The organism is Bacillus sp. EB106-04-04-XG123 (assembly GCF_058791855.1).
In genome coordinates this window covers 56732-287417 of sequence record NZ_JBYTDZ010000005.1, presented here as the reverse complement: position 1 = coordinate 287417, position 230686 = coordinate 56732, and the positions used below count along the sequence as shown (strand labels likewise).

Sequence of the window (230686 nt, the reverse complement as noted above, 5' to 3'; positions counted from 1 at the left end):
ATCTTCATGAAGCATTTCTTCTTTGCCATTAATATTGACTTTTAAGCCTTGTTTTTTTGCCTGCCTTTTTTTCACTGTCATTCCCCGCTTTCTGACATTGTTTGTAAGAAAGACCTTTTTGTCCAATGAATCAGCGCGAATGTACCCGTCCTTCTTTCTGTTTCACACTTTAACATAGCGAAAAAAAAAAAGAACAAGACTTTTGTCGGCAGGGAAAAAAAGTGTTCGCCAATTTTTTCAACCGGTCGACCCTGCGAACGGGAGCATGACATGAGCTCCATAGAGATACAGCCAAAAAGAAAAAGAGATCGCAGGAACAAAGGGAAATGGTTCATCTAATTGAAATGAAAAAACCTTCGCATAGGCAATTCCAGCGATACATGAGAGGAAAAGAATGAGAAGGAATGGCTTGAAGCCAAAGCAAAACGCAAGCACACCGAACAGCTTCATATCAGCTCCGCCCATGCTATTTGGCTTGAAACGTTCTAAACAATAAAACATGAGAAAGCAAAAAAGAAGCGAAGCCGCTCCTTCCCACCAAATAAAAAGTGGTTCAAGCGTGCGGTATATGACGAAAAGAGGGAAAAAGAAGAGAAACAGCTCGTTTGGCACCCTCATATAAAGGAGATCACTCACGACAGCAATCACAAATAAACTACAAAGAATCACAAGAAAAAGACCTTCAAACGAAATACCAGCGATTCTATACATGAGCAAAAAAAGACTGCCTGACAGCAGTTCAACCAGTGGATATAGCAAAGACAGCCGAGTGCCACAATGCTTACAAGTTCCCCTCAATAACGCATACGAAACGAGCGGGATCATCTCGTGCAGGGAAAGCGGCTGTTTACACACTGTGCAGTGAGAACGAGGAAGAAGAATAGATCGCTTAAGCGGCAGCCTTTCACCAACTAGATGAAAGAACGACCCCATGGTGATGCCTGCAAGAAACACAAAAATGCCTATCATATATCGTGACCCCTTCCGAGAATAAGATAGACCGGATTTTATCACGATCGTATTCATTGAGCATATAGCGAAAATATGATTTTACTTTCCATCTGTATATCAAAAGAAAAAAACACAAATGGCATTAAAGCCATTTGCGTTTTTGTGTTACCCGATCATACGATTTCGTATATCTGAAATAAAATAAAGAGAGCCTGTCACAATGATCACCGCTGAAGGATCATCACTTTTTTTCTGAATGAACTCAAGCACTGTACGAGGGTCATCATCATAAGACTTTGCGTCTAACTGACTGCATACATAAAGCTTTTCAGCTGATTCGGCTCTTGGAAAATCAAATGAAACAAAATGGATGGAAGAACTGACAGCTTCAAGCTTTTGAATCATTTGCTTGTACGGCTTATCTTTTAAAGCACTAAAACATATATGCACCTGTTTACTAGAAAAATGAGCTTGTACAGTTTCAATTAAACGGTCGATCCCTTCTTCATTATGAGCGCCGTCTAAATACACTGGAGGATGATCTTTGACTTTTTCAAATCTCCCAGCCCAAACTGCCTGCCGAATGCCCTCATATATTTGCTCTTCTGTCACGCTAATATAGCCTTCTTGCTCCAGCCATTCAATGAGTAAAACAGCAAGGGAAGCATTTTGCCTTTGATGCGTTCCGATTAATCCTGTTTCAAGCTGCGGATACTGCTTTTTTGATGTGCGTAACGTGAAACGTTCACCTGTTTCTGTTGGCTGCTGCTCATCAAAGCTACAAGTATCGTGTAAGGAAATACATTCGGCATTCTTTTCTTTTGCTGTGTTATGAATGACAGCAAGAGCTTCAGGCTGATGAACTGCCGTGATCATTTGAATACCCTCTTTAATAATGCCCGCTTTTTCAGCTGCAATCTGTTCAAGTGTGTCACCTAAAATGGCCATATGATCATGACCAATTGACGTAATCGCTGTTAAAATAGGCACAGCAATATTTGTAGAATCAAGCCTTCCGCCAAGCCCTGTTTCCAAGAGGACAAAGTCTACTTGGTGCACATGAGCAAAATAAGCAAATGCACATGCTGTAATGATTTCAAATTCTGTCGCTGCGCCAAGCTCTGTTTGATCTAATTCATCAACAAAAGGCTTGATTTGATTCACCAAACTCAACCATTCTTCATCTTCTATAGGCACTCCATTCACGCTGATTCTTTCATTGAACGTTAGTATAAACGGAGAGGTGAAAGTTCCGACCGAATAGCCGGCTGCCTGCAACACAGAACGCGTAAACGCAATGGTTGATCCTTTACCATTTGTACCTGCAACATGTACTGTTTTTATACTTTGTTCCGGATTTCCTAGTCTGTTCATCAGCCATTTCATTCGTTCAAGACCCGGTTTTACGCCAAAGGCCAGTCTGCTGTGAATCCAATCAATAGCTTCATGATAGGTTGTAAACAATGTCATCTCTCATTTCATACGAAATTTTCAAAAAAGACGACTCCCTTTCATTAGGAGCCGTCTTTTCAACCTTATGCTTTCAGCTCTTCAATACGCTTTTGAACAGCTTCGCGTTTTGCGACATAATCACGTTCTTTCGCACGCTCTTCTTCTACGACACTTTCAGGCGCTTTTTTCATAAAGCCTTCGTTGCCAAGCTTTTTCTGTACTCGTTCCACTTCTTTTGTCAGCTTATCAAGCTCTTTTTGCAGACGAGCAATTTCTTCATCTAAGTTGATTAAGCCTTCAAGCGGCAGAATGAGTTCTGCTCCAGAAATAACAGCCGTCATCGCTTTATCACTAGCTGGGATATACGTGCCAATTTCTAGAACACTTGGGTTCGTGAAGCGCTCAATATATGAACGGTTTTTCTCTAAGCGTTCCTGCACATCAGATGTAGAGGCTTTAATGTAAAGCTCTACTTGTTTGCTCATTGGTGTGTTCACTTCACTGCGAATGTTACGAACAGAGCGGATGAGTTCCACAAGTAGCTTCATATCAGCAGAAGCTTGTTCGTTGGAAAGCTCCGGCTTCACTTCAGGCCATGCTGCAACAGTAATGGACTCACCTTCATGCGGTAGATGCTGCCAGATTTCTTCTGTTAAGAACGGCATAAACGGATGTAGAAGTCTCATCGTTTGATCTAATACATACGCAAGGATCGAACGAGTCGTTTTCTTCGCTGCTTCGTCTTCTCCATAAAGCGGAAGTTTCGCCATTTCAATGTACCAATCACAGAAATCATCCCAAATGAAGTTGTATAAGTGTCTGCCCACTTCACCGAATTCATACTTGTCAGCAAGCTGTGTGACACTTTCAATTGTTTCATTTAAGCGTGTTAAAATCCATTGGTCAGCAACTGATTTTTCTCCTGTTAAATCAAGCTCATCATACGTTAAACCATCCATATTCATTAAAGCAAAGCGGGATGCGTTCCAAATTTTGTTCGCAAAGTTCCAAGTGGATTCAACCTTTTCAAAGCTAAAACGAAGATCCTGGCCTGGTGAGCTTCCAGTCGCTAAGAAATATCTTAATGAATCCGCACCGTATTTGTCGATGACCTCCATTGGATCAATTCCGTTGCCGAGCGACTTACTCATTTTACGCCCTTGTTCGTCGCGGATAAGCCCATGAATGAGGACATCTTTGAACGGTTTTTCTCCTGTGAATTCAAGACCTTGGAAGATCATGCGGGATACCCAGAAGAAAATGATGTCATAGCCAGTTACAAGCAGATTGGTTGGATAGTAGCGCTTGAAGTCTTCACTGTCTGCATCCGGCCAGCCCATTGTAGAAAACGGCCAAAGCGCTGAACTAAACCATGTATCAAGTACATCGTTATCCTGTTCCCAGTTCTCAATATCTTTTGGTGCTTCAAGTCCAACGTATACTTCTTTCGTTTCTTTATGATACCAAGCCGGAATACGGTGTCCCCACCATAGCTGACGAGAAATACACCAGTCACGGATATTTTCCATCCAATGTAAATATGTCTTTTCAAATCGGTCTGGAACAAATTGAACTTGGTCGTCACCTTTTTGCAGATGAATGGCTTCGTCTGCCAGCGGCTGCATTTTCACAAACCATTGTGTTGATAAATACGGTTCAACGACAGCTCCACTTCGCTCACTATGACCAACTGAATGCATGTGGTCCTCAATTTTGAACAAAATGCCTTCTTCTTGTAAATCCTTCACAAGCTGTTTGCGGCATTCGAAGCGGTCCATTCCTTTATATTGCAGAGCATTCGCATTCATTGTGCCATCTTCATTCATGACAAGAATACGCTCTAGCCCGTGGCGGTTTCCAAGCTCAAAGTCATTCGGGTCATGAGCAGGTGTAATTTTCACAGCACCTGAACCAAACTCCATATCAACATAGTCATCACCGACGATTGGAATCTCACGGCCTGTAATTGGTAAAACCACTGTTTTTCCAATCAAATGCTGATAGCGTTCATCATCAGGATGTACGGCTACGGCTGTATCTCCCAGCATTGTTTCAGGTCTTGTTGTCGCAATTTCAATTGAACCCGTGCCATCTGAAAGCGGATATCTCAAGTGATAAAACGCACCTTGAACATCCTTATAAATCACTTCAATATCAGAAAGTGCCGTTTTCGTTGCTGGATCCCAGTTAATGATGTACTCTCCGCGATAAATAAGCCCTTTTTCGTACAATTGAACAAACACTTGGCGAACGGCTTTATTCAGACCTTCATCTAAAGTAAAACGTTCACGGGAGTAATCGAGACCAAGACCCATTTTCGCCCACTGGCTGCGAATAAAATCTGCATATTCTTCTTTCCACTTCCACGTTTCTTCCACAAATTTCTCTCGGCCAAGGTCATATCGGCTTACGCCTTCTTCGCGAAGCTTTGCCTCGACTTTTGCCTGAGTCGCAATACCGGCATGGTCCATACCTGGAAGCCAAAGAACGTCATAGCCCTGCATCCGTTTCATACGTGTCACGATGTCTTGGAGTGTAGAATCCCATGCATGCCCAAGGTGCAGTTTTCCTGTCACGTTTGGTGGAGGAATGACGACTGTATATGGATCTTTCGTTTTGTCATTTTGTGCTTCGAAGAATTTTCCTTCAAGCCAGTACGTATAGCGGTCTTTTTCAATCGCATTAGGATCGTACTTTGTTGGCATTTCTTGATTATTTGTTCCCATTTGTGTAACCTCCACATTTTTTCGGCTGATGAAACATAAAAAAAGCCTTTCCATCCTTATAAAAGGACGAAAAAGCTTTTTCGCGGTACCACCTTTTTTCACGAGACACATACACGTGTCCCATACACTCTAAAGGATAACGGGGTTCTCCCGAATTTCTCTACTTGTTCATTCAAGAAATTAAGCTCACAGGCGACCTTCCAAACAAGTACATCCTAGGAAACCTCTCAGCTCTTGGCTTCCCTCTCTTTAGGGTCTTGCTCGTACTCTTCCTGATCCACGCTTACGATATATCACGTTCATCAGCACATACTCATCTTTTATTAATATTACTAAATGCCTTTTGTTTTCGTCAATCATCTTTTCCGCTTTTCTTCTTCTTTATACAAATTGGGCAGGCACCCTTCGCCCTTTTGCCCATATGATAATAACAAAATGAAGAAGGAGGGCGTTTGATTTGAAGAAGATCAATCCTTACACACTCCCCCCCTGGCTGAGACAAATTCGGGCAGTTGCCTCCCAAGTCGTTCTCCCAATTGCTATATTTCAAGGATTTCGTACGATCATTTTCCCTACAACATTTGACGTCCTCATTCTAGGTATTCTTATTTTTCTCGCCTGTGCCTTTCATCTTGATTGGTTTTAAAAAAACTCATGCTTATGTACCTGCCCATATAAAGCCAACGCAACATAACCTCGTCATTCCGCTGATGACGAGGCACTTTGTTCTTCTTCAAGCCGTCTAGCCTGCTCAATCTCATGAATCTTCATGACGGTCGGCTCAGAATTTTTCATCTGCCAATACGCTCTTAACAACTGCTGACAGCTTTCCATTTCATCCTGTCCGCCTGCTTCATAAGCTTTTACTGTATCAAAGAGCACTTGCGGATAAGCAAGGTAGCTTAGGAACAAATGCAGTTCTTCCTCCCGAAAAGGGTTTCCTTTTTGATACGTATAAAACAAAGAAGTGCATTCAGGACAAGACGTGGGATAGGTTTTGAATGTCCGAAAGTAATAGGTCAGAAGATCATAGATGGGGGCGGCTTTTTTAGACCGCTCGAAATTGGTGAAATGTCCTGTTCCTACATCATTATACAAAAAATGATGGATCGATAGCTGTCCATGATTTAGCACAACACGCGTTGTCTCTTTGTCTTTCATTTCTTCATGCCAATCTTCTAATCGTTCAAGCGCAAATTCGCTGGCAGACATCGCCTCTGAAAAATACATAGCAGCGGCCAGCTCAAATGGCGACATATACCATGTTTGTTCTGCCCGCTCTATGAATCGTTCATACATGTCTTTCTCTGTTTCCCATTTGGTCTTGATTTGGGTGTAATGCGCTTCTATCTCTTGCTCTGTGATATCCATCATGACTTCAGTCCGCTTATGAAGTCTTGCAATCTCCTGAAATAAATATTCGTGCTTATCGTCCTGCTCTTCTCTCTTTTCATTCGTCAGCCACGGCATCAGATAGTATGCATACTGGCTTTCCCGATGACTTGAGAAAAAGGAACCGCTCTTCGTCCGATAAATCGGCACAAAGGAGCGATATCCCTTTGATTCTAGTTCAAGCATTTGTTCAGTAAATTGCATATGCCGGTTGGCTTTTACTCGCTTCAAGGCAAATACACCCTGCTTTGTATATACCTTGATGACAACAGGACTGACAGGTTCAATATATTCAGCCTCAAGTCCGTATTCGTATAAGACAGATTGGATTTCATCCACGTCCACTCACCACATTTTCTCGGTCAGTCATCGCTTGCTATGCATTGCTTTTTTGATATTCAGGAATATAAAGAATCTGCCCTTCCTCAAGCTCCGCATCAATCGATAATGAGTTTGTGCGAAGAAGCTGCTGCACATTCAATTGATATCTCTCACAAATACGATCGACCGTATCTTCTTGCTGAACTATACATATTTTCATGCGAGAAAAATCTTCCTCCTCCTGCTTAGCGAACAGCTTTGTTAAATAAAGAGAGTTCTCACTGCCAGACGTTTCTCTCACGTCTTCTTCAAGCTCCTCTTCTTCTTGAGCTGACTCATATATTTTAGGTGCTTCCCGTTCATATAACCGCCCGAGCTGATATTCGTCATCCTGCTCCTCTTGCTCAGGTTCCACTTGATAAGCAGGTGCTTCAAATGCCGGATACGACTGTACCGTTTCTTCCTGCTCTTCTGCAGCTTCCGGATCTTTTCTCACTTCCACTTCAAAGTACGTATCATCCCGCTCCTCTTCTTCTAAAAGCTTAGGCGGTTCAAAAAATGGCGGTTCCTGCACCTGAGCTTCAGGGATGGATCGATAGCCAAGCGCCACAGCTTCTTCTTGATTACTCGGCTGTTCCGGCTCTTCTTGTTCTTCAGGTTCCTCGGGTTCTTCGAGCACTTCCTCTACTTCCCTGTTCATCAGTTCTATCTCAATTTCTTCTTCCTCTTCTTCTTGATCTTCCTGTTCTTCTTGCTCAGCACGTGTGTCATGTTGGAAAACAGACTGCTTCTCATCATCCTCATGTTCTTCGCCTTGCAACTCTTTTTGTTCTTCTTGTTCCGGCTGCAACTGATAATCGTAAGCCATATCGCCATAATCCTCTTCAGGACGATGGACAAATTCATACGGCTCCTCTACAGGCGCTTGAGGCGTTTCCTCGTCTAACAAGCCCTCGATGGCTAAATCAGCCTGAATGGTAAGCAAACGATTCTCTGTCAGCTGGTAATCAAACGCATCAATAAACACAAACACATCATTTAAATGACTAATTTTGTTCTTCGGAATGGTGATATCGACTGGAAATTGATGCAGAAGCTCCGCCGTTCCGTCTTCTCTTACCTTTACCTCATCTGCTTCCCTGTATGTTGGAAAGGAACTCAATTCACCCAATAGCTCCTCTTGATTTATGTTGTATTCTCCTGTTAGCTCGAGTGAACCTCTAATGGAAACATAATCATTCACTTCTTGAACGAGAATGTCAGGGTCGAGAGAAATTGACAGCAGCTCACTGACTTCCTGTCCGCTTTTGAAATAAATGGATTCTTCTACCGAAAACTGTAATCGATTGTTTTGAGACAAGTCGGTGTCCTCCTTTCATCTAATCCTTAAAAAATAAAATTAGATGTCAATACAGTTGTATGTGGCAGGAAGTGAAAATATGATTGGTTTTCTCCAACGCAAAAAGCCGATATGTCTCCATATCGGCTCAGCGTGTAGACAAACCCTCGCATTCGTTGTCAGTCCTGCGCTCCGGTGCTCACGAATGTCAAATTCGCTCCGCTCCGCTGCTCGTCTTTCCTAGACTGCAAAGGTTTTCTATCACGCTGAAAAAAGACAAAGGGCTAAAATAAAGATCATTTTAGCCTTTGTCAACAATCTGAAGCCGATATGTCTCCATATCAGCTTTTGTTTTATCGACGTAGTTTTTGAAAAACCTTTTCCACTGTCTCAATTGTATATTCGATGTCTTCATCTGTATGAGCTGTTGACAGGAATAGTCCTTCAAATTGAGATGGCGGGAGGAAAATGCCGTGATCGGCCATTTCCTTGTAAAATTCAGCGAATAAAGCGAGATCAGCTGTTTTCGCTTTGTCATAATTGATCACTTCTTCATTTGTAAAGAAGAATCCAATCATGGAGCCCGCACGGTTAAACGTTAATGGAATTCCGTATGCTTTCGCTGCTTTTGAAATGCCTTCTTCTAAACGATCACCTTTTCGCTTAAACTCTTCATAAGACTCAGGTGTGAGCTGTTTTAGAGTTTCTAAGCCTGCTGTCATCGCAAGAGGGTTACCTGATAACGTTCCTGCTTGATAAATTGGACCACTTGGCGCAATTTGTCTCATAATATCCGCTCTTCCGCCATAAGCACCGACTGGAAGACCGCCTCCAATGACTTTACCAAGACACGTCAGATCAGGTGTGATGCCAAAATAGCCTTGCGCGCAGTGATAATCCACACGGAAGCCTGTCATGACCTCATCAAAAATGAGTAATGATCCGTATTGCTCCGTAATGTCTCTCAGTCCTTGCAAGAAACCTTCTTGCGGAGGGACAACCCCCATATTTCCTGCGACCGGCTCTACAATGACACCAGCGATATCGTCGCCAAATTCTTGAAAAGCAACTTGAATGCTTTCTAAATCATTGTACGGCACTGTGATCGTGTTGCTTGCAGTCCCTTCAGGAACACCAGGACTATCAGGCAGTCCAAGCGTTGCCACTCCAGAACCCGCTTTAATGAGCAAAGAATCACCGTGGCCATGATAGCAGCCTTCAAATTTCACAATTTTATTTCTGCCTGTAAAACCGCGAGCTAGACGAAGTGCACTCATCGTCGCCTCTGTCCCAGAGCTGACCATACGAATGACTTCGATGGAAGGAACACGCTCTGATACAAGTTTAGCTAATTCATTTTCAACTAACGTAGAAGCACCGAAGCTTGTCCCATTTTCCGCTACTCGCTGAATGCTTTCAACGACACGATCATTCGTATGTCCTAAAATCAGCGGTCCCCATGATAAGACATAATCGATGTATTCATTTCCATCAATATCATAGATCTTGGCACCTTTGCCTCGTTCCATAAAAATCGGGTCTGTGTTGACTGATTTAAATGCACGCACAGGGCTGTTGACACCACCAGGCATTAAATGCTGTGCTTCTTCAAATGCTTGTTTTGATTTTTCATAGCTACGTCCCATTTCAATGTCCTCCTGTCTATCCGTTCATTATTCTGAGAGCCATTTTGCTGCATCTTTTGCATGATACGTAATGATGAGTTCTGCTCCTGCACGTTTCATGCTTGTCAGCATTTCTAGAACAAGCTCTTTTTCAGAAATCCAGCCATTTTGAGCAGCGGCTTTTACCATTGCATACTCTCCGCTCACATTGTAAGCAACAACAGGGAGTGTAAATTCATTTTTCACATCACGCATAATGTCTAAGTAAGAAAGAGATGGTTTGACAATCAAGAAGTCAGCTCCCTCTTCTACATCAGATTGCGCTTCTCTTAGAGCCTCTAAACGGTTTGCAGGGTCCATTTGATATGTTTTACGATCTCCAAACTGCGGTGTACTATGTGCTGCATCACGGAACGGACCGTAAAAAGCACTTGCATATTTCACGGCATAAGACATGACTGGTACATGAATAAAGCCTGCTTCATCAAGTGCCTCACGAATGGCAACAACAAATCCGTCCATCATATTTGAAGGCGCGATGATATCTGCACCTGCACGCGCTTGGCTGACAGCCGTTTTCGCTAGTAGCTGAAGAGATTCATCATTTAAAATTTCTCCATCTTCAACAATTCCGCAATGTCCGTGATCTGTATATTGGCATAAGCAAGTGTCTGCAATGACCACGAGCTCTGGGAAATGCTTTTTGATCTCAAGCGTTGCTCTTTGAACAATGCCGTGATCGTGATACGCCTCACTGCCTACATGATCTTTATGATCTGGCACACCAAATACAATGATCGATTTGATGCCAAGATCAACAAGCTCTTGGACTTCTTCTTTCACAAGATCTACAGAAATATGATACACACCTGGCATTGAAGATACTTCTTTTCGGACATTTTCTCCCTCTACAAAAAAGATCGGATAAATGAAATCAGATGGTCTTAAAAAGGTTTCTCTGACTAATTCTCTCATTCCTGCGCTTGTCCGCAATCTGCGGTGTCTGTTAAATTTCATCAATGGTTCAACTTCCTTTCAGATAAACGGCACATCAAATCAAGCATTCCGTCTATCGTATAAGTATCTGGGGTTTCAGAAGAAATCCCGTATTGAAGCAGTGCCTCTTTTGTCAGAGGACCGATCGTCACAAAACAGGTGTCAGATGCTGCCAGCATCGCTGCATCTGCTTCCATTACATGCATAAAAGAATGAACAGTGGATGAGCTCGTAAATGTAATAAAATCAAATGATTGCTTCGTCATTGCCGATTTAAGAGCAGCAATTCCTTCCTCATCCTTGACTGTTTCATATAAAATCCATTCTTTTACCTCAATGCCGAGCGCAACAAGGGTCTCTTTCACCACATCTCGTGACAGATGCCCTTTTGCTACAAACACACGCTCTCCCGGGCGTACATGGTCAAGTAATGCATCCGCCAGCTCTTCCGCTATAAATCGTTCTGGCACAACATCCACCTTCAAGCCGTGCTGCTCAAGATAGGCAGAGGTTTTCTCTCCTACAGCAGCTACTTTCAAATGGGATAAGGTCTTATGGAAATGATGGTCTTTTATGTAGTTCAGAAAAAAAGACGCACCATTCACACTCGTGAAAACAAGCCATTGGCTATTTTCTAAGTCCTTTAAAAAGTCCTGCGCTTTTTCTTTTGTGAGCGTAGGCTCAAACCGAATAAGAGAGGTTAAAACCGCATGGCCGTTCAGCGCTTCAATCTTTTGCTGAAACACGCCCGCTTGACGTTCATTTCGAGTGACAAGCACCGTCTGTCCGTGAAGCGATTTGCCTATGCTCATTGAGACAGATCCTTTTTCACCTTGTCGATTAAATCCTTTGCTCCCTTATCAGCCATCTGCTTCGCACACGCTGTTCCAATTGCTTCAGGGTCAGTGCCTGTGACGGTTTCTCGAATAATTGTGTGCCCATCAGCAGATGCAACAAGACCTGTTAGTTCAATTTCATTATGCTCATTCATCGTTGCATAGCCGGCGATCGGCACCTGACAGCTTCCATCCATTTGTTTGAGGAAGGCTCTTTCTGCGAGGACCGTTTTCTTCGTATATTCATTCGTGAATTGGGCGAGAAGCTGCAACAGCTCTTCATCATCCCCGCGGCACTCAATCGACAGCGCGCCTTGTCCAACGGCTGGAAGGCACGTCTCAGGAGATAAAAATTCCGATACAACCTCTTTGCTCCATCCCATTCTAGACAGGCCGGCAGCAGCTAGAATAATGGCATCATACTCTTCATTTTTCAGTTTTTCCAATCTCGTATCAATGTTTCCTCGAATCCATTTAATCTCAAGATCCGGTCTTTCCTGAAGAAGCTGTGCGCTGCGCCGTAAGCTGCTCGTTCCCACAATTGCACCCTTAGGCAGTTCGCTGAGACTCAGATGATCCTTCGAAATAAGTGCATCCCGCACATCTTCACGCTCAGGAATACAGCCAATCACTAAACCTTCCGGAAGAGCAGCCGGCATATCCTTCATGCTGTGCACCGCCATATCGATATCATGATTCAACATCGCCTGCTCAATCTCTTTAACAAACAGTCCTTTTCCGCCAACCTTAGATAAGGTCACATCTAAAATTTGATCACCCTTTGTTACAATTTCTTTTATTTCAAAAGAATAAGAAGGGTTTAGTTCAGACAGCTTTTGAATGACCCATTTTGTTTGTGTAATTGCCAGCTTACTTCGTCTAGAACCTACTTTAATTGTACGCAATATGTCTTCCTCCCGACAATGCCTTTAAGACTCATCATTATTGAAACCAATGAAAGGTTGATAAGCTACCAAGCAGAAAATAATTGATCATCAGCACAAGGAATGAAGCGACATTCCAAAATGCCACGATTTTGCCCTGCATATTTCTTACCAATCTGATATATAAGTAAAAGCCATATAAAAACAGCATAATAAACGAACCAAGCACCTTTGCATCTGTCCAGTACAACGTATCATACGAAATATATGCCCAAATGATGCCAAGAATTAAACTAAGCAAAAGCATTGGCACACCAATAATGTTTAATACGTATGCCATATGATCCAGCTTTGATAAGTCTTCAATTCTCAAAAGCCATTTTCCCCATTTTTTCTTTTTCAGCAAACGATATTGAAAGAGATAAAGCAGTGAAAACGCAAATGAAAGTGAAAAGGCACCGTAGGATAAAATCGCCATCGTAATATGAATCACGAGCAGTTCACTCGTCAGCTTCCCCGTTAGTTCTGCTGAATGGAGGTCAGATGGTGTAAAGGTGTGAATCGCCATCATGGAAAAACCGATCACATTTGTAAAAAAGACAATAAATTCAACGCGCAATATTTTTGTGAGCACAAGTGAAAGTGTCACAAGCACCCACGTATAAAAATATAACCCCTCTGCTACATTCAACACAGGGAATCGGTCTGTTTCCATCATAATATAGAACATGTAGACTGTTTGCAGCAGCCAGACAATAGAAAGCAACCAGAAAGCCATTTTTCCAGCCTTCCGGTTGTGTTGAAGAAAATCTATGAAATAGAACAAGACACTTAGTGCATAGATTAAGATCGTTGCTTCATTGAGTCTCGCTACAATGGATTCCATCATCGCTTAATCACTCACTGGCAACTGTAGCAAAGCCTTGTGCCATATTTGGTTTGAACAGCTGAAATGCCCCTTGCTCCACCTGTACAGGTTCGACCTTTTGCTCTTCATCTTCAACCTGTAAATCAAAGATTTCTTTAAAGAGTAAAAGTTTCTCCTCTGCATTTGGCTCCGCGGCAATTTCTTTTGCCTTTAAGATAGGATCTTTCAGCATTTGGTTGATGATGCTTTTCGTATGTTTATTTAACAGCTTCATTTCACGGTTTGTGAGGTTTGGAAGCTTCCGCTCAATACTCTGCATCGTATCGGCTTGAATTGTGAGTGCCTTTTCTCTAAGTGCAGAAATGACTGGAACAACACCTAACGTATTCAGCCATTGCTTAAATTCTACAATTTCTGCTTCAATCAGGAGCTCAACCTGCTCAGCCACTGCACGGCGCTCTTTTAAGTTGGCAGCCACGATGCCTTCAAGGTCATCAATGTCATACAAAAAAGCACCTTCTACTTCAGAAATGGCTGGATCTAAATCACGGGGTACAGCAATATCTACCATAAATAGAGGTCTGCCCTTCCGCTTTTTATTCGCACTTTCGACCATTTCTTTTGTAATGACAAATTGTTTCGCACCCGTTGAGCTGATTAAAATATCCGCTTCGGATAATGTTTTTTCTAATTGGTTTAAGCTCTTAGGCTCTCCTGAAAAACGACCGGCCAATTCCTTTGCCTTCTCAAACGTTCGATTGATAACCGTTACTTGGCCAATTCCTTGCCCTTGGAGGTTTTGAGCCGCCAGTTCGCCCATTTTGCCCGCGCCAAGAATCAGGACATGCTTATCAGAAAGACGTCCAAAGATTTTTTTAGCAAGCTCAACCGCTGCATAGCTGACAGACACCGCATTAGACGCAATATCCGTTTCCGCATGAGAGCGTTTTGCAACAGTGACCGCCTGTTTAAATAAATAATTGAAAACGGTACCAATGGTCTTCTCCTCTTGAGCTACTTTAAAGCTGGATCGCACCTGACCGAGTATTTGCGTTTCACCAATGACCATGGAATCAAGTCCACAGGCTACACGGAATAAATGCTCAACCGCTCCATCGTTTTCATAGAACTTCAAATACGGAGAGACATCTTCTTTTTCTAAACCGAACCAATCGGCTAAAAATCTTTTTATATAAAACCGTCCAGTATGAAGCTGATCTACTACTGCGTAGATCTCTGTTCGATTACATGTTGAGATGACGATATTCTCTAGAATGCTTTTTTCTTCTTTAAGCTTGGACATCGCTGTTCCGAGCTCACTCGGTTCAAAGCTCAGCTGTTCCCGTATCTCAACAGGGGCTGTTTTATAATCTAAACCCACAACAAGAATATGCATAACTTCAGCTTGCACCCCCAACGCCCTGTCTAATTTATAATAATTACAATATAGAATTTATTATTTATAATGATTATAACATATATTCATTTTTAACTGGATAAAAATTGTGAACAGATTTCAAAAATGTTGTGATATAGTAGAAAAATGTTCGACACCGTTTATGCCATATCATCACTTCAAGCAATTTACCAGATTTGGCGCGTGCGGACAAATGATCTGCTTAAAAGAAGGTGACATCTTTGAAGAAGAAATCCATTTTGCTGCCGCTTACTTTACTGGCTGTAGCGCTATATGCCATTCTCTCAGGAGGTCAATTTGACATTTGGAAGGATCAAGAGAAATGGTATACACTTGTACTGCTTTTTGGCCTCGCTTTTTTATATCAAGGAAAGAAGGAGCAAGAAAGCGCTCATGTGTTTATCGGTATGCTCATGACAGGCCTTTCGCTACACTTTATTCTTCAGCCTAAATTGGACCACTGGCCAGACACATTTACGATGATTGTATTCATCGTAGGACTTGCACTCTTTGTGAAATCATCTCAGAAAAAAGAATATCGTATTGAAAGTGTTGTGCTGATCGCACTCGGTCTGTTCCTTTATTTCTTTCAGCAAATTACAAAACAGCTAAGTTCCCTTTCGATTCCTACTTCCGGCTTTGAATTGTACTGGCCTTATGTACTGATTGCTGTCAGTCTCCTCTTATTATTTTTAAAAAGGAAATAACTTATACAATAAAAAAGCATCTGCTCATCGCAGATGCCTTCAGCGAGAAGACAAACCCTCGCATTCGGTGTCAGTCCTGCGTGCTGGTGCTCACGAATATCAAATTCGCTCCGCGCCAGTACTCGTCCTTTCTAGACTTCAAGGGTTTTCATCTCACGCTGAAAAGAAAACTAATGTAAAAAAGCATCTGCTCATCGCAGATGCTTTTTTTTAGCCGTTTACTTTCGCAAGGATCGCATTCCAGGCTTCATCTTTTCCCTTTTTTGTTTCAGAAGAGAATAAGATGAGTTCATCTGATGGGTCAATGTCGAGCGTCTGTTTGACGACTTTCGCATGTTTTTCCCATTTGCCTTTTGGAATTTTATCCGCTTTTGTAGCGATGACGATCACGGGAACTCCGTAATATTTAAGGAATTCATACATGTTCACATCATCTACTGATGGCTTATGACGCAGGTCCACAATTTGGACAACTGCTTTTAATTCTTCACGCATTGTAATATACGTTTCGATCATTCTACCCCAGGCTTCGCGCTCTGTTTTTGATACTTTGGCAAAGCCGTAGCCCGGAACGTCCACAAAATGGAGCATATCATTAATAATGTAGAAATTAAGCGTCTGTGTCTTACCTGGTTTAGAAGACGTACGCGCTAAATTTTTACGATTAATCAATGAGTTGATGAACGAGGACTTTCCAACATTTGATCGTCCAGCAAGCGCGATTTCAGGCAGTCCACCGCTCGGGTACTGCTCTGGTTTCACCGCACTAATGACGATATCTGATTTTGTTACTTTCATCTTCCCTCTCCTACCAACGCTTTCTCAAGCACCTCATCTAAATGTGAGACCGGAATAAAGGTTAGTCCTTCTCTCACACTTTCAGGAATATCATCAATATCCTTCTCATTGTCCTTTGGAAGAATAATGGTTTTCAATCCTGCACGATGTGCGCCTAATGCTTTTTCTTTTAGTCCGCCAATTGGAAGCACTCTTCCTCTTAACGTTATCTCTCCTGTCATACCAACCTCTTTTGATACAGGACGTCCTGTGAGTGCTGATACAAGAGCCGTCGCAATGGTGATACCAGCTGATGGCCCGTCCTTTGGAACCGCACCCTCTGGAACATGGATATGAATATCGTGCTTTTCATTAAAATTAGGATCAATGTTCAGTTCATCTGCTTTGGAACGAATATAACTGAATGCCGCCTGTGCAGATTCTCTCATGACATCACCAAGCTTACCTGTTAACAAGAGCTTGCCTTTACCAGGCGAGAGTGATACCTCAATTGATAAGGTGTCTCCGCCAACTGTCGTATATGCAAGTCCTGTAACAACCCCCACTTGGTCTGTCGTTTCAGCCTGACCATAACGGTAAAGTCTTTTTCCAAGGAATTCAGATAAGTTCTTTTCCGTCACTGTGATGCGTTTTCGGTCTTCAGCCACAATCGCTCTTGCCGCTTTTCGGCAAATGGCCGCAAGCTGACGCTCTAACCCGCGGACTCCTGCTTCTCTTGTGTAATAGCGAATCATATCATAAATCGCTGCTTCACGAAGCTGCAAGTTCCCTTTCTTTAATCCGTGCTCCTTTAGCTGCTTCGGCAGAAGATGATCTTTCACAATCTCTGCTTTTTCAACCTCTGTATACCCTGCAATCGTGATAATCTCCATTCTATCACGAAGTGGGCCCGGAATGGTTGCTAAATTGTTGGCAGTGGCAATAAATAAAACTTGAGATAAATCAAATGTCTCTTCAATATAGTGATCGCTAAAGTTGTGATTTTGCTCTGGATCCAGCACTTCAAGCATCGCAGAAGACGGATCACCTCTAAAATCAGAGGACATCTTATCAATTTCATCTAAAAGAAACACCGGATTCATTGTGCCTGCCTTGCTCATTCCGCGAATGATGCGGCCTGGCATCGCGCCTACATACGTTCTTCTATGTCCACGAATCTCAGATTCATCACGCACACCGCCAAGAGAGATACGGATAAACTTTCGATCAAGTGATTTAGCAATCGATTTGGCAAGTGACGTTTTCCCTACCCCAGGAGGTCCTGCTAAGCAAAGAATCGGTCCTTTTAATGAATTCGTCAGCTTCTGTACAGCAAGGTATTCAAGCACACGTTCTTTGACTTTTTCCAACCCATGATGCTCATCATCTAAAATTTCACTTGCAAGCTTTAAATCTAGACGATCTTCTGTATAGATGCCCCATGGAAGATTGATCAGCCAATCAATATAATTTCGAATGACAGAGCTCTCCGCAGAGCTTGAAGGAATTTTTTCATAACGGTTCAATTCTTTTAGCGCCGTTTCACGAACAGAATCCGGCATGCTGGACTCTTCGATTTTAGACATTAATGAACTGACTTCGCCCGTTTTTCCTTCTTTGTCACCTAGCTCCTTTTGAATGGCTTTCATTTGTTCACGCAAATAATATTCTTTTTGCGTTCGTTCCATTGAACGTTTAACACGCTGACCAATTTTCTTTTCAATCTCCAGCACTTCTTTTTCATTGTGGATTAAGCTGATGACACGATTCAGACGTTTTTTAACATCCACTGTTTCCAGTACTTCTTGTTTGTCCTTTAATTTAAGCGGCAGGTGAGAAGCGACGATATCTGCCATTCTCCCCGGTTCCTCAATATCCGTCACCGTTGCATATGTTTCAGCTGAGATTTTTTTTGAAATTTTTATGTACTGATCAAAGTGATCTAACAAAGTGCGCATGAGTGCTTCTGCTTCTGCGTCCTTTAAATCTTCTTCTGCCAACTCTTTAATATCGACGGACGTATAGTCCTCAAGCTCCACATATGATTCGATCTGCGCTCGATTTAAGCCCTCTACGAGTACACGAATCGTTCCATTCGGCAGCTTCAGCATTTGTTTGATTTTTGTGTAGGTGCCGACTTTGAAAATTTCCTCTTCACCTGGTTCATCTATTGAAATTTCCCGCTGTGTTGCTAGAAAAATCATATGATCGTTCATCATCGCCTGTTCTAATGCTTGAACAGACTTCTCGCGTCCAACGTCCAAATGCAAGACCATTGTTGGATAAACAAGCAAGCCTCGCAATGGGAGGAGCGGAACATTCTTTTTGATTTCATCTGCCATGTTGATTGACACCTCCGTCACTAGTATGAATCATTATAATATACCTGTTTCAGTCTTGTACAATGTAAAAGACTTGAGAAATGATGATCTTACCGTAGTATACCCTTTCTTTTTATCTTGAAAAAGAAAAAAAGATCTATTTCACTAAAAAATCCCCATATGTGATGGGGATTAAACAGATTTTCTTTTCATTTCCTCTTCTAGTCCATCTTTCTTCTCGTCTGGCGGGTTGACCAAACACTGATCCAGCACCTCTTGGAAGTGCTTCACAGGCACAATGGTGACGCCTTCAATCTCTTTTAAGATCGACTGCTGGTTGTCATAAGGAATAATCACGGTTGTGGCACCAGCTTGTTTCGCCGCCTTAATCTTCGGTATCACACCGCCGATCGGCTTCACCTGACCCTGCAATCCGATTTCACCTGTCATCGCTGTCAGATGATCAATCGGGATTTGATGAATAGCAGAGAAAATCGCCGCCGCCATGGCAATCCCAGCAGACGGTCCATCAATCGGGGCACCGCCTGGGAAATTAATATGGATGTCATATTCATTTGTCCGTATGCCTAAGTTTCTCAGCACTGTTAATACGTTCTCAACAGACCCTTTGGCCATACTTTTTCGTCTAATGGATTTAGACTGACTGCCAATGCTTTCTTCTTCTGCAATGCCTGTAATGTTGATACTGCCTTTTTCAAGCGCCTTACATATATTCACTTCAATCTCAAGCAACGCACCGCTGTTTGGACCGTAGACAGCCAGACCATTCACTACCCCGACTTTTGGCTTTTCCGGTACTTTTTGTTCATATCTTGGTGTCAACTGACTTGAATGAATGACCCACTCGACATCTTCGATCGTGATGTCTTTTCGGTTTTCCGTGACGGCCATTCCAGCGGCGATCTGCACCATATTGACTGCTTCACGGCCGTTTTTCACATAAGAGGTTAACAGGTTCAGCCCTTCATCACTTAATTCCTTTTGAATTTTTTGGACAGCCTTAGCAGCAACAATTTTCAGTTCATGCTGGTCAAGGTCCTTAAAGAAAATTTCCAAACACCTTGAGCGAATGGCCGGTGGAATTTCTTCAGGTGTTCTTGTTGTGGCACCAATCAACCGAAAATCAGCCGGAAGCCCATTTTGAAAAATATCGTGGATGTGATTCGGAATTTGGGTGTTTTCCTCACTGTAGTAGGCACTGTCTAAAAATACTTTCCGATCTTCAAGGACTTTCAGCATTTTGTTCATTTGGATCGGATGCAGTTCACCAATTTCATCAATAAACAGAACCCCGCCATGAGCATGCGTAACGGCTCCTTGTTTTGGCTGCGGAATGCCTGCCTGTCCCATCGCTCCCGCCCCTTGGTAAATCGGGTCATGCACGGAACCAATGAGTGGGTCTGCGATGCCCCGTTCATCGAATCTTGCGGTTGTGGCATCGAGCTCCACAAATACCGCATCTTTCTTAAACGGTGAATCAGCATGACGCTTCGCTTCTTCCATGACAAGACGGGCAGCGGCTGTTTTTCCAACTCCCGGTGGGCCGTAGACAATGACATGCTGAGGATTTGGTCCGCAAAGCGCTGCTTTTAGAGCACGAATGCCGTCTTCCTGCCCTACAATATCTTGAAATCCCTTTGGCCGGACTCTCTCTGATAAAGGCTCACTCAGCTTGATTGAGCGCATCTTTCTGAGTGCTTCCATTTCTTTCTTTGATTCTTTGTCTATCGTCACCTTTTGTGTGCGCTGATTTCGCAGTAAGTTCCAAAAGTACAGCCCGATGACGATACCAAAGAACAGCTGTATAAATAATACGATTCCTGTCCAGCTCAATCGGTGCTCCCTCCTTCATCTATCGTATGTATTGGTTTCTGTCTGCTAGTATTTCCTAGAGCTGGACGGAATAAACACGTCTTCCACGATAAATAAAAAACTCCTGAATCAAAATGATTCAGGAGTGAGACTTCTCTTTATGCAGATGTTTTTGTATCTTTGTTGACGACTGTGCCATCTTTTAACACAAGACGCGGCGGCTCACCATCAGCAACCGTTGCACCAGTGATGACACATTTTTCAATATCATCACGAGATGGAAGGTCAAACATCACATCAAGCATGATGCCTTCAATGATCGAGCGAAGACCACGAGCTCCTGTTTTACGCTCAATTGCTTTTTTCGCAATTTCGCTAAGAGCATCTTCTTCAAATTCAAGCTCTACATCGTCAAGCTCAAGCATTTTTGTATATTGCTTAACGAGCGCATTTTTAGGCTTCGTCAAGATTTCTACAAGTGCTTTTTCATCTAACGGCTCTAGGCTTGCAATAACCGGTAGACGACCGATGAATTCTGGAATTAAACCGAAGCGAAGCAAGTCTTCTGGCAGTACTTTTGATAGAAGGACTTCTTTTTCAAGATCTTCGACTTTATTTTCCGCACCGAATCCAATTACTTTTTGACCTAAGCGGCGTTTGATGATTTGCTCAATGCCGTCAAAGGCTCCACCACAAATAAAGAGGATATTTGTTGTATCGATTTGAATGAATTCTTGATGAGGATGCTTACGTCCACCTTGAGGCGGTACACTAGCAACTGTTCCTTCAAGAATTTTCAAAAGGGCTTGCTGGACACCTTCCCCAGATACATCACGAGTGATAGAAGGGTTTTCTGATTTTCTTGCTACTTTATCGATCTCATCGATGTAGATAATGCCTTTTTCTGCTTTTTCTACATCATAATCCGCTGCCTGGATCAGCTTTAGTAAAATATTCTCTACGTCTTCACCAACATAACCTGCTTCAGTTAATGATGTTGCATCTGCGATCGCAAATGGAACATTTAAAATACGAGCAAGTGTTTGAGCAAGTAATGTTTTACCGCTTCCTGTTGGTCCAATCATAGAAATATTACTTTTCGAAAGCTCAACATCATCAATCTTGCTGTTGGAATTGATCCGTTTGTAATGGTTATAAACCGCTACAGCTAAGGATTTTTTCGCATTGTCTTGTCCGATGACATATTCATCAAGAATCTCCCGAATTTCATGAGGCTTCGGAACATCCTTGAATTCAACTTCTTCCTCTGTGCCGAGCTCTTCTTCAACTATTTCCGTGCAAAGCTCGATACATTCATCACATATATATACGCCAGGTCCTGCGACCAGTTTACGCACTTGATCTTGCGTTTTTCCGCAAAACGAGCATTTTAATTGACCTTTTTCCTCGTTGAATTTAAACATTCTTTCACCCCTTATTCTTCTTCACTTGCCTGTAGCTAACAGTCAGCTACCTTTCTGGGTCCAGTATGTATGCATTTTACCATACTTTCCTAAAAGACGGTAACGATGTGTTTCTAACACTGCACATTGAGATATGTATGACAGAAAGATGCGACTTACACTATCGTTTCCAAAAGAAGCGATGATAAGTCAAAAATTGTACAAAACAAGGCACGAGTCACTCGCGCCCTGTTTTATTATTATGCACCATATTAACGGTTTTCTACAAGAAAATCAATTGCTTTACGAACTTTTAGATCTTCTTTCATTGCTTCAGTAGATCCGATCGCTTGTTTGATATTTTCAATTGGCATGTTGTATGCTTCAGCCATTTTTGAAAGTTCTTCTTCCACTTCTTCGTCAGACACTTGTAAGTTTTCTGCAGCAGCAATTGCTTCAAGTGTTAGGTTAGATTTTACGCGTTTAGCAGCATCTTCTTTCATTTGCTCTTTAAGCGCATCTTCATCTTGTCCAGAGAATTGGAAGTAAAGCTCAAGGTTCATACCTTGCATTTGAAGACGTTGTTCGAATTCTTTCATCATGCGGTCTAGCTCTGTGTCAACCATCGCTTGTGGGATGTCAACTTCCGCATTTTCAGAAGCTTTCGCAACTAGCTCTTCACGAAGTTTTCCTTCTGCTTCGTTTTCTTTTGCTTCTTCAAGACGTTTCTTCGTTTTTTCAGTTAACTCAGCAAGTGTTTCTACTTCTTCATCAACATCTTTAGCGAACTCATCGTCAAGTGCTGGAAGTTCTTTTGCTTTGATTTCATGAATTTTCACTTTGAATACAGCTGGTTTACCTGCAAGGTCTTCAGCATGGTATTCTTCTGGGAATGTAACTTCTACGTCTTTTTCAGCGCCAGCTTCAAGACCAACTAATTGCTCTTCGAACCCAGGGATGAATGAACCAGAACCTACTTCAAGAGAGTAGTTCTCAGCTTTTCCGCCTTCGAATGCTTCTCCATCAACGAATCCTTCGAAATCAAGAACAACTGTATCGCCGTTTTCGATTGCGCCTTCTTCTTTGACAACAAGCTCAGCTTGACGGTTTTGCATGCCTTTAAGCTCTTCTTGTACATCTTCATCAGTAACAGCTGTGTCGTCTTTTTCTACGTTAAGACCTTTGTAGTCACCAAGTTTTACTTCAGGCTTCACTGTTACTTTTGCAGTGAAGATTAAGCTTTCGCCTTTTTCGATTTTCTCAACATCGATTTCAGGGCGGTCAACTGGTTCGATACCAGCTTCGTCGATTGCTTTTGGATATTCAACTGGAAGAAGAATATCTAATGCATCTTGATAAAGAGATTCTACACCAAAACGCTGCTCGAAAAGACCACGTGGTACTTTCCCTTTACGGAATCCAGGGATTGATACTTGCTTAACCACTTTCTTAAATGCATCATCAAGTGCTTTGTTAAATGTTTCAGCGTCAACTTCTACAGTTAGAACGCCTTCGTTACCTTCTTGTTTTTCCCATTTTACTGACATGTGTGTTTCCCTCCAAAAATCTATTCAGATTGTGCGTTGCTCCATTCTAAAGCATCATAAAGACTTCGTCCAATCAAAAACCACGCACTCCGCTAAGAAGCTTGCATTATGTATACAACATTTGACTTGATTATACATATCGTCTTTCAACCGTTGGAATCTGACAACTGCACTATATATGCACAAATACAACCATTATATTATAACATAACAAGTCCGTCTTTCAACTAAATCGACAAATTACAAATAAGAAATTTCTTCAATATCTTTCAGCATTGTGCAAGCTTCTCTCAGCTCTCGTTCGTTAAATTCATACAATAGATGCAATTCTTCGAGTTCAATCTCGATCCCATGCATTTCATAGCCGACTTTATGAAGTGCCGCTGCCCAAAGACTCGGATCTGTGTACTTAGGAAGAAATGGATACAGCACAAATAAGTGCCGGCGCCATAGCTCTTCCACGCCTTGGTAAAGGGTTGGGTTCTCATTGCCGAGCGTGTCATCGAGCATACGAAGGACTTGCTGAAGAAGCGGCATCTGCTCTGGCTTTACAGCCTCAGAAGGAATAAGTGTTAAAGAATCACCGAATTTTGTCACATGAACCGGCTTTGCCACATCATGATCTGCCAGAAGCTGCAGGATCATTGATTTGACCAAAGGGTTCCCATCGGGATTTTGTAAGATTGTATTTAATAGACCCATGTGCGGTGTAATATTCCGGTCTTTCAATGAATGGATGAACTGGACCTGTTCTTCCGGCCGCTTCAGCATGTCATCTATATTGACCTCACTTCCGGCTTCCTCATCTTCATCTAAAATCTCTTCAGGTGATTCAATCATTTTTCTGCTAAATTCGAGCAGCTTGTAAAAATGCTCCGCGCTTTCTGCCGGAAGATGGTTTTCCTCGAGCACAGCCTCAATCGTCTGTTTGACTTCTTCATATTCTTTCAGCTGAATTAAGATCGTCATATACACTTGGAGCACAGTGAAATAGTGGCCATATCCTTCATGTAGCATTTTTTCACAAACACGCTTTGCATCCTGCAGCTCACCCAGCTCCAGAAAACAAATTGCCATTCCGAGGTGAATATCGGATTCTTCATCGTCATCATACGATTTTGCTTCTGAAAACAAGTGAAGCGCCTCTTGATACTGTTTATCTTTTAATGCTGCCATTCCTTTTTCAATCAGTCTTTCTTTCAGACCAGGAAACAAAATGACATTATCTTTCTTCTTGTCATGCTTCATGCTTACGTTCCTTTCGGGCGCATATTTTTTATCAGTTTACCAACGAAGATTAGTAAACACAAGTAACGAGAGGTTTTCATGCAAAAAAGAAGCCGTCACACCTCGGGCGGACAGCTTCTCGTTGCTTAGGCGCGCAGCCAGCTGCTGCGCTTTTCTTCAAATGCTTGAATGTCATCTTCTAGTAGTAATGTTAATGAAATCTCATCATAACCATTTAGGAGCATTTCTCTCCAGTGAGGGTCGACTTGAAAAGGGGTGATATTCCCTTCGTGATCTTCTATTTGTTGTTTTTCAAGATCAACCGTCATCTCATACCCTTTGTTCTCATATGACGCTGCGAAGGTTTTCCACACATCATAATCAAGGCGAATCGGAAGCATCCCATTTTTAAAGCAGTTTTGATGAAATATATCTGCGAATGATGGTGCGATGACAATTTTAAAGCCATAATCATCAAGCGCCCAAGGAGCATGTTCCCTAGATGATCCGCAGCCAAAGTTTTCTCCTGCGATCAAAATGGATGCTCCTTCATAGATCGGCTGATTCAGTTCGAAATCTGGATTTGGGCTGCCATCGGCTAAATAACGCCAGTCGAAAAAGGCAAAGCGTCCATATCCTGTTCGTTCGATTCTTTTTAAAAATTGTTTCGGAATAATTTGATCTGTATCTACATTGATACGGTTAAGCACAGCGGCTTTCCCTTTATGAGTGACTAAAGGCTCCATCTATGACAACTCCTTACACGACTGTTTTCTCTTGATTAAACTTCCTGACATCGACAAATCGGCCATGTATCGCAGCCATTGCAGCCATTGCCGGGCTGACAAGATGCGTTCTCGCACCCTTCCCTTGACGCCCTTCAAAGTTACGGTTTGATGTGGACGCGCAGCGTTCGCCCTCCGGTACCACATCGTTATTCATACTAAGGCACATACTGCAGCCTGATTCTCTCCATTCAAATCCTGCTTCAAGGAAGATTTCATGAAGACCTTCTTTTTCTGCTTGCAATTTGACACTTTGAGAGCCAGGCACCACAATCGCTCTGACATGATCTGCTACTTTTTGTCCTTCAATCATAGAAGCGGCTTGGCGTAAATCAGTCATTCTTGAGTTCGTACATGAGCCGATAAAGACATGCTCAATCGTAATATCTTCTATACGCTGATGCGGATGGACTCCCATGTATTCGTAAGCACGAATCGCTTCTTTTTGATCATCTTCTTGTGCAAAGTCCTCAGGTCCTGGAATTGATGCATCCACAGGCAGTACCATTCCTGGGTTAATTCCCCACGTAACCATTGGTGAAATCTTATTTCCATCTAACACAATGGTTTTATCGTAGGTTGCACCTGGATCTGTTCTAAGTTCTTCCCATTCTTTAATAGCAGCTTCGAAATCTTCGCCCTGCGGTGCATATTTGCGGCCGCGGCAATATTCGAAGGTGACTTCATCAGGTGCAATCAATCCTGCTCTCGCGCCTGCTTCAATCGACATATTACAAACAGTCATCCGCTCATCCATCGTCATGTTTCTGAATACTTCCCCAGTGTATTCAATGACATAACCTGAACCGAACTTCACGCCGTGTGCACCAATGACGGCTAAAATGACATCTTTGGCGGTTACCCCTTTTTGAAGCTTTCCGTCTACTCTAATTTCTAGCGTTTTCGGACGCTGCTGCCAAAGCGTTTGTGTAGAAAGTACATGTTCAACCTCACTTGTACCGATCCCAAAGGCAAGTGCGCCAAACGCGCCGTGAGTTGATGTATGACTATCTCCACACACAATTGTTTTCCCCGGAAGTGTCAATCCAAGCTCCGGTCCAACGACATGGACTATTCCCTGGTCAACACTATGGAGATCAGCAAGACGAACGCCAAATTCCGCACAGTTGCGCTCTAAGGCACTCACTTGCTTTTTAGCAATCTCATCTTTAATCACAAATCGATTCACAGTTGGGATGTTGTGATCCATCGTCGCAAACGTGTTTTGAGGTCTTCTCACCTTACGCCCTTTTTGTCTTAATCCTTCAAATGCTTGAGGTGATGTCACTTCATGCACCAAGTGCAGATCAATATATAAAAGGTCTGGTTTCCCCTCGCCGCTTTTGACTATATGCTGATCCCATATTTTTTCGATGATTGTTCGAGGCATAACCCTTTTCCTCCCTCTATCTAATTCCACAAGATTCTATTTATACAATCGTTTGCACGCGCTTCTTGAGTGCGTCTACAACCGCATTAGTGATTTCTTCAGTCGTTTGATATGTTCCCTCTTTTGCTGCTAAATCTTTTGTTCGTTTGCCAGAGGCAAGAACAGCTTCCACAGCGTCTTCTATTGCAGCCGCTTCTTCTTCTAATGCAAAGGATGTTCTAAGCAAGCTTGCTGCTGATAAAATGGTTGCCAGAGGGTTTGCAACGTTTTGCCCCGCAATATCGGGTGCTGAACCATGAATTGGCTCATATAAATGAAGGCCTGTGCTTGATAAACTAGCAGATGGCAGCATGCCGAGTGATCCAGTAATCATCGAAGCTTCGTCACTTAAAATGTCGCCGAACATATTCTCAGTCACAATGACATCAAATTGAGCGGGCTTGTAAATCAACTGCATGGCAGCATTATCGACGAGCATATGTTCAAATTCAACTTCTGGATATTGAGAAGCAACTTCCTCTACTGCTTCACGCCATAGTTTACTAGAAGCAAGAACATTCGCTTTATCCACAGACGTCACTTTTTTCCGTCTCGTTAAGGCCATATCGAACGCTTCTTTTAATACGCGGACAATTTCTTCCTTTGTATAAAGCAGCGTATCAACGGCAGCTTCTTTACCTTCATCATCTGTATAGCGTTCGCTTGGTTCACCAAAATAGAGGCCGCCTGTTAATTCACGAACGATGACGAAATCGACTCCGTTAATGTGATCCTGTTTTAATGGAGATGCCTCGCTTAAGCTATCGAACACCTTTACAGGGCGGATGTTAGCAAATAAGTCCAGCTGTTTACGAATGGCGAGCAAGCCTTTTTCCGGACGAAGCTCTGGCGGGTTTTGATCCCACTTTGGTCCGCCGACTGCTCCTAATAAAATCGCATCAGCGCTTTTGCATACATCTACTGTTTCCTTTGGAAGCGGGTTGTTTTTTTCATCTATTGCGATACCGCCAATGAGCGCAGTTTCAAATTCGAATTCGTGCTGAAATTGAGCCGCTGTCTCTTGAAGGACAGCGACTGCAGATGTCACGACTTCCGGTCCGATTCCATCGCCGGGCAAAAGTGCAATTTTCTTTTTCATGAGAACCTTCCTCCTTTCCTATGAGATTGCGTGATGTTTCTCAATTTCAATTAGATTTGATTTGAAGATTAAATGTCTGTTCACTGCATTGACGTAAGCTTTCGCCGATGCTTCAAGTACATCTTGCGCTACACCACGTCCTGCTGTTTCTTTTCCTTCTATTGAAACAGTGACATATACTTCTGCTAGTGCATCTCTGCCTTTTCCATTTGATTGAATGCGGTAGTCCAGCAAATGAATTCTTTCTTCCATACAGCGCTCAAGCGTGTTGTACACAGCTTCTACACTGCCTGCACCTGTAGCTGCTTCTTGAATGACTGCCTGTGTTTCTTGGTTTTTCAGAGAAACTGTTGCTGTTGGCATTTGTTCTGTTCCATAATGCACTTGCAGACTTTCAAATTCGTAGCCAATTTTTCGATCTGCTACTTTTTCTTCTAATATAATAGAGATCAAATCATCATCTGTAATTTCTTTCTTCTTCTCTGTCAAGTTCTTGAAAGTCTCAAAGAATTTATTGATTTCATCTTCCGTTAGTTTAAAGCCTAGTGTTTTCATGCGGTCTTTAAACGCGTGTCTTCCGGAGTGTTTTCCAAGGACAAGCACATCTGTTGTCACACCGACAAGCTCTGGAGAAATAATTTCATAGGTTGTTTTTTCTTTGAGGAAACCATCTTGGTGAATACCTGATTCATGTGCAAAAGCGTTGTTTCCAACGACTGCTTTATTACGCGGCACAATCATTCCTGAGTATTTGCTCACTACATCACTTGTACGCTTAATTTCATTCAATTGAATCGTTGATTCGACCTGGTAAAAGTCTTTTCGAATATGAAGAGCTACTGCAATTTCTTCTAACGCGGCATTTCCAGCGCGCTCGCCAATTCCGTTGACAGCCGTTTCAATTTGATCTGCTCCATTCTCAATGGCAGCAAGTGAGTTTGCCACAGCCATTCCTAGATCATCGTGACAGTGAGCGGACAAGTTAACGCGGTCGATATTCGGAACGTGTTCCTTCATATATTTAAAGATATTCCCGTACTCTTTTGGCGCTAGGTATCCAACTGTATCTGGCAAGTTAATGACACTCGCCCCAGCGTCAATGACCTTTTCTACAATTTCTGCCAAAAAAGCAAGATCTGTACGGCACGCATCTTCTGCTGACCATTGGACAACTGGAAAACGTTCTTTCGCATATTTCACCATTGCGACAGCCTGTTCTACGACTTCTTCACGTGTTTTCTTTAGTTTATGCTTCAGGTGAATGTCAGAAGTAGCAATAAAGACATGAAGCCTTGGCTCCACTCCATCTTTTAATGCTTCCCATGCAGCATCAATGTCACCTTTCACACATCGTGCAAGACCAGCAACAGAACAGTTTTTAATCGTTCTTGCTATTTCTTGTACGCCTAAGAAATCCCCTCGGGATGAAGCGGGAAAACCCGCTTCAATGATATTAACCCCAAGGCGCTCAAGCTGCTTTGCAATGATTAGCTTTTCTTGTGCATTTAAGTTCACTCCTGGTGATTGCTCTCCATCTCGAAGTGTTGTGTCAAAAAAATTAATTTTCCGCACCGACGCTCACCGCTTCCTTTTTCTTTCCTTGTTTAACGAAAGGCATCATTTCACGAAGCTTTCTACCAACGATTTCGATTTGGTGCTCATTTTCATTTGCATTGATTGCATTGAAACGTGGACGATTCACTTGGTTTTCAACGATCCATTCTTTTGCAAAAGTTCCGTTTTGGATATCAGTCAAAACAGCTTTCATCGATTCTTTTACTTTTGCATCTACAACGCGTGGTCCTGATACGAAGTCACCCCATTGTGCTGTATCAGAGATTGAATATCTCATGCCTTCTAATCCTTCTTCATACATAAGGTCAACGATTAATTTCAGTTCATGCAGACACTCGAAGTATGCAAGCTCTGGCTGATAACCAGCTTCTGTTAACGTTTCGAAACCTGCTTTTACTAGTGAAGTAAGACCTCCACAAAGAACTGCCTGCTCACCGAAAAGATCCGTTTCTGTTTCTTCTTTAAATGTTGTTTCAAGAACGCCCGCTCTTGCTCCGCCGATCGCTTTCGCATAAGCAAGTGCTTTGTCTTTCGCTTGACCAGATACATCTTGATAGATAGCAAATAGGGCAGGTACACCAGCGCCTTGCTCATATGTTCTTCTCACAAGATGTCCTGGACCTTTTGGAGCTACTAGATACACGTCTACGTCACTTGGAGGAACAATTTGATGGAAGTGAACGTTAAATCCGTGTGCAAATACAAGTGAGTTTCCAGCTTCTAATTGATCTTTGATTTCTTCATCATATACTTTCTTTTGCTGCTCATCTGGAAGTAGTACCATGACGACGTCTGCTTGTGCTGCTGCTTCTTTTACTGTAAATACTTGATGACCGTCTTCTTGTGCTTTTGTATAAGATCCGCCTTTTCTCACGCCGACGATGACATCTACGCCGCTTTCTTTTAAGTTCAATGCATGTGCATGACCTTGTGATCCGTAACCAATGATAGCTACCTTTTGACCATTTAATACGTTTTCTTGAATATCACCGTTATAATATACTTTTACCATTTGACTCTCTCCTTTTGTTTAGACAATTGAAATTGTTTTATTTGTTTGTGGCTTTTGCTGATTATCTCTCGCAAAGGCCGTGGTGCCAGTTCTGGCGACTTCTTTAATGCCGTATGGCTTAAGTAATTCAATGAGTGCTTCAATTTTTGAAGACTCACCTGTCACCTGAATGACGACACTCTCTCTGCTCACATCTACAATAGAAGCTCTAAAAGGTTCAATGACCCCCGTGATCTCCATTCTAGATGCTGGTGCAGATACGACTTTTATCAAAGCCAGCTCTCGCTGAACGATTGATTGGTTTGTAATGTCTGTTACTTTCAGAACATCGATTTGTTTGTTCAACTGTTTTGTCAGCTGTTCGATGTCTTTCTCTTGGTCTACATGGACGACGAACGTGATGCGTGATACATCTTGAATCTCAGAATGGCCGACCGTAATGCTTTCAATGTTGTAGTGTCTTTTAGTAAAGAGGCCTGTGATTCTGTTCAGTACGCCTGATCGATTTAATACAGTCAACACAATAATTCTTTTCAAGGTTTCACCCCCACCATCTCATGAAGTCCTTTCCCCGGTGCTACCATCGGGAATACTTTTTCATCTCTCGCTACATTGACATCGATGAAAACAGGCTCTCTAGAGGTTAAGGCTTCTTCGAGTTTTTCTTTCGCCTCTTCGTCTGATGAGATTCTGATCCCTTTAATGCCATAAGCTTCAGATAATTTTACGAAGTCTGGCTGCTCTGAAAATTTAGAATGTGAGTAGCGTTCTTCGTAGAAAATTTCTTGCCATTGTCTTACCATTCCAAGGCTGTGATTATTGAGTACAATCACTTTGACTGGAAGGTTCAGCTCACGGATAACGGCAAGTTCTTGCAGGGTCATTTGGAAACCTCCGTCTCCTAAAATTGCTACAACGGTTGCCTCTTGATCAGCTAGCTGAGCGCCAATGGCTGCTGGTAATCCGAAGCCCATTGTGCCAAGTCCTCCAGATGTGACCCACTTATCTGCATTTTCAAATGGATAGAACTGTGCCGCCCACATTTGATGCTGTCCGACATCAGTTGCGACAATGGCTTCACCTTTTGTGAATTGATGAATGTATTCAATCAGCTTTTGAGGTTTAAAACCTTCAGCTTCGTTTTCAACGTACCAGAGTGGATATTCTTCCTTCCACTGATCTAATTGATTTTTCCATTCGTCTGATTCCCCTTGCTTCCCGTCTTGCTTGATCAGCTCTTCAAGAACGAGCTTACTGTCTCCAACAACCGGGATATGGGTATGAATGTTCTTACCAATTTCCGCTGGGTCGATGTCAATATGAGCGACCTTCGCATGTTTTGCAAAATGATTGAGGTTGCCTGTTACCCTGTCATCAAATCTTGCTCCGATTGAAATGAGCAGGTCACATTGATGAAGAGCCATGTTCGCTGCATATGTGCCATGCATACCTGCCATCCCTAGGAAAAGAGGGTGCTTTGCCGGGAATCCGCCAAGTCCAAGCAATGTATGAGCGACTGGGATTTGCTGCTGCTCTACATACTGTCTTAATTCTTCAGATGCTTTGCCATGAAGAACGCCGGCTCCTGCTAGAATGACTGGTTTTTTCGCTCTGCTGACAGCTTCTACTAATTTGCGAATTTGCAAATAGTTCGGCTCTACTTTTGGCTGATAACCAGGTAAATCAATTGGCTGGTCATATTCAAAGGTTCCTTCAATGCCTGCGACATCTTTTGGAATATCAATCAAGACTGGGCCAGGTCTGCCTGTTGTTGCGATATGGAATGCCTCTTTAATAACACCAGGTAACTCCTCTGGATTTCTTACCTGGTAGCTGTGCTTTGTAATTGGCATTGTGATGCCGAGTACATCCGCTTCTTGGAAAGCATCCGATCCAATGACTGACGTTGCCACCTGCCCTGTGAATACAACTAGCGGAAGTGAATCAATCATCGCATCTGCAATTCCTGTCACAAGGTTTGTCGCTCCAGGCCCTGATGTGGCAATGACAACACCTGGTTTACCAGATACTCTTGCGTATCCTTCTGCTGCGTGAATCGCTCCCTGCTCATGTCTTGGCAGGACATGAAATAAACCAGAATCGTAAATTTTATCGTAGATTGGTAAAACTGCTCCGCCTGGATAGCCGAAAATGACTTCTACTTTTTCTCTTTTGAGTGCTTCAATTAACATGAGTGCACCGTTCATCGTTTGTGGTGCTTTTGATTTTTCCGTCTCCATTTGTACATTTGTCCCCATTTGATTTCCTCCTCTTTGTCTTGCTTCAGTCAAGTCCTTTCACCCTTTTCCATTCAAGATAGAGATATGAGACCATATAAAAAAGCCTTCTCACCCCACAATGACACTACTTTTCACTAGGTCAAAGGGGCGAAAAAGCTTTGTTTTTCGCGGTACCACCCTTGTTCACGGCAAACCCTGCTGCCGTCTCATGGACATCTTTCGTCCATTTTGGTAACGAGTGAGCAATGTCACTCGGCCTGCCCTACTATCATTTCAAACAGACACTCAGAGGTGAGTTCACTTTAGAAAGTAACACCGGTTTCCAGCTAGCACCGGCTCTCTGTAGATACTGACTCTAAAGCTACTAGTCCTCTTCAACGTTTATCGATATCTATTTAACTTGCATGAATGTTTTCATCTGTAAAAACGACTTTTTCTCCTTCTTCAACTACTCGCTTACGGAATTGTTCAAGAAGTTTGTTTGTGTGGAACCCAGGTTTCCCTTCACCGATTGTACGGCCGTCAACTTTTACAACGGCGATGACTTCGGCTGCGGTTCCTGTTAGAAATACTTCTTCTGCTGTATACACATCATGTCTTGTGAAAGGTTCTTCTTTCACTTCGTAGCCTAAGTCTTCTGCAATTTCCATGATGGCATTTCTTGTGATGCCTTCGAGTGCGCCGATATAACCTGGCGGTGTATAAAGCTTGCCTTTTTTATAAATAAACACGTTGTCTGCAGAACCTTCCGCCACGTACCCTTGATCGTTCAGCATCAGCGCTTCACTCACACCGGCCATATGGGCTTCGATTCGGACAAGAATGTTATTCAAATAATTTAATGATTTCACTTTTGGGCTAAGGACATCTGGACGATTTCGTCTTGTTGGAACCGTCACAATGTCAATACCCGTTTCATATAGGTGCTTTGGAAAAATGGCCAGCGGCTCTACAATGATCACTGTGTTGGCTCTCCCGCAGTTGTTAGGATCTAATCCAAGATCACCCGCTCCTCTTGAGACGACAAGGCGGATATAGGCATCCTTTAGGCCGTTCCTTTCAACTGTATGAATCATTTTTTCCGTGAGTTCCTCAAGTGAATATGGAATGTTCAGCATAATGGATCTGGCGGAATCATACAGGCGGTCTAAATGTTCTTTCATTCGAAAGATATTTCCGTTATACACGCGAATCCCTTCGAAAACACCGTCGCCATATAAAAAACCATGATCGTAAACTGAAATTTTCGCATCCTCTTTTTTCACGAGTTCATCGTTTAAAAAGATCCACTGTTCCTTTTGGTCTTCCATTTTCAGTGAGCACCCTCTCTTTCAAACAAAAAGTAGTTGAATTTTCAGACACTTTATTTTGAAGTGTCAATCGCTTGCACTGCGTGTTTGTTTAGCTTTTGTTGAACCCATCTTACGCCGCTTTCCATACAGTGTCAACAGCATTTTTAAAATTATTAGACAATTTAGACTAATCAAAATTAAATGTATACGCTTACACCTTTGCTAGACAAGGAATGAAAAAACTTAAAATTTTTTGTATTTTTTCTTCAATTTATTTACTTTACATGAACGCTTTTCTTTTGAGAAAACTTTTGTGATATTTTTTCACATAATTTTTGATGAATATTGTGAGATTTCAATGACTTTGTTTTTTCTTTTGGCATGCCTTTCTAAAGCGTTTTCCTATGAATTTATGATAGAATGAGAGCATCTAATAGAAGGAGGGCAATACATGGCTAACATCAGAGGTTATATCGGTACGTATACAAAGGGAGACAGTAAAGGCGTTTATACGTTTACATTAAATACGGACAAGCAGCAGATTGAGCAAGTAGAAGTCGCTGCTGAGCTTGAAAATCCTACATATTTAACCGTGTCAGAGGATCAAAAGTTTGTTTATGCTGTTGTGAAAAAAGGATCACAGGGCGGCCTTGCTGCGTATCAAATTGATTCAACAACAGGCAAACTTCACTTCATCAACCAAGAGCTTGCCGATGGAGCTTCTCCTTGTCACGTCAGCGTGGACAGTCAAACGAAAACGGCGTATACAGCAAACTATCATAAAGGGACAGCAGAGATGTATGAGATCGATGCTGAAAATGGCTCAGTGATCCGCACGCTCTCACAGGCGCAGCATGAAGGAACTGGCCCTAACGAAGATCGTCAGGAAAAGCCGCACACCCACTTTATGGGTCTCACGCCAGATGAACAATTTGCTGTGGCTATTGACCTTGGAACAGATGGAATTTATACGTATAAGAAAGAAGACGGCAAACTTGAGCTTGCTCATACATTTGAAACAAAGCCAGGCAGCGGACCTCGTCATATCACATTCCACCCAACGAAACCTGTGGCATATGTCATGACAGAGCTAAGCTCAGAGGTCATTGTGCTTCGTTACTTTGAAGATGGTCATTTTGAAGAGATTCAAACAATCGCGACCATTCCAAGCGATTTTACAGAGAACAATCAAGGCAGTGCTATTCATGTCTCTTCAGACGGCCAATTTGTTTATGCAGGAAATCGCGGTCATGACAGCATTGCGATTTTTAAAGCAGACGCTGACGGCAAATTAAGCCTTGTCGAGATTGCTTCTTCTGAAGGAAACTGGCCTAGAGATTTTGTACTTGATCCAACAGAAGAATTCCTCGTCGGTTCAAACCAAGAATCTAGCAATCTCGTGTTATACAAACGCGACAAAGAAACAGGACGACTCACTGTCTTACAATCAGACATTACCGTCCCTCATCCAGTTTGCGTGAAATTTTTAGGATAAAAGAAAAAAGCCTCCAATAACGGAGGCTTTTCTTTATGCAGACGGCATACCGCCATCCTCAAGCTTTTGATCAATCAAAGACGTATCGGTTTTTTCGCCGAACCATTTTGACAGCCTGTCTTTCGCTTTCCCTTTCACATCATCATCAATGTACATTGCTACTTGAAGCAGAGCAAATGTAATGGCGCCTAAATCATCTGTATAGCCTACACCAATCAATGTATCAGGAATGAGGTCAAGTGGAAGGATAAAGTAGCCGAGTGCTCCAATAATCAAGGTCTTTGCTTTGACAGGCACTTCGGGTTTTTGCAATGTATAGTAAAGCAATAGCACAGCATAGACAAGAGAGACACCAGCTTTTTGTGCCGTCTTTTTTAGCTTTTCCCAAAAGGCATGATCATTAAAATGCTTCTTCGAACGCTTTAATAGTTCTTTTTTCTCAGAACGATTCATCATATCGCCTCCATCTACAGCATAGCCCTTTTCCCTCAGTTATACAAGATATCCGCTGATTCGACAAACAAAAAGCAGCAGAAAGCTGCTCTTTCTACTGCTCTTTGTAAAACTTTTCAATTGCTTTATCGATGTAAACCCATCCTTTATAAGACACATGAATCGTATCTTTAAAGAAATATGGATCGTACTCGTGCTTAGTCAAATCTGCGACTTCATACCCATTATCTCGAATTTGACGATTGATTTTTTCATAATAACCTGTACGGCCTTCTTTCGGAAAACCAGTGTAATCATACCACTTTCCGTTGACAGGAATCGTTACAAACAAAGGCTTTGCCCCTGCCTGTTTTAAAATATCCAGCATGATTTGAAAATCTTTATATTCTGGTGATTCGGCATAAGAATGACCTTCACGGGAATCCTTCATTTTCTTCATGATCGGTTTCAGTTTGCGGTCAAACAGTTTTTGATTAATATAAAACGGGTTATCCCCTGCTCTTTTCGCACCAAAAATGCTCGCTTCTTTTTCAAGCTCTGCCCATGTTTTTCCTTTGACTGAAGGAGACGGTTGAAGCTTGCGCTCATGCCCCGATCCAATCGTATAGTACATGTCTTTCTTTTGAAGCATACCATAATACATTTTCGCAATAGGAGAAATCGCGCCATAAGCGAACTTGTTTCCAGATAGCTCTGCTTTAAAAAGCTCTGTAATCACCATGTCGTTTTTGACTGCTTTAAACTTCATGATTCTTTTGATCAGCTCTTTTTTCACAGTTGGATCAATTTCTTTATTATAGGCGAGATTCAGCGCTTGAAGCGCTGAATAGTTAGGTGCAAAGTGATTCTCGTCAGATCCCCATTTCACAAACCATTGTGGGGACACGATAAATACAAGCTTCTTCCCTTTTAATTCATCCATATGCGCTGCAAAGTTCATCGCATGAATTAATGATTGCGATCCACCTTTTCCAATAAGATAAGGTGTAAACCCTTGAGGATTCTCATGAAAGAAATTCGAAGGGTGATATGGATCAAAACGTGATAGTTCAGAAGATCCATAGATCGGCAAATAAGTTGGATCTTTTAGCATTTCATCTTGTAAATAAAGCCCTTGAAACATCCCTGGATCTAATTCTGTAGCTGACTTTTGTAATTTGTCTTTTGGGATCAGGTGTGAGAGCCATGCATTTGGTACAAGAAGAACACCAATGAATAGAACAGCCGCTAAAATAAGCGGCCCAAAAAAACGCTTTTTCATTACTTCATCTCTGCCAGCTGCTCAGCAATATGATTCGGCGTATCCCACACATCACGATCGAATTCTGTAATCGGAACAGTGATTCCGAGTTGACTTTCAATTGCCATAAGCAGTTCTACTGTACCAAATGAATCAAGAAGACCTTCTTCAAAAATCGCAATCTCTGGATTTTCTTTCACAACGTCGTCCTGGCAAACCTCTGCAATAATACCGTATACTTGATTTTTAAATTCCATAATTTTCTACTCCCTTAATCATTAATGATGAAATGGTTTTCCTGAAAAAATATAAAATCCGAAACAAATCACATGGAATGTAATAATGATAGACACAACCATTGTGACCTTATTATCCGGCCACCACTTGTGCTTTTTATTCCATTTCTCAAATAAATTGTAACCGGACATGACAACTGCATGATATAGTCCGTAAATAATATATTGAAGGGCAAGACCATGCCAAGCACCCATCAATAGAAAGAGGACAAAGTACCCGATATTTGATACAGCCATACGGTTCTTGATCCACTTCTTTTTGGTCATAAAGAACACAAATCTCATAAACACGTAGTCTCTGAACCAGAAGGACAAGGACATGTGCCAGCGATTCCAGAAGTCTTTAATATTGCGGCTGATAAACGGTTTATTAAAGTTCTCTGGCGATTTAATGCCCATAATATAACTCACACCTACAGCAAATGCTGTATATCCAGCAAAGTCAAAGAACAAATACATGCTGTAAGCATACATATACGTTAACTGCTGAACAAAGTGACTGCTGCTAATGTGATGAATATTCATCAGAATATATGTGTGAATCAGATAACCAATAATGAACTTATATAAGAAGCCAATGAAAATTTTATGAATACCGGCATATAGAAGATCACTGTATGCTTCCTTTTCTGGCGGTGTATCCATATCTTTTTCAAATCGGCGGTAACGGTCAATCGGACCTGATGAAATCGTCGGGAAAAAGACAATGAAATAGACCAAACGGTGAATCGGAATTTTCTTCTTAATCAAGCCGTCTCTTGTCTCGATAATTAACTGAACACCTTTAAATGTTAAGTACGAGATCCCCAAAAAGCTCAGCCAGTTTATTGGCGGCGGTTGGTGCGGGTGATGAGTTAAAAAGAACGGTAATACCTTTGACAGCACAAGCGGCAAAATTGATGCCGCCACTGCTGCATAGAAAACGGATGACTGATTCGCCTTTAACCGGTATGCAAGGTACAGGCGAATGATTAAGACTTGCCACACCGTGAACAAGAAGAGCAGCAGTGCGCCATGTGCATCTTTTGAGAAAATAAGCGCGAGTGCCACAACCGTTGCAAACATGTTGTAGCCCTGCATTCTTTTGCCGCGAAGACCAAGAATGATTGTCGGCAAAAGAAGAATACCAATTAGAATGAAGAAAAAGAATGAACTAAACGGAATCATAGAAGAACCTCTTTCGCAATTCTCTTACGGTCAACCTTCCCGTTTGGTGTCATGTACAGCTGCTCCAGATAGACAAACTTTCTTGGAATCATGTACGCTGGCAGTGAATCCGCCATTTCTTTCTTAATCGCACTTGTCAGCTGATACTCTTTTTCAAATGAATGAGCTGCTGGAACAATCGCTGCAATCAAGTACTCGACATGATCGTTTGGCTGGAATGGCACAATCACACAAGCATTGACATAGGTTGTCTCGCTTACATGATATTCAATTTCTTCAAGCTCCATCCGGTATCCATGAAGCTTAATTTGATAGTCAAGACGACCATGGCACGTAATTAATCCATCCTGCGCCACACCTGCGTCACCTGTGCGGTAAGCAGGGCGTCCTTCGTATTCAAAGAACACTTTATCCGTTAAGGCTTGTTCACCTAAGTAGCCTCTCGTGACGCTTGGCCCCACGATGACAATTTCGCCTTTCTCACCATCAGAAAGTGTCTTGCCTTCTTCATCTAAAATGACGATATCTGTATCAGGTTTGGCATAGCCGACTGGTAAAGAATCGTGCTGATCAAGAATCTCCTGCGTGACTTCAATCGATGTGATCGCAACAGTTGCTTCAGTTGGACCATACGTATTAAAGACCTGCGCCTTTGGAAAACGCTCCAGAAGTGCACTTGCTACAGCTACAGGAAGCGCCTCACCGCAGAACAAGAAAACTTTCAGCTCTGGTAAAAGCTCCCCTGTAAAGGAAGGGTCCATTAAGCACATTTGCACAAAGGATGGTGTTGATGTCCACACTTCAACGTCAGATTGACCAAGTGCTGCAAACATATCCTTTGGCTTATTGACAAGATCTTTTACTAAACAGTAAAGCGTGCCGCCTGATTGAAGCGCTGGATAGAGATCCATCACTGATAAGTCAAAAGAAAATGGTGCTTGATTTAAGAATGTGCGTCCCTCACCAATTGGGAAGTCGCGGCACATCCACTCTGTAAAGCTTTCTAAATTATTGGCTGTTACCTGAACGCCTTTCGGTTTTCCGGTACTGCCAGACGTATAAATAATGTAGAAAATATCATCTTGTTGAACCCACTGCGTGGCTGGCGGTGCTTCTTTTTCAAGTGCTAAAAGCGATGCCGCACTCTTCACTTCAATGTGCTCTTCTACATCTAATACATTCTGCTCATTTGCACATATCAATAGACTGGCTTTTGAGCTTTCAATGATTGAGACGATGCGCTCGACAGGTATCGAGATGTCGACCGGAATATAAGGTCTGCCTGATTTTACACTGCCTAAGAAAGAAATCAGCATCTCTGGCTCCATATGACCGTAGACAATGACAGGTTCACTGCCAGCTGCGACTGAATCGATCGCACCAGCCATTTGGTCTGATAAATGCCAAAGCTCATCATATGTGATCGACGCCTGTTGAGAAACAAATGCTGGCTGTGTTGGTTTCGTTTGCTGGTATTCATGAATCGTGTGTAATAGTTTCATAGTTTAATCTCCAATTAAAAATCGTTGTAAATGAATGATCCCGTATTTGCTGTGTGGAATCCGTAAATAAAGAACAATAATAGCAAAATAAGTAAGTAAAAGCTTGTATATCCTATCCATTTTACAGACTTATTTTCTGATAGCTTTTTGAATAGCATATTGATAACCTCTTTTCTTTTGACACTTATAGAGACGCATGGATCATCAAAAGAGTTTCATATCAAACCATAAAATTTTTAAGAATTGCTAAAAAAATGTCGAACCTTGGAATGTCTCTTTTGAGCAAAGCTGTCTTATTGTAACAAAGATTTAATACATTTGAAATGAAATCCGAGCTTAAATTTGCCTTAAAATTGCTGAAAGCTGTTGAGCTAACGCAAAAGCCACCTAGTCGGACTAGATGGCTTCGATTTCAATTACTTCTTATATTTATTGACTTCGAACATGAGAATGTTTTTAAACACTACATAATCCTTTTTACTTTCAAATGGACCTTTGTTATTGTCATGCTCATCAATTTCATAAAAACCTGGTCCTTCTCCGGCATCACGCTTTTTGTACCATGATAGGAAGGCGTTGACTTCTTTCATTGAAAGGTCATACTCTTTCTGTAAGCCATTGACCATTGTGATGACGAGAAGGGCATCGCCGTCTTCATCTGTTGTATCGTCTTTTGGTGGTGTGGTTGGTTCTGGGTCTTTGTCGCCTGGGGTTTCTGTGTTGTTTTCTTGAGGTAATGCTTCTTTTAGAGAGATTGATAAGACAGATTTAAATTTCTCTCTTGCACGAGGCACATCACCATTTGTGTTTTCTTCTCCCCCAATGATATAAAGATTATCATTGACAATAGCAGCGGAATGTCCCTTTCTATAAAAGGTTTTAGGTGTTTGAACACTATACCATGTTCCTAAAATTACATCATGTACCGATAATCTAGCAGTTCCGCCTGTAAGTAAAACTTTATTATTGTAAACAGCTGTCGCATAATACCCCGCTGACCAACCACCTTGCTTTTTCATCCACGTATCTGTGTCAGGATCGTATTCACCGATCATTTTATTTAAAGCCTCTGTCCCTCCAGATAAATATAACTTACCATCTATCTCATTTAACGTTCCGGCAGTCACAATATAATCTAAAGAACTTTTCTTTTCCCATTTTTTCGTGTCTGGGTCATAGCTGTATGTTTTCATTTGATAGTTACCCTCTTTTGCGACAACTAAAATTTTCCCTTTTACACTGCTCGCATATATTCTATATGGTGAGACTTTTGTTTCCAACGGAATATCTTCAAGCTTTTCCCACGAATCATTTTTAGTATTATAAACTTCAACTGTCTTTACTACTCCATCTGTAGACATTCCACCTATAACATATATTTGGTCATTTAAAATCGCCGTAGCAGCCCCATATCTAGGAGTTGGCATTGAAGTTTTACTTGACCATTCATTTTTCTCAGGATCATAAACAAAAGTTTGATCTGCACCTTGTCGTTGAGTTGGCCCCTGACCACCTATGATATATATCTTGCCGTCAACTACTCCACTACTAGCACCAACACGTGCCTCTGGCAAATCTGCTTGTTCTTTCCATTCTACTGTGTCCGCTTTAACTGAATGTAACGGATAAATTAATGACGAGATAAATAAGAAGAATATTAATCCTAATTTTTTCAAGAAAATCACTCCTTAAAATTGTATACCCAACATTTATCGGTTTGTTCATGACTTTCTTCATACTTTTGTTATATTTTTAATAATTTAACACTTTATTATCTAATACCCGATTCACTAATCGTTGTATGTTTATCTATTTTTCTTCCGTTCAAATTTTATTTATTTAAACTTTATCTCCTTCACGATTTCTATAAATACACTATCTTCAGAAACAAATAAAAAACCCATAGTTTCATGGGTTTTTCTCATCAACTCATTATAAGAAAATCCGTCACAAGGCAAGCAGGTTCCCCGTTTTCATCCAGTCCCAAAAAGCTTGGGTACATCCCGTCACCGAAGCCTGTTGTAAACATGGCAATATCTACCTTGTCATGAAAATGGGTGACGAGCCAGTCCCATGTGTGTTTGTAGTTTTGCTTAAGCGCTTCTGCAAATTCTTCATAAAAATAAAAATCTTTGTCCTCTTTATTTCGTTTATTCTCATAAGCTTGTCAAATATAATGCTGATTCCGTATCCATGAAACAGCCCATACCGGTATTCACACCGTAACCGTAAAATTCGTCTTCTTTCAAATGTTTGAGTTCCTGCCCCGCTCTTGTGACAAGCTCCCATTCTACTGCTTGCTCGTTTGTAAACTTGATCATTGCATAGGCTACGCCGTTCGTCTCCACTTTCTAACCGCTTAATTACAAGTAGAAGAGAATATTTCCCTTGAGCAACCTTCCTCGTAAAAGATTGGTCACCTTCTGAAACAAAGGATCACAGGCAACGATATGACCGCTCGTGATCTCTAAATGGCCTATTTGTTTTACAAATAATTGCTTACCTTCTGAGCGGTTTGTTGTCTCTCCATTTTCATATAGTAGGTTTGTTGGATTGATATTGTACACCCTAGAATTCCCCCTTACTCGTTTCATATTCTCCTTCTACTATACACCTTAATTTTTTAAGTTAGAGAAAGAATGTTCTTTCTATTTAACATTAATCTCTGCGGTGTCTGTTTCATTAGTTGAAAATAAATGGTGAATAATTGCGCTTGAGTTGACCTTTGGGAAAATTGATCAGGCTTAGATAAACCTTGGATAACTGAGCAGGAGATTCGTAAGGCTGTTAAGAAGCTTGTCTTAATTAATGTTGTATTAGAATGAGATAAAGAGAAGAAAAAATGAAGGTTCATTAAAAAACGCCCTTCCAGTGGGAGGGGCTGTGTAATTAACTATTTTCTTTGGAGTATTTTTTTATCAATGATTCACTAATCCTGCTTACGATATAGATCGCAACTGCTAAAATTAGCATCAACGGAAACATACCTAAACGATTATCTGCAACATAAACAATGATCCCCACAATGATAGCTACTACGATTGCCATTAAAAAATGCTTCACCGCCATCTCACCCCTTTGTTTAAATCATATACATTTTATTACATAAAAGTTGGAATTAAAACACTTTTTTGATTATAATGAAATAAATTACATTTTTTACAAAAAGAAGGTTGATGAAAATCTTTAGATCTTTGTTTCTTGTTAGTTTGTCTTTGGTGTTAATGCTTTCTGTCAGCAGCACTCCTTTATTGGCGCAGCAGAATGAAGTGATTTCTAAAAATCAAATAAACTATGAACCTTCCCTATATGTTACTAATGAGAACTTATTAAATAATGAATTGGAAGCTCGAGCAAAATGGGACGGACAATTCTCATCTAATTACACTATACCTTCTTATGTAGTTGCATCAGCTGCCACCTATGGGATGTTTCATCTTACAAGATACTTAACCGCAACTTTACAGCTTGGACCTGCTGCAGCTGCTGCGTTTGCTGGGATGGTATCTGGTTATGTCTCGGCAAAAGGTGAAATAAAATTAAAAGCAGTACAAAAGTATAGATGGATTAAGAAGTATACTAAAGCTGAATACCAAGCAACCACAAAAATATATGTTAACGGCAAATACAAAACAACCACAACAAAAAAATGGATCTCGGAAGTAGATACTAACATCGATCATGTTAAATAACAAAAAAGTCCCTTCATTATTATGGAAGGGCTTTTCAGTTTACTATTGTTACCCATCGTGATATTCAGAAGCAGACGTGATATACACATGCTTTCAAGGTTGTTTAAGTCTAATTCCAATATGTGATGAACCATGTCAGTAGGTATGAAACGCTCTAGTTTTAAACAGCTTTGACAAAGGTAATTGTCTCGCATTAGAACAAGTTGTCTTGTCTGTTCCCATTCTCGTGATTTATAGAAACTTGTTGATTGTTTATCTCGAACATGTTTGTTGTAATACTTCGCTTCCTGTTGCTTGCCATCAGCATGGGTAGGCCAATAACCATCCCTTGTTAACTCCCTGCCCCCTCGCACCTTACACTCTCTCAATGGTTTAAGTGGCATTGGATTCACCAGCTTCCCTCTGATCTATCATTGCAAACAAAACATAGGCATGAAGATGCCCTACTTTCTGTACGGCATAAAACTACCTGTACTCCCTTTGATATGATGCTAGATAGGATCGAGCTGCTTCATAGGGCAGAGTCTGGCTGACATGTAGGAGGCTGGCTATAGCTTGCCTATCCCTCACACCGTAAGAACCGAGCATGCCTAACCCCCTGATGATCTCCCCATCTGTCCATATGCATCCCCTTTTATTAAGTGCTTTAAGTCCGTTATACAATTGGTCTGTCCTTATTGCGTGTCCAATTGCTGTGTTAATGATTAGTTCCCTGAGTGAGTCGTCCACCTTGTGTCCCTCCCCAAAATAAAAAAGCACCAATAAGGTGCCTTTCTTTAACTTATGTAAAGATCATTGGAAATCTTTTTTCATCTAGCTCTTTTGCAACATCAAGTAATACTTTTGAAAATTCTTTACTTTCTAGCTCACGCCCTTCATCTACTTCCATCTTTAATCTTCTCCATTCAGCTTTCAGAATAACATTTTCTATGTACACAACATCCAAAATAATTCATCAATTATATCATCATTATATTTTTCATAGATATCATTAGGTACTATAGAAAGTAATTCAAAAATTTCTTTGTGTTTCAGAAAAAGTTTTTTAGATACTATTTCAGCAGGATTTAAAATTAACGTTAATTTACCAGCGTTGTGAGCTATTTTGACTTTACACGATTCTAACCTTTTAATCCTCTCACAGGTTAAATCTTCCCCATCTACTAACTTATTCATCTCAATTCTTATCAAATAAATTGAATCGTTATATTCTGTCATTGTTTTTCTAAGATCTTCAATCCATTTTGCTCTGTTCTTACTTACAATTTCTATATACCTATTCTTATCCAGCGCTTTTAAATTTTGCTCTCCGAATTGATTTAGACATAGCAACTGAAGCATTTGAAGCTTTTTTTGAAATAACACCTACAATAATTGATCCAATTAATGCAATCAAAGGGGCTATTAAGCTTCTAAAATCAAATTCATTTGTGGTTTCTACTTTTGGGTTAGCTTCCAACAAAATAAATAAATTCGAAATTCTTTTAACTATTAATTCTATATTCATATCTACCTCCATTTTTTATATCGACATGAAATAAACATTTATAACACTCCAGATAAAATGTAAAAAAAAGCGACCTCCTCAATGAAAGCCACTCTCAATTTATTTCCTAATACCATCATAACCGCTCTCAGACAAAATGCTTTGCCAAGATCGTGCCAAAAGTGTGCCATTATTTAAATTTAAAATATGTTTCAATTATCTATATCTAATCGGACCAATATATACATGTTCTTCACTGTCATCATGATGAAACAATACGTAGCCCTTACTCCTCATAAAACTCAACATATTTTCAGAAGTTTTTTCGCCATATTTTGATTCAACCTTAGCCAAAAATTCGGAAACTTTAACACTGAATACACTTTCATCCGGATATAATGTTTCAATTACATCCTTGTAAATATTGGTGACTGTAGACATCTTTATATTAAATAAAGAATTTATACTTTTTGTAGTTCTTAATTTTGAATCTAGCTGTGATGTTTCTCTAGAGATATCTCTTAGAGCCACATCCAAATCACTTTTATCTATTGTTTCCTTACTTAGTAATTCTTTTAATCTTTCTTCTGTCAAATCTTTGAATTCAGAAACCGAAGATAGCATTTCTTCTCTAAAATTGCTTAAAAAATCTAATGTTTCAATTGATTTTTCTAAAGCTTCATCTGAAGCTTGTTGATTTTCCATTAATTTTTCAGCGGTTTCTTTGATATCAATGATTGACTGCCTTTGACCAGCAACATCAACTAATGTCATTAAAATAGCTATAACAGCTAAAATTATAGAAATTCCTGTAGCCATAACATTAACTTGATTTCCCGCATCTTTATTATCACCAAACGCTAACACTAATGTAAAAGTAATGATTAAGAGCGCAATAATAGTAGTGTATACAAAATGTCCAATTCCTATTTTTTTATCTAACACCATAATTCCCCATTCTTTTTTTAAATACATTATATAACTGAAATAGTCATTTATCTACACAATCATTATGTCAAATTAGCACAATAAATTTTTCAAGCAAAATAAAAAAAGCATTCAATAATTGAATGCTTTTATCCAGTAGTAAGAAACTCTCCAGAGTCCTTAGACAAGTGATATAAAAATGAGCTATCTATATCTAATTTTTTTGTTTGTTTTTTAGCTTTTTTCCTTTTCTTATAACTAACTATCTTTTCACTCTGGATACTTACTCTGTAGGCTTCTCTTTCAAGAATAATTTCAATTAATTCTCCTAAATATATCGGGTAATTGATTATACGTTTTGAAATCACTTTCGCTAATTTCCAGTTACCTTCAAAAATGTTTTTTATAAGATGAACTAAATGTAAAAACAGAATTAGTCCCGGAAGTATTATGACACCTTTAAGATTACTAAGGATTATGTTATTTTGTTTGAACTTTTCTCTAGTGCCAAGGATTAAGGCTAAATAAAATGAAAGTAAGGCAAAACATACAAAATACATCATCTCACAACCTCCTAATCATTAGCTGTTCCCGTTCTTGACGTTCTAGGTCTAGTGCTACGCTTCCTTGAGGGTCTATTTTTTTCCTTGTTGTAAAATTCTACTCTCTCAGCATTTGTTTCATTAAGTTTCTCGATATTTTCTCTATAAGCATTTCTTATCTGTACTCGACTTTTCATTTCCTCAGCTGAACTAAAGGTAATCCAATCAATAATAGATGCAATTGGGAAAGTAACCATCACAATAGCCAAGCCCCATTTTAACCAAGTCTGTTTAACAAAACTAACATCAATACCACTCATATGTAACCCTAAGAAAAGTGCCACTAAAATTATTGATCCCCACATACAAATAGCAACTCTTAGCCGATTTGTTCTAGTTACGGGTTGTTGATTATAATAATCCAATGCAAATGGTAGCACAAATAAGGCAAATGTATTTAAAATTGCAGTTTCGCTATCAACGTTATTCAGAGTACCACATAATACCAAGTACACTACCCATGAATAACACATTCTAAAACCATAAAAATTATCCAACCCCAACCTCAACACCTTGAACAATATGTCTTTATAATTATTTTACCACATAATGTATTTATTTCAACATCATTGTTTTTTAAGCATCCTTAACTTTCAAGGGCTTTAGTCCATATATATTCTTTAAATTAGGAGAAAAGTAAACTTATTAAACCTTTTTAATTTATTTTTTAAATTCTCCAGGTACAATTCCAATTATTTGATTTGTAAATAAAACAAAAGTGTTCACTTTATAAGTATTAATTCCTTGGCTGAGAGTAACATCCTCTAAATAGATAGCAAAGTTTTGCTCTTCCTCCATGATTACCTTATAAGTAAAATCCGTAACAGCGTAAGCATTAATTTGATTTTCCTCTATATGTTTTTAATAATTCATTATCAAAATCTTCATCCTCAAAATTTGCATTAACTTCAAACTCTTCCTTCAATCCTCCCGCAGCTTGTGAAAAAAGTTAATATTTTATTTGTCTGTTCCCCGTTTAAGTCATTAATCAATTTGATATATGTAGATAAACTTGTTATATATTTATTTAAACTCATACATGCACCTCCAACTTTAATATCGGAAAAACACATTATATTTTAAGACTTCGCAAAATTTGTCGAACGAAAAACGACTCCGTAATGGAAGTCGCTCTCAATTTATCACCTAATACCATCATAACCGCTCTCAGACAAAATGCTTTGCCAATATCGTGCCAAAAGTGTGCCTTTTTCAAATCAATATAATTCAGGTTCATTATAATAATAAAATTCATCCTCTAATGGCCTTTCGCATTTTGTACAATGCATCCAGTAACCCCATTCTCCATTTACCGTATAAACTCCTGGATTATCCTGACACTTGCAGAAATCTTCTTCTTTAAACAAAGTAGTCCCTCCCACCATTTTCACATTAAAGTCCAAACTGATCCATTGACTCATCAATTCTCTTCAGCTTCTCCAAACTACGCTGCTTAGCTTCTTCACTTAGAAATACATCATCGAACCTTGAAGTTTTATAGGTATATGCCTTTTCAATATTTAATTTAGGTTTCAATATATTGATTATGTATGTTTCATAGATGTCTCTTTCCGTTTCATCATCACAAAAGAAACCACTCACTTCATAAAAGTTATGAGCCACATCTTTCAGCGATGTTGTCCCTGCGAAATGACCTTTCACTCTTCCTCTCAATTCTTTCGCCTTACCAACATACAAAACGTCATCGTTACATCCAAAGATGATATATATCCCGCTCCGATTCGGGATGTTGTGCAGTTCATCCTTTTTAAAACTGAATATCATTTGAGGAATTTCAATCTTTATAGACATCAATATTTCTCTCCTTATCACTACACCATAACACATAGCGTGTTGTACTCGCGAAATCGCTGTAATGCTTGATACATAAAGGTATTTCTAAGCCTCTTTAACGACTGCACTCTAAGATATTTTTTGGTGCAGTAATATTTTAACAATTATATCTTAAACTTCATCATTGCGTAATCCATATTGTCTTGATTAATTCCGATGTACCTCAATGTGAAATCTGGACTAGAATGATTGAATATTTCTTGCAGCATGGCCACATCCTTTGTCTGTTTATAAAAATGGTAGCCGAAGGTCTTCCTTAATGTGTGCGTGCCTATTTCAGTAATGTTCACTTGTTCTGCCGCTTCTCTAAGAATGCGGTATGCCACTGATCTATCTATAGCTTTATTTTTCCCTTGCCTGCTTAGAGCAAAGTCAGCACAAATTTCATAATTATACATTTCTACGGCGTGCATGTAGAGCATAATCAAGATGCGGCGTTCTTCTTGCATAGAACGATTAAAGAGAGAAAATAGTCTTACATTTAATCAATTGTCACAATAGGATTTAAGTGTTCAGGAAAGTCTTCCCAAAATCCAATTAATGCTTTTGTGTATTCCTCAAAACCAACCTTCTCAATGTCGAAAACAATCTCACCATTGGTTGTTAGCTCTACGTCCATTATTCTCTCGTCACCAAAGTAACCTTTTAAGAACAAGTCTGGATTCTTTTTATACAACCTATTAGCAGAACGTCCGTCTCCGTGTTTGTATGTGTTCACAAGATCAGCTAATAGTTCAACCGTTTCCCATTGAGAAGTCTTAGTCAAATCGTAATTCAAAAACTCATAGGCTTCTTTTATTTGACGCATATTAAAACCAAACTTTGAAAATTCCTCTTTTGTTCTAATAGGACTTGTTCTATGGTTTAGCTCCGAATAAATAAATCCTCTCAATTGCTGCTCAAAAATTTGATATGCTGTTGCTAACAACGATAATTGGAAATTGTATTCCATGAGTTTTTCAGCTTTGGAATACTCGTAAGATTCCATTTCAATTTGGTCAAAAATGTGACTAGGGTCAACGATTTCATAATTGTAGGCAGTTCCGTATTCTTCAGCCAATCTTTCTTTATAATCATTTGCAGAACCTTCAATATCATTAAAAAGGGTCTCCATTGTTGTACCGAACTTTTCTTGCAATTTTTTATAAATTAAAATGAATTGCTCTCTTTTATGTTTAGGTAACCACACGTTCAACTGAACCTGTTCGCTCATTCGTTCTCCCTCCTTACACTTTATCTGGCTTATCTAAATTCCAATACGGTGCATTTACCGAACTACTCGCAGTCGACCTTGCTCCTTTTGAAGTGTTACATGGTTGACACAACAACTGAAAGTTGGAAGCGTCATTGCTGCCATACAAGTCCAATGGAACAATATGGTCAATGTGCTTTGTGTTTTGTGTTCTGATCAAGTTGGAAAGGTCACAACGACATGCTGGATTTGAGCAAGTTCCTTTGTCTCGATAAAAAACAGCTTCGGTCAACCATTTCGGAAAGTAAACTCGTTTAATCCGTTTCTTACTTGTAACATACGCTGGATATTGCTCCTCAATTTCGTCCATGTGTTTTTGAATAAATGCAGAAAGCTCCAAATGAAAATCATGCAAGAACTTTCTATCCTGAAAAATAAATTGAAATGCTGCGTGAACAATCAGTTCATCAATTTCTTCTTGGTGTTCATTTATGTAGTCCATTAGCTGTTCAACAATATCTCTACAATTACATTCTTCATGATATTCGTCTTTACAACTTTTAAAGACTGGAGTCGGTATGTTTGGTTGCAAGTTTACTCCTTCAAGTGTTCTCACCATGAAGTTATAAATCCATTCTAGCTCGTCGACGTTTTTATATATTTTGTCCAATTCATCTTCAATGTCTTGAAAGAAGTACAAATAGTGATGAATTGCCGTCATTTTATTTGGTTTAACAATACTCTCAATAATTTCGTCTTTGAAACAAGAAAATGCTTCTGAACTATAATCCCAAAAATTCGAAACAGCTAATCCTGCTAAACCAATACCAGAACTGAGAGCTAAATGTTCGTCTTTTGCTGCCATAAATTCCTCACCTCTTTGCTCACTTAGTTGAAGGAGTCTTTCTACTGACCAAGTATGTTTCTAAAAGATAAATACAAAGTGTTCCACTTAAATTGATTGCAAATTTTGCGTGTCGTTCACTTGGCTTATAATAGATTTTCCCCTTACCGTGTGAGTCACCGTAAGCATTTCTCAATGCTCCAAGTCCTGTTACAACCCCATTAATTGAACCAAGAACTTGTTTAAAAATTTCTTCACCATGTTGGTCTGGAGACATATTAAGCAATTGAGCAACCTTCTTATATAATTGGTTCAAGTTGTCCGTTTCTTTATATTCTTCTCCAATGTCGTCTAGAATCCATTTCAATGTACTTTCAACCATTGCTCTTGTTGCAGTAATTGCGTCTTCTGGATCAGTCTTTGCTTGACTTAAAGCTCTATTCCAATCATTCTCAACGTGTTGAATGTTGTACTCCCCAGTGAAGCTCTCAAGTTCATGTGGAATGAATGTAGAGTTTTCATATTGAACCTTCCCATTTGCAAAAGCATAGCCATCGCGTTCTAACAACTTTACAAATTGCTTCCAAGTTGTATCGTTTTGAAAGTATTCGTTTTCTTCATTTTCGAGGTAGAACATTTCGATTACATTGAACAATTTTCGTAGATCGCTAGGATTATTTAAATTAATAGAAGAAACGTAAGAGTCAGCAAGTAAACGTCTTTGTCCACTTAAAGTGGAAACATGATTTTCAGCTTCAAAAATGTATTCACATTCAAAAAGCTTTTGAATGGTTGCAAGTGTGCCGTAGCCTGTTAGTAAGTCATAAAAAGTGTGGATTGTCCGTTTATTTAACAAAAGTATTCCCCCAATCTCTATCTCCAACATATAATTCAAATTATTACAAAAAAGGACACTTTAGGCTAGTAGTTTACAAAGAAAAAAGCTCTCCACAAGGGAAAGCTTTAAATTTTCACCAATAGATATTTATTTTCAGTAAAGTTCACTATCTCTCCAATACAACTCTCTTGGTTATCCCTAGTTGGTCTAATTCCGTCTATATAAATGTCTACTAATGCTTTAGCAAGTATTTTTATATTTGGTTGATTTAATTCAAGCATGGAAAGTAATATTTTTATTTCTCGATCAGTTTCTCTTTTTTTACTAGATTATCGACTTTTATTTTGAGATTGTTCAAAAAATCAACTTCAATCCAAGCATTATTAAAACAACGGCTGAAAAAAGCCTTCAGGCATTTTAGCCGAGTTAATTTTGTTTGATTGCTAACATTCATAGAAGACAACCATAAATAAATATGGTCTGCTGTCAATTCCTCAATTACTTTTACTCCAGCGAATTCATTGAAATGGTTCACATGAAGCTCTTAAATACTTAATGTGCGTTCTCTTAGTCCTGCTACCTTCATTTGACGAAGGACAGCTGCAAGTACTTTTTCTACTGGATAACCTTGCATAACTTTGCACTCTTGTTTTGCGTTGAAAATGTCAGAAAGATCAGTTTTCACAGTTAATGTTTTTTTCTTTTTGAAATAAAAAATAAACCTCCTAATTTGTTTGTTGACCGATTCTTCGACCGTTTCAACTAACGAATTAAAAGGCTTATACAATACGGCATTAACACCGTTTATATGTAAGTATTATGACGTCCCAGGAGAGATTCGAACTCCCGACCGACGGCTTAGAAGGCCGTTGCTCTATCCTGCTGAGCTACTGGGACATGTTGTTATGTAGTGTGCTGTGGTGTATTACCTCAGCGACAAGATTTATTATATTACTATTGTTCTTTAAAGTCAACGGTTTTTCGAAAGTTTTTTCATAAGGGGCAAATGCTGCACCCTTATGAAATACCTTCCAATGTGACAGTGTTTTCGAGGTCTTGTATGACCTGACCTTCGTCCGTGAAAAACTGTACGTTTGCTTCGCTTCCATCTAGTGTCAGTATAGCATAGCTGCGCTCTTTTCGCACTCTTGGCAGGTGCACGCTGCCTGGGTTAATGAGGAGTTTTCCTCTTAGCAGTTCACTGCCCGGGATGTGCGAGTGGCCAAAGCAGATAATGTCTGCGCCTAGCTCTTCTGCACGGTAGTAGACTTGAAGTAAGGATTGTTTGATGCCATGCAGATGTCCGTGAGTGAGAAATAGTTTTCCGCCTCCATCAAGTGGGAGCAGGAGCTCTTCTTCAAAATCGCCCATAAAGTCACAATTTCCTTTGACGACTTTGTATCCTTCGAGTGCTGGGTGGTTCGTTTCGAGTTCTGAATCTCCGCAGTGGATCATCATGTCGACTTCAGCCTCATGCCGTTTGGCAATGGTTTGAAGTTCGTCTGTGAGTCCATGACTGTCACTAATAATGAGTATCTTCATGGCTTCATTCCCCCTTATTCATTTGCGTCTAGCAGTGATGAAAGCTTTTGAAGCGCGACCGCTCGATGGCTGATCTTGTTTTTCTCCTCTGGTGATAACTCGGCCATCGTCTGGTCTTTGTCTTTGACGATGAAAATTGGGTCGTATCCGAAGCCATTTTCGCCGATTGGTTTTTCTGCAATGAAGCCTTCTACTGATCCTTCTACCGTTTTTGTTTCTTTTCCCGGTATGCTGACAGCAAGGGCACATCTGAATCTGGCTGTGCGGTCTTCTTTTTCAATGCCTTGAAGTTCGCTCAGCACTTTTTCCACATTCTCCGCATCATCTTTATGCTCACCTGCGTATCTCGCTGAATACACGCCAGGTTTCCCGCCTAGATAATCAATCGACAGACCGGAATCGTCTGCAATGACCATTTCACCTGCTTTGGCTTGAATGGCCTCCGCTTTGATGATGGCATTTTCTTCGAAGGTTTGTCCTGTTTCTTCAATCTCTTCAGTAAAGCCAATGTCTGCTAGTGTTTTGACCGTGAATCCTTTTGGCTCAAGAATGGCTTTGAATTCTTTCGCTTTGCCCGCATTGTGCGTTGCAATGATGGCTGTTTTCATCCTGATCAAACCCTTCTCTTTATTCGATGACTTCTCCTGTTACTGCTTTTTGCTTTTCGATTAATTCTTTGATGCCCTTTTCGGCTAAATCAAGCAGTCCGTTTAGCTGTTCTCTTGAGAATGTCGCTTCTTCACCTGTGCCTTGAAGTTCAACAAAACGGCCAGCGCCTGTCATGATGACATTCATATCTACTTCAGCAGAAGAATCTTCTTCATAGTTTAAATCTAACAGAAGACCTTGCTGAGAATCAATTCCGACGGATATCGCCGCTAAATAATCAGTAATCGGATTTTCTTTGATGACTCCTTCAGCTCGCAGCTTTTGAATCGCGAGTGTCATGGCAACAAAAGCACCTGTGATGGACGCTGTGCGTGTACCACCGTCTGCTTGAATGACATCACAATCAATCCAAATCGTGCGTTCGCCAAGCTTTTCTAAGTCAACGACTGCGCGGAGTGCTCGTCCAATTAAACGCTGAATCTCCATCGTACGTCCTGTGACTTTTCCTTTAGATGATTCTCTTATCGTTCTTTGTGCAGTTGCTCTTGGAAGCATGCTATATTCTGCTGTAATCCAGCCTTTTCCTTCTCCTCTTAAAAAAGGAGGTACGCGGTCTTCGATCGATGCGTTACAAATCACCTTCGTATTTCCCGCTGAGATTAAGACAGAGCCTTCTGGGTGCGTGATGTAGCCTGCCTCTATTTCAATTTTTCTCAATTCGTCATATTGTCTTTCATCTAATCTCATGTTTTACCTCCGTTACGATATACATTCCGCGCGTATGCCAGCGGGGTTCTCCTACTAACTTTGACAACCTCGGCTTGTTCTAACCGCTCGGAATAAAAAAGAGGCAGCGAATATGCATGCCTCTTTTTCTCCATTATATCAATGTGTGACGTTAAAAACTACCTGTATTCACTTGTTCTGGTCGTGAAACCGGCTTTGTGAGCTCTGCTCCTTTTTCGTTCACAAGCTCAGCCTTGCCGTTGACCTTAACAGATACGCTTTTGACGTCCGGCAGCTCGGTTAATGTGAGCACAATGCTATCAAGAACTTTTTGTGAAATGACCTTTTTCTTTTCATCTGCACTGCCAAAAATAGATTCGTTGAAATCAAGTGTCACATGTCCATCTTTTACTTTTGGTACATCATTCAGCTTCACATCTTGGTCAAAGTCTGTAAGCAGATGGCTTTTTTTGCTTGGTCCAGAGACGAGCTCATCAATTGCTGCTGTAATCGGATCATCCTCGTCTTTTGGTGCTCTTGTGGTGACCGGAACGTAGTAGGTCTGTTCATCAGATTCAGCTAAATAGTAGACAGTAACAGGCTTTGTTGAAGTCATATCAGCGGCAGCCTCGTGCTGAATATTAATCCCGTCTTCTCTGCTTAAATCATCTGAGATAGGTGTACCTTTCACTGGCATTTCTTTTAGTTCATGTCCATTCATCTTCAATTTGACTTTGGCTATGGAATCAAACTGCGTTAACGTCCAAGTAACAGATTGCAGGATTCGCTGTTCGTCTTCTTTTTTATAGTTTTTAAATTCATTTGAAAAATCCACAATAGCCGTTCCATCTTTAATATCGACAGATACGCTCGTGTCAGCAGGTAACACTGCTCTGAATCCATTCGGCATTAGGTTAGAAATAGGTCCCCCGTCCACGAGATATTCAAGGGTTTGTTTGGCACTTCCTTCATTTTTCGGCAGCGGAATGGATTGAGATACGACATACCCGTTTTTATCAATTAAATATAATTCTCTCATCACCGTATCTGCCTGCTTCTCTTCTTTTCCTTCTTTGGCTGTTTGTTTGTCTTCTTTATTTTCTTTCACATATGTGACGTTTTGTGGTGGATCAATCTCTGTTTTCGCTTGGTCTGTTTGAAACAATCCGCATCCTGACAAAAGCATGGCTGACGCGATACACGTAACAGCTGCTGTAGATCCTTTTTTCAGCATACTTCACCCTCCTCTAGTAGTTTGTACTACTATGTATACGAGCTCCCCCCGAGGATTAGACCCTTTTCATAAAAAAATAACCCGCTTCAAGTAGAAGGGGTTATTGCTGATAGATGTGTTCAAGTGACACGGTTTCGACCTTTCCTGGCAGGTAGCCAAACCAGTCACGAGCGATGTTTTGGAAATTTTGCTGCTGTCCTGTTGTGTAAAATGTATGGACAGGTGCTTCTTTAGAGGTATTTAACAGCCCTTTATATGAAAGAATCGTACTCGCTTCTCTCGCTGTCTCATCCCCTGATGAAATGATGTTTACTTCACTGCCCATAAAGCGCTGAATCGGCTCTTTTAAAATCGGATAGTGTGTGCAGCCAAGAATAAGTGTATCAATTCCTGTTTCTTTCATTGGTTCAAGGGAGTCTTTCACCACTGCCTCTGCTGTCTGATCTAAAAAAGTACCGCTTTCCACAAATGGGACAAGGAGCGGACACGCCAGACTTTGAACCGTTAGACCTGCTTTTAGTGACAGTAGCGCTTCTTTGTATGCCTCGCTTTTGATCGTATTGACGGTGCCAATAACGCCAATGTGCTGATTGTTTGTCACCTTGATCGCTGTACGGGCGCCGGGCTGAATCACGCCAATGACCGGAATATCAAGCGTTGCTTTGATTTCGTCCAGTGCAATCGCCGTTGCTGTGTTGCACGCTATGACGAGCATTTTAATATGGTGGTGTTTTAATAAGTAGTGCGCCATTTCCCAAGTATATTGAAGAACTTCTTCTTCTTTACGAGGGCCATATGGACATCGTTTTGTATCGCCTACATAAATGATGTTTTCTTTTGGCAGTTGTCTCATGATTTCCTTTGCAACGGTTAAACCGCCGACGCCGGAATCAATGACGCCGATTGGTTGATCCAACAAAATCGCCTCATTTTCTTTTCATTTGCTGCTGTAGTTTCGTTAAGGATTGGTTGAAAACGATGGCTTCTTCTTCTGAGAAAGCCCCTAGAAGTTCACTGACGTATTCTTGGCGTTTAGCAATCACTTCTTGAATGATCCTCTCGCCTTCAGGCAATAAATGAATGCGAACCACGCGGCGATCAGATGGATCTTTCACCCGTTCGACAAGTTCACTTTTTTCCATTCTATCAATTAAATCAGTGGTTGTGCTGCAAGCCAAATACATCTTTTGTGACAGCTCACCTATTGTCATATCTCCGAATTCATAAAGCCACTGAAGCCCGATGAATTGTGGAGGTGTAATCGTATATTGATTCAGGATTTCTCTGCCTTTTTGCTTAATAATTGCAGCAATGTGGCGCAATGATTTTTCAATCTCTGCAACATGGCCAGACTCATTCGTTTCCATTTTATTGATACCTCACTATAGCATCTCACTTTGATTAAAACGTACATGTCTATTTTCCTCGTTTTTCAAAGAAAATGCAAGAAGAGACTCATGGAAACCATATAGAAATAACCGGTTCCTTCCCGATATGGAAGGAAAACCGGCTGACTTTAGAGCTCTAGCTCACCCATACGCAGAAGCTCGACTACGGCCTGTGAGCGGCCTTTAACTCCTAGCTTTTGCATGGCATTCGAAATATGATTTCGAACAGTCTTTTCGCTAATAAAAAGCTCGCTTGCAATTTCTTTTGTTGTTTTATCTTGGACGAGCAATTCGAATACTTCTCTTTCTCTTTTGGTTAATAGCGGCTTGGATTGAAACTCTTTCTCCTTCAAGTATTGTAACCCTCCTTGCTAAGGTGAGAGCTCTAGTCTCTATAGAATGGGATTCTGTATAGTCGAGATATCATATGCCGGGTACCTGAGGTAGGTGACGTTAAAATCAAGAAATCCCGCATATCAGCGTCCAATTTACTGCGCTTTCAGCCACGCAAAAAAGGACGAGTCTCCTCACCGAGACATCGTCCTTTTTTACGTGGTATTTAAAAGATTGTAATGGCGCCTGTTAACAATGCAATAAGTGTTGTAAAAAGGGCAGTTAACACGGTCCATAGGAGTGCGTATTTTTGCAAATCACCAATATCTTTGTTCAGCATACCAACAAGCAGCAGCGTTGAAGCCACAAGTGGGCTCAGTAAGTGGACAGGCTGTCCTATGATAGAAGCACGTGCAATCTCCACCGGATCAATCCCGTAAGCTGCGCCGGCTTCAGCCAAGATCGGCAGCACCCCGAAATAGTAAGCATCATTTGAAAGAATAAATGTAAATGGCATACTCGTCAAAGCAACAATCAGCGGGAAAAATGAGCTGTAGGAATCTGGAATCATGTAAATGACCAAATGGGCAATGGCCTCAACCATCTTTGTTCCTGAGAAGATCCCTGTGAAAATTCCTGCTGCAAATACAAGTGTGATAACCGTTAATGCGTTTCCTGCATGCGATAAAATTCGCTCACGCTGATCTTCAACCTTTGGATAGTTAATCATGAGAGCGATGACAAATCCAATTAAGAAAAGTACAGGAATTGGGATGATATCCATGACTAGTGTGACCATGACAGCAATTGTAAGGAAGAAGTTAATCCAAATCAGATTCGGCCTTTTGATATCGGCTACTCCATCCTCAATTGACGCAGCCAATTCAGGAGAAATGGACGGCTCTTCTTTGTACTGAATCTCTGCAATCCCAATCCGTTTTCTTTCTTTTTTTCCAAGTACGTAAGCAGTAAAAAGTATAAAAAGACCGCCTCCAACCATCGTTGGGAGTAATGGAATGAAAAATTCGCCTGCATCTAATCCAAGCGCCGCGATAGCACGAGTAGCTGGGCCGCCCCATGGCGTCATTCCGCTCATAATTCCTAATGATAATAATGAAATTGTTCCTAAAATTAATGGGTTCATCCCAATTCTTAAGAAAAGTGGCAGCATAGCTGATACGGTAATCATATACGTTGTTGTTCCGTCACCATCTAATGCAACAAGCATAGACAAAATCGCTACCCCAAAAGCAATTTTGACAGGATCACCTTTTACAATACGTAGAATGAGTTTAATCAGAGGATCAAACAATCCAGCATCCAGCATGACACCGAAGAATAAAATCGCAAATAACAATAAAGCAGCTGATGGTGCAACAGTTTTCAGTCCATCAAGCATCATGTCCCCTAATCCTTTGTTAAAGCCACCGATCAATGCAAATATGATAGGTACAACGGTTAGAGCCACCACCGGATGCATACGTTTAGTCATAATGAGAAATGTAAATGTCAAGACCATCAAGATCCCTAAAATAGCTAGCACTTTATATCCCTCCATCCTCTTCTTTACATGATCTGCAAGCGCCCCCTTGCACTTGCGATCTATATGTTAGCGCTTTCTATTTCAAGGATATAATAGCTTTTTTTATAATGAAAATATCGATTTTTTCGTATATTCAATAAATTTCTTTTATAATCAACCTTGCTGATTTCTTAAAAACTCAATGAACGCTTTCACAACAGACAAATGAAGTGAGTCTGGCTGGTACATGAGCCATGTATCTCTTAAAACAGGCTGTCCATCTTTATACGAAAGACCTTTTACAAATAACTCATCACTTGGTCTGAGGCAAATTTCTGGGACAATGGCATAGCCTAAACCATGCTTCACCATCTCTTTTGATGTATCCTGACGGTCTGTCTCCATCGTGACAAGCGGAGGCATTGTGAAAGTTTCCTGCCACCATCTGTTAATCAGCCGTTTCAATGAACTGTCTGTATGATAGTCAATGAGCGGCAGATTCGGGAGATCCTTTAGCTGGATTTCTGATTTTGAAATGATGCAAAGACGCTCTTTATCGAGCAAAAAGCGCTCTCCATTCCAGTCATAATCGCCTCTTAAAATCCCTAAATGCACACTTGATGTTCCTAATAAATCCATTACCTTTGTGCTCCAGCCTGTGTTGACCATAAATTGAACATGTGGATACTGCTTAGAAAATTCTTTTAATATTTCTGGCAGTTTATACTGGGCAAAGTTACTTGAGACCCCTAACCGAATCGTTCCTTTGACCTTTTTTTGCATATTGAGCATACCATCTTTTGTTTGCTGCAGCTGTTTGAGCATGTCATTTGCATATTTAGCCAAGTATTCGCCCTCTGATGTAAATTCAATTCCTCGTTTTCTTTTAAAGAAAAGCTTCATATCAAACTCCTCTTCAAGCTGTTTTAATCGATAGCTTAAGGCAGGCTGAGAGACAAATAATTTTTCTGCCGCTTTTGTGATGTTCTTTTCTTCATAAAGTACCTTTAAAAACCGCCAATCTTTTTCATCCATTGTTTGTCCTCCTTTTTTACTAATTATAAAATAATTTTATTGATTTCTCTTAAAATAATGTATTTAACTTATTTCTTATTATACTTTACCATTTTGGTTAGATAAACAGTTTATTAAAAATTGAGGGTGAGAGTAATGAGAAAAGTTCCAATCACAATCATGCGAGGCGGTACAAGCAAAGGGGTATTCATTCACGCTAACAATGCACCATATGAACACGATGAGCTCGAAGCATTTCTATTAGACATTATGGGCAGCCCTGATCGGCTGCAGGTCGATGGAATCGGCGGCGGTAATTCTTTAACAAGCAAAGTGGCGATTATCGATAAAGCCACACGCCCGGATGTGGATGTGAACTATACATTTGCACAAGTCAGCATTAATGAGAGATATGTCGACTTTAAAGGAAACTGCGGGAACATCTCATCAGCCGTTGGGCCGTATGCGATCATTAAAGGACTTGTTCAAGCGGTTGAGCCCATTACGACTGTACGTATCCTCAATACCAATACAAATAAAGTCATTACGGCAGAGGTCGAGGTCGAAAATGGAGAAGTAAAATTTGAAGGACAGGCAGAAATTCCAGGCGTAAAAGGAACTGGTTCTCCCATTTATTTATCCTTTGAGAAACCTGAAGGCGCTGTCACAGGTAAAACCTTTCCGACTGGAAACAAAATTGATACGATTCAAACAAAGTTTGGGGAGATTCCAATCTCGATCGTTGACATTGCAAATCCAATTGCCTTTATTCGCGCGAAAGATATTCAATTAAAAGGAACTGAATTGCCTGAAGAGTTTACAGACGAATTACTGGATGATTTAGAAGAAATTCGTTCCCTTGCTGCTGAAATGTGTCATTTTGCACCAAAAGAAATGGCCACATTACAGTCTCCAGCTGTTCCAAAGCTTGCGCTCATTAGCGAGCCTACTGATTATGTAGATACAAATGGCATCTTGAGACGAGCAGAAGATATGGACATTATCGTTCGTATGCTATCGATGCAACGACCGCACCAAGCACTTGCCATTACCGGCTCTGTCTGCGTGACAGCCAGCTGTTTCTTAGATGAAACGCTTCCTTCTCAGCTGTTTCAAGGAAAAGATGACACCCTTCGTATTGGGCATCCTGCTGGTATTATGCAAACTGAAATTGACACCTCTGAAAACAGAGTCAAAGTTATTCGAACCGCAAGAGAAATTCTAGACGGAGTTGTCTTCACAAAACAAGACTATGTGATTCAGCCTCAGATTAAAAGAGAAGCTTAAAGCAGACGAGAACATCGTCTGCTTAGATTGTTGACAAAGGGCTAAAATGATCTTGATTTTAGCCCTTTGTCTTCTTTTCAGCGTGATAGAAAACCTTTGAAGTCTAGGAAGGACGAGCACAGGAGCGGAGCGAATGTGACATTCGTGAGCACCGGAGCGCAGACCTGACAACGAATGCGAGGGTTTGTCTACACGCTGAGCAGGCGAGAATATCGTCTGCTTTTTTTAATGCTGTAGCGGTGCATCTATATCTCCGGCAGAATGAGCTTTTATCTGCCCTTTCTCATCTTTTAGCTGGAGATGACCGTTGTGGTTGACCCCGCAGCAAATACCCTCTTCCCATGTTTGTTTTTCACGGTCTAACGAAATCCGCAGCGGTTTATGAAGACGATATAACCGTTTGTTGTAGAGGGCAGTGAGTGCTTCAAACCCTTCATTCTTCCAGCGTGTATGATATTTTTCAAAAGCGGCTGCAAGTTCCTTCACAAGCTGATCGGCATTCACCTCTGTAAGCTCTGATAGGCAAATGGTTTTGTACGGAACATGCTCTGGCTTTGTCTTCACATTAATGCCAACCCCGATATAAATAGCGGTACGGTCCGCTTCAATCAATGTGCCTGATACCTTTGCTTCATTGATAAGAATATCATTTGGCCATTTAATCGCCAGCTGATCCTCAGCCCTTATGAGAGGTTTAAGTACATCGTAGATCGCTAGTGCCGTCAGCGGAGCAATCGTTGACTGGGTGGAGAGTTCTTCTGGCGGTAAAACTGTCATGGTCACAGCGACATTTCCTGCAGGCGTTTCCCACGGCCTGCCTAGCCTGCCTCTTCCTGCTGTCTGCTGATGTGCATAGACAGCAAATGAAGGTTTTTCTCCTTGCTGAATGAGCCTTTTCGCTTCATTATTTGTACTATCGATGGTGTCATATTGAAAAATCTTCATGTGTTCTCCTTTTGTTTCTTCTTGATATGGTCTTTTTATTATAACAAAATGAAGCTTACACGTTGACGAGGCTGCATACTACCCATTTCGCTGAGCTTGAAATGTCTCTTTTTCTTCCTCTGTAAATGGGACAGGAGCGCCTGTTTCTTTATTAATTTGGACCATGGTGACTGAGCCTGTAAAGCATGGTTCCTGCTGCTCGTTTTCTCCTAAGTAATGAAGGATAAGTGAGCTTGACCCGACTTTTTCCGGCTTTACATACACACGAAGCCGCTCCCCTATCTCAACCTGTTTGATGTAATCACATTGCAGGTTTGCCACGACTGTAATCGTCTCTTTCACACGTTTCATTCGTTTATCCACAATTCCTGTTTTTTGAAAAAAGACAATCCGTGCTTCTTCAAAATACACAAATGGGGTGACATTGTTCATATGGCCAAACATATCCGTTTCTGAAAAACGGACAGTCGTTTCGACATAAAATCGAAAAGATGCCCTCCACTCTTCAAACGGTTCCTCAATATATGACGGAAGTCTCACTTTATCATCTCCTTATTCATCAATAAACGCCTCTCCCAATATTGGAAGAGGCGTTTATTTTGTGTTCCACCCAGCCTCTTGTAAACACTCATCATGATTGGCAAAGAGGACTGAATGTGATGTTATTCTGCGTGATCGCTTCCGAAGAAGTTACGGAAAGCTTGTAATGTTGTATCTCGGTTAAGTGCTGCAATTGACGTTGTCAGCGGGATTCCTTTCGGACAAGCCTGCACACAGTTTTGAGAGTTCCCGCAGTTCGCAAGACCGCCGTCACCCATAATTTCTTCTAGACGGTCAGACTTATTCATCGCACCTGTCGGATGTGCGTTAAATAGACGTACTTGTGAAAGCGGTGCAGGGCCCATAAAGGAAGACTTATCATTCACGTTTGGACAAGCTTCAAGGCAGACACCACAAGTCATACATTTAGAAAGCTCATACGCCCATTGACGTTTTTTCTCAGGCATTCTTGGTCCAGGTCCAAGATCATATGTGCCATCGATCGGCACCCATGCTTTTACTTTTTTCAAGGAGTTGAACATACGGCTTCTATCAACCTGCAAGTCTCTCACGACCGGGAATGTCTTCATCGGCTGGAGACGAATCGGCTGATCTAACTTATCAATCAGGGCTGTACATGACTGGCGTGGTTTTCCATTAATGACCATAGAGCAAGCTCCGCACACCTCTTCAAGACAGTTCATATCCCAGTTGATCGCCGTTGTTTTTTCACCTTGTTTATTAACCGGGTTACGTCTAATTTCCATGAGTGCAGAAATGACGTTCATATTCGGACGGTAAGGGATTTCGAATTCCTCATCATAAGACTTTCCATCTGCTGTATCTTGACGTGTGATTATGAAATGAATTGTGTTTTTTTCACTCATCTTATTTCTCCACCTTTTTCTTCGAGTAATCTCGTTTACGAGGTGCAATTAACGATACATCGACGTCCTCATAGTGGAATGCAGGCTTTTGATTTTTCCCTTTGAACGTAGCCATCGTTGTTTTAAGGAATTCTTCATCGTTTCTTTCTGGGAATTCCGGTTTATAGTGTGCGCCTCGGCTTTCATTCCGGTTATATGCCCCGATCGTAATGACTCTTGCCAGCTGAAGCATGTTGTCAAGCTGACGCGTGAAGGCAGCGCCTTGGTTGCTCCATGATGCGGTATCGTTGATGTTGATCTTCTTGTAGCGCTCCATTAGTTCTTCGATCTTCTGATCTGTTTTTAAGAGTTTGTCATTGTAACGAACCACTGTAACGTTATCCGTCATCCATTCTCCAAGCTCTTTATGAAGCACGTACGCATTTTCTGTACCATCCATGCTGAGGATGTTGTCCCATTTCTCCTGCTCTTTCTTCACGGCACTGTCAAATGTTGCAGAAGAAAGGTCTTCCGCAGACTTCTCAAGACCGCTAATGTACTTCACCGCATTTGGTCCAGCGACCATTCCGCCGTAAATCGCAGAAAGAAGTGAGTTTGCACCAAGCCTGTTTCCGCCGTGCATCGAGTAATCACATTCTCCGGCAGCGAACAGACCTTTGATATTCGTCATTTGATCATAATCGACCCATAATCCGCCCATTGAGTAATGAACAGCTGGGAAGATTTTCATCGGCAGCTTACGCGGGTCATCACCCATGAATTTTTCATAGATTTCAATGATTCCGCCAAGCTTAATATCAAGCTCCTTTGGATCTTTATGAGAAAGATCAAGATATACCATGTTCTCTCCGTTGATGCCAAGCTTTTGCTCGACACATACGTCAAAGATTTCACGTGTTGCGATGTCACGCGGTACAAGGTTCCCGTATGCTGGGTATTTTTCTTCAAGGAAATACCAAGGCTTCCCGTCTTTATATGTCCAAACTCGTCCGCCCTCACCACGAGCTGATTCACTCATAAGACGAAGCTTGTCATCTCCTGGAATCGCTGTTGGGTGAATTTGAATGAATTCTCCATTTGCATAATGCGCACCTTGCTGATAGACGATGGATGCAGCAGATCCAGTGTTAATCATGGAGTTCGTTGATTTACCGAACACGATTCCAGGACCGCCTGTTGCCATGATGACTGCATCTGAACGGAAGGATTCAATTTCCATTGTCGTCAAGTTCTGCGCGACAATCCCGCGGCACACTTCCTCGTCATCTAAAACAGCGCCAAGGAATTCCCAGCCTTCATATTTCGTGACAAGTCCTGCTACTTCATAGCGGCGAACCTGCTCATCCAGTGCGTATAATAGCTGCTGGCCTGTTGTAGCTCCAGCAAACGCTGTACGGTGGTGCTGTGTTCCCCCGAAGCGGCGGAAGTCCAATAATCCCTCTGGTGTTCTATTAAACATAACACCCATGCGATCAAGTAAGTGGATAATGGACGGCGCTGCTTCACACATTGCCTTTACTGGCGGCTGGTTGGCTAAGAAATCTCCGCCGTATACCGTGTCATCAAAATGCTCATAAGGTGAATCCCCTTCACCTTTTGTATTGACCGCTCCGTTGATTCCGCCCTGTGCACATACAGAATGCGAACGTTTCACAGGTACGATTGAAAATAGTTGAACAGCTGTTCCCGCTTCTGCTGCTTTAATAGTTGCCATGAGACCAGCTAAGCCGCCTCCGACAACGATGATGCTAGAATTACTCATTGTAGCCCCTCTCCCTCTTCTACTAATCTATTTCCTCTTAAACAAAAGCGAAAATTGCTCTTAGCCCTACATATGAAAGCGCTATAAATATACCTAATGTCACAAATGTGGAGATTCTTTGTGAGCGTGGTGAAACCGTAATTCCCCAGCTGACAGCAAATGACCACAAGCCATTAGCAAAGTGGAAAATAGTAGATAAAACGCCGACAATATAGAAACCTAGCATAAATGGAGAGCTTAAAATATTCGCCATCATGTCGTAGTTGACTTCAGCTCCAAGTTGAGCTTGAATGCGTGTTTCCCATACGTGCCAAGTGATAAAAATCAATGTGATGATACCTGAAACCCTTTGCAGTCTGAACAACCAGTTTCTTAAGTAACTGAAGCGAGACGTGTTGTTTTGTGCCGTAAAGGCTATGTACACCCCATAAACAGCATGATAGATCAGTGGTAAGAAAATCACGAACAGCTCAAGTGCGTACCTGAATGGCAGCTGTTCCATAAAGTGTGCAGCTTTGTTAAACGCCTCTGGTCCATCCGTCGCAAAGTGGTTAATCACTAAGTGCTGTACTAAAAATAGACCGACCGGAATGACGCCAAGCAAAGAATGCAATCTCCGATAAAAAAATTCTTTGTTCCCCGACATTACTTTACCCCCTAGTAAAAAAAGTGCAATTGCTTGAAAATTGTCTTACCCCCGCTTCTTTCAATTGTAAGCACTTTATTCAAATTTATTGACAATTTCATTTTACTCCTATGTCAAAAAAGCGTCAAGAAACCGCGTACATAAATTAAAATTTTCCGAAATTTAAAAGTTTTAAATCAAAATTCGTTTTACTACAATAAGAATTTCTTAGACTTCAGGGAAAACTCTGTCATCATATGCCCACATAAGCTATAATAAATTGTTGAAAGAGGGGAGCCGTACAATGAATAAATTCGAATCTAACTTAGAACAGCTAAAAGAAATTGAAGTCAATGGATTTGCCTACGAGCTGATACGCGAAGTTCTGCTGCCAGATATTCTTGGTCAGGACCATTCATCTATGATGTATTTTGCGGGTAAACTGCTTGCTCGTAAATTTCCTCAAGAGTCATGGGAAAAGATCCCCGAATTTTTCCATGATGCCGGATGGGGGACTCTCACAATGGTCCATTCGAAAAAACAGGAAATTGAGTTTGAGCTCGAAGGTCCACTAGTATCCAATCGACTCACCTATCAAAAGGAGCCATGCTTTCAGATGGAAGCGGGTTTTATTGCTGAACAAATTCAGCTTCTAAATGAGCACGTGGCTGAATCCTATGAACAAGTGAAAAAGCGTGCTGAGAAAGTCATTTTAACCGTTAAATGGGATTTAAGAGACCCTAGCTAATCCTCTTTATAAAAGGCGCGGACTTCAGGTCACGCCTTTTTTATATGTCTACATCTATCATAGCATACTTAATGAATGGGTTTACGTCCGTTTCAGCCGATTCCATATAGAAAAAAGAGGCGATCCTCTTTCATGAGGTCACCTCTTTACCTTTTTAAGAGTGAGCAGCTGCGCTCACCTTTGATAAATCAAACGCATCATGCAGCGCTTCTACCGCTTTGACCATATCATCACGGCCGACCACTGTTGAGACTTTGATTTCAGACGTACTGACCATTTTCACTTGAATGTCTTTTTGCGCTAACACAGCAAACATTTCAGCAGCTACGCCTGGGTTTGAGACCATTCCAGATCCCACGATGGATACTTTCGCTAATTTGCTTTCTGTCTCAATCTGCTCGTAGCCAAGCGCCCCTTTATATTCTTCTAATACTTCAACTGTTTTAGACAAATCATCCGTTTTGACAGAGAAAGAGATCGACGTTTGATTGGTGCTTGTGACAGACTGAATGATGATATCAACATTGATATTCTGTTTCGCAAGCGTCGTAAAGATGGTCGATAATGTTGTTAGACCGCTTGAAAGCCCGCACACTGTCACACGTGTAATCTGATCTTCAAATGCGATGCCTCTGACGACTAAATTTTGTTCCATGGATGATTCCTCCTCAATTAACGTACCTGATTCATTTTCAATACTAGAACGGACTTCTAGCGGGACTTGATAATTTTTCGCAAATTCAACAGCTCTTGGATGCAGGACCCCAGCTCCTAAGTTAGCCAGCTCAAGCATCTCATCGTATGAAATACCTGCAAGTTTCCGCGCAGATGATACAAAACGCGGATCTGTCGTAAACACTCCTGGTACATCTGTGTAAATATCACATTTATCAGCTTTTAGTGCGGCAGCCAGTGCCACAGCAGTCGTATCTGATCCGCCGCGACCAAGTGTTGTGATATGTAAGTCATCTGCAATTCCTTGAAAGCCTGCCACAACAACGACTTTCCCCGCACTTAATTCCTCTTTTATTCTTGATTCATCAATGTCCACAATTCTTGCATTTCCGTGTACGTGCTCTGTTTTCATACCAGCCTGCCAGCCTGTAAAGGAAATGGCATCATAGCCTCTTGCTTGGAGCGCCATCGATAATAATGAAATGGTCACTTGCTCACCAGTTGCGAGCAGCATATCCATTTCTCTTTTGCTTGGATCGTCTGTGAGTTCTTTCGCTAGGTCTACTAGAACATCCGTTGATTTGCCCATCGCTGAGACAACCACAACCACATCATGTCCTGCCTCGCGTTCAGCGATCACTCTCTCTGCCGCATTGCGAATTTTTTCTGTCGACCCAACGGAAGTTCCGCCAAATTTTTGTACAATTAGTCCCATGTCTACCACCCTTTTTCAAAAGTTCACGTGTGAGAGAAGAGGCTGCTTTGGAGACTGCCCGCTCACTGCAAATAAAAAAGCAATGAGAGAACAAATCTCCCATTGCTTTAAAATCATCATTAAACGATGCAAACAATGAGATAGCCCTCCAAGAAATCAATTCTTGACAGCCCTACATTTCTTCAATGTACAGCCAGCGAATAAAATGAGTGGATTTTATTCACTTCGGCGACGCTCCCCTTTCAGCCCTCTTCTTAGATCCCATCGATCTCCGAAGGCTTACTCTTGAAGTTCGCACCTCTATCTTCAACAAACAACACGTTCATTTATTAAATTAGTCACATCTTAACAGACTTTTGGAAAAAGTACAATCTATTTTTTTAATGCTTCCATTAAAAGTTCAGCCGTCTGTTTCGGAATACCAGCCTCCTGAAAATCTTGGATAGAAGCTTCTTTCATCTTTTTCACAGAGCCAAAATGTTTGAGGAGCTGCTTTTTCCGCTTCTCTCCGATACCTGGTACATCGTCTAAAATAGACTGGAATGCATTTTTTCCGCGCAGCTGCCGGTGAAAGCTAATGGCGAACCGGTGCACTTCATCTTGAATGCGCTGCAATAAGTAAAAAGCCTGGCTATTCCGCTCCAGCGCAACAATTTCGAGTGTATCTCCCATCATGAGATTCGATGTCCGGTGTTTTTCATCTTTTACAAGACCTGCGACCGGGACAGACAGATTCAATTCATTTTCAAGCACATCGATGGCTGCGTTGATCTGTCCTTTTCCTCCGTCAATTAAAATTAAATCTGGCAGGGGCAGTTCATCCTTTAACACGCGGGTATATCGTCTTCTAATGACCTCACGCATGGATGCATAATCATCTGGTCCTGAGACTGTTTTAATTTTGTATTTTCGGTATTCCTTTTTATAGGGCTTCCCGTCCTGAAAGACGACCATGGCAGAAACCGGGTCTGCTCCTTGAATATTTGAGTTATCAAATGCCTCGATTCTGTATGGCATATAAATATTAAGCGCATCCCCGAGCTGCTTCACTGCACCAATTGTTCGCTCTTCATCACGCTCTATGAGCGAAAATTTTTCTTTTAAAGCGATTTTGGCATTTTGATGGGCAAGTAAAAGTAAATCCTTTTTCTTTCCTTTTTTCGGCTGGTGAACGTTCGTCTCAAGCAATTGTTCAATCATCTCTTGATCGACACTGTCCGGCACCAAAATTTCCTTCGGCAGAAAATGGTTGTTCTTTTCATAAAATTGCCCCATAAACGTGAGGAACTCTTCCTCAGGGTCCTGATACATAGGGAACAGGCTGACATCACGTTCAATCAATTTCCCCTGTCTGATAAAGAAAACTTGGACACACATCCAGCCTTTATCATAGGCATAGGCAAAGACATCTCGATCTGATAAATCACTCATCGTCATTTTCTGTTTTTCCATCGTTGAGTCGATATAAGCGATTTGATCTCTCAGTTCTTTTGCCCGCTCAAACTCTAAATTCTCAGCAGCTTCCTGCATCTTTTCGGTGAGTTCTTTTTTGATTTGCTGGTGTCCTCCGTTTAGAAACCTTGTGATTTCGTCCACGAGCTGCTTATTCGTTTCCTCGGAAATATCATACACACATGGCGCAAGACATTGTCCAAGGTGATAATAAAGACAGACGCGGTCAGGAAGGGTGGCGCATTTTCTCAGTGGATATAAGCGGTCGAGCAGCTTTTTCGTTTCTCGTGCTGCTTGTACGTTTGGGTATGGACCGAAATATTTTCCTTTGTCCTTTTTTACATTGCGGGTGACGATCAGCTTAGGATGGCGTTCATTCGTAATTTTTATAAAAGGATACGTCTTATCATCCTTGAGCATGACATTGTATTTTGGGTCATATTTTTTGATTAAATTCAGCTCTAAAATGAGCGCCTCGATATTAGAAGAGGTGACAATGTATTCAAAGTCTTCAATTTCACTGACAAGCCGCTGCGTTTTGGCGTCATGTGATCCAGTGAAATAAGAGCGTACCCTGTTTTTTAAAACCTTTGCCTTTCCCACATAAATGATCGTATTTTGTCTATCTTTCATTAAGTAACAGCCTGGTTGATCCGGCAGGACTGACAGTTTTTCTTTGATTAGTTTGTTCATATTTTCATCCGTCCTTGTTTTCCTCTTTCACTCCTTCTAGTGTATCACGAACATTTGTTTTATACCATGTTGAAAGAAAAGCGGCTCTCGTCTTTACGAGAACCGCTTCAATGATTATGCCGCTTGGGCATGGATGGATTTATAGATGTTTGTTGACAAGTTCAGCAAGTGCTTCTTTTGGTTTGAAACCAACAGAAGTTTCTACAACTTCACCGTCTTTTAAAACAAGAAGTGTTGGGATACTCATAACGCCGTATTTACCAGCAGTTTCTTGGTTATCGTCTACATCAATTTTTACAATTTTCATTTTGTCGCCCATTTCTTGATCAAGTTCTTCAAGAACTGGAGCAATCATTTTACAAGGTCCACACCATGGTGCCCAAAAGTCTGCAAGAACAACACCTTCTGCAGTTTCTTGTGAAAATGTTGCGTCAGTAGCTTTTACGATTGCCATTATTCATTCCTCCAATGTAAATTATGCTTTTTAGTATAGCATCTACCAATGTGACTTGCGAATGAAATGCTTACGAATCATTTTTTAGGAAATGAATTAAAAAACAAACCGTATAATCGCACCAATAACAACAATCGCACCGATGATCATTAGAATGGTTCTAAGCATATGACATGACACCCTTTCCGCTTCATTTACAATGTATGATGCCCCAACATTCTTCTCATCAAACATTGAAATATGCAATCAAGCGAGGTCGACAGTTATCATGACTACTGACATTGGCGGCAGCTCTACCGTTAATTCCCCGGGATTTACAGTCATTTGCTGAAAGTCTTTTGGCTGAACAGAATGAGGATCATCAAATGTATTATGCGCATTCATGCGATCAGCCGTCAGCACACGTCCAGTGACTTTCGTTTGTGCATCAACCCCTTCAATGGCAAGGGATACCTCTTTTTGTTCATGCGGATTCAGGTGACAGTAGCTAATATGCATCTTACCTGATGAACGCGAGGCTGACACACTGACCTGAGGAATTTTTTCACCTTTTCGTTCATACGGCGGTGAAACGAACTCCACTTCAAGCGCTTCTTCCTCTTGATGCACTTGAAACATGTGAAACACATGATACGTAGGCGTCAGAAGCATCTTTTCGTCCTTTGTTAATACCATCGCTTGCAACACATTAACCGTCTGAGCGATATTTGCCATATGAATCCGCTGACAATGACGATGAAAAATATGAAAATGGAGGGCGGATACAAGGGCATCTCTTAGTGTGTTTTGCTGATATAAAAACCCAGGATTTGTCCCTGGCTCTGGGTCATACCATGTCCCCCATTCATCAATAATCATCCCAATTCGCTTGTCTGGGTCATAACGATCCATGATTTCTCCATGGTCCTCGACAAGCCGTTCCATCTCATAGGCTTTTTTCAGCGTGATAAACCATTCATCCTCATCAAATTCAGTCGCTGACCCTTTCTTCTCCCATGTACCAGGTACGGTGTAATAATGTAAACTGAGCCCATCCATCCACGGTGCAGCCCGCTCCATTAATACTTTCGTCCAATTCACGTCATTAGAGTTCGCGCCGCAGGCGATTTTATAAATACGCTGCCCGGCAAATTCTCTTACGTACGTTTGATAGCGTTTATATAAATCTGCATAGTATTCAGGCGTCATATTCCCGCCGCAGCCCCAGCTTTCATTGCCTACACCAACATAGGTCAGCTGCCATGGTTTTTGTTTTCCATTTTGAATGCGCCAGTCGGACATAGGTGTCCCTTTTGGAAATGTCATGTATTCGACCCAATCGGCTAATTCTTGAACAGATCCGCTTCCCACATTGCCGCAAATGTATGGCTCACATTCAAGCAGCTCACACAATGCCATAAATTCATGCGTACCAAATGCATTAGATTCAACCGTACCACCCCAATGGGTATTGACCATCGGCTTTCGTTCACTGAGATCACCTACACCATTTGCCCAGTGATACTCGTCTGCGAAACAGCCCCCCGGCCACCTCAGCACCGGAATATGTAATGCTTGTAGCGCCTTCAGTACATCGGTACGAATCCCGTCAATATGGTCAATCTCTGAGTCTTTTCCTACCCAAATCCCGTCATAAATCCCTCTTCCTAGATGCTCCTGAAAGTGCCCATAAATGTGTTTAGAAATGCGTCCGATCACGTCATTGACTTTAACTGTCCCCTTCACTTGTCAACCGCTCCTTTTCTTCTTGATTACATACAAAAAAACCCAGAATACCTAGGCATTCTGAGTGTATGAGCGTTACGAGTGGATATTCATCTTTTTTAACTCTTCATTCAAAAGCGGAACCACTTCAAACAAGTCACCGACGATTCCGTAATCGGCGATTTTGAAGATTTCTGCTTCTGGGTCTTTGTTGATCGCCACAATGACTTTACTGTTAGACATTCCCGCTAAATGCTGAATCGCTCCTGATATCCCGCATGCAATATAAAGGTCAGGTGTGACGACTTTTCCCGTTTGACCAATTTGCAGGGCATAATCACAATAGTCAGCGTCACAGGCTCCGCGCGAGGCTCCGACTGCTGCCCCGAGCGTCTCAGCGAGTTCATTCAGCGGTTCAAAGCCTTCCTTGCTCTTAACACCGCGCCCTCCAGCAACAATGACCTTTGCTTCAGATAAATCTACACCTTCTGACGTTTTTTTAATGACTTCCTTCACGATCGTCCGAAGGTTCTGAATATCGACAGAAACTGGTGTGACTTCTCCGCCTCGTGACGTATCCCGCTCAAGTGGCGCCACGTTGTTTGGCCGGATGGTCGCTAGAAGTAGGCTGTCTGTGGAAATGACTTTTTCGAAGGCTTTTCCAGAGTAAATCGGTCTGGTGAAAACAAGATGTTCGCCGGTAACGCTTACATCGATCGCATCTGAAATCAAGCCAGTCTGGAGACGTGCGGCTATTTTCGGCGACAAGTCTTTTCCGATAGACGTATGGCCAAAAAGCACAGCATCTGGTTCGACCTGATCTAATATGGCTTGAAGCGCCTGCGCAAAACCATCTGACGTATAATATGAAAGGTGCGGATGCTCCACAATCATGACATGATCTGCTCCATAGTAAAGCAGTTCATCGGCTAGGCCTTTGACGTCATCCCCTATTAACACACCAATGACCTCACCACCATCTGCCACTTTGTGAGCGGCAGCAATGGCTTCAAATGTCACATTTCTTAATTTACCGTCACGACTTTCTCCAAGTACAACAACTTTTTTACTCATCTTCAAGCTCCCCCTTGTTCTCGTGATATCGTAAAGTGGATGTTTAGATGACTTTTGCTTCATTTCTGAGTAGATCTGTCAGTTCTTTGACTTGATCCTGAAGCTCGCCGCTCAGCACCTTGCCACCCTCTTTTTTCTCCGGTAAGAAACGTTCAATTGTTTTGATTTTATATGGTACATCGTCCTCGTCCAGATCTAAATCATCAAGTTCCAATTCTTCTAAAGGCTTTTTCTTTGCCTTCATAATGCCTGGTAATGATGGATAGCGAGGCTCATTGAGTCCTTGCTGAGCTGTGACAACTAGCGGGAGTTCGGCAGAAATGACTTCCACATCACCCTCTGCATCTCGTTCAATCGATGCAGAGCCGCCGTCAATTTGAATACTTGTTATCGTTGTCACATATGAAAAGCCGAGTAATTCAGCAAGACGCGGAGCTACCTGTCCAGAGCCGCCGTCAATTGCTACATTCCCTGCTAAGATCAAGGAAGCTTCTTTGTCTTTTAAATAGTGATAAAGAATGGTAGAAGCTGAATATTGGTCCCACTCTTCTAAGTCATCTTCCACGTTTAATAAGACGGCCCTGTCACAGCCCATTGCAAGCGCTGTTCTAAGCTGTTTCTCCGCATCTTCACCGCCAACTGTCACAACGGTCACTTCTCCCCCGTGCTCATCCCGAAGCTGAATGGCTTCTTCAATGGCATACTCGTCATAAGGATTAATAATGAACTCTGCTCCATCTTCTTGAATTGCACCAGACTGAATAGAAATTTTCTCTTCCGTGTCAAACGTACGCTTCATCAAAACAAATATATTCATTTATTTCTCCCCCTTGTGTCGTACTTATCCCTTATTCCCCTTTAAAGTTCGGTTTGCGCTTTTCAATAAAGGCCTGGATGCCTTCTTTGGCGTCATTTGATTGGAAAACCTCACCAAACTTTTTGGCTTCCAGCTTCATTCCGCCGTCATATGAATACAATTTTGTTGCGTTCAATAAATCAAGCACATATTCAAGTGATTTTGGGCTTTTCGCTGCAAATTTCGCCGCAAGTGTTTTGGCCGCTGTGAGCGCTTCTTCCTCTGTTTCTGCCAGCTTTGTAACAAGTCCGCAGGCAATTGCTTCTTCACCTGTAATCGGTTCAGCTGTTCCCATCATTTCAAGCGCTTTAGCAGAACCAACGTAGCGCGGGAGGCGCTGCGTGCCGCCGAATCCTGGAATAATGCCGAGGTTTAGTTCTGGAAGTCCAAGCTTCGCATCTTTTGTTGCGATTCGGATATCACAAGACATGGCAAGTTCAAGGCCTCCGCCTAATGCTGCTCCGTGAATCGAGGCAATGACTGGTTTTGGACATTGTTCAATCCGTTCAAAAACTTGCTGTCCTCTATCTGCGAGGCTTGCATAATCAGACTCTTCCTGTAAAGTGGTAAATTCTTTAATATCAGCACCTGCTGAGAAGAATCTGCCTTCTCCGTGAATCACAATCGCTCTTACTTCTTCATTCTGTTCCAGCTCATCGAACATGTCATTAAGCTCAGTGAGCAGCTGAGAGGATAAGGCATTTGCAGGTGGGTTCTGAATCGTGATGAGCGCTGTCTGTCCTTCATGATGTAAGCTGAGTATCTTTTCCATGTCAATCATCCTTTTTCACATTGTCTTTAGGATTGATGTATTCCGCTTAACAGCAGATCATGTACATTTTCTGCGAGTGCAGGCAGATCATACTTTTGATCATTCATGACCCATGTTGTTGCGGTTTCATCAATCGTCCCAAATACCATTTGTCTCGCTAAGCGGACATCTAAATTTTGTCTGAATTCTCCTGTTTTCTTTCCTTCTGTTAAAATTGACTCGAGCATATTTAAATACCCTTTTAGCACTTCATTGATTTTTTGCCGCAGCTCAAGGTTTGACTGCCTGAGTTCAAGCTGTGTCACAAGAGCCAAATGATGATTTTGCGCCAGCATGCGAAAATGCTCCTCAATCAACAGTAGAAGCTTTTCTTTGGCAGACGGCTTCTTTTGGATATCTGTTTCCATCCGTTCGATGAATTGTCCCATTTTTTCTTTGAACAACGAGATGAGAATATCCTCTTTGTTTTTGAAATAAAGATAAATGGTTCCGTCTGCCACCCCTGCTTGTTTCGCAATCTTTGAAACTTGTGATTGATGATAGCCATTCTCTGCAATCACCACAACTGCTGCATCAATAATTTGCATGTACTTCGGTCTTTTCTGCTTCAATGTGCTTCGTCCCTTTCTAAATTGAATGAGCATTCATTCATAACTTTATGTTAAAAAGAAACGGGTGATTTGTCAAGAGATCTTCTTCTTTCTTTTCAACCTTTATCATACCAGAGCAGACTGTCATCATTCAAATCATCCGGCCGCTCGACCGGATGATAAAGGTCGTTATTTCTTTAATTGATCAACAGGTTTTTCAGATGATGAAGCATGCTTTCTTTTTTCTTCTTCAATTAAAACTCTGCGCAAAATTTTTCCGACGGCCGTTTTAGGCAGTGACTCTTTAAATTCATACACGCGCGGTACTTTAAATGAAGCAATTCTCGTTCTCACAAAGCGATCGAGTTCATCCTCTGTTAGAAAAGCATCCTTTTTCGGCACAACAAATGCTTTTACTGTTTCTCCTCTATAAGGGTCTGGTATACCTGCGACAACAACTTCTTGGACAAGCTCATGCTCATAAAGGGCTTCTTCGACCTCTCTTGGGTAAATATTATAACCGCTCGCAATAATGACATCCTTTTTCCGGTCAACGATATAGAAAAAACCGTCTTCATCCATATACCCAATATCTCCGGTGAAAAGCCATCCATCCCTTAATACAGCTGCTGTCTCCTCTGGCTGATTCCAGTATCCTTTCATAATCTGCGGTCCTTTGACGATAATTTCTCCGTGCTCATATGGCTCTTTGAGGGCACCCGTTTCCTCGCAATAAATACCTGCGTCTGTACCAGGCCACGGACAGCCAATACTGCCTGTTTTGTTCGCTCCCCATAAAAAGTTAGAATGGGTCACTGGTGAGGTTTCGGAAAGACCATACCCCTCCACTAAACGCCCTCCTGTTAATTTCTCAAAGTTCTGTTTGACTTCAACAGGAAGAGCCGCCGAGCCGCTTAAACATGCAGTGATGGACGACAGGTCATACTTTTCAATATTGGGATGATGCAGCAAGGCGATATACATGGTTGGTGCACCTGGAAAGAGTGTCGGTTTCTGTTTTTCAATCGTTTTGAGGGTATCAGCTGCGTCAAATCGAGGAAGGAGAATCATTGAATGCCCTTCTTTGACAGCAAGATTTAATACGGTCGTCATTCCGTATACATGAAAAAACGGAATAATGCCGAGGATTCGTTCTTTTCCTCTTGTCGTTTTATACATCCAAGAAGCGCACATTTCAGTGTTCGCTAAAATATTTTCATGCGTCAGCATGACCCCTTTTGGTAAACCGGTCGTTCCACCTGTATATTGCAAAACAGCGACATCCTCTTTCGGTTCAAAGGCAAGCTGCGGGATTTGTTCTCCTGATGATTCTTTCATGATTTGTGAGAAGTGATGAATGGTATCACTTTTCTCGACTTGGATGACCATTTTATTTTTTCTTTTTTGGACGATAGGAAACAGAATGTTTTTTGGAAATGGTAAATAATCCTGTAGTTTGGTGATGATCAAGTGTTCCATACTTGTCAGCGCTTTCATTTTATAGGCCTTTGGATACAATAAATCCAATGTAATCAGCACTTTGGAGCCGCTGTCCTCCATTTGATATGCCAGTTCTTTCTCCGTATAAAGCGGGTTCGTTTGAACAACGATGCCGCCTGCAATTAAAACAGCATAATAAGAAATGACCGATTGAGGACAGTTTGGCAGCATGATCGCTACTCTGTCGCCTTTTTTCACGCCAATTTCCATCAGGTGACCAGCTAGTTTCAATGCGTCTTCTTGGAGCTGCTCATAGGTGATGTTTTTTCCTAGAAAATGAATGGCTGTATGCTCAGGTGCAGCCTCTGCGGAGCTGAATAAGTAAGATTGTAACGTCTCATTTGGGATGGTGAGTTCGTGGGGAATTTGATTCGGGTAATGCAGAAGCCAACGTTTATCTGACTGCATAAAAACCCTCCTTCCTGAACTTTCGTACTATTTTATTATAGCAAACTTTTCCTTAAGGCAGTTTGCTTTTTTCAAATAGAGCTTGGTTCCATGACCTCTTTATTTCTTCGCTGGTGTTTCGATCGATGCTCTTTTTCCTTCATGATGCCACTGTTCATATAATCCACCGATTGCACGGAATGACTCATTTACTCTCTCCACGATCTGTTGATGGATACTCGGATCATTAGGTAAATGCGTCTGGATGTTGTCGACTTGATACTGCCTCATCATGTCGATGTAGACTGTGAGAAAAATCGTGTCTTCTAAAATCCAGTAAATGACTTCATCCGCCTCTTCTGTTCTTTTGTGCAGCATTTGGATTCCTCGTTCATATTGAATGAGAATATAGCCGCTCGGATCGATTTGAACATAAGGGCTCAAATCATCAAAAAATCCAGTCGTTTGAAATGGGCGTGCAATATACGGTTCATATATGTCTCTTGGCAGGGATGTCATTTGGAGACATGTATCAATGCGCTTTATGATTTCGTCTTTTTGCAGAATTTGCTTCATGTGATTCGCCGCCTTCGGGTGAGATAAAAGCTGCCAAGGAACCCCTGACAGCTTTCTCACTTTGTCTTTTTCATTTCACAGGAACATGTAAACGGCACCAATGACCGCAAAAGTGCAGGCAACTACGATTAAAACTTTTGCTAGCTTTTCCATGTCGTCTCCTTAAATGCCGGCTGCTACTACGTAAGACAGCCCAACTGAAATAATGAGTGAAATAAACCCGACCGCTCTATTATCATTCTCAATCTCTTTGTCTACTTTAAATCGTGGTGTTAAAAATTCAAAAATGAAATAGCTGACAAGCAGCATCACAAAGCCGTATACGCCCCATCCAATCATTTGCAGAAGGGAATTGTGCTGTGCAATAGAATGCTGAAACACATTCGCAATCCCAAATATCTTTCCGCCTGTTGCCATGGCAACAGCTAAGTTCCCACGCTGAATCTCTTCCCAGTTTTTATAGGAGGTGACGAGTTCAAAAATGGTTAGAAATAAGACAAGACATAGGACGGCCACGCTGTAATAGGCGGCAATTTCCACAAGTTCATTTTCCCAAAAGGCTTTCATGCGTTTTCTCCTTTTTACTTTAATTCGACGATGGTAACGCCTGATCCTCCCTCGCCTTGTTCCCCAAAACGAGCATTTTTCACACTTCGGTGCTGTTTCAGTAATTCCTGAACCCCTTTTCTAAGGGCGCCAGTTCCTTTTCCGTGAATGATCGACACACGGGGATAACCGGCTAAGACAGCATCATCTAAATATTTCTCGACTCTGCTTAAGGCATTTTCATAACGCTCTCCTCTTAAGTCGAGCTCAAGCGATACATGATAGTCTTTTCCTTTGACTGCCGTAATGGCTTTCTCCTGCTTAAATTCCGGTGCTGATTTGATAAATTCCATGTCTTTTTCTTTTACTTTCATTTTCAGAATGCCCATTTGGACACTCCATTCTTTGTCACCTGTTTGTTCAAGCAGCGTTCCTTTTTGCCCGAAGGTGAGCACTTTCACTTCGTCGCCTGATTTTAGCTGTCTTGCTGCTTTTTTCACCGGTTCTGGCTTTTTCTTCCGGTCAAACTCAGGGACTGCTTCTTCAAGACGCTTTCTCGCATCGATGAGTTCATGCTCTTTGAATGAGCGATGCTCATTTTTTATCGACCTGAGCTCTTGAATGATGTCTTCTGCTTCTTTTGAGGCTTGTTCAATTTTTTCTGCCGCTTTTTGTTCAGCTTCTTCAAGCAGTTTGTCTTTTTGCTCATTCCATTCAAGAATTTGTCTCTGCAATTCTTTATGAAGCTTTTCTGCTTCTTTTCTATAGACTTCTGTCTCATGCAGCTCTTCTTCCGCTTGTTTCTTGCTGTCTTCTAATGAAGCAATCATTTGGTCTACTTCATTATGCTCAGCATGCATATCCGCTTTTGCCCGGTCAATGAGGTGATCTGGCAAACCAAGACGTTTAGAAATTTCAAATGCATTACTTCGTCCGGGCACACCGATGAGCAATCGGTACGTTGGTGATAAGGTTTCAATGTCGAACTCCACGCTCGCATTTGTGACACCTTCTCGGTTATATCCGTAAGCCTTCAGCTCAGGATAGTGAGTCGTTGCGATGACGCGTGCATTTGTTTGATGCACCTCATCTAAGATACTCATAGCCAGCGCGGCACCTTCAGCAGGGTCTGTTCCTGCCCCTAATTCATCAAATAATACGAGTGAGTTAGATGTCAAATTCTTTAAGATATCCACAATATTGACCATATGAGATGAGAACGTACTCAAGCTTTGCTCAATGGACTGTTCATCTCCAATATCAGCAAAGACTTGGTCGAATACAGCTACTTCCGAGCCTTCTTCAACTGGAATATGAAGGCCTGCCTGCGTCATCAGCGTCAAAAGACCAAGCGTTTTTAAAGTAACAGTCTTCCCCCCTGTATTTGGTCCAGTAATGACGATGGTTGAAAAATCTTTACCGAGCTCAATGTCGTTTGCCACAACCTGATCACGAGGCAATAGAGGATGTCTTGCCCGTTTTAAATAAATCTCCCCTTGATCGTTCACAGCAGGCTTTGTGGCTTTTTCTGCCTTTGCATATTTGGCTTTAGCAAAAATAAAATCTAGCGTTTGAAGCTCCTTTACATTGTGAAGCAGTTCTTGAATGTGTTCTGACACGCTCGCTGTCAACATTTGCAGGATCTTTTCGACCTCTTGTTTTTCTTTTAAACGGGTTTGCTGCAAAGTGTTATTTAAATCCACGACCACTTGCGGCTCGATAAAAAGGGTTGCCCCAGATGATGACTGATCGTGAACAATTCCGCCGTAATTCGAGCGGTACTCCTGCTTTACCGGAATCACAAACCGGTCATTACGAATGGTAACAATCGTGTCTGACAGCATTTTTGAAGCAGATTGTGAACGAATCATGGATTCTAATTTATCTCGAACTTTTGATTCTAATGAACGTAATTGCGTACGTATTGTTCGTAGCGCCGGAGTTGCATGATCAAGCACTTCTCCATTATCACCGATACAGCTTTCGATTTCTTTTCTGACTTCAGGCAGTAATATCAGCGTCTCTGTATATGTATGAAGGCGCGGTATATCTACACCATCTTCATACAGGGACGTGAGAAAGTGCTTCATATTTTTCGCAGTGTATAATAGCGCTGCAATTTCCATGAGCTCAGATGGGCTTAATGTACTGCCGATTTCTGCCCGTTTGACCCCGCGTCTAATATCCGTCAGCCCGCCAAACGGCGCAGATCCCTTTAAGCGGATGACATCCTGTGCTTCTGCTACCTCTTCCAGCAAATGCTGAATGGTTTCGATATCCGTCAGCGGCGTTAAGTCCTGCGCTCTTTCTTTTCCTAATGAGGATGCGGTATAGGACATGACTTTTTCTTTTACTTTATGAAATTCTAATGATGCTAACACTTTTTGTTGCAGCATGGTCCAGCCTCCTAACGACTACCTGTCACGCGTTAAAAACTTTTTGATCTCGTTTAGAGAAAAAGTATTCACGACATTTGCTTTTGGTGTCCAGCCTTTTCTTGCAGCTGTTACACCAACTTCCATATGATCCAGCATGGCGATATTGTGTGCATCTGTATTGATCATGATGTTCACACCTACTTCGTTTGCTTTCATTAAATGCTCTGTTTTCAAATCAAGTCTTGACGGGTTGCTGTTGAGCTCTAGTGCAGTTCCCGTTTTCTTCGCAAGCTCTATGAGCTGATCTATATTTAAGGCATAGCCGTCTCGTCTGCCGATCAAACGGCCTGTTGGATGTGCAATTAAATCTACATGCTGATTCCGCAGGGCATTTTCAAGGCGCTCCATGATGACTTCCTCCGGCTGAGAAAAGCTAGAATGGATAGACGCAATCACAAAATCCATGTCTGCTAAAAAGTCATCATCATAATCTAATGATCCATCCGGGAGAATATCCATTTCGACCCCTTTGAAAATGTGAAAATGCTCGAATTCTTGATTGAGCTTGTCAATTTCTTTTGCTTGCAGACGTAAACGTTCTTTTGTTAAACCGTTTGCTACTTTTAAATATTGCGAGTGATCTGTAATCGCCATGTATTCATAGCCTTTTGCGATACATGCCTCTGCCATTTCACGAATAGAAAATGCGCCGTCACTCCAAGTTGAGTGCATATGAAGGTCGCCTTTAATATCTTTTAGCTCGACAAATTGCATACTTTCTTTATACGTATCAATCTCCGCTCCGGTTTCACGAATTTCTGGCGGAATGAGCGGAAGTTGAAAATGCGCATAAAAAGCGGCCTCGTCTTCGAACGTTTTTACTTCTCCAGTTTCAATTGTTTCCACACCATATTCACTAATACGCTCTCCGCGTTCCTTCGCCAGCTGACGCATTCGAATATTGTGGTCTTTTGAGCCAGTGAAATGATGTAGCGTTGTTGCAAATTGGTCTGTTGTCACAAGCCGGAAATCTACACTGATCTCAAAATCAAGGGCAAGAATGACAGATACCTTCGTATCACCGCTTGCGATGACGTCTTTGACATCTTGAAGTGCAACGAGCTGCTCTCTGACTTGTTCAGGACTGTCAGTCGCGATGATATAATCTAAATCTTTGACTGTTTCCCGTGCACGTCTTAAACTGCCAGCTCTTGAAAAACGAAGAATCCCCTTCATCTGTTCAAGCGCATGATCAATCCGCTCTGCCACATCTAATGCAAAGCCAATTGGCAGTCGTTCTGGCTGTTTTCCAGCCTCCTCAAGAGCGGCGAGTATCTTTTCTTCGGTTTTTTTACCGAAGCCTGCAAGCGCTTGTACTTTTTCCGCTTCGCATGCTTCCTTTAAAGACTGTGCATCATGGACACCAAGCTCTTGGTAAAGCTTAGCAATCTTCTTCCCGCCAAGCCCTTGCAACTTTAAGAGCGGGACAAGTCCTTCAGGAACTTCCTTTTTTAATTGTTCGAGTGTTTCTGATTGTCCTTTTTCGATATACTCTGTGATCACAGCAAAGGTTCCTTTTCCAATGCCGGGTAATGCTAATAGATCATCTATTTGCGAAAGGCTGCGGTCGTCTTGTTCCAGTGCCGCCGCTGCTTTACGAAAGGCAGAAATTTTAAAAGGATTATCTCCTTTAAGTTCCATATATACTGCAATTGTTTCAAGAAGTTTGATAATATCTTTTTTATTCATCTCTCATCCTCCAGCCGCTTTGGCATCTTCCTATATAAATATACAAACTTTCCCTTGATCCTACAACTTTCTGTCATGGAATGAGAAAAAACTTCTCCAGGAAAGGAGAAGTTTTTAAACTCCATACGTCGACCATAGGTCTTTGACAAGACCGGACAGGTAAGGGGTGTTGTTTACGATCACATCTGCTAACATTGATTTGCTCATCATTGTCTGCAGTGCATCTACTGGTAGTAATGCAGCGACAAACAATAGAATAAACACAAATAAATAGGTTTCAAGAAATCCTAAAACACCGCCAAGCAGTTTGTTCACCTGTTTAATCACAGGTATACTTGCAATGGTTGTGAGCAATCCGCCAATGATGGCGAGCAGGATTTTGGTCAAGATAAACAGAATGATAAACGCAATGGTATTATAATAAGCTGTTTCTAGATTTCCACTAAAGAAAGCAAGCTGCGGTTGACCGCCGCTAAAATTAGGTGCTGGAATCCACGTAAGCTGTGGTGCAAGTGACTGATAAAACATGGAAGCCACTAAGATAGAAACAACAAAGCTGATCAATTTAATAAATTGAAGAATAAACCCGCGTTTTAGACCGACAAGCGTTCCCATAAGAAGCAAAAACAAAATGATGATATCGATCACGGTAATTTCATTCCTTTTCTTTTAGCTGAATCTCTAATTTTTCGTATTGCTCTTTTAATTTCAAGTAGTCGTGGACGACATTGACTGCTGTCAGTACAGCTAATTTGTTTATATCAAGGTATGGATTTTTTTCATTTATTTCTCTCATTTTATCATCAACAATTGACGCAACATGTCGCATATGCATCTTCGTTTCTTGTCCGATGATCGTATAGGACTGTCCGTAAATCTCAACTGTTGTTTTCGTTTTACCGCCGTCAGACAACGTTTCTCCTCCATTCCACGAGAATCCTAGTCTCTATCATAACATGTTTAGACATTGAATGGAAAGACGAGCCCTTCCCTGTTATGGTACACTTTAGAAATCAATGATATCAAGGTAAAAAGGAGTTATCCACTGTGCCCCAATCCGTTTTAAAAGCAACATCAGAAGACCTCAAAAAGATGAAGAGCGCGTATGCGCACCATTTAACAGACACTTTGCCGCCAGGTGCCCTCTTTCAAGCAAAAGTCCCTGGCTGTACGATTACAGCCTATCGATCTGGGAAAGTGCTCTTTCAAGGACAAAAGGCAGAAGCTGAAGCCAGTCAGTTCAGCCACTTGCAAGCAGCTGATACGAAAAGTCAAAAAGCACCTGCTGTTACAAAGTACAGTCCGCCGCCCGGCATCGCTTCCATGTCGGTCATCGGTTCAGATGAAGTAGGTACAGGTGATTATTTTGGACCGATCACAGTCTGTGCGGCTTATGTTGATGCCAGCCATCTTGCTTTAATGAAAGAGCTTGGCGTAAAAGACTCAAAAGGATTAAAGGACCCGCAAATTATTAACATTGCCAAGGATCTCATCAAAACCATTCCGTTCAGCCTTCTCGTTCTCCGAAATGAAAAGTACAATACGATGCAGGAAAAGGGCATGAGTCAAGGAAAAATGAAGGCACTGCTTCATAACCAAGTCATTACCTCTGTGCTAGAAAAACTGGGCGGACAGCAGCCTGAAGCTATTTTGATTGACCAGTTTGCAGAACCAGGCATTTATTTCAGGCATCTGGCTGGGAAAAAAATCATTCGGGAGCGGACGTATTTTAGTACAAAAGCAGAAGGCATCCATTTGTCAGTCGCTGCGGCTTCCATTATCGCAAGGTACGCCTTTTTAATTGAAATGGACAAATTATCACAGGCTGCAGGCTTTGACATCCCAAAAGGAGCCGGCCCTCATGTAGACAAGGCCGCCGCCAAGCTCATCAAGCTGCATGGTGAAGATGCTTTACGTCAATTTACAAAGCTGCATTTTGCCAACACACAAAAAGCGAAAAAAATGCTATAAAAAAAGCTAGGGCCATGAGGCCTTAGCTTTTTTTCTTTAACCGCGTAAGACGGCTTGATACGTATCTTCTAGTGCTTTCAAAACTTTTGTATGAACAGTCGTCACTTCTTCCTCAGTCAACGTTTGTTCAGGGTTTAAATATTGAAGAGAGAATGCAACAGATTTTTTGCCTTCTTCCATATGTTCCCCTTCGTACACATCAAATACAGAGAGGTCTGTGAGTAGATGACCACCTGCTTCATAGATGACTCGCTCCAGCTGTCCGCTTGAGATATGCTGATCGACAACAAGTGCGATATCTCTTGTCACAGCAGGGAATCTCGGAATCGCTGTATATTTCATATCCTTCGTTTCAGATGTCATCACATCTGTTAAATCAAACTCGAACACATACGTTTCTTTTAAATCCAATTCTTTTTCAACAACTGGATGCAGTGCGGCAACAAAGCCAATGACTTTACCATTTAGGTGAACATCTGCTGTTCGCCCTGGGTGAAGGCCCTCACGCTCTGCTTGAACATATGTGATTTGGTCTGACACACCAAGCTTTTCGAACAATCCTTCAGCAATTCCTTTCGCTACATAAAAATCGACGGCTTTTTTCTCGCCCTGCCAAAGATTTTTATGCCATAAGCCTGTCAGCGCACCAGCGACATGTTCTTTTTCCACTGGTTTTGCTCCTTCAGCTTCTGCTAAGAAAACAGATCCCGTTTCATAAAATCCAAATGAATCGGCTTGTCTTGCCAAGTTATATGCTACAGAATCAAGTAAGTTTGGCAGAAGACTTTGTCTCAGCACACTGCGTTCCTCACTCATTGGCAGAGAAAGCCTCGTTTCATAAGCTGGATGCAGGGCAAAAGCTGTGGACTTATGCTGATTCGTCAATGAATACGTAATCGCTTGAGAAAGTCCTGCGCCCTCTAAGAAACGTCTTACCTTTCTGCGCTTCACTTGGTAAGGCGTGAGACCGCCAACCGTGCCAGCTGTTGCAGGCAGTGTAGATGGAATATTATCGTAGCCGTATAATCTTGCGACTTCTTCAATGAGGTCTTCTTCAATCGTAATATCCATTCTACGGGAAGGAACTGTTACGACAAGAACATCATTTGATTCGCCCACCGTGAAGCCTAGTTTGTTGAAAATCTGAACCATATCTTCTTTTGAAATGCTCATTCCAAGCACCTTGTTCACACGCTCAGTTGATACATGGATGACATTCATACTTGCTTCAAGGTGGTTTTCCTCAACTGTACCGCTTAGCACTTCGCCGCCTGCATACATGCTGATCAATTGAGCTGCTCTTTCTGCTGCCGGCTTCGTACGCTGCGGATCGAGTCCTTTTTCAAATCGTGTGCTTGATTCACTGCGAAGTCCTAAGTCTCTAGATGCTTGACGGACTGTTTGACCGTTGAAATATGCCGCTTCTAAAAGAATCGTCGTCGTCTCATCACGCACCTCTGATTCAAAGCCGCCCATGACGCCTGCTACCGCGTGCGCTTTCGTTCCATTCGTAATGACAAGATGCTTTGATGATAATGTACGCTCTTGTTCATCGAGTGTTTGAATGATTTCGCTATCAGTTGCTTTACGAACGACCACCTGTTTTGAACCAAAGCGGTCATAATCAAAGGCATGAAGCGGCTGGCCGTATTCAAGCAGTACAAAATTTGTAATATCCACGACGTTGTTAATTGGACGAATGCCTGCATTCATCAATCTTGTTTGCATCCAAAGCGGTGCTGGTCCAACCTTTACATTTTTAATGATCTTTGCTGCATAAAGTGGATTCGCTTCTTGATCCTCAATTTTTACAGAAATATAGTCTGCTGCTTTTTCAGAAGAAGTGTCATGTGCTGTTTCAGGAAGCTTGATGTCTCTTCCTAAAATGGCCGCAACCTCATAAGCGACACCTAGCATATTCAGGGCATCGGCACGGTTTGGTGTTAAGCCAAGCTCAAGTACCGCATCATCTAATTGAAGTGCTTGAAGAGCATCATCCCCTGGTTTCACGTCATTCGGGAAAACAAAAATACCTTCTGCATATTCTTTTGGTACGAGCTTGCTCTCTACGCCTAATTCTTGCAGAGAACAAATCATGCCATGAGACTCTTCACCGCGCAGTTTTGCTTTTTTAATTTTAAAGTTGCCAGGAAGGACTGCCCCAACTGTTGCGACGGCCACATGCTGTCCTTTCTCCACATTCGGAGCCCCGCAAATAATTTGCACCGGTGCGTCTTCGCCGATATCAACAAGACATTTGTTTAATTTATCTGCATTCGGATGCTGTTCACGTTCAATGACGTGTCCAACGACAACCCCTTTGATGCCTTCACCTTTATATTCAACGGCTTCCACTTCAATTCCGCTTCTTGTGATTTTTTCTGCTAATTCATCCGGCTTGATGCCTTCTAAATCGACATAGTCTTCTAACCATTTATATGAAACAAACATGTTGATTTCCTCCTCTTAGTCCTGCTTGAATTGCTTTGTGAATCTAATGTCATTTGTGTAGAAATGACGAATATCATCAATGCCGTATTTCAGCATCGCAATCCGTTCCACACCCATTCCAAAAGCAAAGCCTTGGTAAGTTTCTGGATCAAATCCGCTCATTTTCAGGACATTCGGATGAACCATTCCTGCACCTAAAATCTCAATCCAGCCTGTTCCTTTACATACAGAGCAGCCCTTCCCGCCGCATTTAAAGCAAGACACATCGACTTCAACAGACGGTTCTGTGAATGGGAAAAAGCTTGGACGCAGTCTAATTTCACGATCTTCTCCAAACATTTTTCTTGCGACTGTCTCCAGCGTTCCTTTTAAATCACTCATGCTAATATTGTGATCGACGACAAGCCCTTCAATTTGCATAAATTGATGTGAATGAGTCGCGTCATCACTGTCACGTCTATATACTTTCCCAGGACAGATGATCTTCACAGGACCTTGTCCTTTATATTTCTCAAGTGTACGTGCTTGCACTGGTGATGTTTGTGTTCTCATCAGTGTATCTTCCGTAATATAGAAGCTGTCCTGCATATCACGTGCTGGATGCTCCTTTGGAAGATTCAATGCTTCAAAGTTATAGTAATCCGTTTCCACTTCAGGACCTTCTTCAACGGTATAGCCCATTCCGATAAATAAATCTTCAATGTCTTCGACAACTATCGTTAATGGATGTCTTGCCCCTATTTTGATTGGACTTGCCGGCAAAGTAACATCGATCGTTTGAGAAGCAAGTTTTTTCTTTACTTCTTCTGCTTCCAGCTGTTCATTTTTTTCAGCAATGGCACCAGCAATCTGCTCTCTTACTTCGTTTGCGAGTGCACCCATTTTTGGTCTTTCTTCCGCGGAGAGCTTGCCCATTCCGCGAAGTACTTCTGTAATCGGTCCTTTTTTCCCTAAATATTGAACCCGAATGTCATTGACCTCTTTGAGCGAGCTAGCTGCTTCAACCTTCGCTATCGCCTCTGTTTCAAGCTGTTTTAACGTTTCTTGCATGAGTGTAATCCTCCTTTTGATATACAAAACCGCTCGGATAAACGGCTGTTTGATCGTTTGAAGACAATAAAAAAACCCGTCCCTCCATAAAAGAAGGGACGAGTTGTGGTCGCGGTACCACCCTTGTTAAGCACAAATGCATGTGCGAATAAGCTTCATTGACATAACGGAATCAAACGAATCCGGTTCACCTTTACGCAAAGCAACGCCTGCGGTCCCGGTGACAACTCCAGAGGTGAATTCCTGTTTCAGCATTCCTTAAATGCACTTTCAGTCTACGATGCATTCTCCCTATAAGGCCGCTTCTTGAAACAATCTTCCTCTATCATGGTTTTTAAAATATTAGTTTTATTATAGTGAAAATGAACGCATGTTGCAACATTATCCACGCAAATGATAGACAAGAACAGCTGCTGCAACAGCTACATTTAATGATTCTGCCTGCCCATACATTGGTACATATAAATTTTGGTCTGTCATTTGCAGAATCTCTGGATCAATACCAGCTCCTTCATTTCCAACAATTAATGCAAATGGGCCTTCTGCCGTTACGCTTTTATACTCTTTCGCATCTTTTAAAGCACTGCCGTATACAGGTAAGCCTTGTTCTTTTAGTTCCATGATCGCCTGTTGAAGGGATTGCTTTAAGATAGGCAGGTGGAAATGAGACCCTTGTGCGGAACGGAGCGTTTTTCCGTTAAACGCATCAACTGTTCCTTCTCCTAAGATCACAGCATCAAGACCAGCGGCATCTGCTGTTCGAATGAGTGTGCCTAAATTCCCCGGATCCTGCACTGCGTCTAATAAAAGAAGCCGTTCAACCTTCTTTTCTTCAAAAACAGGAACTGTACAGACCGCGGCAATGTGCTGAGGCGTTTCTGTTTCTGTCATGGCAGAAAAGGCCTCTTCGCTCAGTTCATAAAGCTCAATGTCAGGCTGGATATGAGGAGGAAGCCTATCGGGCGAAGTGACCATTAATTCCTTCACGATCCCGCTCTTTAATGCTTCTTCGACTAAGTGTATTCCCTCAACGAGAAACAGCCCCGTTTTCGTTCTTTCTTTTTTCGTATGGAGCTTTTTCCACTGTTTAATGTTTGTGTTTTTAGCTGATTCTATATATTTCAAGCGACGTTAACTCCTTTAATTATCATGAATTTATTATATCTCATGCACACTACATAATAAACCTGTCTTTGAGACAGAATAGGGCTATTACCATCAAAAAAGGAGTGTGGGCAATGGATTTTAATTTAAGAGGCGCAGTCATTCAAAACATTACTGGCCATAATCAAGAGCAGCTTGAACATACGATTTTAGATGCTATTCAAAGCGGCGAGGAAAAAATGCTGCCAGGTCTTGGCGTGTTGTTTGAGGTGCTATGGCAAGAAGCATCAGAAAACGAAAAAAATGAGATCCTTGAAACATTAGAGCAAGGCTTAAAGCCTCAGCAGCAGCAATAAAAGAAGCCGGTTTGCTTATAAAAGCAAGCCGGCCTTTTTCATTTAGCCAGTGATAGGCGTTTCCATTCGAAGCGCTGGATCACGCCAGATTTCAACCCATTTTTTAATTGCAAACACAATAATCACAAACCCTAAGATCAGCATGATGATCGAAAGCACCGCATTCAGCACACTATAGCCGGATGCTTCAGGATTGAGATATACATTCGCTACCATCCAATAGCCTGCATAATTCACCGTCACATATAAGTAAGCAAGCGGAATTAAACAAGTCAGCATATAACGTCTTTTATCTGCAATTTTTAATACAACCGTTGCCCCGATGATCAACCCAACCGAAGCCATTAACTGGTTTGAAACCCCAAACAGCGCCCAAATAGACCCGATGTCACCTGAGTAAAGTAAGTATCCCCACATAAAACAAGCTAGAGCACTTGCAAACACCGAACCTGGTACCCAGTCAGTTCGTTTAAGCGGTTTATATGCTTCACCTAAGAAGTCTTGAATCAAATAGCGTGCCACACGTGTCCCCGCATCAATAGCCGTTAAAATAAAAACAGCCTCAAACATAATGACAAACTGGAAGAAGTAAGAAGCCAAATGACTAAAGAACGGAATTCCCGTAAAGATATACGCCATCCCTACCGCTAATGTTACGGCACCACCCGTTCTTCCTTCTAAATCAAGGCCGATTTCCTTACTCAGCTGCGGAAGGTTTTCAACGCTCATACCGAGTGTCCGGAAGACTTCTGGCGTACTGTTTATCGCAAAATAATCTCCTGGATGCAGGGCCGTAGCCGCAATTAAAGCCATAATCCCAACTAAGCATTCGACCAGCATTGCACCAAACGCAACAGGCTTCATATCACTCCAGCGGTCCAGCATCTTAGGTGTTGTCCCTGAACCAACAAATGCGTGGAAACCAGAAATGGCACCGCAAGCAATGGTAATCGAAATAAATGGCCAGACAGGACCAGCTAATACAGGTCCTCCTCCGTTCACAAACTCTGTAAACGCCGGGAATTGAATGGACGGATTCACCACAAAGATGCCGGCAATCAGCGCAATGAATACACCAATTTTCATAAAACTACTTAAATAGTCCCTCGGTGCAAGCAGCAGCCAAACTGGCAGAGCCGCAGCAAAAAAGGCATAGATCGGCAGGGCAAGAGCAAGCGTTTTTGTATCAAGTGTTAAAAAATCACCTAGTGCCGTTCCTTGAATATTTGGACCAAGGAATACACCAAACATCAGCAAAATAAATCCCGCAGATGTCGCCAGCTTTAAATTGCCTGTTTTTTTATAATACAGACCAACTCCCATCGCAATCGGAATCGTGATTCCAACTGCAAATGTCCCCCAAGGGTTTCGTTCTAAAGCATGAAGCACAACCATAGACAAACCTGCCATTGTGATTGTAATAATAAACAGCATCGCAAGCCCTGTACAAAATCCTGCAACAGGTCCCAGCTCTTCCTTCGCTACCTCTGATAATGATTTCCCCTTTTTACGCATCGACGCAAATAAGACGACTAGATCATGTACAGCTCCGCCTATGACTGCACCAATTAAAAGCCAAAGGAGACCAGGTAAATACCCAAATTGAGCGGCTAATATCGGACCCACTAACGGACCAGCAGCTGCAATCGCAGCAAAGTGATGCCCAAATGTAACCCATTTGTTTGTCGGCACATAATCTTTCCCGTCCTCTAGTGTGTGAGCCGGTGTAGGATGATCATCTGTGACCTTTAATACCTTGACCATCATAAATGTGCCATAAAGACGATAGGCAATCGCTAAAATACACATAGATCCTATTACAATTGTAACCGCATTCATTTAACCATCCCCTTTGTATAAACAATTTGTTACAAATATAACATAAATTGATTGATTTTTCTTTCTTTTAAAACCAAGTTGACAAATAAGAATAATGTGTTTATTCTTAAGGTAGCTTCACCTACTTCCATAAACTCTCTTTTGGCAGGGCATTCTATGGCTCTGTCCTTTTTATTGCTTTCATCTTACAAAAATAAACGCTTGATCACATGTGCCTTATTCACTAGGAAATATTCTCTTCTTTTGCCAAAAACAGTTCTTTTGGCGCATCTTAAAAAACACCGTTCATTTCCTGGGAAATTCAATAAAAAAAGCCTTTCCCCTGCTGAGGAAAGGCTTCCTTACTTATGAACCGTACGTAATTTGTTCGACGGTTTTTTGATCAAGTCTTTTGATCACTTCTGTTAAAAGCTTCACTGCATTTTCATAATCATCTCGGTGAATCATTGCAGCATGGGTATGAATATATCTGCTCGGAATTCCGATAGATAGTGATGGAACACCATGACCCGTTAAATGAATACCGCCAGCATCTGTCCCGCCGCCAGGCATTGAGTCATATTGATAAGGAATGTTCAGCTCATCCGCTGTTTGGACAACAAAATCACGAAGTCCTTTATGAGAGACCATTGAAGCATCAAATACAACAATCGTTGGGCCTTTGCCAAGTTTGCTTGTTGCTTCTTTCTCAGTGATGCCTGGTGTATCTCCTGCCACACCTACATCAATGGCAAATCCAATATCAGGCTGAATTGTAGCCGCTGCTGTTTTAGCTCCGCGCAGGCCTACTTCCTCTTGGACAGTTGCGACGCTGTAAGCAATATTCTCATGCTGAGCGTTGTGTAAGTTTTTCATGACATCAATGGCCACGGCACATCCAATGCGGTTGTCCCATGCTTTTGCAAGGAGCATTTTTTCATCATTCATGACTGTAAACTCAAAGTAAGGAACGATTTGATCTCCAGGCAGCACACCCCACTCCATTGCCTGTTCTTTGCTTGACGCCCCAATATCAATAAACATATCCGTAATCTCAATTGACTTTTTGCGAGCTTCAGGTGACAAGACGTGTGGTGGTTTAGAACCAATGACCCCTGTAATCTCTCCCTTTTTCGTTACAATGGTGACACGCTGAGCGAGCATGACCTGTGACCACCAGCCGCCGACTGTTTGAAAACGAATGTAGCCTTTGTCATCAATTTTTGTCACCATGAACCCTACTTCATCTAAGTGACCAGCGAGCATAATTTTAGGTCCGTTTGCGTTTCCTTCCTTCTTAGCGATCAAGCTGCCAAGGCGGTCTGTAGAGACTTCATCTGCATATGATTCTATGTATGTCTGCATGACTTTTTTGACATCACGTTCATTTCCTGGGATCCCTTTTGCATCCGTTAGGTCTTTCAGCATAGTTAATGTTTGATCTAGCTTTGTCATTCCATTTATCCTCCTTTATCTTCATGGTGCATTCTTATTATACAAAACCTCTTTCGTTCAATACGATCTTTTTATGAATATTTTTTCGTTTTACGAAATATTTTTTAAAAAAAAGTTGAAACCTTTTGGCGTTTTCATTCGTAGTACATCAGATAACGGTATTGGAGGTGCATCCTGTCATGTTTGTAATCCTCATGAGACTAGCTCTTGTTGCACTGCTTGTCTACATCTTCTACATGGCGGTAAAATTCTTCTCAAATCCGAGAAGAAAGCTGAAACAAGCACAATTAAAAGAAGGCTTTTATTTTATGGACGAACAGCAAAATGCGCGCAAAAACTTTAATTTCGTCTATAAAGGTGTCTTGTTTGAAGGGGAGAAGCATGTTCCTTCTAAGGATCATCCTCTGTTTGTCCACTCCATTTACGTTTGGACGGAGTCACCTGAGAAGCTGAGTGAATTTACATTAGAAGACTTTGAAAAACTAGAGGAAAACATTATCGAGCGTTATCCTCAAACCAAAATTGATTGGGATCAGCCCATTAAAAAAATCAAACAAAAAAAAGGAGCAGACACGCCGTCCTGATGGCGTCTGCTCCTTTTTCAAGTAACTTGGAAATATCCCAATAGGATCAGCTGCAAAATCATTAATACAGGCATGCCGATTTGAAAGGCAGGATGCTTTGTTTTATGCCGGAAATACTGCATTCCCAGATACGATCCAGCGGCGCCAAAAAGCACCGCAGCACTCCATAAATGCGCCTCTGAAATTCTCCATTTATGTGCTTTGGCCCGGCGTTTGTCCTCACCCATGAGAAAAAAGCCGTAGCCATTCACTAAAATAAGCAGCAGGATCAAAGCCATATTCATTCATTTCACCTCACATGATGAGAAAAAAAGATCACCCCTCGAAGGAATGATCTTTTATAAAACTTACTTGTCTAGTTGTGCTTTTGCAGCATCAGCAAGCTGATTGAATGCATTTAGGTCATTCACAGCAAGGTCAGCAAGCATTTTGCGGTTTACTTCGATACCAGAAAGCTTTAAGCCATGCATTAAACGGCTGTAAGAAAGACCGTTCATACGAGCTGCAGCGTTGATACGAGTAATCCATAGTTTACGGAAGTCACGTTTTTTCTGACGACGGTCACGGAAAGCGTAGTTTCCAGATTTCATCACCTGTTGGTTTGCTACTTTGTATAATCTATGTTTTGAACCGAAATAACCTTTTGCTAATTTAAGAACCTTTTTACGACGCTGACGCGACACAGTTCCGCCTTTTACTCTTGGCATTGTAATTCCCTCCTATGATTCCTATTCCAAATTACTTGATGTTTGCAAGTTGTTGTTTGATACGTTTGAAATCTCCAGCACTTACGATTGCGCTCTTACGCAATTTACGTTTTTGCTTTGTAGATTTGTTAGCGAACAAGTGACTTGTGTACGCATGAGAACGTTTAAGTTTACCAGAACCTGTTTTTTTGAAACGTTTAGCAGATCCGCGGTGAGTTTTCATTTTTGGCATTGGATGTTTCCTCCCTCTGTTACTTTACTTTTCGACTTTTGGTGCAAGCATGAGGAACATGCTGCGTCCGTCCATCTTAGGTTTTGTTTCTACTGTTGCTACTTCAGCGCAAGCTTCAGAGAAACGGTCTAACACGCGCTGTCCGATTTCTTTATGCGTAATCGCACGGCCTTTAAAGCGGATAGAAGCTTTCACTTTATCTCCCTTTTCAAGGAATTTGATTGCATTACGGAGCTTCGTGTTAAAATCATGTTCATCGATTGTCGGGCTCAACCGAACTTCTTTTAAGCTAATGATTTTTTGATTCTTACGTGCCTCTTTTTCCTTCTTCTGCTGTTCGAATCGGAACTTACCATAGTCCATGATTCGGCAAACAGGTGGTTTTGCGTTTGCAGCAACTAACACAAGGTCAAGATTAGCTTTAGCAGCAATTTCCAGAGCTTCCTGGCGGGTTTTAATCCCAAGCTGATCGCCATTTTGTCCGATCAAACGAACTTCACGCGCACGAATACCTTCATTAACTAATTGATCTTTGCTAATAGTGAGCCACCTCCATGAGATTTTGAATTGAGTTCACAATTCATTTTGACCATTTCGTTGTATGTTTTACAGGCAAACAAAAAGTGTGGGCATATAAAACACCCACACTGCGAACATTTGCATGAAAAAATAAATGTACGGTCAACCTGTCAACTACAAACATGTGTCAATCAGGTGAGAAGCGGGTGCTTCTGCTTGTGATATCTATTCAATTCGTTAACTATTCTACACAATTTTCATTTGTCCGTCAAGTAACCGAACTCTTGAAACAACTTTTTCAGTGTAACACGATGAGACGAATTGGGCAAGACTTTTTCACACAATGACGCCATCAAAGAATCAATTGCATAAAGATTGGGATGACGATAACGGTCACAACTCCTACGACCACAACGGCGATACTTGCCATAGCTGCTTCTACTTCTCCCATCTCAATTCCAACAGAAACTCCAAGTGCATGTCCTGATGTACCAAGTGCAAGACCTTTTGCCACTGGGTTTTTAATGCGGAACAATTTTAAGAAGAAGGCACCTAGTGCATAGACAATGACGGCATTAAATATGACCGCAAAGGCTGTGATATCTGCAATTCCGCCAATATCCTTTGCAATCGGAAGAGCAATCGCTGTTGTCGCTGCTTGTGGAAGCATGCTTTTCATCACAGCCGCATCTAAATGAATTCCTTTTGCGACGAGATATACGATCGTAATGGAACAAAGTGAACCTACAAAAATAGCGGATAAAATTTGCCACCAATATTTTTTAAGCAAGGCTCTTTGCTTATAAAGCGGGATAGCGAAAGCAATCGTGGCAGGCTCTAAGAAAAATTTGATAATCTTGCCGCCCTCATTATAATCTGCGTAGGAAAAACCGCCAACTTTCAAAAATAAAATGCCCAGTACCATCGCCACAAACAGCGGGGTAAACAAGAAGAAACCTTTTGATTTTTTAAATAAGAATGTCCCTATTCCAAAAGCGACTAATGAGACGACAATGCCAAAATAAGGACTCATTGTACTTGTACCCATTTTGCATCTCTCCTTTAATGCGTACTTGAAGCTGGTTTATTTGAATGAGAAGGAGCAGATTTACTCTCCTTTGTCTCTTTACGTTTCTGTGGTCTTTCTGATAATTGCATGAGAAGCTGCGAAAACAGCCCTGTCGCTGCAAGTAGCATAATGGTTGCAATGATAATGACACCGACTACTTGCACACCTACTTCTTGCATGACACCTAGTGATTGAATAACTGAGATCCCAGAGGGAACAAATAGAAAGCTAATGAGTCCTGTCAATGATGTACCTAATTGCTCCACCTGCTCCAGTTTGACAATTTTCGTTGTTAACAAAACAAATAATAGAACCAAACCAATAACGGATGCGGGCATCGGAATCGGTAAATACATTGAAATGAGATTAGAAACGAACATTACGGTTGCAAAAATAAATGCTTGAGATAAAAATCCATATACTTTCGTGGCACTCATGCCCCTTCACCTCTTTCTTCGACTGCCCTCAGTATACGGCATGAAATAAATGAATAAAGCGTTTACAATAAAACTCACCAGATTCAATGACTGAAATGCAAAAAACGAGTATTGAAATACAAACAAAAAAGCCCTCCTACTCTAGCAGGAGTGACTTCTTTAATTCTTTGGCATATGTGCGGCTGACAGGAATGATGGACCCGTCTGTCATATGCAGATTGTACGTCGAATTAAACCACGGCTGTACTTCTTTCATATGAGAGGTATTCACGATATAGCTGCGATGGACCCTCATAAAGTAAGCCTCAGGAAGTTTCTTTTCAATGACCACCAGCGGTTCTGTGACCTCATACATGTGATCCTTTGTTTTCACAACCTTTTTCCCCTCGCTGAGTCCTACATACATGATCTCTTCAACTTGCAGGATCACAATTGAGTCATCAACTGAGATCGCTAATTTTTGCTGATGGGGTATTTTCTCATCTAACAGCTGGTGCTCTTGCGTTTCAACAGATTTCCATTTTTTAAACTTTTGAATGGTCTGGAGCAGCCGCTCTTCATCAAATGGTTTTGTTAAGTAATCAAGCGCACTTACCTCAAACGCCTTCAGCGCATATTGATCAAAGGCTGTCGCAAATACAACCGCTGGCGGATCAGACATCCGGTTGAGCCTTTTGGCAATATCAAATCCATTCTCACCAGATAAATCAATGTCTAAAAAGAGCAGATCCGGCTTCTGATCGACCATCCGATCAAAAGCAGATTCTATATTTTCTGCTTCCTCTATTTGAACTTCCTCTTTCGTTCTTCGTAATAAGTATTTTAATTCATCTCTTGCTAACACTTCATCATCTACGATTAATACCTTCATCAATGAGAATCATCCTTTTTTACATAATCCATTGGAATGCGAAATGAGATGTCAGTGCCTTGGTCACTATGAATGGATAAAGCGGCTTGTCTGCCAAAAATCCCTCTTAACCGCTGATCTAAATTAAAAAGGGCTGTCCCTGTTCCTTCTAGTGATTCGACAGGCGCTTTTAATAGTTGAGCCATCTTATCATCTTCAATTCCCTGCCCATTATCTGTTACTTTCATATAAACATGCCCATCTTTCATCAAAGCGGATACAATGACTTCACAATTTGTTTGATGTTTAGGAAAAGCATGTCTCACAGCGTTTTCAACAAGCACCTGAAGCACAAAGGGCGGAATCATCACCTGCTCCAGCTCCTTTTCAATTTGAAAGGTCACATGGTACTTATTTGGAAATCTCGCTTGTTCAAGTGACAAATATGCCTCCACATGCTGAATCTCTTTATGCATCGGAATCAGCAGCTGGCGGGCACCTTGCATATTCGAGCGAAAATAAATACTTAACTGCAACAGCAGCTTCCTTGCCATCTCCACATTGGTTCTGCACAAAACAGAGATGGTATTAATGGCGTTAAATAAAAAGTGCGGGTTCACTTGTGCTTGAAGGGCTTTGATCTCTGCATCTTTTAGCAGGCGGCTTTGGGTTTCCGCCTCTCCAAGCTCAAGCTGTGTGGAAAACAGCATCGCCAAACCTTCTGCAAGCTCCTCTTCCACCCTGCTTAATCCGACCGGAGAATTGAAATACATTTTTAACGTCCCGATCGTTTGACCGTTAGAAGTGAGCGGCAGCACGATTGCGGCTTCAAGAGGGCAATGGGCGACGGAACAATTGATTTCGCCCTTCGAATGTGCCTTCATAATCTTGCCGCTCATCAAGACTTGTTTCGACAACCCCGTAATCAGGCTTTTAGATGGAATATGATGATCTGTTCCATCTCCGACATGCGCTAAAATCTTTTCTGTATCTGTTAAAGAGACCGCATCTGTTTCAGTCAACCGATGAATGATCTCCGCCACACTTTTACAAGACTGTTCATTTAACCCTTGGCGGAAAAAAGGCAGTGTTTGATCGGCGATCAAAAATACACGATGCGTCTGCATCGCCTTTGCCTGCTCTTCTTGCCGAATGACTGACTGTAAAATAGATAAAAAGATAAAGCTGCCGATTCCATTCACAAAAATCATCGGCAAGGCAATGATACTGACTAGCCCCCATGCATCGGCGAATGGCCTTGCAAACAGAAGGATAATGATCATCTGTAATGATTCCATCGCCACACCAAAAAAAGCTGCTTGGCGAGGTGTCACCATTCGATTCCTCCGCTTAAACCTGCTGCCGACATAACCTGCAATGACACCGGCTAAAATGGAAGAAATCGCACAGCTGAGCGCGGTGCTTCCTCCAAGGGAATAGCGATGAATTCCAGCTAAAAGCCCTGCGCCAATCCCTACAAACGGCCCCCCGATCAAACCGCCCATTTCGATCCCCATAATTCTCGTATTTGCGATAGAGCTTGACGAGCCGAGATGATAAGAAAACTCATGATTCATGACAATTTGCTGCTGGATTTCAATTCCTGTGTAATTGCTGATAATGCTAAAAGAAGCAAAAATGAAGACAAGGATTGCCTTTTTCCGAAATCCTTGATTATGTAGCAATAGATTGCGAAAGCCCTTCACATGAGCAAGCACAAATCCTAGAATAACGATGATCCCTACACGCTCGATCATCATGATAATTAAATGAATCAAACCGGCCACCTCAAATGATGTATGTCATATCTACTGTCTTTCTATTCTATCATGTGCGGTCAATGATCAAAGATCTCTCAAATCTTTTCTTTATTGGCCTCTTCTTCTATTGTAAAATGAACATGAGCCTGTCACTTGCAATTGAAGGTAACACATACATAACAAGGGAGAAGATCATGAAAGCCGTATTTTTCGATTTAGATGATACTTTGCTTTGGGACGAAAAAAGCATTCACACAACTTTTCAGGAAACTTGCCGGGAAGCGGAAAAGAAATATGGACTCGATCCAGAATCATTTGAACAGATTGTACGTGAAGAAGCAAGAAAGCTGTACTCTTCCTATGAAACATATGATTATACTGTCATGATCGGCATTAATCCTTTCGAAGGACTGTGGTCCAATTTTAGTGAACCGATTAGCGAAGGCTTTCAAAAGCTGAACGCCATTGCACCAGAATATCGCAAAAACGCTTGGACCAATGGCTTAAGGGCAGCTGGAATTGACGATGAGGCATTTGGACAATATTTGGCTGATTTCTTTGCAGCAGAGCGCAGAAAACGCCCATATGTCTATGATGAAACATACCCTGTTTTAAACCGCCTGAAAGGCAGCTACGAATTGCTCCTTTTAACAAACGGAGATCCTAGCCTTCAAAAGGAAAAACTTGCGGGTGTTCCTGAGCTTGCTCCTTATTTTAACGAGATTGTGATTTCAGGAGATTATGGGAAAGGCAAGCCTGATCCAGGTATCTTTGAGCACTGCCTTCAGCTGTTAAACTTAACAAAAGACGAAGTGATCATGGTTGGAGATAATCCAAAAACAGATATTCTCGGAGCATCTCGTGTAGGTATCCAAACCGTTTGGATCAACCGTCATAGCAAGAAAAATGAAACAGATGTGACGCCTGATTATGAAATCAAAGACTTACATGAATTGTTTGATATATTAAAATAGAACAAAAAAACACCCTTCTCCTGACGAGATTGGGTGTTTTTTATTCACAGAGCTAAATGATTGCTGCTAGACTTTGCGCTTGCCGGTCTAAGCCGCGTGCTGCTTCTCCTACAATGATGAATTCTTCGCTTGCCAGCTTTACAAGATCCCGGTTTGTAAACACGGTTGTCTTTGCCCTGCTTGTTCCGCTGCTGACCTTCTCTACTTCTGTATGGATCGCCTTCACATATTGATCGACCTTGACGATCGCTTCTTTTGAATTTGTCGCAAGCTTTCGAATTTCTGCTGCCACTACACTAAAGCCATTTCCATAGGAACCCGCATGTGCCGCTTCTATTGCCGCATTTAATGCGAGCAGCTGGGTTTGCGAGGATATGCTGTTAATGGTTGCAGCAATGGAGCTGATGGACTCTACCTGCTCCGTTAATCCTTTTAGCAAGCTCATATTTTGATCGGTTTCGTTTGCTATATGATTAAAGGAGGCATTGACACTTTGACTATGCTGAATGCCAACTTCTGCTCGTTCCATTAATTTCGCAGACATCTCCTTTAAGTCTTCTACAACCTGTTTCATCGAGAGTTCTCTCTCCGTAATATCTGTCGCCACTTTCACAACACCCACTACAGTTCCTTCTTCATCTCGAACAGGTGAATATGTCGCTTCAAGCCATAAGCTGCTGCCGTCTTTTGTGACCCGCTGCACTTTTTCCTGAAAGACTTGACCTTCTCTCAAACGCTTCCAAAACATGTGATAGCTTGTGTGTTCTGTAATATGTGGAGGACAAAACTGTCTATGTTTAAGACCGATCATCTCTTCTTTAGAATATCCCATGGCTTTTGCAAAAATATCGTTCACCCATAGAACTTCACCTGCCACATTAAATTCAATCATTGCCAGCGAGTGCTCTAAAGCACGAAGAACAGCTGATTGCTCCAATACTTGTGACGATAAAGTGTTTGTTGTTTGCTTCATCGATTTCATTCCCCCAATTTGTCTCAAACCAATAGTACATACTTACCCTTACTTTTGTACTATCTAAACGTCTCTTTTTAGGAATTGGATCACTATTGGAGAAAGTTTTCCAAAAAGAAAAAAGCCAGTGATCTAAAAAGAATCACTGGCTGCTTCATTATTTTTTCGCTTCTGCTACTGCATGTTTCACAAAGGCTTCAAGATCCATTGTTTCTGAATCTTGTTCCCCATATTTTCTAACATTGACAGCGCCATTTTCTGCTTCTTGATCTCCGACAACAAGCATGTACGGAATCTTTTGCATTTGCGCTTCTCTAATTTTGTATCCGATCTTTTCATCACGGCTGTCAAGCTCTACACGAAGACCTTCAAGCTGTAAACGTTCTTGCACTTTTTTCGCATAGTCTAAATGAACAGACGGTGAAACCGGGATGACTTGGAATTGTACAGGTGCCAGCCATGTTGGCAGCGCTCCTTTGTATTCTTCAATTAAGAAAGCAACGAAGCGTTCCATTGTAGAAACAACACCTCTATGAATGACGACTGGACGATGGTGCTTTCCATCTTCTCCGATATATGTGAGATCGAAGCGTTCTGGAAGTAAGAAATCAAGCTGTACAGTGGATAATGTCTCTTCTTTTCCAAGAGCTGTCTTCACTTGTACATCAAGCTTCGGACCATAAAATGCTGCTTCGCCTTCTGCTTCATAATAATCGTGGCCAAGCTCGTCCATTGCATCCTTCAGCATCGATTGTGCTTTATTCCACATCGCATCGTCATCGAAATACTTCTCAGTATCTTCTGGATCACGGTAAGATAAGCGGAATGTGTAGTCATTCAAGCCAAAGTCTTGATACACTTCTTCAATTAAGCGAACTGTACGGATGAACTCGTCTTTGATTTGATCTGGACGAACAAAGATGTGTGCATCGTTTAATGTCATACCGCGGACACGCTGAAGGCCAGATAAAGCACCTGACATTTCATAGCGGTGCATTGTACCAAGCTCTGCAATACGAATTGGCAATTCGCGATAGCTGTGCGGCTCGTTTTTGTAAATCATCATATGGTGTGGACAGTTCATCGGACGAAGAACAAGATCTTCGTTGTCCATTTCCATCACTGGGAACATGTCTTCTTGATAATGCGCCCAGTGTCCTGATGTTTTATACAACTCAACATTCGCAAGAACTGGTGTATACACATGCTCATAGCCAAGACGCACTTCTTTATCGACAATGTAACGCTCTATGACGCGGCGGATCGTTGCGCCTTTTGGCAGCCAAAGCGGAAGTCCTTGACCAACCTTTTGGGAATTTGCAAACAGCTTCAGCTCTTTTCCAAGCTTACGGTGATCGCGTTCTTTCGCTTCTTCAAGCAGACGTAAATGCTCATTTAAATCTTCTTTGCTGAAGAAAGCTGTTCCGTAAATACGCTGAAGCATTTGGTTGTTACTGTCACCTCTCCAGTATGCACCTGCAAGGCTTAACAGTTTAAACTCTTTGATTTTCCCTGTAGACGGCAAGTGAATCCCGCGGCAGAGGTCAAAGAATTCACCCTGCTCATAAATCGTCACAGCTTCACCTTCTGGAATCGCCTCTAACAGCTCAAGCTTCAACTCATCACCAATCGCTTCAAAGCGCTTTTTCGCTTCTTCTCTTGATACTTCAATTCGCTCAATTGGCAGATTGCTGTTAATGATTTTCTTCATTTCTTTTTCAATCTTTGGCAAGTCTTCAGGTGTGATGGCTACATCGATGTCCACATCGTAGTAGAAGCCATTTTCGATGACAGGACCTACGCCAAACTGAACGTGATGCTCTTTTCCATAAAGGCGTTTGATCGCCTGCGCTAGCAAATGGGCTGTGCTGTGGCGCATAATGTCGAGTGCTTCTTCACTTTTATCTGTGATGATCTCGATTGTTCCACTTTCTAATAGCGGCGTACGCAGATCTATTTCTTTACCGTTCAATTTACCGGCAAGTGCTTTTTTCTTTAGGCCCGGGCTAATTGATGCCGCGATGTCTTCTGTTGTAGCTGTTTTGTCAAACTCCTTGACTGCTCCATCTGGAAATGTAAGTTGAATTTGTTCTGACATCTCTGGTCACTCCTTTTTTTGGCAATATAAAAACCCCGCCCCCTGGAAAGGGACGAGGTTGAATAAACGGAATCGTGGTTCCACCCTTTTTCCCGTACTTGCAGCTTGCTTTTCATAAGCAAATACGGCTTGCGGTTCGATAACGGGAATTCCCGTCAGCCATTACTAAAAAGTTCACAGCTGATGTTCAAAGGTGGTAAAGCAAATGGTCCTCTGCTAGGAAGCTTTCAGCCGCGGCTTCCCTCTCTTTAAGCGGGTGTTCATTTGTTCATGTCCTTATCAATACGGTCTCTGTATGAAGTTACACCGTATTATAAAACGTTTTTTCGTGAAAATCAAGAAAGCTTTTCACTTTTCTTGTCGAAATGGTCATGTACAAATTGAACATTGTGCTCTTGGAAAGAATGAGACGGGAACACCTCGACCCTTTCTTGAAAAATATTTTGAATCGTTTGCACCATCGAGTGACCTGTATCATTTGTAAATAGGTCAATTTTTTGCGGTGCAATGGAGACAAGCGGTGCAATCAGCTGCGAATCAATATACATTGGATGCTCTCTTACAAACTGTCTGTCTATGTATTGTTTTTGATCACGCTCAGAAGCGTAGCGAAATTCCCAAATCACCAGGCGGTCCTGATGCACAACATGTACTTTTTCGAGCCTAGGCTCTCTTGCCATCACATAGTCTCGAAGCGATTGAATGAAGTTTTGATACTCTTGCTCCATTTTGTATTCTTCAATGGACACTTCAACATAGTTCTTCAGCCTTCGATCATACTCTGACAGCCTAAATGTCATAAATGAACCAATTGAAAAAACACCTTGCTGTAAAGAAATTGCCTCAAGCTCCTTTTTTAAAAGGGCTTCTCTTGACGGCTCTTGCTGAATGCCGGGAATATCATCTAAGTCCCCGTTCATGATACTGTGAGCGATGGAAAGAATTTGGTGCTGCTCTTCGGGATCTTTAAATAAATAGGTGTTTTCAAGGATGCTGCGCATGCGCTCATTTTCTTTGCATTCCAAAAAAAAGTGAACCAATAATGGCCGCACAATGTGCTCAAGTGCTTCTTCTGATTCCTTCGCCTCTATGAGAAGCCGGTCTTTCCCTTGTTGAATTGACATGTGATGCCGACTGTCCAAGTGTTCAGCAAGATGTAAAAAAGCGGCGGTATCATATTCATCTTCAAAGATTATTTCAAGCATGTTTGTCCCCCCTAACGACATCTGTTACATATATATGGGGGAAACATAAAAAATAGACGCCTAAAATAAATCAGGCATCTTTCTTTTTAAAATGAGTGGAACGGAGATAAAGATCAAATAAATCAAACAAACAACCACTAAGGCGGCATAATTGCCGCTGACAAAGCTTGAGCCGAGAACATTTAACGCAATTGTACCCGGTATTAAGCCTAAAAAGGTGGCTGCCACAAATGCACGATAATTTGCACGTGAAGCAGCTGCCGCATAGCTGACGAAATCAAAATGAATCGGTGCAATACGCAATAACAAAATATAAAGAAATCCATGCTCCTGAATGCGGGACGTCACCGCTTTCAGCTTTCGGCTGTTTGATTCCGTTTCCTTCTTTTTTGCACGAAAGGTTGAAGCAATCATGAAGGAGCCTGTTGCCCCGGCTGTAGCCCCAATGAGGGCATAAATCGTCCCAAGGACACTGCCGAATGCCAAACCTGCCGCCAAAGAAAAGACTGTAATCGGGACGAGAACAAACGGGCGGAAAAGAGATAAGAAAAGAAAAACAAAGGGAGCCAGTATCCCAAATTGAAGCACCCAATTCTTCACATCTTTCGGCGCGAGCTGAAGATGCTGTTTATTCAGCCACCACAGCGCAGCAGCAAGAATACCAATCACAAGAAAAAGCAGCCATTTTCTTTTGTTCATTTCATTTGCTCCTCCTTCAGGTGACATACGCTTTTATAAATGACGGCGGTTTTCTCCTTCGAGCAAGACCGGCTCTGCTAAATAGAGAATCCGTTCCATTAAACGGGCGGCTTTGACCTCTTCTTTTTCCCCGCGCTGTGAGTACGTAAAGTGATGCTTCAGCTCATTTGGTGAGAAATTAGAAGAGAAAAACGTCGGCAGCTGCTCTGCCATACGGTATTGTAAGATCGTACCGAGCAGCTCATCCCGCACCCAGCTTGTCATCGATTCTGCTCCAATATCATCAAGCATTAAAATCGGGGTGGATTTAACCATATTCAGCTTTTCTTCTAGCGTATGATCAGCTAACGAATTTTTTAACTCTCTCACAAATTCAGGCACGTAAACAAGGAGAGATGGGTATTCTTTCTCCGCTAGCTGCTGCGCAATGGCTGCCAGAATATACGTTTTTCCTACTCCAAATTTTCCGTGTAAATACAAGCCTTTTCCTTTTCCAGTCTCATCATAGCTTTGGAGGAATTGACCTACTTTTTGGATGACCTCTTGTCTTCCCACAACGTTCAGATCAGCGAACGTCGCTTGAAGGACATTTTGCGGAATATACATGCTTTTCATCAGCTCTTGCTGTTTTTTCTGTCTATCGAGCCGCAGCTTGACTGGACAAGGGGAATATTCAATATCAATACTCTGACCTTTGATTACAAGCTTCGGGTGATACCCATCTAAAATGGCATTGACGTTTTCGTCATCTAAGCAGTAAGAGCAACCCTTCGACTGCTGCACATATTCAAAGAGCCGGTTCAAGCTGCGATTGATCATGTCTTCATGTATTTCTTCTTGATGCTTCTGTAAAAAGGCCTTCACATCTTCATCAGATAACACACTTTCTTTAATCTGATTGTATCTCACGCGAAAATCTACTCGTCCTTTTAGCTGTTCAAATGAACGACCGATCGGTTTCATCCCATCTCACCTCACCTTAATGTGCATTGTACTTTTTCATATTTTTAAACTGATCTAACAGTTTTTCTTTTTCTCGTTCGAGGTCTTCTGTAGACAGATTGTCCGTTTGCTCTTTTGCCGGCTGTTCTTTCGTTTCGGTTTCTTTCATCCAGTCAGGCAGTTTCTCTTCCCTGACGACTTTTCCTGAACCGTATGTGCTGCGCTGCTTTTTCTGCTGCGCCCACTCTGTCATTTGTCTGTTCTCTTCTTTGGCAATTTTCATGGCCGCGGCAACGGTTTTGATTTTCTTTCTTACCCAATGAGCGGCGATTTTTTGCATGTATGTTTTCGACAGCTTCATATCTGTTTTGAGTAAGGTATAGTAGATGAGAACATTCATGACACCTGGCTCTAGCTGCTGCTCGAGCATGATATCTTCGACAATTCTTAAGTCGGCATATGTTGGCTCAATGCCATCTGCCATGTCTTTTAGCAGCTCTCTAGGCGAAATATGATCCAGCTTTTCAATCAATTTTGCATCTGGAGTATCCGCTGCCGGCGTCTTTGAAGCATCTTGCCGCAAGTGTCTTGGCTGTTTTTGATCAATCAGCTTTGGCTGTTCGCCTCTGTATTCAATTTGGTACCAGTCTCTTGCTGCTTTTCTCAGCTCTTCTGTTGAGATCATTTGATCCGAACCGCATGCACCTGCTACAATATTTTGCATTTGAAGCGGGGTGATGCCGTATACAACGGCTAACTTCTTAATTGTTTCTTTTACCTGCTTTGTCAAAGCCTTTCTTGGAATCATCATGTCAGACATACCCGCTAACAATAGATCGAAATCAAAGGATTCGTCTGAGAGCGGTGCCGGCTGACTCGATCCAACGGTCACATATTCATAGCCTTGATCAAGCGATGACGCCTGATGAATCTCTTCTGTCATCTTGCGTTCGCCTGGCTGCAACACGTGAAAGACTTCTTCAAACGACCGTGAAATGTTCTTTGCTTCTGCAGGAACACCTGGATAAGAGAAATAATCACGAAGCTGCATATATTTTGCTTTCTCTACACGATGGTACAGCAGGACATTCAGCATACCATCTTGGAAAAATTCATCCGGTCTTAGCGGCGGTACAAGCTCATATGTAAACAGTCTGCCTTCTTCCGTTTCCTGTTCATATGTGCGGAGTAAGCCGATTGCTTCAAGCTTTAAACGTTCCTCAAAAATATCATTTAAATTCGTCTGCAGCATGACCATGAGCTGCCGGTGAGGTGCAGGTTTTCCCCACATACGATTTTGTTCCAGCTCTCCCCACAGCGTCATGTATAAGCTGAAAGCGGACATGCCAATAAGCGGCTGATATAAAAGAGTGATGAGCTGTCTATCGATGTCACCGAGCAATGAAGCGCTTTTGACGACATACGGATCGACGGCTAGCACTTCCTTCCAATGCTCTGTCATATGCTGATCCTCCCCATGAATTGCGATTGTTTCCATTGTACACTCTTTTTGCGTTTTACGCTTTACGCAGGAAAAAGAGCATGAAGAATCTCCAGCTCTTTTTAGCGTTCTTTCTTTAATAGATCTTTTAATTCATCAATAAAGACATTGATGTCTTTAAACTGCCGGTAAACCGAGGCAAACCTAACGTAAGACACTTCATCAATTTTCGCCAGCTCGTCCATCACCATTTCACCTACAAGCTCGCTTTTCACTTCTGACATGCCTTGATTGCGCAGTTCTTTTTCGATATTAAAGCAGACATCCTCCAGCTGCTTTAAAGCGACAGGACGCTTTTCACACGCTTTGATAAGTCCTCTCAGCATTTTTTCGCGGCTGAATTCTTCTCGAATTCCTTCTTTTTTCACCACAATCAGCGGTAATTCTTCTAATTTTTCAAACGTCGTAAAGCGATATTGGCAGCTTTCGCACTCTCTTCTACGACGGATGGATTTCCCTTCATCTACTGGTCTTGAATCAAGCACCCTTGTGCCAAGGTGCTGACATGTGGGACATTTCATATCATCAGCTCCGATCTATTCTTGGAAGTTGTTTGTCTAGTTCATCATAAAGGGACAGAACGGTCTTCTGACTATAGCCGAAATCTGTTGGCAGGGCCGTTTCTGTTGTCACATTAAAATCGACAGCTGTTTCAAAAGGACGAATTGAAATGACAGTCGCCACGAGAAAGGCTTTTTTCGGCAATCGTATGTTTGCGCTGATTTCACCTCGTTCTGCTGAAACAGATGTCACTTGATAGGAATCGTTTCGGGAAAGAATGGCTTCCACCGCTTGAAAAACTTGTGCATTCGTCGATTTGTAGTAATGGCTTTTCAGTTCTGACACTGGATGCTCGTCAGATGTTTCTGTATGGTTTGACATGAACCGTTTAAAATTTTGTCTTAAAATCATACACGTATCCCCTTTGCCATAATGCCTCTTTCTTTATTTTATAAAAAAAACCTTTGTTTTCCTAGAACAAAAGTATAGACAAGCTGGGGAATGTTGGATTTTTTCTCAAATAAATATAAAAAGGAGCATAACACAAAGGCATTTAATGCTTTTGGCCAGCTCCCATTGCAATCTTTTTTATGTTTACAGTGCTTTGGCTTGTGCCTGTTTTACTTGTACAGGTCCCATGCCTCGAGGAATTTCGATGTTTTCTCTTGTTTCAGCACCTAATTCATCTCCGATATGATCTGCTGCAATATTCGGATCTAGGTCGCCGCAAGTATAAACATCTATGCTCGCATAACCATGTTCAGGAAAGCTGTGAATTGTCAGATGAGATTCAGAAATAATGACAACTCCACTTACTCCTTGAGGTGCAAATTTGTGAAAAGCAACCTCTCTTACCTCAGCTCCTGATTTCAAAGCTGCATTTACAAACGTTTTTTCAATAAAATCCATGTCGTTCAGTTTATCACAGTCGCATCCCCATAGCTCGGAGATAACGTGACGTCCGATTGTTTCCATCATGGACCCCCCTTTAAACAAGAATGAAAGAGTGAAGTTCTAAGCAGCCGGACCGGACATATACCACGGGGGAAAGTTAGTCCTAAGAGGTCCTAACCCTTTAAGTATACCCGAATGAGTCTGCGAACAAGAAGTTCACGAAAAATAGTATACTTTGTTTAGACCCATTTTGCAAGCTGTGTTTTTAGTGGGATTTTCTCTCATTTCTTGAAAAGGGACGATCGTCTTCTTCATTTCAAACAGCAGAAAGCTCTTTCATCTGTGCGCCGACAAATTTCACAAGGTCAACCACTCGGCATGAATAACCCCATTCATTGTCATACCATGCAAGAACTTTTACTTTTCTCCCTTCCATTACCATCGTTGTCAATCCATCAACGACTGCTGAGTAAGGGTTCGTGTTAAAGTCCGTAGAGACAAGCGGCTCATCTGTGTAATCTAAAATACCAGCAAGAGATGTTTTAGATGCATTTGAGAAGGCTGCATTGACTTCTTCTGCTGTGACATCTTTTTTTAAGTCTACAACAAGGTCAACCATCGACACATTGGAAACTGGCACGCGGAGTGCAAGCCCATGCAATTTCCCTTTCATGTGCGGAAGTACTAAAGAAAGCGCTTTAGCGGCACCTGTCGTAGTTGGAATAATGGACTGAGCACATGCTCTTGCCCGGCGCAGATCCTTATGCGGGTTATCGATATTTTTTTGATCATTTGTATAAGCATGAACCGTTGTCATTAACCCGTTGTCGATGCCAAATTCATCATCTAACAGTTTCACAACTGGTGCTAAACAGTTTGTTGTACAAGATGCGTTTGAAATAATGACGTGCTTTTCAGGATCAAGATCATCCTCATTGACACCCATCACAATCGTAATGTCTTCATTTTTACCTGGAGCTGTTAGAACGACTTTTTTCGCTCCGGCATCTATATGGCCCATCGCTTGATCTTTTGAATTAAATTTACCTGTTGCTTCAATGACGATATCAATCCCAAGCTCTCCCCATGGAAGCTGCTTTGGGTCTCTATTATTAAGCAAAAGCACTCTTTTGCCATTTACAATCAAGGCGTCATCTTCTGCTGTCACATCACATTCGTAACGTCCATGATTTGTGTCATATTTAATTAAATGTGCTAGCGTTTCGGCAGGATAGCTTGCGTTCACCGCTACAATTTGAATTTGATCATCAAGCATTGCTTTTCTGAAGACCATGCGTCCAATTCTGCCAAACCCATTGATCGCTGCTTTTACCTTCATGAACAGGTCACTCCTCTATTATGTGTTATACTCAATAAATTTATTTATGAAATTAGTATATCACATTAGAATGTAATTGCCAGTATATAAACGTATATTTTCTAAAAAGGGCTGTTCTTTTCAAAGGAAATAAGAATAAAGCATAAAAAAAGAAGAGTACGTGTATGTACTCTTACTTATCTGTATGTTCCCATTCATTTAATATGTTCTGCAATTGCTTTCTGATAAATGCGAGATCTTGTGTGTTCTCTATCACGCTGTCTGCTTTTTTACATTTCTCCTCAAGAGACTGCTGAGAGTGAATACGATTCAGCGCTTCTTCCTCACTGAGGTCATTTCGATTCATGAGCCGCGACAGCTGCAATTCAGGCGTTGTATACACCACAATGATGCGGTCGACAAGGCTTTCCAGCTGACTTTCAAATAAAAGCGGGATATCGAGGACAACGAAGGTTTCTTGCTGACTAACCCCTTCATCTCGCTGTTTGAGCATTTCCTTTCTCACTTCAGGATGAACAATCGCATTCAGCTGCTTTCTTTTCTCTTCATCAGAAAAAATGATGGCTCCAAGCTGCTGCCGGTTCAGCTCCCCATTTGGCAGGAGAACATCCTCGCCAAAGGTTTGAACGATTTGTTGAAGAGCTGGTGTACCTTTGGCAACCGCTTCTTTTGCAATGACATCTGCGTCCACGACCCGGATGCCCTGCTCTTTTATCATTTGCGAGACGGTGCTTTTTCCACTAGCAATCCCGCCTGTTAATCCAATGACAAGCGTCAATTGATTTCCTCCTTTACAGCTTCCACACCCCAATTAAAATGAGCAGAAGCCCTGGTAAGCATGCAAGCTTATCGATCCAGCGCCAATTTGCCAAGTAATGACCAGAACGAAGCCCGATACACACAAAGAGTGAGCTCATCACGGCCACAGTGATACTCATGACAATTGGTGAAAAGCCTAGAATCGCAGCGCCAATCCCTGCGCCAAATGCATCAATGGATAAAGCAATCCCAAGAAGCACCGCTTCTATTCCATTAATCGTCCCAGAACGGTCAATATCTGCACTTGTCGGTTTGCGCAAAATTTGAATGACAAGACCAAGTGATTGCACTTCCACATTAAGCAATGTCTTTTCATGAAGTAGCAAGTCACGCTCTTTCGCTGGTTTGTAAAATTGATAAAGGACCCAAAGTCCAATGGCGATCAAAATGCCTCCACCAAGTTTATCTGTCACTGAGACAGGGAGGAATGTCGTCAGCAGGCTGCCAATCAGCATAGAAATGAGCAGCACAATCCCTGAACAGCATGCAATAATGACAATCGCTTTAAATGGAATCTTCATTTTACGAAGTCCATACGTAAAGCCTACAGAAAAGCTGTCAATGCTGACTGCAATAGCTAAAAACAGGAGCGAAATCGAAATCATACCTGAACTCTTCCTTTCTGTTCATGCAACGATGATCAAGAGTCTCTAGGCGTCCTTAGACTCTTCTTCACTATATGAAGAGCAGGTGGGCTGTGTGTCAGTCTACACCTTGCTGAAAAATGAATGTTTTTTATCGTATGCACAGCAAAAAGGAAGCATGCTGATGGCTGATTTTTATTAAGGACGTTTTTGGCAGGTTACACAAAAATGTGTGCCGCGCCCTCCGACTACTGTTTTCTCAATGATGCTTCCGCATGTTTGACAAGGCTCTCCCCGCCGGTCATACACAAGAAGCTGCAGCTGAAATGTTCCAATATCACCTTGTGAATTGATATATGAGCGAATTGTGCTTCCTCCTGCATCTACCGCTACTTGAAGTGTATCGATAATATGCCTGTGAAGCACTTTACACGATTCAAGGCTGAGCTGATTCGCTTTTGTTTCTGGATGAATGCCTGCTTTAAACAAAACCTCATCTACATAAATATTACCTAGTCCCACGACAATCTTTTGATCAAGCAGCGCTGTTTTGACCACACGGGATGTTTTTTTCAATTGCTCCCATAAATATTCCGGAGTGAATTGATCATCAAAAGGCTCATACCCCAGCTGTGAGAGCGGGAGTTCCTTTTCCTCTTCCCCCGGCTGAAATAAATGCATTGTGCCAAATTTACGCACATCATGATACCGAAGCTCAGTACCATCTGTAAATGTAAAGACGACGTGTACATGTTTATCGTATGGTTCATGCGCTTCATGTACACGGTATTTCCCTTCCATCCTTAAATGAGAGACCATTACGTAGTGGTCTAAATGAAAGAGCAGGAACTTTCCTCTTCTTTCAATGGTTTGTATCGTTTCTCCTACCATCCTTCTTGCGAACTCTTCCGGCTCCCCAGGACGTTTGATGATATTCGGCCATTTGATATCGACCGTTTCAATCGTTTTTCCTTCGACTAACCGCTTGAGTGTGCGCCGGACGGTTTCAACTTCTGGTAATTCCGGCATGCTCCTCGCTCCTTTTTCTCTCTCTATTATTTTGCGTCGTACCAAGATGGGCCTGAAGCAAAATCAACTTTTAGCGGCACATCTAGCTGAAGTGCATTTTCCATGACTTCAGGGACAATTTTTTCGAGTATGGCAATTTCTTCTTTCGGCGCTTCGAAGATCAATTCATCGTGCACCTGTAATAAAAGATTTGCCTGCAAGTTTTCTTCTTTTAACTTACGCGCCATATCAATCATGGCTTTTTTAATAATATCAGCTGCACTGCCTTGGATCGGTGTGTTCATGGCTGTTCTTTCCGCAAAGCTTTTGATATTAAAATTGCGGCTGGTGATATCCGGGATATACCGTCTGCGTTTGAGAAGTGTCGTGACATATCCTTTTTGTTTCGCTTCCTGCACAATCTCTTCCATATAGGTTTTCACGCCTTTAAAGCTTGTTAAATAGCGTTCGATAAAGGCAGCTGCTTCTTTTCTTGTGATCCCAAGATTTTGAGATAATCCATAGTCACTGATTCCATATACAATTCCGAAGTTGACAGCCTTGGCTTGTCTTCTCATAGAGGAAGTCACTTCTTCTTCTGAGACATGGAACACGTCCATCGCTGTTTTCGTGTGAATATCCATATCTTGCGTAAACGCTTCGATCAAATTCTCATCCTGAGAAATATGAGCGAGAACACGCAGCTCAATTTGTGAATAGTCAGCAGCAAACATAAGCCAGCCTTCTTTTGATGGAACGAATGCTTGACGAATCTTCCGTCCTTCCTCTAAACGAATTGGGATGTTTTGCAAGTTGGGATCTGTTGAGCTTAGTCTTCCTGTTTGCGTGAGCGCTTGATTAAATCGTGTATGCACTTTATGGGTATCCTTGCGCGTTACCTTCATTAAACCTTCCACATAGGTCGATTGGAGCTTTCCAATTTGGCGGTAATGCAGAATAGACCGAATGATTTCGTGCTTATCTTCAAGCTTTTCAAGAACATCCGCAGATGTCGAGTAGCCTGTTTTTGTCTTTTTAATAATCGGCAGACCTAATTTTTCAAAAAGAATCACGCCAAGCTGTTTAGGAGAATTGATGTTAAACGTTTCACCTGCTAAGCGGTGAATGGTTTCCTCATATTCTTTCAGCTTTTTCGCTAACTCTTCACCCATCTTCTCTAGGCGCTCAATATCTACCTTTACGCCAAGTGATTCCATTTCACCTAAGATGAGGGCAAGCGGCAGCTCTAAGTCTTCATACAGTTCATGTTGATCATTTTTTTCTAGTGCTTCAAGTGTTAAGTCATGCAGAGCAGAGATCGCCGCTGCTTTTCGCCCAAGATGTTCCTTCAGTTCATCTTCAGGTGGGATCGCCTGCTTTGCTCCTTTTCCGTACACTTTTTCATCAGAAAATGCGATGTTCAGGCCATATTCCTTCGCCACACTGGCGACGTCCTCATAGGATTTCTGAGGATTGACGACATAGGAAGCGAGCAGGACATCGTTATCGACACCTTTTAGATCGACATCGTGCCATCTGAGGGCGACAACTGCTCTTTTTGAATCGAAGACCCATTTCTTCTTCGTTTCATCCTGTACCCATTGTTTAAATGCATCTGATTGAAGTGCATCTTCTTTCGTGATAAAAAATGCACCGTTTTCATTATGGATCGCAAAACCGATCAAATCCGCTTCATGATAATTATCTCCAAGCTGTTCTACCACAAGGGCGGCGTGATCTGTCAGCATTTCATCCGTTACATCGGTCATTTTTTTCACTTCTAATGCTTCAACTTCGACCTGTTCACCTGTTTCTGGTGCTTCTCCTAGTCGCTCTAGCAGCGTTTGAAAGCCTAGTTCTTTATAAAGAGAGATCACTTGATCCATATGAGGACCTTCATATGCGAGATCCTTGCTTGATACATCAATTGGCGCTTCTACAAGAATCGTTGCGAGTTGTTTACTCATCACCGCTTGCTCTTTATATTCTTCAAGCTTTTCTTTGAGTTTTTTACCACTGACTTCGTCAATATGTTCAAGCAGGTTTTCTACCGTTTCAAACTGCTTTAACAATTTTATCGCTGTTTTTTCCCCTACACCGGGCACCCCTGGGATATTATCTGAGGAATCTCCCATCAAGCCTTTCATATCGATGATTTGATCTGGGCGCAGGCCATATTTTTCTTCAATATGAGCCGGTGTGTAATATTCTACTTCTGTAATGCCTTTTTTCGTAATTGCTACCGTCGTATGGTCTGTTGAGAGCTGCGTTAAGTCCTTATCTCCTGAGAAAATTTTCACTTTAAAGCCGTCTTTTTCTGCCTCCACAGCCAATGTCCCGATAATATCGTCAGCCTCGTATTGAGGAAGCTCGTACCTTTTCACCTGATAGGCATCTAATAGTTCACGGATAAACGGCATTTGTTCTGATAGCTCTGGCGGCGTTTTTTGTCTTCCGCCTTTATATTCTTTAAATGTCTCGTGGCGGAACGTTGTTTTCCCCGCATCAAATGCGACGAGCATATGGGTTGGCTTCTCGTCCTCGAGCATCTTCATTAAAATCATTGCAAAGCCATAAATGGCATTTGTATGGACGCCTTTATCATTTGATAATAGCGGCAAAGCAAAAAAAGCTCGATAAGCGAGACTGTTTCCATCCACTAGTACTAATTTCTTTTTGTCTGTCATGTTTTAATCCTCCATCGGCTGAGCCATTTCAGCCGTCTCTTTCACACATTGTATCATCATTTTATCAAAGTTTATTTTGAAAAGAAAATAGTCGAACCTGCATAAAAAAAGGGACGAAAACAACAAGTGTTTTCGTCCTTACAAAATTGGCTCCTTGGATGAAGGGGTTCCTATTCATCCTACCAATGATTGTTTAACTTAACATGAATCCATTGTAAAGATCATGTAAATTTTAACGTGACTTTCCTTTTTTCCCTATTTTGATTTCAGGCTCACTGTAAAAGTCGTTCCTTTGCCTTGTTTGCTATGGACTGAAATCGTCCCTTCATGCGCCTCCACAAGGTGTTTGACAATCGCAAGACCAAGTCCTGTTCCGCCTGAATTTCTACTTCTATCTTTATCAATTCGATAAAATCTCTCAAATATTCTTGGAATCTCTCTTTTCTTCATGCCGATTCCTGTATCTGCTACATCAAATTCATAGGCGCCTTTCCGCGGTCTTGCCGAAATGGTGACACTCCCTCCCTCTGGTGTATAGGTAAGGGCATTGTTCACGAGATTGAGGAAGATTTGTTTTAATCTCAGCGGATCTGCCATCACATAGACAGGCTCTTTCGGGATGCGCACTTGTAATTGAATACCTTTTTCCGCAGCCTTTTGTTTTAAAAGGACTTCAATCTCTTGAATGATTTCTGACGCATTGGCGTCTTGAATATTTAGTTTGAAATGCTGCTGCTCGATTTTGGAAAGATCGAGTAAATCTTGAATGAGAGTTTCGAGTCGGACACTCTCTTTTAGAATGATGGAAAGGAATTGTGTCAGCGCTTCTTTGTCATCAATCGCTCCATCAAGAAGGGTTTCGGAGAATCCTTTAATCGACGTAATCGGTGTCTTTAATTCATGAGACACATTGGCGACAAAATCTTTTCGCATCTGCTCGAGCTGCTTTGTTTCTGTCACGTCATGAAACACAAGGACAATTCCTTTCCATTCATCGTCTGTACTTAAAATTGGGACACCATCCACTTGGAAGTAGCGCCGTTCAATGTCAACGGCTAGGCGCAAAAACTTCCGCACCTTCGTTTCTGTCATAAAAATTTCGTCAATCAGCTCAATAATTTCGTCATGTGTAAATGCTTCATGATACAGCTTGTGCATGTAAATGTGCTTTTGCACCTTAAACTGCTTGCGGAAGGTTCGATTGACTAGGTTGATATACCCCATCTTATCAATCAAAATAATTCCTGCACCGATGTTTTCAATGACTGTTTGCAGACGGTCCCGCTGCATTTCCCCAGTGCTTGTCATTTCTTGAAGGCTTTCTGCCAGACGCTTCATTGATGTATTAAGCTCACTAGTTTCAATGATGAGCTCTTCATAATGATTGGTATCATAGTTCCCGCGTTCCAGCTGTTTGGCTACCTTTGTGGCATAATCTATCGGTTTTACATATTTCATCGACATGCGGTATCCAAAGAAAACGATGATAATAATCGCCGAGCCAAGACAAACGGCTAATGCGAGCCAAAGCTGGCCGTCAATTTCATTTAAAGGCTGGAATGATGCATGGAGAAATAAATAGCCTGCCGGTTCGTTTTGTTTCAGAATAGGGACTGCGTAATGAAACAGCGCATCCTTCTCATCCTCAATGACGACGCCTTTTGTTTGAAGCCGTTCATTGTTCAGTGTTTTTTGAATGATGCCCCTTTGCTCCGCTTGACCCGTTGTATGTATGATATTCCCCTTCAGATCCACAATTGACGCATTCATGTCGAGATGCTGCTTTGCCTGATTGAGGATCTCCTTGTTTTGCTTCGCCTGCAGATCATCACCATCCATGGAAGAAAGAAGAAAGCTCGATTCATTTTCCATTCGTTCCGTTAATTTTGTTTCATAAAAAACATGGAACATGTGATCCAAGAAAAGGCCAAGTGCAACAAACACAATAAAAAGGAGAAAAATAAGTCCCGAAAACAGGCGGGTTCTTATTTTACTCATTTGGCTTTGGCTCCTCCAATTTGTAGCCTAAGCCGCGAATGGTTTTAATGTATGTTGGTTTTTTCGTATTCTTTTCAATTTTGTCCCGCAAGTGGCTGATGTGTACATCCACAATACGAGTGTCACCTGCAAAGTCATAATTCCAAACGGCACTTAGCAGTAGATCACGTGTGAGGACACGTCCCTTATGCTTGGCCAAATAAAGCAGCAGTTCAAATTCCTTCGGTGTAAGCTCTAGGCGTTCTTCTTGGAAGTAGACTTCGTAGTGTTCTGGTAAAATGCGCAGTTCACCAATTTTGATTTGGTCTGCAATGACCTCTTCCTTGTCCTCTTGCGTGGGGACAGGCTGAGATTGCTGCGCTCTTCTTAAGATGGCTTTTACCCGAGCACCTACTTCTCTAGGACTGAATGGCTTTGTCATGTAATCATCGGCTCCAAGTTCAAGGCCGAGCACCTTATCAAATTCATCGTCCTTTGCTGTCAGCATTAAAATAGGGAACATCATTTTTTGAATTCTCAGCTGTTTACACACTTCAATGCCGTCCATCTTCGGAAGCATTAAATCTAATACAATGAGATCAGGCTGTTCACTTGCTGCTTTTTCAAGCGCTTCTTCCCCATCTCTTGCTGTGACAACATCATAGCCCGCCCTTTCAAGGTTATAGCTTAGAAGTGTTACAATCGATTCTTCATCATCCACAACTAATATTTTTTTATTCATGTTGTGCCTCCAATTAGTGATTTCCCCTGCATCCGTTTTTTTGTATCTTATGTGAAAAGCGAGAAGTCATGCTTTCTCTTTCATTTTAACGAAAGCTTAACAAGAGGACAATTTAAAATTTCGACAAGATTTGTTTTGTAAACAAAAAGAAGGCCCCTCATAAGAGAAGCCTTCTTTTTTTCATATTAAGACAATACTTTCATGACGTTCTTAACAGATTCAACAGAACGGTCAAGCTGACTTCTTTCTTCTTCTGTCAGCTCAAGCTCAATGATCTGCTCAAGGCCGTTTCCACCTACGATTGTTGGTACACCAAGGTAAATGCCTTCGTAGCCATATTCACCTTCAAGGTAAGCAATCGTTGGGATTACGCGGCGCTGATCTTTTAGAATCGCCTCAACCATTTCTACAAGTGAAGCAGCAGGTGCATAATAGGCACTACCGTTACCTAATAGGTTCACGATTTCGCCGCCGCCTTTTCTTGTTCTTTCAACAATCGCATCAATTCGATCTTTTGGAATCAATGTTTCAAGCGGGATACCGCCTGCATAAGAGTAACGAACAAGCGGAACCATGTCATCGCCATGTCCACCAAGGACAAAGCCCGTCACATCTTTGACAGATAGATTTAATTCTTGAGCAACAAACGTACGGAAACGTGCTGTATCAAGAATACCCGATTGTCCAATGACTTTTTCTTTTGGTAATCCTGATTCTTTATAAACTGCATATGTCATTGCATCAACAGGGTTTGTTAACACAACAATAATAGCTTCTGGAGAATATTTAACGATTTCGCGTGTCACGCTGCGCATGATTTTTTCATTTGTTGACACGAGATCGTCACGGCTCATTCCCGGCTTTCTTGCAATTCCTGCCGTAATGACCACGACATCAGAACCGGCTGTATCTTCGTAGTTAGAAGTGCCTGTAATGTTCGCATCGAAGCCTTGAACAGGGCTTGCTTCCAGCATATCAAGAGCTTTCCCTTTTGTTGGGTTCTCAAGCTGCGGGATATCAACTAAGACGACATCCGCTAATTCTTTTTGAGCTGTTAAAAATGCTGTAGTTGCTCCAGTAAAACCTGCTCCGATGACAGATACTTTTTTACGCTTGTTTGCCATTTCCTTTTTCCCCTTTAACTTTAAAGTTTAAGAATCAAGACAAGTTTTTGATGAGCTCGTCAGCAAACTCAGAACATTTTACTTCTGTTGCGCCATCCATTAATCTAGCAAAATCGTAAGTGACGACTTTAGATGCAATTGTTTTTTCAACAGATTGAATCACTAGATCAGCTGCTTCCTGCCAGCCAAGGTGCTCAAGTAACAGCACGCCTGATAGAAGAACAGAAGATGGATTCACTTTATCAAGACCAGCATATTTTGGTGCTGTTCCGTGAGTCGCTTCAAAAATAGCGTGTCCTGTTTCGTAGTTGATGTTCGCTCCTGGTGCGATACCAATTCCACCAACTTGTGCTGCAAGTGCATCAGAGATGTAATCTCCATTTAAGTTCATTGTAGCCACAACATCGAACTCAGCTGGACGAGTTAGGATTTGTTGAAGGAAAATATCTGCAATGCTGTCTTTGACAATGATTTTGCCAGCAGCTTCTGCTTCACTTTGCGCTTTGTTTGCCGCATCTTTTCCATCTTGTTCTACAATACGATCATATTGTGCCCATGTAAAGACTTTGTCGCCAAACTCTTTTTCAGCCACTTCGTAGCCCCAGTTTTTGAAGGCACCTTCTGTAAATTTCATGATGTTTCCTTTGTGAACAAGCGTCACAGATTTACGGCCTTGGTCAATTGCATATTGGATAGCCGCTCTGACAAGACGGGATGTTCCCTCTTCAGAAACTGGCTTGATTCCGATACCTGACGTTTCTGGGAAACGGATTTTGTTCACACCTAATTCGTTTTTCAAGAAGTCGATTAACTTCTTCACTTCGTCTGAACCTTTTGCATACTCAATACCAGCATAGATATCTTCTGTGTTCTCACGGAAGATCACCATATCTGTGTCTTCTGGACGTTTGACAGGAGAAGGTACGCCTTTGAACCAGCGAACTGGACGTAAGCATGTGAATAAATCAAGCTCTTGTCTAAGTGCCACGTTTAATGAACGGATTCCTCCGCCAATTGGTGTTGTTAGTGGTCCTTTAATGGCAATTAAGTATTCACGAATGTCTTCAAGCGTTTGCTCAGGAAGCCACTCTCCAGTTTTATTGTAAGCTTTCTCACCTGCATATACTTCTTTCCAAGTGATTTGCTTTTCACCTTTATATGCTTTTTCTACAGCTGCTTCAAGTACTCTTGATGCTGCTTTCCAAATGTCAGGACCGATTCCGTCCCCTTCGATAAACGGGATGATTGGATTATTTGGTACATTCAATACGCCGCCAGTAACTGTAATTTTTTCGCCTTGTGACAATGATATTACCTCCCAGGTTATGTAGTGAATATTTGAAACTTCTTGGCTTGATGTCTGCAAGCAAAAAAGTTTTTCACGTGATTCGTTTTTTGTTGATGTTGATATGGAGGCTGATTAGCCTTTTGAAATCAGCCCCCGCTTATTCTATAAACATTAGTCTCTTTCACTGATCGGAACAAAGGTTTGAAGATCAGGTCCAATGTAATCAGCTCTTGGACGGATGAGTCGGTTGTTGTCATATTGCTCTAAAATATGAGCAATCCATCCAGAGAATCGGCTGATCACGAAAATTGGTGTAAACAAGTCATGATCAATGCCAAGACTGTGATATACGGATGCAGAATAAAAATCAACATTTGGTGGAAGATTTTTCTCTGATGTCACGATTTCCTCTGCGCGAACAGACATTTCATACCATTTCGGCTCGCCAGTGAGGTTTGTTAAACGCTGGCTCATTTCTTTTAGATGCTTTGCACGCGGGTCACCTTGGCGGTATACACGGTGGCCAAAGCCCATAATTTTTTCTTTCTTCTCTAGCTTACCATGAATATAGGAATCTACGTTTTCAACTTCGCCAATTTCTGAAAGCATCTTCATCACGCCTTCATTAGCGCCGCCATGAAGCGGTCCTTTCAGTGCACCGATAGCCGCTGTCACACCAGAGTAGATATCTGATAGTGTAGCAACACATACACGTGCTGTAAATGTCGATGCGTTTAATTCATGATCCGCATGTAGAATAAGCGCCTTATCAATGGCTTCAATTTCTACTGGTGATGGCTCTTCGCCATTTAGCATATACAAGAAGTTTGCAGCATAGCTGTATTCTTCTTTTGGCTGTACAGGCTCAAGTCCTTTGCGAATGCGAGAAAACGCAGCGACTAGTCCAGAAATTTTCGCCTGTAAGCGAATTGCCTTTCTGTAATTCGCTTCTTTGTCCATAATCTCTGATTCGTCGTCTAGTAAACCTAGTAAGGATACTGCTGTACGAATCGCAGACATTGGATGAACCCCATCGAGCGAATAAGATTTAAAATGCTCAATGATTTCTTGCGGAATCTGAGCATTTTCATTGAGCTGCTGTTTTAATTCACTCAGCTCCTGCTCATTCGGCAGCTTTAAGTGCCATAACAGGTAGACAATTTCTTCGAATGTAGCTTTTTCAGTTAAATCATCGATATTGTACCCTACATAAGTAAGAGTATCATCAATAATTGAGCTTACGGATGAAGTTGTTGCCACGATACCTTCAAGACCTCTTGTTGCTGTCATGTTCAATCTCCCCTTTTTAAAAAGATTCCCCTTCGTTGCAGAATTCTCACTTTTTGAAAGCGCTATCCAATCCGAATAAGATGGCAGTTTCTGAAAAGAAAATGCTTACATTTACCTATACGGTTAGAGCGCTTTTAGCCTCATATCTCTTGTGTGATCAATGAGTTCAAAATTAAGCCTATTCCCATTATAAACAATAATCAGACATTTGTTAAATGTTTAACTATAATTTTTTTTGATATTTTTTTTTCCAGTCTCCCATATCAGGCATGGAATAAAGGGAATTTGCTTCTTTTAATATATTTAATTATGTTTTTTTGCAAAAGCTCACGCAAGAAAAAATTTAAAAAAGAAAGTGGCAGGAACCACTCTCTTTTCACCCGCTGAAAAATTTCACAGCCTGCATCGCCAAATAAGCAATTCCTGCCCCGATGAGCGGTCCAACAGCCACCCCTTTAAATAAGCTGACTGCCAAAATGGTACCGAACACAAGCGCTGCCGTAATATGCGGATCATTTTCGAGTAGCACAATCCCGTTTTTTGCAATTAATGCTACTAATATACCCGCTCCAAGAGCTATCCAAGCATAGGAAGATTTCATCGCTTCTCCAAGCTGCTTAAATCCAATGTCACCTGTTGCAATCGGGACCAGCACAGCAATGGTAATAACGGTCACTCCCCAATTAATGCCTTTAGATTGGAGAACCGGGAAAATTTTTTGATCCAGGCCAATCAGCTTAATCGCGATCAGTACAGAGACCGCTAAAATTAACGAATTGTTTTTTGCAATAAGTGCAATAACGAGTAAAAGTACCAAAAATAAATTTGCTTGAGTAAACATACGCCGCTCCTTTCTTTCTTTTTATTGCGACCTTTTCATATTACTAATCTTTTTGAATAAAATGAAGTATCGGACATGCTTGTTTTTTTGGAGGGGATTGTGTGAATCACGCCTATGTGGCCATTTTTCTGCGAAGTTTGATGATGATCAGCATTGCTGTTTTTGCTGTTGTCTTTTTATATCAGTCTTTTCCGTTTTTATATCCTTTTTGGATCGCCCTTATTGTGTCTTGTTTGATTCACCCTGCCGTCTGCAAAATTGAAGAGCTTACTGGGATGCCAAGAGGACTTGTTGTGGTCATTGTACTGTTGCTCTTTTTAGTTGCAGCCGCCGGCTTCATGACGCTTTTAGTGGCTGAAATCATTTCAGGGAGTGCTTATTTGGCAAAGGTGCTGCCTGGCCATCTTGATCAATTGATTGGTATTGTAGAGCAATTTTTCACAGATAAAATTCTGCCTTTATATCATGATGTCACAGCCCAATTTAATACGCTTCAAGCGGGCCAAAAGGAATCGATTTTGGGACAAATTCAAGCACTCGGTGATGAAGCTGCCGCAAAAATCGGGACTTTTCTTTCAAAAACACTAGAGCTTATTCCCGGTTTTTTAGGTCTTTTGCCTGATGCAGCAGCAACATTGTTATTTTCTGCTCTGGCAACTTTTTTTATCACGAAAGATTGGTTTACATTAAAAACATATGGTTCACGTATCTTTCCCGCAAAATGGATGCAGCATACACGCGCCATTTTATCTGAAATTAAAAAAGCCATTACCGGTTTTATGAAGGCTCAGCTTCTGCTTGTGGCCATGACGATTGGTATTGTATTGATTGGACTCATCGTTTTAAAAGTCGAGCATGCCCTTGTGATTGCTTTATGTATTGGATTTGTCGATTTACTTCCATATATCGGGAGCGGCACTGTTTTCCTACCGTGGATCATTTATTCTGCTATGACAGGAAATCTTTCACTCGCCATTGGACTGGGCATTTTGTATATTGTTGTCCTCATTCAAAGACAAATATCAGAGCCAAAAGTCTTAAGCAAATCCATCGGACTTAATCCTCTAGCAACGCTTGTGGCGCTATTTGTCGGGTTAAAATGGTTTGGTTTTCTTGGACTTGTGATTGGCCCTGCTTCCCTTGTCGTGTGGCAGGCATTCCGTAATGCAGGAGTTTTCAGAGATATTTTTGAGTACATTCGGTATGGCATGCAAAAATAAAAGAGACCTAGGCTGAAGGTCTCTTTAGCGAATGATTGTATAGCGGTTGCGATTAGACAAGTTTCTAAGCCAGCGTTCAAAGAGCGGCTTGATTCCCTTTCTCGTCACCGGAATGAGCAGCAAAGCCCCAATGAGATCTGATAAGAAGCCTGGAATGAGCAGCAACAGACCGCCAATCAGAATACAAAAACCATCGACAATCGCTCCCCCTGGCATCTTGCCATATTGTAAATCTCGCTGTACTTTTTGGAAGGCTTCTATTCCTTGTTTTCTTGCGAAATAAGCACCTAATGCACTTGTCAGCACGATGAGCAGCATCGTTGGCAAAATGCCAATGATTTTACTTGAGATTAAAAATAAACTAATTTCCACCGCAGGGAACAGAATTAATAATAGTAGAAAATATTTCTTCAACCATATCACCTCATGGGGTATCTTTCATCGAAAGCTGTTTACTTTTTTTAGTGTAACATAAAAAAAGAGAGGAGTCAGACAACTCCCCTCTTGGATGATTTAAAGGACGCTTGCACGGCCTTTGTAGATCGCTCCGCGTGCTGGATCTACTGTAATCTCTTCGCCTTCTTTTAATAGTGTTGTTGCACCGTCAAGACCAACAATTACTGGAATGCCAAGGCTTAATCCAACAACAGCTGCATGGCTTGTTAAACCGCCTTCTTCTGTGATAAGGGCAGATGCTTTTTCTAAAGCTCCCATCATATCACGATCTGTGCAGTTTGCGACTAGGATCGCACCGTCGTACATTTTTTCTTCTGCTTCTTTTCCGCTTTGTGCAATGACAACCGGTCCAAATGCAGATTTACGGCCAATACCTTGACCTTTCGCAATGATGTCACCGACAACATATACTTTCATTAAGTTCGTCGTACCTGTTTCACCAACTGGCACACCTGCTGTAATGACGATTAAATCACCGTGTCTTACATAGCCTGTTTCAATAGACTTCTCTACTGCATTCTCAAGCATTTCATCAGTAGACGTCGTTTTTGATCCGCTCTTTGCAAATACACCGAATACGAGTGAAAGCTTTCTTGCCACTGATTCGTTTGCTGTAACTGCTACGATTGGTGCTTTTGGTCTATATTTTGAAATCATTCTTGCTGTATGTCCACTTTCCGTAGGCGTCACAATGGCTGCCACATCAAGCTTCATTGCTGTATGTGCAACAGATTGACCGATCGCATCTGTAATGCTGACTTCTACTTCTTCGCTTCTACGGGAAAGAATTGCTTTATAGTTTAGTGCTTCTTCTGAACGTGATGCAATGTTATGCATCGTTTGTACAGCTTCTACTGGATATGTTCCTGCTGCTGTTTCACCAGAAAGCATAATTGCATCTGTACCGTCAAAAATAGCATTGGCCACGTCACTTGCTTCCGCGCGGGTTGGACGAGGGTTACGCTGCATGCTGTCCAGCATTTGAGTCGCTGTGATGACAGGCTTGCCTAAACGATTGCATTTTTTGATCAGCATTTTTTGAACAAGCGGTACTTCTTCTGCCGGGATCTCTACACCAAGATCTCCACGCGCAACCATTAAACCGTCAGATACCTCAAGGATTTCGTCGATGTTATCAACACCCTCTTGGTTTTCAATCTTAGGAATGATTTGAATATCAGTCGCATTGTTCTTTTCAAGAAGCTCACGAATTTCAAGAACATCAGAAGCTCGTCTAACAAAAGAAGCTGCGATGAAATCGACGCCTTGTTCAATTCCAAACAGAATATCATTGGCATCCTTTTCTGTAATACCTGGCAGGTTCACACTGACGCCAGGTATGTTGACGCCTTTTTTGTTTTTGAGCGTGCCTGTATTCATGACTTTAGTGACGATTTCTTTGCGGTCCTTGTTAATTTCTTTTACTTCTAAACCAATCAGACCATCATCTAATAGAATCGTTGAACCTACTTCTACATCATGAATTAAATCTTCGTATGTCACACTAATTTTTTCCGTATTTCCAACAATGTCTTCCATACTCACGATAAGATCAGCACCAGCGACTAGCTCAATTGAGCCGTTTTCAACTGTACGTGTACGGATCTCTGGACCTTTTGTATCTAGAAGGATCGCAATGTCCTTGCCTAATGTTTTACCTGCTTTACGTATGTTTTCAATGCGTGCACCATGCTCTTCAAAATCTCCGTGGGAGAAGTTTAGTCTGGCTACATTCATTCCTGCTTCAATCAATTCAGTCAGCTTTTCAATGCTTTCACTTGCTGGACCGATTGTACAAACGATTTTTGTCTTTCTCATTACTGTTCCTCCTAAGGTCTTCTCGTTTTATATAGAGAGCTCTTGTGAAAGTCGGTACATATTTTTATCGACTGTATGTTTTTTATCTAAGATTTCTAAAATATCATGATGGACAAGTTCATTGCTTTGAATGCCTACACAGCGTCCGCCTTGTCCTTCAAGAAGAAGCTCGACTGCGTATGCTCCTAAACGGCTTGCCAGTACACGGTCAAATGCACTCGGAGAACCTCCGCGCTGAATATGTCCTAAGACAGATACACGTGTTTCAAGGCTTGTCTCCTCTTCAATCCGCTTACCAAATTCAACACCGCTGCCTACGCCTTCTGCAACGATAATAATACTATGCTTCTTACCGCGCTCGTGACCTCTTCTTAACCTAGCAATAATTTCGTCCATGTCATAGTCTGCTTCAGGAATCAAAATAGATTCGGCTCCGCCCGCAAGACCTGACCAAAGGGCAATATCACCAGCATGTCTTCCCATTACTTCCACTACGTATGTACGTTCATGAGATGTGGCTGTATCACGAATTTTATCAATGGCATCAATGACAGTATTCAGTGCTGTATCAAAGCCAATAGTAAAATCAGTACCTGGAATATCGTTGTCAATCGTGCCAGGGACACCTACACATGGAAAACCGAGCTCTGTTAATTTCTTCGCTCCCATAAATGACCCGTCTCCACCAATGACTACAAGTCCTTCAATACCGAATTTTTTTAAGTTTTCAATTCCCTTTTCACGACCTTCAACTGTCTTGAATTCAGGACATCTTGCCGTGTAAAGTTTTGTTCCTCCACGATGAATGATATCGCCTACCGAACCTATTTCGAGTTTCTCAATTTTACCGTTAATTAGACCTGAGTATCCATTATAAATACCGTAAACTTCAACATTATGGTAAATTGCTTTCCTTACAACTGCGCGCACAGCTGCATTCATTCCTGGGGAATCCCCACCGCTTGTTAAAACTCCTATACGCTTCATCTTTTTCACCTCAGAGACCATATATGAATTAAACATACCATTTCCACTGCTTGAAAACAATCATGAGCAAATTTGGATGTTTTCAATACGAATTTCTAAAACCGTACTTATTATACAATTAAATAAACCGTTTTTAAACAAAAGTTAAGAACGTCATGAAAGCAAATCTCTCTGAAATCTGTAAAGGCAGGTGCTATAAACCTTGTCATATCAGGGTTTTCAGACGTTTCAAATTTTATGAAAACAAAAGAAAATTATTTTCAAATAGCGCTTACATGAGGTCGGTTTTCATGAAAAAAGATGAAAAAAATAAACGCCAGCCAAAAAGGCTGTACGTTTATTTAGTTTACCCCAATATATTGATTTTCAATCGATACTTTCCCGATTGCTTTGTATTTTTCATATCTTTGTTCGACTAGTTCTTCAGGTGTTAGTTTGAGCAAAGATGTAAGTGATTGTTTTAATACATTTTCCATGTAGGCTGCTTGTTGTTTCACGTCTCGATGTGCTCCACCTTGCACTTCTTTAATAACATCATCTATAATATCTAATTCTTTTAGGTCTGGAGCGGTAATTTTCATTGATTCTGCAGCTTTTTTCGCAAGTGATGAGTCCTTCCAGAGCAGTGCTGCTGCACCTTCAGGTGAAATCACCGAATACGTTGAGTTTTCTAGCATGAATAGGTGGTTTCCTACGCCTAGGCCTAGTGCGCCGCCGCTTCCGCCTTCTCCAATGACAATACAGACAACCGGTACACGAAGTCCTGCCATTTCGAATAGGTTTTTCGCAATTGCTTCACTTTGTCCGCGCTCTTCAGCTGCTTTACCAGGATAAGCTCCTTTTGTATCAATAAAGCAAATGATCGGGCGATTAAATTTATCTGCTTGTTTCATCAAACGCAGCGCTTTACGGTAGCCTTCTGGATGAGGCATTCCGAAATTACGGCGCAAGTTTTCTTTTGTATCTTTACCGCGCTGATGACCAATAACAGTGACAGGAAGCCCTTTAAACGTGGCAATTCCTCCAACGATCGCTTCATCATCACCATAAAAACGGTCACCGTGACATTCGAAAAAGTTGTCAAACAGCTCTTGAATGTAATCGAGAGTTGTTGGGCGCATCGCATGCCGAGCAATCTGCACTCTGTCCCACGGCTTTAAATTTGTATAAATGTCTGCTTCAAGCTTGCTTAGACGTGTTTCAAGGCGCTCAATTTCTGCACTTAAATCCATTTCTGAGTTTTGTGTGAACTTTTTCAGTTCATCAATTTTCGCTCGAAGTTCAATGACAGGTTTTTCAAATTCTAGTTCTCCAGCCACTCTCGTTCACCTCCTGTGCTGTGTAGCGCTAAGATTCGGCCTAATGTTTCTTTCATTTCTGCACGATGGATGACAGCATCAAGCTGTCCATGCTTCATTAAAAATTCAGCCGTTTGGAAGTCCTCTGGCAGGTCTTCACGAATCGTTTGTTCAATGATTCTTCGGCCTGCAAAACCAATTAAAGCACCCGGTTCTGCAAAGTTGTAATCACCGAGAGACGCAAAACTAGCTGATACACCGCCAGTTGTTGGGTTCGTCATCACAGAGATAATCAACCCTTGATCTTCGCTGAACAGTTTTAATGCTGAACTTGTTTTTGCCATCTGCATCAGACTGAGAATTCCCTCTTGCATTCTCGCTCCACCAGATGCAGTAAAGATAATAAATGGCACCTTGTCCGCTTTTGCTTTCTCGATCGCCAGTGTGATCTTTTCACCAACAACCGATCCCATGCTGCCCATACGGAACGTGGCATCCATGACAGCAATCACAGCACTTTGGCCTTCAATCTCACCTTTACCTGTGACAATGGCTTCATTCAAAGATGTTTTTTCTCTGTCTTTCTCAAGCTTTTCTTCGTAGCCTGGGAAACCGAGCGGGTTTGCTGAAATGAGGTGCCCGTTAAATTCTTCAAATGTGCCTTCATCTACAAGGCTTTCGATACGCTGTTTTGCATTCATTTGCAAATGTCTGCCGCAATTCATGCAAACACGTAAATTTTTATCTAGTTCTTTGGTGAGCATTATTTTTTTACATTGCGGACATTTGGTCATGATGCCTTCAGGCACATCTTGGCTTGCCTGTTCAGAGGGTACAGATGCATATTTTTTCTTTTTACTGAAAATATTCTTGATTGACAAATGACTACCTCCCTTTTTGAAGGGTTTTTTCTTTACACGCACATCCACTATTATAGGACATGTCATAACTGTACCGAAACTATTGTACTTTTTTTGTCAAACGCTGTCATCCTTCATTCAATTTTTTCAGTGGGGAATTGATGAGAAATGAGTAGGTGTTTGGGGCGCTGAGCAGTTGATATGTTTGAATTGTGAACGTCTACAAAAAAATCTCATTCCGGATGAAAAATTTTTCGCGTAAGAGAGGAAATGTTGCACGTTTTTCCTCCAATTTCAGAAAAAACGTGCACACTTTTCCAGTTGATTATTCGCCGATAATCGTTAATTTTCTTGTTTTTTCAGCGACCGCTTCTGGGTCGACTTTGATTCTTGCAACGCCAGTTTCCATTGCTGCTTTTGCCACAGCTTTTGCTACCGCTGGTGCCACGCGTGCATCAAATGGTGCAGGGATGACATATTCAGCTGACAATTCCTCATCTGAAACAAGAGACGCTATCGCTTCAACAGCTGCGATTTTCATTTCTTCGTTAATGTGAGTTGCACGTACATCTAATGCTCCGCGGAAAATTCCTGGGAATGCCAGTACGTTGTTCACTTGGTTCGGGAAGTCAGAACGGCCAGTTCCTACAACACTTGCACCTGCTGCATGTGCATCTTCTGGCATAATCTCTGGATTTGGATTAGCCATAGCAAAGATGACAGGATCTTTTGCCATTTTTCCAACCATTTCTTTTGTTAAAGCGCCTGCTACAGAAACCCCGATAAAGACGTCTGCGCCTTCAATGACTTCTTCTAATGAACCTTCTTTGCGGTCTTGGTTCGTGAATTTAGCTACTTCGTTTTTCACTGCATTCATACCATTCGGGCGGCCTTCGTAAATGGCACCTTTCGTATCACACATAATGATATCACGTACACCGAAATGATAAAGAAGTTTGATAATCGCAATTCCTGCTGCCCCGGCGCCGTTTGCCACTACTTTGATTGAAGACATAGATTTTCCAGATAGCTTCAGTGCATTCACAAGTCCTGCTACTGTCACAATAGCTGTTCCGTGCTGATCATCGTGGAAAACTGGAATGTTTGTCTCTTTTTTCAAGCGCTCTTCGATGATAAAGCAGTTAGGAGCTGCAATATCTTCAAGGTTCACACCGCCAAAAGTCGGCTCAAGAAGCTTCACCGTTTCAACGATTTTGTCTACATCGTTCGTTGCAAGCGCGATTGGGAAGGCATCTACGCCTGCAAAGCTTTTGAATAATACGGCTTTCCCTTCCATTACTGGAAGAGATGCTTCTGCACCAATATTTCCAAGCCCTAAAACAGCGCTTCCGTCTGTGACAACAGCGACCATATTGCCTTTCATTGTATAATCATACACTTTGCTTGTGTCGTCATAAATATCTTTACATGGTTCTGCAACACCAGGTGAATAAGCCAAGCTCAAGTCTTTCGCATTTTTCACTTGTACTTTTGATTTTGATTCGAGTTTGCCTTGATTCTCTTTGTGCATATGTAATGCTTCTTCTCTTAATGACATGTGATGAACACTCCTTCAAGTGGAAAATGATTTAATGATTTGCTAAATTGATAAGCACATACTGGCAGTTTTAAATACACAGAATCTTTAAAATGATAACACAATAGGTGAATTTGTAAAACATATTCAGGCGATTTGTCATCATTTAATCACAACGTTTTGTTCACCGAGCAGCTCTTTTAACTGGAAAATCACAGCATGATCTGCATGAACTTTGTATGCATCTGGAAGTCTCATCGTCTTTTTTTGCTTCTCATAATACAAATAGACATCTGCTTCTCCGCTGTGCATCGAGAGGACTCGTTTTACTTGCTCTAGCAGCTCCTGCGTATGATTCTCTTCTTTCACCCGAATGTAGACAGACTCTTTTCTTTTTGCGTCCATCTCTTCCAGCAAAGCAGCTTCTTGCACGATGATTTGACTGCTGTCATTTCTGATCTCTACTCTGCCTTCCACATAAAGCATGGTGCCCTCCTCAAGTAAGGGGGACAGCTTCCTAAATTGCTCTGGAAAGACGACACCTTCCATTTCTCCCGTTTCATCCCCAAATGTAACAAATGCCATCGATTGTCCATTTTTTGTCCGAATCGATTTCACTTTTGTCAAAAGACCACCCATTGAAATTTTTCGCTTAATATAGGAAGAAAGTCTGATGATTTCCACTGCACCATTCTCTCTTAAGCGTTCTCGATATGCTTGTACTGGGTGATTTGATAAGTATAACCCGAGTGCCTCTTTTTCAAATTGCAGGAGATCAACAAGCGGCATTTCTTCTATCTCCGCATATTTTGGCTTAATGGAGAAGGTTGTATCCCCAAGAAAGTCCAGCTGATCCTCTGGATTTAAAAATGACACGTGGTCTAACGCAATATCTATCGATGCTAATAACGAAGCACGATTGGGATAAAACTCATCCATCGCTCCTGAAAAAATGAGCGCTTCAATCGTTTTTCGGTTGACACTCTTTGGTGATACTCTTGCGCAAAAATCAAATAAATCTTCAAACGGCTTTTCTTGTCTTGCTCTGTATATATCCTTTACAGCTGACACTCCGACATTTTTAATCGCTCTTAAGCTGTAGCGGATCTCCCCTTTTTCAACCGTAAATGGAAACTCACTCTTATTAATAGAAGGCTTCAACACAGATATCCCTTTTTCCTTCGCCTCATAGAAATATTGAGCAATTTTGTCTTCATTTCCAATTACACTCGTTAAAAGACCGCACATAAAATATAACGGATAATGCGCTTTTAAATAAGCAAGCTGAAAGCCAATCATGCTATATGCAACAGCATGGCTTCTATTAAAACCATAGTTTGCAAATTTGACGATTAAGTCATAAACGTCATTTGCAATGTTAACAGGATACTCCTTTTTTAGGCATCCTTCAACAAAATGGCTTCGCTCTTCATCAAGAACCTTTTTATCCTTCTTCGAAACAGCTCTTCTTAATAGATCAGCCTCGCCCAGCTGAAAACCAGCCATCTTCGCTGCAATCAGCATGATTTGCTCCTGATAGACGATGACCCCATATGTATCCTTTAATATGTCATACAAATCAGGATGAGGGTAGGAGACCTTGACTCTGCCATGCTTTCGGTCGATAAAAAGCGGGATATTTTCCATTGGACCTGGACGATAGAGGGCATTGACCGCTACGATATCTTCTAAACTAGACGGCTTCAGACGTCTCAGCACCTGACGCATTCCCTGTGATTCAAGCTGGAATATTCCAGTTGTATCGCCCGCAGATAACAATTCAAACGTTTTCTGATCCTCATATGAAATGTCACTAAAGTTAATGTGGACGTTTTCCTGTCTTTCAATCTGGTTTTTAATGGATTCAATTAATGTTAAGTTTCTGAGCCCTAAGAAATCCATCTTTAAAAGTCCGAGATCTTCTAAATAATTCATGGCATACTGCGTTAAATACACACCTTCATGGCCGTCTTGAATCGGAACGACCTCTGTCAGCGGCTCTTCGCTCAGCACAACGCCAGCTGCATGTGTCGAGGTGTGTCTCGGTAAGCCTTCTACCTTTAAAGCAGTTTGGAAGACCTTTCGAAGCTCTTCAGATTGCTGAAGCATCGTTTTTAATTCAGGAGATGCAGTCACCGCTTCTTTCAGCGTCGTTCCTGGCTTTGATGGAATCAGCTTGGCAAGACGATCCGCTGCCTTTGAATCGATTCCCATCACACGTCCAACATCCCTTAAAGCAGCCTTTGCTGCAAGTGTTCCAAACGTGACAATTTGCGCCACATGCATGTCTCCGTATTTGTCTTTTACATAAGAAATGATTTCGTCTCTTCTCGTGTCGGGGAAATCAATATCAATATCTGGCATACTGATTCGCTCTGGATTTAAGAAGCGCTCAAATAAAAGCCCGTGACGGATCGGATCGACATCCGTAATAAACAGAACATATGCAACAAGTGAACCCGCTGCTGATCCCCGTCCAGGGCCTGTGACAATCCCTCTGTCATGCGCATACTTCATAAAATCCCACACAATGAGAAAATAATCACTGAAATTCATTTTTTGGATAATGCTCAGTTCATATTCAAGTCTTTTGACATACATGTCATGTGAAGCAATCTTTCTTTGCTTCATCCCTTCTGCGCACACTCTGCGTAAAAACTGATCTGCTGTTGATTGATCAGGAGTTGGATAGGATGGAAGTTTTGTCTGTCCAAGATTTAAATCGACCTCGCAGCGGTCTGCAATCTCCACCGTTCTTGTCAGCAGCTCTCGATCATCTCTATACCATTCCAACATTTCTTCAAAGGATCTGAAATGCTTTTCTCCTCGGTCTTCCTCTATCTCTGAAAGCTGCTCCCCTGCTTTAATAGCCTTTAAACACGTATAAGCCATTTTGTCCTCTCGATTGATGTAGTGAACATCCCCCGTCGCAACAAGAGGTATGTCCAAACTTTGTGAGACGTCCCGCAGTTTGCTGGTGAGCGATTCGTCCTGCTGAAATGGCTGAAGTGCGATGTACACGTGGCCCTCGCCGAATATATGCTTTAATTGTTTTGCGGCTTCACGCGCTTCTTCTATCTGATCATGCTGCAAAAGCGTTTCAATATACCCAGATGCACCTGGTGTGATCGCAATGAGCCCGCGATGATAGCTTTTGAGCCATTTTTCTTTCAGTCCGGCTTTTGATTTTGATTTCAGCACACTGCTGATTTTGATCAGGTTTTGATAGCCTTCGTTGTTTTTTGCAAGGAGTACCAAGGGATAAGCCTCTGTCTCTTGTTCATCTATGAAGACAGAAGCTGTTAAACCGATAACCGGCTTGATGCCATGTTTTTTACATTCCTTATAAAATTCAACCGTTCCATACATCACATGGTCATCGGTAAGAGCGAGCGCCTTGCAGCCAAGTTCTTTTGCTTTCAGTATAAGCTCCTTTACTTTAGCTGCACTGCTTAACAAGCTGTATCCACTGTGGACCTGAAGATGAACATAAGACATGCTAAATCCACTCCTTTCGTCTAAAGTCATTCTTTCATTATAAAACGCGATGCGATGAGAAACAAATGTTCTTTCTTTTCTGTCCGTTCATACTTGTCCAGCACACACCATATATTGAATAGAGTGAGGTGGACAAAATGGATGTGAAGGAAGCTTTTATTCCGAATTTTATCAGCTGTTATTTTATCGCCCTTGGGGTCATTTTGGGTGGTGCTATCATAGGCGGTGTTGGTGCGTATTTATCTGGTCAGCCGCCTTTATCCATTATTACTAGTCTTGCCAACCGTTTAAAGATTTGGGCGCTTGTCGCCGCTATCGGCGGAACATTTGATGCTGTTTATAGCTTTGAACGAGGCATTTTCGAAGGAAACACGCGTGATATTTTCAAGCAGATTTTATTAATTATCTCTGCCATGGGCGGCGCACAAACGGGGTATCTCATTATTACGTGGCTCACACAGGAGCATGTGTCATCATGAGGGTGCCGGAGCTGTATAAACGCCCAGGCTGGCAGCGTTTTTTTGCAGGAATGATGTTTGGTGCGATTGTAAGCTGGCTCATTTTTCTCTTTACATACGGAACCTTTCAGGAAAAGCAAGTGACACTGCTGAGAAGCCAGCAGCATCATATGGACAGTTTGAAGGAACAAATCACACTCTATCGGGAAGATTTGCATAAGTTAAATGAGGATAATAAGAAGCGGCTGCTGATCCAAAGCGTAGATGTTCATCTCGTGAATCGTGAGCAATATAAAATCCCAGAGCCAGATACGCTAAAGTTTGAAGATCAGGTCAAGGAGGATATCTCAGAAGTCATTACAAAGGATATTGAAAGTGTCTATAAAACAAAGGAATTACTAAAACGGACAGTGGAAAATAAAGAATATACCATTCGGGAAAAGGCATACCGAGCGAAAGTGACAGAGCTGACAATTTATACGAAGCTTTCACTTGAAGTACGTATTTCATTTGCTGAATAAAGAGGTTGTGGAATTTTTATGAATTTCTGCCCTCAATGATCGCTTTTCACGCTTCATTTTTATACACTAAAAGTAGAACGAGATCTTAAATAGAAAGAGGTGAGGACAATGGAGGTTTACAGCTATCGTCAAATGGCACGAGACAAAGCAAGCCGGATCAAAGACGGCATGTGTGCTTATGCTGAGACAGAAATGATGGCTCATTTAATTAAAAAAGAATTAAAGCATCAAAATCTCCAAGCCTATGAAGATTCAACAGACATTGGCTGCTGGTTTATCCCTGTGTGCAAGTAACCCTTTTCTCCATGACAAAAAAGAGAGAAGGGACTTCATATCCCTCCTCTCTTATGATGATGATTTACATACTTCTTCTAAATCACGCAAAATCTCATCTGCTACGGCCCAATCATAAATGGACGCACCGGCTGCAAGCGGGTGGCCGCCTCCATGATATTTTTTCGCAATGGTGTTAATGACGACACCTTTAGAGCGGAATCTGACACGAATCTGATCGTTTTCTTCCACAAAAAAGACCCATGCCTTAATGCCTGCAATATTTCCTAGTGTCCCAACAAGCTGTGAGGCCTGCTGCGCTGTTGTTTGGAACGATTCCAAAATTTCACGCTTAATGAACACAGATGCAACCCCGTTCTCTGACAAAGAAATATGTTGAAAAATATAACCATTTAATTTCACGACATTCAAATCTGTCTCATACAATTGATTGAAGAGATCTGAAGATGAAAACGGATATTCGATGAGTTCCCCTGCATATTTGAGTGTCTTTTTCGTTGTGTTTGGGAAAAGGAAGCGGCCTGTGTCTCCTACAATGCCGGCATAGATCAATTCAGCCGCCTTTGTATTCAGCTGATATCCTTCTTCTTTCCCCTCTAAGTACAATTCATAAATCATCTCGCTCACAGAGCTTGCCTCTGTATCTACCCAAAGCAAATCACCATAAGGATCTTCATTCGGGTGATGGTCGATTTTCATCAGCTTATCGCCCATTAAATAGCGCTGATCATCAATTCTTGCTTGATTGGCCGTATCACAGACAATGACAAGGGCCCCTTTATACACGTCGTCTGGTACCTCATCGAGTTCATATAAAAATGAAAGGGATGGCTCAGGGGTTCCTGTCGCATAAATATTTTTTTCTGGATAGGTGGCACGCAAGATTTCCGTAAGGCCGCACTGCGATCCATACGCATCAGGATCTGGTCTTACATGTCTATGAATGATGATGGTGTCATATAATGATATGGTTCTAATCAGTTCTTTTTTCATAAAAACTCCTTCTCATGCGATACTCTTTTTATTATTAAATCATAATCTATCGTGACGGAAAAGTGAGGAATAGACAATTTATTCTAGTAAGCAAGCCTATTTACGTTTAAAATAGGGTTGTAACCACTTACAATGGAGGCTTGGCACATGCTTGTTTTGATTGTGTTTATTATTTGTTCTGCCATGTTTTATTTATACTACAAAGCGAAAAATGTCCGTACGAACCGGCCAGTTGAGAAAAAATTTTGGTCGGCGAAATCCAGTATGGCCCTTGGCTGCTTTGTCCTGCTTTTCGGTGTGAATCAATTATTTTTAAACCGCTCGTCACTCGCATTTGTCATCGGATTTATTTTTGTTGCTGTCGGTATCGGCAGTACGTGGGCTGGGTATAAAGCCTACAAGCATTACCTTCCGCTCTTTTTAAAGGAAGGCGAAAAAGATCACGCGTAATAAGGAAAGGGGCGACATGGGTTCGCCCTTTTGATCATTATCCCCTCTCCATCAGCTGCACCATCAGCATCGCTTTACCTACGATATTCGATTGGTGATAAACCTCGACTTCCAGCTTCCCAAACTTGCGTCCTACTTCTAAAATATTCGGCTTGATCTGGATTGTGGATTCCATTTGGACCGGTTTTAAGAAGTAGACAGAGAGACTCTCGACGATCAGCTCGCCCTTTTTATGAGATTTTAAGAAGCGGTTGGCTGATTCGATTAAAATTTGTGTGAACACCCCATATGAAATGTTTCCAAGCTGGTTCGTCATTTGCGGGGTGACCTCATATTGATAAACCGCATCTGCTTTTGGTTTTTCTGTATCAGTTTCTTTAAACCCTCTTGAGACAACATCATCCAGCTTTTCTCCGACCTGCGGCTGCTTTTGAATCATTTGGAGCGCCTTGAGCACATCCTGACGGCTGATCATCCCGATCAGCTTCGCATGATCATCCACAACTGGCAGCACCTCAATGCCTTCCCACACCATCATTTGGGCAGCTGAGGCGACAGATGTTTTGCCAATGACCGTCAGCGGATTTTTCGTCATCACCTTTTCAATCGGTGTGGAGCGGTCATGCCCCGCAATATCCTTTGAGGTGAGAATTCCGTGAATCTTCATTTGATCATCTGCGACCGGGAAACGGCCGTGGCCAGTTTCATAATTCTTTTCATACCATTTTTCAAGCTTATCCTCTGGTGATAAATACACAGTGCGTTCAATCGGCGTTAAAATATCTTCTACAAGCACAATCTCTTTTTTAATTAATTGGTCATAAATGGCTCTGTTAATGAGAGCCGCTACGGTAAATGTATCGTAGCTTGTTGATAAAATTGGCAGCTCTAGCTCATCTGCGAGCTGAATAATTTCATCATCTGTTGAGAATCCGCCGGTGACCAGCACAGCCGCCCCTGCCTCTAATGCCTGCTTATGGGCATTAATCCGGTTTCCGACGATGAGAAGGTTGCCAGCTGCCGTATAGCGCATCATCGCATCCAGCTCCATCGCTCCGATGACAAATTTATTTAACGTTTTATGTAAGCCTGCTCGTCCTCCAAGCACCTGTCCATCAATGACATTAACCACTTCTGCATATGTCAGTTTTTCAATATTTTCTTTTTTCTTCTGTTCAATTCGAATGGTGCCGACTCGTTCAATGGTACTGACGAACCCTTTATTTTCAGCATCTTTGATGGCCCGATAAGCGGTGCCTTCACTCACTTTCATTTCTTTCGCTATGCGCCGGACAGAAATTTTCTCCCCGACATCTAATGAATCAATATACGATAAAATTTGCTCATGCTTTGTCGCCAATCCCGTTCACCCTTTTTGTTTTCAGCGTTTTCATCTATGTTTCATTATAAGGGCAGGAGGCTTTTAATAGCAATTTGTCTTTTCTTTCAGCAGATAAAGGCAAACAAAAAAGCCGGCATTTGTGTGCCAGCTTTTTTCATATGGGGATTAAATCTCGATTGATTCCCCGCTGTTTAACACATGACCGACGCCGCCATGCAGGCTGTCTGCAAATGCATGCGGATCCTGTTCAATTGGCGGGAATGTGCTGTAGTGAATCGGAACGACCTGTTTTGCCCGCAGCCATTCTGCTGCAATTCTTGCATCCTCCGGCCCCATCGTGAAGTTATCACCAATTGGTAGGAATGCGAGCTCAATATGATTCAGCTCACCAATCAGCTTCATATCTGAAAAGAGTGCAGTGTCTCCAGCATGATAAATTGTTTTGCCCTCTGCGGTAAATAAAATACCTGATGGCATCCCTGTATACGTAATTGTCTGTGCCTCTTCATCAATGACAGCAGAACCATGGAACGCTTGCGTGAGCTTCACTTTACCAAATTCAAACTCACGGCTGCCTCCAATAGAAAGCGGGTGCGTTTTCACCCCTTGCCAGCTTAAATATGTGGCAAGCTCGAAAGGCGCGACAACAAGTGCATCATTGTTTTTAGCGATTTCAATGGTGTCACCGATGTGATCTCCATGTCCATGTGTCAGTAAAATGACATCTGCTTTCACATCTTGCGGATTGATATCTGTGTGCTTATTTCCATTTAAAAATGGGTCAATCCAAATATGATATCCGTTTGTTTCAATGTGTACGACTGAATGTCCATGATATGTAGCTTTCATGTAGTATATCCACCTTTCAATTTTGATCTCATATCATTTATTCCCTCTATAAAAAGCTAAAAAACTTAATGCCTGTGAATGACGTTAAGACCACCTGTTGCTTCAATGACGGTGCCTGTAATGAGGTCTGAACGGTCATCACATAGAAATGAGATGATACGTCCTATATCCTCTCCAGTACCAGACCTGCCTATTGGCGTTTCTTCGTCTTTGATTTGGCGGGCTTCCTCTATTGTCGATTCTTTCATGTCTCCAACGATTTTGCCTGGACAAACCATATTGGCGGTGATGCCGTTTTCGGCTTCTTCAATCGCAATGGTTTTCGTCAATGACGCAAGGCCCACTTTTGCCGCTCCAAAGGCTGATCTGTGCATCCAGCCTGGCGCATGGTCTGCACCTTGGAAGCCATAAGTGATAATGCGGCCAAAGCTTTGTTTTCTCATCATTGGGATGACCATGCGGAACAAATGGAATACTGCTGATAAGTTGCCTTCTATCATTTGATACCATTCATCTTCAGAGTAATCCGCCAGTTTTTTTCGTTCAAAAATATAAGGACCAGCATTGTTAATCAAGGCATCAATCCGCCCAAATCGCTCTATTGCCAGCTCTACCATGTTTTTTAGATCTTCTTTTTTTGTCACATCACCTTGGACAAATTGAAGCTTATCTTCGTACTGCTGTAATTCTTCTCTCATCTGCCGGACAGCTTCATCATCACTTCGATAATTCACTGTCACAGAATACCCCATATTCAGTAAAGACTCGGTGACTTTCCGGCCAAGTCCTTTAGAACCCGCTGTTATTAATGCGTGTCGCACACAATCTCCTCCTAAAGCAAAGGTTGCAAGTTCACGTGTTTCTTATCTTATCTTTTACTTTACTATAAACCGGCAGCTGGCGCACTTATGAACCCTTTATCAATAGGAGTAAAACAGTATAGGGTGATTCATCCACTTTTTCAGATCCCATGAGCCATGGATATCGAGAAGCAGCGAAACAAAACGATAGCATTCTCTCACCTCATGAAGCTCGCGAGGAAGCGGACAAATCTCTTCATACCCCAATTGGACATCGCGGGCAGCTTCTTTCGTCAAAAGGTATTCCAATGCAATAAAATCAAACGCAGCTGGTCCATATACGACATATTCTGTATCAACTAAACTCGTTACTTGATCATCTTTTTCAATATATTGAGACGGATCTAAATCAATTAAAATGAGACTGGCTGAATCAGGAGGCTTCAGCTTTTCTATCTTTTGCAGCACAATTTCTGCATAACAGTGAAATTCAGTCTGATCAGCATAATAACGCTCTATGAGTTTGGGTACAACCTTTTTTAACACCGCATGAAATTCTCTCAAATGTTTCTTTTCAGCTCCGTATACTGCCCCAAAAAAGTCAGTTCGATATGAATGAAGATGTGCTAGTTTCCTCCCATAATCCTTATAAAAGTTTGATGAACGTCCATCGAAAGATGTGAAAGGTGTTCCTTCTACTTTCTCCATTACATAAAAATGTCTCCCTGCCTTCTTCACTTTACGAACAACTTCTGGAATCTGAAACGAATTCGTATGAGACAGTTTTTGATTAATTTGATCGATATACTTTTGTGTAGTATGAGCATCTACTCCATAGATCATATTGATCCCAGTCACAAATTCACTTTCTTCTCTTACAGTTTTAGGAGATTTGATCACATACTCCGTTTTATCTTGTAAGGAGATCAGCCAAACATCATTGGCCCGTCCGTCATATTGTTCTCCTAACGTTTTCACTGATACGATCGGTTGATGAAACAAAGCCTCAAGCGTTTTCTTCATGATCTGCTGTCACTCCCTTTTCTGCTTGACGCTAGTATGCTTTCATTTTCTCCAATGGTCATCAAACTCCTTTTTCCATGACAAAAAAACCATCCGTATCATACGAATGGTTTTTTGCGTGTTATGCCAGACAGGCTTTTGCTTTTTCTAAAGCGAGCTGGATTTGTTTGAATCCAGTTCCGCCTGCACTTGTTCTTTTTTCAACCGCAACATACGGATCAAGAACAGTGTAAATGTCTTGTTCAAAAAGCTCGCTTGCTTCTGTAAAAGTTTCAAAAGGAAGATCACTTAAGTAGATGCCTTTTTGAATACATGTATACACAAGCTTGCCAACGATTTCGTGTGCTTCACGGAATGGCATGCCTTTTTTCGCAAGGTAGTCTGCCACTTCTGTCGCATTTGAGAAATCTTCTTTTGTTGCCTTTTTCATGACATCTTCGTTGACTGTCATCGTTTGAATCATACCTGTGAAGATTTGCAGGCTGCCAGCGATGGTTTTCACTGTATCAAACATGCCTTCTTTATCTTCTTGCAGATCTTTGTTATACGTAAGCGGCAAGCCTTTCATAATCGTGAGAAGCCCCATCAGGTTGCCATACACACGGCCTGTTTTCCCGCGGATTAGTTCAGCCATGTCCGGGTTTTTCTTCTGCGGCATCATGCTGCTGCCTGTTGCATACGTATCATCGAGTTCAATGAATTTGAATTCTTGCGAGCACCATAAAATGATTTCTTCACAAAAACGTGAGAGGTGCATCATCACAAGACTGCTATTAGACAAAAACTCTAAAATGAAGTCCCGATCACTCACACCATCAAGGCTGTTTTCGTAAATGTGATCAAAGCCAAGCTGCTCTGCAGTATATTCACGATCAATCGGGAATGTCGTTCCTGCTAACGCTCCGCATCCAAGCGGAGACACGTTAATTCGCTTCAATGAATCTTGAAAGCGCGCTTTGTCACGCTCAAGCATCCAAAAATAGGCGAGCATATGATGGGCAAACGAAATAGGCTGTGCACGCTGCAGGTGCGTATATCCTGGGAAAATCGTTTCAACGTGCTGTTCTGCCTTTTCTACAAGCACCGTTTGAAAGGAAGAGATCAATTCAATGATATGCTCGACTTGGTTATTCAAATATAAGTGCATATCAGTTGCGACCTGATCATTCCGGCTTCTCGCTGTGTGCAATTTGCCGCCAAGCGGACCAATCTCATCAATGAGCATTTTTTCAAGGTTTAAATGAATGTCCTCATAATCTACTGAAAATTCCAGTTCATCCGCCTCTGCCTTTTTCATGAGCGTATTTAGTCCGTCTTTGATGACAGCGGCCTCCTCATCACCGAGGAAACCGCATTTATTCAGCATACTTGCATGAGCAAGGGAGCCGGTCAGATCTTCTTTCACTAATTGTTTGTCGAAATGAATGGACGCGCCAAACTCATCGACCCATTTTTCTGGTGTTTTTTGAAATCGGCCTCCCCAAAGCTTTTTCATGCTTTAACCTGCTCCTTTTTATTCACGATGCTGTTTACTTTTGTCGGTAAGCCCCAAAGGTTAATAAATCCTACAGCTGCATCATGATCAAATTCATCTGCTTTTGTATAAGTTGCGAGATTTTCATCATAAAGTGAATATGGTGATTTACGTCCTTCTACAATGGCATGGCCTTTAAATAGTTTCACACGTACAACACCTGTTACGTTTTGCTGTGTTTCTTGTAAGAATGCATCTAGTGCTTCTTTAAGCGGTGAGAACCATAAGCCGTTGTATATTAATTCAGCCATTTTTTGTTCCACGATTGGTTTAAAGTGTGCGACTTCTTTAACAAGCGTTAAGTCTTCAAGCTCTTTATGTGCTTTAAGAAGTGTGACTGCACCTGGGCACTCGTACACTTCACGAGATTTGATCCCAACAAGACGGTTTTCAACGTGATCGATTCTGCCAACACCATGCTGACCAGCGACTTCATTTAAATGAAGGATAAGGTCAGATAATGAATACTGGATTCCGTCAATCGCTGTCGGTTTTCCTTTTTCAAACGTGATTTCAATGATTTCTGGTGTGTCAGGTGTTTTTTCAAGTGGATTTGTCAGATCATATGCACCTTCTGGCGGCGCAGCCCAAGGATCTTCTAAAATGCCACATTCGTTACTTCTGCCCCAAAGGTTTTGGTCGATTGAATATGGGCTGTCTAAGTTAATCGGAATTGGAATACCATGTTTTTGTGCATAATCGATTTCCTCATCACGAGACCATTTCCATTCACGCACTGGCGCAAGAACTTCTAGATCTGGATTCAATGCTTTAATGGATACTTCAAAACGAACTTGGTCGTTCCCTTTTCCAGTACATCCATGAGCAACAGCTACTGCATTTTCTTTTTCTGCTACTTCCACTAATTTTTTTGCAATAAGCGGACGGGATAGTGCAGATACTAGTGGGTATTTTCCTTCATACATTGTGTGTGCTTGTAATGCAGTGAGTGCAAACTCTTCAGCAAATTCTTCTTTTGCGTCAATCATGTATGATTGAACCGCTCCGACTTGAAGCGCTTTTTGTTGAACGAATGCCAAGTCTTTTCCTTCACCTACGTCAAGGCAGCAAGCAACAACTTCGTATCCTTGCTCTTGTAACCATTTAACTGCAACAGAGGTATCAAGACCTCCGGAATATGCTAATACAACTTTTTTATTTTGTGACATGATTGAAAAGCTCCTCTCGCTTGTTTTGATTCTGTGAATGTTTTTTTGCATAAAAATAAGTTTTAATTTATAAACATGCATTTAGTATGTATACACTGTAACAAGGAAAAATTGTTTTTTCAACCCCTTTATGAAAAAAACTCTGCCAAATTTTCTTGGCAGAGTCATTTTGGGCTATTTTTGATCTTTTTCAAGCTCTCGTAAGACGTGAGGAAGCTCTGGAATCACGAGTTTTGTCATGGCTAAACGAACGGCTCCGGTAGATCCCGGCGTGGCAAAGACAGCCTTTTGATTGACGACCCCTGCCGCTGCCCGGGACAAGATAGCAGCTGAACCTATGTCTTCTGTATAGCTGAGCATTCGGAAGATTTCACCAAAGCCAGGCAGCTCCTTGGAAAAAAGAGGGGTAATCGCTTCAATGGTCACATCCCTTGCAGCAATTCCTGTTCCGCCATTTAACAAGACGGCATCTATTTTCGGTTCGCTTGTTCCTTCCAGCACAGCGTCTTGAATCGATCCAATATCATCTTTTACAATATCGTATGCAAGAACAAGATGTCCCTGTTCTTTGAGCAAATCAATCATCAGGCGCCCGCTTTTATCTGTTTCCTTCGTTCTTGTATCACTGACCGTAATGACCTTCACATAAAGCCTTTCTTTCGCCTCTCGTTTATGTTCTGTCACGCTCATTTTCCGCAACGCTCCCTTTTACTTCATTTTGGACAACATTATAGCATGCAGCTTTTAACAGAAAAAAGCTCTTTTCCTTATTGGAAAAGAGCTTTTCAAAGATGATTACGCTAAACGCATAACGTCTCTTGCAATCATTACTTCTTCGTTTGTTGGGATGACGATCACTTTTACAGGAGAGTGCGGGTAGCTGATGAATGCTTCTTCGCCTCTCATGTTGTTTAGGGAAGGATCCCAGTAAACGCCCATGAATTCTAGACCACGAAGTACACGTGCTCTTACTTCTGAACTGTTTTCACCGATTCCAGCTGTGAAGATGATCGCATCTACGCCATTCATTCTTGCTGCATAAGAGCCGATGTATTTATGAATACGGCTCGCAAAAATATCAAGAGCAACTTCTGCACGGTCGTTTCCTTCTTCTGTTGCTTCTTCAATATCACGAAGGTCACTTGACAGACCAGACACACCTAAAAGACCACTCTTCTTATTCAAAGTAGAAAGCACTTCTTCAGCAGTATGTCCTGTTTTTTCCATAATGAATGGAATAAGAGCAGGGTCAATGTTACCTGAACGTGTACCCATTGCAACACCAGCAAGTGGTGTAAAGCCCATAGATGTATCGATTGATTTTCCGCCTTCAACTGCTGCGATACTCGCACCATTTCCAAGGTGGCAAGAAATCAAACGAAGCTCTTCTAGTGGACGGCCTAATAGCTCTGCTGCACGCTCTGTAACGAACTTGTGGCTTGTCCCGTGGAATCCGTATTTACGAATACCAAAGTTTTTGTAGTAGTCGTACGGAAGGCTGTATAGGTAAGACTGCTCTGGCATAGTTTGGTGGAACGCTGTATCGAACACAGCAATCGCTGGTACGTCAGGCAGAATTTGTTTGAATGCTTTGATTCCTACAACGTTTGCAGGGTTGTGAAGTGGTGCAAGCTCTGAAAGCTGATCAATGTCGTTAATCACTTCATCAGTTAAAAGTACAGAATCGCTGAATTTCTCTCCGCCGTGAACAACACGGTGTCCTACGCCATCAATTTCATTAAAGTCTTTGATGATGTGAAATTCAGTTAGTTTTTCAAGCAGCATTTTGACCGCTACTGCGTGATCTGGAATATCTGTCACTTCTGTTTTCTTTTCTCCATCTACAGAAATCGTGAAGATACTGTTGTCCATTCCGATTCTTTCAACAAGCCCTTTTGTTAAAACGGTTTCTTCTGGCATGTCGAACAATTGGAATTTAAGAGATGAGCTTCCTGCGTTGATTGCAATAATTTTGGACATTACTGTCGCTCCTTTTACTCAGTTGTTATATAAGGTTTCACGTTTTTTCCGGTGCTATATTCAACCTGTTTGACGGGTCTTTTATAGTTTAACGATAAGTCCGAAAAATATCTGACTTTTTCATTTAAACATTGAAAACTTTGCATTTCAAGTGCACCTTCAAACTGTTATCGCTTACATCAATAAGTCATTATTTTCTGAATAGTAAAATATCCAGATTATTGACAAAGAGCTAAAATGATTTTTATTTTAGCTCTTTGTTTTCTTTTCAGCGTGATAGAAAACCTTTGCAGCTCTAGGAAGGGCGAGCACCGGAGCGCAGACCTGACAACGAATGCGAGGGTTTGTCTACACGCTGAAATAGCCAGAAATATCTCTGGCTATTCTTTCGTTTCTTTTTCTTCTATAAACCACTGGTCTAATTTTCTCATCACACCGACCATTGCTTCCTTTTGTGAGAAAGATGGAAGATTGGCAAACAGCATTCGTTTTGGTGCTTCCAGCCCTTCTCTTTTCTTTTGCATCACAAATAAGCTTTTGGCGTGTTTTTTATCCTTAAACATGGACACTGGCAGCTGAATTAACGCATTCATATACGCATGATCTTTGATGAAATCCTTTAATTGTACGCTTTCTTTACCTTCAAACAAATCGTTTGGAATGATGAAGAATAAGAAGCCGCCTTCTTTTGTGTAGCGGAGGCTTTGTTCAATGAATAAATAATGGGCAAAGGCATGTCCTTCTTTTGCCTTTAATGTAAAGTCTGCTGCACGTTCATCATTTGGATAATAACCGACTGGCAGGCTGCATACAGTGACATCTGCCGGTGAGATTAGAAGCGGTTCAAGACTATCCTGGTGGAAAAGCTCGACTTCCTTCTCCTCTAAATTCGCCTGGGCCCAAGCAATTTTAATGAGCACATCATCAATTTCAGACGCAAAGCCGCGTTTTGTTTCTGCCGTGAGATTGTTTAAAACCGCAAGAAGTAAGTTTCCTGTTCCAGCTGCTGGATCAAAGACAACAAGCTCTTTTTGACCTTCTAAAAATTTATTCACCAAATAGCTGACAAACAGTCCAATCGTATCTGGCGTCATCTGGCGATTTGGATGAGAAATATCCTTTTGACCTTTCAATACGGCGAGCTGAAACGCTTTACGAATCTGCTCATGATCATAAGAAGCAAAATCTGCTTTCTCTATTAAATCCTTTAATAAACCGTTTCGATCATTTGCTTGGAAAAAGGCTTCTCCTGCTTCTGCCAATGCCTCAATATAGGAAATGCTCTGTTCCTTTTTCAATCGAATAGAAGCTGTATCGAGCAGTTCAAAAATAGTACTTACTTGATCTTTCTGCAATGCTTTTCTCTCCTCGCTTTGTTAAAAGCTATATGTTCTCATTGAAAAGAGCCCCAGGATGAAGCCGGAGCTCTTGTCTATGCTGCTTTTATAACAGTGATTTTGCAGCTTCAATGGCTTTTTCATAATTTGGGTGATTCGTTGCTTCACTTACGTATTCAGTGTAAACCACTTTTCCGTTAGGGTCTAATACGAAGACTGCGCGCGCCAATAAACGCAATTCTTTCATATACACTCCGAATGCTTCACCAAATGACATATCTCTGTGATCAGATAATGTTTCAACATTTTCAATTCCGTTTGCTCCGCACCAGCGTGCTTGTGCAAATGGAAGGTCTGCACTAATCGTATAAATATTGACGGGACCTAAACCGGCTGCCTCTTCATTGAAACGTCTTGTTTGTGCGTCACACACACCTGTATCAATAGAAGGAATCACTGAGATGATCGTCACTTTTCCTGCTAAATCAGAAAGTGAAACTTCTCCAAGTGAGTTCGTTAAAACCGTAAAATCAGGAGCCTGCTCGCCTACTTTTACTTCATTTCCTACAAGCGTGACAGGACTTCCTTTAAATGTGATCGATGCCAAAACAATTCCTCCCTTTTCAAATGTATGGTTCTATCATAGTAGAGAAAGCAAAAAACTGCAAAGCCTAATCGTCCATTTTGAAAAAAAAGTTAACTGCAGCGCAGCTAACTTTTTAAAGGTCTATGTCATCTAGTTTTCGTTCTTTATGACGGTGCTCCCGCTCATCCTTCTTAAACATGTGCTGAAGACGTTCAATTGCTTGAGGAGCAGAATCCAATATTTTATCGAGCAGATGTGTGTGTTCATCCAAATGAAGCATTCGAACTCCGTTTGTTCCTACAATTAAGAAGGCAATTGGTGTAATCGATACCCCGCCGCCGCTTCCGCCGCCAAATGGGAGTCTTGGTTCTTTTCGTTCTTGATCATCAGAACGCTTTTCCTTCTTTTGGTTCCCGTTAAATTCACTGCCGCCGGCTGCAAATCCAAAACCAACTTTTGACACAGTGAGAATGACACTGCCGTCAGGGGTTTCGACTGGATCGCCGATGATTGTATTCACATCTATCATTTCTTTTAAGTTTTCCATCGCTGTCTTCATGAGACCTTGGATTGGATGATCTGCCATTTTCGGGTTCCTCCTTAAACAGATGATTCATTCTTCGTTGCTTGAAGAGAGGCACTTTTTCTCGCCTTTCTCCCTTTTAACCAATGAACAAGTAAACGAATGGCTGCAAGCATAGCATGTCCAAGACGAAAATAAGCTATACATGTAAACTGAGTCTGCGATACGTTGTGCTGAAAGGCCGGAATGACTTCATATACTGGTTTATGCTTAAAGTTCAGATGCTCCTGCATAAAGGCAAGCAGCGCTCCTTTAACTGACCACACACCGCCAGCTGCTACACCTGTTAAAGCGGCGTCATGAAAGCCGATCCATGTCGACCAGTGAAATGAGACAACCCTTATGTGAATGAAGAACTTGCGCATGATCCGATTTAAATCGACAATCTCTTTTGTGATGCGCTCCATTTGATGAAGGATTTGCTTCATATCACGTTTTCCTACTTTTTTATGCATCGATTCTTTTTCGTGATCAGGGGTTTTGGCGCTTTCCATTTTCTTTTCACGAATATCAATCGTTTGGTCTTCTGGATTGACCCTCACCATCGGAATCTCTTTTTTGAGTCTGACCAATCCATATAAGGTGATGACCTTCAGTGCAATATGGTCATTGTCGTTTGTATGCGAATAGTCCAGCGAAATGGTTACTTTCATGAAAATCAATAAGATCACAAGAAACAACAACGCTGCGATCCAAACGTAAAGCACTGTGCTCACTTCCTCCATAACAAATGATGCTTCCCCTACGATTATGGCTCTCATTCTGGATTTTATACCCAATCAACAAAAAAAAGAGTTTGACCGGTACGCGGCCAAACTCCTCTGATTATACGTTTGATTCTGTTTTTTCATATAAATGTTCATGGACGACCACCGTATCAGCAAAGTAATCATGAACCCCTTGCTTTTTCGGCGAGAACCCAACGATTGCATAGAGAACAAAGATCGTATTAATGTAACGTCCCACAATCTCTCTAAAGAAAATAACATCCCATGCCAGCTTCTTCTCAGGCTGAAGTGAGACCACTTTAATCCCAAACACCATTTTGCCAAGTGTTTGTTGAAAGATTTTCGTCATGATGGCGAAATAAAGGAGGAATACAATCGTCGTTGTGACGGAAAATGGAGAAAACCATCCCCCTCCTTTGGACCAGCCAAACAGACTAAAGATTGGAGAAACCGTCAAATGGTTGACACCCCAGACGACGAGCCAATCAAGAATAAACGCCCAAAATCTAATCCAAAAACCTGCAAACGCCTGTGCTTTAATTGAAGCGCGCTTCACAAAGGCCGGCTTCGATTCTTCCTCTTGGCTGCGGCTTTCGCTTACTTCATCGAATGTAGAATCCATCTATGATCCCTCCTTTATTTTGAATAGAGATACATCGGTTTAGACCCATTTGAGCCAGCCAGTGTTTCTTTTAAATTCAGAAAATCAATTTCGCTTTTAAAGAGCTTGCTTGCACTCATGTTGAAGAGAGAGTTCCAGCCAAAGCTTTGAGAATAGCTGACCACTGTTGCTCCTTTTAAGCCTTTTTCATTTTTCTTCATCGCTTTTAATGCATCTTCATAATACCCAAGCTCATCGACTAATCCGTTCGATTTTGCCTGTGTCCCGTCATATACTCGGCCGTCAGCAATTTTCTTGACTTCCTGTTTTGACATGCCCCGTCCTTCAGAGATCACTTTGACAAATCCTTCATAAGAGTTATCGACCATGCTTTGCATGATATTACGCTCATCTTTTGTCATATCACGGTTAGGAGACATGATGTCTTTGAATTTCCCGCTTTTAATCGTTTCATATTTAATGCCCAAATTATCTGCCAGCTTTGAATAATTCAAGCTCTGCATAATAACACCTAGTGATCCTGTTAATGTTTCAGGTGAAGCAAAGATTTTCTTCGCTGGTGTTGACACGTAGTAGCCGCCAGAAGCTGCCATTGAGCCCATAGATACGTAAATCGGCTTCTTCGCTTTTTTCACTTCTTCTAATTTTTTATGTATTTCAGCACTTTCATAGACACCGCCGCCAGGAGAGTTAACGCGCAGCAGTACGCCTTTTACCGAAGCATCCTCTTTCGCTTTATCTAGTTCCTTGAGGAATGCACGATGATCATACCCTTCTCCGCCTAATAGGCTCGAGGCGCCGCCATTATCTTGAATGGTTCCATTAATCTCAAGAACAGCAATCTTGCCTGCACCGCTGCCATTCTCTAGTACCTTCTCTTCTATTTCATCCCCGAATTGATAGCTCATTTTATTGTCATTGAAGCTATCGAACAAGGCCATCGTGACACTAATCACAATTGAAAATCCGAAAACACCAAGTGCAATAATGAGCGCTACCCATCTTTTCGCATTCATCTTTTTCTCCTCCTTTTTGTCTCACTTCATTCATACGAATGCCCACATGAAATGTTTCACAGGAATTGTGGTTTTTTTACATTTCATGTAGGCATATGATAGCACCTCTCTTAAATAACGATCAACTTTACGTCGTCTACGTAGACAAGCGCATGACGAAAAATTGGCTTTTTTATCCTCTCCCTGCACCTAATAGGCTAGATCTTCACCGCAACGAAACACCCAAACCATTCTTTCATGAGAAAACGGCTATTCAATTATGCTCAGGATTCAGCCATTTCGAATCACTCACATCGACTCATTTCTCATCATGCAAATCTGATCATTAGATGTTCTCTCTAATGTTTTTACTTTCATATGAAAAAAGTGTAAAATGTGAGCAAGGGTTTTCATGTAAGCCCTTTATCATTGGAAATTATTTTTGACAGCAAAGGGGAGAACGTCAATGACAGACAATCGACGCAATGTATTTTTCTTTTACAAAAAAGATCATGAATTGGATGGACACATTTCTTCTCTCGAGAAGCTCGCTACCGATCAAGGCTTTCACGTCGTCAAGCGTGCAGAGGATGCCCATATTATTGCTTCAATTGGCGGGGATGGCACATTTCTTCAAGCAGTCCGCAAAACGAACTTCCGGGATGACTGCTTGTATGTAGGGGTATCAAAATCAGAGAATACGCACCTATACTGTGATTTCTCGTTAGAGCATTTTGATAAAATGATTGATGCCATGAACACTGAACAGCTTGAAGTGAGAAAATATCCAATCATCGATGTAAGCGTTGACAGCACAAACCAGTTCCATTGCTTAAATGAACTGTCGATCCGCTCCAGCATTATTAAAACATTTGTGATCGATGTGTATATAGATGATTTCCACTTTGAAACTTTTAGAGGCGACGGCATGATTATTTCCACTCCGACTGGCTCAACGGCTTACAATAAATCCGTGAGCGGCGCCGTGGTTGATCCGATGCTTCCATGTATGCAAGTCACAGAGCTTGCATCTCTGAATAACAACTCGTACCGTACATTAGGCGCTCCTTTCATCTTAAGCAGTGACCGTAAGCTGACGCTGAAAGTGGTGCAGGATGGAAACGATCATCCAATTATCGGGCTTGATAACGAAGCGCTCGGTACAAAGCACGTCAAACAAATTGACATTGGCCTTTCAGGAAAAGTCATTAAAACGGTGAAATTAAAAGACAACTCTTACTGGGAAAAAGTAAAACGCAGATTCCTTTAATCTTTCAGATTATTGAGGGTTTAAAGCTCCTTTATGGGGCTTTTTTTTATGTCTTTTCATTCACGGTCATGGTTATGGTATGATGTCACAAGTATGAATGTACGAAAAGGAGAACACGATGACATTACAACATTTTGATCAATATCCATTAAGTGATGAATTGAAACAAGCGTTAGAAGCGCTTCACTTCCATACACCTACACCCGTTCAGCACGAAACATTATCCGTTGCTTTTTCAAAGCAGGATTTAATCGTCAAATCTCAGACTGGCAGCGGCAAGACTGCAGCATATGGTCTTCCGATTTGTGAAATGGTTGATTGGGCTGAAAATAAACCTCAAGCCCTTATCCTCGTTCCGACACGAGAACTCGCCATGCAGGTCAAACAAGACCTCACAAGCCTTGGACGATTCAAACGAATCAAAGCCGCAGCCATTTTTGGAAAAGCCTCTTTTCAAGCGCAGAAAGTAGAACTTTCACAGAAAAATCATATTGTGTGCGGGACACCAGGCCGCATTTTGGATCACCTTGAGAAAGGCACCCTTTCTTTAGAAAATCTCAAATTTTTCGTGTTAGATGAAGCGGATGAAATGCTGAACATGGGATTTATCGATCAGGTCTCTTCTATTATTCAGTATCTGCCGCCAAAGCGCATGTCGATGCTATTTTCAGCGACAATGTCTGATGATATGAAGAAATTGAGTGAACAGTTTTTACAATCACCGAAAATCATTGAGATCGCACGTGAAGAAACGTCTGTACAGCAAATTACCCACACCGTGATTGAAACAGAAGAGGAATCGAAATTCTCCCTTCTTCAGCGTACGATCGTCATTGAAAATCCAGATAGCTGCATTATTTTCTGTAATACACAAGACCAGGTGAATGAACTCACGATGAAGCTGGATGAATGGGATGTACCCTGTGACAAAATTCACGGCGGCATGAGACAGGAAGACCGCTTTGATGTGATGGATGAATTTAAAAAAGGTGAATTCCGTTACCTGATCGCAACAGATATAGCAGCCCGGGGAATTGATGTCAGTGATATGACACATGTCATTCATTATGATCTTCCTTATGAAAAAGAGCGCTATATTCACCGAACTGGTAGAACAGGCAGAGCGGGAAAAAGCGGAAAAACGATTGCGTTTATGACAAAGAATGCTAAGCCGCTTATTGATGAATTAAAGCAGGATGCCGGCATAGATTTTCAAACTCAGCCATATCCAACGAAGGAAGAAGCAGAGAAGCATGTAGAAAGCTTTGAAGAAAAGATTGAAACGCCTATTCAAAAGGAAAATAAACAGGCAGGCGTTGAGAAGGATATTATGAAGCTTTATTTTAACGGCGGAAAGAAAAAGAAGCTGCGAGCTGTTGATTTCGTTGGGACCATTGCCAAAATAGATGGCGTTGCATTCGATGACATTGGGATTATTACGATTCAAGACACGAAAACATATGTAGATATTTTAAACGGCAAAGGCCCTCTTGTGCTGAATGCCATGCGCCACACAACCATTAAAGGCAAGCAGTTAAAAGTACATGAAGCACGTTCATAAAAAGTAAAGGCCCAGCGCCTTTACTTTTTTTTATTGATGATGTAATAAGCGCACAAACGTTGATCCCATCAGCCTTTTTGATGACAAATATGACAAATGTCATATTGAATACATGATGGGTGCTACTATGAGCATGACACCTTTCCTTCTATACTTTGAAGTAGAAAGAAACGGAAAGGACTTGAACGTTCATGACGACTTCAACAAACACACAGCAGCAAGCTACTTTAAGAAAACAAGTGGGTCAATTCTCTGGTGCTGATTCGAAAAAAAGTATCATTCAACTCTTTAATACATTCATTCCATTTTTAGGGCTTTGGTTTCTTGCCTATTACAGCCTGAATATCTCCTACCTTTTAACCCTCTTCTTTGCGGTTATTGCAGCTGGGTTTTTAGTACGTGTCTTTATTATTTTTCACGACTGCTGCCATCAATCCTTTTTTAAACAGAAGCCGCTAAATCACCTGTTCGGTTTTTTAACGGGCGTACTCACCCTTTTCCCTTATCTTCAATGGCAACGAGATCATTCAATTCACCATGCCACAAGCAGTAATTTAGACAAACGAGGTACTGGTGACATTTGGCTCCTAACAGTCAAAGAATATCAAGAAGCATCAGCATGGACGAAATTTCGCTACAGATTTTATCGTAACCCTTTTGTGATGTTTATTTTAGGACCGATCTTTGTCTTTCTCTTAAAAAACCGTTTTAACGTCAAAAATGCTCGTAAAAAAGAGCGTTGGAACACGTATTTCACAAACGTGAGCATCATTGCGTTAGCAGCCGCAACATGTCTTCTTTTTGGCTGGCAGGAATTCCTGCTTGTTCAAGGTCCGATCTTCCTGATCTCAGGATCTATCGGTGTATGGTTGTTTTATGTACAGCATACATTTGAGGACTCATACTTTGAAGCAGATGAACATTGGAACTATGTGCAGGCAGCTGTTGAAGGAAGCTCTTTTTACAAATTGCCAAAGCTTCTTCAATGGTTAACAGGTAATATCGGTTACCATCATGTTCATCATTTAAGCCCAAGAGTACCGAATTATCATTTAGAGCATGCTCATGAGCAAAGTGAACCGTTGCAAAATGTCCCAACCATTACATTAAAAACAAGTATTGAATCCATGAAATTTAGATTGTGGGATGAAGAAACGAAAGCATTCGTTACCTTCAAAGAGGCAAGGCAATCTAAGAAGATGAACGTCCCTGTTATCAAAGGAGACATTCTGAAGAAAAATGCATAATTGGTTCAAGCTCTTTCTTACACTAGAAGGAGCTTGTTATCATTTACAGGATGCAGCCGCATGTTGAATTTGATAAAGTAAGGAAAAAGAATGAAAAAGGTGGCACACGGATGAAAAAACAGTTTAAAATTCAAAAATTGCATGGGATTTCCCCCTATATATGGGCCATTTTTTTCATCCTGCCCTTCTATTTTATCTTTAAGACACCTTCAACTTTAGGTATTGTCATCGGCATTATTCTGAACGTCGTCTTTTTCGCTGTGTATCGTTTTGCGTTTGTCGCAAAAGGCTGGTCTTTATATGTCTTCGGTCTTTTATTGATCGGTATTTCAACTGGTTATGTGATGCTCTACAGCTATATTTATTTCGCTTTTTGCATCGCCTATTTTAACGGACATATCAAACGAAAAGTCCCCTTTTATATCTTGTACTATATCCATCTGGCGAGCGCCGCCGTGGCAGTGAACTTTAGTTTGATCTTAAAAAAGGGCTGGTTTCTCACACAAATTCCTTTTGTCGTCATCACACTGATTAGTGCCATCCTTCTTCCCCTAAGCATTCGAAGCAGGAAGGAACGTGAACGGCTTGAGGAGAAATTAGAATATGCCAATGAACGGATTGCTGATCTTGTGAAACTTGAAGAAAGGCAGCGCATTGCACGCGACCTGCATGACACCCTTGGACAAAAGCTTTCCTTGATCGGTTTAAAAAGTGATCTTGCCCGTAAACTCGTGTATAAAGACCCTGAACAGGCTCGTGCCGAACTCAAAAGCGTCCAGCAGACAGCCAGAACGTCTCTCAATGAGGTGCGAAAGATTGTTTCCTCTATGAAAGGCATCCGAATTAAAGATGAAATGTCGAACATCGAGCAAATTCTCGAAGCAGCTGGAATTGAATTGATCTATGATGAAAAGGAAGCACCGAAACACATCTCACTTCTGAACGAAAACATTGTGAGTATGTGCATCAAAGAGGCGGTGACGAATGTCGTCAAACATAGTGACGCGACGGTTTGTAAAATCACCATTCACCAAAAATCAAAGGAAGCGATCATCACCGTTGAGGACGATGGAACATTTAAAGGCGACTATCCGCCCACTCAATCGAAGGGTCACGGCCTATTAGGAATTAGAGAAAGATTGGAATTTGCAAATGGCCGCCTGCGTATTGAGACAAAGGATGGGACAAAGCTCATTATGATCATTCCAAATGATTCAGCTGCAAAAGAAAAGGAGGGGATGAAATGATCAACATCTTTATCGCAGAAGATCAGCAAATGCTGCTTGGTGCACTCGGTTCACTTCTCGATTTAGAAGACGATATGACGGTTGTTGGGAAAGGGACGAATGGTCAAGATGCCATCGATTTTGCCAAAAAACACGCTGTTGATATTTGCTTAATGGATATTGAAATGCCAGGAAAATCCGGACTGGATGCAGCGGAAGAGCTCAAAGGATCAGATGTGAAAATCATCATTTTGACAACCTTTGCCCGCTCTGGTTATTTCCAAAGAGCGTTAAAAGCTGGCGTCAGCGGCTATATGCTGAAAGACAGCCCCAGCGAGGAACTCGCAAGTGCGATTCGCAGTGTGATGAAAGGGAAAAAGGTGTATGCCCCTGAATTGATGGAAGACTTATATAGTGATGAAAATCCTTTAACGGAGCGAGAGAAATCGGTCCTTGAACTCGTCGCAGACGGTAAAAACACAAAAGAAATTGCAAAAGAACTCAGCATTAAAAGCGGCACTGTCCGGAACTACATTTCCATTATTTTAGATAAGCTAGAAGTGAAGAACCGCATCGAGGCCATTACCCGCTCAAAAGAAAAAGGCTGGTTTAAATAAGAAAAAAGATCAGGACACACGCTGCCTTGATCTTTTTTTATCAAAATCCCCTCTTTATTTTTTATTACCAGCTATCAAAATGTCATTGACAACAGACCACAGTCCTATGATATGATATCCGAGTGATAATAATTATCATTATCACTAATACAACCAAATATACGGCTATGTGCCGATTTCAAAGGAGTCTACATTCATGAAGAAAATATTGTTCCCTCTGATGCTCATCTTTGTACTTGCGTTGAGCGCATGTGGCAATAGCAGCAGCTCTTCCTCAAATAAAGGAAATCAATCAACATCATCATCAGACAAAATTACATATCAATCTGAAAATGGCCCTGTGAAGCTGCCAGCGCATCCAAAACGTGTTGTTGTTCTAGGTTCTTACGCAGGTAGTGTCATGTCACTTGGTGTGAACATCGTTGGCGTTGACTCTTGGTCCAAAAAGAACCCTCGCTTCCAAAAGGAATTAAAAAATGTGGAAGAAGTATCGGATGCCAATGTAGAGAAAATCATGAAGCTAAAGCCTGATGTCATCATTGGCTTAAGCAATACTAAAAATGTAGAAAAACTCAAAAAAATCGCACCAACCGTTTTGTTTACGTATAACAAAGTGGATTACCTTCAGCAGCACATTGAAATTGGAAAAGTTTTAAACAAAGAAAAAGAAGCCAAAGCTTGGGTAAAAGATTTCAAAAAACGTGCAGATGAAGCTGGAAAAGAAATCAAAGCAAAAATCGGTAAAGATGCAACAGTTTCTGTCTTTGAAAGTGGCACAAAAGAGCTCTACGTTTTTGGAGATGCATGGGGCCGCGGAACAGAAATCCTCTACCAGGAAATGAAACTGAAAATGCCTGAGAAAGTGAAAGAAAAAGCATTAAAAGCCGGCTACTATGCAGTTTCACAGGAGGTCATTCCTGAATTTGCCGGAGATTATATGATCATTAGTAAAAACAGCGAAATGGACAATTCCTATCAAAACAGTAAAATTTACAAGTCCATCCCAGCTGTCAAAAAACATCGTGTGTATGAGGCCAATGCAGAAGAATTCTATTTTAATGACCCGATCACACTTGAATACCAACTCTCATTCTTTAAAAAGCACTTTTTAGGTAAATAAGCTGAAGCAAGGGATCTCTTCCCTTGCTTTTTTCTTGTCTACTTCTAGCGGCATGGTCCTTTTTCCGCTACAATGACAACAAGCGAATACAAAAAGTGTGGTGCTGATTTTGTTTAAGATTTTACTAATTGAAGATGATACAACCCTCTTCCAAGAAATCAAAGAACGTCTAGTCAACTGGTCCTATGATGTTTATGGGATTCAAGATTTTCATCAGGTGCTGCAGGAATTCACGTCTGTCCAGCCTGATCTCGTCATTATTGATATACAGCTGCCAAAATACGATGGCTTTCACTGGTGCCGGATGATTCGGCATCATTCAAATGTTCCAATCATCTTCCTCTCCTCAAGAGACCACCCTGCTGATATGGTCATGTCGATGCAGCTCGGAGCCGATGATTTTGTGCAAAAGCCCTTCCACTTTGACGTGCTCATTGCCAAAATTAATGCTGTTCTTCGCCGCGTGCATGATTATAATGCAGAGCCGGCCAGCCTAAAGGTGTGGTGCGGCGCTGCCATTGACCTAGAAAAAAACACCGTAACAAATGATCACGGTGAGGTTGAATTAACAAAAAATGAGTTATTTATTCTCAAGGAATTGATTCAGCATAAAAATCATATCGTCAGCCGGGAATCACTCATTCAAGCATTGTGGGAGGATGAACGGTTTGTCAGTGACAATACACTGACTGTAAACGTCAATCGGCTCAGAAAAAAACTAGACGAGATCTCCCTTGGCGCCTTCATTGAGACAAAAGTGGGTCAAGGCTATCTTGCAAAAGAAAAGGATGATCAATGATGCTGCAAGCATTTTTAAAAGAACGAAGAAGCTGGATTCTTTTCTTTCTTAGTTTGCAGCTCCTCATTCTATTTGTTGCTTATTTGGATACGACCATTCCCATCGCTTCTCTTTTCTATATTGTGCTATTATCTACGTTTCTCATGATTGTCTTTCTCTTTTTTCGATACCGAAAAGAAACGGCTTATTATGAGAGGTTGAAAGAATGGGATGATGACATTGAACATCAAATGCGGCTAACCCCCTCTTCCCCATTTGAGCAGCTCATACATGATGCGACGTCAGAGCAAATTGCACGCTACCGGCGGATGGCAGCAGAGCAGAAAATCGCTCTTGAAGAAGAAAAAGATGAATTGCTCTCTTGGATACATGAGGTCAAAACACCGCTTACAGCGATGCGCTTAATGATTGACCGCTTAACAGATCAGCAGCTGAAATCAAATATGACGTACGAGTGGCTCAGAATACATTTATTACTTGATGCCCAGCTGCACCAAAGCAGAGTTCGTCATATCGAGAATGATTTATTCATTGAAAAGCTGGACCTGCAAAGCATCATCGCAAAGGAAATCAAAGCGCTCCAATCATGGTGCATGCAAAAAGGAATCGGCTTTGAGCTGGCGCTGGGGGAACGGACCGTATTAAGTGATACAAAATGGCTATCCTTTATGATCAGACAGGTACTCACAAATGCAGTCAAATACAGCCATTCATCTGATATTGTCATTGAAAGCAAGCAAATAAATGACCAAGTCATGCTGACGATCACAGATCAAGGCAGAGGAATTGATTCAAGAGACATCTCTCGTATTTTTGAAAAAGGCTTTACCTCGACAAGACATCACAATGACACCGCCTCAACAGGAATGGGGCTCTATTTAACGAAAAAAGGAGCAGACGCTCTTCATATCACGATCGAGGTCAACTCCAAGATAGATCAAGGTACAACCTTCACCTTCACCTTTCCGAAAAAGAATGATTTTGTTCATATTGCGAGCATGTGACAACAATGTCACATGCTCGTCTGTTTTGTTCGCCAAATCGAAGGACGTCTGGCAGGCTTCTTTTTATACTAGAGTTATCAATTAAAAGAAAAAGGGGTTCAGCAAATGAACATTTTAGAAGCTCGCAAAATTTATAAAAGCTATGGAAATAAATTCAACAAACAAGAGGTGCTGAGTGGTATTGATTTAACCATTGAAGCCGGGGAATTTGTCAGTATCATGGGGCCATCAGGCTCGGGGAAAACAACCCTTCTGAACGTATTGTCGTCTATCGATCATGTGTCCAGCGGATCCATTCGTATTGCAGATGCTGAGATGACGCAAATGAAGGATCAGCAGCTTGCGGAATTTAGAAAAAAGCAGCTTGGCTTTGTTTTTCAAGATTATAATTTACTTGATACACTCACAGTCAAAGAAAACATCCTTTTGCCTTTATCCATCTCCAAAACGCCAAAAAAAGAAGCTTTTGAACGTTTTCAACAGCTCGCAGAAGACATGGGGATTTATGAACTAAGAGACAAATACCCGAATGAACTCTCTGGCGGACAAAAGCAGCGGACATCGGCGGTTCGTGCCTTCATTCATGAACCAAGTCTTATTTTCGCTGATGAACCTACAGGGGCACTTGATTCCAAATCGGCATCTGACCTGCTCAACAAACTGCAAGATTTCAATCGCAAACGAAAAGCGACCATTGTGATGGTGACACATGATCCTGTCGCAGCCAGCTATTCAAGCCGCGTCATTTTTATCAAGGATGGACAGATTTATACACAGTTGAATAAAGGCGCTTTAGAAAGAAAAATGTTTTTCGAGGATATTATGAAAACGCAAGGTGTCTTAGGCGGTGTGAAGCATGAACATTAATCAGCTCATCTTTCGTAACCTGAAGAAAAATTTGAAGAATTACTATTTATATGTGTTTGCTCTCGTGTTTAGTGTGGCGCTCTATTTTTCCTTTGTCACCTTGCAGTACTCACCAGCACTTGATGATGTAAAAGGCTCCATTAAAGGCGGTGCTTCAATTAAAGCCGCTTCGGTTCTGCTTATAGCCATCGTCGGTATTTTCCTGCTATATGCGAATAGCATTTTTATTAAGCGCAGAGGAAAAGAAATAGGTCTCCTGCAGCTCATTGGTATGACGAAACAAAAAATTTCCAGACTGCTCAATGCGGAGAACTTTATTCTATACATGACAGCCATGACTATCGGCATCATTGCCGGATTTATCGGTTCAAAGCTGATGCTGATGGTGTTATTTAAAGTGACTGGTGTTAATGCCATCGCCAATCTGCATTTTTCAGGCATGGCCCTTCTGCAAACACTCATTGTCTTTTTTATTATCTATGGATTGATTATGCTGAGAAATAGACGTTTTATTAATAAACAAACGATTTTATCTTTGTTTAGAACAACGTCTTCGACAGAGCAGCGTGTGAAAAAGATCTCTGTGGTTGAAATCATCATTGGAGTTTTCGGTATTGTCTTGATCAGCTCAGGCTATTATATTTCTTCTAAGCTTTTTACAGGCTCATATACGTCCATGATTGAGTTACTTTTAGCCATGATTTATATTCTAGCCTCTGTTATCATCGGTACCTTTCTTTTTTACAAAGGCTCTGTTTCTTTCATTGCCAATATCGTACGTAAAAGAAAAAATGGCTATCTCGCCATTCATGAAGTATTATCTCTGTCATCCATTATGTTCCGGCTAAAATCAAATGCACTGCTTTTAACGATTATTACAACCGTATCTGCACTTGCCATCGGTTTGCTGGCTCTTAGCTACATTTCCTATTACTCAGCAGAAAAAACCGCTGAGCAGATGATTCCAGCTCATTTCGCCATGGGCTCAGAAAAAGAAGCAGCAACCTTCACTCGTGCACTTTCTGACAAACATATTGCTTATGATCAAAAGCAGTTCAAAGTGATTCAAGCGAAATTTGATGCGAAAAAAATAGTGGATTCAGAGGTGAAAAATATGAAGAATGATCCAGGCGTATTGACACTGCCTGTGATCAGTGAGAAAAATGCACCAAATTTTCATGTGGAGAACAACGAAGTTATTTTAAGCGGCTACAGTGATCTATTAAAGAAAATCATGCCGATTCAAAGCTCAGGCGATGTGAAGCTTCTCATTAAGAAACCGCTTGATTTGAAAGTCATAGATATGAAGAAAGATTATCTCATTTCTTACAACTTCACTTTTGGCGGTCTACCTGTTGCCGTCGTGAGTCAAGATGTTTTTGAGCAGCTCGATCAACAAAAAGATCCAAAGCTACAGCTTGAAAATAGCCAATATATCTCAGTCAATATAAAAGATGATAAAAATCTTGAACAAGCAAATAGCGTGTTTACATCTTTAAAACTAAGTGACAACAGCATGTCTCAATTAGCTTCAGCTCAGCAGCAAAAACAAACAATAGGACTGATGATGTTTGTGGTCGGGTTTTTAGGCCTTAGCTTCCTTGTCACATCTGGCTGTATTTTATACTTTAAACAAATGAATGAAAGTGAAGAGGAACAAAGCTCCTATACGATCTTGCGTAAGCTTGGTTTTACTGAGAAGGACCTATTAAAAGGCATCCGGCTTAAACAGCTGTTTAACTTTGGGATTCCGCTCATCGTCGGATTGCTGCACAGCTACTTTGCTGTACAATCAGGCTGGTTTTTATTCGGCGGAGAATTGTGGACTCCAATGCTCATCGTTATGTCGATTTACACTGTCCTCTATTCTATCTTCGGATTCCTATCTGTCCAATATTATAAAAAGGTCATTAAGGATTCCTTGTAATCAATTCCCCATAGGCAACGCCTATGGGGTTATTTTATTTATGAAGGTGTTGATTCAAACTTGTGTGATAAAATATGGTCTCTTGCCTCATAAGCTTTTCGTTTGACCTCTTCTAGGTTCACACCGACTAGCTTTCCGTTTTGTTTCACTGCTTTTCCAGCAACATAAACAGAATCAACATTTGAAGGATGTGCCGTTTGGACAACCGCTCCAGCCGGATCTGTCATCGGAAGAAGATTCATGCTTGTCCGATCGATCAAAATAAAATCCGCTTCTTTCCCAGGTGTAAGCGACCCAATTTTATGATCAAGCTGTAATGCACGAGCGCCATTGATCGTCGCAGCCTCAAGCATTTGATGAGCTGACAGCCCAAGTTCAGGTCCCGGCATGATCCCATCCATTAACAACGATTGATTTTGGATCGCGCGCTCTGCCTGAAGCCCGAATTTCATTTGAGCAAACAAATCTCCTCCTGTCGCTGTCACTACGTCTACACCGAGCGTTGGAAGAACACCTTGTTCAATCGCAAGTCCTGTGACAGGATAACCGTGACCCATCATCATTTCAATTTCAGGGGTAATGGAGATGGAGCTTCCGCTGTCTGCCAGCATCTTCATTTGATCCGCATCGATTGCGTTAATATGCACCATGTTCAAATCAGGTCCGAGCAGCCCTGCTTTGTGAAGCCGCTCAATCGATCGATCCTCCGCTCCCCAATTTCCAAAGCCGATGTGCATACTACATAGAGCATCTAGAGACCGAGCTGTTTCAATTTCAAATACCGACGTCTCCCATGAAGAAAACTCTGGACCACGAATCGCAAGTCCCATTGTTAAAAGCTGATCTGATGATTGAAAATGCGCTTTTTTCACACGTGCTGCGTCCTCCATATTGGTGAGCGTACTCTCTCTATCCCAATATTCAGCATCTCCAGAGGAACCAAAAGCAAAAACAGCTCGTATACCCGCATCTTTTAATCCTCCAATGAGCTCTTCTGTATGATCCATTGAATTGATCATCGTCCAATCTAAAAACGTGGTCACACCTGCATCTAAAGCCTCTAATGCCCCTAAATAATTGGCGATTCGATCGTCGGATGGGCGTCTCATTGCTCCATAGTTGCCATAATAGATTTTGCTTAAATATGTCTGCAAAGACCAATCTGTCCCTATGCCCCGGATGACAGACTGCCACACATGCCGATGTGTATCTACAAGACCTGGCATGATGACCATATCAGATGCATCAACAATGTCTGCATCACTTACTTCAATTGAAGGTCCAACTTCTAAAATGTGTTTCCCTTCAATTAATAGATCTCCCTTTTCAAGAAAACCTAAAGATGGATCAAGTGTTAAGAGTGCTGCATCTTTAAACAATGTTTTCTTCATCCATATCCCCCTTTTCAAATGACGAGAATAAGTGACCCCGCCTCAATGTCATTTTAAAACAGAACAGGATCAAATTAGAAGAAAAGTGACTTATCAAAATATATTAAGAGCTGATGTTTCTGAAATAGTTGTATGTGCGTTTTAATTTGATGTCATGCTTCCCTTTTGGACTTTCCATCATCCCAAACTCAAAGAACTTCACAGGTTTGATTCCGACATATTGCAAGAGAGCTCGTTTCATTAACATCTTGTGCGCATTTTGTAAAAAGAACAAAGGGTAGTTGGTTGGTCCTTGCATTGTCGTTACACAAACGGCACTTTTCCCTTTTAATAATCCTTCTGGCAGCAGACCGCCTGTTTGACGATAAGCGAAATTCGCAGCAAACAGGCGGTCAATAAAGCCAAGCAGCATAGCTGGCGGGCGCCCCCACCAAATGGGATAAACGAACACGATTTTATCCGCCCACATGATCTTATCCTGATACTCGCGAATGTCAGGATCTTTATGCATATCACGTCTCTTTTTCTCTTCATTAAAAACAAGTACAGGATCAAATTTTTCTTGATATAAATCGATGATTTTCACTTCTTGAACGATTGGATTTTCTTCGCTGCCTCTAACAATTTCTTTAAAAAAAGCACCATTTAAACTATTGTGATGAGGGTGAGTATAAATAATGAGTACATTCATCTTTTTCTCCTTTAGTTATCATTTGATAATAAAAGGATATACCTCAATCGATTAGTTGTCAAATGATAATTGTTTTTTGATAATAAATTTGATATGTTACGTAGGAGGTGATCATCATGCAACATCCACATTTCTTCAAGGAATTCGTCGCATTTGCTTCTACTTTTTCAGAGTTAAAACATAATATGATGAGCAAAGTCAAACCACCAGAATTAACACCCTTACAATATTTAATTTTAGAGCAGCTAGCGGTCAGCGAACCGCTTACCCCTAGTGACATCGCAGACTGCCAGCATATGTCTCTTCCAAATGTCAGCAGAGAACTGAAAAAGCTGCACGAAAAACAATTCATTGCTAGAGAAGAAGACCGTAATGACAAACGAAAGCATGTCATTATACTTTCTGACAAAGGCCGGGCCTGTATGAACGAAGCCTTCCAGCATATCGAAAGGATGCTAATAGACAGCCTATCTTCCTCAGATATAGAACAAATGGATGATATCGTACAAGCTCTCCGTCTATTAAATCAAACGATTTTTAAAAAATGACCCAATGAAAAAAGCATGAGCGCTACGCTCATGCTAAGTATTTTGTATCTTATTAATGAAGGGATGCTAAAAGATACGTTATGAAACCAACAATCGGAATGATCGGGATCATTAATTTCAATGTTGTATTCGTATTCTTATATAAATTCCATAGCAATACTGGTATACCAAATGTTAACGTATCTAAAACAGCAAGAACTACTCCTTTACGCTGTTCTTTATGAGCCATTTTAAAAACCCCCCTATTCACCAAACTTTTTTCACACAATAACCGGCCAATCCCGCTGATATACCTCCATTAATCACTGCGCATGCAATACAGCTAGCAGGTCCAGTAAAACAAATATAATAACACGCTCCTAGAACCATTGAACGTAACGGAAGAGATTCATTAGGGCCGCTTTTCTTTTTTAAGCAGTCCCAAAACTTGTTCCAATTAAAACTCGTTTGAATTTCCGAATCATCTATTTGAACAATTTTTCTATTTAATTCCATCATATCTTGCTTTACACCATTTTCACCATAGGTAAAAGATCCTTTTAAAAACTCCCCTTTTTGGTTGATATGAAACTTATTTTTCAATTTTCCATTTTGAAAAAAATATGAGTGCAAATTCCCTTTCCCATCGTATTCTGCAAGTTGAATATAGTGAGCTTTTATTTGACTCAGTGAAACTGAAATGAAGGAAACATTGTTAAGCAGCTGATTATCTGACTTCTTCTTTTTCAGATAAAAATAAACAACATCTGTTTTAGCAGCGTGTATATGAACCGCCGCACTTTCTCCATTTAATAGATAACCTTTCTTTTGGGCTAATTCTTTTGCCTGTAAAAATTGAGAGCTTTTTTTTGCTTTTTTTATGAGTTTTTCTGCTGTTTTATCATTTTGTATCTTTTCAAAAGGCTCGTCCTCTTTTATGGTAACAGCGTTACCTACAGGATATTGTCCGAATAAAAGTGATATGAACAAAAACATACAAAACATTTTTCTTATCTTCATCATACAGACTCCTTTAGTAAAGTTAGTAAAAATCATAACCTTTTAAAGGAAAAAATGTAATAGACTGTTTTTCCAATAAAATCCACTAGTGATAATGTAGCATATAACCTATTCTTTATCATTTCCTCTAGGCAATTGAATCTGATCTTCCTCCCTGAATCATGATGACACTGGCTGAAAAGTCTTACCGATACACAAAAAAAGCGCTGGATCATTACGTCCAAACGCTTCTTTGTTTTATTCTCTATGTACCCTTATACAATCAATTGATATGCAATATATAACGCAACCAGCCAGATCATGACCGCGGAAGCTTTATTGATACGGTTCATCCATTTGCCGTTTGTATCTAACTTCCCTAACATCTTCCCTAAAAGGGCGAGACCAATAAACCATAACCAGGACACGATGATACAGGCAAGTGTGAATGCCAGCTTTTCTGCGCCGCTATATTGCACCGAATTTGTCCCAATGACACCAATCGTATCGAGAATCGCGTGGGGATTTAAAAGAGAAACGGAACAAGCAAATACAATTTGTTTTCTTGCAGGCATTAATTTCTGCTTCTCTTGATTACCTGATGATGAGCTTGTGTTCCATACGGACCATCCCATATAAACTAAAAAACAAAAACCAATGATATAAAGACCAATTTGCAGTACTGGAATGGTAAACACCACAACAGAAACACCTATGACAGCTAAAGCAATTAAAAGTGTGTCACAAAGAGCAGCTGTGATGACGACAGGCATTGCTCGATATAATCGAGGCTGCAGCGCTCCTTGTTGAAATACAAATACATTTTGTGCGCCCAAAGGTAAAATGAGACCAAAGGCAAGTACAATTCCATGAATGATCGCAATCGACATCTACTAACATTCTCCTTTTTCAGAAATTCCTACATATTTTAACATAAAGCACCTTGCCTGCTTTCAACAAATTTCATTTTCCGTACAAAAAAAGCGCTGGATGCTTCCATCCAAACGCTTCTCATTTTTTCATTATTTACTTTTTCGTGCAAGCTCTCTTTCTCTCAGCTCTACACGGCGAATTTTCGCTGACGGTGTTTTTGGCAGTTCGTCAATGAATTCGATTTCTCTTGGGTATTTGTATGGTGCTGTTGTGTTTTTCACATGTGTTTGCAACTCTTTGATCAGTTCATCACTTTGCGCCACTCCATCACGAAGGACGACGTATGCTTTCACGATTGATCCTCTGATTTCATCTGGGCTCGCCACAACTGCACATTCCTTCACTGCTGAATGCTTGATCAGCGCATCTTCTACTTCAAACGGTCCAATCGTATAGCCTGAGCTGACAATGATGTCATCTCTGCGGCTTTCAAACCAGAAGTACCCATCTTCGTCTTTTTTCGCGCGGTCACCCGTAATGAAGTAATTTCCTCGGCGCTGCGCCTTTGTACGCTCTTCATCTTTGTAATATTCCTTAAATAGAGCCGGTGTTTCGAGATGGACCGCAATGTCACCAATTTCTCCAGGTGCGCAGACGTTTCCATCCTCATCAATGATATCTACTTCGTTGCCAGGGGTTGGTTTTCCCATACTTCCTGGCTTGATATCCATTCCTTTTAGCACCCCTACAAGCAGTGTGCTTTCAGTTTGGCCATAGCCGTCTCGTACTTCTATATCGAAATGCTTTTTGAATGTATCAATGACTTCACGGTTCAATGGCTCTCCCGCAGAAACAGCACTATGCAGCTTCGGCAGCGCGTACTGACTCAAATCATCTACTTTTGCCATAAAGCGATATTCTGTCGGTGTACAGCATAGGACATTGATTTCATTTTTTTGAAGCAGCTCTAAGTATGTATTTGGATTGAATTTCCCTCCATACACAAAGCCTTCTGCTCCACTTCCTAACACAGATAAGAGGGGGCTCCACACCCATTTTTGCCAGCCTGGTCCTGCTGTCGCCCATACTTTATCTCCTTCATTAATGGAGAGCCATGCTTTGGCAGCTGTGCGTAAATGTGCATACGCCCATCCGTGTGTATGAACAACCCCTTTTGGGTTCCCTGTTGTACCTGATGTATAGGATAAAAACGCCATGTCTGTGCGTTTTGTATCTGCCAATTCAAGTTCGTTTGATTGCTCTTCCTTTTGCGCTAGAATGTTTGTCCAGCCATGATCGTTTTCACCGATTGAGAATGTTTTAAAATCGTTCGGCTTTTTAGTTCCGTCGAACGATTGAATGAATGAAGAGTAAACGATCGCTCCCTTTGCTTCTGCGTGTTCAATTCGGTAATCTAAATCTTTCGCACGCAGCATTTCAGAACAAGGAATCACGACCATTCCTGTTTTCAAAATCGCTAAATAAATGCTGTATGCCTCGAGCATGCGCGGCACCATCACAATGATTTTATCGCCTTTTTTGAAGCCTGCATTTAATAAAACATGTCCAATTTTATTTGCCTCTTCTACTAATGCTGCATATGTTACATGCGCTTCGTGCCCATTACCGTCCTGCCAGTGCAGGGCCATTTTCTCCTTGTCATGACTGAACGCTTCAATCTCACTGACTAAGTTATATTGTTCTGGTGCAATTAAGTCTTCTCTTTTCATGGTACAGCTCCTTTTAGCCTCTTTCTTATGAAACGAAACATGTTTCAATTTACCTATTCTAACACTCATAACTGAAAAATGCTTGAATTAGGACCTACTCCTATGATTATGCCATAATTTTTTAAATCCGTCTTCTTTTTTAAAAATATTCTAACTATTTATATGTACAAAAAGAAAAGAGCGGGAATCATCCCGCTCATAAGCCATAGCTTTTAAATTGTGTGTCTTAGAAAGATCCGCCACCCATATGTTGTTGAGCGTAAGATACAAGACGCTTAGTGATTTCTCCACCAACTGATCCGTTAGCGCGAGATGTAGTTTCTGCACCAAGGTTTACACCAAATTCAGAAGCGATTTCGTACTTCATTTGGTCGATAGCTTGTGCAGCGCCTGGTACTAGTAATTGGTTAGAACTGCTTTGTCTGTTTTGTTGAGCCATGTGTTCTCACCTCCTTGTGAATATAGAATGTGTAGAAACACATGACTTCATGCGATTGATTTTATGGTAATTATTATGAAATTTTCGTTTTAGAATAAATCAGCGAATTCATCTGCCGTTTTCTTTTCATTTGTCACAATAATCGTTTCAATTTGCTCTACTGCCTCGTCCAGCATCGGCTCGAAATCAGCAAAGCTTTCGTAGCGTTCTACCTTCTCAAGCTTTGGTTTTGTTTTAGGGGACGGCGGCGTAAAGATCGTACAGCAATCCTCGAAAGGCTGAATGCTTGTATCGTATGTGCCAATTCTTCTTGCTTCATCAATAATGTCATTTTTATCGACAGCAATGAGCGGGCGGATGATTGGTGTATTAGTCACATGATTAATGGCATACATGCTTTCAAGTGTCTGACTTGCCACTTGCCCAAGGCTTTCACCAGTAATAATCGCAAGGGCATCACGCTTTTCTCTTATTTTGTCAGCTATTTTCAGCATCATTCTTCTTGTTGATGTCATCGTATAGTTTTCAGGTACTTGTTTGTGGATCAGCTCTTGAATTTTTGTAAAAGGTACGATGTGAAGCTTCACTTCGCCTCCATATGCTGCTAGGCATTCTGCAAGATCAATCACCTTTTGTTTCGCACGTTCACTTGTATACGGAGGGCTAAAGAAATGCACAGCTTCAATTTGAATTCCGCGTTTCATTGCTTGATAGCCGGCAACTGGGCTGTCAAAGCCGCCTGAAAGCATGAGCATCGCTCTTCCGCTAGAACCAACCGGCAGGCCGCCTGCACCTTTGACATCTTTAAATGTAATGTACGTGGCTTGCTCTCTGATTTCGATGCGTAAATGCACATCTGGCTGTTTCACATTGACTGTTAAGTTTTCCGTATTTCTTAGAACATGTCCGCCAATTTCGCGATTCATTTCATTTGAATCAAGTTCAAATTGTTTATAAGAACGTTTCGTTGACACTTTAAATGTATTCCCTTGTTCATACACTTCCTGTACCGCTGTTAGTGCCGCATCTTTAATCGCATCTAGATTTGTCTCACATTTAACCGCAAGACTAAAGCTCTGAATGCCAAATACACTTTTGAGCTGTTCTGAAATCGGTTCAGGGTCTTCTCCGTTCAGCATAATCGTGATGCGGTCTCTATCAGATGCATACTTTAATGCTTCAAAATCCTTTAAGACGAACCGAATGTGCTGTCTTAGTTTTTCAATGAATTTCTTTCTATTCTTCCCTTTTGTTGAGATCTCACCAAAACGGACTAAAATATGATCATATTTCATGCTGTTATCTCATTCCTTTTAATTTTTTCACACTTTGTGTGATCGATGTGATGATTTGCGATGCAAGCTCTGGTCCTTGTCCATACGTCAAGCTGATTCTCATACTGCTTTTGGCCACTTCCTCTGATTTTCCCATCGCCAGCAGTACACGGCTTGGCTCTTTTTTCTTGGCTGAGCAGGCAGAGGTTGTAGAAACATATATGCCTTCTTTTTCAAGCATATGGAGGAGGACTTCAATTTGAATACCCGGCACTGAAAAATTCACAATGTGCGGCGCACTTTGCGCCCTCGGTGTGTTCATCACAATACCTTCTATGTCTCCAAGCTGTTTTTGCAGCTGCGTTTTTAAGTTCAGCATCTCATCGTGATGCTTGTCAAGCTGTTCATATGATTGTTTCATGGCTTTTGCCAAGCTGACAGCTCCAGCAGGGTTTTCAGTACCTGAACGAAGCCCTAATTCCTGCTCTCCGCCTGTAATGAAAGGGGCGAGAATGACATCTTTCTTTAAAAAGAGTGCGCCTGTGCCTTTTAAGCCATGAATTTTATGACCTGACATCGTCAAAAGATCTACATCCAGCTGTTTATTAAGTGCTACTTTGCACATTCCCTGCACCCCGTCGACATGAAAAAGCGCGTTTTCGGTATGCTCACGAATGATGCCAGCAGCTTCTTCAATCGGCTGGATGGCACCCGTTTCGTTATTGACGTGCATCATGCTGACAAGCACTGTATCAGGGCGAAGCACTTCTTTTAAATGCGTCATATCTGCATGGCCTTGCTCATTTACTTGAATATAGGAGATGTCAAAGCCAAATAACGCCTTTAGCTGTTCAAACGATTCAATGACAGAAGGATGCTCAATTGCTGTCGTCACAATGTGCTTGCCCCGATTCATTTTGGCAAGTGCTGCTCCTTTAATGGCAATGTTATTCGCTTCTGTAGCACCAGAAGTAAAAATAATCTCATATTGTTTTAAGCCCGTGTAGTGAAGCATTTGTTTTCTCGTTTCATTTAACAGCCGGCTTGCATCTATTCCGAGCTGATGAAGCGAAGATGGATTTCCAAAATAACGCTCACTCACTTGCTGATATACTTGTAAAACCTCAGGGTACGGTTTTGTGGTTGCACTATTATCAAGATACATCATTGCGAAACTCCTTATCCTCTTGCGTTTAACTAATATGATTCGAATTCCTTTTATTTCAATATAAAGCAGTATATTGACAACCTCATCAATTCACTATATCATGCATAGTGCCATTGTCATATTTTTTCCTAAATTAACAGAATATTTAAACATGGCGGAAAAATAAAATAATAGGGGGATAACCTTATGAAAAATAAGTTAAGTCAAACAGACACATTAGCCATCGGCTTAATGTTGTTTGCACTCTTTTTTGGCGCAGGCAATATGATATTCCCTCCTGTACTTGGACAGTACGCAGGTGAAAACGTATGGCTTGCGATCGGTGGATTTTTACTGACAGGCGTGGGACTTCCGCTGCTAGGCATTATTGCCGTTGCCTTGACAGGAACAGGTGCAAAAGGGCTTGCTGATAAAGCTCATCCTACATTCGGTACCATTTTCACCGTCATTTTATATTTATCCATTGGACCTTTCTTTGCAATCCCTCGTACTGGGACGGTTTCTTATGAGATTGGGCTGGCGCCGTTTCTGTCTGAAGCGCAGTCTGAATCATGGATTCCATTATTCTTGTTTTCGATTGCTTTTTTCGGCATTACCTATGCTCTTGCTTTAAATCCATCGAAGCTTGTTGACCGAATCGGTAAAATTTTAACACCAATTTTACTCGCTGTCATTGCTTTAATTGTGATCAAAGCAATCGCAACACCAATGGGTGGAATTGGCAGTCCACATCCAACCTATGAAGGAAGCCCGCTGTTTACCGGCTTTTTAGAAGGCTACAAAACGATGGATGCTCTTGCTTCTATCGTTTTCGGAATTGTCGTTGTCACGGCTGTGAAAGAGCGTGGTATTACAGAACGTAAATCGATTGCAGCAGCGTGTATTAAAGCAGGGCTTGTCGCAGCTGCTGGACTAGCTCTTGTGTACATATCACTCGCTTATGTCGGAGCATCAAGTCCTGAGGCTACAGGTATGGTCGGGGCAAATGATGGCGGAAAACTCCTTTCGCTTGCGGCAAACTTTTTATTTGGTTCTGCTGGAAATATTGTGTTAGGGGCTGCGATTTTATTTGCTTGTTTGACCACAAGTATTGGACTTGTTTCATCCTGCGGGGAATATTTTTCTTCACTATTTCCACGCTTTTCTTATCGTACAGTTGTTTTAATTGTATCTTTATTCAGTACATTTGTAGCAAACCTGGGACTGGCACAAATTATTTCGCTCTCTGTTCCCGTGCTTGTTGCGATTTATCCGTTAGCCATCGTGATCATTCTCTTATCTTTTATTGATCGATGGATCAATGGAAGACGAATCATTTATATCGCTTCACTCCTTTTCACAGGTGTCTTTGCTGTGATTGATGGGCTCGTGGCAGCGAAAATCCCTCTTGGCGGATTACCTGAATTTTTAGAAGCTGTTGTTCCTTTATATAAACTTGGGATCGGCTGGGCAATCCCTGCCGTTCTTGGAGCTATTATTGGACTTCTTATTTCTTTATTCACGAGTCCACCTAAACAGCTTGCTTAATCAAGCATCAAAACAAAAAACATCCCTTTCCATAGGAGAAGGGGATGTTTTTTTATGTTCTTCATATACTAAAATAGAAAAATTCATGACTTTTGTATGAAAACACATGTTGACATCAGGCGTACATCCTTTATAATTAGTGAATGTTAATGAAGAACGGTTTTAACAACTAATTAACAGAATATTTCAACATAATATTGGAGGCTTTATATTCAATGAAGGCAACATTGTCGACGAAAGATACGGTTATTATAGGTTTTATGTTATTTGCTTTATTCTTCGGCGCCGGAAATATGATTTATCCACCAGAGCTTGGGCAATATGCTGGAACAAATGTATGGAGAGCAATGGGCGGATTTTTATTAACAGGTGTCGGTTTACCTCTACTAGGTATTATTGCGATCGCTTTAACAGGACGTGATGCAAAAGGACTTGCGGATAAGGCTCATCCAGTGTTTGGAACAGCATTCACCGTCATTTTATATTTATCCATTGGGCCGCTTTTCGCTATTCCGCGTACAGGAACAGTTTCGTATGAGATTGGGGCATTACCATTTTTATCAAGTGTACCAGCTTGGCTGTCCCTTCTTTTATTTACACTCATCTTTTTCGGTATTACGTATTACCTTGCTTTAAATCCAACGAAAATCGTTGATCGTGTAGGGAAAATATTAACACCGATTAAATTTACGATCATTTTTATTATCATTGTCAAAGCCATTTTGACGCCAATGGGCGTGATTGGTACACCAGATGTATCTTATAGCAACGGATCGTTTTTCAAAGGATTTTTAGAGGGCTATAAAACGATGGATGCTCTTGCTTCTATTGTATTTGGAATTGTTGTCATCAACGCGATTAAAGGACGCGGTGTGACAAGTAAAAAGGCACTGGCTTCTGCTTGTATCAAAGCAGGTTTGATTGCAGCTGCTGGATTAACCTTCGTTTACCTGTCACTTGCGTATCTAGGTGCTTCTAGTACACATGCCATTGGATTCGTGGGAGATGGAAGCAAAATCTTAGCTCAGTCTTCTCAGTTCCTTTTCGGAAGTCTAGGAAATATTGTGTTAGGAGCTGCCATTACAGTCGCTTGTTTAACAACAAGTATCGGTCTTGTCACATCATGCGGAGAGTATTTCTCAAAGTTACTTCCTAAACTTTCTTATAAAATGGTCGTGACACTTGTTACATTATTTAGTTTCATCATTTCTAACTTTGGACTTGCTCATATCGTTGCTTTCTCTGTTCCAGTCTTAACAGCGATTTATCCGCTGGCAATTGTGATCATCGTTCTATCACTTGCTGATAAATGGCTTGGACATAGAAGACCAGTATATGTCCTCTCGTTAATTTTAACAGGGTGCGTCAGCTTATTTGACGGATTAGCAGCAGCAAAGCTTCCAATCGGTCCAGTAAAAGACCTCTTCCAAACAGTATTGCCTTTTTATGACCTTGGCATTGGCTGGCTTGTCCCTGCGTTACTTGGAGTCGCCATTGGATTCCTGATCTCACTTTTCACTTCTTCTGCTTCAGAAGAACGCCAAAAACAGGCGTCATAATACAAAAAAGCTGAAGTCCTATCAATGGACTTCAGCTTTTTTTATTGATGCTGATATTCTTTTTCCTGCTGAGCTAAAAGCTTTTGGACAGATCCAGGTGATGCTTTTTCAACAGCTGCCGCTGCTACATCAAATGAACCGTTATAATCGTATGCATAAAATCTTCGCTCTGCCTCTTTTAATTGTTCAGAAAGAATATGATTTTGGCTTCTAAAACGATTACCGTATTGAATGATTCGTTCAATTTGATCCACTTTAGTGAGCATTTCTTCCGTCTCATCCACAACATGTCTCACTGTGTCAGAGGCTTCTTTTAATTGCTCATTCACGGCTGGCATGTTGAGCGGCAGGTTCTCAAGCTGCTCGTGCACTTGCTGAATCATCTCCTGCGCTTTTTCAGCCTGCTCTTTCATGTCAGCAGGTACACCTGGAATATTACTTTTTTGCAGCTGACGCACTGTATCTGTCAGCATCGTTTTGAGCTCAGCCAGTGTTTCTCTCGCTTGCAGCTCTTCTTTTCTTAATGATTGAAGGTGATCTTTAAACGTATCATGCAATGCTTTTGCATCATCGATAAAGGTTTCGAGCTGATTGATTTCATCCATTAATAATGAATATGCGACATGATCACGATCAAGCTTCTCTCGAATTTGTTTCATGAGCTTTTCAATTTCTTCTAAGCGTTTTTCGAACGCCTTCTGTTGATCAAGCTCTCCGGCTGTCAGTTTGTAGCTTTCTTTTACAAGAGCTGTTTCTGCCTTTGTTTGCGTGTGATCCTGCTCGAGTTTTTCAAATGCTTCCGTCAGCTCAGGCATTTTGCTTTTGATTTCCTGCCCTGCTTCTACTTCCGCTTCAAGCTGATCATACAGCGTCTGAATTGCATCATCAATCATTTGGAGAATGCTTGATGCTTCATCCAGATTGAGTTCATCAATCAGCAGTTTTTCCGCACGGGTCAGCTGTTTGTTTAAGTTCTCAAGCTCTTTAGTGATCTGGATGTGCTCGAGCTTGTAGCCTTTGTCTGTCATTTCTTTATATCCGTCTTTCAGCTTCGTCAGCTGGCCTGGTACGGTTTGTTTGCAGTCTGCAATGAGCTTCGGTACATCATTGATATACAGCTGAAGCTGATCGAGTCTGCGGTCTTGCTCAAGCAAAATCTTTCTTGCTTTCATATAGTTTCCGTTTTCTGTCTCTTCCTCGTACTGCTTGATCCCTTCCCAGGCCTCATCTAAGTCCTGCTCCATTTTGTCATAAAGGGTGCCGTATAAATGGCTGTACGCAAGCAGATTTTTTCGAACTGTTTGATATTGTTCTTTGACCTTTTCAATGTCCTTGCGATTTTGCTCCTCGCTTGTGACAAGGTCTGCAATCTCTTTTAAAATGTCTTCAATGTTCGAATCAGCAGCACTCAGCAAGTCCTCAATGTGCGTAAGAACCTGCTTGGCTTTGGAGAATCGATATTTATCAGAATACTCTTCTGCATCATATAATAGCTCCTCTACCTTTGGAAGATGGGCTGTGACGATATCGTCCCACTCTGCACGCCATCTTTCAAAAAATTGCTCTGTTTCTCCGGTCATTTTTAAATGTTTGATCTTTGAAATTTCTTCTACAATTGATCTGTTTAAAATTTCAATTTTCCATGCTTCCAATCGGTCAATCTCTTTATATATATTTTTTCGCAGGAAATAACCGACTGAAAACAAAGCAAGCAAAATGACAATTAAACCGATGATTAACTCCATAATGAGCCCCCTTGTTGTGATCTAAGTGATGTCAGGGTAAAAGTGTCCCGAGTAGACCTGAGAACCCTTTCGTGTCCGCTTTGCATTTGTTTTTATAAGCAGGATCGTATGTTTTCCAATACCATCCATTCACGGTTTTATGTATGTTTTTTCAAGAAAGTATTTGTGCGCTTTCTATCATTTGATCACACGTATCAATGTGACCTGCTTTTATGTATGCGGAAGCTGTCGTTTTCATTGTTATTATGATACCATGTAACCAGCATTTTTGGTCATGATTTTTCATTATTTTCGCTGATAAACATCACGTTTTTCAAAATATCGACAAGAGGTGACGACATGCTGAAACAAGATGCACATCTACATACACCGTTTTGCCCGCACGGTTCGCTTGATTCTTTTCATTCTTATATTGAAAAAGCCATCAAAAAGGGATTTGATTCCATAACCTTTACCGAGCATGCCCCGCTGCCTCCATCGTTTCAAGATCCAACACCTGAGCAGGATAGTGCCATGAAGCTCCAAGACCTTGAAGCGTATATCACGAAACTGGCTCAGCTGAAACAAGAATACAAAGGACAATTAATAGTAAAAACTGGGCTTGAGGTTGACTTTATCAAAGAGTATGAAGAGGAAACTAGAACCTTTTTAGACTGCTACGGTCCAGAGCTAGACGACGCCATTTTATCTGTACACTTTCTTCCTGCTGGCGATGATTATATTTGCCTTGATTTTGACGAGCATGCCTTCCAGCAGCTAATAAGCATCTATGGCAGCATCGAACAGGTCTACCAAAGCTACTATGACCAAATTCATTCTTCTATTCTATCATCTTTAGGCCAATATAAGCCAAAGAGAATCGGTCATATCACCCTTGTCCAGAAATTCAAACAGCTTTTTCCATATGAAATGTCATCTGAACTTTGTCAAAAGGTCACCCTTTGCCTTGAAGAAACGGCAAAAAAAGGCATGTCCTTAGATTTTAATACATCAGGTCTTCGTAAAACATATGCCAGAAGTATCTATTTAGATCCATGGATGATTGACCTTGCCAAAAAGAAAAAAATTCCGCTCATATTCGGCTCTGATGCCCATCAAGCGGAAGATCTCGGATATGCGTATGATCAATTCGAGGACATCATGAGGTTCAGATGAGAATCTAATGCCGGCTCTTTTGGTTCTAACAGATGATGAAGCGAGCGGCTCAGCTCTTTAAAGTACATTTGATAGAAATACGGCTCACTTGGGTTCAAATAAAGCACCTCTGTTAAATATTGCGGCTGTAAATATGGCATCATGAGAAGTGATTTCAGCTGAATCATAAAGGATGCGAGTGAAAGCTGCTCACAAATAACATGGGTGCTTTTTCCTTTTTCAATGATAAGCTGAAACAAATACTTTTCTTTTGTTAAATATGTCGACATGATTTCTCTGATGAGTGTCGAATCAATCGTCACCTCCCGATAAACGAAACGGGTTAATTGACGGTGCTTGTGCTGATAAGATAAAATATCAAAAACCACATGTAGTAAGCATTCTTTTGCGTGACGGGTTTCCATGTGATGAAGATGTGATTCAATCATATGAATGTAACCTTCATAAAAATCGGATACGAGCTGCTCAAGCAGCCCTCCTTTTCCTTGAAAGTAATAAGAAATGTGGGCAACGTTGACATTCGCTTCCTTCGCAATCTCACGGACAGAGGTTCCAGAAAATCCTTTTTGGTTAAAAAGTCTGATGGCAGCATCCATAATACGGTCTTTTGTTTGCACGGTTGTTGATGTTTTCATCCGCTCACCCCTCTTCATGTGTACATACTTCAAGATGAAGGCGGAAGTTCCTTTTACAATTGCTCGACAAATCCCACATGCGAAACGCAAGTTATGTATTTTTAAGATAGAAAGTAGGAGATTTTCATGTTTCATGTCGAAAAACAGTCTGGCGATCCTTCAAAAGACTATCAATTGCTTGTCAAACAGGTAGAAGCCATTACAGATGGTGAACCTGATCTGATTGCCAACTTGGCAAATGCAGCTGCGCTACTCTATCACTCACTTCCTGAAGTTAATTGGGCAGGGTTTTATTTAGCAAAGGACGGCGAGCTTGTGCTTGGTCCATTTAACGGACTGCCTGCATGTGTGCGCATCCCTTCTGGAAAAGGCGTTTGCGGTACAGCGTTTGCGACAGGTGAAGTGCAGCGTATCGCTGATGTCCATGCTTTCCCTGGACATATTGCGTGTGATGCCGCATCGCAATCTGAAATAGTCATTCCGCTCAAGGTCAATGGACAGATCATTGGGGTACTCGACATTGACAGTCCTGTGAAAGACCGCTTCAGTGAAGTAGATGAGACCTACCTTATTCAATTTACAGAGATTCTTCAACAGGCGTTATCCGTCTCTACGGATGCGTAATCATGCAGAAAAAGCAGGCACATTGTCTGCTTTTTTATGTTTCTTTATATAATGGGGAACGTCACCTTTGCCTCTAAATAGGTTGACTTCTCCTATCCAGCGTCATATAATAGAGTTTGTGTGAAATATGGCAGCCTTTTTGTTCGGCTTTTTTGTATCATTTTGTTCCTTCTATATGAAGGTGCATCTTGTAACTCCCTGCTGCTGGAGCGAGGATGCATGAAAACATAATGACGAAGAAGAGGAAGAACAGACGGTTTTTATTTTTCACAAATAAAAACAATAAGGAGGAGTCACATTATGGCTCGCTATACAGGTCCAAGTTGGAAGATTTCCCGCCGTTTAGGCATTTCATTAAGCGGAACAGGTAAGGAACTTGAAAAACGCCCTTACGCTCCAGGCCCACATGGTCCAGGACAACGCAAAAAACTATCTGAATACGGTTTACAATTACAAGAGAAGCAAAAGCTTCGTCACATGTACGGTGTCAACGAACGTCAATTCCGTACACTATATGACAGAGCTGCTAAACTTCCTGGTAAACAAGGTGAAAACTTCATGATCCTTCTTGAAACTCGCCTTGACAACCTAGTATACCGTCTTGGCCTTGCTCGTACTCGCCGCCAAGCTCGTCAGCTAGTAAACCATGGTCACATCCTTGTTGATGGAAGCCGTGTAGACATCCCATCTTTCTCTGTGAAACCAGGTCAAACGATTGCTCTTCGTGAGAAATCTCAAAACCTTGCAGTAGTGAAAGAATCAGTTGAAGTAAACAACTTCGTTCCTGAATACCTTTCTTTCGATGCTGAAAAGCTTGAAGGAACTTTCACTCGTCTTCCAGAGCGTTCTGAATTAGCGCCTGAAATCAGCGAACAACTTATCGTTGAGTTCTACTCTCGTTAATTTCATTACTTCTCTAAGAGAGAGCAAACAAACCCTAGATCCCTTGATTGTTCAAGGTTTTCTAGGGTTTTTTGTATGTTCTCAATTATACATGAAATCATTTGAAGTCATCTTCCATTTTCAACACTTATTTTCCCCGGTTGCCTGCTCCATTCTTACTTCTATATACAAATATAGGAAATATTTCATTGAAATGCCTTTTTTCTATTGGTACAATAATGATAGATGACGTATCAGTCGTATGGTCTTCTATAGTACTTAGATGGAGGAGTTCCATGTTTAGTATCACAATCATTCTATTCTTACTTTTAATCTTATCAGTGATCGCCTATTCTCTTTTAAGAAAAAAACAAATCATAGATGAACCGCCCAATAGATTTGCTGCAAGTCTGTTTATCTTCCTGCTCTTTTTTTCTATCTGCTTTGTGATCGCGATTCCTAGTGTATTGCTATACATCACCGTTTTAGGCGTGAATTTTCTTTTTGGAGAAACCATCACGTATGATTCGTTTTTTTCTTTGATCTCTTTCTCTTTGTTCGTGAGTGTTATCGTTGTTTTTTGGTCACCTTTCCTTCTATTCATAGGAAAAGGACTGGCTTATCTCCTTAAACTTCCTGTATGGCTCACTTATACTTTGGAATGGGTGAGTTCTTGGATCGTTTTACATCTCTCCATCAAGTATGTCCTTTACTTAAATTTAATGAATGTATCGATAGGGGATTCCGGTGTATTAATTTTATCATTCTTTGTCAGTTTTTTATTTATTGAGATTGATCTCTTTTACTCACGTATGAAACAACGAAAACAATCGCTGGACACATATCATTAGCATGATAAAAGCTCCTAGATCTCTTTCTAGGAGCTTTCAAACGTTCATTCTGGACTTGTCCATTTTGCGATGAGCTGCTCTGTTGTCATAACAGTCGCAAATTCATCATGCAGGGTTGCAAGTGAGAGCCGGTGGATCGTTTCTGGGTCAAAATATGTACCATTTTGATCCGTTAATCCAAAGGCAGCTGTTGCATCTGAGATCAGGTACGTATCAAAGCCAAGATTTCCGCTCATTCTTGTGGTCGTTGAAACGCAGTGAGGGGTTGTTAATCCTGCGATGACGACCGTGTCAATCTGGTTTGATCTTAGATGTTCCTCTAAGTTAGTACCAATAAAGCTGCTGTTGACTTTCTTTTGTATCACCGTTTCTTCCTCTAGCGGTTTAGCAATATCTTTAAAAAGGTGCCCTTCATTTGCTGGATGAAAGACAGATTCCGGATTGTCGGATGTATGCTGAATATGAATCACTTTCCAGCTTTTCTCTCTCCAAAACGTCAATAGCCGGCTAATATTTTCCTCTGCCTTTAGGTTATTGCGTTCTCCCCATTTTTCATGCTCGAACGCTTTTTGTACATCTACAATGATGAAAGCCTTTTGATTCGTTTTCACAAACGCCCACCTCCGAAGATTCTTATTCACTACATGTAGTGTAAGGAATGGTGATCGTTTTGTACATGTTTTTATTCGGCTATGTACGATGCTTTGTTTTGCGTCATCGTTATGCTTCTTTTCAAGGTCTCTTTCATCTAACAGCTGCCATATGCCAATTGACATCAAAAAAGACAGCATATACCGCTGTCTTTTTTCGTTTTTTAATTCGTATTCTGTCCTCCGCCGTTCAGTCCTTCTTTAATATAGCCTTTCACTTGGCTTGAGGTTAATAGACCGATATGTCCAACGCCGTGAATCAGGACGTTTTTTGCGCCAATTAAACGAGAGAGGCTGTTGACGACGATGAGATCGGCTGAACTATAAACGGATGTGTAAAGAATTTTCTGATTTGGATCTGTTCCTGGCAGTGCTCTGCTTGAAACAAGTCCGTTTGCTCCACCAATCGTGACAACGTTTTCAATTTTATCTCCGCCATCAAGATTTTTAATATAGTATAACGTGTTCGCCCCGCCCATACTATGAGCCACAATATCTACTTTTTTGGCACCCGTTTTGTTTAACACATCTTGGACGAATTTAGATAGACGCGGACCATTGTTGCGGTTATTTCCTGTTTTGTCTATGAAATCGATAGCATATAATTGGTTTCGATCCCAGCCTTGTCCAACCAAGTAACTTTTAATAGAATAAAAGTTATAAGAGGCACCACCAATACCATGCACCATCACAACTGGATTATGCTCAGCCGCCTTCACCTCTTTCGGCTGGATAAAAGCCATTGAACCAATCATCAATGCAAGTGCAACGAGAATTTGCAAACTCCTTTTCTTAACAAAAATCACTTTCATTCCCCCTTATTCATCTTATACGACTCTATTTTATAAAAGAAAAATATGTCAGAAAAGTGAACAAGGTAATGTTTATAAGATGATTTTACAGAAATATAAATAATCAAAAAGCACCTTGGACTTTTTTAAATTCAAACAAAAAGACTACGAGACCTTCTTTCTTTCATATATAATATCAATAGACAAAGGAGGTTCTACTAGATGCTATTCACGCAAACCCCTGCTCCACCCTACTATGCCGTGATTTTCACATCAAAACGAACAAATGTTGAGCAGAAAGAATACGCTGCTGCTGCTCAAAAAATGGAAGAATTAGCGAAAGATTTAGATGGGTTTCTTGGAATAGAAAGTGTACGAGATGAACATGGTGTTGGGATCACTATATCTTACTGGAATTCATTAGCAGCCATCAAAGAATGGAAAGCACATACAGCACATCAACGTGTTCAAAAAAAGGGGAAAAAGGATTGGTATGAATCCTATACTACCCGAATTTGTAAGGTAGAACATGCTTATACAAACAAAGATTCACTCCTTGAACAAGAAACAGACGAATGAGCAACTTCTACATAAAAAAGAAAAGCACCTCAATGTACACGAACATTTGAGGTGCTTTTTCATGATGTTAACTGTTTCATAAAGATTTATTTATACGTCACAAGGAAGTATTTCTTTTTCCCTCTTCTTAAAACGGTAAATTGGTTTTCAATTCGGTCGTCAGCTGAGAGAACATAGTCTTTATCTGTTTGTCTCTCTCCGTTGATGGAGACAGCACCATTTGTGATATCTTCACGTGCTTGACGCTTTGATGGAGACAGCTTTGATTCCACAAGAATATCAACTAGTGTTAATTCTTCTGTGCTGCTTTTCTCCATTGATGGAACATCCTTAAAGCCTACTTTCACTTCTTCAGCTGTAAGAGATTTGATCTCGCCCTTAAATAGTGCATTTGAGATGTTGACTGCCTGTTCTAGTGATTCACGGCCATGTACAAGTGTTGTCACTTCCTCTGCTAGACGGCGCTGCGCTTCACGCTTTTCAGGTGCTGTTTGCACTTTTTCTTCGTACGATGCGATCTCTTCTTTTGATAAGAACGTAAAGTATTTTAAGTATTTCACGACATCACGGTCATCTGTGTTGATCCAGAATTGGTAGAACTCATATGGAGACGTTTTTTCTTTATCTAACCAAATGGCGCCGCCTTCTGTTTTACCAAACTTTGTGCCGTCTGCTTTTGTGACAAGCGGCATCGTCAGACCGAATGCTTTTGCCCCTTCTGCTTCAGACTTACGGATCAACTCAAGTCCAGATGTGATATTTCCCCACTGGTCACTTCCGCCGATTTGCAGCTTACAATTTTCATTTCTGTAAAGGTTTAAGAAGTCTAAAGACTGCAGGATGACGTAGCTGAATTCTGTGTAAGAAATCCCTGTTTCGATACGTGAGCTCACGATATCTTTTGCCAGCATAAAGTTTACACCGAAGTTCTTTCCAATATCACGAAGGAACGTGATAACATTCATTTGGCTGATCCAGTCGTAGTTATTCACGATGACGGCCGGGTTCTCGCCTGCTTCAAAATCAAGAAATTGAGACAGCTGTCCTTTGATTTTATCTGACCACTGTTCGACGATTTCTGCTGGGTTGAGTGAACGTTCTGCTTTTTTGAAACTAGGATCGCCAATGAGTCCAGTTGCGCCGCCAACAAGAGCAATCGGGTGATGACCTGCTTCTTGGAATCTGCGTAATGTTAAAATTGGCAATAGATGACCAATGTGTAAGCTGTCAGCTGTCGGATCAAAGCCGGAGTATAGCTTGATTTTCTCTTCTGCTAATAATTTTGTTAAACCTTCTTCATCTGTTTGCTGCTGAATTAATCCTCTAAACGATAGCTCTTCCATCAATTGACTCATATCCAAATCTCCTTTGTTTAAAATGAAACATAAAAAACGCCCCTTCGAATGAACGAAGGGACGATATATATCGCGGTACCACCCTGCTTAAAAGACAAAAAATCTTGTCTTTTCACTTACACTGATAACGGATAGATCCGTTCTTTCACTAATCAGGGCATGCTCCTTTTCGTAAAAGCGGTTCGTGAGGGTAATTCGAATATCTCTTTGTACTGACTTGCACCAGCCGTCAGCTCTCTTAAACAGGGAAAGATCATTCTACTGAATCTCAGTCAAAACCTTTTCATATTCAACTAATGTCATTTTTAACACACTTTTGATATCAAGTCAACTGATGAAAAAATTAATCTTCCATTGTCGAAAGGTCGCCAGCAGGTAAATTCAGCTCCCACGCCTTTAGCACACGTCTCATAATTTTTCCGCTTCTCGTTTTTGGCAGTTTGTCTTTAAACTCAATTTCTCGCGGTGCCGCATGTGCTGCGAGCCCTTTTTTCACAAACGTACGAATCTCTTCTTTCAGCTCATCTGTCGGCTCATATCCGCTTCTGAGCGCAATAAATGCTTTAATAATCTCACCGCGGACCGGATCTGGCTTTCCAATGACACCAGCCTCTGCAATGGCTGGATGTTCGACCAGTTTACTTTCTACCTCAAATGGACCGACCCGCTCTCCTGACGTCATGATGACGTCATCGACACGTCCCTGGAACCAAAAGTATCCGTCTTCGTCCATATAAGCTGAATCTCCTGAAACATACCAATCTCCCGGCATAAAGTAAGATTCATATTTTTCAGGATTGTTCCAGATCGTATGCATCATAGAAGGCCAGCCTTTTTTAATCGCAAGGTTGCCCATCCGGTATGGCGGAAGTTCATTTCCTGCATTATCCACAATCGCCGCTTCTACGCCTGGAATTGGTTTTCCCATCGAGCCCGGCTTGATGTCCATGCATGGATAATTACAAATCAGCTGTGCACCCGTTTCTGTCATCCACCAAGTGTCGTGAATTCGCTTGCCAAAAACAGCATCTCCCCAGCGGATGACTTCTGGATTAAGAGGCTCTCCCACACTTAGCACATGACGGAGCGAGCTGAGGTCATATTTTTGAATGAGGTCATCCCCTGCCCCCATGAGCATTCTAAAGGCTGTCGGGGCACTGTACCAAACGGTTACACCGAGTGATTCAATGGTTTCATACCACGTATCAGGATTAAACCGGCCGCCTAAAATCACATTCGTCGCCCCATTAAACCACGGTGAAAAAATACCGTACACTGTGCCTGTAACCCAGCCTGGATCAGCTGTACACCAGTAAACGTCATCTTCTTTCAAGTCAAGCACCCATTTACCAGTCTGGCCTTGCTGCACCATTGCACCATGGACATGAAGCACACCCTTTGGCGTACCGGTAGATCCTGATGTGTAATGAAGCAGGAAGCCGTCTTTTTCATCCATCCATTCAATTTCAAGCTCCTTTGCTGCCTCCTCAAACGCCTCTTCATAGTGAATTGTCCGAACGCCATCGACGTCTTCATTTTCACCGCCGACAATGATGACAGATTCAAGCTTTGGAAGCTCTGCAAATGGAATTCGTTCAAGTAGATCGGGTGTTGTCACGATCACCTTTGCTTCACTATTTTCTAAACGGTCTTTGACGGCACCTTCCATAAATGCCTCAAATAACGGGCCAACGATCGCCCCAATTTTCACTGCGCCTAGCAGAAGAAAATAGAGCTCAGGTGATCTTGGCATAAAGATAAACACGCGATCCCCTTTTTCCACATGTGCCTTTTCTTTGAATAGATTTCCCGCTTTGTTTGTGTTGATTTTCATATCCCTGAACGTATACTTTTCATCCCGCTGTGAATCTTTGTAGTGAAGCGCCACCTTGTTCTGACGAAACGAGTCCGCATGTCTGTCAATCGCTTCATAGGCTGCATTTATTTTTCCTGTTTCATACCAAGAGAAGTTTTTTCTAGCTTCCTCCCATGAAAAATCTTTGTATGCCTGCTCATAATCATTTAAATGATAATCCCCTTTTACTGATGGTAGCGTTTCCAATTTCATCAAACAGTCCCCCTTTGCATACGTTTACAATGACCATTATAGTATAGATGACTTTTTTTCTCAATTTTTAAAAAACTTCTGATGAAACCGTTTTAATTCTTACAAGATTTAAGATAGAATAGAGACGACTCACTAGAATTAGGGGCGGTGGATACGTGGAGCATCCTAAAACTTATTATTCAAAAACCATTGAGCGAGAAACAGGTTCCATCCTGATTGAAGGACCGGTACCTGCATCAGCGCTTGCGAACTATACGTTTCATGAAGGACTAACGGCATTTCGCACGCCTGAGGAACAGAAACAAGCACTTGTTGAAATAGCAGATCTTCCAGAAGGACGTATTATCATTGCAAGAGTGAATGAGCTTGTCGTAGGCTATGTCACGTATTTGTATCCTGATCCACTTGAGCGCTGGTCAGAGGGCAAAATGGACAATTTAATTGAGCTTGGCGCAATTGAGGTCGCTCCTCCATTTAGAGGATGCTCACTTGGCAAGCATTTGCTTGATGTGAGCATGATGGATGAGCAAATGGAGAATTACATCATCATTACAACTGAATATTACTGGCATTGGGATTTAAAGGGGACAAAGAAAAACGTTTGGGAGTACCGCAAAATGATGGAGAAAATGATGAACGCAGGCGGTCTTGTCTGGTTTGCAACAGACGAGCCAGAGATTAGCTCACATCCAGCCAATTGTTTAATGGCCAGAATTGGGAAACATGTGAGTCCTGATTCGATCGAGCGTTTCGATCGTCTTCGCTTCCATCAGCGCTTTATGTATTAACGTTCAATTCGTTTTTTTGGCAAAGGGGATTGGTAAACAATGATGATTGAACAAATTATGGAGCGTGATGTGATCACGCTGCGAAAAACCGATACGATTGAAGAAGCCATTCAAAAAATGAGTGCACACCACATCCGGCATATTCCGATCGTATCTGATCAAGGATCTGTCATTGGGATGGTGACAGATCGGGATATTAAAAATGCCAGTCCAAGTATTTTTGAGACAGAGAAAAGAAAGCTCTTTATTCAGCGGCCAGTCGAAGAGATCATGGTATTAGAGACGATCACTGCTCACCCGCTTGATTTCGTTGAGGAGATATCAAGTGTCTTTTTTGAGCACGGAATTGGCTGTCTTCCGGTGGTGAGACGTGGCAAACTTGTAGGCATTATCACAAAAACAGATCTGCTTCGTACGTTTGTAAGACTGACAGGTGCAGATCAGCCTGGATCGCACTTAGAGGTTGAAGTGGAGCAGATGACTGAAGGCCTCGCAGACATTACAGCCATTTTAAAGGAGCAGCATATTCAATTGCTGAGTGTGCTTGTGTATCCTCATGCCAATGAGGCTTCTAAAGTGCTCGTATTCCGCCTTCAAACCATTCATGCAGATCATGTGACGAAGCTGATTCGCGCAAAAGGCTATAAGGTGCTCTGGCCTATGGAGCAGACGATCAAATGAAGGAAGCGACCTTTGTTTTTTCACCATCTTTTCAAACGTACCAATTTAACCAAGATCATCCCTTCAATCAGCTTCGTGTCTACTTAACTTATGATCTTCTTCAAAAAATGAAGGCGTTAACAGAGGATGAAATTGTCGCACCGCGTATGGCTACTCTGGAGGAATTAAAGCTCGTCCATACAGCAGATTATATCCAGGCCGTGCAGCGGGCAAGTGAAGGAAAGCTGTCTACAGCAGAGGGGGAACGCTACGGTCTTGGCACAGAGGATACACCGATGTTCGCAGGCATGCATGAGGCGGCATCTCTCCTTGTTGGCGGAACGTTAACAGCAGTTGATCAAGTGATGCTCGGTCATTCCCAGCATGCACTCAATCTTGGCGGCGGGCTTCACCACGGGTTCAAAGGGCGTGCATCTGGCTTTTGTATTTATAATGACAGCTCTGTGGCGATTCAATATATTCAAAAGACATATGGCGCTAGAATTTTATATATTGATACGGATGCTCATCACGGCGATGGTGTCCAGTTCAGCTTCTATGACGACCCAGAGGTATGTACAGTCTCCATTCATGAAACAGGACGCTACTTGTTCCCTGGAACGGGACAAGTACAGGAAAGAGGCCACGATAAAGGCTATGGCTACGCCTATAATATTCCGCTAGATGCATTTACGGAAGATGAATCGTTCCTCGAAGCATACCGAACAGCAGTGACTGAGATTGCTGCTTTTTTTAAACCAGATGTGATTTTGACGCAAAACGGAGCTGATGCACACTACTATGATCCGTTAACTCATTTATCTGCCACTATGAAAATATATGAGGAAATTCCTAGACTTGCCCATGAACTTGCGCATCAATATTGTGACGGCAAATGGATCGCTGTTGGCGGAGGGGGATATGATATTTGGCGCGTCGTTCCAAGAGCGTGGAGCCGTATTTGGCTTGAGATGAAAGGCATTACACCGCCAGATGAACTCCCTCAGGACTGGATTCAAGCCTGGAATAAGCAATCGCCTGTTACCCTTCCACCTACGTGGAGAGACCCTGACGATTTATATCCACCGATCCCAAGAAAAGCAGAAATCACAGAAAAGAATGCTCAAACAGTAGAAAAAGCACTCATGCCTGTTAGAAGAGAAAAGAAAAAGGCATAAGAAAAGCAGGCTTTCCGTCATAAGGTAAGCCTGCTTTTTTTGTTTTATTTTGTTGATTGTCTTTCTTCAATTCTGTGCGGAAGCTCAACAATTTGATCGTCCACTTGTTCTTTGTTCATCAGCTTTGTGAGCAGTCTCATGGCAACAGCACCAATATCATATGTCGGCTGAACAACTGTTGTCAGCTGAGGACGCACCATGAGAGAAAGTCTTGTGTTATCGAAGCCAATCACTTCTAAATCTTCAGGAATGGATACCCCTCTGTCTTGTGCTCCATGAATGACACCTAGCGCCATTTCATCTGTAGCTGCGATAACAGCTGTCGGCTTGTCAGACTGCTCAAGCAGATGAGCAAGTGCTTCAATTCCAGAATCATAAGAGTAATCGCCTTCAGCGACGAGTGCATCGTCAAACGCGATGCCCGCTTCTTCAAGCGCACGCTTATAACCTGCAAGTTTTCTCACGGAATTAATTGGTTCTGACATTGGACCAGAAACAAACGCAATTCGTTTATGTCCTTTTTCAACTAACAGCTGAACTGAATCATAAATGGCCTGCTCATAGTTGATGTTGACAGATGGTGTTTGAGCTTGCTCTTCAACAGATGCTGCAAGCACAATCGGAACAGGAGAGCGCTTAAATTCTTCCACATGCACGTCTGTGATGTTTCCGCCCATAAAGACAATTCCGTCTACTTGTTTACCGAGCATCGTATTTAACAAATGAAGCTCTTTATCAGTATTTTGATCTGAGTTGCTCAAAATGATATTGTATTTATACATCGTGGCGATATCTTCAATACCGCGTGCTAATTCCGAATAGAAGATACTAGAAATATCAGGGATGATGACCCCAACTGTCGTTGTTTTTTTACTTGCTAGGCCTCGTGCCACTGCATTCGGACGATAGCCAAGGCGATCAATCGCTTCAAGCACCTTTTTTCTTGTTGTTGGTTTTACGTTTGGATTACCATTTACTACGCGTGATACCGTTGCCATACTTACATTTGCTTCTCTTGCTACATCATATATTGTAACATTATTCACATAAATCACTCCTTCAAATACACTTCATATCTATAGCATTCACCAATTGGATAGAGACATGTCAGATACGAGGAAAATAATATCCTATTTGTCATTAAAATGATGAAAAGAGACACATAATTTTTCAATCTACATCAAAATGACATTCTTTTATGAAATTATACACGTTTTTTTGTCATATGAAAACGTTCCCTTTCTTTTTATAACTAAATTAAACAAACTTTAAACAGCTTGTTACCTGTAATTTGAATCATATTTCATAAAAAACCATCGAGAACGCCAGCTATGACAATGATCTTAACAGATTCTATCGATTTTTAAAAATGAAAACATTGTGAACAAGCTCTTTTTGAACTTGCAATGTGCTTTCTTCCTTTCATTCCCAAACTTCATCGTATTTATTCCATAAAAAAACCGCCGGGCAGTTTCCGGCGGCTATTTCTATCTATGATTATGCGTGAATGTTGACAAGTGGTCTTAACGCATCTAACCATTTTTCGAATTGTGGAATGTCCATTTGCTGCGCTGAATCAGATAGAGCAACAGATGGATCTGGATGTACTTCTGCCATAACACCGTCTGCTCCAATCGCAAGAGCTGCTTTTGCTGTTGGAAGGAGAAGATCTCTACGTCCAGTTGAATGCGTCACATCAACGAAGACTGGTAAATGTGTCTCTTGTTTCAAGATTGGCACTGCCGAGATATCTAGTGTATTTCTTGTTGCTGTTTCGTATGTGCGGATACCGCGCTCGCAAAGGATGATTTGATCATTTCCTTGGGCGATGATGTATTCAGCTGCATTGATGAATTCTGAAATGGTCGCTGCAAGGCCGCGTTTTAGAAGAACTGGTTTCTTCACAGAACCGGCTTCTTTTAACAATTCGAAGTTTTGCATGTTACGTGCCCCAATTTGGATGACATCAATATGCTCAATCGCTTCTTCAATATGAGCAGGATTAACAATTTCACTAATGACAGCAAGACCGTATTCATCCGCTACACGCTTTAGAATCTTGAGACCGTCTACACCAAGTCCTTGGAAATCGTATGGACTTGTACGAGGTTTAAATGCGCCTCCGCGTAGTAGTTTTAACCCTTGTTGTTTCGCTGCTGCCGCTACTTCTGCAACTTGCTCGTAGCTTTCAACAGCACATGGTCCAACGATGAAGCGCTGCTTTCCATCACCGATCGCTTCCCCATTGATGTTCACGATTGTGTTTTCTGGTTTTTTCTTACGAGAAACAAGAAGTGCTTTGCTGTGGTCATCTTCTTGAAGCTCTAGACCTGCTTTGAAAATCTCTTTGAAAATATGCTGAATCGTTGAGTTTTCAAATGGTCCATCATTTTCTTCAAGAATTTGGTTCAGCATTGTGCGCTCTCTGACAGGATCATATCGGTTGACACCTTGCGCTTCTTTCGCTTTTCCAATTTCTTTTACAATGTTTCCTCTTTCATTGATCAGTTTTAAGATTTGAAGATTTAGTTCATCTGCTTGCTGCCTCAATTTTTCTAGTTCATTGTTGCTCATTTTTGTCATCCTTTCCTCTGCCTGTTCTCGCTTTTTATTTTTTCATTCTTGCATGATAGGGTTTATTATAAACAAAGATTTCGGAATTGTCACGAAAATTTTCTTTATTACCCAAACGCTTTTAAGCGGTAAAGTATTGTATGTAAGATTATAGCATACTTTTCGTTCAAGTAAACCTTTTTTTATAAAAAAAACGTCAGCCGCTGCTGACGTTTCTTTCTTTTACAGATTATGTTCAAGCGCTTCTTTTGTAATGCTTGAGTGGGATGCATGCCACTTCACTTTTCCACCACTAAAGACGAGTGCTTGAGGACTTTCGTGCTTTACACCCGATTTTTCAGCCACGTAAGATGAAAGCTCTCTCGTATTTTGAATTTGCAAGAAATACGTTGGCACGTCTTCATGTGCAGATGCAAATGCTTCAAACTCATGAAAAGCCGCTTGGCTGATCGGACATGTCAAACTGTGTTTAAAAAAGACAAACGTCCCATCTTGATTCGTTAGTTGATCAAACTGTTCTTCTGTTTCAATGAGTTGTTTTGACATGATGTTCTCCTTCTTCACTTCGAGCTGTGAGGGTTAGCCTTTAGTCGATTGTTCTACTTTTTCTTTGACATCTTTGATGCCGTCTTCAATTTCTGATTTTGCTTCTTGTGCTCGTACTTTTGCTTCATCAGCTACATCTGATGCTTCGCTTGCTAAATCAGCTGCCGCGTCTTCTGCTTCACTTTTCACATGATTAGCTTTACCAGCTGCACGGTCTTTTATGTCTTTCACTTTGTCTAAAATCTGATTTGACTGCTCTGCTACAAGTTGAGACAATTCAGACGTTTTATCTTTCGCAATCGTCACATATTCAGTGCCTCTTTCTTTTGCATCTGTTGCGAGTCGATCTGTTTTTTCTTTTAAAACATTCGCTTGGGTGTTCAAATCATCGCGAAGCTCTTTCCCTGACTTCGGTGCTAAAAATAATGCTGTTGTTGCACCAACAATTCCACCAATAAGTGTTCCGATCAAAAAGTCTTTGCTATTGATTCCGTCTTTGCTCATGATTATTCCTCCTATGCGAATATGGTTTATTTTTGGTGTTTACGCTGTTTCCATTTTTTATAAATCTCAAGTGCTGCGTTACTCCAGCTTACAACATCCGTCACTTTTTCTTGATTTCTTTCAACGGATGAAGAAACCGCACCAGCTGCCTGCTTTATGCTTGTATTAAATTGGTTGATCGAGCCGCCAATTCCCTGCACCGCATCCACAACTGTGTTAAGTTTTGCCGATTTGTCTTGAATATCTTCAGCAAGCTTGTTTGTCTTATGTAGCAACTGTGCTGTCTCTGTGGTGATGCCTTGCATCTGACCTTCAAGACCTTCTAAAGTTGATGCAACATTCTTTAATGTCAGCTGTAAGGATTTTAATGTTTTGGACAAATAGATGACAAGAATGAGGAAAGCAATTGCGATCAGTGCAACGCTTAGATATAGAATAATAATCATCTGATACCTCCTTTGCTGCGGGCATATTCAATTCATTACCCTCTCGTTGTATCATTCAAACATCGCCTAGAATGACCGATTGAATAATAATTCTACACTTATTCGCTAATTCCTGTCCACAGCGAACGAAAAAAAGCGGCACATGTTGACACATTTAGCTCTTTTGTCACATTTTATTCAAAATAAAAAAAGTGCCGCGTGAAACGGCACTTTTTTAAGCATTTATACAGCGACTTTTTCATAAGCACGCAAATATTTTTGAATGTCTCCTGCTCCCATAAAGATCAGAATCGCATCTTCGTGTGCTTTCAGCACAGATGTGTCTTCTTCCTCAATCAATTGGGCCTGCGGGATTTTTTCTCGTAAATCTTCAATGCTCAGCTTTCCAATGTTTTCACGGGCTGAACCGAAAATATCACAAAGGTAGACATAGTCGGCTTTCTTTAGACTGTCAGCAAATTCACTTAAGAATTGCTGTGTACGTGTGAAGGTATGCGGCTGGAAGACAGCCACAATATCACGGTCCGGATATTTTTGGCGAGCTGCTTCAATCGTGACTTCAATTTCAGTTGGATGATGTGCATAATCATCAATTAAGACCTGCTCACCGACCACTTTTTCATTAAAGCGTCGTTTCACACCACCAAATGTCTTTAATGCGCCTTTGATAAGCTCTACATCAATGGATTCATAGTGACATAATGCAATGACAGCTAACGAGTTGAGGACATTATGATTTCCGTAGGCAGGAATGTAGAAGGTATCATAAAACGTATTGCGTACAAATACATCAAATGTGGTACCTTCCGTATTTTTCACAACATTGCGTGCTTGGAAATCATTTTCTTCGTTGAAACCGTAGTACACAACAGGTACCTTCGCTTGAATCTTTGGCAGATGCTCGTCATCACCACAGGCGATAATAGCTTTTTTCACTTGAAGCGCCATGTTTTGAAACGCATCAAACACGTCATTAATATCCGAGAAATAATCAGGGTGATCAAAATCAATATTGGTCATGATCGCATAATCTGGATGATAGCTGAGGAAGTGTCTGCGGTATTCACATGCTTCAAAGACAAAATACTCGCTGTTCTCTTTCCCCATTCCAGATCCATCACCGATTAAGTACGAAGTAGGTTTTGCTGCCTGCATGACGTGAGCAAGCAGTCCTGTTGTTGATGTTTTGCCATGAGCACCAGTAATCGCAACGTTTGTGAATGAATCCATGTATTCTCCAAGGAATTTATGGTAACGAATGACAGGAATCCCTTCAGAAAGGGCACGTTCAATCTCAGGGTGTGTATCAGGGAATGCATTTCCTGCGATGACCGTCATCCCTGGCTGAATATTATCTGGGTCAAATGGTAGAATTTTAATATTTCGTTCTTCTAATGCTTTTTGTGTAAAGATATGTTTTTCGATATCCGATCCTTGGACAGTATACCCAGTATCATGAAGAATTTGGGCCAGTGGACTCATACCTGTCCCTTTTATTCCAACAAAATGATAAACAGTCATAATTGTACCTCCAACAAACGTCTATCTGACTTACAGTATATGACGCTCATTTCAATTTGCAACTTGTGATTTTTGCCTCTAGCTGATCACAGATCGCAGCTCCAAATAAAGATTTTTTTCCGATCTTCCTATTCTAATCAATATTAACTATGATTAGTATCCGACAACTTTCCCATTTCTAACACTTGTTTCCGCTTATTTTACATAAAAAAGCGTTCTGGCAGACATGCGAAAAGCGTCCAATTACAAAATTGCACCTATGTGCTATCATACCATGTTTATAAAAAAAATGAAGTGGTTTGTTTAGATCAACTGTTCTAAGTCACTCAGCGTCATGAGCACCTCTCTTGGCTTACTGCCTTTCGCACCAGAGATCATCCCCTCGCGCTCCATCATGTCAATCAGTCTGGCTGCACGATTGTAGCCAATTCTAAATCTTCGCTGCAAACTTGATGTACTAGCGCTATTCTGCTCGATGGCAAAACGGCAGGCATCCATAAACAATTCATCTTCGTCTGTAATCGCAGAGCCTTGAAGCATTAGTTCCTCCTGTTCAAAGAGGAACACTGGCTTGCGCTGCTTTCTCACATGTGCCACCACTTGATCAATCTCACGGTCTGATACAAAGTTCCCTTGCAGCCTTGTCGGCTTGCCGGAGCCATTTTCTAAGAAGAGCATGTCTCCTTTTCCAAGAAGCTTTTCTGCACCGGCCATGTCAATGATCGTTCTTGAATCAACCTGACTTGAAACAGAAAACGCAATTCTTGTTGGGATATTGGCTTTAATGAGACCTGTGATGACATCAACAGAAGGTCTTTGTGTCGCAATCAATAAGTGAATGCCGCATGCTCTTGCTTTTTGAGCAATTCGGCAGATGCTTTCTTCGACTTCATTTGGTGCGACCATCATTAAATCAGCCAGCTCATCGATCACCACGACGAGATAAGGTAGTTTTTCACCCATTTGTTTTTCTTTTACAAGCTCATTGAATCGTTTAATTTCTCTCACGCCAGAGTGTGCAAATAGTTCATAGCGTCTTTCCATTTCATCCACTACCCATTTCAGAGCAGCTGTTGCTGTCTTGGCATCGGTAATGACAGGACTCACAAGATGCGGAATGTGATTATACGGCGCTAATTCAACCATTTTAGGGTCAATTAAGAGCATTTTCACTTCATCTGGTGATGCTTTAAACATTAAGCTCACTAAAATCGTATTGATGCAGACACTTTTTCCTGAACCAGTTGCTCCAGCAATTAAGCCATGCGGCATTTTTTGCAGATCAACCACGACAGGCTGGCCTGAGATATCTAATCCAAGTGCTGCTGTTAAAGGAGATGGATTGTCTCTAAACGCACTGCTTCTGATCATTTCTCTTAAGAACACCATTTTACTGTGCAGGTTTGGCACTTCGATCCCGATCGTGTTCTTTCCTGGAATCGGTGCTTCAATTCGAATATCCTTTGCGGACAAACTAAGTTTAATATCATCTGACAGGTTCGTGATTTTGTTCACTTTGACACCTGGTTCTGGATGTACTTCAAACCTTGTCACAGAAGGGCCCTGTGTGACATGAACAACACTTGCTCTTACATTGAAATTTTTAAGCGTCGCATTAAGCAGCTCTGCCCGCTCTTTCACCCATGTTCCGTCCTCTTCTTTTTGAGCTGGCGGTACGTCTAAAAGGGCGAGACTTGGAAAAACATACCCTTGTGTGTCAGCTGCTTTCTTTTGCCCTTGCACGCGCTGATCGCTTTTTAACATCATGACATTAAACGGAACCGTAGAGGTTTGACCGCTTGCGCGCGGCGGCTGTGGAGATGTCTGTTTTGGTTCTTCTTTCTTGACTTCGTGCGTTTGTTCTGGCTGCTCTGTCTGTTCTATGACCGTTTCTGCCGGTTCAGATGCAGTTTGTTCCTCTGTTACTTGTTCTACTACTGGCATCAAGTTTTCTTCTTCAATTTCAGCTTCTTGAACCAGCTGATCTTCCTGCAGGTCATGTTGGACTGGCTCAGCTTCTTCAAATGCTGCCGCGGACGCTTCTTCTTGTTTGTCTTCTATTGGATCAGCTTCTACTTCTTCCACTGGTTCTACTGACATATTTTCTGTTAACGCCACTGCTTCTTCTGCTGGAATGTCTGCTTCCATCTCAATCGCTGGCTGCGAAGGTTCCGGTGTTTCGAAGGTCAACATGTCTATTTCCTCAGTATGATCTTCAAACTGATGAACAGGCTCGTCTTTTATTTCTTCTTCATCGCTGGTGGCAGCCTGTTCCGGCTCGGACTGTACCGGTTGCTCCTGATAGACTTCGGCTTGCTGCTTATGTAAATCAGCTTCATGATGATCTTCTGGCTGGAAAGGCTCGTCAGTTAAACGTTCCATCGTCGATTGAACATGATCTTGATAAGCGAGTTCCTCTTGCAATGTATGCTGGGTTACTTCTGGCTCCTTATCCGCTCTCTCTTTTGCTGATGCTGAAACCATTTCCTCGATACGTTTTTCTTTCTGAATAGATGGGATGTTCATTTGCTGCCTGACATTCCGTTCACGCTCTGCCTCTTCTGATAACAATGTGACACGCTGCGCCGTTTCTTCTGCTGCTTTCCTTTGAACTGAACCTGCTTCTTCTTTTGCTTCTGCCTTTTTTGGACGCATATCCTGATGATAGCCATAAATCGGTGATGGAATTTGCTCTGGCTTGAATGGCTTTTTATTCATATCAGACTGAAGCGTTTGTTTAGGCTGATAGGTTGTCTGTCTGGTCTTTGACTGTCTTGGTTTGGCGTGTTTTCTCTCCGGCTTCACTCCGTCACGCAGAGGTTCATCTGGAACGAGCGGAAACCGAAAGTTGCCTTTTGGATATTCATAATACACTTTCGTATCTTCGATTTTTTTATATTCTTTATGCTGTTCAAAAGCCGGCTGCTTTGGTGCAGCTATATTTTCTTCAGGTTTTACAGCTTTTTCTTCTTTCTTTTCTTCTCCTAAAAATACACTAAAAAATTTATCTAACCAACTCATCATTTATCACTCACTTTAACTCCCCTTACGTTTTCTTGGGCGATTTTTAGTATACCATTGCTTTTTCATGCAGAAAAGCGAGAAAAGTGCCGGTTTATGCTGTTCATGCTGTCTGTAGATGAAAAAAAGTCACTAAGTACGTACTTAGTGACTTTTGGTATAACACATTCTTCGCTCCTATGTGCCCGTTTATGGGAGGTTATGCTTTAAAGGGTTCGCCAGCTTGATGGCTACCATCTAAAACAAGTATCCCTTTTTCAGCAGGTGCGTCTGGAAGATCTAACTCTTTTGCTGAACAAATCATGCCGCTTGATGGAACCCCTCTTAGCTCAGCATCTTTGATGACCATACCGCTTGGCATCACTGCGCCGACTTTCGCCACCACGACATATTGGCCTTGGTCAACGTTTGGTGCACCGCACACGATTTGTAAGGTTTCATCGCCCACATCAACTTGGCAAATGTTTAATTTATCTGCATTCGGATGCTTTTCTTTTTCCTTTACATAGCCGACAACAAATTTTGGTGATAGATCCACAGTCAACGTTTCACTGACACCGTTGCGGTTTAAAATTTCATTGATATCTTGAACAATGGTTTCAGAAAGCGGGACAGATCCGTTTTCTTCAATTTTCATGTAAGTAGATGCATTGAAGATATTAAAGCCTGTTGTTTCTTTTGTTTCTTGATTGAAGATTCGTACAACATCTCCAAACGTCTCATGTCCTACTTCTTCTCTCGTCACATCTTTCAATGAAATAAGAAGTGTGTCGCCTACACCTTCTGCATTATAAAAAACATTCATTCTTCAAAATTCCCTTCTACTGCTGTTTTGGTCTGCTTTTTGCAAGTATAAAGATCGGTTCAAGCTTACCCTCATCATACAAAAATGACAATGCGGTAATCGGAACCGTACCGCTGGCGAAGAAGCTCATCGACATCTGTCCTAAAATATCATAGCCTGAATCATTGCGAACATCTGCAATGATGAATACATCTTGATGAGGAACAGAAATCGCCATTTGTCCTTCTATTTTTTGGGCGTATTCTTGTAATAACGACTCATTTAAAAGTCTGCTGGCGTCATATCCGTCATTTGCACGGAAGAAATAAAACAGGTTGCCTGCCACTTCATCCATTTTCACTACAGTTTCTAGTGAACGAACGTTGAAGCTTGCAGTTTCTCTGATTCGCTCTTTTGTCCAGTTTTCCTTTTGAAGCATCTTTTCATCAATTAATCGGTAGGTGCTTCCAAGGTCAAGTGCATAGTAGATTCTCGTTTCAGCTGTATGCTCATCAAATACGAGCGGAATTCCATCACTTGATGCCTCAGGAAAGGAAGTGGAACGAATGACCGGATAGATATGCTTTTCTTTTCCTGAAATGTGCTGCGCTTCGCCTTTCATGGCACTCAGCGCTTCTTTCACATAATAAACAATCTCATCAATTGTTTCATCAGGCTTTACTTCCCACTTTGCAATAATTGGCGGGAGCTCTAGTGTGATGCCTTTGCCTGTTTGTTTATCTTCAATACGAAGCGTATCTTTTTCCCGATCAAACTGGTGTGACCAGCTGTCGTTCGTCAGACGGCTTTTGAGTTCATTCGCAAGCTGTCTTGATGTCATTTTTGCCATCGTTTTAGACTCTCCTTTCGTTATTTAGAAAGAGAATCTGTTAAAAATGCTTCAATCTCTTCCTTTGTCTTACGATCTTTGCTGACAAAGCGGTTAATCTCTTGTCCGTTTTTAAAGACTAAAAAGCTTGGAATGCCGTAAATTTCCCACTCTGCACAAGTGTCAATGAACTTGTCTCTATCGACATAGAAGTACTCAAATTCTGGGTAGTTTGCTTCAAGCTCTGGCAAGAATGGCTCAATAAATGTGCAGTCCGGGCACCAGTCAGCTGAAAATAGCAATACCGTTAAGTCTTCTTGAATCACTTTTTGTAATTCTTCGTTAGATTCAATTTTTTTCATGTTTCATTCCTCCAGTTTGTATGGTTAAATCTCCGAATTGTATATAGCCTTTCTTTCTCATCCATTCTGATACTACCAAACTAATCACTGCCGGGCCAACGATATGCAAAAGAGCTATCGCCAGAAATACAGATGGATGAAACCCCATGACGGTGAGGGTCATGAGCTGTCCAACAAGCCCGCTCGTTCCCATTCCCGCTCCTGCCGCATTATTGACCATCCCAAAGCCAATAATACCAATTGGCGCGAGAATCAGACCAGCAATCGTCGGCGGAATCAGGATGAGGGGGTTTTTCACAATGTTTGAAAGCTGCAACTTTGACGTCCCAATGCCGACAGCCGCAAGCCCGCCAAAGCGATTTTCTCTAAAACCTGCAGCAGCAAAGCCAACCATTTGGGCACAGCAGCCAATCGTTGCAGCACCAGCAGCTGTTCCGCTTAAGTCAAGCATGAGCGCAAGTGCAGCACTTGAAATCGGAGAACTGAGAGCAAGTCCAACAATGGTCGCTACTAGCATGCCCATGATCAGCGGGCTTTGGTCTGTCCCCCACATGATAAGTCTGCCAAGCCCTGTCATCATCGCCTGAATGCCAGGACCGATGAAAGCAGCAGTGAAAAAGCCAGTGATAATGGTGACAAGCGGCGTTAAAATAATATCAATTCTTGTCTCACCACTAACCAGTTTGCCGAGTTCCACCCCAATTAGAGCAGCCACGAAGCTTCCGGCTGGTCCCCCAAGCTCTGCTCCAGCGGCACCTGAGACAACACTTGCAAAAATGATTAATGGAGAAGCATTTAAGCGATAAGCAACTGCTACACCAATTGCCGGTCCCATCAGACCCATAGCAAGCGTACCCATTTTCACAATGAGAGAAAGTGATAACAGACCACCTGCTGTTTTTAAAATCAGACCTACCACTAATGTAGCAAATAGACCTAAAGCCATATAAGAAAGTGCATCAATGAAATACACCTTTGGCGAAAGGGAGATCCCCTTTCTTTTCAAATAAGTCATCAACGTCGTCTTCCTGCTTTCTCATAGGAAAGACGAAGAGGCCTGTCCTTCCCATTATATGTAGTATTCTTACGATGAAAAATTGTCTCTACCATGAATATCATAATCATATTTTTTTTGCTTTATCAAGCACTTCTTGTGTAACATGAAAAGAAACAGGACAAACCTTTACTAAGTTTGTACAAAAGGAGGACTTCGTTATGCAATTAACTGTTTATTTAGCTGGAGAAATTCATAGCCAGTGGCGTGATGAAATCAAGGAAAAAAGCCAATCTTTGAAGCTTCCGGTGACATTTGTCGGTCCGATGGAGAATCATGACCGCTCAGATAACATCGGTGAGGATATTTTAGGTGAGCAGCCGAATGCCATTTTCAAAGATGATGCAGCTTCTGATTTGAACAATTTTCGTACTGAAATTTTATTAAACAAAGCAGATGTTGTCATTGCGCGCTTTGGTGAGAAATATAAACAGTGGAACACAGCCATGGATGCGTCTGCTGCGATTGCAAAAGGGAAACCTCTTATTTTAATCCGTCCAAAAGAGCTGCACCATCCGTTAAAAGAACTCTCAAACAAAGCAAATATCACTGTGGAAACCGTAAACCAAGCGATCAAGGCGTTATCTTATGTGTTTGAACAGCAATAAGAAAAAAGGCTGCTCTTATTGAAGAAGCAGCCTCAGATTGTTGACAAAGGGCTAAAATGATGTTTATTTTAGCCCTTTGTCTTCTTTTCAGCGTGATAGAAAACCTTTGCAGCCCTAGGAAGGACGAGTACCGGAGCGGAGCGAATTTGACATTCGTGAGCACCGGCACGCAGGACTGACAAAGAATGCGAGGGTTTGTCTACACGTTGAAGCTGCTCTCATTGAAGAAGCAGCCTTTTTCTATTCTATTTATACTTGTTGATAAATAGAATCCACTGTACTTTGATCACAATTTTTCACTAGGCGGACAATTAACTCTTTTGCCGCTGCGTAATCATCCACATGTAACACAGAATGACTTGTATGAATGTAGCGTGCGCAAACCCCAATGACAGCAGAAGGCACACCTTGGTTTGAAATATGAACACGTCCAGCGTCTGTACCACCCGGTGATACGAAATATTGATATGGAATGTTGTTTGTCTCAGCAGTATCGAGTACAAAGTCTCTCATTCCGCGGTGCGTAATCATTGTGCGGTCAAAAATACGCAGAAGTGTACCTTTTCCAAGCTGTCCGAACTGTGTTTTGTCACCTGTCACATCGTTTGCAGGACTCGCATCTAAAGCGAAGAAAAGATCCGGCTGAATCATATTCGCAGCTACCTCAGCCCCTCTAAGCCCTACTTCCTCTTGAACAGTTGCTCCTGAATACAGCTGACATGAAAGTGATTCGTCTTTTAATTCTTTTAATAATTCAATCGCAAGGCCGCAGCCATAGCGGTTATCCCAAGCCTTCGCTAAAATCTTTTTTGGATTCGCCATTGGGGTAAATACCGTTGCAGGAACGATTTGCTGTCCTGGGCGAACGCCAAGCTCTTTTGCCTCTTCTTCACTGTCTGCACCAATATCAATAAGCATATCTGACGGTTTCACAGGTTTGCTTTTTTGTTCTGGTGTGAGAAGGTGAGGAGGTGTACTCGAGACGACACCAGGAATTGGACCCTGATCGGTATGTACGTCTACACGCTGCGCCAGCATGACTTGACTCCACCAGCCGCCAAGTGTTTGAAAACGAATCATTCCGTTTTTTGTAATCGAGGAGACCATGAATCCGACTTCATCCATATGACCTGCTACCATAATTTTCGGTGCGTTTTCCGGCCCCTTGCGTACGCCAAACACTCCGCCAAGACGGTCTTGAATGAGTTCATCAGAATATTTCTCAAGTTCTTTTTTCATAAAAGCACGCACATGGTGCTCATTTCCTGGAGTTCCCTGTAATTCTGTTAAATTTCGGAAAAGCGACAATGTTTCTTCGTTCATTCTACAGTTTACCTCGTTTCTATGTAATGACCATATATATTCCTATAAAAATAACACTCACTTTATACTATAAGAATTCTTTCGGTTTTCCAAGTATCTCTCTAAAAATTTTGAATATGCTTTCAAGTATTCGGATTCCTTAACATCAATGGACAAGTTTTGTATAATGGAAAAAACAGCAATACGGAGGTGCAGCACGTTGAAGTTAAAACATGTTTTGATTGGTGCGAGTATTGGAGTAGCCGCTGCAATTGTTGCAAAGAAAGTATTTTTCCCTACGTATATCTCATCTGAAAAAGCATTAAAAATTGTGAAATCTGCTTTTAAACAGCGCGGCCCGATTGATGGCTCTTGGATTTATACTGTACCAGAACCGTATACCGTAAATGGTGAAACGATTGATGTGTACAAATCTGGCATTACCCGCTCTGCCTTTGGCGAGCTTGAACAGTATGAAGTGATGATTGATGCCAAAACAGGCATGATCGTTGATGTAATTGATTCTGTTGCTTGATCAAGAAAGCTTCGCAAAGACATGTCCTTGCGAAGCTTTTTTTATATGGCTTTGATTTTTTTGTACACAGGATGCCACATCGCGTCCTGCACAGCCTGAATGAGGTCATCAGGCGTTTCTTCTGCTATTCCTTCATCAATTGCTGCCTGCGCCACGCGGACGGCCACTGTTGCTGAAACGGTTCGAAGCTGTTCGACACTTGGCAGCATCGCTGCTCCCGGCTTCCCCACATTGACCATGCTTGCAATGGCTTCAGCACTCGCAACAAACATACTGTCTGTCATCAACCTGGCTTTTGACACAATCGTGCCTAGACCAAGACCTGGGAAGACAAGGGCATTATTCGCTTGTCCAATTTCATATGTGACACCGCCATATTCGACAGGATCAAATGGGCTTCCCGTTGTCACAAGTGCGCGTCCTTCAGTCCACTCAATCAGATCTTGCGGCTTTGCTTCTGAAAGAGGTGTCGGATTCGACATCGGTAAAATCGCAGGGCGCTCCACGTGAGACGCCATTTCTTTTACAATTTCCTCTGTAAATGCTCCTCCGACCGTCGAGGTGCCAATTAAGATTGTAGGTTTCGCCTGTTTGACGACCTCTAATAGATCAATCGAATGCTTTGGACCATTACGGGCATAATCCTTTACTTCGTCAGAACGTCTTGCATACGGCTTTTGAAATGGCTGAATGTCAGGTGAATCATCTGTGAGCAGCCCCGTTTTATCAATACACCAGAAATGATCGTAGGACTCCTCTTCTTTGACTCCGTCTCTGACGATCGCATCACGGATTTGCTCGGCTATGCCAATACCTGCCGTACCCGCTCCAAAAATGACGATACGGTGATCTTTCAGCGGAACCTTCGAAGCTTTTGCACATGCCATAACTGCAGCAAGTGAAACGGCGCCAGTCCCTTGAATGTCATCGTTAAATGTACAAATACGGTCCTTATATTTTTCCAATATCGCACGGGCATTCTTTGTACCAAAGTCTTCCCAGTGAAGGAGTGCATTTGGGAAAGTAGCACGGGCAAGCTCGACATATTGATCAATGAACTGATCATAGCGCTCTCCTCGAACGCGGGAGTGCTGATTGCCAACATAAAGCGGATCATTTAAGAGACTTTCCTGGTTCGTCCCGGCATCAAGCACTACTGCCAGCACGCGGCTAGGATCAATGCCTGCTGCAGCTGTATAAACAGCAAGTTTCCCGACTGAAATGGCAATCCCGCCAACGCCCCAGTCTCCGATGCCTAAAATACCTTCTGCATCAGTTGCAACGATTAAATCAATTGATTCATCGACACCATAAGAAGCAAAAATCTCTTCCATGCCTTCCAGATCATCAATCGATAAATAAAGCCCTCTCGGCTTTCGATACTCATGGCTATAACGCTGAATAGCCGTTCCTACAGTCGGCGTGTAGACAATCGGAAGCATTTCCGCCAAGTGCTCATTAAGTAATTTGTAAAAAAGCACTTCGTTTCTATCATGAAGTGATGTTAAATACACATTTTTCCCTAGCTCATCCGGCTGTGCCTTGAACTGCTCATATGCACGCTTTGCTTGATCCTCTAAAGTTAAAACCTTAGGCGGAAGAAATCCCTTTAACCCGAGCTCCTTCCGCTCTTCCTTTGTAAATGCAACCCCTTTGTTTAAATAAGGGACTGACATGACTTCCATCCCTCTTAATGGTGTTTCGATCACATCACCATGTACACGATAAAATTGGTTCACCTGCACTCTTCCTTTCACAAGTTCATTTTGTCGTTATTTTGTGTGAAAGGCGAAAAAAACATACAGATGATCTTTTATCTTCCTGTTTCTCTTTTGATTTCTTGTGTGATCTGCCCATCTTCGTCCCATTTTACAGCACGATAAATGGCATCATGATAAAACAAGTACCACGCATTTTTTTCTTCTGCAAATGCCTGCCACTTTTGCTTGGCTGGAATCGACGTCATTGGGTAATCATCATATGCCAAAACCCAAAGTGGATTTTTATGAGCGTGTGTTGGCATGATATCAGCTAAATGAATCGCTGTTTCGCCCTCACTTGTGAGCGTTAAAATGCTATGACCATTGCTATGGCCGCCTGTATGGTGCAGCTCGATGCCTTCTATCACTTCAATACTTTCTTCAAATGTGACCACTTGATCTGCCACAGGCTCCCAGTTTTCTTTCCAATATGTATTTCTTGAGCGAATGTTCGGCGCTCTCATTTCATCCCATTCGATTTTCGATGTGATGATTTTTGCCTGCTGAAAAACAGACACGAGCTTATCGCCTTCACGTTTTGTTAATCCGCTGGCATGATCAAAGTGAAGGTGTGTCATTAATACGTAATCTATATCTGATGGGCGCAGGCCAAGGGCCGCTAGAGATTCTTCTAATTTGGTTTCCTCTGTCACGCCGTAATTGCGTTTTTGTTTATCTGTCAGCTTCCCTGATCCGATGCCGGAATCCACTAACAGATGCAGTCCCTTCCACCGAATGAGAATTGGATCACATCGTAATTCAATTTGATTGCGTTCATTAACCGGGTATTTTTTTGACCATAAAGGCTTTGGCACGACACCGAACATCGCACCGCCATCCATGTGCGTATCTCCCCCGTTTAACCAAAATAGTTCCATTTCACCTATTTTCATTGTCTCCATTGCTGTCATCCCTCCTTTTTCTATCGTAGCAAATACAGCCAAAAATCGCATGCACCAATCTTTTCATAAAAAAAGCTGACTGCAATTTTTTTGCAGCCAGCTTGATGTCACTTGTTATTCTGGGAATTTGACTTCTGATCGATAGATGAGTTGTCCCATAGATGAGAATTTCTCTTCATATTCAGTCATCACGTTTCCTTCTAAGCCGTCCTCATGTAAATCTAGGCTGACATACGTTAAAAGAAGGCCATAGGCAGAAAAACTTTTTAAGGAATATTCAAATAACCCGCGGTTATCTGTTTTGAAATGTAATTCACCGCCTGGACGAAGAATATGTTCATATCGCTCTAAAAAGGTTTTAAACGTCAATCTGCGCTTTTCGTGTCTTGCTTTTGGCCACGGATCAGAGAAATTCAAATACACCCGGTCAATCTCATTTTCCGCAAACACATCTGTCAGCGTCTCAGCATTGATGTTCAAAAGCTTTACATTTTCAACATCTGTCTCTTTGATTTTATCTACTGCCGTCACAATGACACTTTTAAATAATTCAATGCCAATATAGTTGATATCAGGATGAAGCTTGCCCATTCCAGCAATAAAGCTCCCTTTTCCTGTCCCAACTTCGATATGGATTGGATGATCATTTCCAAACAGCTCATGCCATTTCCCTTTATATTGCTCGGGATTTGCTAAAGCAATATGAGCATTCTCAGCTAAGTAATCATCAGCCCATGGTTTATGTCGCATTCTCAATTTGATACACCTCTATTTTCTTTACATTTTATCAAGATACCATGAAACATAAAGACCCGCAAGACAGCATCTTCTATGTCCATATAAAAAGACCAGCCCTTCGCTTGAGCTGGTCTGCCGCATGTATAAATTGGGCGCTGATTGCACAGTTTAACCTCATAAATGACACGCAGGAAAGGAGCATTTATATGGGTTTAAACCGTCAACATCAGCTTCAATTAATCAAAGATATTTTAACCGATCACCAGCTGGATTGCTGCGGGACTGTTGCAGAATATGAACAGGTGGGACGCGTAATTCAATTAATGCTGGCAAAAGAAGATCTGGATCCCGACATTCGTCAGCTGTTAACAGATATTTATGATTACAGCCAAAAGGGCACCTCTGTCAGTTCAATTGATGCACATATCGAGGAGCATCAATCACATCTGTCTGAGTGGGTCGAAAACATTCCACTGTCTTAATGGATGTTTAACCTTTTTAAAAGTGCATTTAACTCCGCTTGCACTTCTTTTTGCGCCTTTTCATTCCCTTTTCGTTTATGCCAAACGACAAACGATACGGTTTCAGCGAGCACGTACCACGCCATGCGCTTTCGCAAATTGTCCGTCAGCGGGGCGCCGTACATAGAGAGCCAGCTTTCCCAGTTCTCTTCCTCAACATAATGGTATAAAAGCGGTCCAAGATCAATCGCTGGGTCTGCAATCATCGCCCCATCCCAATCGATCAAATAGAGCTGGTTTTCATCTGTCAGCAGCCAATTATTATGATTGAGATCACAATGACAGACGACCTTGTCCTCAAAATGGACAGCCTCCACATGCTTCTCTAAATACTGGATGGCACGCGTGATGTCTTGTGAAACAATTTGCTCGTTTAAAATGGACTGTTTTAGATGCATCAGAATGGATTCTGGATCTAGAGAGTGCTTCTCTAACCGTTTCAGCATATCAAGCAATTCTTTTGATGTATGAATTTTTCTTAGCTGCTCTGCTACAGGACGATCATTCATGTCCTTTGGCTTCAGCTCTCTACCGCTCAGCCAGTGCTGTGCAGTAATTACATCTCCATTTTCCATCCGTTTTGTCCAGACAAGCTTCGGCACAATGCCTTCAGCTGACAAAACCGCAAGAAACGGTGACGTATTGCGTTTTAAAAATAGCTTTTGGTCATTGTGTGTTGCGAAGTACGCATCTCCCGTAGCGCCTCCAGCCGGAGAGATGTGCCATTCGCTACCTAATATTTGTCCCAACCAGTTCATATCAATTTTCAACCCATCATTTCTTAAAATATTTTAAATCTTGCTTTTTTAGTCGACAAAATTCAGCCGATTGAGGATCAATTGGCTGTTTCTTTTTTTTATTTATATGATCATAAAAACAAAAAGGACAGCTATTGAGAATGAGATGCTAAACAATAGCCGTCCTATAGATTTTATCGTTACCTTCTTATACTCGTCAAGCAAAACTAAAAAATCAGGACAAGAACCTTACGAAAAAGAAGCCTTTTTTCATGGTTCTTTGACTGCGGACATATCGCAAGTTATTTAAGCACGTAATTTTAAGGATCGTTCACTTGCCTTCACAAAGACAGGCGTTGCACCGATCACTTCTCCATCTGCGTGAAATAAGATTTTTTCATCTGCTTCTAAGTACGCTTCCTCATGCTGAAACAGGGTAACCCCCTTCATCCCAAGGTGCTTTCGAAACACCATTGCACTTAGAAACAAGAGGACTTTGAATGGATTCAAATCTGTGACAACGATCGTTTGAAAACCTGGCTGCCTTGCACTCACTTCCGGTGCTGCTTCCAGCCCTCCCCCGTAATACGGGTGATTGCATACGATCACAAACCACACTTGTCGAAAGACTTTCTTCTCATTTTCAATAAATAACGCAAGATCAAATGGCTTAAACGACCATAGAGAATGGAGAAATGACAGCGGGTAGATGATAAAGCCAAGCCCCAGCCGTTTCAGCCACTTTTTTCCTCTAAAATGCACCGTTTTCCTCAGCACATGTGCATCAAACCCCACACCGATATGATTGAGAAAAAGAACAGATTGCGGACTTTCGGCATGATCTTGAAAGGAGCCGAGAGAAAATGTTTTGGTGAGCATTCTTTTTTGCTTTCTCACTTCTTTTAGGACATCATGACGATGGATACCGAGACCCTTCGCAGCATCATTCCAATGACCAGCAGGGACAAAACTAAGCTGCACATGATCGATTTCCTTTAAGCCATTCAGCACTTCATGAATCGTTCCGTCACCGCCAATAACAATCAATCGCTTCAGCCTGTCATCCTGCATGGCACTGATTTGTCTTGCCAAAACTTCGGCATGGCCTTCATGCTGGGTGAGGAACGATCGATAAGAGACCTCCACCTTTTGTAATTCTTTCTCTATGCTCCTCCATGTGCGGAGTCCTTTTCCATGTCCTGCTTCTGGATTAACGATAAAGTACCATTCATTCATATATTAGCTCCACTCGGGTCTCATTTTTCGTGACCTTCCATCATGCCTTTAATCGAGCCATTCCTGCCTTCTTTTGCTGTCTGTTTCACCATAAGCAAGCAACACCTTTGTCGCCTTAAATTGCTGATGCTTTGTCGGCGCCGTATTTTTCTGCTGCTTTTCAAACCACTCTTCTGCCTTCTTCTTATCGATAACCTCCATCCCATATGGAACTTCAGGTAAATCAATATAAGAGGTTCGGCTGATGAGAATTTTTTTCACAGGAAGGTCTACACCACTTTGCTGTAAGATCTTTGACACAACGGTGCCAGAACGCAGAAGGCTTGCACAAGGATTTAAGACGGACTGAACAGCTTTCCCAGTCGCCCGTTTTTCCCAAAAACGTTCCTTCGTTCCGATATAGACGCTGTCTGGCTCGGCCTCTAAGAAGGATAAACAGATTACTTCGAGCGGCGTTATGAGTATTAGACATAATTCCATCTCAGCTTTTTGAATGAGCAGCACCGGCTTGTACATCACAAAATAAGAATCTGGAAGCTGCCTCGCCAGCATTCGCAGCTTTTCATCATATCGAATATGATGGGAGACGGTTGAAATATGTGAAATCGTTGAGCTCGCCCATTTTAATTGCACTTCAAAGAGATGATCCTTAAAAAAGTGAATCAGCTTCGTTTCATCGGTAGGGACGTTTCTGAAAACCCCTTGCTCTATATCTGTCGGCTCGTTAAAAAGACTTAGGTCCCGTTCCTTTTTCATATCGGCTTCTTTTTGCTTTCTCTTTAAGGAGAATTTCTTTCTCTTTTCTTCCTCCTGTTCAGGCGCTTGTTGAGGAATTTGGTCAAATGGTTGCGGCGCCTCCTCTTTTGAAGCCTTTTTCAACTCGTCCCATCTTTGTTTTTTCAACCGATTGAATTGATTGATGTAGTGATGCGGGTCTTGTTCATATCGTGATATATAATCTTGAATTTTGATAATTTGCGCCATCTGCTGCTCACTCCAACTTCTAGAATCATTTATGTAATGTAAATTGTTTGATTGCGTGATAACGAGGGGTTTCCTTCGGACGTATTTCAAATAAAGTGATACGCGAAACCTCCATCACATATGGCTCTTTGCGTAAAGGCGCTTGTTCTTCATAAAGGTCATCCGCATTCCATTTGCGTGCAATCGTCATATGCGGATGAAACGGTCTCTTTTCAACAGAGTGTCCTGCTGACAAGACAGCCTCCTTTACCTTTTCTCTTAAATGCATGAGCGGATCACTTTCATGAGGCTTTGCAAAAAAGACTCTCGGGCGTTCCTTCGCACCAAACTGCCCTACCTCATTCAGCTCTAGTGGAAATGCAGATGCTTCATTTGAAAGGAGGTCAAGCAGCTGGATGATCTTTTTTAAACGCTCTTCTGGAATGGCGCCTAAAAAGACAAGGGTTACATGATAATCATGTGGTGCTGTCCATTTTTGAAAGAACAGTCCGCTCCTTTGATCAATGTCTTGTTTGATTTGATGCGCAAGTTGTTCAGGGATGTGAATCCCTATAAAATAATGACGGTTTTCTGACACAATATCACCTGTCCTTTTTTAACAAACTTTACGAATCCCCATTGATGATAGTATAACTAAAGAAATGCGGAATGAGAAGAAAGGGTGTCATCTGATGAAAGTTGCACAAAATATAGCTGAGCTGATTGGCGATACACCGCTTGTCAAATTACAGCGGCTCCAGCCAGAAAATGCGGCGGCTGTTTACTTAAAGCTGGAATCATTTAATCCTAGCGGAAGTGTAAAAGACCGCGCGGCTTACAATATGATCGTCGAGGCAGAAAAACAAGGGAAACTCACAAAAGGAGCAACCATTATTGAACCTACGAGCGGGAATACAGGGATTGGTTTAGCCATGAATGCTGCCGCAAGAGGCTACAAAGCCATCCTTGTCATGCCTGATACGATGACAAAGGAAAGAATCAATATTTTGAAGGCATACGGGGCGCAGGTCGTCTTAACTCCAGGAGAAGAAAAAATGCCAGGCTGCATCCGCAAGGCGGAAGAACTGGCTGCTCAAATTCCTCACAGCTTTATTCCGATGCAATTTGACAATAGAGCAAACCCAGATGCACATAGAGGAACAACAGCGGTCGAAATCATGGAAGCTGTGAAACAACTTGGACAGCCCCTTAGCGCCTTTGTCGCAACAGCTGGAACTGGCGGTACTATTACAGGAACTGGAGAGGAATTAAAAAAGGCATTCCCTCATTTAACCATCCGTGTAGCAGAGCCTAAGGGATCTCCAGTCTTATCTGGCGGGGAACCTGGCAAACATAAGCTCGTTGGCACAAGCCCAGGATTTATCCCCCAAATCTTAAACGAGGATGTCTATGATGAGATCGTGCAAGTAAGAGACGAAGATGCGTACCACATCACACGGGAGCTCGCTATGCTTGAAGGCATTTTAGTAGGCCCATCCTCTGGGGCGGCTTGCTATGCAGCCATTGAAACAGCGAAGCAATTGCCGGCAGATCAAATCGTGATCTGTATGACAGCAGATACAGGCGAACGTTACTTATCAAGTGATGTTTTTCAAGATTAAAAAAGGAACAGGGTGATGAACCCCTGTTCCTTTTTCTTCTTTCACGGTTAAGATGCTTAGACAGATTTCACCTCAGCCTGTTCCCCTGTGACGAGTAAAGCCTGTTCATCAGTAAGCGGACATAAATCAAGTGTCTGCTGATGCTTCTCCATGATTAGCTGTGCAGCCTCGCCTAAATAGGCATTGTGCATATGCGGTACTGGATAGCGGCTTATTTCATTGAAACCTTGAAATGATAAAAGCTCCGGCGCCTTTTCCTGATCATCCATCATGGAGATATATTCAATGCTTGGCGCCATAATGATACTCCCCGCAGACTCTCCGATGTACAGCTTGCCTTTGTTGATTTCTTCTTTCAACACGTCATCGAGACGCTGCTTTCTTAACTCCTGCAATAAATAAAAAGTGTTGCCTCCTGAAACATAGATCACATCATTTTGTTTGATCATCTGTGTGATCTCTTCTACGGACTGTTCATCTATCTGCACAGTCTCAAGCTGCATCCCTAATTGCTGAAAGGCTTCCTTCGCTGCATCCACATAGTGCGTGACTTCTTCTACAGCACTTGCCGTTGGAAAGAAAGTCACGCGCTTTCCTTTTAATGATTCACCTGCAAAGTCAGACAAGAGAGAATAGCTGTCTTTGAATGAAGAACTTAAGAACATTTTTTTCACTATGAATCCCCTCTTCTCTTTTCCAATTTCTATTTTGCTAATTCATACATAGCTTGTGCATAAAGAGCTGCTGCTCTTAGTAAGTCATCAATTTCAATATATTCATCCTTTTGATGGGCGCAGTCTGGTCTGCCAGGAAATAGAGGTCCGAAGGCAACGCCAGCTTCTAAAGATCTCGCATACGTTCCTCCCCCAATGGCAATAAGGGTTGCAGGATCTCCCGTTTGCTCCTCATATACCCGCTGCAAGGTTTTCACAAGCGGATGATCTTTTGAGACGTGATGAGGAGGGCTGTCTTCGAATTTTAGAAGGGATGCCCCTTTGATGCTTTCAATTCCTTTTTTGACGTCCTTGCCGTCTGCAGTTACTGGATAGCGTACATTTAACCCTAGCTTTGCTTCCTCATTCTGTTTATAGCGGATTGTCCCAACATTCAATGTCAAATCTCCACTAATATCATCTTTGCAAGCAATTCCCAGCTTTTTCCCTCTTGTATCTTGATCAAATAAAGCGTTGATTTGGGAAGTAAAGGCAAGTCCCTGCTCATCTAATTCATGTCCGCATAAGAAATTCGCCATATGAATGCCCGCATTTGTCCCATGCGCCGGCTCCATGGCATGAACAGATACCCCTTTTAATGTAAAATGCAGTCCATCCGCTGTACTTTTTACCTCACCAGATAATTGATGATCAGCAAGATAGGCTTCGAAGGCCGTTTTTAATGATTCAGCATCATGTGCCTGTGCAGCAGTCACAGTAGCAGCTGCCTCATCTGGCACCATATTGAGCCTCATACCCGATGCAAATTGCTTAAGCGTATAGCGCTGTTGATTCGATGGTTGTTGATATGTAAATGACAGGATGGCATCAATAATTCCTTTTTCCGCATGAATAATGGGAAAATCGGCGTCTGGTGCAAATCCGATTTGCGGCATTGCCTCATGCTTGAAATAATGGTCCACACAGCGCCAATCACTTTCTTCATCTGTCCCAATGATCATTCTGATTTTTTTCGACAGCTGCAGACCAGAATCTTTTAAGATCTTCAGCGCATAGAACGCTGCCATGGTTGGGCCTTTGTCATCAATAGCTCCGCGTGCAAAGATTTTATTTTCTCTGATATCCGCTGAAAATGGCGGGGTTGTCCAGCCGTCGCCAGCAGGCACCACGTCCACATGGCACAGCACACCTACGATGTCTTCGCCTTCCCCGTATTCAATATGACCTGCATAGCCATCGACATTCTTGACTGTGAAACCTTCGTCTTCTCCTTTTTTCAGCATATATTTGAGGGCATCATCGACTTTTTCACCAAATGGCTTTCCTTCTTTGCCGCCTTCTTCATCAAGGACACTTTCAATTTGTAAGAAAGATTGTGTGTCCTTGATCAAGTCATCTTTTTTTCGTATTACTTCAGCTTCCCAATTCATTTTTTCCATTCCTCCTTGAAAAAAGGTTGCAATCCACCCTTAAAACGAATATTATATAAATTGTTTTGTAATAATGTTCGTAAATGGAGGATTTTATGTTTCAGTTAAAAGAAAATCAAACCAACATAAAGAAAGAAATCATCGCTGGTATGACGACATTCTTTACCATGGTCTATATTGTTGCCGTCAACCCAGGAATTCTTTCAAAAGCAGGTATTCCTTTTGACCAAGTCTTTACTGCAACAATCATCGCTGCTGTCGTCGGTACGCTCTGGATGGCACTATTTGCAAATTATCCGATTGCCATTGCACCAGGCATGGGGCTGAATGTCTATTTCACCTTTACCGTTGTCGGCGGTGGCGGCATCAGCTATCAAACAGCGTTTAGTGCGGTATTTGTTGCTGGTATACTCTTTATTATTTTATCGTTAACATCCCTTAGAAAACAACTGATTCAAGCCATTCCAGATAATTTAAAGTACGGCATTACAGCAGGAATCGGGCTTTTCATTGCGTTCATCGGCCTCCGTCAGTCTGGAATCATTGCTGCTGATCCAGAAAACCTTGTGAAGCTTGGCAATTTAAGCTCGCCTGTTGTCGTTTTAACGCTTGTCGGCTTAATGATTTCGGTTATATTAATGGTTCTGCAAATAAATGGTGCACTGTTTATCGGCATGTTAGCGACTACATTGATTGCGCTCGCAACAGGCCAGCTTCATTTCCCTAAAATGCTGATGGACGTCCCTGCACTGCCTGAAGGCATGCTGATTACCAATCCAATCGCTGCCTTTGGTGATGTGTTCTCTCATCATTTATATGCTGTCGTCTTCTCCTTCTTACTGGTGACGATTTTTGATACAACAGGCACTATGATCGGCGTTGCCGAACAAGCCGGATTAATGAAAAACGGCCAGCTGCCAAAAGTGCGCAGAGCCCTGCTCGCTGACTCTGCTGCAACAACGGTTGGTTCTATGTTTGGTACAAGTCCAACCACTGCTTATATTGAGTCATCATCAGGCGTTGCTGCTGGCGGAAGAACTGGGCTGACTTCTTTAACAGTCGCTGCACTGTTTATTGTGGCATTATTTTTTGGCCCGCTCGTTCAAGCGATTTCTTCTTTACCATCCATCACATCACCTGTTTTAATCATTGTTGGCTGCTTGATGATGAACTCGGTGTCACGCATTCGCTGGAACGAACTAGACGAAGCATTCCCTGCTTTTCTTGTCATTCTTTCAATGCCGCTGACTTCTAGTATCTCTACAGGAATTTCACTTGGATTTATTTCATATCCGCTTGTGAAATTGGCGAAAGGGAAATGGAGAGAAGTACATGTGCTTGTTCTCATCTTTGCGGTGTTATTTTTCATTCAGCTCTTTTTCTTAGAAGGATAACAGAAACAGAAAAGGCACATCCTTACATGGAATGTGCCTTTTTTGCCTTCACTGTATTTTTTATTTTGTAAATCTTCTGAGTTTATTTTTCGAACGTTTGAACGTGACAGCTTCTATCGTATCCCTTATCATTATTGGGTTGTAACCGGATTCAAATCATGATATATACCATATTTCATTTCATGAAGACAAGTTTAAAAACACGTAAAGTTGACTTTTTGGTGGAACTAGATGCATAATAACGTGTATAATAGAATAAAACATTAAGAAACACGAACATTTACCATTGTTGCATGTCCTTATTTCGCAGTTTTAGTGTAGTAAGTTGTGGTTAGTCAAGTCCATCCGATCTTATTGATAGGGAGTGGTTTTTTGAAACCTTCAACAAACCGTATGATGACTCGAATTAAATCAGTTTATATGTTCATTCAAGAGAAAGGTCTTGTGACGACACAAGAGCTGGTTGATGAATTCGGGATCACACCTAGAACCATTCAAAGAGACTTAAACGTGCTTGCCTATAACGATCTTGTTCATAGTCCAAGCAGAGGCAAATGGGAAACAACGAGAAAAAAAGTAAAAATATCATCTTAAGCGTATAATGAATTGTCCATATAACAAAAAGAACCGGCGATATGCCGGTTCTTTTCTTTTGCAGATTGTTGACAAAGGGCTAAAATGATTTTTATTTTAGCCCTTTGTCTTCTTTTCAGCGTGATAGAAAACCTTTGAAGTCTAGGAAGAACGAGCACTGGCGCGGAGCGAATTTAACATTCGTGAGCACCAGCGCGCAGGACTGACAAAGAATGCGAGGGTTTGTCTACACGCTGAAGAACCGGCGATATGCCGGTTCTTTTCTTTTGTTCTTATGTTATTCACGATTCATTAAGCTGTCTAATTCTTCATCCGTCAATTCACGGTACTCTCCAGGTGCTAGATCTTCATCTAATGAAACAGCCCCCATCGTGAGCCTTTTTAAAAAGATCACTTCATTTCCCACCGCTTGGGCCATCAGCTTCACTTGATGGTACTTCCCTTCAGTAATCGTCAATCGGATGCGTGTATCTTCCTCTTCATTCGCATCTACTTCGACCTTCGCCGGCTTCGTGTGATAATCATCTAAGATAACAACACCCTCTTCAAGACGCTTAATGTCTTGATCACCTAAAGGATATTTCAAATGAACTTCATACGTTTTTGGCACATGCTTTTTTGGAGAAAGTAATTGATGAGCAAGCTGTCCATCATTTGTGAGGAGAAGGAGACCGACCGTATCCTTATCCAGTCTCCCCACAGGAAATGGCTCCCTTGCGATATCCTCCGGCTCGAGTAAATCCACAACCGTTTCATCCCGCAGATCTTCAGTTGCTGAAATCACCCCGTCCGGTTTGTTCATCATTAAGTAAATGAATTCTTTATATTCTACACGCTCTCCGTGTACGAGCACTTCATCATTTGATGGATCAACATGATCTTTCACCTGCTTCGCCATTTCTCCATTCACTGTGACCGCCCGGGCCTTGACAAGCTTTTTCACATCTTTTCTTGAACCAAAGCCGCTGTTAGCAAGTAATTTATCAAGCCTCATGAATATCTACCTCTTCTTAACTCTTTTTTCTTAAAAATTTCGGCATACGGCTGCCAAGTACACGTTCTAGTAATCCCACCTTATAAGATAAGAACATATACACACCGCCGCCAGTGATCATGGAAATCAAAATGACGATACCCGCTTGTACAATTCCGCCTTCATAAGAAATCACTTGGTTCACAAGCTGACTTGTCATAAATGCCACCACACCCATGATCGCTGTTAAAATGCCAATCAGAATAAAACGTTTGAAAATTCTGCGGAACGAATAGCCGGCATGTCGTTTAATCATGATAAACATATACAAGATAGACGCACTGTAGCCTAATGCTGTTGCCAGTACAGAACCATTTCCTTGCAGCCAGCTGATCAGCGGGATGTTTAGAACCGTTTTAATAATGATCCCTAACAAAAGACTAACGATGGCAAATTTTTGTTTGTTAATCCCTTGCAGAATCGCTGCATTAATGGTGAATAAAGAAAACAATAATGCAACAGGTGCATACCAGAACAAAATGGAGATCCCAATCTCAGGGTGAACCGATGGATAGAAGAACCAATAAACCGGTCCAGCCAATGCCGAGATACCAAATGATGCAGGCAGCACGAAAAATAGAACGCCTTGCATCGTTTGGTCAATTTGTCGGTTTAATAATTTATAATTTCGTGATGTAAAAGATTCTGTGATAGTTGGAATTAATGTTAAACCAAATGCCGTCGCTAATGATACTGGAATCATTACAAGCTTAGGTAAATATAAAGTAACTATAGAAAGTACTGCAGTACTTATATCTTTAAAACCAGCATTAATCATTGCTTTATTAATAGTATTAGTATCAATGTAAGAATATAGAGGAATAGCTAATCCAACAAAAACATATGGAGCAGCATAACTAAATAGCTCAATAAATATTTTTTTATATCCAAGGCCTAAATTTGGCCCAGAATTAGGCTGCATCGCAAGTAATTTATCTTTCCGCTTGATCCAATATACATATAACGTGAATAAACCTCCAAAAGAACCAATCAGAGCAGCAAAAGTAGCATATCCTACTGCGATGACAAGCCCCCCGTTAAGCACCTTTAAAATGACATAAGTTGCCGTCAACAAGAAGATAATTCGGACTATCTGTTCAACAACTTGTGAAACTGCTGTTGGACCCATCATTTGATGCCCTTGGAAAAACCCACGTATAAGACCCATAATCGGGACAACTAAGAGAGCCAAACTCACCATTCTAATTACATATGTCACTTGGTCAACCGTTAGTCCACCAGTTTCGGTTGATCCACCGAGCTGTATCTCAGCAAAAATTGGGGCTGATAAATATAAAATACTAAAAGCAATGATACCTGAAACAAGCATGACAGACATGCCGGCTCTAAACATTTTTCGTGTTGTCTCAAAGTCACCAATCGCATTATATTTTGAAACAAATTTAGACACTGCTGCTGGAAAACCCAGAGTAGCAATGCTAATGAAAATCGTAAACTGATTGTATCCATATTGAAATAGCGCACCACCAGTAGCTCCAACCATTGCGCTAAATGGAATTAAATAAATCATACCAAGAATACGAGAGAGATACGTCCCTATCGTTAAAACCAACGTACCACGAAGCAGTTTATTAGACATGCGCTTAACCACCATTTTTCTAATGAATATTCAACTTAACTATTTTACCACATCAATTCAACACACAGGTAACAAATCCAATACTGAAGTCACAAAACCAATCAATTCATATTTCAGCCTTCCCTAATCTTCGTTATAATAGAAAAATGACTGAAAGTAGAAAGAGGAATGTAACATGAAACATTATGATGTCATTGTCATTGGCGGCGGACCTTCTGGACTGATGGCCGCGATTGCATCAGCAGAGCATGGCGCTACTGTTCTGTTAATTGACAAAGGAAACAAACTTGGCAGAAAGCTGGCCATTTCTGGCGGCGGACGGTGTAACGTCACCAATCGCCTTCCAGTAGAAGAAATCATCAAGCATATTCCCGGAAACGGCCGTTTTCTATATAGTGCATTTTCTGAGTTCAACAACGAGGATATTATTTCATTTTTTGAAAACCTTGGCATTGAACTAAAAGAAGAAGACCATGGACGTATGTTCCCTGTATCAAACAAAGCACAATCTGTTGTGGATGCCCTTCTAGACAGGCTCCGCGCCCTCAATGTCACCATTCGAACGAACGAAAAGATTAAAACGGTTCTGTATCAAGACGGACAAGCAGCTGGAATTGTTACGAATAATGATGAAAAAATTTCAAGTAAGGCTGTCGTCATTGCTGTCGGCGGAAAAAGTGTACCGCATACCGGCTCTACTGGTGACGGCTATGCATGGGCAGAAGCAGCAGGTCATACCATTACAGAGCTTTTCCCAACAGAGGTACCGGTCACATCAGATGAACGATTTATTAAAGAAAAAGTGCTTCAAGGTCTTTCTTTAAGAAGTGTGGCTGTCAGTGTTTTAAATAAAAAAGGGAAACCCGTCGTCACACATGTCATGGATATGATCTTTACTCACTTTGGTTTATCGGGTCCAGCTGTTCTTAGATGCAGCGGATTTGTTGTGAAAGAATTGAAAAAGCAGCCGGCAGTCCGCCTGCAAATTGACTTATATCCGAAGCTGAATGACGAGGAGCTGTTCCAAAAGCTTCATCGTGACCTAAAAGATGAACCGAAGAAAGCCATTAAAAATGTCCTCAAGTCTTGGATGCAAGAACGCTATTTATTGTTTCTATTAGAACGGAACGGTATTGATCCACAAGACACATTCTCTGGTCTAGCCAAGGATAAACTGCGTGCATTTGCCCATGATTGCAAACATTTTATTGTGCATGCAAATGGTACACTATCCTTGGACAAAGCGTTCGTGACAGGAGGCGGCGTTTCTGTGAAGGAAATTGAACCGAAGAAAATGGCGTCTAAAAAAATGCCCGGTCTTTATTTCTGCGGAGAAATTCTAGACATCCATGGCTATACAGGCGGCTACAATATCACGTCAGCACTTGTGACAGGCAGGCTTGCCGGCATGAATGCTGCACTAGAAGCAAAGGAGAGAGTTCAATGATCAGACGTGCACTACCGATTGTTCTTGCGGTCGTTATTAGTTTGACAGCCGCTGTTTTCTTGAAGCTGTCGATTTCCCCGTTAAAAATCGCTATTGTTTTGGTGTTTACCATTTTCGCTGTATGTTTAAAAGAATATGTCTACCGTCTTCGCAAACGAATTGAGGAAAAATCGTCTTCCCATATCGATAGTTGATAAATGGAAGCAAAACATGTTACGGTAAAGTAGAGGTCGAGTGAGAAGCTCGCCTCTTTTTGTTTGAAATAAGTTGAGTTAGGGGATATTAAGCTAAGTCCTCTGCTTAAACGTGTAGAACAACAGGAGAGTGAGATGGTGTGAAAAACGTATCAAGTGTATTTTGGATTGTGATTGCGATCACATTTGTTGCCGTGATGTGGGGAGCGTTTTCTCCAGACACATTGCAAAATGTCACAGATCAAATTCAAACATACATTACAAATGACTTTGGCTGGTATTACTTGTTAGTGGTATCACTGCTTGTCGGCTTTTGTCTATTCTTTATCTTTAGCCCAATCGGTAAGATTACGCTAGGAAAACCGGGGGAAGAGCCTGAATTTGGTCTATTTTCTTGGTTTGCTATGCTATTTAGTGCCGGTATGGGAATTGGTCTTGTTTTTTACGGAGCAGCTGAACCGATCAGCCACTATGCTATTCAGTCACCAACAGGGGATACTGAAACTGCACAGGCCTTCCGCGATTCCCTTCGCTATACATTTTTCCACTGGGGGCTTCATGCATGGGCGATTTATGCCATTGTTGCACTTTGCATTGCTTACTTTAAATTTAGAAAAGATGCACCTGGCTTAATCAGTGCAACGCTGCAGCCTGTTTTAGGAAATAAAACGAATGGATGGATCGGAAAAACCATCGATTGTATTGCGGTATTTGCAACTGTAGTTGGTGTTGCGACAAGCCTAGGATTAGGTGCAGCACAAATAAACGGTGGGTTGAATTATCTTTTTCATATTCCAATTGCCTTTAGCACACAATTGATCATTATTATCATTGTGACGGTGCTTTTCCTTGCATCTGCTTTGAGCGGAATTGGAAAAGGCATTAAATACTTAAGTAATATCAACATGGTATTAGCAGCTGTTCTGATGTTTTTCTTACTTTTGGTAGGTCCAACTGTTTTTATCTTAAATTCATTTACTGACTCGATTGGACAATACTTATCCAATATCGTTCAAATGAGCTTCCGTCTATCTCCTAATGATCCTGAAAAGAGAGAATGGATTAATGGATGGACGATCTTTTATTGGGCATGGTGGATTTCTTGGGCACCATTTGTCGGGATCTTTATCGCTAGAGTGTCACGCGGGCGAACGATTCGCGAATTTTTAGTGGGTGTCTTAGTCGCTCCTTCTATCCTAGTTTTCCTATGGTTCTCGATTTTCGGTGTATCTGCAATGGACTTACAGCAAAAGAATATTGTCGATGTAGCAGGTCTATCAACTGAAACGATGCTCTTCGGTGTGCTTAATGAATATCCGCTGGCGATGATTACATCGATACTAGCACTCATATTAATCGCCGTATTCTTTATTACATCGGCTGATTCAGCTACATTTGTGCTTGGAATGCAGACAACCTACGGGTCATTGAATCCTTCTGGCAGTGTCAAAGTCAGCTGGGGCATTATCCAATCTGCTGTTGCTGCTGTACTTTTATTTTCAGGGGGACTCGAAGCCTTGCAAAATACAGCCAAGCTCGCAGCCTTGCCGTTCTCCGTTGTCATCATATTGATGATTGTCTCGCTGTATAAATCACTAAATGATGAACGAAGAATCATCAAACAAGCCAATCAAGTCAATAAACCAAGAAGTCCAAGAGTAAAAAAAGCATAATCGCAAGCAAGAAAAAGCCGTTCCTCATCCGAACGGCTTTTTTCTATATACACAATTTAAGATTGTCTGGAGCTTGAGGATTCCTTTAAAATAGTGTTGAATCATCACATTCTACATAATGGAGGTTTATATGACGTTACCTACGTTCAAGTACAACCCAGATCCAGTTTTGTTAAACGTGATTAAAAAAGAGCATACGACATGTCCTGTTTGTCAGAAAGAAAGAGATTATGTGTACCATGGCCCTTTTTATGCTGTTGAAGATGTGGAGGGAATTTGTCCTTGGTGCATTAAAGATGGATCAGCGGCTAAAAAATACAATGGAACCTTTCAAGATGATGCGAGCTGTGATGACGTCGATCAAGAGGAATATATCGATGAGCTGATCTTCAGAACGCCAGGGTACCGCGGATGGCAGCAGGAATATTGGTTAAGTCATTGCGGAGATTTTTGCGCAATCGTCCAGTATGTCGGCTGGAAGGAGATTGAACATCTAGAGGAAGAACTCGCCGAGGATATCGAAGACATTTGCAGCGGCGAAGGATTGACGAAAGAAAACCTAAAGCAATGGCTCGTCAACGGAGGAGACTTACAAGGCTACCTCTTCCAATGTGTTCACTGCAACAAGCACCGTTTATATATTGACGCCAGCTAACCAAAGAAAAAGGACCCTTCAAGCAGGTCCTTTTTTTGAAACCGTCTATTTTTTATATAAAATGAGTGCAGAAAAACAGTAGAGCTGTTCCCCTCCCTGCTCACAGATCACCGCTACATTGTACTTGATGTCAATGATTTGGTCGTCATCCATTCCTTTTAAAAAATGATTGATTTCACTCTGCAAATCTTTCTCATGCTCTTCATCAAATACAGCTACCTTTAGCACCTATGCCACTCTCCCTTCTCTCGCTACTCTATCTTTATGCACATAGAGAGAGGCATATGAACAAAAAAACCTTTCATCCTATCGATGAAAGGCCTTCTGTTTACAGCTTCGGTTTTGTTTCTCCTGTCCAAGCAAGCATCCCACCAACAACATTGGTCGCTTGGTAGCCTTGATCTTCTAGGTAATAGCAGACATTTTCACTACGTTTACCAGAGCGGCAAATAATATAATATTCCTGCGTTTGATCGAATGCATCCAGCTTCTCAGGGATATCTCCCATTCGAATGTGGATCGCTTCCGGGATCATCCCTTCTGCTACCTCTTCATCCTCACGTACATCGACAAGCTGAATGGCGTCTTCCTGCTCAAGCTTTTGTTTTAATTCTTCTATTGAAATTTCTTTCACTGACACGAGTCTCATCTCTCCTTTTCATCACGGTGACACCATTATAGCAGATGGTTCACTTCACTGCGTATTCACCCGCTTCGATTGAAGGAAAGACGGCAGCAGCTTCTTCACTTCGGCTGTCTCGTGCTCACTTTCAAACTCTACCTTTTTAAAGACTTGATAGGCCAGCCACATATGACCGTAGGCAAGTATGCTCACACTAAAAAATGGCACGATTCCCGGTAAATAAGCAAACAGAACAAACAGCACAGCCGAGAAAACAAGCATAGAGAGTGTATATTGCAAATATGACACACCCAGCAGAAGAGAGAATTTCAGATAGAGACGTTTTTTCCAATCATAATGAGCAAGCAGCGGAAAAATATAAAATAAGCTCACAATAAACAGAAAACCAAAAATATATATAGCAAAGCGAAGCACATGTAGGGACCAGCTCGTCGGATAAATATAAGCAAGGTCGACATAAATAATCGTTCCAATGATGAACAGCACCACTCCAATCATGTTAGAGCGGACAAACTCCTCCCGGTATACCTTCCAAAAAGTGCGGAATACATTGACCTGCTCATGCCCTTGTATCCACTTTCTCATCACGGAAAATAACGCAGTAGTCGCAGGCATCAAGCCAAAGATCCCAAGCCCTAGGATAGTGAACAAAAGCCATAACAAATTCGTATAGGCGAGTCTCATCACCCACTCACACATCCTCAGCATTCTGCTCATTGAACCATCATGATCCATCTCTTTCCCCTCCTCTCTTTCTCTTTAAACCTTCTCTTTATGAAACAATTCATCAATTTCAATTGGGCGTTTTTCTGCGGCAGATCGCCACATGCCTTCTCCAAGAGCAATCGAATAAGCACCAGCCTCTGCACCTGCTAAAATGTCGTAGTGAATCAATGGATCTTTTCCTATAAATAAATCAGCCAAAAGCAGAGGATCTCCTCCGCCATGTCCGCCTGGCTGCTTGACGACTTCAATTGTCTCCTTTGATCCAAACATCGGGTAATAAGAAATTGTTTGTTCTGGGAATTGAAAAGGAATTCTTGATGGCACATGAAACTCATTTGTTTCAATACGCCCCTTCGTCCCATTAATAGCCAGACGATAGCCTTCATATGGGGCGGAGAATTGAATCGAATAGCTGAGCAGAGCCCCTTGATCATAAGCGACTGACGCCACATATGTATCCTCAATATCAATTTCCTGATCAAAAATGCACGCATCCGGGCGATAATTTGAGTACTGCTGCGTTTGCTCCTGACCGGATTCAATATGGTCGTCCTCCACCTTCGAGCGCTCAACCCGCGGATTCCACCTTGCTTCATAATGACAGATATCCTTCACATGACATGTTCCGCAAAATCTATTTTCCTCCCCGTGCAAGGGATTCCAAGGGCTTTCGCTGCCGTAATAGTTCAGCGCCCCGTAGGCAAATACTTGCTTCGGCTTTTGATCAATCCACCAGTTGACCAGATCAAAATGATGCGTCGACTTATGAATAGACAGTCCGCCAGAGAATTGACGTGTACGGTTCCACCTTTTGAAATAACTAGCACCATGATACGTATCAATCAGCCAGCTCAGTTCAACGGATGTGACCCTTCCAATTTTCCCGTCTAGAATCAGTTCTTTTATCTTTCGATGGAAGGGATTGTAGCGATAATTAAAGGTGACCGTGACCTTTCCTTTACTTTCCGCCTCTTTTTCCATCACTTTTTTGGCGTCTTTTGCTGTTGTCACCATCGGCTTTTCGGTGATGACATCTAGATCATGGTCAAGTGCCTGCATGATATACGTGACATGTGTATCATCCCTGCCTGCCACAATGACGATATCTGGTTTTGCTTTCTTGACCATCTGATCAAATGCATCTTCATGAAAAAACGAAACGCCCCGGAGTGATGGAAAACGCTCCTGACAAAGTGTATACCGCTGATCATCTATATCTAGGAGCCCTGTAATCTTATACTGCTCATTGAAATCCTCTGTAAGCGGTCGAATAAACATATTGAACGCACGATGACTCAGCCCGCAAATCACGACCCGTTTCACATTCCTCACCCCATTTTCTATTGGTTTTCACGAAGCTGTTTCATAAGAGATAGCGCCTCTTTCGTCTTGTCAGCATACACGGGAATAAAAGCGACCATATCTCGATGTAATTGAAAGGTATAACCGTTGAGTTTTTTCGTTCCTTTATTGATTTGTACCGCATAATCGACCGTTTTCCCTATCTTTTTGTCCTCGACCGTATATGGTCCTGCTGCTTGATCGCCTATTTCCATCTCTTCCAGCAGCTGAAAGCTTTCAGGATCATCATACGTTCTAAACATTTCTTCTGGGACAAGCATCACGTCCCCCTCTTTTGAGGTAATTTCAACAAGAAGCTTTTCAGGAACCGCCGGAAAGATGTGGACGCTATAAGTCTCTTGTTCCGGCTGAAAAGCCTTCTCCGCTAATTGATCCTTCATTCCTTTTGACATATCAGAAAAAATCAGGACATCGATACCGTTTGTTTTCCCCTGACAGGCAGATAAACAAAAGGCAGCGATGAAACTGATGAGCCATACGACGGCTCTTTTTTGCCTTCTCATGCCTTTTGAAAAACAGACAGCTTTTCTAGCTCAGTTAACGCCATAATAAAAGCGCCTGCCCCGTGCAAGTCATTTGTGCTCCGCTCTCTTCCAACGTAATAATCATAAAATCCCGCAGATGTTCCAATACAAATATCGTTGATGGTAAAATCACCATTTTCTTTCTCATCCGTCTTATGCTGAATCAAGCCTTGATATGCTTTGACCACATGATCAACATAACGGAGTCCCACATACCCTTCATTCATCGCCTTTGCCATGGCGTACATGAATAAACACGATCCCGAGCTTTCAAGCCAATTGTCACTGTGATCTCCTTTATCAATGATTTGATGCCAGAGACCTGTCGTTTGATCCTGGTACTTTGCCACACTTTCCAGCATGTCTGTCAGTGTTTCCTTCCACACTTTCCGCCTTTCATGTTGCTCGGGCAGGTCTTCGATCATATCTGCTAATGCAAGGACATACCAGCCAAACGATCTTGCCCAAAACTCTGGGGAACAGCCGGTCTTTTGATCAGCCCATGGCATCGTTTTTCGTTCATCCCACGCGTGATAATATAGACCTGTTTGTTCATCTTTCGTATGCTTTCTCATGAGATGCTCTTGATGGATGACCATTTCCACAAGTGACTCTTCACCTTTAAGCTGAGCATACTTTAAGGCAAAAGGACCGCCCATGTAGAGACCATCGAGCCACATTTGATAAGCATAATTATCTTTATGCCAAAATCCGCCCTCAGACGTGCGGTTTAGCGTACGATAAAGTCCGCGCAGCTTCTCCGCTGCGAGCACATACCGCTTTTCTCTCGTTCGTTCGTAAAGAGGGAATAAAATGAGCCCTGCTTGTATGGCATCAAGCTCATCCCTGCGAAATAATAGATTTCCGTACTCATCAATAAGTGAGTCCGCATAGTTTTTCACATAATCGAAATAAGCCTCGTTCCCTGTTGCCTCATATAGCTTCATAACGCCGCAAAGGAAAACCCCTTGATGATAATGCCACCTTCCAGCTGGCGGCAGCTCAATCGGTGTATACGCTTTCATAATGGTTTGTGCTAATTTCTCTGCATGCTCAAGCGGTGATCCCTTTTCAATCGATAATGTCATTCTTCCTCATCTCCCTTTTTAATAAATACCTTCTTCCCCGAATTTCTTCGCTAAACGGTTTGCCAGCATGACCAAAATAAGTCCAACGGCTGCTTTAAATAAACCAACAGCGGTACTATAGCTGAATTGTCCTTGCTTAAGACCTGCTGTATAAACGTACGTATCAAAAATCTCCGCTACTTCCCGGTTCGTTGCGTTCAGTAATAGATAGACATGCTCAAAGCCAAGCTCAAGCGTATCACCAATTTTCAAAATAAGCAGAACGACAATGACACTTTTGATGGCAGGAAGTGTGATGTGCCACATTTGTCTCAATCTCCCCGCACCATCCATTTTTGCTGCTTCATATAGCTGCGGATCTACCGCTGTAATCGCCGCAAGGTAAATGATCGTCGACCAGCCTGCTTCCCGCCAAATCACCTGTAAAATGTACATCGGTCTAAACCATTCCTGACTAAGAAGGAAGTTAATCTTTTCCCCTCCAAAGAAAGCAATCAATTCATTAATTAACCCGCCATCTACTGTTAACAAAACAAAAGATAAGGACACGACAATGACCCATGACATGAAGTGAGGGATATAAATCATCGTCTGTACAAATTTCTTAAACAATGCCAATCTCACTTCATTTAAAAGAAGGGCTAATAAGATCGGAATTGGAAAGAAAATCACAACATTCATGGCAAATAAAATCAGCGTATTTTTTAATAAGATGAAAAATGTTGGTTCTGTAAACAAGCGAATAAAGTGTTTGAAGCCAACCCACTCACTGCCAAGAATACCGAGAAACGGCTGGTAATCTTGAAAGGCAATGATGAGCCCCCACATTGGCACATATTTAAAAACAAGAAAATAAATGAGCCCCGGCAAAATCATTAAATACAAAAACTTTTGACTAAGCAGTTGATTAAGTAAGCGCTTTCTTTTTTCGTTTTTCAAAGCTGCCGCAGGCACACCCTTGGCAGTGACATCCTCTGTTTTCATTGATAAAGCCTCCCCTCATGCTGATGCATGTGTTAACTGTATCTTAAGGATGAAAAATCCGTCTACAATCATATCAACAGATCATATTTTCATAGGTGAAGCTACTCAAAACGTTACATAAAACATAAGAAAATGATCCTAATCTCAGAAAATGATTATTGACAAACCTACCAGATTTTTGGATTAATAAATTAAGGGGAAAAGATTGTTTCGTTTGAAATGGGGGGTTTTATGAAAAGAAGGCAGTATAAATTTTATTACAAGCTTGTGACGTTTTTTTTCATACTTAGTACGATTCCTGTTATCATTGTCGGTATTTTTTCTTATCAGCATTCGCAAAAAACAGCACTTGAAAATATCTCAAATGAAAAGCTCGACAGCGTCAAACAAACGCAATCCAATATTGAGCATATTTTAAAAACGGTTGATCATTCTCTCACTCACTATGTCAGTTCGCCACCTCTCCTTCAAACACTGGCAGAACCTTTAAATCCAGACCAATTCCAGCTTTATAATCAAGTACAGCAGGAACTGAACTACCTGCAAACCTTTGACACCGACCTTTCCAATATTACACTCGTCAGTAAAATGGAAGACTGGTACATGAACAATTCGGGGCTTTATCATGTTACAAGCGAAGACCAAGAAAAAGCGCTGACCTCTTACCTCAATATACCAAGTCACTCCAGCTGGGCACTTGAAGAGAATAATCCACTTGTTGCGACTAAAGAAGGTAAAGCATCCTTTTGCAAATACAATGTGAATTTAATCAAACAACTGCCTATGAACAGCGTTCAAAAAAAGGGAATCGCTGTCGCCAGCATTCCAAGCTGCGTGATTGCTGATAACATGCCTGACTTCTCTCAATCAGATAGCATGTTTGTTATCGATACAAACGGAAAAGTGCTGCTACATAATCGCAAAGAACAAATTGGTGAATCGCTGAAACATCAAGATTTCGTCAAGCATGTGCTCTCACTTGAAAAACGATCAGGACAATTTGATATGAAGATCGACGAACTCAACTATCAAATCACATTTCAAAAATCAGATTATAATGAATGGACGTACCTATCCTTTGTTTCTATTCCAGAACTTAAGCAGCAAACGAAATCAATCGGGTGGATTACCTTTATTATCTGCACTATTTTGTTAGCGCTTTCATTACTATTTTCATGGTTTGGTTCCAGACACTTTTATAAACCAATCCGCTTATTATACGAGTCATTTGCACGCAATGAATCATTTTTGCAAAAACAGCCTTTTCAAAATGAATTTGAGTTGATTGAATCAAGTATTAAACAAATGAAAGATCAAAACAATGATTTAGAGGAACGGATTGAGCAGCAAGTGACACACTTACAGCAATACTTTATGGTACGGCTGCTGCTTGGAAAGCTGACAGATGAAGAAGTAAACAATCGGTTCCAAAGCTTAGGCTTTCCCCAGGGCTGGTCTCATTTGTCCATGCTTGTGACTCAAATCGATACGTTAAAAGGAACACCTTATGAAAAAAAAGATGCTGATTTGCTTTTATTTGCGATCAATGGACTGATCGAGCAGATTATTCCGCAAGAGGAACACCTTCAGCCAACCGTTGTCAATGAACATCAAACAACGATTATCCTTAACCACTCAAAATCAGACGAAGAGTTTACTGAATATTTAAATCAATTAGCAGAAACCATTCAGCAGCGTATCGAAGAAGAGCTCGGTTTATCGATCAGCATTGGGATCAGCCGCCAGTTTAAGGAGCTTACGATGGCAAAACACGCTTACATTGAAGGAAAAGAAGCCTTAAAATACAGACTCAAAGCAGAGAAAAAATCCATTATCTTATATGAGCATATCCAGCAAGGAAAGACGTTCAAAACCCATTTTCCAAAGCAGCTGCAGCATGATTTATTTGATGCGGTGAAAGCTGGCGATCAAGGCAAAGCGGATCACTATTTACATGTGCTCCTGCAATCCATTTTCTCTAAAAATGCAGGACCGCACGAATACCAGATCGCCCTCGCTCGTTTTTTAAACAATTTAATTGAGCTGATGCATTTGCTGGGTATTGAATTATTTGAGGTAGAAGACAACAAAATGCTCTATGATACGATTTTTGAATTTAAAACCTTTGAAGATACAGAAGCATGGCTGAAACATGAGATCATCCGGCCAATTATTGACCAGCTTGCTGCACGTGAAGACTCACAATACAAAAACATCTCAGAAAAAATCATTCATATTATTCATCAAGAATTCGACTCAGATCTCACCTTGGATGAAATCGCCACACGCCTGCATTACAATCCCAATTATTTAAGCAGTATTTTCAGAAAGGAAATGGATATCTCCTTTAGTGAATATCTCTCTTCCTACAGACACCATGTCGCTAAAAACTGGCTTGTAGAAACCGATATGTCCGTCAAAGAAATTTCGGAAAAACTGAAATATAAAAACCCGCAAAATTTCATCCGATCCTTTAAAAAGTTGGAAGGCACAACTCCTGGTAAATACCGTGACCAGAAAAAAGGCACGTAAGACAAAGAGTCCCGCTCTCACACGAAAGCGGGGCTCTTTTATTTAAACTGTTCATTTAAGATGCTGTCTTCCAGCACTGAAAGCGGCTCTCCATACACACGTTCAATATGAGCTGCTCCCCAATCGCATAGCGCATTGAGAATTCTTTCGAGTGACTGTCCGTATTCACTTAATTCATATTCCACTTTAGGCGGCACCTGTTCATAGACAATCCGGTTAATGACGCCATCACTTTCAAGCTCTCGTAGCTGCTGCGTCAGCATTTTTTGTGTGATGTTTGGCATAAGCCGCTTCAATTCGCTCGTACGTTTTTTCCCGTGTGTCAAATGACATAAAATCACACACTTCCACTTCCCGCCTATGACATCAAGCGTTGCTTCCACAGAGATATTATATTTTTTCTTTTCCATCGAATATTCACTCCTCTTTGTACGAACAGGCACTTTTTAGTACCTATATTACAAAAAAGTACGTACTTTTTTTTTCGTCATCTATGTTAGATAATAACTCTTGCCGATCGGCTTCGTCTATCAAAATGTCATCACAGAAGGATGTGAACTTACTGATGAAGAACAAGCAAAACCATTTTGCTCTGCTCGCACTAGCGATTAGTGCTTTTGCTATAGGAACAACTGAGTTCATTAGTGTCGGTCTTTTGCCAATGATCTCAGAGGACTTTGGAGTGAGCGTCAGTCAGGCGGGCTGGACTGTCTCTTTATATGCACTTGGTGTGACATTTGGTGCGCCTATATTGACTTCCCTTACTTCCACGATGAAAAGAAAGACATTGCTTTTGCTCATTATGCTCGTCTTTTTGGTTGGTAATACACTTGCCACCATTGCCCCGACTTTTTCAGTGCTGTTAATCGGCCGGGTGATTTCAGCCTTGTCCCATGGAATCTTCATGTCCATTGGCTCTACGATTGCTGCAAGCCTTGTCGTGAAAGAAAAACGGGCAAGCGCCATTGCCTTTATGTTCACTGGTTTAACAGTAGCGACTGTGACAGGTGTGCCATTCGGGACATTTCTTGGTCATGAGTTCGGCTGGCGGACATCATTTGGTGTAATTGTGATCATTG

At 41.6% G+C, this 230686-nt stretch carries 224 protein-coding genes, 1 tRNA gene, 2 pseudogenes, 1 riboswitch and 5 other annotated features (2 of these 233 cut by a window edge); of the genes and pseudogenes, 48 read left to right on the top strand and 179 right to left on the bottom strand.

Annotated elements, in window-relative coordinates; all coding sequences use genetic code 11:
- From AC3WTB_RS16405 to AC3WTB_RS16390, 4 genes are all read right to left on the bottom strand, one after another.
- Positions 1-81: the 5' end (the start) of an SPOR domain-containing protein gene (locus tag AC3WTB_RS16405; RefSeq protein ID WP_039183241.1), read on the bottom strand. The gene continues 936 nt to the left of window position 1, outside the view; the window shows 81 of its 1017 coding nt (coding positions 1-81); it begins with the start codon at positions 79-81; its stop codon lies beyond the left edge, outside the window.
- 156 nt (positions 82-237) lie between these two features.
- Positions 238-969, bottom strand: a complete 732-nt coding sequence (locus tag AC3WTB_RS16400) for a prepilin peptidase (protein WP_492333974.1) — start codon at positions 967-969, stop codon at positions 238-240.
- Between the two features lie 147 nt (positions 970-1116).
- Positions 1117-2421 (bottom strand): bifunctional folylpolyglutamate synthase/dihydrofolate synthase, encoded by a 1305-nt coding sequence (locus AC3WTB_RS16395; protein ID WP_492333973.1) that lies wholly within the window; start codon positions 2419-2421, stop codon positions 1117-1119.
- Between the two features lie 65 nt (positions 2422-2486).
- Positions 2487-5129 (bottom strand): valine--tRNA ligase, encoded by a 2643-nt coding sequence (locus AC3WTB_RS16390; protein WP_492333972.1) that lies wholly within the window; start codon positions 5127-5129, stop codon positions 2487-2489.
- Between the two features lie 59 nt (positions 5130-5188).
- Positions 5189-5418: a binding site (T-box leader), on the bottom strand.
- A 168-nt stretch (positions 5419-5586) separates the two neighbouring features.
- On the opposite strand from AC3WTB_RS16390, the gene AC3WTB_RS16385 reads away from it, so the two are divergent.
- The gene (locus AC3WTB_RS16385) at positions 5587-5775 is read left to right on the top strand and encodes a YszA family small membrane protein (protein WP_003216497.1); all 189 of its coding nucleotides are present in this window, start codon (positions 5587-5589) and stop codon (positions 5773-5775) included.
- A gap of 53 nt (positions 5776-5828) precedes the next feature.
- Here the strand turns inward: AC3WTB_RS16385 and ysxE are convergent, their stop codons facing one another.
- From ysxE to hemA, 8 genes are all read right to left on the bottom strand, one after another.
- Positions 5829-6860: a spore coat protein YsxE gene (gene ysxE, locus AC3WTB_RS16380; RefSeq protein WP_492333971.1), complete on the bottom strand. Its 1032-nt coding sequence runs from the start codon at positions 6858-6860 to the stop codon at positions 5829-5831.
- A gap of 37 nt (positions 6861-6897) precedes the next feature.
- Complete coding sequence (locus AC3WTB_RS16375) at positions 6898-8202, bottom strand: LysM peptidoglycan-binding domain-containing protein (protein ID WP_492333970.1); 1305 nt, start codon at positions 8200-8202, stop codon at positions 6898-6900.
- A 332-nt stretch (positions 8203-8534) separates the two neighbouring features.
- On the bottom strand, positions 8535-9827 hold the full coding sequence (gene hemL / locus AC3WTB_RS16370) for a glutamate-1-semialdehyde 2,1-aminomutase (protein WP_039180405.1): 1293 nt from the start codon (positions 9825-9827) through the stop codon (positions 8535-8537).
- A 27-nt stretch (positions 9828-9854) separates the two neighbouring features.
- A complete protein-coding gene (hemB, locus tag AC3WTB_RS16365) occupies positions 9855-10823 on the bottom strand; it encodes a porphobilinogen synthase (RefSeq protein WP_029706177.1) in 969 nt (322 codons plus the stop codon).
- Positions 10823-11614, bottom strand: a complete 792-nt coding sequence (locus AC3WTB_RS16360) for a uroporphyrinogen-III synthase (protein WP_268474210.1) — start codon at positions 11612-11614, stop codon at positions 10823-10825. The genes hemB and AC3WTB_RS16360 overlap by 1 nt, the downstream gene beginning before the upstream one ends.
- Positions 11611-12546, bottom strand: a complete 936-nt coding sequence (hemC, locus tag AC3WTB_RS16355) for a hydroxymethylbilane synthase (RefSeq protein ID WP_492333999.1) — start codon at positions 12544-12546, stop codon at positions 11611-11613. Before hemC ends, AC3WTB_RS16360 begins: the two co-directional genes overlap by 4 nt.
- A 34-nt stretch (positions 12547-12580) precedes the next feature.
- Positions 12581-13411 carry a cytochrome c biogenesis protein gene (locus AC3WTB_RS16350; protein WP_039180413.1) on the bottom strand — a complete coding sequence of 277 codons (831 nt, stop codon included), beginning with the start codon at positions 13409-13411 and terminating at the stop codon, positions 12581-12583.
- 7 nt (positions 13412-13418) lie between these two features.
- Complete coding sequence (hemA, locus tag AC3WTB_RS16345) at positions 13419-14786, bottom strand: glutamyl-tRNA reductase (RefSeq protein WP_039180415.1); 1368 nt, start codon at positions 14784-14786, stop codon at positions 13419-13421.
- A gap of 242 nt (positions 14787-15028) precedes the next feature.
- Here hemA and AC3WTB_RS16340 point away from each other — a divergent pair, with 242 nt between their 5' ends.
- Positions 15029-15514: a hypothetical protein gene (locus AC3WTB_RS16340; RefSeq protein WP_034279808.1), complete on the top strand. Its 486-nt coding sequence runs from the start codon at positions 15029-15031 to the stop codon at positions 15512-15514.
- Positions 15515-15724: 210 nt separating this feature from the next.
- Here AC3WTB_RS16340 and yihA read toward each other — a convergent pair whose 3' ends face one another.
- The 14 genes from yihA to ilvE form a co-directional block, all read right to left on the bottom strand.
- Positions 15725-16312, bottom strand: coding sequence for a ribosome biogenesis GTP-binding protein YihA/YsxC (yihA, locus tag AC3WTB_RS16335; RefSeq protein ID WP_024423177.1), 588 nt, complete (start codon positions 16310-16312; stop codon positions 15725-15727).
- Positions 16309-18633: an endopeptidase La gene (lon, locus tag AC3WTB_RS16330; protein WP_039180421.1), complete on the bottom strand. Its 2325-nt coding sequence runs from the start codon at positions 18631-18633 to the stop codon at positions 16309-16311. The genes yihA and lon overlap by 4 nt, the downstream gene beginning before the upstream one ends.
- 171 nt (positions 18634-18804) lie before the next feature.
- A complete protein-coding gene (gene lonB, locus AC3WTB_RS16325) occupies positions 18805-20466 on the bottom strand; it encodes an ATP-dependent protease LonB (protein WP_041086484.1) in 1662 nt (553 codons plus the stop codon).
- A gap of 137 nt (positions 20467-20603) precedes the next feature.
- A complete protein-coding gene (gene clpX, locus AC3WTB_RS16320) occupies positions 20604-21869 on the bottom strand; it encodes an ATP-dependent protease ATP-binding subunit ClpX (RefSeq protein ID WP_024423180.1) in 1266 nt (421 codons plus the stop codon).
- A gap of 251 nt (positions 21870-22120) precedes the next feature.
- Positions 22121-23395 (bottom strand): trigger factor, encoded by a 1275-nt coding sequence (gene tig, locus AC3WTB_RS16315; RefSeq protein WP_034279803.1) that lies wholly within the window; start codon positions 23393-23395, stop codon positions 22121-22123.
- 240 nt (positions 23396-23635) lie between these two features.
- Positions 23636-24643 carry a DNA damage checkpoint antagonist DdcA gene (gene ddcA, locus AC3WTB_RS16310; RefSeq protein WP_047202463.1) on the bottom strand — a complete coding sequence of 336 codons (1008 nt, stop codon included), beginning with the start codon at positions 24641-24643 and terminating at the stop codon, positions 23636-23638.
- A gap of 125 nt (positions 24644-24768) precedes the next feature.
- Positions 24769-25368, bottom strand: coding sequence for a 3-isopropylmalate dehydratase small subunit (gene leuD, locus AC3WTB_RS16305; protein WP_024423183.1), 600 nt, complete (start codon positions 25366-25368; stop codon positions 24769-24771).
- Between the two features lie 13 nt (positions 25369-25381).
- A complete protein-coding gene (leuC, locus tag AC3WTB_RS16300) occupies positions 25382-26797 on the bottom strand; it encodes a 3-isopropylmalate dehydratase large subunit (protein ID WP_039180431.1) in 1416 nt (471 codons plus the stop codon).
- A gap of 40 nt (positions 26798-26837) precedes the next feature.
- Complete coding sequence (gene leuB / locus AC3WTB_RS16295) at positions 26838-27935, bottom strand: 3-isopropylmalate dehydrogenase (RefSeq protein WP_126681514.1); 1098 nt, start codon at positions 27933-27935, stop codon at positions 26838-26840.
- Positions 27936-27953: 18 nt separating this feature from the next.
- Entirely contained in the window at positions 27954-29507 is a 1554-nt protein-coding gene (locus AC3WTB_RS16290; RefSeq protein ID WP_039180437.1) for a 2-isopropylmalate synthase, read from the bottom strand.
- On the bottom strand, positions 29494-30522 hold the full coding sequence (ilvC, locus tag AC3WTB_RS16285) for a ketol-acid reductoisomerase (protein ID WP_024423187.1): 1029 nt from the start codon (positions 30520-30522) through the stop codon (positions 29494-29496). The genes AC3WTB_RS16290 and ilvC overlap by 14 nt, the downstream gene beginning before the upstream one ends.
- 18 nt (positions 30523-30540) lie before the next feature.
- Positions 30541-31059 carry an acetolactate synthase small subunit gene (ilvN, locus tag AC3WTB_RS16280; protein ID WP_007501584.1) on the bottom strand — a complete coding sequence of 173 codons (519 nt, stop codon included), beginning with the start codon at positions 31057-31059 and terminating at the stop codon, positions 30541-30543.
- Positions 31056-32780: an acetolactate synthase large subunit gene (gene ilvB / locus AC3WTB_RS16275; protein WP_025092480.1), complete on the bottom strand. Its 1725-nt coding sequence runs from the start codon at positions 32778-32780 to the stop codon at positions 31056-31058. The genes ilvN and ilvB overlap by 4 nt, the downstream gene beginning before the upstream one ends.
- Before the next feature lie 122 nt (positions 32781-32902).
- Positions 32903-33149: a binding site (T-box leader), on the bottom strand.
- A gap of 8 nt (positions 33150-33157) precedes the next feature.
- Positions 33158-34072, bottom strand: coding sequence for a branched-chain-amino-acid transaminase (gene ilvE, locus AC3WTB_RS16270; protein WP_039180440.1), 915 nt, complete (start codon positions 34070-34072; stop codon positions 33158-33160).
- A gap of 433 nt (positions 34073-34505) precedes the next feature.
- Here ilvE and AC3WTB_RS16265 point away from each other — a divergent pair, with 433 nt between their 5' ends.
- The gene (locus AC3WTB_RS16265; RefSeq protein WP_492333969.1) at positions 34506-35549 is read left to right on the top strand and encodes a lactonase family protein; all 1044 of its coding nucleotides are present in this window, start codon (positions 34506-34508) and stop codon (positions 35547-35549) included.
- A 33-nt stretch (positions 35550-35582) separates the two neighbouring features.
- Here the strand turns inward: AC3WTB_RS16265 and AC3WTB_RS16260 are convergent, their stop codons facing one another.
- From AC3WTB_RS16260 to AC3WTB_RS16210, 11 genes and pseudogenes are all read right to left on the bottom strand, one after another.
- The gene (locus tag AC3WTB_RS16260) at positions 35583-36002 is read right to left on the bottom strand and encodes a YkvA family protein (protein WP_034279788.1); all 420 of its coding nucleotides are present in this window, start codon (positions 36000-36002) and stop codon (positions 35583-35585) included.
- 94 nt (positions 36003-36096) lie between these two features.
- Positions 36097-37263 carry a D-alanyl-lipoteichoic acid biosynthesis protein DltD gene (dltD, locus tag AC3WTB_RS16255; protein ID WP_106025794.1) on the bottom strand — a complete coding sequence of 389 codons (1167 nt, stop codon included), beginning with the start codon at positions 37261-37263 and terminating at the stop codon, positions 36097-36099.
- Entirely contained in the window at positions 37263-37499 is a 237-nt protein-coding gene (gene dltC, locus AC3WTB_RS16250) for a D-alanine--poly(phosphoribitol) ligase subunit 2 (RefSeq protein ID WP_024423191.1), read from the bottom strand. Before dltC ends, dltD begins: the two co-directional genes overlap by 1 nt.
- A 21-nt stretch (positions 37500-37520) precedes the next feature.
- On the bottom strand, positions 37521-38705 hold the full coding sequence (dltB, locus tag AC3WTB_RS16245; RefSeq protein ID WP_492333968.1) for a D-alanyl-lipoteichoic acid biosynthesis protein DltB: 1185 nt from the start codon (positions 38703-38705) through the stop codon (positions 37521-37523).
- Positions 38702-40207 carry a D-alanine--poly(phosphoribitol) ligase subunit DltA gene (dltA, locus tag AC3WTB_RS16240; protein WP_492333967.1) on the bottom strand — a complete coding sequence of 502 codons (1506 nt, stop codon included), beginning with the start codon at positions 40205-40207 and terminating at the stop codon, positions 38702-38704. The genes dltB and dltA overlap by 4 nt, the downstream gene beginning before the upstream one ends.
- Positions 40208-40221: 14 nt before the next feature.
- A complete protein-coding gene (locus tag AC3WTB_RS16235; protein WP_024427820.1) occupies positions 40222-40371 on the bottom strand; it encodes a teichoic acid D-Ala incorporation-associated protein DltX in 150 nt (49 codons plus the stop codon).
- A gap of 252 nt (positions 40372-40623) precedes the next feature.
- A complete protein-coding gene (locus tag AC3WTB_RS16230; RefSeq protein WP_423358263.1) occupies positions 40624-41892 on the bottom strand; it encodes a Kelch repeat-containing protein in 1269 nt (422 codons plus the stop codon).
- A 239-nt stretch (positions 41893-42131) separates the two neighbouring features.
- A pseudogene (locus tag AC3WTB_RS16225) lies at positions 42132-42347 on the bottom strand (DUF4241 domain-containing protein); the annotation flags it as partial.
- 16 nt (positions 42348-42363) lie between these two features.
- The gene (locus tag AC3WTB_RS16220) at positions 42364-42555 is read right to left on the bottom strand and encodes a DUF4241 domain-containing protein (RefSeq protein ID WP_404527400.1); all 192 of its coding nucleotides are present in this window, start codon (positions 42553-42555) and stop codon (positions 42364-42366) included.
- Between the two features lie 15 nt (positions 42556-42570).
- On the bottom strand, positions 42571-42774 hold the full coding sequence (locus tag AC3WTB_RS16215; protein ID WP_404527403.1) for a hypothetical protein: 204 nt from the start codon (positions 42772-42774) through the stop codon (positions 42571-42573).
- A gap of 322 nt (positions 42775-43096) precedes the next feature.
- The gene (locus tag AC3WTB_RS16210; RefSeq protein ID WP_423358261.1) at positions 43097-43276 is read right to left on the bottom strand and encodes a hypothetical protein; all 180 of its coding nucleotides are present in this window, start codon (positions 43274-43276) and stop codon (positions 43097-43099) included.
- Between the two features lie 107 nt (positions 43277-43383).
- On the opposite strand from AC3WTB_RS16210, the gene AC3WTB_RS16205 reads away from it, so the two are divergent.
- A complete protein-coding gene (locus AC3WTB_RS16205; protein ID WP_404527407.1) occupies positions 43384-43899 on the top strand; it encodes a hypothetical protein in 516 nt (171 codons plus the stop codon).
- Here AC3WTB_RS16205 and AC3WTB_RS16200 read toward each other — a convergent pair.
- The 21 genes and pseudogenes from AC3WTB_RS16200 to AC3WTB_RS16100 form a co-directional block, all read right to left on the bottom strand.
- On the bottom strand, positions 43887-44282 hold the full coding sequence (locus tag AC3WTB_RS16200; RefSeq protein WP_404527410.1) for an HNH endonuclease: 396 nt from the start codon (positions 44280-44282) through the stop codon (positions 43887-43889). The two genes, AC3WTB_RS16205 and AC3WTB_RS16200, sit on opposite strands and share 13 nt — an antisense overlap.
- 544 nt (positions 44283-44826) lie before the next feature.
- Positions 44827-45240 carry a hypothetical protein gene (locus AC3WTB_RS16195; protein ID WP_492333966.1) on the bottom strand — a complete coding sequence of 138 codons (414 nt, stop codon included), beginning with the start codon at positions 45238-45240 and terminating at the stop codon, positions 44827-44829.
- Positions 45182-45406 (bottom strand): hypothetical protein, encoded by a 225-nt coding sequence (locus tag AC3WTB_RS16190; protein WP_404527413.1) that lies wholly within the window; start codon positions 45404-45406, stop codon positions 45182-45184. Before AC3WTB_RS16190 ends, AC3WTB_RS16195 begins: the two co-directional genes overlap by 59 nt.
- A 195-nt stretch (positions 45407-45601) precedes the next feature.
- Positions 45602-46330 (bottom strand): hypothetical protein, encoded by a 729-nt coding sequence (locus AC3WTB_RS16185; protein WP_423358258.1) that lies wholly within the window; start codon positions 46328-46330, stop codon positions 45602-45604.
- A 131-nt stretch (positions 46331-46461) separates the two neighbouring features.
- Positions 46462-46875, bottom strand: coding sequence for a hypothetical protein (locus tag AC3WTB_RS16180; RefSeq protein WP_404527416.1), 414 nt, complete (start codon positions 46873-46875; stop codon positions 46462-46464).
- 11 nt (positions 46876-46886) lie between these two features.
- Positions 46887-47411, bottom strand: a complete 525-nt coding sequence (locus AC3WTB_RS16175) for a hypothetical protein (protein ID WP_230030483.1) — start codon at positions 47409-47411, stop codon at positions 46887-46889.
- Positions 47412-48306: 895 nt separating this feature from the next.
- Complete coding sequence (locus tag AC3WTB_RS16170) at positions 48307-48726, bottom strand: nucleotide excision repair endonuclease (RefSeq protein WP_404527420.1); 420 nt, start codon at positions 48724-48726, stop codon at positions 48307-48309.
- Positions 48727-48872: 146 nt separating this feature from the next.
- Positions 48873-49130, bottom strand: a pseudogene (locus AC3WTB_RS16165) (tyrosine-type recombinase/integrase); the annotation flags it as partial.
- 119 nt (positions 49131-49249) lie between these two features.
- Complete coding sequence (locus AC3WTB_RS16160) at positions 49250-49981, bottom strand: hypothetical protein (protein ID WP_404527422.1); 732 nt, start codon at positions 49979-49981, stop codon at positions 49250-49252.
- Between the two features lie 13 nt (positions 49982-49994).
- Positions 49995-50825: an HNH endonuclease gene (locus tag AC3WTB_RS16155; RefSeq protein WP_492333965.1), complete on the bottom strand. Its 831-nt coding sequence runs from the start codon at positions 50823-50825 to the stop codon at positions 49995-49997.
- Between the two features lie 19 nt (positions 50826-50844).
- Positions 50845-51660, bottom strand: a complete 816-nt coding sequence (locus AC3WTB_RS16150; protein ID WP_368774588.1) for an abortive infection family protein — start codon at positions 51658-51660, stop codon at positions 50845-50847.
- An 805-nt stretch (positions 51661-52465) separates the two neighbouring features.
- Positions 52466-52539, bottom strand: a tRNA-Arg gene (locus tag AC3WTB_RS16145).
- A gap of 120 nt (positions 52540-52659) precedes the next feature.
- Positions 52660-53184 carry a YfcE family phosphodiesterase gene (locus tag AC3WTB_RS16140; RefSeq protein ID WP_039180464.1) on the bottom strand — a complete coding sequence of 175 codons (525 nt, stop codon included), beginning with the start codon at positions 53182-53184 and terminating at the stop codon, positions 52660-52662.
- Between the two features lie 14 nt (positions 53185-53198).
- A complete protein-coding gene (locus tag AC3WTB_RS16135; RefSeq protein WP_162860205.1) occupies positions 53199-53801 on the bottom strand; it encodes an XTP/dITP diphosphatase in 603 nt (200 codons plus the stop codon).
- 10 nt (positions 53802-53811) lie between these two features.
- Entirely contained in the window at positions 53812-54540 is a 729-nt protein-coding gene (gene rph, locus AC3WTB_RS16130) for a ribonuclease PH (RefSeq protein WP_024427165.1), read from the bottom strand.
- 151 nt (positions 54541-54691) lie between these two features.
- Entirely contained in the window at positions 54692-55753 is a 1062-nt protein-coding gene (locus AC3WTB_RS16125) for a GerMN domain-containing protein (RefSeq protein WP_492333964.1), read from the bottom strand.
- Between the two features lie 100 nt (positions 55754-55853).
- Positions 55854-56672 (bottom strand): glutamate racemase, encoded by an 819-nt coding sequence (gene racE, locus AC3WTB_RS16120; protein ID WP_099663515.1) that lies wholly within the window; start codon positions 56670-56672, stop codon positions 55854-55856.
- A gap of 7 nt (positions 56673-56679) precedes the next feature.
- Positions 56680-57120 (bottom strand): MarR family winged helix-turn-helix transcriptional regulator, encoded by a 441-nt coding sequence (locus AC3WTB_RS16115; RefSeq protein ID WP_024423206.1) that lies wholly within the window; start codon positions 57118-57120, stop codon positions 56680-56682.
- Positions 57121-57269: 149 nt separating this feature from the next.
- Positions 57270-57494: a spore germination transcription factor GerE gene (gene gerE / locus AC3WTB_RS16110; RefSeq protein ID WP_003184172.1), complete on the bottom strand. Its 225-nt coding sequence runs from the start codon at positions 57492-57494 to the stop codon at positions 57270-57272.
- A 206-nt stretch (positions 57495-57700) separates the two neighbouring features.
- Positions 57701-59017 (bottom strand): CitMHS family transporter, encoded by a 1317-nt coding sequence (locus AC3WTB_RS16105; RefSeq protein ID WP_047202680.1) that lies wholly within the window; start codon positions 59015-59017, stop codon positions 57701-57703.
- Positions 59018-59170: 153 nt separating this feature from the next.
- Positions 59171-60031 carry a LysR family transcriptional regulator gene (locus AC3WTB_RS16100; RefSeq protein WP_024423208.1) on the bottom strand — a complete coding sequence of 287 codons (861 nt, stop codon included), beginning with the start codon at positions 60029-60031 and terminating at the stop codon, positions 59171-59173.
- A 135-nt stretch (positions 60032-60166) separates the two neighbouring features.
- On the opposite strand from AC3WTB_RS16100, the gene AC3WTB_RS16095 reads away from it, so the two are divergent.
- Positions 60167-61297 (top strand): 2-methylaconitate cis-trans isomerase PrpF family protein, encoded by a 1131-nt coding sequence (locus tag AC3WTB_RS16095; RefSeq protein ID WP_492333963.1) that lies wholly within the window; start codon positions 60167-60169, stop codon positions 61295-61297.
- A gap of 225 nt (positions 61298-61522) precedes the next feature.
- Here the strand turns inward: AC3WTB_RS16095 and AC3WTB_RS16090 are convergent, their stop codons facing one another.
- From AC3WTB_RS16090 to AC3WTB_RS16070, 5 genes are all read right to left on the bottom strand, one after another.
- Positions 61523-62242, bottom strand: a complete 720-nt coding sequence (locus AC3WTB_RS16090; RefSeq protein ID WP_039180477.1) for a biotin--[acetyl-CoA-carboxylase] ligase — start codon at positions 62240-62242, stop codon at positions 61523-61525.
- A 78-nt stretch (positions 62243-62320) separates the two neighbouring features.
- On the bottom strand, positions 62321-62782 hold the full coding sequence (locus AC3WTB_RS16085; RefSeq protein WP_492333962.1) for an acyl-CoA thioesterase: 462 nt from the start codon (positions 62780-62782) through the stop codon (positions 62321-62323).
- A 122-nt stretch (positions 62783-62904) separates the two neighbouring features.
- Positions 62905-63669, bottom strand: a complete 765-nt coding sequence (sdhB, locus tag AC3WTB_RS16080) for a succinate dehydrogenase iron-sulfur subunit (RefSeq protein ID WP_047202633.1) — start codon at positions 63667-63669, stop codon at positions 62905-62907.
- Between the two features lies 1 nt (position 63670).
- A complete protein-coding gene (gene sdhA / locus AC3WTB_RS16075; protein ID WP_048239041.1) occupies positions 63671-65431 on the bottom strand; it encodes a succinate dehydrogenase flavoprotein subunit in 1761 nt (586 codons plus the stop codon).
- A gap of 37 nt (positions 65432-65468) precedes the next feature.
- A complete protein-coding gene (locus AC3WTB_RS16070) occupies positions 65469-66077 on the bottom strand; it encodes a succinate dehydrogenase cytochrome b558 subunit (protein ID WP_039180486.1) in 609 nt (202 codons plus the stop codon).
- Between the two features lie 283 nt (positions 66078-66360).
- On the opposite strand from AC3WTB_RS16070, the gene AC3WTB_RS16065 reads away from it, so the two are divergent.
- Positions 66361-66804, top strand: a complete 444-nt coding sequence (locus AC3WTB_RS16065; RefSeq protein ID WP_024423214.1) for a YslB family protein — start codon at positions 66361-66363, stop codon at positions 66802-66804.
- A 154-nt stretch (positions 66805-66958) separates the two neighbouring features.
- Here the strand turns inward: AC3WTB_RS16065 and AC3WTB_RS16060 are convergent, their stop codons facing one another.
- The 15 genes from AC3WTB_RS16060 to zapA all read right to left on the bottom strand — a co-directional run bounded on the left by AC3WTB_RS16060 (position 66959) and on the right by zapA (position 83838).
- A complete protein-coding gene (locus AC3WTB_RS16060) occupies positions 66959-68194 on the bottom strand; it encodes an aspartate kinase (RefSeq protein WP_377970342.1) in 1236 nt (411 codons plus the stop codon).
- A 133-nt stretch (positions 68195-68327) separates the two neighbouring features.
- Positions 68328-68505: riboswitch (Lysine riboswitch) on the bottom strand.
- Between the two features lie 61 nt (positions 68506-68566).
- On the bottom strand, positions 68567-70339 hold the full coding sequence (uvrC, locus tag AC3WTB_RS16055) for an excinuclease ABC subunit UvrC (protein ID WP_024423216.1): 1773 nt from the start codon (positions 70337-70339) through the stop codon (positions 68567-68569).
- 139 nt (positions 70340-70478) lie between these two features.
- On the bottom strand, positions 70479-70793 hold the full coding sequence (gene trxA / locus AC3WTB_RS16050) for a thioredoxin (protein ID WP_007501629.1): 315 nt from the start codon (positions 70791-70793) through the stop codon (positions 70479-70481).
- 246 nt (positions 70794-71039) lie between these two features.
- Complete coding sequence (locus tag AC3WTB_RS16045; protein WP_492333961.1) at positions 71040-72518, bottom strand: alpha-N-arabinofuranosidase; 1479 nt, start codon at positions 72516-72518, stop codon at positions 71040-71042.
- A 75-nt stretch (positions 72519-72593) separates the two neighbouring features.
- Positions 72594-73571 carry an electron transfer flavoprotein subunit alpha/FixB family protein gene (locus AC3WTB_RS16040; RefSeq protein WP_330545377.1) on the bottom strand — a complete coding sequence of 326 codons (978 nt, stop codon included), beginning with the start codon at positions 73569-73571 and terminating at the stop codon, positions 72594-72596.
- A 43-nt stretch (positions 73572-73614) separates the two neighbouring features.
- Positions 73615-74388, bottom strand: coding sequence for an electron transfer flavoprotein subunit beta/FixA family protein (locus AC3WTB_RS16035; RefSeq protein WP_024423219.1), 774 nt, complete (start codon positions 74386-74388; stop codon positions 73615-73617).
- A 31-nt stretch (positions 74389-74419) separates the two neighbouring features.
- A complete protein-coding gene (locus tag AC3WTB_RS16030) occupies positions 74420-75199 on the bottom strand; it encodes an enoyl-CoA hydratase (protein ID WP_492333960.1) in 780 nt (259 codons plus the stop codon).
- A 26-nt stretch (positions 75200-75225) separates the two neighbouring features.
- Complete coding sequence (fadR, locus tag AC3WTB_RS16025) at positions 75226-75810, bottom strand: fatty acid metabolism transcriptional regulator FadR (RefSeq protein ID WP_039180499.1); 585 nt, start codon at positions 75808-75810, stop codon at positions 75226-75228.
- A 168-nt stretch (positions 75811-75978) separates the two neighbouring features.
- Positions 75979-77697, bottom strand: coding sequence for an AMP-binding protein (locus tag AC3WTB_RS16020; protein WP_492333959.1), 1719 nt, complete (start codon positions 77695-77697; stop codon positions 75979-75981).
- Between the two features lie 99 nt (positions 77698-77796).
- A complete protein-coding gene (locus AC3WTB_RS16015; protein ID WP_144490390.1) occupies positions 77797-78252 on the bottom strand; it encodes an Imm63 family immunity protein in 456 nt (151 codons plus the stop codon).
- Positions 78253-78414: 162 nt separating this feature from the next.
- Positions 78415-78819: a DUF350 domain-containing protein gene (locus AC3WTB_RS16010; protein ID WP_008345990.1), complete on the bottom strand. Its 405-nt coding sequence runs from the start codon at positions 78817-78819 to the stop codon at positions 78415-78417.
- 14 nt (positions 78820-78833) lie between these two features.
- On the bottom strand, positions 78834-81191 hold the full coding sequence (locus tag AC3WTB_RS16005; protein ID WP_492333998.1) for an endonuclease MutS2: 2358 nt from the start codon (positions 81189-81191) through the stop codon (positions 78834-78836).
- 21 nt (positions 81192-81212) lie between these two features.
- Positions 81213-82925: a DNA polymerase/3'-5' exonuclease PolX gene (gene polX / locus AC3WTB_RS16000; RefSeq protein WP_492333958.1), complete on the bottom strand. Its 1713-nt coding sequence runs from the start codon at positions 82923-82925 to the stop codon at positions 81213-81215.
- 114 nt (positions 82926-83039) lie between these two features.
- Positions 83040-83573, bottom strand: coding sequence for a CvpA family protein (locus AC3WTB_RS15995; protein WP_024423226.1), 534 nt, complete (start codon positions 83571-83573; stop codon positions 83040-83042).
- A gap of 7 nt (positions 83574-83580) precedes the next feature.
- Positions 83581-83838, bottom strand: a complete 258-nt coding sequence (zapA, locus tag AC3WTB_RS15990; RefSeq protein WP_012010831.1) for a cell division protein ZapA — start codon at positions 83836-83838, stop codon at positions 83581-83583.
- 134 nt (positions 83839-83972) lie between these two features.
- Here zapA and rnhC point away from each other — a divergent pair, with 134 nt between their 5' ends.
- Positions 83973-84896 (top strand): ribonuclease HIII, encoded by a 924-nt coding sequence (gene rnhC, locus AC3WTB_RS15985; protein WP_492333957.1) that lies wholly within the window; start codon positions 83973-83975, stop codon positions 84894-84896.
- A gap of 36 nt (positions 84897-84932) precedes the next feature.
- Here the strand turns inward: rnhC and pheT are convergent, their stop codons facing one another.
- From pheT to AC3WTB_RS15970, 3 genes are all read right to left on the bottom strand, one after another.
- Positions 84933-87347, bottom strand: coding sequence for a phenylalanine--tRNA ligase subunit beta (pheT, locus tag AC3WTB_RS15980; protein WP_492333956.1), 2415 nt, complete (start codon positions 87345-87347; stop codon positions 84933-84935).
- A gap of 15 nt (positions 87348-87362) precedes the next feature.
- Positions 87363-88397, bottom strand: a complete 1035-nt coding sequence (pheS, locus tag AC3WTB_RS15975; RefSeq protein ID WP_047202641.1) for a phenylalanine--tRNA ligase subunit alpha — start codon at positions 88395-88397, stop codon at positions 87363-87365.
- A 381-nt stretch (positions 88398-88778) separates the two neighbouring features.
- Entirely contained in the window at positions 88779-89522 is a 744-nt protein-coding gene (locus tag AC3WTB_RS15970; RefSeq protein WP_212043781.1) for a TrmH family RNA methyltransferase, read from the bottom strand.
- Positions 89523-89635: 113 nt separating this feature from the next.
- Here AC3WTB_RS15970 and sspI point away from each other — a divergent pair, with 113 nt between their 5' ends.
- Complete coding sequence (gene sspI / locus AC3WTB_RS15965; protein ID WP_024425725.1) at positions 89636-89857, top strand: small acid-soluble spore protein SspI; 222 nt, start codon at positions 89636-89638, stop codon at positions 89855-89857.
- Between the two features lie 42 nt (positions 89858-89899).
- On the opposite strand, the gene cstA is transcribed toward sspI, so the two are convergent.
- Both cstA and AC3WTB_RS15955 read right to left on the bottom strand, forming a co-directional pair.
- Positions 89900-91696, bottom strand: coding sequence for a carbon starvation protein CstA (gene cstA, locus AC3WTB_RS15960; protein ID WP_024425724.1), 1797 nt, complete (start codon positions 91694-91696; stop codon positions 89900-89902).
- Positions 91697-92041: 345 nt separating this feature from the next.
- Positions 92042-93130 carry a M42 family metallopeptidase gene (locus tag AC3WTB_RS15955; RefSeq protein WP_024425723.1) on the bottom strand — a complete coding sequence of 363 codons (1089 nt, stop codon included), beginning with the start codon at positions 93128-93130 and terminating at the stop codon, positions 92042-92044.
- Between the two features lie 179 nt (positions 93131-93309).
- Between AC3WTB_RS15955 and AC3WTB_RS15950 the strand changes: the two genes are divergently transcribed.
- Positions 93310-93714 (top strand): hypothetical protein, encoded by a 405-nt coding sequence (locus AC3WTB_RS15950; RefSeq protein WP_024426127.1) that lies wholly within the window; start codon positions 93310-93312, stop codon positions 93712-93714.
- Positions 93715-93731: 17 nt separating this feature from the next.
- Here AC3WTB_RS15950 and AC3WTB_RS15945 read toward each other — a convergent pair whose 3' ends face one another.
- From AC3WTB_RS15945 to AC3WTB_RS15910, 8 genes are all read right to left on the bottom strand, one after another.
- Positions 93732-93998 carry a DUF1294 domain-containing protein gene (locus tag AC3WTB_RS15945; protein ID WP_099663524.1) on the bottom strand — a complete coding sequence of 89 codons (267 nt, stop codon included), beginning with the start codon at positions 93996-93998 and terminating at the stop codon, positions 93732-93734.
- Between the two features lie 63 nt (positions 93999-94061).
- Positions 94062-94421 carry a 50S ribosomal protein L20 gene (gene rplT, locus AC3WTB_RS15940; RefSeq protein ID WP_007501659.1) on the bottom strand — a complete coding sequence of 120 codons (360 nt, stop codon included), beginning with the start codon at positions 94419-94421 and terminating at the stop codon, positions 94062-94064.
- A 31-nt stretch (positions 94422-94452) separates the two neighbouring features.
- Positions 94453-94653: a 50S ribosomal protein L35 gene (rpmI, locus tag AC3WTB_RS15935; RefSeq protein WP_003216324.1), complete on the bottom strand. Its 201-nt coding sequence runs from the start codon at positions 94651-94653 to the stop codon at positions 94453-94455.
- 24 nt (positions 94654-94677) lie between these two features.
- A complete protein-coding gene (gene infC, locus AC3WTB_RS15930) occupies positions 94678-95193 on the bottom strand; it encodes a translation initiation factor IF-3 (protein ID WP_024425720.1) in 516 nt (171 codons plus the stop codon).
- Between the two features lie 71 nt (positions 95194-95264).
- Positions 95265-95396 (bottom strand) — a sequence feature (ribosomal protein L20 leader region).
- A 128-nt stretch (positions 95397-95524) separates the two neighbouring features.
- Complete coding sequence (lrgB, locus tag AC3WTB_RS15925) at positions 95525-96220, bottom strand: antiholin-like protein LrgB (RefSeq protein WP_024425719.1); 696 nt, start codon at positions 96218-96220, stop codon at positions 95525-95527.
- 14 nt (positions 96221-96234) lie between these two features.
- On the bottom strand, positions 96235-96678 hold the full coding sequence (gene lrgA / locus AC3WTB_RS15920; RefSeq protein ID WP_024425718.1) for an antiholin-like murein hydrolase modulator LrgA: 444 nt from the start codon (positions 96676-96678) through the stop codon (positions 96235-96237).
- A 136-nt stretch (positions 96679-96814) separates the two neighbouring features.
- Positions 96815-97552 carry a LytR/AlgR family response regulator transcription factor gene (locus AC3WTB_RS15915; protein ID WP_039180535.1) on the bottom strand — a complete coding sequence of 246 codons (738 nt, stop codon included), beginning with the start codon at positions 97550-97552 and terminating at the stop codon, positions 96815-96817.
- Positions 97549-99306 carry a LytS/YhcK type 5TM receptor domain-containing protein gene (locus tag AC3WTB_RS15910; RefSeq protein WP_492333955.1) on the bottom strand — a complete coding sequence of 586 codons (1758 nt, stop codon included), beginning with the start codon at positions 99304-99306 and terminating at the stop codon, positions 97549-97551. Before AC3WTB_RS15910 ends, AC3WTB_RS15915 begins: the two co-directional genes overlap by 4 nt.
- A gap of 176 nt (positions 99307-99482) precedes the next feature.
- On the opposite strand from AC3WTB_RS15910, the gene AC3WTB_RS15905 reads away from it, so the two are divergent.
- Positions 99483-100262, top strand: a complete 780-nt coding sequence (locus AC3WTB_RS15905; protein WP_247544437.1) for an HAD family hydrolase — start codon at positions 99483-99485, stop codon at positions 100260-100262.
- A gap of 52 nt (positions 100263-100314) precedes the next feature.
- Here AC3WTB_RS15905 and AC3WTB_RS15900 read toward each other — a convergent pair whose 3' ends face one another.
- From AC3WTB_RS15900 to AC3WTB_RS15805, 20 genes are all read right to left on the bottom strand, one after another.
- Positions 100315-101235, bottom strand: coding sequence for a methyl-accepting chemotaxis protein (locus AC3WTB_RS15900; protein ID WP_492333954.1), 921 nt, complete (start codon positions 101233-101235; stop codon positions 100315-100317).
- A gap of 157 nt (positions 101236-101392) precedes the next feature.
- Positions 101393-103333, bottom strand: a complete 1941-nt coding sequence (gene thrS, locus AC3WTB_RS15895; protein ID WP_024425713.1) for a threonine--tRNA ligase — start codon at positions 103331-103333, stop codon at positions 101393-101395.
- A 45-nt stretch (positions 103334-103378) separates the two neighbouring features.
- Positions 103379-103625 (bottom strand) — a binding site (T-box leader).
- 43 nt (positions 103626-103668) lie between these two features.
- The gene (gene ytxC / locus AC3WTB_RS15890) at positions 103669-104538 is read right to left on the bottom strand and encodes a putative sporulation protein YtxC (RefSeq protein WP_039180544.1); all 870 of its coding nucleotides are present in this window, start codon (positions 104536-104538) and stop codon (positions 103669-103671) included.
- A 60-nt stretch (positions 104539-104598) separates the two neighbouring features.
- The gene (locus tag AC3WTB_RS15885; protein WP_039183253.1) at positions 104599-105237 is read right to left on the bottom strand and encodes a TVP38/TMEM64 family protein; all 639 of its coding nucleotides are present in this window, start codon (positions 105235-105237) and stop codon (positions 104599-104601) included.
- Between the two features lie 33 nt (positions 105238-105270).
- On the bottom strand, positions 105271-106200 hold the full coding sequence (gene dnaI, locus AC3WTB_RS15880) for a primosomal protein DnaI (RefSeq protein WP_024425710.1): 930 nt from the start codon (positions 106198-106200) through the stop codon (positions 105271-105273).
- A 16-nt stretch (positions 106201-106216) separates the two neighbouring features.
- Positions 106217-107641 carry a replicative helicase loading/DNA remodeling protein DnaB gene (gene dnaB / locus AC3WTB_RS15875; RefSeq protein WP_269103419.1) on the bottom strand — a complete coding sequence of 475 codons (1425 nt, stop codon included), beginning with the start codon at positions 107639-107641 and terminating at the stop codon, positions 106217-106219.
- Positions 107642-107742: 101 nt separating this feature from the next.
- Complete coding sequence (gene nrdR, locus AC3WTB_RS15870) at positions 107743-108201, bottom strand: transcriptional regulator NrdR (protein ID WP_003216720.1); 459 nt, start codon at positions 108199-108201, stop codon at positions 107743-107745.
- Between the two features lie 4 nt (positions 108202-108205).
- On the bottom strand, positions 108206-108592 hold the full coding sequence (locus tag AC3WTB_RS15865) for a hypothetical protein (RefSeq protein ID WP_047202651.1): 387 nt from the start codon (positions 108590-108592) through the stop codon (positions 108206-108208).
- 183 nt (positions 108593-108775) lie between these two features.
- Entirely contained in the window at positions 108776-109156 is a 381-nt protein-coding gene (speD, locus tag AC3WTB_RS15860; RefSeq protein ID WP_003216492.1) for an adenosylmethionine decarboxylase, read from the bottom strand.
- Between the two features lie 235 nt (positions 109157-109391).
- Positions 109392-110414, bottom strand: coding sequence for a glyceraldehyde-3-phosphate dehydrogenase (locus AC3WTB_RS15855; RefSeq protein ID WP_024425707.1), 1023 nt, complete (start codon positions 110412-110414; stop codon positions 109392-109394).
- Positions 110415-110586: 172 nt separating this feature from the next.
- On the bottom strand, positions 110587-111192 hold the full coding sequence (coaE, locus tag AC3WTB_RS15850) for a dephospho-CoA kinase (RefSeq protein ID WP_268502726.1): 606 nt from the start codon (positions 111190-111192) through the stop codon (positions 110587-110589).
- 13 nt (positions 111193-111205) lie between these two features.
- Positions 111206-111838: a sporulation membrane protein YtaF gene (ytaF, locus tag AC3WTB_RS15845; RefSeq protein WP_034279660.1), complete on the bottom strand. Its 633-nt coding sequence runs from the start codon at positions 111836-111838 to the stop codon at positions 111206-111208.
- Positions 111839-112015: 177 nt separating this feature from the next.
- On the bottom strand, positions 112016-112846 hold the full coding sequence (gene mutM / locus AC3WTB_RS15840; protein ID WP_268502727.1) for a DNA-formamidopyrimidine glycosylase: 831 nt from the start codon (positions 112844-112846) through the stop codon (positions 112016-112018).
- Positions 112847-112872: 26 nt separating this feature from the next.
- The gene (gene polA, locus AC3WTB_RS15835; RefSeq protein ID WP_366206856.1) at positions 112873-115512 is read right to left on the bottom strand and encodes a DNA polymerase I; all 2640 of its coding nucleotides are present in this window, start codon (positions 115510-115512) and stop codon (positions 112873-112875) included.
- Between the two features lie 255 nt (positions 115513-115767).
- Positions 115768-117510 (bottom strand): two-component system histidine kinase PnpS, encoded by a 1743-nt coding sequence (pnpS, locus tag AC3WTB_RS15830; RefSeq protein ID WP_492333953.1) that lies wholly within the window; start codon positions 117508-117510, stop codon positions 115768-115770.
- Complete coding sequence (locus tag AC3WTB_RS15825; protein WP_041086581.1) at positions 117503-118231, bottom strand: response regulator transcription factor; 729 nt, start codon at positions 118229-118231, stop codon at positions 117503-117505. Before AC3WTB_RS15825 ends, pnpS begins: the two co-directional genes overlap by 8 nt.
- A gap of 185 nt (positions 118232-118416) precedes the next feature.
- Complete coding sequence (mdh, locus tag AC3WTB_RS15820; protein ID WP_008356047.1) at positions 118417-119355, bottom strand: malate dehydrogenase; 939 nt, start codon at positions 119353-119355, stop codon at positions 118417-118419.
- Between the two features lie 34 nt (positions 119356-119389).
- On the bottom strand, positions 119390-120661 hold the full coding sequence (gene icd, locus AC3WTB_RS15815; protein ID WP_024424789.1) for an NADP-dependent isocitrate dehydrogenase: 1272 nt from the start codon (positions 120659-120661) through the stop codon (positions 119390-119392).
- 153 nt (positions 120662-120814) lie between these two features.
- Positions 120815-121933: a citrate synthase gene (gene citZ / locus AC3WTB_RS15810; RefSeq protein WP_024424790.1), complete on the bottom strand. Its 1119-nt coding sequence runs from the start codon at positions 121931-121933 to the stop codon at positions 120815-120817.
- A 376-nt stretch (positions 121934-122309) separates the two neighbouring features.
- Positions 122310-122774 carry a DUF441 domain-containing protein gene (locus AC3WTB_RS15805; RefSeq protein WP_007501699.1) on the bottom strand — a complete coding sequence of 155 codons (465 nt, stop codon included), beginning with the start codon at positions 122772-122774 and terminating at the stop codon, positions 122310-122312.
- A gap of 101 nt (positions 122775-122875) precedes the next feature.
- Between AC3WTB_RS15805 and ytvI the strand changes: the two genes are divergently transcribed.
- Positions 122876-123994: a sporulation integral membrane protein YtvI gene (ytvI, locus tag AC3WTB_RS15800; RefSeq protein ID WP_461198398.1), complete on the top strand. Its 1119-nt coding sequence runs from the start codon at positions 122876-122878 to the stop codon at positions 123992-123994.
- A 24-nt stretch (positions 123995-124018) separates the two neighbouring features.
- On the opposite strand, the gene AC3WTB_RS15795 is transcribed toward ytvI, so the two are convergent.
- The 7 genes from AC3WTB_RS15795 to dnaE form a co-directional block, all read right to left on the bottom strand.
- Entirely contained in the window at positions 124019-124408 is a 390-nt protein-coding gene (locus tag AC3WTB_RS15795; RefSeq protein WP_039180564.1) for an FxsA family protein, read from the bottom strand.
- 99 nt (positions 124409-124507) lie between these two features.
- The gene (gene pyk, locus AC3WTB_RS15790; RefSeq protein WP_039180567.1) at positions 124508-126268 is read right to left on the bottom strand and encodes a pyruvate kinase; all 1761 of its coding nucleotides are present in this window, start codon (positions 126266-126268) and stop codon (positions 124508-124510) included.
- Between the two features lie 27 nt (positions 126269-126295).
- Positions 126296-127255 (bottom strand): 6-phosphofructokinase, encoded by a 960-nt coding sequence (gene pfkA, locus AC3WTB_RS15785; RefSeq protein ID WP_024424794.1) that lies wholly within the window; start codon positions 127253-127255, stop codon positions 126296-126298.
- Between the two features lie 341 nt (positions 127256-127596).
- Entirely contained in the window at positions 127597-128574 is a 978-nt protein-coding gene (accA, locus tag AC3WTB_RS15780) for an acetyl-CoA carboxylase carboxyl transferase subunit alpha (RefSeq protein ID WP_039180569.1), read from the bottom strand.
- Positions 128559-129434: an acetyl-CoA carboxylase, carboxyltransferase subunit beta gene (gene accD / locus AC3WTB_RS15775; protein ID WP_034279640.1), complete on the bottom strand. Its 876-nt coding sequence runs from the start codon at positions 129432-129434 to the stop codon at positions 128559-128561. The genes accA and accD overlap by 16 nt, the downstream gene beginning before the upstream one ends.
- Positions 129435-129738: 304 nt before the next feature.
- Complete coding sequence (gene ystJ / locus AC3WTB_RS15770) at positions 129739-130971, bottom strand: NADP-dependent malic enzyme (protein WP_025092260.1); 1233 nt, start codon at positions 130969-130971, stop codon at positions 129739-129741.
- A 141-nt stretch (positions 130972-131112) separates the two neighbouring features.
- Positions 131113-134448: a DNA polymerase III subunit alpha gene (dnaE, locus tag AC3WTB_RS15765; protein ID WP_492333952.1), complete on the bottom strand. Its 3336-nt coding sequence runs from the start codon at positions 134446-134448 to the stop codon at positions 131113-131115.
- 137 nt (positions 134449-134585) lie between these two features.
- Here dnaE and ytrH point away from each other — a divergent pair, with 137 nt between their 5' ends.
- From ytrH to AC3WTB_RS15750, 3 genes are all read left to right on the top strand, one after another.
- Positions 134586-134927 carry a sporulation membrane protein YtrH gene (ytrH, locus tag AC3WTB_RS15760; RefSeq protein ID WP_024424798.1) on the top strand — a complete coding sequence of 114 codons (342 nt, stop codon included), beginning with the start codon at positions 134586-134588 and terminating at the stop codon, positions 134925-134927.
- Positions 134924-135427, top strand: a complete 504-nt coding sequence (gene ytrI, locus AC3WTB_RS15755; protein WP_003216226.1) for a sporulation membrane protein YtrI — start codon at positions 134924-134926, stop codon at positions 135425-135427. Before ytrH ends, ytrI begins: the two co-directional genes overlap by 4 nt.
- Positions 135428-135535: 108 nt before the next feature.
- Positions 135536-135721, top strand: a complete 186-nt coding sequence (locus AC3WTB_RS15750) for a YtzJ family protein (RefSeq protein WP_003216400.1) — start codon at positions 135536-135538, stop codon at positions 135719-135721.
- A gap of 51 nt (positions 135722-135772) precedes the next feature.
- Here the strand turns inward: AC3WTB_RS15750 and AC3WTB_RS15745 are convergent, their stop codons facing one another.
- Positions 135773-136714: a DHH family phosphoesterase gene (locus AC3WTB_RS15745; protein ID WP_024424800.1), complete on the bottom strand. Its 942-nt coding sequence runs from the start codon at positions 136712-136714 to the stop codon at positions 135773-135775.
- Between the two features lie 147 nt (positions 136715-136861).
- Between AC3WTB_RS15745 and AC3WTB_RS15740 the strand changes: the two genes are divergently transcribed.
- Positions 136862-137164 carry a YtpI family protein gene (locus AC3WTB_RS15740; RefSeq protein ID WP_003216665.1) on the top strand — a complete coding sequence of 101 codons (303 nt, stop codon included), beginning with the start codon at positions 136862-136864 and terminating at the stop codon, positions 137162-137164.
- Positions 137165-137201: 37 nt separating this feature from the next.
- Here the strand turns inward: AC3WTB_RS15740 and AC3WTB_RS15735 are convergent, their stop codons facing one another.
- The 14 genes from AC3WTB_RS15735 to sppA all read right to left on the bottom strand — a co-directional run bounded on the left by AC3WTB_RS15735 (position 137202) and on the right by sppA (position 150733).
- Positions 137202-138524, bottom strand: coding sequence for a CBS domain-containing protein (locus AC3WTB_RS15735; protein ID WP_039180580.1), 1323 nt, complete (start codon positions 138522-138524; stop codon positions 137202-137204).
- A 147-nt stretch (positions 138525-138671) separates the two neighbouring features.
- On the bottom strand, positions 138672-139355 hold the full coding sequence (locus tag AC3WTB_RS15730; protein WP_039180583.1) for a metal-dependent hydrolase: 684 nt from the start codon (positions 139353-139355) through the stop codon (positions 138672-138674).
- A 65-nt stretch (positions 139356-139420) separates the two neighbouring features.
- Positions 139421-140176, bottom strand: a complete 756-nt coding sequence (locus AC3WTB_RS15725) for an SDR family oxidoreductase (protein ID WP_039180586.1) — start codon at positions 140174-140176, stop codon at positions 139421-139423.
- A 99-nt stretch (positions 140177-140275) separates the two neighbouring features.
- Entirely contained in the window at positions 140276-141178 is a 903-nt protein-coding gene (locus AC3WTB_RS15720) for a phosphotransferase (protein ID WP_461198405.1), read from the bottom strand.
- 121 nt (positions 141179-141299) lie between these two features.
- The gene (gene argH / locus AC3WTB_RS15715) at positions 141300-142673 is read right to left on the bottom strand and encodes an argininosuccinate lyase (protein ID WP_492333951.1); all 1374 of its coding nucleotides are present in this window, start codon (positions 142671-142673) and stop codon (positions 141300-141302) included.
- On the bottom strand, positions 142670-143881 hold the full coding sequence (locus AC3WTB_RS15710) for an argininosuccinate synthase (protein ID WP_024424806.1): 1212 nt from the start codon (positions 143879-143881) through the stop codon (positions 142670-142672). The genes argH and AC3WTB_RS15710 overlap by 4 nt, the downstream gene beginning before the upstream one ends.
- A 174-nt stretch (positions 143882-144055) precedes the next feature.
- Positions 144056-144571 carry a MogA/MoaB family molybdenum cofactor biosynthesis protein gene (locus AC3WTB_RS15705; RefSeq protein WP_039180591.1) on the bottom strand — a complete coding sequence of 172 codons (516 nt, stop codon included), beginning with the start codon at positions 144569-144571 and terminating at the stop codon, positions 144056-144058.
- Positions 144572-144676: 105 nt separating this feature from the next.
- Positions 144677-145861: an acetate kinase gene (locus AC3WTB_RS15700; RefSeq protein WP_039180594.1), complete on the bottom strand. Its 1185-nt coding sequence runs from the start codon at positions 145859-145861 to the stop codon at positions 144677-144679.
- A 380-nt stretch (positions 145862-146241) separates the two neighbouring features.
- Positions 146242-147216: a class I SAM-dependent methyltransferase gene (locus AC3WTB_RS15695; protein WP_492333950.1), complete on the bottom strand. Its 975-nt coding sequence runs from the start codon at positions 147214-147216 to the stop codon at positions 146242-146244.
- Between the two features lie 88 nt (positions 147217-147304).
- Positions 147305-147805 carry a thiol peroxidase gene (tpx, locus tag AC3WTB_RS15690; RefSeq protein WP_024424810.1) on the bottom strand — a complete coding sequence of 167 codons (501 nt, stop codon included), beginning with the start codon at positions 147803-147805 and terminating at the stop codon, positions 147305-147307.
- A 112-nt stretch (positions 147806-147917) separates the two neighbouring features.
- A complete protein-coding gene (gene ytfJ / locus AC3WTB_RS15685; protein ID WP_024424811.1) occupies positions 147918-148370 on the bottom strand; it encodes a GerW family sporulation protein in 453 nt (150 codons plus the stop codon).
- A gap of 14 nt (positions 148371-148384) precedes the next feature.
- Positions 148385-149092: a DUF2953 domain-containing protein gene (locus AC3WTB_RS15680; RefSeq protein WP_144491322.1), complete on the bottom strand. Its 708-nt coding sequence runs from the start codon at positions 149090-149092 to the stop codon at positions 148385-148387.
- Positions 149093-149192: 100 nt separating this feature from the next.
- Positions 149193-149717, bottom strand: coding sequence for an RDD family protein (locus tag AC3WTB_RS15675; protein WP_492333949.1), 525 nt, complete (start codon positions 149715-149717; stop codon positions 149193-149195).
- Between the two features lie 14 nt (positions 149718-149731).
- Positions 149732-150733, bottom strand: coding sequence for a signal peptide peptidase SppA (sppA, locus tag AC3WTB_RS15670; RefSeq protein WP_024424813.1), 1002 nt, complete (start codon positions 150731-150733; stop codon positions 149732-149734).
- 445 nt (positions 150734-151178) lie between these two features.
- Between sppA and AC3WTB_RS15665 the strand changes: the two genes are divergently transcribed.
- From AC3WTB_RS15665 to AC3WTB_RS15620, 10 genes are all read left to right on the top strand, one after another.
- A complete protein-coding gene (locus tag AC3WTB_RS15665) occupies positions 151179-151982 on the top strand; it encodes an NAD kinase (RefSeq protein WP_024424814.1) in 804 nt (267 codons plus the stop codon).
- A gap of 118 nt (positions 151983-152100) precedes the next feature.
- Positions 152101-153543 (top strand): DEAD/DEAH box helicase, encoded by a 1443-nt coding sequence (locus AC3WTB_RS15660; protein WP_492333948.1) that lies wholly within the window; start codon positions 152101-152103, stop codon positions 153541-153543.
- Positions 153544-153734: 191 nt separating this feature from the next.
- Positions 153735-154790: a Delta(5) desaturase DesA gene (desA, locus tag AC3WTB_RS15655; protein WP_058838279.1), complete on the top strand. Its 1056-nt coding sequence runs from the start codon at positions 153735-153737 to the stop codon at positions 154788-154790.
- A 110-nt stretch (positions 154791-154900) separates the two neighbouring features.
- A complete protein-coding gene (locus AC3WTB_RS15650) occupies positions 154901-156037 on the top strand; it encodes a sensor histidine kinase (protein WP_268474250.1) in 1137 nt (378 codons plus the stop codon).
- Complete coding sequence (locus AC3WTB_RS15645; RefSeq protein ID WP_058838277.1) at positions 156034-156633, top strand: response regulator transcription factor; 600 nt, start codon at positions 156034-156036, stop codon at positions 156631-156633. The genes AC3WTB_RS15650 and AC3WTB_RS15645 overlap by 4 nt, the downstream gene beginning before the upstream one ends.
- Before the next feature lie 196 nt (positions 156634-156829).
- Entirely contained in the window at positions 156830-157753 is a 924-nt protein-coding gene (locus AC3WTB_RS15640) for an iron-hydroxamate ABC transporter substrate-binding protein (RefSeq protein WP_064497827.1), read from the top strand.
- 109 nt (positions 157754-157862) lie between these two features.
- Positions 157863-158552 (top strand): response regulator transcription factor, encoded by a 690-nt coding sequence (locus AC3WTB_RS15635; RefSeq protein WP_047203767.1) that lies wholly within the window; start codon positions 157863-157865, stop codon positions 158550-158552.
- The gene (locus AC3WTB_RS15630; protein WP_492333947.1) at positions 158552-159556 is read left to right on the top strand and encodes a sensor histidine kinase; all 1005 of its coding nucleotides are present in this window, start codon (positions 158552-158554) and stop codon (positions 159554-159556) included. Before AC3WTB_RS15635 ends, AC3WTB_RS15630 begins: the two co-directional genes overlap by 1 nt.
- 105 nt (positions 159557-159661) lie before the next feature.
- Positions 159662-160423 (top strand): ABC transporter ATP-binding protein, encoded by a 762-nt coding sequence (locus AC3WTB_RS15625; RefSeq protein WP_024426158.1) that lies wholly within the window; start codon positions 159662-159664, stop codon positions 160421-160423.
- Positions 160413-162350, top strand: coding sequence for an ABC transporter permease (locus tag AC3WTB_RS15620; protein WP_492333946.1), 1938 nt, complete (start codon positions 160413-160415; stop codon positions 162348-162350). The genes AC3WTB_RS15625 and AC3WTB_RS15620 overlap by 11 nt, the downstream gene beginning before the upstream one ends.
- A gap of 38 nt (positions 162351-162388) precedes the next feature.
- On the opposite strand, the gene AC3WTB_RS15615 is transcribed toward AC3WTB_RS15620, so the two are convergent.
- The gene (locus AC3WTB_RS15615; protein ID WP_059374790.1) at positions 162389-163741 is read right to left on the bottom strand and encodes an amidohydrolase family protein; all 1353 of its coding nucleotides are present in this window, start codon (positions 163739-163741) and stop codon (positions 162389-162391) included.
- A gap of 103 nt (positions 163742-163844) precedes the next feature.
- Entirely contained in the window at positions 163845-164432 is a 588-nt protein-coding gene (locus tag AC3WTB_RS15610) for an NAD(P)H-dependent oxidoreductase (RefSeq protein WP_039180628.1), read from the bottom strand.
- A gap of 116 nt (positions 164433-164548) precedes the next feature.
- Between AC3WTB_RS15610 and AC3WTB_RS15605 the strand changes: the two genes are divergently transcribed.
- Positions 164549-164980 (top strand): MarR family winged helix-turn-helix transcriptional regulator, encoded by a 432-nt coding sequence (locus AC3WTB_RS15605; RefSeq protein WP_492333945.1) that lies wholly within the window; start codon positions 164549-164551, stop codon positions 164978-164980.
- Between the two features lie 52 nt (positions 164981-165032).
- On the opposite strand, the gene AC3WTB_RS15600 is transcribed toward AC3WTB_RS15605, so the two are convergent.
- The 7 genes from AC3WTB_RS15600 to AC3WTB_RS15570 all read right to left on the bottom strand — a co-directional run bounded on the left by AC3WTB_RS15600 (position 165033) and on the right by AC3WTB_RS15570 (position 171442).
- Complete coding sequence (locus tag AC3WTB_RS15600; protein WP_180272423.1) at positions 165033-165209, bottom strand: hypothetical protein; 177 nt, start codon at positions 165207-165209, stop codon at positions 165033-165035.
- Positions 165210-165226: 17 nt separating this feature from the next.
- Positions 165227-165979, bottom strand: coding sequence for a hypothetical protein (locus AC3WTB_RS15595; protein WP_039180634.1), 753 nt, complete (start codon positions 165977-165979; stop codon positions 165227-165229).
- Between the two features lie 254 nt (positions 165980-166233).
- Positions 166234-166848 carry a LysE/ArgO family amino acid transporter gene (locus tag AC3WTB_RS15590; RefSeq protein WP_099663538.1) on the bottom strand — a complete coding sequence of 205 codons (615 nt, stop codon included), beginning with the start codon at positions 166846-166848 and terminating at the stop codon, positions 166234-166236.
- A gap of 132 nt (positions 166849-166980) precedes the next feature.
- Positions 166981-168561, bottom strand: a complete 1581-nt coding sequence (mbcS, locus tag AC3WTB_RS15585; protein WP_059374794.1) for an acyl-CoA synthetase MbcS — start codon at positions 168559-168561, stop codon at positions 166981-166983.
- A gap of 226 nt (positions 168562-168787) precedes the next feature.
- Entirely contained in the window at positions 168788-169000 is a 213-nt protein-coding gene (locus AC3WTB_RS15580) for an alpha/beta-type small acid-soluble spore protein (protein ID WP_024424829.1), read from the bottom strand.
- Positions 169001-169089: 89 nt separating this feature from the next.
- Positions 169090-170295, bottom strand: coding sequence for a tRNA uracil 4-sulfurtransferase ThiI (gene thiI, locus AC3WTB_RS15575; protein WP_039180639.1), 1206 nt, complete (start codon positions 170293-170295; stop codon positions 169090-169092).
- A gap of 4 nt (positions 170296-170299) precedes the next feature.
- Positions 170300-171442 carry a cysteine desulfurase family protein gene (locus AC3WTB_RS15570; protein ID WP_039180642.1) on the bottom strand — a complete coding sequence of 381 codons (1143 nt, stop codon included), beginning with the start codon at positions 171440-171442 and terminating at the stop codon, positions 170300-170302.
- A 186-nt stretch (positions 171443-171628) separates the two neighbouring features.
- Between AC3WTB_RS15570 and brnQ (AC3WTB_RS15565) the strand changes: the two genes are divergently transcribed.
- Together brnQ (AC3WTB_RS15565) and brnQ (AC3WTB_RS15560) are read left to right on the top strand one after the other, a co-directional pair.
- Positions 171629-172969 (top strand): branched-chain amino acid transport system II carrier protein, encoded by a 1341-nt coding sequence (gene brnQ, locus AC3WTB_RS15565; protein WP_212043818.1) that lies wholly within the window; start codon positions 171629-171631, stop codon positions 172967-172969.
- A gap of 215 nt (positions 172970-173184) precedes the next feature.
- Entirely contained in the window at positions 173185-174528 is a 1344-nt protein-coding gene (gene brnQ / locus AC3WTB_RS15560) for a branched-chain amino acid transport system II carrier protein (RefSeq protein ID WP_492333944.1), read from the top strand.
- Between the two features lie 41 nt (positions 174529-174569).
- On the opposite strand, the gene ezrA is transcribed toward brnQ (AC3WTB_RS15560), so the two are convergent.
- Positions 174570-176273 carry a septation ring formation regulator EzrA gene (gene ezrA, locus AC3WTB_RS15555; protein WP_059375186.1) on the bottom strand — a complete coding sequence of 568 codons (1704 nt, stop codon included), beginning with the start codon at positions 176271-176273 and terminating at the stop codon, positions 174570-174572.
- Between the two features lie 339 nt (positions 176274-176612).
- On the opposite strand from ezrA, the gene hisJ reads away from it, so the two are divergent.
- On the top strand, positions 176613-177428 hold the full coding sequence (gene hisJ, locus AC3WTB_RS15550) for a histidinol-phosphatase HisJ (RefSeq protein ID WP_064497819.1): 816 nt from the start codon (positions 176613-176615) through the stop codon (positions 177426-177428).
- On the opposite strand, the gene refZ is transcribed toward hisJ, so the two are convergent.
- Positions 177398-178063 carry a forespore capture DNA-binding protein RefZ gene (refZ, locus tag AC3WTB_RS15545; protein ID WP_034624245.1) on the bottom strand — a complete coding sequence of 222 codons (666 nt, stop codon included), beginning with the start codon at positions 178061-178063 and terminating at the stop codon, positions 177398-177400. The genes hisJ and refZ overlap by 31 nt on opposite strands.
- 126 nt (positions 178064-178189) lie before the next feature.
- On the opposite strand from refZ, the gene AC3WTB_RS15540 reads away from it, so the two are divergent.
- The 3 genes from AC3WTB_RS15540 to AC3WTB_RS15530 all read left to right on the top strand — a co-directional run bounded on the left by AC3WTB_RS15540 (position 178190) and on the right by AC3WTB_RS15530 (position 180420).
- Positions 178190-178687, top strand: a complete 498-nt coding sequence (locus AC3WTB_RS15540) for a GAF domain-containing protein (RefSeq protein WP_025092283.1) — start codon at positions 178190-178192, stop codon at positions 178685-178687.
- Positions 178688-178987: 300 nt separating this feature from the next.
- Positions 178988-179590, top strand: a complete 603-nt coding sequence (gene rpsD, locus AC3WTB_RS15535; protein ID WP_039180654.1) for a 30S ribosomal protein S4 — start codon at positions 178988-178990, stop codon at positions 179588-179590.
- 275 nt (positions 179591-179865) lie between these two features.
- Positions 179866-180420, top strand: a complete 555-nt coding sequence (locus AC3WTB_RS15530; protein ID WP_327842256.1) for a hypothetical protein — start codon at positions 179866-179868, stop codon at positions 180418-180420.
- Between the two features lie 44 nt (positions 180421-180464).
- On the opposite strand, the gene AC3WTB_RS15525 is transcribed toward AC3WTB_RS15530, so the two are convergent.
- Entirely contained in the window at positions 180465-181031 is a 567-nt protein-coding gene (locus tag AC3WTB_RS15525) for a cysteine hydrolase family protein (RefSeq protein ID WP_126681469.1), read from the bottom strand.
- 203 nt (positions 181032-181234) lie between these two features.
- Positions 181235-181825, bottom strand: a complete 591-nt coding sequence (gene estA / locus AC3WTB_RS15520) for a lipase EstA (RefSeq protein WP_492333997.1) — start codon at positions 181823-181825, stop codon at positions 181235-181237.
- A gap of 258 nt (positions 181826-182083) precedes the next feature.
- Between estA and AC3WTB_RS15515 the strand changes: the two genes are divergently transcribed.
- Positions 182084-182440 carry an antibiotic biosynthesis monooxygenase family protein gene (locus AC3WTB_RS15515; protein WP_492333943.1) on the top strand — a complete coding sequence of 119 codons (357 nt, stop codon included), beginning with the start codon at positions 182084-182086 and terminating at the stop codon, positions 182438-182440.
- 86 nt (positions 182441-182526) lie between these two features.
- Here AC3WTB_RS15515 and tyrS read toward each other — a convergent pair whose 3' ends face one another.
- Both tyrS and acsA read right to left on the bottom strand, forming a co-directional pair.
- A complete protein-coding gene (gene tyrS / locus AC3WTB_RS15510) occupies positions 182527-183795 on the bottom strand; it encodes a tyrosine--tRNA ligase (RefSeq protein ID WP_039180668.1) in 1269 nt (422 codons plus the stop codon).
- 53 nt (positions 183796-183848) lie between these two features.
- Positions 183849-184080: a binding site (T-box leader), on the bottom strand.
- 58 nt (positions 184081-184138) lie between these two features.
- Entirely contained in the window at positions 184139-185863 is a 1725-nt protein-coding gene (gene acsA / locus AC3WTB_RS15505; protein WP_126681467.1) for an acetate--CoA ligase, read from the bottom strand.
- 155 nt (positions 185864-186018) lie between these two features.
- Here acsA and AC3WTB_RS15500 point away from each other — a divergent pair, with 155 nt between their 5' ends.
- From AC3WTB_RS15500 to AC3WTB_RS15490, 3 genes are read left to right on the top strand one after another with little or no spacing between them, the layout of a single operon-like run.
- Positions 186019-186651, top strand: coding sequence for a GNAT family N-acetyltransferase (locus tag AC3WTB_RS15500; protein WP_039180674.1), 633 nt, complete (start codon positions 186019-186021; stop codon positions 186649-186651).
- Between the two features lie 39 nt (positions 186652-186690).
- Positions 186691-187332, top strand: a complete 642-nt coding sequence (locus tag AC3WTB_RS15495) for a CBS and ACT domain-containing protein (RefSeq protein WP_024424849.1) — start codon at positions 186691-186693, stop codon at positions 187330-187332.
- Entirely contained in the window at positions 187329-188489 is a 1161-nt protein-coding gene (locus tag AC3WTB_RS15490; RefSeq protein WP_144491312.1) for an acetoin utilization protein AcuC, read from the top strand. Before AC3WTB_RS15495 ends, AC3WTB_RS15490 begins: the two co-directional genes overlap by 4 nt.
- 44 nt (positions 188490-188533) lie before the next feature.
- On the opposite strand, the gene ccpA is transcribed toward AC3WTB_RS15490, so the two are convergent.
- The 11 genes from ccpA to AC3WTB_RS15435 all read right to left on the bottom strand — a co-directional run bounded on the left by ccpA (position 188534) and on the right by AC3WTB_RS15435 (position 200091).
- Complete coding sequence (gene ccpA, locus AC3WTB_RS15485; protein WP_024424851.1) at positions 188534-189535, bottom strand: catabolite control protein A; 1002 nt, start codon at positions 189533-189535, stop codon at positions 188534-188536.
- 451 nt (positions 189536-189986) lie between these two features.
- Positions 189987-191063 (bottom strand): bifunctional 3-deoxy-7-phosphoheptulonate synthase/chorismate mutase, encoded by a 1077-nt coding sequence (locus tag AC3WTB_RS15480; protein ID WP_034279528.1) that lies wholly within the window; start codon positions 191061-191063, stop codon positions 189987-189989.
- Between the two features lie 222 nt (positions 191064-191285).
- Positions 191286-191609, bottom strand: a complete 324-nt coding sequence (gene ytxJ, locus AC3WTB_RS15475) for a bacillithiol system redox-active protein YtxJ (protein ID WP_039180682.1) — start codon at positions 191607-191609, stop codon at positions 191286-191288.
- Positions 191610-191642: 33 nt separating this feature from the next.
- Complete coding sequence (locus tag AC3WTB_RS15470) at positions 191643-192113, bottom strand: YtxH domain-containing protein (RefSeq protein ID WP_060697648.1); 471 nt, start codon at positions 192111-192113, stop codon at positions 191643-191645.
- A gap of 26 nt (positions 192114-192139) precedes the next feature.
- Entirely contained in the window at positions 192140-192559 is a 420-nt protein-coding gene (locus tag AC3WTB_RS15465; protein WP_039180688.1) for a DUF948 domain-containing protein, read from the bottom strand.
- 222 nt (positions 192560-192781) lie between these two features.
- On the bottom strand, positions 192782-194080 hold the full coding sequence (gene murC, locus AC3WTB_RS15460; RefSeq protein ID WP_492333942.1) for a UDP-N-acetylmuramate--L-alanine ligase: 1299 nt from the start codon (positions 194078-194080) through the stop codon (positions 192782-192784).
- Positions 194081-194383: 303 nt separating this feature from the next.
- On the bottom strand, positions 194384-197104 hold the full coding sequence (locus tag AC3WTB_RS15455) for a DNA translocase FtsK (protein ID WP_492333941.1): 2721 nt from the start codon (positions 197102-197104) through the stop codon (positions 194384-194386).
- 196 nt (positions 197105-197300) lie between these two features.
- Positions 197301-197906, bottom strand: a complete 606-nt coding sequence (ytpR, locus tag AC3WTB_RS15450) for a YtpR family tRNA-binding protein (RefSeq protein ID WP_024424858.1) — start codon at positions 197904-197906, stop codon at positions 197301-197303.
- A 16-nt stretch (positions 197907-197922) separates the two neighbouring features.
- Positions 197923-198735 carry a DUF1444 domain-containing protein gene (locus tag AC3WTB_RS15445; RefSeq protein ID WP_064497808.1) on the bottom strand — a complete coding sequence of 271 codons (813 nt, stop codon included), beginning with the start codon at positions 198733-198735 and terminating at the stop codon, positions 197923-197925.
- A 20-nt stretch (positions 198736-198755) separates the two neighbouring features.
- Positions 198756-199076 carry a thioredoxin family protein gene (locus AC3WTB_RS15440; RefSeq protein ID WP_024424860.1) on the bottom strand — a complete coding sequence of 107 codons (321 nt, stop codon included), beginning with the start codon at positions 199074-199076 and terminating at the stop codon, positions 198756-198758.
- Positions 199063-200091, bottom strand: coding sequence for a PTS sugar transporter subunit IIC (locus AC3WTB_RS15435; protein ID WP_058838261.1), 1029 nt, complete (start codon positions 200089-200091; stop codon positions 199063-199065). Before AC3WTB_RS15435 ends, AC3WTB_RS15440 begins: the two co-directional genes overlap by 14 nt.
- Before the next feature lie 200 nt (positions 200092-200291).
- On the opposite strand from AC3WTB_RS15435, the gene AC3WTB_RS15430 reads away from it, so the two are divergent.
- Entirely contained in the window at positions 200292-200738 is a 447-nt protein-coding gene (locus AC3WTB_RS15430) for a YtoQ family protein (protein ID WP_024426182.1), read from the top strand.
- A gap of 249 nt (positions 200739-200987) precedes the next feature.
- Here AC3WTB_RS15430 and AC3WTB_RS15425 read toward each other — a convergent pair whose 3' ends face one another.
- Positions 200988-202061: a M42 family metallopeptidase gene (locus tag AC3WTB_RS15425; RefSeq protein WP_039180701.1), complete on the bottom strand. Its 1074-nt coding sequence runs from the start codon at positions 202059-202061 to the stop codon at positions 200988-200990.
- A 199-nt stretch (positions 202062-202260) separates the two neighbouring features.
- On the opposite strand from AC3WTB_RS15425, the gene AC3WTB_RS15420 reads away from it, so the two are divergent.
- Positions 202261-202575: a PepSY domain-containing protein gene (locus AC3WTB_RS15420; RefSeq protein WP_003217759.1), complete on the top strand. Its 315-nt coding sequence runs from the start codon at positions 202261-202263 to the stop codon at positions 202573-202575.
- Between the two features lie 41 nt (positions 202576-202616).
- Here AC3WTB_RS15420 and AC3WTB_RS15415 read toward each other — a convergent pair whose 3' ends face one another.
- From AC3WTB_RS15415 to trmB, 3 genes are all read right to left on the bottom strand, one after another.
- Positions 202617-204314, bottom strand: coding sequence for an NAD-dependent malic enzyme (locus AC3WTB_RS15415; RefSeq protein WP_492333940.1), 1698 nt, complete (start codon positions 204312-204314; stop codon positions 202617-202619).
- 74 nt (positions 204315-204388) lie between these two features.
- On the bottom strand, positions 204389-205237 hold the full coding sequence (locus tag AC3WTB_RS15410; RefSeq protein ID WP_099663542.1) for a YtnP family quorum-quenching lactonase: 849 nt from the start codon (positions 205235-205237) through the stop codon (positions 204389-204391).
- A 114-nt stretch (positions 205238-205351) separates the two neighbouring features.
- Positions 205352-205993 carry a tRNA (guanosine(46)-N7)-methyltransferase TrmB gene (gene trmB, locus AC3WTB_RS15405; RefSeq protein WP_492333939.1) on the bottom strand — a complete coding sequence of 214 codons (642 nt, stop codon included), beginning with the start codon at positions 205991-205993 and terminating at the stop codon, positions 205352-205354.
- Positions 205994-206181: 188 nt separating this feature from the next.
- Here trmB and AC3WTB_RS15400 point away from each other — a divergent pair, with 188 nt between their 5' ends.
- The gene (locus AC3WTB_RS15400) at positions 206182-206457 is read left to right on the top strand and encodes a YtzH-like family protein (protein WP_025092409.1); all 276 of its coding nucleotides are present in this window, start codon (positions 206182-206184) and stop codon (positions 206455-206457) included.
- Here AC3WTB_RS15400 and AC3WTB_RS15395 read toward each other — a convergent pair.
- From AC3WTB_RS15395 to thpR, 4 genes are all read right to left on the bottom strand, one after another.
- Positions 206454-207254 carry a phosphotransferase family protein gene (locus AC3WTB_RS15395; protein ID WP_186366062.1) on the bottom strand — a complete coding sequence of 267 codons (801 nt, stop codon included), beginning with the start codon at positions 207252-207254 and terminating at the stop codon, positions 206454-206456. The genes AC3WTB_RS15400 and AC3WTB_RS15395 overlap by 4 nt on opposite strands.
- A 285-nt stretch (positions 207255-207539) precedes the next feature.
- Positions 207540-208469 carry a YegS/Rv2252/BmrU family lipid kinase gene (locus AC3WTB_RS15390; protein WP_341084267.1) on the bottom strand — a complete coding sequence of 310 codons (930 nt, stop codon included), beginning with the start codon at positions 208467-208469 and terminating at the stop codon, positions 207540-207542.
- Positions 208470-208517: 48 nt separating this feature from the next.
- Entirely contained in the window at positions 208518-209453 is a 936-nt protein-coding gene (locus tag AC3WTB_RS15385; protein WP_492333938.1) for a hypothetical protein, read from the bottom strand.
- Between the two features lie 25 nt (positions 209454-209478).
- Positions 209479-210030: an RNA 2',3'-cyclic phosphodiesterase gene (gene thpR, locus AC3WTB_RS15380; protein ID WP_492333937.1), complete on the bottom strand. Its 552-nt coding sequence runs from the start codon at positions 210028-210030 to the stop codon at positions 209479-209481.
- Between the two features lie 94 nt (positions 210031-210124).
- On the opposite strand from thpR, the gene cysK reads away from it, so the two are divergent.
- On the top strand, positions 210125-211054 hold the full coding sequence (gene cysK / locus AC3WTB_RS15375; protein WP_492333936.1) for a cysteine synthase A: 930 nt from the start codon (positions 210125-210127) through the stop codon (positions 211052-211054).
- Between the two features lie 56 nt (positions 211055-211110).
- Here cysK and AC3WTB_RS15370 read toward each other — a convergent pair whose 3' ends face one another.
- The gene (locus AC3WTB_RS15370) at positions 211111-211728 is read right to left on the bottom strand and encodes a Type 1 glutamine amidotransferase-like domain-containing protein (RefSeq protein ID WP_369879856.1); all 618 of its coding nucleotides are present in this window, start codon (positions 211726-211728) and stop codon (positions 211111-211113) included.
- Between the two features lie 29 nt (positions 211729-211757).
- The gene (gene pepV, locus AC3WTB_RS15365; protein ID WP_369879857.1) at positions 211758-213158 is read right to left on the bottom strand and encodes a dipeptidase PepV; all 1401 of its coding nucleotides are present in this window, start codon (positions 213156-213158) and stop codon (positions 211758-211760) included.
- A gap of 95 nt (positions 213159-213253) precedes the next feature.
- Between pepV and AC3WTB_RS15360 the strand changes: the two genes are divergently transcribed.
- Both AC3WTB_RS15360 and AC3WTB_RS15355 read left to right on the top strand, forming a co-directional pair.
- The gene (locus AC3WTB_RS15360) at positions 213254-214552 is read left to right on the top strand and encodes an NCS2 family permease (RefSeq protein ID WP_039180738.1); all 1299 of its coding nucleotides are present in this window, start codon (positions 213254-213256) and stop codon (positions 214550-214552) included.
- A gap of 372 nt (positions 214553-214924) precedes the next feature.
- Positions 214925-215146 (top strand): DeoR family transcriptional regulator, encoded by a 222-nt coding sequence (locus AC3WTB_RS15355; RefSeq protein WP_008356419.1) that lies wholly within the window; start codon positions 214925-214927, stop codon positions 215144-215146.
- A gap of 277 nt (positions 215147-215423) precedes the next feature.
- On the opposite strand, the gene AC3WTB_RS15350 is transcribed toward AC3WTB_RS15355, so the two are convergent.
- A complete protein-coding gene (locus AC3WTB_RS15350) occupies positions 215424-216140 on the bottom strand; it encodes a pseudouridine synthase (RefSeq protein ID WP_369879859.1) in 717 nt (238 codons plus the stop codon).
- Positions 216141-216156: 16 nt separating this feature from the next.
- The gene (locus tag AC3WTB_RS15345; RefSeq protein ID WP_039180744.1) at positions 216157-217779 is read right to left on the bottom strand and encodes a putative polysaccharide biosynthesis protein; all 1623 of its coding nucleotides are present in this window, start codon (positions 217777-217779) and stop codon (positions 216157-216159) included.
- Between the two features lie 175 nt (positions 217780-217954).
- Here AC3WTB_RS15345 and AC3WTB_RS15340 point away from each other — a divergent pair, with 175 nt between their 5' ends.
- The 4 genes from AC3WTB_RS15340 to AC3WTB_RS15325 all read left to right on the top strand — a co-directional run bounded on the left by AC3WTB_RS15340 (position 217955) and on the right by AC3WTB_RS15325 (position 221748).
- Positions 217955-219226 carry a BaiN/RdsA family NAD(P)/FAD-dependent oxidoreductase gene (locus AC3WTB_RS15340; protein WP_058838208.1) on the top strand — a complete coding sequence of 424 codons (1272 nt, stop codon included), beginning with the start codon at positions 217955-217957 and terminating at the stop codon, positions 219224-219226.
- Positions 219223-219420 (top strand): hypothetical protein, encoded by a 198-nt coding sequence (locus tag AC3WTB_RS15335; RefSeq protein ID WP_099663549.1) that lies wholly within the window; start codon positions 219223-219225, stop codon positions 219418-219420. Before AC3WTB_RS15340 ends, AC3WTB_RS15335 begins: the two co-directional genes overlap by 4 nt.
- A gap of 140 nt (positions 219421-219560) precedes the next feature.
- On the top strand, positions 219561-221093 hold the full coding sequence (opuD, locus tag AC3WTB_RS15330; protein WP_126681454.1) for a glycine betaine transporter OpuD: 1533 nt from the start codon (positions 219561-219563) through the stop codon (positions 221091-221093).
- Positions 221094-221223: 130 nt separating this feature from the next.
- Positions 221224-221748, top strand: coding sequence for a CbrC family protein (locus AC3WTB_RS15325; RefSeq protein ID WP_492333935.1), 525 nt, complete (start codon positions 221224-221226; stop codon positions 221746-221748).
- Between the two features lie 45 nt (positions 221749-221793).
- On the opposite strand, the gene AC3WTB_RS15320 is transcribed toward AC3WTB_RS15325, so the two are convergent.
- From AC3WTB_RS15320 to AC3WTB_RS15290, 7 genes are all read right to left on the bottom strand, one after another.
- A complete protein-coding gene (locus AC3WTB_RS15320; protein ID WP_024424881.1) occupies positions 221794-221976 on the bottom strand; it encodes a sporulation protein Cse60 in 183 nt (60 codons plus the stop codon).
- A 100-nt stretch (positions 221977-222076) separates the two neighbouring features.
- A complete protein-coding gene (locus AC3WTB_RS15315; protein ID WP_024424882.1) occupies positions 222077-222388 on the bottom strand; it encodes a rhodanese-like domain-containing protein in 312 nt (103 codons plus the stop codon).
- 54 nt (positions 222389-222442) lie between these two features.
- Complete coding sequence (locus AC3WTB_RS15310) at positions 222443-223126, bottom strand: YesL family protein (RefSeq protein WP_039180757.1); 684 nt, start codon at positions 223124-223126, stop codon at positions 222443-222445.
- A gap of 24 nt (positions 223127-223150) precedes the next feature.
- Positions 223151-224440 (bottom strand): Gfo/Idh/MocA family protein, encoded by a 1290-nt coding sequence (locus tag AC3WTB_RS15305; protein ID WP_212040135.1) that lies wholly within the window; start codon positions 224438-224440, stop codon positions 223151-223153.
- Between the two features lie 17 nt (positions 224441-224457).
- On the bottom strand, positions 224458-224982 hold the full coding sequence (locus AC3WTB_RS15300; protein WP_212040136.1) for a lipoprotein YteS: 525 nt from the start codon (positions 224980-224982) through the stop codon (positions 224458-224460).
- Entirely contained in the window at positions 224979-226091 is a 1113-nt protein-coding gene (locus tag AC3WTB_RS15295; RefSeq protein ID WP_492333934.1) for a glycoside hydrolase family 88/105 protein, read from the bottom strand. The genes AC3WTB_RS15300 and AC3WTB_RS15295 overlap by 4 nt, the downstream gene beginning before the upstream one ends.
- Positions 226092-226109: 18 nt before the next feature.
- On the bottom strand, positions 226110-227075 hold the full coding sequence (locus tag AC3WTB_RS15290; RefSeq protein ID WP_047203508.1) for an ABC transporter permease: 966 nt from the start codon (positions 227073-227075) through the stop codon (positions 226110-226112).
- Positions 227076-227306: 231 nt separating this feature from the next.
- On the opposite strand from AC3WTB_RS15290, the gene AC3WTB_RS15285 reads away from it, so the two are divergent.
- Positions 227307-229607 carry a helix-turn-helix domain-containing protein gene (locus tag AC3WTB_RS15285; protein ID WP_492333933.1) on the top strand — a complete coding sequence of 767 codons (2301 nt, stop codon included), beginning with the start codon at positions 227307-227309 and terminating at the stop codon, positions 229605-229607.
- Positions 229608-229645: 38 nt separating this feature from the next.
- On the opposite strand, the gene AC3WTB_RS15280 is transcribed toward AC3WTB_RS15285, so the two are convergent.
- Positions 229646-230017 (bottom strand): winged helix-turn-helix transcriptional regulator, encoded by a 372-nt coding sequence (locus AC3WTB_RS15280; protein ID WP_034322520.1) that lies wholly within the window; start codon positions 230015-230017, stop codon positions 229646-229648.
- 155 nt (positions 230018-230172) lie between these two features.
- Between AC3WTB_RS15280 and AC3WTB_RS15275 the strand changes: the two genes are divergently transcribed.
- A protein-coding gene (locus tag AC3WTB_RS15275) for an MFS transporter (RefSeq protein ID WP_327842270.1) crosses the window boundary here: on the top strand, positions 230173-230686 show its 5' portion. It continues 674 nt past the right edge of the window; the window shows 514 of its 1188 coding nt (coding positions 1-514); its start codon is at positions 230173-230175; its stop codon lies beyond the right edge, outside the window.

Excerpts from the sequence above, each read along its gene's own strand:
- AC3WTB_RS16400 (WP_492333974.1), bottom strand. The coding sequence starts at position 969 with ATGATAGGCATTTTTGTGTTTCTTGCAGGCATCACCATGGGGTCGTTC.
- AC3WTB_RS16395 (WP_492333973.1), bottom strand. The coding sequence starts at position 2,421 with ATGACATTGTTTACAACCTATCATGAAGCTATTGATTGGATTCACAGC.
- AC3WTB_RS16390 (WP_492333972.1), bottom strand. The coding sequence starts at position 5,129 with ATGGGAACAAATAATCAAGAAATGCCAACAAAGTACGATCCTAATGCG.
- hemL (WP_039180405.1), bottom strand. The coding sequence starts at position 9,827 with ATGGGACGTAGCTATGAAAAATCAAAACAAGCATTTGAAGAAGCACAG.
- hemB (WP_029706177.1), bottom strand. The coding sequence starts at position 10,823 with ATGAAATTTAACAGACACCGCAGATTGCGGACAAGCGCAGGAATGAGA.
- AC3WTB_RS16360 (WP_268474210.1), bottom strand. The coding sequence starts at position 11,614 with ATGAGCATAGGCAAATCGCTTCACGGACAGACGGTGCTTGTCACTCGA.
- AC3WTB_RS16350 (WP_039180413.1), bottom strand. The coding sequence starts at position 13,411 with ATGATGGAATCCATTGTAGCGAGACTCAATGAAGCAACGATCTTAATC.
- hemA (WP_039180415.1), bottom strand. The coding sequence starts at position 14,786 with ATGCATATTCTTGTTGTGGGTTTAGATTATAAAACAGCCCCTGTTGAG.
- yihA (WP_024423177.1), bottom strand. The coding sequence starts at position 16,312 with ATGAAAGTAACAAAATCAGATATCGTCATTAGTGCGGTGAAACCAGAG.
- lon (WP_039180421.1), bottom strand. The coding sequence starts at position 18,633 with ATGGCAGATGAAATCAAAAAGAATGTTCCGCTCCTCCCATTGCGAGGC.
- clpX (WP_024423180.1), bottom strand. The coding sequence starts at position 21,869 with ATGTTTAAATTCAACGAGGAAAAAGGTCAATTAAAATGCTCGTTTTGC.
- tig (WP_034279803.1), bottom strand. The coding sequence starts at position 23,395 with ATGTCAGTAAAATGGGAAAAACAAGAAGGTAACGAAGGCGTTCTAACT.
- ddcA (WP_047202463.1), bottom strand. The coding sequence starts at position 24,643 with ATGAAGCATGACAAGAAGAAAGATAATGTCATTTTGTTTCCTGGTCTG.
- leuD (WP_024423183.1), bottom strand. The coding sequence starts at position 25,368 with ATGGAGCCTTTAGTCACTCATAAAGGGAAAGCCGCTGTGCTTAACCGT.
- leuC (WP_039180431.1), bottom strand. The coding sequence starts at position 26,797 with ATGCCTCGAACAATCATCGAAAAAATATGGGATCAGCATATAGTCAAA.
- leuB (WP_126681514.1), bottom strand. The coding sequence starts at position 27,935 with ATGAAAAAGAAAATTGCACTTTTGCCCGGCGATGGAATCGGACCGGAA.
- ilvC (WP_024423187.1), bottom strand. The coding sequence starts at position 30,522 with ATGGTAAAAGTATATTATAACGGTGATATTCAAGAAAACGTATTAAAT.
- ilvB (WP_025092480.1), bottom strand. The coding sequence starts at position 32,780 with ATGGGGACAAATGTACAAATGGAGACGGAAAAATCAAAAGCACCACAA.
- ilvE (WP_039180440.1), bottom strand. The coding sequence starts at position 34,072 with ATGGAAGACCAAAAGGAACAGTGGATCTTTTTAAACGATGAACTCGTG.
- AC3WTB_RS16265 (WP_492333969.1), top strand. The coding sequence starts at position 34,506 with ATGGCTAACATCAGAGGTTATATCGGTACGTATACAAAGGGAGACAGT.
- AC3WTB_RS16260 (WP_034279788.1), bottom strand. The coding sequence starts at position 36,002 with ATGAATCGTTCTGAGAAAAAAGAACTATTAAAGCGTTCGAAGAAGCAT.
- dltD (WP_106025794.1), bottom strand. The coding sequence starts at position 37,263 with ATGAAAAAGCGTTTTTTTGGGCCGCTTATTTTAGCGGCTGTTCTATTC.
- dltC (WP_024423191.1), bottom strand. The coding sequence starts at position 37,499 with ATGGAATTTAAAAATCAAGTATACGGTATTATTGCAGAGGTTTGCCAG.
- dltB (WP_492333968.1), bottom strand. The coding sequence starts at position 38,705 with ATGATTCCGTTTAGTTCATTCTTTTTCTTCATTCTAATTGGTATTCTT.
- dltA (WP_492333967.1), bottom strand. The coding sequence starts at position 40,207 with ATGAAACTATTACACACGATTCATGAATACCAGCAAACGAAACCAACA.
- AC3WTB_RS16210 (WP_423358261.1), bottom strand. The coding sequence starts at position 43,276 with ATGGCGGTGAAGCATTTTTTAATGGCAATCGTAGTAGCTATCATTGTG.
- AC3WTB_RS16205 (WP_404527407.1), top strand. The coding sequence starts at position 43,384 with ATGAAAATCTTTAGATCTTTGTTTCTTGTTAGTTTGTCTTTGGTGTTA.
- AC3WTB_RS16200 (WP_404527410.1), bottom strand. The coding sequence starts at position 44,282 with ATGCCACTTAAACCATTGAGAGAGTGTAAGGTGCGAGGGGGCAGGGAG.
- AC3WTB_RS16195 (WP_492333966.1), bottom strand. The coding sequence starts at position 45,240 with ATGCTTCAGTTGCTATGTCTAAATCAATTCGGAGAGCAAAATTTAAAA.
- AC3WTB_RS16190 (WP_404527413.1), bottom strand. The coding sequence starts at position 45,406 with ATGAATATAGAATTAATAGTTAAAAGAATTTCGAATTTATTTATTTTG.
- AC3WTB_RS16180 (WP_404527416.1), bottom strand. The coding sequence starts at position 46,875 with ATGATGTATTTTGTATGTTTTGCCTTACTTTCATTTTATTTAGCCTTA.
- AC3WTB_RS16170 (WP_404527420.1), bottom strand. The coding sequence starts at position 48,726 with ATGTCTATAAAGATTGAAATTCCTCAAATGATATTCAGTTTTAAAAAG.
- AC3WTB_RS16160 (WP_404527422.1), bottom strand. The coding sequence starts at position 49,981 with ATGAGCGAACAGGTTCAGTTGAACGTGTGGTTACCTAAACATAAAAGA.
- AC3WTB_RS16155 (WP_492333965.1), bottom strand. The coding sequence starts at position 50,825 with ATGGCAGCAAAAGACGAACATTTAGCTCTCAGTTCTGGTATTGGTTTA.
- AC3WTB_RS16140 (WP_039180464.1), bottom strand. The coding sequence starts at position 53,184 with ATGAAGATACTCATTATTAGTGACAGTCATGGACTCACAGACGAACTT.
- rph (WP_024427165.1), bottom strand. The coding sequence starts at position 54,540 with ATGAGATTAGATGAAAGACAATATGACGAATTGAGAAAAATTGAAATA.
- AC3WTB_RS16125 (WP_492333964.1), bottom strand. The coding sequence starts at position 55,753 with ATGCTGAAAAAAGGATCTACAGCAGCTGTTACGTGTATCGCGTCAGCC.
- AC3WTB_RS16115 (WP_024423206.1), bottom strand. The coding sequence starts at position 57,120 with ATGGAAACGAATGAGTCTGGCCATGTTGCAGAGATTGAAAAATCATTG.
- AC3WTB_RS16100 (WP_024423208.1), bottom strand. The coding sequence starts at position 60,031 with ATGGATGAAAAAGATTGGCGGTTTTTAAAGGTACTTTATGAAGAAAAG.
- AC3WTB_RS16095 (WP_492333963.1), top strand. The coding sequence starts at position 60,167 with ATGAGAAAAGTTCCAATCACAATCATGCGAGGCGGTACAAGCAAAGGG.
- AC3WTB_RS16090 (WP_039180477.1), bottom strand. The coding sequence starts at position 62,242 with ATGAAGATTTTTCAATATGACACCATCGATAGTACAAATAATGAAGCG.
- sdhB (WP_047202633.1), bottom strand. The coding sequence starts at position 63,669 with ATGAGTGAAAAAAACACAATTCATTTCATAATCACACGTCAAGATACA.
- sdhA (WP_048239041.1), bottom strand. The coding sequence starts at position 65,431 with ATGAGTAATTCTAGCATCATCGTTGTCGGAGGCGGCTTAGCTGGTCTC.
- AC3WTB_RS16070 (WP_039180486.1), bottom strand. The coding sequence starts at position 66,077 with ATGTCGGGGAACAAAGAATTTTTTTATCGGAGATTGCATTCTTTGCTT.
- AC3WTB_RS16065 (WP_024423214.1), top strand. The coding sequence starts at position 66,361 with ATGAATAAATTCGAATCTAACTTAGAACAGCTAAAAGAAATTGAAGTC.
- AC3WTB_RS16060 (WP_377970342.1), bottom strand. The coding sequence starts at position 68,194 with ATGGGACTAATTGTACAAAAATTTGGCGGAACTTCCGTTGGGTCGACA.
- uvrC (WP_024423216.1), bottom strand. The coding sequence starts at position 70,339 with ATGAACAAACTAATCAAAGAAAAACTGTCAGTCCTGCCGGATCAACCA.
- trxA (WP_007501629.1), bottom strand. The coding sequence starts at position 70,793 with ATGGCAATCGTAAAAGCTACTGACGCAACATTTTCACAAGAAACTGCA.
- AC3WTB_RS16040 (WP_330545377.1), bottom strand. The coding sequence starts at position 73,571 with ATGAGTAAAAAAGTTGTTGTACTTGGAGAAAGTCGTGACGGTAAATTA.
- AC3WTB_RS16035 (WP_024423219.1), bottom strand. The coding sequence starts at position 74,388 with ATGAATATATTTGTTTTGATGAAGCGTACGTTTGACACGGAAGAGAAA.
- AC3WTB_RS16030 (WP_492333960.1), bottom strand. The coding sequence starts at position 75,199 with ATGGAAAAGATACTCAGCTTACATCATGAAGGACAGACAGCGCTCATC.
- AC3WTB_RS16020 (WP_492333959.1), bottom strand. The coding sequence starts at position 77,697 with ATGCAGTCAGATAAACGTTGGCTTCTGCATTACCCGAATCAAATTCCC.
- AC3WTB_RS16015 (WP_144490390.1), bottom strand. The coding sequence starts at position 78,252 with ATGAAGCAAATTCTGCAAAAAGACGAAATCATAAAGCGCATTGATACA.
- AC3WTB_RS16010 (WP_008345990.1), bottom strand. The coding sequence starts at position 78,819 with ATGAAAGCCTTTTGGGAAAATGAACTTGTGGAAATTGCCGCCTATTAC.
- polX (WP_492333958.1), bottom strand. The coding sequence starts at position 82,925 with ATGAATAAAAAAGATATTATCAAACTTCTTGAAACAATTGCAGTATAT.
- pheT (WP_492333956.1), bottom strand. The coding sequence starts at position 87,347 with ATGTTTGTTTCATATAAATGGTTAGAAGACTATGTCGATTTAGAAGGC.
- pheS (WP_047202641.1), bottom strand. The coding sequence starts at position 88,397 with ATGCAAGAAACGTTAAAACAGCTTGAAACAGAGGCGATAGCGAAGGTT.
- sspI (WP_024425725.1), top strand. The coding sequence starts at position 89,636 with ATGGATTTTAATTTAAGAGGCGCAGTCATTCAAAACATTACTGGCCAT.
- cstA (WP_024425724.1), bottom strand. The coding sequence starts at position 91,696 with ATGAATGCGGTTACAATTGTAATAGGATCTATGTGTATTTTAGCGATT.
- AC3WTB_RS15955 (WP_024425723.1), bottom strand. The coding sequence starts at position 93,130 with ATGACAAAGCTAGATCAAACATTAACTATGCTGAAAGACCTAACGGAT.
- AC3WTB_RS15950 (WP_024426127.1), top strand. The coding sequence starts at position 93,310 with ATGTTTGTAATCCTCATGAGACTAGCTCTTGTTGCACTGCTTGTCTAC.
- AC3WTB_RS15945 (WP_099663524.1), bottom strand. The coding sequence starts at position 93,998 with ATGAATATGGCTTTGATCCTGCTGCTTATTTTAGTGAATGGCTACGGC.
- rplT (WP_007501659.1), bottom strand. The coding sequence starts at position 94,421 with ATGCCAAGAGTAAAAGGCGGAACTGTGTCGCGTCAGCGTCGTAAAAAG.
- rpmI (WP_003216324.1), bottom strand. The coding sequence starts at position 94,653 with ATGCCAAAAATGAAAACTCACCGCGGATCTGCTAAACGTTTCAAAAAA.
- lrgB (WP_024425719.1), bottom strand. The coding sequence starts at position 96,220 with ATGGGTACAAGTACAATGAGTCCTTATTTTGGCATTGTCGTCTCATTA.
- lrgA (WP_024425718.1), bottom strand. The coding sequence starts at position 96,678 with ATGAGTGCCACGAAAGTATATGGATTTTTATCTCAAGCATTTATTTTT.
- AC3WTB_RS15905 (WP_247544437.1), top strand. The coding sequence starts at position 99,483 with ATGAAAGCCGTATTTTTCGATTTAGATGATACTTTGCTTTGGGACGAA.
- AC3WTB_RS15900 (WP_492333954.1), bottom strand. The coding sequence starts at position 101,235 with ATGAAGCAAACAACAAACACTTTATCGTCACAAGTATTGGAGCAATCA.
- thrS (WP_024425713.1), bottom strand. The coding sequence starts at position 103,333 with ATGTCAGAACAAATTCAACTTACATTTCCAGATGGAGCAGTCAAGGAG.
- ytxC (WP_039180544.1), bottom strand. The coding sequence starts at position 104,538 with ATGCTTGAAATAATCTTTGAAGATGAATATGATACCGCCGCTTTTTTA.
- AC3WTB_RS15885 (WP_039183253.1), bottom strand. The coding sequence starts at position 105,237 with ATGAACAAAAGAAAATGGCTGCTTTTTCTTGTGATTGGTATTCTTGCT.
- dnaI (WP_024425710.1), bottom strand. The coding sequence starts at position 106,200 with ATGAAACCGATCGGTCGTTCATTTGAACAGCTAAAAGGACGAGTAGAT.
- dnaB (WP_269103419.1), bottom strand. The coding sequence starts at position 107,641 with ATGACAGAGCATTGGAAGGAAGTGCTAGCCGTCGATCCGTATGTCGTC.
- nrdR (WP_003216720.1), bottom strand. The coding sequence starts at position 108,201 with ATGAAATGTCCCACATGTCAGCACCTTGGCACAAGGGTGCTTGATTCA.
- AC3WTB_RS15865 (WP_047202651.1), bottom strand. The coding sequence starts at position 108,592 with ATGATTTTAAGACAAAATTTTAAACGGTTCATGTCAAACCATACAGAA.
- speD (WP_003216492.1), bottom strand. The coding sequence starts at position 109,156 with ATGGAAACAATCGGACGTCACGTTATCTCCGAGCTATGGGGATGCGAC.
- AC3WTB_RS15855 (WP_024425707.1), bottom strand. The coding sequence starts at position 110,414 with ATGAAGGTAAAAGCAGCGATCAATGGGTTTGGCAGAATTGGACGCATG.
- ytaF (WP_034279660.1), bottom strand. The coding sequence starts at position 111,838 with ATGATTTCGATTTCGCTCCTGTTTTTAGCTATTGCAGTCAGCATTGAC.
- mutM (WP_268502727.1), bottom strand. The coding sequence starts at position 112,846 with ATGCCGGAATTACCAGAAGTTGAAACCGTCCGGCGCACACTCAAGCGG.
- polA (WP_366206856.1), bottom strand. The coding sequence starts at position 115,512 with ATGACAGACAAAAAGAAATTAGTACTAGTGGATGGAAACAGTCTCGCT.
- pnpS (WP_492333953.1), bottom strand. The coding sequence starts at position 117,510 with ATGAGTAAAATAAGAACCCGCCTGTTTTCGGGACTTATTTTTCTCCTT.
- AC3WTB_RS15825 (WP_041086581.1), bottom strand. The coding sequence starts at position 118,231 with ATGAATAAAAAAATATTAGTTGTGGATGATGAAGAATCGATTGTAACA.
- mdh (WP_008356047.1), bottom strand. The coding sequence starts at position 119,355 with ATGGCAAACAAGCGTAAAAAAGTATCTGTCATCGGAGCAGGTTTTACT.
- citZ (WP_024424790.1), bottom strand. The coding sequence starts at position 121,933 with ATGACAGCAACAAGAGGTCTTGAAGGTATCGTGGCAACAACTTCATCC.
- AC3WTB_RS15805 (WP_007501699.1), bottom strand. The coding sequence starts at position 122,774 with ATGTTTACTCAAGCAAATTTATTTTTGGTACTTTTACTCGTTATTGCA.
- pyk (WP_039180567.1), bottom strand. The coding sequence starts at position 126,268 with ATGAGAAAGACAAAAATCGTTTGTACAATCGGTCCAGCAAGTGAAAGC.
- pfkA (WP_024424794.1), bottom strand. The coding sequence starts at position 127,255 with ATGAAGCGTATAGGAGTTTTAACAAGCGGTGGGGATTCCCCAGGAATG.
- ystJ (WP_025092260.1), bottom strand. The coding sequence starts at position 130,971 with ATGTCATTAAGAGAAGAAGCATTACATATGCACAAAGAGAATCAAGGC.
- dnaE (WP_492333952.1), bottom strand. The coding sequence starts at position 134,448 with ATGTCTTATGTTCATCTTCAGGTCCACAGTGGATACAGCTTGTTAAGC.
- ytrH (WP_024424798.1), top strand. The coding sequence starts at position 134,586 with ATGGATGTGAAGGAAGCTTTTATTCCGAATTTTATCAGCTGTTATTTT.
- ytrI (WP_003216226.1), top strand. The coding sequence starts at position 134,924 with ATGAGGGTGCCGGAGCTGTATAAACGCCCAGGCTGGCAGCGTTTTTTT.
- AC3WTB_RS15750 (WP_003216400.1), top strand. The coding sequence starts at position 135,536 with ATGGAGGTTTACAGCTATCGTCAAATGGCACGAGACAAAGCAAGCCGG.
- AC3WTB_RS15745 (WP_024424800.1), bottom strand. The coding sequence starts at position 136,714 with ATGAAAAAAGAACTGATTAGAACCATATCATTATATGACACCATCATC.
- AC3WTB_RS15740 (WP_003216665.1), top strand. The coding sequence starts at position 136,862 with ATGCTTGTTTTGATTGTGTTTATTATTTGTTCTGCCATGTTTTATTTA.
- AC3WTB_RS15730 (WP_039180583.1), bottom strand. The coding sequence starts at position 139,355 with ATGAAAGCTACATATCATGGACATTCAGTCGTACACATTGAAACAAAC.
- AC3WTB_RS15720 (WP_461198405.1), bottom strand. The coding sequence starts at position 141,178 with ATGAAGAAAACGCTTGAGGCTTTGTTTCATCAACCGATCGTATCAGTG.
- argH (WP_492333951.1), bottom strand. The coding sequence starts at position 142,673 with ATGAAAAAGCTTTGGGGAGGCCGATTTCAAAAAACACCAGAAAAATGG.
- AC3WTB_RS15710 (WP_024424806.1), bottom strand. The coding sequence starts at position 143,881 with ATGTCACAAAATAAAAAAGTTGTATTAGCATATTCCGGAGGTCTTGAT.
- AC3WTB_RS15705 (WP_039180591.1), bottom strand. The coding sequence starts at position 144,571 with ATGAGCGTGACAGAACATAAACGAGAGGCGAAAGAAAGGCTTTATGTG.
- AC3WTB_RS15700 (WP_039180594.1), bottom strand. The coding sequence starts at position 145,861 with ATGTCCAAAATTATTGCAATCAACGCAGGAAGCTCATCTCTTAAATTC.
- ytfJ (WP_024424811.1), bottom strand. The coding sequence starts at position 148,370 with ATGGCAGATCATCCAATCCAAGGTCTCATGAAGACAGCGATGGAAAAC.
- AC3WTB_RS15680 (WP_144491322.1), bottom strand. The coding sequence starts at position 149,092 with ATGGAGGAAGTGAGCACAGTGCTTTACGTTTGGATCGCAGCGTTGTTG.
- AC3WTB_RS15675 (WP_492333949.1), bottom strand. The coding sequence starts at position 149,717 with ATGGATTCTACATTCGATGAAGTAAGCGAAAGCCGCAGCCAAGAGGAA.
- sppA (WP_024424813.1), bottom strand. The coding sequence starts at position 150,733 with ATGAATGCGAAAAGATGGGTAGCGCTCATTATTGCACTTGGTGTTTTC.
- AC3WTB_RS15665 (WP_024424814.1), top strand. The coding sequence starts at position 151,179 with ATGACAGACAATCGACGCAATGTATTTTTCTTTTACAAAAAAGATCAT.
- AC3WTB_RS15660 (WP_492333948.1), top strand. The coding sequence starts at position 152,101 with ATGACATTACAACATTTTGATCAATATCCATTAAGTGATGAATTGAAA.
- desA (WP_058838279.1), top strand. The coding sequence starts at position 153,735 with ATGACGACTTCAACAAACACACAGCAGCAAGCTACTTTAAGAAAACAA.
- AC3WTB_RS15650 (WP_268474250.1), top strand. The coding sequence starts at position 154,901 with ATGAAAAAACAGTTTAAAATTCAAAAATTGCATGGGATTTCCCCCTAT.
- AC3WTB_RS15645 (WP_058838277.1), top strand. The coding sequence starts at position 156,034 with ATGATCAACATCTTTATCGCAGAAGATCAGCAAATGCTGCTTGGTGCA.
- AC3WTB_RS15640 (WP_064497827.1), top strand. The coding sequence starts at position 156,830 with ATGAAGAAAATATTGTTCCCTCTGATGCTCATCTTTGTACTTGCGTTG.
- AC3WTB_RS15630 (WP_492333947.1), top strand. The coding sequence starts at position 158,552 with ATGCTGCAAGCATTTTTAAAAGAACGAAGAAGCTGGATTCTTTTCTTT.
- AC3WTB_RS15625 (WP_024426158.1), top strand. The coding sequence starts at position 159,662 with ATGAACATTTTAGAAGCTCGCAAAATTTATAAAAGCTATGGAAATAAA.
- AC3WTB_RS15620 (WP_492333946.1), top strand. The coding sequence starts at position 160,413 with ATGAACATTAATCAGCTCATCTTTCGTAACCTGAAGAAAAATTTGAAG.
- AC3WTB_RS15615 (WP_059374790.1), bottom strand. The coding sequence starts at position 163,741 with ATGAAGAAAACATTGTTTAAAGATGCAGCACTCTTAACACTTGATCCA.
- AC3WTB_RS15610 (WP_039180628.1), bottom strand. The coding sequence starts at position 164,432 with ATGAATGTACTCATTATTTATACTCACCCTCATCACAATAGTTTAAAT.
- AC3WTB_RS15605 (WP_492333945.1), top strand. The coding sequence starts at position 164,549 with ATGCAACATCCACATTTCTTCAAGGAATTCGTCGCATTTGCTTCTACT.
- AC3WTB_RS15600 (WP_180272423.1), bottom strand. The coding sequence starts at position 165,209 with ATGGCTCATAAAGAACAGCGTAAAGGAGTAGTTCTTGCTGTTTTAGAT.
- AC3WTB_RS15595 (WP_039180634.1), bottom strand. The coding sequence starts at position 165,979 with ATGAAGATAAGAAAAATGTTTTGTATGTTTTTGTTCATATCACTTTTA.
- AC3WTB_RS15590 (WP_099663538.1), bottom strand. The coding sequence starts at position 166,848 with ATGTCGATTGCGATCATTCATGGAATTGTACTTGCCTTTGGTCTCATT.
- mbcS (WP_059374794.1), bottom strand. The coding sequence starts at position 168,561 with ATGAAAAGAGAAGACTTAATTGCACCAGAACAATATAACTTAGTCAGT.
- AC3WTB_RS15580 (WP_024424829.1), bottom strand. The coding sequence starts at position 169,000 with ATGGCTCAACAAAACAGACAAAGCAGTTCTAACCAATTACTAGTACCA.
- thiI (WP_039180639.1), bottom strand. The coding sequence starts at position 170,295 with ATGAAATATGATCATATTTTAGTCCGTTTTGGTGAGATCTCAACAAAA.
- AC3WTB_RS15570 (WP_039180642.1), bottom strand. The coding sequence starts at position 171,442 with ATGATGTATCTTGATAATAGTGCAACCACAAAACCGTACCCTGAGGTT.
- brnQ (WP_212043818.1), top strand. The coding sequence starts at position 171,629 with ATGAAAAATAAGTTAAGTCAAACAGACACATTAGCCATCGGCTTAATG.
- brnQ (WP_492333944.1), top strand. The coding sequence starts at position 173,185 with ATGAAGGCAACATTGTCGACGAAAGATACGGTTATTATAGGTTTTATG.
- ezrA (WP_059375186.1), bottom strand. The coding sequence starts at position 176,273 with ATGGAGTTAATCATCGGTTTAATTGTCATTTTGCTTGCTTTGTTTTCA.
- hisJ (WP_064497819.1), top strand. The coding sequence starts at position 176,613 with ATGCTGAAACAAGATGCACATCTACATACACCGTTTTGCCCGCACGGT.
- refZ (WP_034624245.1), bottom strand. The coding sequence starts at position 178,063 with ATGAAAACATCAACAACCGTGCAAACAAAAGACCGTATTATGGATGCT.
- AC3WTB_RS15540 (WP_025092283.1), top strand. The coding sequence starts at position 178,190 with ATGTTTCATGTCGAAAAACAGTCTGGCGATCCTTCAAAAGACTATCAA.
- rpsD (WP_039180654.1), top strand. The coding sequence starts at position 178,988 with ATGGCTCGCTATACAGGTCCAAGTTGGAAGATTTCCCGCCGTTTAGGC.
- AC3WTB_RS15530 (WP_327842256.1), top strand. The coding sequence starts at position 179,866 with ATGTTTAGTATCACAATCATTCTATTCTTACTTTTAATCTTATCAGTG.
- estA (WP_492333997.1), bottom strand. The coding sequence starts at position 181,825 with ATGATTGGTTCAATGGCTTTTATCCAGCCGAAAGAGGTGAAGGCGGCT.
- AC3WTB_RS15515 (WP_492333943.1), top strand. The coding sequence starts at position 182,084 with ATGCTATTCACGCAAACCCCTGCTCCACCCTACTATGCCGTGATTTTC.
- tyrS (WP_039180668.1), bottom strand. The coding sequence starts at position 183,795 with ATGAGTCAATTGATGGAAGAGCTATCGTTTAGAGGATTAATTCAGCAG.
- acsA (WP_126681467.1), bottom strand. The coding sequence starts at position 185,863 with ATGAAATTGGAAACGCTACCATCAGTAAAAGGGGATTATCATTTAAAT.
- AC3WTB_RS15495 (WP_024424849.1), top strand. The coding sequence starts at position 186,691 with ATGATGATTGAACAAATTATGGAGCGTGATGTGATCACGCTGCGAAAA.
- AC3WTB_RS15490 (WP_144491312.1), top strand. The coding sequence starts at position 187,329 with ATGAAGGAAGCGACCTTTGTTTTTTCACCATCTTTTCAAACGTACCAA.
- AC3WTB_RS15480 (WP_034279528.1), bottom strand. The coding sequence starts at position 191,063 with ATGAGCAACAATGAACTAGAAAAATTGAGGCAGCAAGCAGATGAACTA.
- ytxJ (WP_039180682.1), bottom strand. The coding sequence starts at position 191,609 with ATGTCAAAACAACTCATTGAAACAGAAGAACAGTTTGATCAACTAACG.
- AC3WTB_RS15470 (WP_060697648.1), bottom strand. The coding sequence starts at position 192,113 with ATGAGCAAAGACGGAATCAATAGCAAAGACTTTTTGATCGGAACACTT.
- AC3WTB_RS15465 (WP_039180688.1), bottom strand. The coding sequence starts at position 192,559 with ATGATTATTATTCTATATCTAAGCGTTGCACTGATCGCAATTGCTTTC.
- murC (WP_492333942.1), bottom strand. The coding sequence starts at position 194,080 with ATGACTGTTTATCATTTTGTTGGAATAAAAGGGACAGGTATGAGTCCA.
- AC3WTB_RS15455 (WP_492333941.1), bottom strand. The coding sequence starts at position 197,104 with ATGATGAGTTGGTTAGATAAATTTTTTAGTGTATTTTTAGGAGAAGAA.
- ytpR (WP_024424858.1), bottom strand. The coding sequence starts at position 197,906 with ATGAATGTTTTTTATAATGCAGAAGGTGTAGGCGACACACTTCTTATT.
- AC3WTB_RS15445 (WP_064497808.1), bottom strand. The coding sequence starts at position 198,735 with ATGGCAAAAATGACATCAAGACAGCTTGCGAATGAACTCAAAAGCCGT.
- AC3WTB_RS15440 (WP_024424860.1), bottom strand. The coding sequence starts at position 199,076 with ATGAAAAAAATTGAATCTAACGAAGAATTACAAAAAGTGATTCAAGAA.
- AC3WTB_RS15435 (WP_058838261.1), bottom strand. The coding sequence starts at position 200,091 with ATGACTTATTTGAAAAGAAAGGGGATCTCCCTTTCGCCAAAGGTGTAT.
- AC3WTB_RS15430 (WP_024426182.1), top strand. The coding sequence starts at position 200,292 with ATGCAATTAACTGTTTATTTAGCTGGAGAAATTCATAGCCAGTGGCGT.
- AC3WTB_RS15425 (WP_039180701.1), bottom strand. The coding sequence starts at position 202,061 with ATGAACGAAGAAACATTGTCGCTTTTCCGAAATTTAACAGAATTACAG.
- AC3WTB_RS15410 (WP_099663542.1), bottom strand. The coding sequence starts at position 205,237 with ATGGAGACAATGAAAATAGGTGAAATGGAACTATTTTGGTTAAACGGG.
- AC3WTB_RS15400 (WP_025092409.1), top strand. The coding sequence starts at position 206,182 with ATGGGTTTAAACCGTCAACATCAGCTTCAATTAATCAAAGATATTTTA.
- AC3WTB_RS15395 (WP_186366062.1), bottom strand. The coding sequence starts at position 207,254 with ATGAACTGGTTGGGACAAATATTAGGTAGCGAATGGCACATCTCTCCG.
- AC3WTB_RS15390 (WP_341084267.1), bottom strand. The coding sequence starts at position 208,469 with ATGAATGAATGGTACTTTATCGTTAATCCAGAAGCAGGACATGGAAAA.
- AC3WTB_RS15385 (WP_492333938.1), bottom strand. The coding sequence starts at position 209,453 with ATGGCGCAAATTATCAAAATTCAAGATTATATATCACGATATGAACAA.
- cysK (WP_492333936.1), top strand. The coding sequence starts at position 210,125 with ATGAAAGTTGCACAAAATATAGCTGAGCTGATTGGCGATACACCGCTT.
- pepV (WP_369879857.1), bottom strand. The coding sequence starts at position 213,158 with ATGAATTGGGAAGCTGAAGTAATACGAAAAAAAGATGACTTGATCAAG.
- AC3WTB_RS15360 (WP_039180738.1), top strand. The coding sequence starts at position 213,254 with ATGTTTCAGTTAAAAGAAAATCAAACCAACATAAAGAAAGAAATCATC.
- AC3WTB_RS15350 (WP_369879859.1), bottom strand. The coding sequence starts at position 216,140 with ATGAGGCTTGATAAATTACTTGCTAACAGCGGCTTTGGTTCAAGAAAA.
- AC3WTB_RS15345 (WP_039180744.1), bottom strand. The coding sequence starts at position 217,779 with ATGTCTAATAAACTGCTTCGTGGTACGTTGGTTTTAACGATAGGGACG.
- AC3WTB_RS15340 (WP_058838208.1), top strand. The coding sequence starts at position 217,955 with ATGAAACATTATGATGTCATTGTCATTGGCGGCGGACCTTCTGGACTG.
- AC3WTB_RS15335 (WP_099663549.1), top strand. The coding sequence starts at position 219,223 with ATGATCAGACGTGCACTACCGATTGTTCTTGCGGTCGTTATTAGTTTG.
- AC3WTB_RS15325 (WP_492333935.1), top strand. The coding sequence starts at position 221,224 with ATGACGTTACCTACGTTCAAGTACAACCCAGATCCAGTTTTGTTAAAC.
- AC3WTB_RS15310 (WP_039180757.1), bottom strand. The coding sequence starts at position 223,126 with ATGGATCATGATGGTTCAATGAGCAGAATGCTGAGGATGTGTGAGTGG.
- AC3WTB_RS15300 (WP_212040136.1), bottom strand. The coding sequence starts at position 224,982 with ATGAGAAGGCAAAAAAGAGCCGTCGTATGGCTCATCAGTTTCATCGCT.
- AC3WTB_RS15295 (WP_492333934.1), bottom strand. The coding sequence starts at position 226,091 with ATGACATTATCGATTGAAAAGGGATCACCGCTTGAGCATGCAGAGAAA.
- AC3WTB_RS15290 (WP_047203508.1), bottom strand. The coding sequence starts at position 227,075 with ATGAAAACAGAGGATGTCACTGCCAAGGGTGTGCCTGCGGCAGCTTTG.
- AC3WTB_RS15285 (WP_492333933.1), top strand. The coding sequence starts at position 227,307 with ATGAAAAGAAGGCAGTATAAATTTTATTACAAGCTTGTGACGTTTTTT.
- AC3WTB_RS15280 (WP_034322520.1), bottom strand. The coding sequence starts at position 230,017 with ATGGAAAAGAAAAAATATAATATCTCTGTGGAAGCAACGCTTGATGTC.